The following is a 224,350-nucleotide window of genomic DNA, read 5'->3' as shown; positions in this document are numbered from 1 at the left end:
AAATGGTTGAAAAGTCAAGACGTGAAGTTGATGAACAAATTCGTGAAATTGGTGAACAAACCACATTTGACGTAGGTGTACATAACTTGCATCCGGACTTGATCAAAATACTCGGCCGACTTCGTTACCGCACAAGCTATGGCCAAAACGTCCTGAAGCACTCAGTCGAAGTGGCGTTCTTGTCTGGCCTCATGGCCGCGGAGCTTGGAGAAGATGTGACATTAGCACGACGCGCAGGTCTCTTGCACGATATCGGTAAAGCCATCGATCACGAAGTCGAAGGCAGCCATGTGGAGATCGGTGTCGAGCTCGGCACGAAATATAAAGAACACCCGGTCGTCATCAACAGCATCGCCTCCCACCACGGTGACACGGAAGCGACTTCGGTCATTTCCGTCATCGTCGCTGCAGCGGATGCATTGTCTGCCGCACGTCCAGGTGCAAGAAGCGAAACGCTCGAAAACTATATCCGCCGGCTTGAAAAGCTGGAAGAAATTTCAGAGTCTTACGAAGGTGTCGAGAAGTCATTCGCCATCCAAGCAGGCCGTGAAATTCGGATCATGGTTCGTCCGGAACAGATCGATGATATGACAGCACACCGTCTTGCGCGCGATATCCGCAAGCGGATTGAAGAAGAGTTGGATTATCCAGGACATATCAAAGTGACGGTCATCCGCGAAACGCGTGCCGTTGAATACGCAAAATAAAAAACGAAAAAGGCTTCGTTGAATATCCATTCAAAGAAGCCTTTTTCTTATGGGGAAAGGTGATAGCATGAAAGTTTTATTTATTGGAGATATTGTGGGGTCGATCGGGAGAGACGCCTTGGAATCTTATTTGCCAAGGCTTAAACGCAAGTATGCACCGGATGTGGTCATTGCCAACGGCGAAAATGCCGCGGCTGGACGGGGCATCACAAAGGCAATCTATCAAGACCTGTTGTTCATGGGCGTCGACATGGTCACAATGGGCAACCACACATGGGACCAAAAAGAGATATTCGATTTTATCGATGACGTCGACTACTTGATCCGCCCGGCCAACTTTTCAGATGAAGCACCGGGACGCGGCATGGCAACCGTAACGAAAAACGGCAAAACCTTGACGGTTATTAACCTGCATGGCCGTGTGTTCTTGCCGGCACATGACGATCCATTTAAAAAAGCGGATGAATTGATGACACAAGCGAAAGAACTATCTCCGCTCGTGTTTGTTGATTTCCATGCAGAAGCAACAAGCGAAAAAATCGCGATGGGCTGGCATTTGGATGGACGTGCTTCAGTTGTGGTCGGAACGCATACGCATGTACAGACAGCGGATGCGCGCATCTTACCGGGCGGCACTGCCTATATTTCCGATGTCGGCATGACGGGTCCATACGATGAGATTCTCGGCATGAAACGGGATTCGGTGCTGTACCGCTTTAAAACGAATATGCCAACGCGCTTTGAAGTGCCGAAAACAGGTCGCCCCGTAGTCAGCGGTTTTTTCACGGAGCTCGATGATGACAGCGGTAAGGCTGTATCCTGCGAGAGAATTTACATCAACGAAGATTACCCATTTCAAAACTGATCGCCAGACCTTGTCGATTTAACGACAATTGCTTTGCCTGCTTGAATGATGGAGTACGCTTTCAGTATAATGGTGAAAAGCGCTAACTGACGCTTTGGCTTCAGTCGGTCTTTTGCGATTACAAGCAAGGCGGAAGTGTTGTCGGCACCACCCGTTTCGCTGTACAATCGGAAGCGAAGAACTGCAAGGTACAACTGTAAAATGATAAATACCAGCAAGTCAAAATACAAAGTTCGGTAAAGGTATTCGATGCCTGAACCGGATAAGGAAATGGGTGTCTGAGGAAATGACGTATACAAAAGAACAAATCGTCGCAAAAGCGCGTGAAGTGGCAGATATGATCGCTTCGACCGAAGAAGTGGATTTCTTTAAGCGTGCAGAAGCACAAATTAACGAAAACCAGCAAATCCGCGAAAAAATCGCAAGCCTGAGAAGTTTGCAAAAACAAGCGGTCAATTTCCAACATTATGGAAAAGAACGCGCACTGGAATTAATCGAAAAGAAAATCCAAAAAATAGAAGAAGAAATCGATTCAGTACCGATTGTGCAGGAATTCAAACAATCTCAAAGCGATGTTAATTCATTGTTGCAAATGGTCTCGACGGCCATCGCCAATCAAGTGACAAATAACATCATCACCGACACAGGCGGAGACTTGCTACGCGGTGAAACTGGCTCGAAAGTGAAAAACGAGGGCGGCAGCAGCTGTTCGTAACCTCCCACAATAAATATCGCAGTATTGCGATAGCCAAAAAACTGAAAGAGCATATGCTCTTTCAGTTTTTTCGTTTCTTGGCATGAGTTTGTTATAATGGAAAAACGAACAATTGATTGAATGAGAGAGGGTTAAACATGTCACCGACACCAATGATTCAACAATATTTGCAAGTGAAATCGGATTATCAGGATGCATTCCTGTTTTTCCGGCTAGGCGATTTTTATGAGATGTTCTACGACGATGCCATAAAAGCATCGCAATTGCTCGAAATCACGTTGACGAGCCGCGGCGGCAATGGGGATGATCGCATTCCGATGTGTGGCGTTCCGCACCACGCAGCCAAAAATTATATTGACCAGTTGATCCAAAAAGGCCATAAAGTGGCTGTTTGTGAACAAGTGGAAGATCCGAAGCTGACAAAAGGCGTCGTCAAGCGGGAAGTGGTCCGGCTCATCACGCCGGGTACTCATACCGAAGGCAAAAGCGTAGATGCCAAGACCAATAACTTCATCGCAGCGGCCGATGAGTTAGACGGCGGCTTTGGTCTAGCCTATTTGGATATTTCGACAGGAGAAGCGACGGCTACATTTATAGCTGGCGGCGAGAAAGCCTTGCTGAATGAACTGCAAGCCTTACATATCCGGGAGTTGGTTGTGTCTGAACAATTGCGCCTCCTTCTTAACGAAGAAGAACAAGAGCTCATTTTGTCGGTCGAACACATGGAAGCGCCCTTTTCAGTGAATGAGAAGATGTTTGCCGAATGCCCTGAACAGCTGCACATGAGCGGCAAACGGCTGTTGGCGTATATTGCCGCCACTCAAAAGCAATCGCTGGACCATATCCAGCCATTTTCCTTCCGGGAAAACTCGCGCATTTTAGGCATTGATTTTCATTCCAAGCGTAATTTGGAATTGATTGAGTCAATCCGCGGGTCAGATGCAAAAGGGACTTTGTTATGGCTGCTGGATGAAACCGTCACTGCGATGGGCAGCCGCAAACTGAAGCAATGGCTGCACCAGCCGCTGGCAGACCGTTATGCGATCGAAGCGCGTCAACAGATGGTCGAAGCATTGATGGACCGTTATTTCGTCCGTGTAGAACTGCAGCAGCTATTGAAGGAAGTATATGACTTGGAACGGCTGTCTGGCCGTGTCGCGTTTGGCAGTGCGAGCGGCCGTGATCTGGCCCAGCTGCGCAATTCACTGGAAAAAATCCCTCAGCTTATCCAGGAGCTCTCCGCCTCGGGCAATCCGGCGTTGGAGCAGTTCGGCAAAAGCCTGGACCCATGTCCGGAAGTATGCGACTTATTGACGGCGATCAGCGATAGCCCGCCGCTTTCCGCCAAAGAAGGCGGCATCATCCGCGACGGTTTTAATGCCCAATTGGATGAATACCGCGATGCGTCGCGCAACGGCAAAGACTGGATTGCGCAGCTCGAGCAAAAAGAACGGGCGAAAACCGGAATCCGCACGTTGAAAATCGGCTATAACCGCATATTCGGCTACTTTATCGAAATTTCGAAAGCCAATATGCACTTAGCGGATCTTGAACGCTATGAGCGCAAGCAAACGCTCGCCAATGCTGAGCGCTACATAACGCCGGAACTGAAAGAAAAAGAAGCGCTTATCCTGACAGCAGAAGAAAAAAGTTTAACGCTGGAGTACGAGTTGTTCGTCAGCATCCGTGAGCAAGTGAAAGAATATATTTCACGCATCCAGCAACTTGCAGCTAAAGTCAGTGCACTTGATGTCTATATCAGCTTTTCGGAAGTTGCAGAGAAATACCGTTTCACAAAACCGGCATTCAATGACGGGCGCGCAATTTCAATCCGTGAAGGCCGCCATCCTGTCGTCGAGAAGATGCTCAATAAACAGCATTATGTGCCGAATGACTGCGAACTGGATGAATCCGGCAATATGCTATTGATCACTGGCCCGAATATGTCCGGGAAAAGCACCTATATGCGCCAAGTCGCCTTGACGATTGTGCTCGCACAGATCGGCAGTTACGTGCCGGCCGCTTCGGCAGAGTTGCCGATTGTCGATCAAATTTTCACGCGCATTGGCGCAGCGGATGATTTGGTTTCGGGGCAAAGCACGTTTATGGTCGAAATGATGGAGTCGCAATACGCGATTACCCATGCGACAGAACGCAGCTTATTGCTATTCGATGAAATCGGCCGCGGCACGTCGACTTATGACGGCATGGCGCTCGCGCAATCGATGATCGAGTATATCCACGAAAATATCGGTGCGAATACATTGTTTTCAACTCATTATCATGAATTGACGGCGCTAGAAGATACGCTCGATAAACTCAGCAATGTTCACGTATCCGCGATGGAGCAGTCCGGTAAAGTCGTTTTCTTGCATAAAGTGAAAAGAGGGCCGGCAGATAAAAGCTACGGTGTGCATGTGGCAGAACTCGCCAATTTACCGGAACCGATTTTAAAGCGGGCGCGTGAGTTATTGGTCAGCTTCGAAGCAGATAACCAGAAACCGCAGCATCAAGCCGAGCAATTATCGTTTTTCGATGAGCGCGACACGACAAAAGATGAAGTGCTGCAAACGATCATCGATGCTTCGATTTCCAGAATGACACCGCTCGATGCGTTGCAGCTAGTCAATAATTTGCAGGAGAAATTAAGCGGAAAGGACTGAGCATATGGGCAATATCCGATTGATGGATGAACCGTTGTCGAATAAAATTGCAGCCGGAGAAGTAGTCGAACGGCCAACATCTGTCGTAAAAGAATTGGTCGAAAATGCGATTGATGCCGGCAGTACCGCAATAGAAGTGCTGTTGCAAGAAGCCGGGCTGAGCTCAATCCAAATTATCGATAATGGAGCGGGCATGGATTCAGATGATGCCCTTCTTTCCTTTTCCCGCCATGCCACCAGCAAAATTGAAAATGAACACGATTTATTCCGCATCCGCACGCTTGGATTCCGCGGGGAAGCACTGGCGAGTATCGCTTCTGTGTCGAAAGTGACGCTTCATACATCCAATGGGGAATCGGGCAGTTATGTGGAAATGGAAGGCGGCAAGCTCATCGAACAACGCGCCGGGGCATTGCGCCAGGGCACAGATATCCGTATCGACCAGCTGTTTTTCAATACGCCTGCACGGCTAAAATACATGAAAACTTTGCAAACCGAACTGGGCCATACCATCGACCTAATGAACCGGTTTGCACTCAGCTACCCGCACATCTCATTCCGCCTCGTCCATGACGGCCGCCGGTTGCTTCAAACAGCTGGCAGCGGGGAAGTTCGTCGCGTGTTAGCGGATATATACGGAGTGGCCATCGCTAAAAAAATGGTGCCATTTGAAGGCGAGTCACAGGATTATCGCATTGATGGATTTGCTTCGCTGCCTGAAATCACCCGCGCCAATAAAAATTATATTTCGCTGTTCGTCAATGGCCGCTGGGTCAAACATTATTCCATCGCCAACACGGTGCATAAGGCTTATCATACGTTTTTACCGCTTGAGCGCCAACCGATCGTCGTCTTGAACATCAAGGGCGATCCATATTTGACCGACGTCAACGTGCATCCGTCAAAGCAGCAGATTCGCTTGAGCAAAGAAAAGGAATTGCTCGAACTGGTCCATGATACGATACGTCAAGCCATACAAACTGCAGTGCGTGCGCCGGTCATTGAAAAGCCGAAACCCATCAAACAACTACCGAGCCGTCAATTGGACTTATGGAAGCGCCCGGTTGAAGAAACAGTGCGGCGCGCGCCGGAGATTCCGGCATCTCTAGATTGGAAGCAGCAAAAGCTTCAGGAACGCGTCGAGGACTTTCACCTGGAGCCGAAACTGGAACCGGCAGTTGACCCGCTGGAACAAATGCATGAGCCTTATGAGGAGCTACAAGACCGGCATGCACTTGATGACAGCCCGCAATTTCCGGAACTTGAAGTTGTTGGGCAAATCCACGGAACATACATCGTGGCCCAAAGTTCGGACGGTTTTTATTTGATTGACCAACATGCCGCGCAAGAACGCATCAAGTATGAATTTTTCCGTGAAAAGGTCGGCGATATCGATTCAAATGAACGCCAATCGCTGTTGTTGCCGCTGACGTTCCATTACAGCAGGGACGAGGCGCTGCATCTGAAAGAGCAATTGAATGCACTTGAAGAAAGCGGCGTGTTTCTCGAGGAATTCGGCGATACGACTTTCATTGTCCGGGAATATCCGACATGGTTCCCGAAAGGCTTCGAACAGGAAGTCATCGAGGATTTGATCGAACAAGTATTGGCAGACCGCAAAGTGGATATAAAGAAGCTGCGCGAAGAAGCAGCCATCATGATGAGTTGCAAACGCTCGATCAAAGCCAATCATTTTTTGCAAAAGCACGAAATGGAACGGTTGCTTACAGATCTAAAACAAGCGCAACAGCCGTTCACCTGTCCGCATGGCAGGCCGGTTATCATCCATTTCAAAACATATGACATCGAGAAGATGTTCAAGCGTGTCATGAACTGACGCGCTGGAAATATAGATCAACAGATAGAGAGGCGGGAATCGATGGAATCAACTAAATCATTTGTCCGTGCGTCTGACGGCCACGAACTTTTTAACTGGATAAGCCTTGCGGAAAAACCACGCGCCCATGTGCACATCATTCATGGCATGGCGGAACATAGCGGGCGCTATGACCGGTTTATCCGAACGCTCGTAAAACAAGGGTTCACGGTTTCGGCCCATGACCAAAGAGGGCATGGCAAGACAGCGGAGCGCAACGGCCATACTGGTTTTTTTGCAGAAAGCGATGGCTTTTCACGTATTGTCATGGATGTAGAAGAAGTAATCGAATATAGCCGCCAACTGGCTGGAGACTTGCCGCTCATTATTTTGGGGCATTCTATGGGTTCATTTGTTGCACGCCGCTATTTGCAGCTTTATAGTGACAAAGTCACTTGTGCTGTTTTGTCCGGAACGGGAGGGCATCCTGGAATTTCTTTAGCTGCAGGGAATCTTGCAGCCCGCAGCATCAGCCGCTTAGAAGGCAAGAAAAAAAGCAGCCCGTTTTTAGGGAAACTTATTTTTGGCAGCTACAACAAAGATTTCCTTACGGAAAAATCCAAGTATTCCTGGCTTAGCAGAGACGCAGAAACAGTAAAAAGTTACGAAGCTGATCCGTGGTGCGGATTTGAAATGACCAATCAGTTTTATGTCGATTTGTTCGAAGGAATCGATTTGATTCACCGACAGGAACAAATCGCACGCATCCGCAAAAATTTACCGGTCCTCTTTATCAGCGGCTCGATGGACCCAGTCGGTGCAAAGGGCAGCGGTGTTTTTCAAGCAGCTGCACAATTCCGCGATGCCGGTATCCAACTGGTCAAAGTATACATCGCAGAGGAAGCACGCCATGAAGTGCTGCATGAACTGAATGCTGAAATTTATCAGCACGCCATTATTGATTGGATTGATGGACATGGTTGATGTCATCGCTATTGTCGGGCCGACCGCCTCAGGCAAGACCGCGCTCGGCATTGAGCTCGCTATACAACTGGGCGGCGAAATCATCAACGGAGATTCGATGCAGATCTACCGCGGTATGGACATAGGGACGGCGAAAGTGCAGCTGGAAGAAATGGGTGGCATTATTCATCATCTATTGGATATCCGTGAGCCGGACGAATCTTTTTCCGTTGCCGAATACCAGCAATTGGTCCGCAGTAAAATCGCTGAAATCCAGCAACGCGGTAAATTGCCCATTATTGTTGGTGGTACAGGCTTGTACGTACAATCGGTATTGTTCGACTACCGCTTTGCAGAAGATCAGGCCGATTCACAGCTGCGACATGATCTGCAAGCGGAGCTTGAACGCGTCGGAAAAGAGCGAATGCACCTAAAAATGCTAGCATTGGATCCGGCTATCGATATCCATCCGAACAATACACGCCGTGTCCTCCGAGCATTGGAAATTTTATTGAGCGGCGAGCAAAAAGAAGATGGCAGCTTGGCACAATCACCGATGTACAACGAATTGATCGTCGGTCTCGACATGCCCCGTGCCCAGTTGTACAAACGGATTGACCAACGTGTCGAAGTGATGATGCAAAATGGGCTGCTAGAGGAAGTGAAGGGCCTGTACGATAACGGCCTTCGCGATGTTCAATCGATTAAGGCGATCGGCTATAAGGAACTGTATGCTTATTTTGACGGCATAGACAGCTTAGAAGAAGCGATCGAGAAGCTGAAACGCAATTCGCGCAAGTATGCCAAACGTCAACTTACATATTTCCGCAATAAGCTGCCCGTGCTGTGGGTGGATGCGACAGCAGGGAATGAAAAGAATGTAAAGGAAATTACACGGTTTTTGCAGGAAACCGACCGCAATCGTCGAATTGAACAGATGGCTATTACAAAACGATAGAGAAACAGGGGGAGTTCCATGAAACCGGTCAATATCCAAGATGTCTATTTAAATCAGCTCCGCAAAAACAATATTTTCGTTACGGTGTTTTTGTTGAACGGATTCCAATTGAAAGGCACGATTAAATCCTACGATAATTTCACGGTGCTCGTGGAAACGGATGGCAAGCAGCAACTGATCTACAAGCATGCCATTTCTACTTTCTCTCCTGCAAAGCCGGTATCGATCGAACATCAGGAGTAATCACCGGCAAAGGTATGGCAATCATGAGGAGGTCATTATTAAATGAAGACGATAACTGCAGCTGAACTGCAACAAAAAGTGGAGGCGGGCGAAAAGCTCAATATCATTGATGTCCGCGAATCAGACGAAGTCGCCGCTGGCATGATTCCAGGGGCTCAGCATATAGTGTTGGGCGAATTGCCGGGGCGTACAGGGGAATTGGATTCGTCAACAGAGTATTACGTGGTCTGCCATGCAGGTGGCCGCAGCGCAAAAGCTTGTGAACATTTGGCATCCAATGGCTTCAGCCCAATCAACGTTGAAGGCGGCATGTCGTCTTGGCGGGGCGAAACGGTTTACGGATGAAAAAGGCTGATCGGCATTTGCCGGTCAGCCTTTAGGTTGTTGTGAGAATTTTTCGTGTGGGCAGTTTCCATTTGTAGGTATAGGAAAGGATCCTCAATAGCGTAATGATGAAAAATAAGACATACAGCATCAAGTCGGTTCTGATCATGTCGATGCTGATCAATAGTCCGGCGATGGCCGCCCAAACTGCATAAATCTCGGCTTTCAACACGAGCGGCTTCCGGCCTGCCAGCAAGTCGCGGACCATTCCGCCGCCCGAACCGGTAAGGACTGCCGCCACGACTGCAGCATATACCGGCAGCCCTAATTCGACCGCGAATAACGCGCCTTGTACGGCAAATGCAGACAAACCGATGGCGTCGAAAAAATAGCCCCATCGATTCCAGTGGCTCAATGTTTTTTGTGGAAACAAAAAGACGATGGTAACGGAGATGAGCGCAAGCTGAAACATAAACTCCTGTTCCCAAAGAGCGGAAACCGGGACACCAATCAATAAATTACGGATCGCTCCACCGCCGAATGCGGTGACGACGCCAAGCAAATAGACGCCGAAAATATCGTATTCTTCTTCCATGGCAATAATTGCCCCGGAAATTGCAAATGCAATAGTGCCAATGGCGCTTAGTACTTCCCATGCCATTTTTTCGACGCCTCCTTAACTTGAACAACTCTATGAATTGTAGCAGAATACAAGACAATTTCAAATAGCAAAATCATTAATCCACATATAAAAGAAATGGAGCTTCCCATGTACACAACTATCCAAAAAACAGAAGATCTAATCCGTCCACAGCTAGAAGCTGCGGATAAAGTCGCTTTATACAATCAACAAAAAGTGCTTGAAGCATTCCATCGCCAAAAAGTCAGCGATCACCATTTTCATCCTTCCACAGGCTACGGCTATGATGACGAAGGACGTGATACGTTGGAGCGTGTGTATGCGGATGTCTTCAAAGCGCAAGCTGCACTTGTCCGTCCGCAGATTATTTCAGGCACGCATGCCATCACGATTGCGCTGTTCGGCATTTTGCGTCCGGGCGATGAACTTCTCTACATCACCGGACAGCCTTACGACACACTTGCGTCGATCGTCTCAGGCGGTAAACATGATACCGGTTCGCTGAAAGATTTCGGGATCGGCTATCGCCACATCGAGCTGACAAACGATAATGAAGTGAATTGGCCGGCGGTAAAAGCTGCGGTCCATACACAAACTAAAATGATTGCTATACAGCGCTCAAGGGGCTATGACAGCCGCCCTTCCTTTACGATTGGGGAAATTGAAAAGATGGTGCAGCGAATCCGAGAAATCAAGCCGGATGCGGTCATTTTTGTCGATAATTGCTACGGAGAGTTTGTAGAACTAAGAGAACCGATTGAAGTCGGTGCTGATTTGATGGCTGGTTCTTTAATCAAAAATCCAGGCGGCGGCTTGGCCAAAATCGGCGGATATATTGCCGGGAAGCAGAGTTTTGTTGAAAAATGCGCTTATCGTATGACATCTCCGGGTATAGGAGGGGAGGCTGGGGCGTCACTCAATGCATTAGCCGATATGTACCAAGGGTTTTTTATGGCGCCTCACATCGTATCCCAATCATTGAAAGGCGCAATTTTCACAGCTGCACTTTTGGAGTCCGCTGGCATGGCGACCAGTCCGCATTACTCGGCTGAGCGAACAGACCTTATCCAATCGGTATCATTCAACACAGCCAGTCAAATGATCGCTTTTTGCCAAACAATTCAAGCAAATTCTCCGGTCAATGCCCAATTTTTGCCGGTGCCTGCCTATATGCCAGGCTATACTGATGATGTCATCATGGCAGCGGGGACATTTGTCCAAGGTGCGAGCATCGAATTGACGGCTGATGGTCCGCTGCGAGCCCCTTATACGGCATTTGTTCAAGGCGGCTTGACTTATGAGCACGTGAAAATTGCTGTAATCAACGCAACAAATGCCTTAAAACAAGCAGAATTGGCAGAAGAGTGAATAAGCAACAGTTAAATTCCATGTTAGAAAACGTAACATTGAGTTGACAAGTAACCTAACGTGTAATAAACTGAAAATGTAGTAATTAGTGAAATGGGTGAAACTTATGACAAATCGGGTTCGCCGTACGATGCCCATTCTCCCCATTAGCATCGTAATGCAGTTGACGGATTTGACAGCACGGCAGATCCGCTATTACGAAGAGCAGAAGCTGATCAATCCAGCACGGACTGAGGGAAACAAACGCATGTTTTCAATGAATGATGTTGATGCGCTGCTTGAGATTAAAGATTATCTGGAGCAAGGGCTTAATATCGCCGGAATTAAAAAACTGTACGAAACAAAGGAAACGCCTGAAAACGATAAAGCAGAGCCGAAAACATTAAGTGATGCTGAACTTCGCACATTGCTGCGTGAAGAGATGAAGCATCAAGCCCGGCCATTCGATACAGCGTTTCAACGACAAGGTGATTTATCCCGCTTCTTTAAATGAGTGGGCTACATAATATAACTAGGAGAGTGAACAGTTCATGAGCAAGTATTCAAAAGAAGACATTATTCGTTTGGTAAAAGAAGAAGACGTCAATTTTATCCGCCTGCAATTCACCGACATTCTCGGGGTTATCAAAAACGTAGAAATTCCAACATCCCAGCTTGAAAAAGCACTCGACAATAAAATGATGTTCGATGGTTCATCGATTGACGGTTTTGTTCGCATCGAAGAATCGGATATGTATTTATTCCCTGACCTTGATACATGGGTGGTATTCCCGTGGATTACAGGGAAAGGTAAAGTCGCTCGTTTAATCTGCGACATCTACAATGCTGACGGAACGCCATTTGCTGGCGACCCGCGCACAAACTTGAAGCGTGTCTTGAAAGAGATGGAAGAGCTTGGATTTACTCATTTCAACCTCGGGCCAGAGCCGGAATTCTTCTTGTTCAAGTTGGATGAAAGAGGCGAACCGTCTCTTGAGCTGAATGACCATGGTGGCTATTTTGACCTAGCGCCGATGGACCTTGGCGAAAACTGCCGACGCGACATCGTCCTTGAACTTGAGGAAATGGGCTTTGAAATCGAAGCTTCCCACCACGAAGTCGCGCCAGGACAGCACGAAATCGATTTCAAATACGCAGATGCCATCAAAGCGTGTGACGATATCCAAACCTTTAAACTTGTTGTCAAGACCATTGCCCGTAAACACGGCTTGCATGCAACATTCATGCCGAAGCCATTGTTCGGTGTCAACGGATCAGGTATGCACATGAACGTTTCCTTGTTCAAAGGCAACGAAAATGCATTCCTTGACGAAGATGGCGATATGAAACTAAGCAAAACTGCTTACCAATTCCTAGCGGGCATCATCGAGCACGCAAAAGGATTTACTGCAGTGACAAACCCGACCGTTAACTCTTATAAACGATTAGTTCCTGGCTATGAAGCGCCTTGCTACATTGCATGGTCTGGCCAAAACCGCAGCCCGCTTATCCGGATTCCGGCTTCCCGAGGCTTGTCCACGCGCGTTGAAGTTCGCTCTGTAGACCCTGCAGCGAATCCTTACTTGGCAATGGCTGTATTGCTTGGCGCAGGCCTTGACGGTATCAAGCGTGATTTGACTCCGCCAAAAGCGGTAGACCGCAACATCTATGCCATGAACCGCAAAGAACGCAAAGAAGTCGGCATCGAAGATCTACCGGGTACGCTTTCCGCGGCTCTTGATGAATTGCAAAAAGATGAAGTCATGACAAAAGCACTTGGTTCACATATTCTCAACAACTTCGTTGAAGCGAAAGAAATTGAGTGGGATATGTTTAGAACAAGCGTCCACCCGTGGGAGCGCGAGCAATACCTGAAAATGTATTAATCCAAAAACCGGAGCCCAGCGCTCCGGTTTTTTTATTGTTTTAAGTTTAGGACTTACGAAGAAGAAAAAGACTGAGTTGGAGGAATAAAACTTCCAGATTGCGCCCATTCACATGTACGTTCAGAAGTGAAAACGTGGTAAGATTTTACTTATATGAAAAAAGATTTATATTTGGAGGGGTTGCATGCGTTTTTTGAATGTCATTATAGTATTTCTTATCGCGTTTTCAATGAGTGCAATTGCGTTATACGCCATTGGGCCGAACCTTTCGACAGAAGCGGTGACACAAAGAGCCTTAACGCAACTTGAAGAAAGTGGCAAAATGGAGGAAATGGTCCGCTATATCGAATCGGATCCACAAGTGAACCAATATATGCTAGAACTGCAAAACCAAGCCAATGCTCCACAAGACTCAGTGAGCGGCGCAGATGAGCCACCTCAAGAGTTGGAAGACGAGTTAGTGGATTCGGCTGTCGAAAACGATAATAACCGGTTGGCTGCACCAGAAGGCCAAGAACTGGCGTTCGAGACAAAGGAAGAAGCCGCCAATACCGTCATCAAAAAAGTCGGCTTCCGAAATTTATTGAAAATGAAAAATGCCGTGGAAAATGACACAATGTCCGCTCCGGAAGTTCTGGCAGAATTAGAAGAGGATTTAAACGAAGAAGAAATGCTGGCGCTGAAAGTAATGATCTTTAAGGAATGGAAAAACCGAAATTAACAATAAGTTGTGCTACACTTAACGTTGTGTATTCATTCTTTTTGGAAGGGAGGAATTTCAGTGAAAACGTTTCAAGTAGAATTCTTCTTTGATCAAGGAAACTCCATTGTCCATAGTGTAAAAGCAATCGATAAGGAATCGGCCATGAGCCAAATCCCATCAAACGGCACATACGAACTAACTGATGAAAAAAGCGGGAAAATTTACCGCGTCACAATCAATTTGGTTAAATACATTGTTATTGCAGAATCACACAATGAATAAAAACCCATTATAAAAAGCGGATGCCTGTTGCATCTGCTTTTTTATATTAATCAGGTTACATAATTAAATTATTGTATAAAAAAGAAGCATAGAAAAAATGAGGAAAGCAGACTTCCTCATTTTTTCTATGCTTCTGCTTTATTTGGTTTGACTTTTAGTGAATCTGACGATATACACCGACGACCTTACCGAGAATACTCACTTGGTCTACGATGATCGGATCCATAGAAGAGTTTTCTGGCTGCAGCCGGAAATAATTGTCTTCACGGAAAAAGCGTTTGACGGTTGCTTCGTTTTCCTCTGTCATGGCAACAACAATATCGCCGTTATTGGCGGTTTGCTGTTGTTTTACAACAACATAGTCACCATTAAGAATACCAGCTTCGATCATACTTTCACCCATGATTTCAAGCATGAAGATATGGTCTTCCTCGGTTCCGTATGTTTGGGGCAGCGGAAAGTATTCTTCGACGTTTTCGATCGCAGTGATCGGCATGCCGGCGGTGACTTTACCGATAAGCGGGACATGGAGCACAGGGCTTTTGTCAATCAAGGATTCTTCGGATCCGATGATTTCAATTGCTCGTGGTTTTGTAGGGTCTCTTCGGATCAAGCCTTTGCTTTCGAGTCGAGCTAAATGCCCATGTACAGTCGAACTGGAAGCCAATCCTACTGCTTCTCCAATTTCGCGGACAGAGGGTGGATAACCTTTAGCACGCACTTCGTCTTTTATGAAATTCAGGATATCTTCCTGACGCTTAGATACTTTTTTCACCAGTTTCACCTCTTTATAGAATTTCTTTATGATTAACTATCCTTATTATAGCAACTCGGGCATTGAAATGCAAACATAGGTTCGAATTTATTCTTGACAAGAAACACCTGTTCGCTTTATTATGAGAACATACATTCCGAACAAATATTCTTGAGGAGGCGGCTTGAATGACATTTTTTCGACAGAACTCATATTTGATTTTCTTTTTTTCATTGATCATCGTATTCACTTTCTATTCAGTGATTAGCCATAATACCCAAAAACAACAGCTAGGCGAGCTTGAAATCGAAAAAGGTGATACGCTGTGGGAGCTTGCTGAATCTTTCAGCGGCGATACTCCACACCATAAATGGATAGAAGAAATCATGGAAGTGAATAATTTGAAGACAACTAAAATTGTGGCGGGACAATCGTTGAAGATTCCGGTGGAACAATTGAATTATTCACCAGATGAAACGAAATATTATGCAGGTGATGCCGAATGAAGAAAAAGGCTTTGGTATACTGCCGTGTAAGCACGGCAAAAGATGAGCAGGAAAGTTCGCTCCAACGCCAAGAAGAAGAGTTGATGAAATTTGCGTTTGAACAAGGGTATTTGGTGGAGGAAGTTTACGTAGACCAGCATAGCGGATACGAAATGGACCGCGAAGGCTTGCTTGAAATGCTCAACCAGATCAAATCTGAGCGGATCGATGCGGTGTTCATCCAAGATGAAACACGCCTTGGCCGGGGACACGCACGCATCGCTTTGCTGCACGTAATGAAAAAACACGAAGTTGATGTGTTTACCTTGTCCGATCAAGGCCCGATTGCATTAAACGATATGGACGATATGGTGCTTGAGATACTCGCCATCGTTGAAGAATACCAACGCAAAATCCATAACGCAAAAATCAAACGCGGCATGAGGCGGGCGGTGGAAAACGGTTATAAACCGGAACGCAATTTGAAAGGCAAAGGGAATCCTGATGGCCGCGAGCGTCTGGAACTGCCAGTGGATCAAATCGTCAGTTTAAAGATGAGTGGTTTGACATTCCACGAGATCGCCGTCACGCTGCAAGGTTTCGGCTACCAAGCGAGCAAAGCGACCGTCCACAGGAGATATAAAGAGTATCAGCAAATGAAAGAAAGCTGAAATCTTGCACAGCCCCGCCTTTTTTTGTACGATGGAGCAATAGAAAGGGGGACTTTGCGTGCTATCTCCAGAGAAAATCAAGCGCATTAACGCACTATCCAAAAAGTCCAAAAAAGACGGGCTTTCTAAAGAAGAGGCATCTGAACAAACTGCCCTTCGCGAGGAATATCTGAAGAATTTCCGACAGTCGATGCGCGGCACGATTGAGAATGTCACCGTCATCGATCCAGAAGGAAAAGATGTTACGCCAGATAAAATTAAGAATATCCGAGAGAATAAGTATTTGAATTAATACTTATTCTCTTTTTCGTTGTATTCTTTCCTATTGTTGACTAAACTATAATAGGATTAAATTTAAGTTTCAGAGAGGATGTCACTATGTCAAACCACGTAGATCAACTTGCAGTGAATACCATTAGAACACTTTCAATCGATGCTATTGAAAAAGCAAACTCGGGACACCCGGGACTTCCAATGGGCGCCGCACCAATGGCGTATACACTCTGGACAAAGCACATGAACCACAACCCGAACAATCCGGAATGGTTTAACCGCGACCGTTTCGTATTATCAGCAGGACACGGCTCTATGTTGCTATATAGCTTGCTTCACTTGAGCGGATATGGGTTAACGATGGATGAAATCAAGAACTTCCGCCAGTGGGATTCTAAAACTCCAGGCCATCCTGAATATGGCCACACTGCGGGCGTTGAAGCAACGACAGGACCGCTTGGCCAAGGAATTGGCATGGCTGTCGGGATGGCTATGGCAGAGCGCCACCTGGCTGCTACTTATAATAAAGACGGACTTGATATCATAGACCATCACACCTTCGCTCTTTGCGGAGACGGCGATTTGATGGAAGGCGTGGCAGGAGAAGCAATCTCACTTGCAGGCCATTTAAAGCTGGATAAGTTGGTCGTACTATACGACAGCAATGACATTTCGCTAGATGGCGATTTGTCGATGAGCTTTTCAGAGAATATCAAGAAGCGTTTCGAATCATATGGTTGGAATTACTTGCGTGTAGAAGATGGAAACAATTTGGATGATCTATCTGAAAAAATTGCGCAGGCAAAAAATGCTACTGACAAACCGACATTGGTCGAAGTCAAGACCGTCATCGGCTATGGCTCCCCGAACAAATCCGGCAAAGCGGATTCACACGGAGCGCCACTCGGCGAAGATGAAATGAAGCTGACGAAAGAATATTACAAATGGACATTTGAAAAAGACTTCCATGTACCGGAAGAAGTTTACGAAACATTCAAAGAAGCGACCGATTCACTAGGTGTTCAAGCGGAAGCTAAATGGAATGAATTGTACAAACAATACGAACAGCAGCACCCGGAACTATCAGCTCAATTGCAATCCGCGATCCGCGGCGATTTGCCGGCTGATTTCGATGTTGATTTCCCTCAATACGAAGTAGGCAAGTCTCAAGCGACACGTGCATCTTCTGGCGACATGGTCAATGCGATCGCCAAAGCTGTCCCATCATTCTTCGGCGGGAGTGCCGATCTTGCCGGTTCGAACAAAACGAATATCAAAGGCGGCGGCGATTTTGATGCTGACCATCCTGAAGCCCGCAACATCTGGTTCGGCGTCCGTGAGTTTGCGATGGGTGCAGCAATGAACGGAATGGCCTTGCACGGTGGCTTGCATGTCTTCGGAGGAACGTTCTTCGTCTTCAGCGATTACGTCCGTCCAGCGATCCGTCTAGGCGCTTTAATGGGCTTACCGGTAACCTATGTCTTCACTCATGACAGCGTAGCTGTCGGCGAAGATGGCCCGACGCACGAACCGGTCGAACACTTAGCATCATTGCGTGCTATGCCGAACTTAAGCATCATCCGTCCGGCGGATGCAAACGAAACAAAAGCTGCATGGCGCTTAGCGCTCACTTCAAAAAATAAGCCGACTTTACTCGTTTTGTCACGCCAAAACCTGCCGGTGCTCGAGACGACTGGCGAAAAAGCGGAAGCTGGCGTTGAAAAAGGTGCATATGTCGTCTCTCCTGCAGACGATGCACAAGCGTTGTTGCTGGCGACTGGTTCAGAAGTCAGCTTAGCTGTCGAAGCGCAAAAGCAATTGAAAGATCAAGGCATTTCGGTATCAGTAGTTTCTATGCCTTCATGGGATCGTTTTGAACAGCAAGATAAAGAGTATAAAGAATCCGTCTTGCCGAAAAGCATCACAAAACGTTTGGCAATTGAAATGGGCTCTTCTTTCGGATGGGACCGCTACACAGGATTCGAAGGCGACATTCTCGCGATCGACCGCTTCGGGGCAAGTGCGCCAGGCGAGAAGATCATGGAAGAGTTCGGCTTTACTCCGGATAACGTAGCTGCAAAAGTTAAACAATTGCTCGACAATGAATGAGCAATTGAATAAACGTCCAATACGGGCAAATATATGACGAAAGTGCCAGTTTACATTCTGGTGTTTTTTCCAAGCTGTCGAGGTTTCTCGGCAGCTTTTTTTGTTTCAGCCGGCCTCTTTTTGCAGGCAAGTCCCCAGCTGATGCGCCGTTGACGATTGATCCGTCTGACTGATTAATTTTCCCATGTAAACCTTTTCCTGTCACTTCCGGTTATAATCAAATAGGGGGTGGGAATATGGATAAAATATGGGGATTTATACCTTCGGCTTTGATCTTTTTCGCTTTAGGATTTATCGGTTTTATTGGCAGCATGATGTTGCTGTTATCGGGGGGACGGGAATGGCTGCCATTGTTTGTTGCAATTTTGATCTTTCTGTTCGTTATTTTTGTATTGTCCCAACGGACGCTTTCCAGAAAAAGATGGAAGCAAACCGCAATCGGCTTTTTGCTGGCAGCAACTCTTCTGTCGGTTTGGCCGCTTTACGAGCTCTATCTTGATTCGATTCCGACTGTTTCAGCTGAAGTGGATGTCTATAAGTATATGCCTTTTCAAGAGGATTCCATGCTGCGTGTGTTGGAGGAAACGCCCACGATGAAGTTCGGAGGGGAGTTGCCGAGGCTTGATGGTGCGACGGCACTTTATCCAGTGTATGCGGCCGCTGCGCAAATGCTTTATCCAAAAAGGTGGTATGATCCTTTCGATAGCGAAGTGATGGTCAATACAACACCGGATGCTTATTCAAATTTATTCGACGGCACAGTAGATGCGATTTTTGCAGCAGCGCCTTCCGAAAGCCAATTGAAGACTGCCAAAGCAAAAGATTTGGAGTTGACTTTGACGCCTATCGGCAAAGAGGCATTCGTCTTTTTTGTCCATGCGGATAACCCTGTAAAGGTATTGACTACTGCAGAACTGCAAGGAATATATAGCGGCGAACAGACGAATTGGTCCGCTTTTGGTGGGGAAAACCAAGCGATCCGTGCATTTCAACGGCCTGAAGATAGCGGCAGCCAAACGGCATTGATGAATTTCATGGGAGCGGTGCCTGTGATGCGTGCACCGGTTGAAAATGTGGAAGAAGGAATGGGTGGCATTATCGAAAGAGTGGCAGAGTATAAAAACCATTCCAATGCGATCGGCTTTACGTTTAGGTTTTACGGGGAAGAGATGATCGGCAACAAGGCCATCAACTATATAGCAATAGACGGCGTATCACCATCTATAGAAACGATACGCGATAATAGTTATCCGTTAAGTTCGGATTTTTATATAATCACGACACAATACAGCAGTGAGGAGTCATTGAAGTTAGTCGAATGGTTTACCTCACCGCAAGGACAGCGGCTCATCGAAAAGAGTGGCTATGTCCCAGTAAGAAATGGCGATGATGAATGAATTGCTGTTTTGCAATCGCTGTGGAGAAGCCAAAATAACGAGCCTATAGCTATTCCATATTTTTTAATCCCGTTCATATAGTCACGTCTCTCGATTTATAGTATAATCCTTTTTGGTGCATGATTTAATTGGCAACACGAAGGAGGTAATTTGTATGGATACATGGATCTGGATAGTTATCGTTATCGTGGCTTTACTCGCAGGTGTTGCACTTGGATTCTTTATCGCTCGCCGATATATGATGAAGTATTTGCAGGACAACCCACCAATCAATGAAGAGATGCTGCGGATTATGATGATGCAAATGGGACAAAAACCATCTCAAAAGAAAATCAACCAAATGATGGCTCAAATGAACAAAGCCTCGACAAAACCGGGCAAAAAATAAACGCTTATGCAATTATTCGCCCATAGGTGACGAATACAAAAAAACCACTGTTTCGCTCATGCGAAACAGTGGTTTTTTTCATGCGATTAAGTAAAATCAGTCAACTTGAGATTTGCGCTGAAGCACTAGGATATATTTTCGGCCACAGCATATCATGTTCACTTAAAAAGTCGGCGATCGCCGTTTCGTACTCTTCAGGGTTTTTATTGTATGACTGTGCATGTTCACCTTCGTCGAACAGTTTTAACTGTTTGGCGCCTTGCTTTAGCTTAAATAATTCCTGGCTCATTTTCGGCAAAACGAATTCATCGTTGATGCTATGGATGAACAGCACCGGGTTAACGATATTCTTCACGACTTCGCGTGGCGACACTGTTGTGATGGAATAGCCATCGCGCAATTTCAGGAAAACATTCGCCAAGCGCAAAGCTAATGTGGTGCGCATCGGAGTTGTCGTGCGCATGACATGAAGGATTTGTTCGCTGATATCAGAGTAGGCACAGTCCGAAATATAGAAGTCTGCCGAATCCTCCATCCCTGCATATAAAAGCGTAGTCGCGGCACCCATCGATTCACCATGGATGCCGAAGAACAATGACGGACCGGCATGGAGCTTGAGCGCCTGCACGACCGCCTGGAGATCCAGTTTTTCATAATGGCCGAAACTGGTCGTTTTACCGCCGGATTCGCCGTGGCGCCGGTGGTCATAGACGACTGAGTTAAAGCCGAGCTTTTCGAACAGGCGGGCATATTTCAATGAGTTGATTTTCGTTTCCGTTACTCCGTGGCAAATGATGACATAACGGTCGGTGTCATGTGGCTCCAGAAAAATCGCTTTGATTGGATAGCCATTTGCGGATTCGATCCATTGCTCGCTTTTAGCTGTATTTTCATACCATACTTCATCATAGCGTTTAGCTGCAATTTCGCGTTCCAAAATGAAGGAGTCGTCTTTTTTCTTCACATACATGAGACGGTTGCTGGCAAGGAATCCTAATAAGGCAAAAGAAGCGGTCAAGGTACTCGAGGCAACGGCAGAAGCTATCAATAATCGCTTTTTCATGGAGCTCACACCTCATTTTCTGTTTTTGTACAGCGTATACATTCCTGTTTGCAAGGAATTGCTTACATGCGGTTCAATCAATGAAATGGCTTTAAATAGCTTCTCTAGGTCAACTCCGGTCTCGACGCCCATGCGGTGAAACATATGGACCAGATCCTCTGTCGCGACATTGCCGGTAGCTCCAGGTGCGAATGGACACCCCCCCAAGCCGCCAGCCGAGGCATCGAACCGGTCGATGCCTGCCAGCAGCGCCGCGTATGAATTGGCAAGCGCCATTCTTCTTGTGTCGTGAAAATGCGCGGCAATCAGGATTTCTGGAAAATGTTTTTTTAAACTACTGAACAGTTCGTAACTTTCCTGCGGGTTGGCCATGCCGATTGTATCGGCGACGCTCAATTCATCGACTCCCCAATCGACAAATTGGCGGCATAAATCGATCGTGTCTTGCGCCTCGATCGCGCCTTCAAACGGGCAGTAAAACGCTGTAGAAATGCAGGCACGGACGTATATGCCTTCTCGCTTAGCTTTCTCAATCAATGGGTGCAGCGTCTCCGTGGACTGTGCAGTAGTCTTATTGATGTTTTTTTGATTAAACGAATTTGAAACTCCGACAAAGACAGCGATCGAATCGGCTCCAGCCTGTGAGGCGGCATTGATGCCGCGTTCGTTCGGTGTCAATACGAGCTGACGTCCCATTTTTTTCGTTGCGTCAACAATCTCGCGTGCATCCGCCATTTGCGGAACCCATTTCGGCGAAACGAAGGACGTCAATTCCATTTCTGCCAGTCCAGCAGCTTGCAAGGCATGGATAAAGGCCAGCTTGTCTTCAGTTTTGACCGTTTTTGCTTCGTTTTGCAGCCCATCTCGCGGGCCAACCTCGATTATCGTAGCTGTTTTTGGTAAACTAAACATACTATCCCCCCTTAAGCTTTATTGTAGCGATAGGGGGGATAAAAGAGCAAGAAGCAGACAAGGGGGAAAACAGAAATGTCACAAGAAATCGTAATTGCAAGCGCTGTCAGAACGGCAGTCGGTTCTTTCCAGGGGGCATTGAAAGATGTGCCGGCGACCGACCTCGGCGCGATTGTCATCAAGGAAGCATTAGCTCGCGCGGGGGTAGCGAGTGATCAAGTATCGGAAGTCATCATGGGGAATGTCCTGCAGGCAGGACTCGGGCAAAATCCAGCGCGCCAAGCATCCATCAAAGCAGGGCTGCCGGAGACGGTTCCGGCGATGACGATCAATAAAGTATGCGGTTCCGGATTGAAGTCGATCCATTTGGCTTATCAGGCAATTTTCGCAGGGGACGCAGAAATTGTCGTCGCAGGCGGCATGGAAAACATGAGCCGCGCGCCTTATTTGCTTGAAGGGGCAAGAGATGGTTACCGCATGGGCGACCAGAAAGTCGTCGACAGCATGGTCCATGACGGGTTGACGTGTGCATTCAATAATTACCATATGGGCACGACAGCTGAGAATTTATGTGACCGTTACGATATTTCCCGCGAAGAACAGGACCGTTTTGCAGCCCGTTCCCAAGCGAGAGCTTCAGCGGCAATCGAGAGCGGCCGCTTCGAGGAGGAAATCGTGGCCGTGGAAATTCCACAGCGAAAAGGCGATCCGATCGTCTTCAAGACGGATGATTACGTAAAAGCTTCCTCTACGGAAGAAAAACTCGCGAAACTGCGACCGGCATTCAAGAAAGACGGTTCAGTCACAGCCGGCAACGCATCCGGTATCAATGACGGAGCGGCAGCAGTAATCGTCATGACGAAAGAAAAAGCTGTCGAGCTTGGCATCGAGCCTTTAGCAGTCATTTCTGCGAACGGCAATGCTGGTGTCGACCCTGCGGTCATGGGCATCGGCCCGGTGCAAGCGGTAAAAAATGCACTTGCAAAAGCAAACTTAACATTAGCCGATATCGATGTCATTGAAGCAAACGAAGCATTCGCGGCTCAATCGATTGCAGTGGACCGCGAATTGCAGTTTGACCACGAAAAATTGAATGTCAACGGCGGTGCCATTGCAATCGGCCACCCAATCGGCGCGAGCGGCACACGAATTTTTGTGACGCTTCTCCACGAAATGAAAAAGCGCGATGCCAAGACGGGACTTGCGACACTATGCATCGGTGGCGGACAAGGTGTTGCAACGATCGTAAAACGCCCATAAGGAGAGAATATGATGGCGAAAGATAAAATCAACGACAACGGCCTTTTTTCAGAAGACCAGCTATTGAAGCTGAAAGCCACGAAAAAAGAGCTGCTGAAAGACCAGCAGAAGCTTGAGGAAGAAAAAGAAGCGCAGCGCCAATTCGAACGCAAGCAGCGTGAAAAAAATATGTCGTTTGCAGAATTGCTTGAACGGCACGGAGATTCAGGCGATAAATATTGAACAGAAAATCCCCCTTCCATTTTCGGAAGGGGGATTTTCGTTCAAGTGAACCATTCGAACAGGAACACAATTACATATAAAGGAACTGCGACTAGCAAAATGCCGGCAACAAAATAAGAAAACACCCATAAAATCCATCTAGCCACATCACGGATTGCGCCAGCCAAGTCATCGATAAATTTCATATGCCGCCTCCCTCACTGCTCAATGCAATTATTAAAATCAATTGTTATCCATTTATTTCTATTTTATCAGAGTAGAAGACTTCCGTGTATCCACCTTAAATAAACTATAAATTTCCAAAAAATTTATATTTCCCAATTCGAAACAATTGTTATAATGGAAAAGAGAGCAAAGCATGTTTCCGGTGGTGCAATCATCAAATAGCGCTGAGGGGAATCTATAAAACTGGAACATATTGATTGCAGGAGGAATATACAATGACGGAAGAAGAATTGCCAACAAATACGGAACTCGAAGCTAGCCCAAGGTTAGAAGAAAAACAGAAGGCTTTATTGTTTCGTCCCGAATCAAAACCGCTTCTTTACTTTATTTATTTCCTATTGGTTTTATTAATGTTTTCAACGATTTTTTCCGTCATCAAAGTAGTAGCGGAATAATCGTTTTTTTTTTCTGGTTATTCTTTTCCTTTTTATGAAACGTCTTCCTAATTCACTCGTATACTATATGGCAAGAACAGATTAGCCTAATGAAGGGGATGGGATGTTATGGAATCGATCGGAATAATTACAGGTTTGATTGTCGTCGCAATCTTGGCGGCAATTGGCGGTATCGGCTATTTTTTCTGGATGAAAATTCGTTACCGGACTGCCAAATCAAATGAGGCGTTGATCATCACGGGGCCAAAACTTGGCGATCCACAAAAAGATACGAATATATTTACGGATGATGAGGGACGCTCGATGAAAATCATTCGTGGCGGCGGATATTTACTGCGTCGTTTCCAAACCTCAACACCGGTTAGCTTAACTTCTTTCCAGTTGAAACTGTCGACACCGCGTGTCTATACGAATGCAGGCGTGCCGATCGTAGCGGATGCGGTCGCAATGGTGAAAGTTGCCGATACATTAAACGGCATCGCAAACTATGCAGAACAATTTCTCGGCAAAGAACAGGAAGAAATCGAACTGGAGATCATCGAGGTACTGGGCAGTAATTTACGTGCCATTCTCTCGAAGATGACGGTTGAAGACATCAATAGCGACCGTGAAAAATTCAACACCGATGTTCAGGAAATTGCTCAAAAGCAACTTGATTTGATGGGCTTTAAAATTACTTCGCTAGGTCTGACGGATCTAAGAGATGCTGATGAAAACAATGGTTATTTGGAAAACCTAGGACGACCGCGTATCGCTGAAGTTCGCAAGTATGCAGAAATCGCTGAAGCGAATACAGAGCGTGAGACACGCATTCACCGTGCGCAAACCGACCAGGAAGCGAAAGAAGAAGAGTATAAGCGCCAAATTTCCATCGCTGAATCGCGTAAGCAAAAAGATTTGAAAGATGCAGCGTTTATGGAAGAAACCGAACGTGCACGCGCCAAATCGGAACAATCGTATGAACTCGAAAAGGCCAAACTCGCCATGGAAATCCAAGAAGAAGAATTGAACATGCAGTTTATGGCGCGCGAACGCGCGGTTCGCCTTGAGGAAGAAGAAAGCAAGGTCCGTAAAACAAAAGCGGATGCCAGCTATTACGAAACGACACGTACGGCTGAAGCGGAAGCGAAACGTTCTGTCATCGATGGTGAAGCGAAGGCGAAGATCAAGCGCGACGAAGGGGCTGCCGAAGCGGAAGTTATCCGTGAACGAGGGAAAGCGGAAGCGGAATCACGCAAACTATTGGCAGAAGCGATGGAAGAGCATGGCGATGTCATCATTGCAGAAAAACTCATCGAAATGATTCCAATATTCGCCGAAAAAGTAGCTCAGCCGCTTAACAATATTGATTCGGTGAAGATCATCGATTCTGGTAACGGCCAAGGCGTTCCGTCTTTCGGCAGAAGCGTGACGCAAACAATGGTCGACATGCAAGAGCCTTTGAAGGAAATGACTGGCATTGATATTGGTGAAATGTTGAAATCATATACCTCGAAAAGCGCAGCAATAATTGAACGCCCGCAATTCCAAGCGGCTGAAGAAAAACAGCCGCCCGCTGATGAAACAAAGGACGATCCGGAACAAGTGTAAAAAGAAAACACATAAAAAGACGGAGCACAGAATTTCTGTGCTCCGTCTTTTTCGTCTGATTATCAGACCGTCATAATGTCTTTAAAAATTTGTTTTATGCTTTTTGCGACATCATGTATATGGAATTCTTTCCGAGCTTCGGCTTTCTGCTGCTCGATGAATGTTTCTGAAGTACGGTTTTTTGAAAAAGGCGTCAATGTATGAAGCTCTTTTGGCTGGCTTTCTGCCAACAATCGCAATGATGCGAAAACCGGCTCCGAAATCTCAAATCGGTGATAGCCGTTTGGCATATTGATGATTTTTTCCGGGGCGTCTGAAAGCAGCCAATTGTCTTCCGCTTCCCAAGCCAACTTATGATTTTTAAATTCCTGTCCAAGCGATCTTGTCACAGACTCAATAACTAGATAGGAGTGCATGGAAATAGCGTCGCCATCTGCTGAGTGGTAAGACTTTTTGGATTGGGTCAAATAAAAATTCATCATTTTGAACGCCCCCGATTTCGTGAAATTAACCATTTAAAATTTCAGTCGTAATCAGTATATTCACTTTTGGCTATGCTTTCAAACCTGCAAAAGTCCTTTTTCAAAAATAAATCCGAACTTAATTCAACCGGCTAGGAAAGTATATTTCGGCAACGAAAAAGGGCTGTAACTCCACTGTCTAAAAGGTTTTCAAGAGTGCCATATATTCATTTTTTAAACCGTATAAGTATTGCTTAAAAAAAAAGGGCCAAACGTCCTTGATTAAAGTAAACGAATAGATTGAGGGTAGATGAGCCGCCTTTGATAGCAAATTGACAGCATGCCCGGATTTTTGTACAAATGGCTACGATACATTAATCCCGGTGTTCTTTATAATAGTCCAGACGGGTAACTTGTTTGGCTTGTTCAATCTGTTCAGTACTGACAGAGGTTTCATAAGCTTCCAGCGTTTCGCGCAATTGTTCCGGACTGCTCGCTCCCGTAACAGCAGCTGCGACTGTGCTATTTGACAACACGGTGTGAATGGAAAGTGCATGAACGCTGTCATGGATTTTTAAAAGCTTGCTTAATGTATCCAAAAGCTGGGTTTCGTCATACTGCAAATACTTGCCCATCTTTTGTGCGCGGGAAACCCCTTCCGCCGTCAGCAATCCTTTCGCCAAGCTACCGCGGGCCACAACAGAGCGGCCTGTATCACCGATGGTTTTCAAAAACTCCTCCGGGCGCCTGTCAAGTAGGCTATATTGCATCATAATGGACGAAATGTCACTGTTTTCTAGAAAACGTCGGATGACATTCGGTCGGATCGAAGAAATTCCATATGCACGGATGAGGCCTTCCTGCTTTAGTTCCTCGAAGGCCTGAATCGTTTCTTCCGAGTTGTCTGTTATCATGCCGCCATGAAGCTGATACAGGTCCAAGTAATCTGTCTGTAAGCGGCGCAGCGAATGATGGATCTGCGTTTTAATATATGTTTTCCCGGGATTCCATTGCACTTCGTCAGAATCCTGTGTCCATTGGTTGCCGACTTTGCTGGCTAGTATTATATCGCCCCTATGTTTGCTGAGAGCCTTGCCGACCAATTGTTCATTCTTTCCTTTGCCATAAAAATCAGCTGTGTCGAAATAATTGATACCGTGATCGATGGCTTGATCAATGATTGCTTGTGCCTTTTTTTTATCTTCCGGAAGCGACATGCAGCCGAGTGCAATTTCACTTACTTCAATTCCGCTAGTGCCGAGCATATTCTTCTTCATTGCTACACCCCATTATTAAATTTTGTTTCTCCTATGTTATACTTTGCGGTATTGTTACCACAAATGAAAAGAGGTTTACTATGAAAAAATTTGAAGAAAAGACGATTCACAGCGAGCGTCTATACGAAGGCAAAGTCATTAATTTAAAAGTGGATGATGTGTCCTTGCCTAACGGAAAGCAGTCCAAGCGCGAGTTGATTGAGCATCCCGGAGCAGTGGCGATCATAGCGGTGACAGACGAGCAGAAAATCGTTATGGTCGAGCAATACCGGAAAGCGTTGGAGCGGTCGCTAGTCGAAATTCCAGCTGGTAAACTAGAACCGGGGGAAGCGCCGGAGACGACAGCGATGCGCGAGCTGGAAGAAGAAACGGGCTATTCTGCGGAAAAACTTGAAAAGCTCATCAGTTTCTCGACTTCTCCAGGGTTTGCAGACGAAGTCGTCCATCTATTTCTCGCTGTGGGCTTGCACAAAGCCGTAAATGGAGCAGTGACAGATGATGATGAGTTTGTGGAATTAATGGAAGTAACGATAGCAGATGCAGAAGAAATGATCCGAAGCGAACGGATTTACGATGCAAAAACAGCGTTCGCTGTGCAATGGGTAAAAAACTACTTATCAGATAAGAATTAATCCAATTACTATTTGATAATGATTCTAAATAATAAACGGCATCGATTGTTGTAATCGAGAACGCCCTTTTGATATAATGAAAACAGTTTGAGGGAGGGCGTCGCATGGAAACAAGGATTGATCGAATAAAAAAGCAACTGCACGCTGCGAGTTACAAGCTGACGCCACAGCGTGAAGCAACGGTCCGCGTCTTGCTGGACCACGAAGAAGACCACCTGAGCGCCGAGGATGTTTATCTTCTCGTCAAAGATATTGCTCCGGAAATCGGCTTGGCTACTGTTTACCGCACATTAGAATTACTAACTGAATTAAAAATTGTCGATAAAATAAATTTTGGGGACGGCGTCTCACGCTATGATTTGCGCCAAGAAGGGGCAGCTCATTTCCATCACCATCTCGTGTGCTTAGAGTGTGGGGCGGTCGATGAGATTCAGGAAGACTTACTCGAAGATGTAGAAGCGGTAGTGGAAAAGCGCTGGAATTTCCAAATTAAAGATCACCGTCTGACTTTTCATGGCATATGCTGGCGCTGCAATGATTTAGGTGCTGAAAAGCCAGAAAACAACGCATAAAAGGCGGCCTTTTGAAGGCCGCCTTTTTTTCGTAGCCGGTAAAACGGCTTAACGAAGGAGGAATAACGATGAAAGATGCGAAAGATGCACTAGATGATTATTTGCATTTTCTCCGAGTAGAGAGGCAGCTTGCTGAAAATACGCTCGTTTCGTACACACGCGATTTGAAAGCTTATTTGCAATTCATGGAAGAGGTAGAGCAATTGCCATCGGTTGGAAAAATCGAGCGGGTACATATATTAAACTATTTGCGCCACTTGCAGGAGACCGCAAGAAATTCGCGAACCGTAGCGCGCCATATCTCCTCTATCCGCTCGTTCCACCAATTCCTCATCAGGGAAAAACGCAGCGATACGGATCCAACGGTTCACCTGGAAATGCCCCAAATGGATAAAAAGCTACCAAATGTCTTGTCCATCGAAGAAGTTGATGCCTTGTTGGAATCACCAGATACTTCTAAAGCAAGCGGTCTGCGCGACCGCGCGATGCTTGAGTTGCTATATGCAAGTGGCATGCGTGTCAGTGAATGCATCAATTTGGATATAGAAGATGTTCATTTGACGATGGGATTCGTGCGCTGTACCGGAAAAGGCGGCAAAGAGCGAATTATTCCACTCGGGCGGGCGGCTCTTGAAGCTAACCGTCAATACATCGAGTCTGGCCGTCTGGAGATGCGCAAGCCATCTGAAAAAACAGACGCACTGTTTATTAACCAACGCGGCAAACGTTTGACGAGGCAAGGTTTTTGGAAATTATTAAAACAGCATACGCAAAAAGCAGGCATTCAAAAGGAATTGACGCCACATACATTGCGCCACTCGTTTGCTACCCATCTAATTGAAAATGGTGCCGATTTACGCGCTGTTCAGGAAATGCTCGGCCACGCCGATATTTCGACGACTCAAATCTACACACATGTCAGCAAAACACGATTGAAAGATGTTTATAGCCAATTTCATCCACGTGCATAAGAGAGGTCTGACTTCCGACAAGAGTATCTTTTGTGGTAGAATCAAAGCGTAAATAAGGAGGAACTAACATGACAATGAAACCGTTTACCCGCATTCATTTAGTAGTACTGGATTCAGTCGGCATCGGAGAAGCAGCGGATGCTGAAGCTTTTGGAGATAAAGGTGCAAATACGCTCGGACATATTGCCGATTCAGTCGGCGGCTTGAACATGCCGAACATGGAAAAGCTTGGGCTTGCGAATATTGTTCCTGTCAATGGACTTGAGCAGCAGCAACAGCCAAGTGCCCATTTTGGCCGACTGCAGGAAGCATCGGTCGGGAAAGATACGATGACGGGACACTGGGAAATCATGGGTTTGAACATTGATACGCCGTTCAAAGTATATCCACAAGGATTTCCGGAACAATTGATCACAAAGCTTGAACAAGCGACAGGCCGAAAAGTCATCGGCAACAAGCCGGCAAGCGGTACGGAAATTTTGGATGAGCTGGGCCAAGAGCATATGGAAACCGGTTCATTAATTGTTTATACTTCAGCGGATCCAGTTCTTCAAATTGCAGCACATGAGGAAATCATCCCGCTCGAGGAGCTCTACCGCATATGCGAAATTGCCCGCGAGCTGACGCTTAGCCCGGAATTTCTTGTAGGCCGTATCATTGCTCGCCCATTTGTTGGAGAGCCAGGGGCATTCAAACGGACGAGCAATCGCCACGATTATGCGCTGGCGCCATTCGAACGCACTGTCATGAATGAATTGCAAGACGCTGGAAAAGACGTCATCGCGATTGGCAAGATCAATGACATCTACAATGGGGAAGGCGTCACCGAATCGCTGCGGACGACCGACAATGAGGACGGCATGGATAAACTCGTCCAAGTGCTTGGCAAGGATTTCAATGGATTGAGCTTCTTGAACTTGGTCGACTTTGATGCACTGTTCGGCCACCGTAGAGATCCGCAAGGCTATGCTGAAGCATTGGAAGCCTTCGACCGACGTTTGCCGGAAGTGCTTGCTGGGTTAAAAGAAGATGATCTGCTGATCATTACTGCAGACCACGGCAACGACCCGACCTTCCCGGGAACAGACCATACGCGTGAATATGTGCCGCTGCTCGCTTATTCAAAACGTTCGAAGGGCGGCAACGACCTTGGCACAGGAGAAACCTTTGCGGATATCGGTGCGACTATCGCTGATAATTTCGCGTGTGAATTGCCGAAGTTCGGCACAAGCTTTCTTTCGAAACTAAATTAAAAAGGCGGTAATTATCGATGAGAATGGTGGACTTGATTGAAAAGAAACGGGATGGCCATGAGCTGTCCACAGATGAAATCCGTTTTATCGTGTCAGGCTACACCCAAGGGGATATCGCCGATTATCAAATGAGTTCGTTTTTGATGGCGGTATTTTTCCAGGATATGAGTGAGCGCGAACGTGCAGATTTGACGATGGCGATGGCGGAGTCTGGCGACCAGATCGATTTGTCAGCCATTGAAGGCATCAAAGTGGATAAGCACTCGACAGGAGGCGTCGGCGATACGACGACGCTAGTCCTCGGGCCGCTTGTTGCAGCATGCGGAGTACCGGTTGCGAAAATGAGTGGCCGCGGACTCGGACACACCGGCGGGACGATTGATAAACTCGAAGCGATCGACGGTTTCCACGTCGAGCTGTCGACAGAAGATTTTATCCGCCAAGTCAACGAACACAAATTGGCGGTCATCGGCCAAAGCGGCAATTTGACGCCTGCCGATAAGAAAATGTATTCCTTGCGAGATGTAACGGCAACCGTCAACAGCATCCCACTTATCGCGAGTTCGATCATGAGCAAAAAAATCGCAGCCGGAGCCGATGCCATTGTCCTTGACGTGAAAACCGGCGAAGGTGCGTTTATGAAAACAGAAGAAGATGCCAAAAAACTCGCACACGCTATGGTCGGTATCGGCAACGCCACTGGCCGAAAAACGATGGCCATCATTTCGGACATGAGCCAGCCTTTAGGGTTTGCGATCGGCAACGCGCTGGAAGTAAAAGAGGCGATCGAAACGCTGCAAGGCAAAGGCCCGAAAGATTTGACCGAATTATGCCTTGTGCTCGGAAGCCAAATGGTCGTCGTCGGCGGCAAGGCGAAAACGCTCGAAGAAGCTCGCGTCATGCTTGAAGGCGTGATTGAAGATGGATCAGCGCTAGAAGCATTCCGTCAATTGATCAAAGACCAAGGAGGAAATCCTCAAGTGATCGATGATGTTTCACTGCTGCCGCAAGCGAAATTCGTCACTGAACTGCCAAGCAAGCAAGATGGCTACATTTCCTTTATGGAGGCGGATGAAATCGGGACGGCGGCAATGGTGCTCGGCGCTGGACGCGCCACCAAGGATTCTGTCATCGATTTGTCGGTCGGCTTGGTGCTGCATAAGAAAGTCGGCGATTTCGTCAAACAAGGCGAGTCGTTGGCAACCATTTATTCAAACACACAAGACCTCGCAGAATGCCAGGAAATGTTATACAATAGTATCGAGTATTCAAACGAGCCGGTTGAAGCGATTCAGCTAGTCTCTGCTTTGATCACCGATTAAACGAATCTTGCTGGGTCTAGGCTCAGCAGGATTTTTACTTTACATAGCCCATTCAGGAGGAGTCGCCATGCATTTATACGGGACACAATCAATCAACGAACTAGGACATTTGACGATCGGGGGAGTTGACACAGTCGACCTCGCAGCGCAATACGGCACGCCGCTTTTTGTCTATGACATCGCTTTATTCAGGGAGCGTGCACAGGCATTCCAGAAAACTTTCGAAAATGAGCAAGTCGGCTACCAAGTCGCCTATGCCAGCAAAGCCTTTTCCGGCATCGCCATCTACCAAGTCGCATCACAAGAAGGGCTGTCGCTTGATGTCGTTTCTGGCGGCGAGCTGTTTACAGCCATCCAAAGCGGGTTTCCCCGTGCGAAAATCCACTTCCACGGCAATAATAAAAGCCAAGAGGAAATCGACATGGCATTCGATGAACAAATCGGCTGCATCGTAGTCGACAATTTCTACGAAATCGAATTGCTGAAAAAAACGGCAGAACAGCGAAAGCAGAAGATGAATATCCTGTTGCGGGTGACGCCGGGCATCGAAGCGCATACGCATGACTATATTACGACTGGCCAGGAAGATTCCAAATTCGGATTTGACCTGGGCAATGGACAGGCGGACGCAGCATTTAAAGAAACTTTCGAACATGGCTATTTGAACTTGATCGGATTGCACTGTCACATTGGCTCACAAATTTTCGATACGGCCGCATTTCAAATGGCGTCCGAAAAGCTGTTGCTGAAGATGGCTGCATGGCGCAATGACTTTGCGTATACATGCACAGTGTTGAACTTAGGCGGAGGTTTCGGCATTCGCTACACTGAAGAAGATGTGCCGCTCGAACCTGCTGTATACGTGCAGGATATGATCCGCACTGTTAAAGCTGCATCGTCACAAGTGCAATTTCCTGTGCCGGAAATTTGGATCGAACCGGGCCGCTCGCTGATCGGGGATGCCGGAACGACTTTGTATACGATCGGATCGATGAAAGAAGTGCCCGGAACACGCCGCTATGCTGCTGTTGACGGAGGCATGTCAGACAATATCCGACCGGCCTTGTACGGTGCGAAATATAGTTCCTTGATCGCAAACCGTGCCGAGGAGCAAGCTTCAGAACTTTATACCATCGCAGGTAAATGTTGCGAATCCGGAGATAAACTGATCGAAGAAGCACAGTTGCCGGAAGTCAGAGCAGGGGACATTCTCGCTGTGTTCTGCACAGGCGCATATGGCTACTCGATGGCCAGCAATTATAACCGGATTACACGCCCCGCTGTAGTCTTTGTGGAATCAGGCCAGCATCAGCTCGTCATCCGCCGGGAAAGCTTTGAGGATTTGGTGAAAAATGAAATAGGGTATTTGCAGGAGGGGACCAGACGATGAGAAAGCAAAACATCAGGCTATTTCTTTTCGTTCTCTTTATGGCATTTTCCTGGGGCATCGTCTACTGGCTGTTTTTTGCACAGAACGTCATGGAGTAGCTTTTGTGGAAACTTGAGTTATTAAAGCATTTATAGTAGTATGGGTGAAGCTGCTTTTAAGATGAAAATGAGGGATCAATTATGCTATACAGATACAAAAAATCATTTGAAAAGATCGCCATGGGCTTATTGTCGTTCATGCCCAAAGAGCGCGAACTAAAAAAGCTGCAGCAGACCATGCACATTTACGAAGAAAATCCGGAATGGCAATTGTTCTTATGGAAAAAAGAGGACGATTTCGTTGGGTTATTAGGTGTGGAAGTCGCAGAAGATCATTATATTGTCCATCATGTATCGGTGAACCCGTCCCACCGCGGAGACGGCATCGGCCATGAGATGATCGATAAAATACAAGACATCATGCAGCACCGGGAAATGCGGGCTACAGACGAAACCGAAGCGTTCCTGAATAAATGCCCAGTAAAAAAAGGCGGCCTTTAATTCTTAAAGGTTTCGCCTTTTTTTCTGTTGCCTGAGCGCAATGATTTGCGTACGGTCGCGCAAACGATGCTTATGCATGAGATAATAATCGTCATATTGAGGGGGCAAATACTGTTGTTTTTGCTGCTCCACCGCGCGTATCAAATCACCCGGCAAAAGAGGCAGTTCGCGATGTTCGTAAGGAAGTCGTTCTGTCACGGCTTGAATCGAATCGGTCAACAGCTCGATTAATTGTCCATGATCAAAACCTTCTGTCCAAATGTTTTCTTGGGCCAGTTTCGGTTTCGCGCGAATAAACGAGCGCAATGCGCCTGGAAAGTTGCTGCGGCGCCAGTGATACATGCCGACGGCCAGTTGGATCCAGCCAGTCAAGGGATGGGTCTTGTCTTTTGGTGCGATTTCTTTCCAGTACTCCTCGCCAACTTCGTGGCATTCAAAATAATCTCTTTCATCATTGAAGTGTATAATGTATTGAAGAAACAACGGATGGGTGAGCGGGTGCATTTGGATCCCCTTTCTTTTATAATGAAGTAATAGGAATTTGAACAGTCAGGTGGTCAGAATATGTCTTATGAAGTAAAAGTGGAAGCCTTTGAAGGCCCTCTTGATTTATTATTGCATTTAATCCATCGTTTGGAAATTGATATTTACGACATTCCGGTTTCCCAAATCACTACACAGTATATGGAGCATATACGCGCAATGCAAGTTCTCGAACTCAATGAAGCGAGTGAGTACTTGGTAATGGCAGCTACATTATTAGCCATTAAAAGCAAAACGCTGCTGCCGGTGCATGAAGGGGAACTGGAGGATATCGATTATGAATTGGTTGAACAAGACCCGCGTGATGAACTGGTAACGAGGTTGATCGAATACAAAAAATACAAGGAAGCGGCAGGCGAGCTGAAAAAGATGGAAAACGCCCGTGCAATCTTGTATTCAAAAGCGCCCGATGATTTGTCGGAGTTGCAAGAGCAGCAAGTTCCAGTCGACATTGATGCCAACGCTTATGATATGCTCAGCGCATTCCAAAAGATGCTGCGCAGAAAACAATTAAGGGCACCCCTTGCAACACGCGTGGCTAGGCAGGAGTTGTCGATTAAACAACAGATGGGCGCAATGGTCGACCTATTGAAATCGCATCATGGACGTGCCAGCTTTTCACAACTGTTTCCGTCTGATGATCGATCTGTGCTTGTCGTCTCATTCCTATCGCTGCTTGAATTGATGAAACGGCAAGTGATCCTAGTGGAACAGCAAAAAAACTTCACTGATTTGTCGGTGGAACTGAGAAAGGAATCGTGGCAAGATGAAGAAGAATCTTCCGGGTCAAATTGAAGCACTGTTGTTTGTAACAGGCGATGAAGGACTCACTTTGAACCAATTGCAATTTTTAACCGATGCAACGGCAGAACACATCGAACGGGCGCTGGCCGAGCTGAAGAATCTCCATGACCAGCAAGGGCATGGCATCATGCTGAAAGAACTCGCGGGTGTCTATCAATTGGTCACGAAACCGGAGCTTGCGGAAACGATCCAGAAATTGGTCGAGAACCCTAGCGTCCAATCTTTATCCCAAGCATCATTGGAAGTATTGGCGATTGTTGCTTATAAACAGCCGATTACTCGCGTAGAGCTTGAGGACTTGCGCGGAGTGAAAAGTGAAAAAGCACTTGCGACATTATCCGGCAAAGGATTAGTTAAAGAATGCGGGCGTGCAGAAGGAACCGGCCGAGCGATTCTTTATGGAACGACAGCGGAATTCCTGAATTATTTCGGTTTGAAAAATTTGGACGAACTGCCTCCGCTTCCTGAAGAACTGTCGGACGATGCGGACGAAGAAACCGATTTGTTCATGACGAAATTTCAAGAAGCTTTCAAAGAAGAAGTAAATGTATAAGGGCTTACTGGGAAGACTGGGACGCATCAACAGTCTTCTTTTCATTTGAGCGATGCGCTTTCTCTTTACTTGGAATTATGACATAATTCCGTTTAGCTGGAAGGCAGTGTACGGAATCGGTCATTATGGGCCGATAAATCAATAGATGGGGTGAACCGTTAATGGAAAGATTACAAAAAGTGCTGGCTCATGCAGGAATTGCATCGAGACGTAAAGCAGAACAGATGATTTTGGATGGCAAAGTTAGAGTGAATGGAAAAACAATCAAAGAATTGGGCGTCAAAGTATCCGCATCCGATAAAATAGAAGTAGAAGGCGTCCAGCTCGAGAAAGAGCGTAAAGTATATTTTCTGCTATACAAGCCTAGGGGCGTCATATCAGCAGTTACCGACGACAAAAACCGTAAAGTAGTGACTGAGTTTTTCCCGAACGTTGAAGAGCGCATTTACCCGGTCGGACGTCTGGACTATGAAACATCAGGGTTATTGCTGTTGACCAATGACGGTGAATTCGCCAATAGCTTGACTCACCCGAAATTTGAAATCGACAAAACCTATGTTGCCCGACTAAAAGGGATTCCGGCAAGAGAAGATCTGCAAAAGCTGGAGCGCGGAATTAAATTGGAAGATGGCATGACGGCGCCAGCGAAGGTCAAGCTATTGTCCGCAGATCGCAAAGCGGCAAAAGCCATCGTCCAAATTACAATTCACGAAGGCCGCAATCGCCAAGTCCGCCGCATGTTCGAAGCGATCGGTTTTCCGGTCCAGAAATTGAGCCGCGAACAATTCGCCTTTTTGACCCTGCATGGTTTGAATGCAGGCGAATCCCGTGAACTGAGCCCTCATGAAGTAAAATTGTTGCGCGTTCTGGCAGATACTGGGAAACGTCACTAACGTTCACAAACCATTCAAAACTGGCCTCAGGCGACTAGTGAAACTTTGCTATAATTGGGTTGCATCTTTCCTTCGAAGGAGGATTCTCATGAGTCCGGAAAAAAAACGAAACAAAAAACAAAATAGAACGATCATGCGCACAGCCATTTTGCTATTGTTGATCGCTGCCATCGGCTATACGATCTATAATAGCGTGACAGCGGGAGATGTCGAAGTGTTGAAAGTGGGAGATCAAGCACCTGATTTCACATTGACGGATTTGAGTGGGGAAACCCATAAGTTGTCAGAGTACGAAGGTCAAGGTGTTTTCTTGAACTTCTGGGGCACTTGGTGTGAACCGTGCATTCGAGAAATGCCGGCAATGTCCAATCAATACGATGTTTATGAAGAGCAGGGCGTACAAATTCTTGCCGTCAATATTGCTCAATCGAATTTTGAGGTAGAGACGTTTGCTCGCCAATATGGACTTGATTTTCCGATTGTCATCGATCGTGATAAAAGTGTCATGACTGCTTATAACATCCGCCCGCTTCCAACAACGATGCTCGTAAATCCGGAAGGCAAAATCGAGCGCATCGTCACCGGTGAAATGACAGAAGAGGACATCGCAGGTTATATGGAAGAAATCAAACCTGAATAAGGAGATTTTTCGGATGGACAAATTGCTTTGTAAATGCGGCCATGAAAATCCACCAGGCACGAATCTTTGCGAATCGTGCGGGCGGCCGCTTAGTGAACAGGAAGAAAATAATAATTTAGCAGACATGCGTTATGAAGGTACGGCAAGAAGATCGCAGACGTACAATAAATCGATCATCGACAAGATATGGAACTTTTTTTCTAGCGTAAAAGTCGGTGTCAGTATTATCGTCATCTTGTTAATTGCCGCAGCACTTGGAACGATCTTGCCGCAACAGCAGTATGTTCCAGCAAATACCGAAGCCGCTATCGAGGCCTATTATACGGACATTTACGGAACGGTTGGGACGGTATACCATGCGTTAGGTTTCCATGATATGTACAATTCGTTTTGGTTTATTGCATTGGTCGGAATGCTCGCGATTTCGCTAATCATTGCAAGCCTCGACCGTTTTGTGCCGCTCTACAAATCTTTGAAAAACCAGCGTGTCTTGCGCCATCCAAGCTTCATGCGCAAACAGCGCATTTACGGCCATGGGCCGGGGCAAGAAGATACGATGAAAAAAGCGGCAGAAAAATTGAGCGAACTGAAATACAAAGTGACGACCGATAAAAACGGCCTGCTAGCTGAAAAAGGCCGTTTTTCTAGATGGGGTCCTTATGTAAACCACATTGGATTGATCATCTTCTTGTTCGGCGTCATGCTGCGTATGATTCCCGGCTTTTATGTGGATGAAACTTTGTGGATCCGTGAAGGCGAAACGCGTGCCATCCCGGATGCACCGGGCTATGTTCTCGAGAGCAAAGGTTTTACGCTGGAAACTTATACTGGTGAAGGCGAGCAGGAGAAATTCGGCGAAGCCATCGAACGGGTAGGTACTGTTGCGAAAAACTATCAGACGGATGTGGTGCTTTACAAAGTACCAGAAGGAGCACTGCCAGGTGATACGAGCGAGATGGATGTGGTCGAAGAATACCCGATCCGCGTCAATCAGCCATTCAAATTTGATGGCTATGCATTGTATCAAATGGATTTCCGCCAAGATGAGTTCAGCACAATGAGCTTCGCGCTGGAAAACAAGGAAACTGGAGAAAGCAGCGGGGAATTGACTTTTGACTTGGTCAATCCGGAAACGACTTATGAGATGGCAGATGGCTCGGTCGTCGAACTTCTCGGCTACTATCCGGATTTCTCAGGTTTTGAAAATGGAGAGCCGCAAACTGCGACACCGTTGCCAAAGAATCCAGGTTTTCTTGTCAGAATGACAACACCGGAAACGCCTGATGGTGAAACCAGTTTCATCACCATCCAGAATACCATTGAGCCTTTGGGCGAAAATGAGTATAAACTGGCATTCCAGAATGTAGAGACACGGGATGCATCCGGCCTGACGGTTCGCAAAGACCGGACATTGCCGATCCTGGGGCTTGGCGGATTGATCTTTATGATCGGCGTCGCACAAGGAATGTATTTCAACCACCGTCGCTTCTGGATTCAGCAGCAGCCGGATGGCAGCATCCTGCTTGCAGGACATACGAACAAGAACTGGTTCGGCTTGAAGAAAGATTTGGATCAAGTAAATGAGCACGCTTCTCTTCCAGCTTATCGCGATCAGCAGGAAGATTTGGAAGCACAGGAGAAAAGGGAAGGTGAACAAACGACATGACGTTAGCCGATATTAGCTCCAATTTATTATACGTAGCGTTTATCGCTTATTTGCTAGCAACTTTTGTTTTCGGAGGAGCGGTCAAAGGCAATAAAGAAGGCTCCTTCAAATCAGAGCAGCGTTGGGGCAAAGTGGCCATCACTATTACAGTCATCGGCTTCCTTTCGCAATTGGGTTATTTCATTACACGCTGGATCGTGACAGGGCATGCCCCTGTCAGTAATATGTTTGAATTCACCACAGCTTTCGGCATGACGCTTGTCGGCGGGTTCATCATTTTGTATACGCTATATAAAACAGCGGTACTCGGCATGATCGTTTTGCCGATTGCGCTATTGATCATTGCTTATGCAAGCATGTTCCCGAGCGAAGTGAGTCCATTAATTCCGGCGCTTCAAACCAACTGGCTGGCGATTCACGTCATTACCGTCGTCATCGCAGAAGGGATTCTGGCGATCAGTGCAGCTGCGGGCTTGATTTACTTGCTTAAAGTTGTCGATCAAAAGAAAAAGTCGAAACAGCGCTTTTGGCTTGAAGCTATCATGTACTCGCTCGTCCTAGTGCTCGGCTTTGTCGTGACCAGCACATTTTTCACTTTGACAAATTATGAAGCGGATTTCGCTTATGTCAACAAAGATGAACAGGCTTCGCAAATCACTTATAACATGCCGGCGATTTTCGGCATGAACGATTATGAGGCACTTTCTGATGGAGCATTTACACCGCTAGTGGAAATGCCTCCGATTATTCACGCCGGTAAACTGACGACCGTTTTCTGGTCTGTACTGGTCGGCTCAGTAATGTATTTATTGATTCGATTGATTTTCCGCAAACGGATTTCCGCGATGCTGCAGCCATTTACGAAAAATGTCAATTTGCAGTTGATGGATGAAATCAATTACCGGTCAATCATCATCGGCTTTCCGATCTTCTCGCTCGGTGCGTTGATCTTCGCCATGATTTGGGCGCAAATCGCGTGGTCGCGCTTCTGGGGCTGGGACCCGAAAGAAGTATGGGCACTGGTTACATTTTTGTTCTATGCCGCTTATTTGCACTTGCGGCTCGGCAGAGGGTGGGCAGGCGAAAAATCTGCTTGGCTTGCGGTAATCGGATTCGCCATCATCATGTTCAATCTGGTGGCGGTTAACTTGATTATTGCAGGACTTCACTCGTACGCTTGACGAAAAAAGCCTTTTCCTTCATTGGAAAAGGCTTTTCGTTTATTTTTGGAACCCTTATCGGTACAATGAAACTTATAGAGATGAAAGTTGGAGGGATTAGGATGTCTGAAGAAATTACAATTCTCGTAGTGGACGACGAAGAAAGAATCCGCCGCTTATTGAAAATGTATTTAGAGCGTGAAGGATATATGGTAGAAGAAGCAGAAAATGGTGTCGAAGCAATGGAGAAAGCTTTAGAAACCGATTACCATTGCATCTTGCTCGATTTGATGATGCCTGAGAAAAATGGCATAGAAGTCGCGACAGAACTACGAGAAACAAAAATGACGCCAATCATCATGCTGACTGCAAAAGGGGAAGAAGCCAACCGTGTGGAAGGCTTTGAATCCGGTGCGGATGATTATATCGTCAAACCGTTCAGCCCGCGCGAAGTGGTGTTGAGAGTCAAAGCGATCTTGCGCCGATCATCGGCGTATTCACCGACGACAAACTCGAGCGTTTCGAAAGATTTGGTTGTCTTTCCTCATTTGACGATCGACCACGATGCGCATCGCGTAACGGCAGACGGCGTCGAAGTGAATTTGACGCCAAAAGAATACGAACTTTTATATTTTCTGGCAAAATCGCCGGACAAAGTGTTCGACCGGGAGCATTTGCTGAAAGAAGTATGGCATTACGACTTTTTTGGAGACCTGCGCACTGTCGATACGCACGTGAAGCGTTTGCGCGAAAAGTTGAACCGTGTCTCCGAATCCGCCGCCAAGATGATCGTCACCGTATGGGGCGTCGGATACAAATTCGAGGTCGGCAATGAATAGAATATGGAATAGCATCGTCGGGAAGCTGTGGGTAACCATTTTGCTTCTCGTTTCCTTTGTCCTGTTTATTGTAACTGTTCTACTGTTGGAGTTCCTCGGCAATTTCCATAGTGAAACCGTCGAAGAAACGCTGCATAACGAAGCGAATATGATTGCACGGATTTTTAATGACCATGAGGGAGAAAGCACACTTTCAATTGTCGGCGAAGTATTGGGGGACGAAACCAATGCCGTCATCGCGGAAGAGCCTGGCTCTATTTCTTACTTTCTGCATGACGGATTGAATGGTGAAGAAATAAGGGAAAAGATCATCAGCGAGCCCGAATTCCAAAGCGTCTTCGAAAGCGATCAGCCTGTGACCAAAGAAATGCTGTTGCCGTCTCTGACCGAATCAGACCGCATGGAATCGTATATCGTCATGGCGTCGCCATTGCAAACGAATGACGAACTGCACGGTACAGTATTCATCTATCAATCTTTGGAAGTAATGGACCGGACAGCGGAGCGGACGACCAATATCGTCTTTCTTTCCGCATTTCTCGCTTTGCTATTGACGACGATTTTCGCCTTTTTCCTATCGACACGCATCACCTCTCCACTCCGCAATATGCGTGAAGGGGCCTTTGAACTTGCCAAAGGCAATTTTGATACAAAAGTGAAAGTTTCATCAGGGGATGAAATCGGCCAATTGGCGATTGCCTTCAACCAGATGGGCCGGCAATTGAAAGATCACGTGGAAGTCATCAATCAGGAAAAAGAACAATTATCGAGTATCTTGACGTCGATGGCAGATGCGGTCATTACATTTAACCAAGACAAAACGGTCTTGCTGAGCAATCCGCCTGCTGACAAATTAATGTACCAATGGCTTCAAAAAGGCGGCAATGCGGATGTAAATACTTTGCCGCCGGAAATGCTGCATATGTTGGATCATGTGTTGACGTTTCAAGAGGAAATAGAAGAAGAACTGGAAATTGAAGGAGCCTATTATGCCATTAATTTTAGTCCATTGTACAGTGGCCAGAGCGTGCGCGGAGCAGTAGCGGTGCTTCACAATATGACCGAACAGCACCGTCTGGAAAAATTGCGGGAAGATTTCATTGCGAACGTTTCCCACGAACTACGTACGCCGATTGCGATGCTTCAAGGCTATAGTGAAGCGCTACTCGATGACGTCGGGGCGAGTGATGAAGAACGCGATGAAATGACCAAGATCATCTATGAGGAATCTCAGCGCATGGGGCGCTTGGTGACGGATTTATTGAATTTGGCGCGCATGGAATCCGGCCATATGAGACTTTACAAACAGCTTGTTCAATTCAATACCGTTATCGAACGCATGACCAATAAATTCGCGCAAGCTGCCAAAGAAAACGGCATTGCCTTGAGCTTTACGACAAATCTTGACGATTGGACAGCTGCCGATTTGGATGAAGACCGCATCGAACAAGTGATGACCAATTTGATCGATAATGCACTTCGCCATACGCCGCAAGGAGGGCAAGTGTATGTGCATGTCGAACAAACTGGAGACTACGCAAAAGTATCGGTCAACGATACTGGAGCAGGCATCTCTCAAGAAGACTTGGCATTCGTCTTCGAGCGTTTCTATAAAGCGGACAAAGCGCGAACACTTGGCAAAGGCGGTACTGGACTTGGCTTGGCGATTGCCAGCAATATCATTAAAGCGCACGCTGGAGACATACACGTTGAAAGCACACTCGGCAAAGGCACTTCCTTTATCTTCACACTGCCGATTATGAAGATGTAACTTTTTTGGCAAGTCGACGACTAATCCAAGGAACGGGGGGAGTTACGTGAATGACTCCGTGTTTCACCGGCTATACGACGAGTATCATCAAGACGTTTTTCAATTTCTCGTTTATTTGGTCAAGGATAGGCATTTGGCAGAGGATTTGATGCATGAAGTTTATGTGCGGGTATTCCGCGCATACGATCGTTTCCAAGGGAAAAGTTCAGAGAAGACATGGCTTTTCTCGATTGCGAAAAATGTGGCCATCGACCATTTCCGGAAAATGGCAGTGCGGAAAAAGCATTCAATGGATTTCTTTGATTGGGAAACCCAGCAATTGGTATCTTCCGAACGCATTCCGGAAGAAGTTTCCATGCTTAATGAGGACAAAATCCGTCTATATCAAATGCTTGATTTGTGTACAGGTGACCAAAAGCTGGTCATCATCATGCGTTATTTCCAAGACCTTTCCATCGCTGAAACAGCCGAAGTCCTGGGGTGGTCGGAAGGGAAAGTCAAAACGACCCAGCACCGTGCAATCCGGTCCCTCCGTCAAAAATTAAGCGTCGCAGAAGGGGGAGGAGAATATGCCGAATGACAAATGGAACGATGAAGAAATCGAAAATTTGTTGCGGGATTTCCCCGAAATCAAAGATCAACGGCCAAAAGCCGAAGTGTATAAACAATTAATTCAAGATAAGCCTACAACAAAGCAGCCGAAACGTTGGCTGCCTCTGCTAGTAGCCATCGTGGCATTTTTCAGCATCAGCGTTTTGGTCGTCTCCTTATTGCAGCAAAATGGAACCGACTCATCTGTCGCGGATCCATCCGGTAAAGATGAGCAGTCTATGATGACTATAGACCAGGCAGATCAGGAAGAAGCTGTTGAACAACAAACCCAACCAGATGAAACGGCTGAGCCTGAAGGGGAATCGGCAGCTACATCTTTTGAAAACGAAGCACTGCGTACGGCGGTGTATGAAAGCGACTTGAGTGATCATCAATTGTTCCGCATAGGCCTCACGCATCTTGCGTACGTCGTGCCGGTAAGCTTCATGATTTCAAATGAACAAGCGAATGGAGCTGAAAGTTCTGTCGAATTGTATGAACAGTTTGCAGAGCAAGTCGACGAAGTAGGATTGGGCTTTGATGACTATCATCCATTTGCAGGCTATTTCGAGCAGGGCAATGAGCGGCTCAATCATTATCTGCCAAATGATCACCCATATGATGAAGGGTCCGCTTCTACGCTATTGTATTTATCGAGTCTTGAAGAAACCTTTATGGATCAACAGGAGATCCGCATTCTGAACGACCAAGGCGAAGCGGCAGAGTTTTCACACCTCGGTGTTGCGGGTCCTGTAGTTCCGGATGAACAAGGGCAAAGCTTCTATGTGCTCAGTTCTGCAAAAGAGGCTTATTTAGCGCCTGCCTACGGAATGTCGGAAGCACAACCTCAAGAAGCGCTGATGTCCTTGAAAATCTCGCCGAATGATGATTATTCAAGCCCGATACCTGTACACATCAATTATGCAGCAGAACAGCAAGACGACGCTGTCGCGATCGAATTCGATGAGCCGCTCGATTTGTTGTCGCTCGATGAGCAAGAGGCGATGACAATGATCGAGAGCATGGCTTTGACCGCAGCATCTTACGGCGTTTCACTTCAGTTCGAAAACATCGTCCAAGACCAATGGGGTGGATTTGATTTCGCAGGACCGATTGAATTGCCGGTCTCTGCAAACCGTATGGATTGGCCACAAAAATAAAATGGCAGCAATGTAAGCAGGAAGGTTTACATTGTTGTCATTTTTTTATAAGATTAACTTGTATAAAAAAATATCGATTCATCTTCGGGGCAGGGTGCAATTCCCTACCGGCGGTAATTGGACAATGGTCCATCAGCCCGCGAGCCGTAAAACGCAGGATTTGGTGAAATTCCAAAGCCGACAGTATAGTCTGGATGGGAGAAGGTGAAGGTACGGACGTATGCCGTTTATATTTAAGCGGACCGTTTATTTGGTGTGCCTATTCTCCCTTAAGTGCTTTGCTTAAGGGATTTTTTGCGGCAATATGCGTCCGAACCTTTCTTCTGGTGAATCACGACAAGGAGAGAGGATTATGAAGAACAAGAAATTGCAATCGATGATTGTCGTCGGTATGCTGAGCAGCATCTCTTTCGTATTGATGCTATTCAATTTTCCGCTGCCGGCTTTGCCCGCATTTTTGAAAGTGGATTTCAGTGACGTCCCTGCACTTATCGCAGCCATTACGATGGGGCCAGTCGCCGGAGTGCTTGTCGCATTCTTTAAAAACGTACTGGATTGGATTTTTTCCGGAAGCCCTACAGGTGTACCTGTAGGCCATATGGCGAACTTCGCTACAAGCCTATTGTTCATTTTGCCGGTTTATGCAGTTTACCGGAAGGTTTCGACTAAAAAAGGCATTGCATTCGGCTTGGTGATCGGCACACTTTCGATGGCTATCGGAATGAGCGTGCTCAACTATTTCGTATTCTTGCCAATGTATACGTACTTCCTTAATATGCCTGCCCAGACGGGAAATGTGCTGTACACGACGATTGTGCTCGGTATTTTGCCGTTCAACTTGATCAAAGGCTTGGCGCTCACAACGGTCGTCCTGCTGATCTTCGGCAGTATGCATACATGGATCGAAAAGCAGCGTTCCTATTATTTATCATAAAAAAGAAGCGGCCGGAAGAGTAATCTTCCAGCCGCTTTTTATATTCAATCTTCGTATTTTAATGGATTGCCATCAAAAGACTCGTCTGCAACTTTAATGGAATCGGTTGGACACCCTTCAAATGCGTCTTCCATATCCTCTAGCAGCTCATCTGGTACTTGTTCAGTCCCCATGTTATCATCAAGAATAACGAAAGCGATGCCCTCATCATCATAATCATAAATGTCTGGTGCTGCTGCTCCACATGCGCCACAAGCGATGCACGTATCCTTATCAACAATGGTATATTTAGCCATTCCAGTTCCTCTCCTTTATCTCCGAACAAGTTCAGTTATACTATCGTTTTTATTCTATAGATGTTCCTTGTGTTTTTCAACCCAAAACCGCCGGGAGGTTATATCATTGCGATTTGATGAAGTCGTTTTAGCCATAATGAAAGCGGTAGACGGTCAGCGGACCATTTCTTCCCCTTATCATTTAATTAAAGGAAAAAAGTCAGGACAAACCATTCAAGATATCGGCTATTTTAATTTGCATCCGTTTTTTGGAGTGCTGCCGAAATTGGATAAGTCCGATTATCTAGCTTCAGTATCAAGGCTCCAGTCAGCCGGTTTGCTTGAGGTAGGCGATGAGCAAGTGCGTCTTACGTCCCGAGCAGTGGAATTGCCTTTGCCGGAGACGGCTCTTAACGGTTGGAAGTATAGAGGGAATGAAAGTCGTTTTTTTGCCCGCTTGTCGCTGGTTGTTCAAACGATGTCTTGTTTTATGCAAAATCAAACACGCTTTGATCCGGTCGTTGCCGATGAAACCGTTCAAACGTGGGTGAGAAGTTATTTACAGCGCATCCGCTTCCGCGACACAGATGTCCAGCATGCATTCAAAGAGCAGCTCGAGAATTCACTGCAAGTCGTTGAGGCAGAATCTTGGCAAAAGGACATCATCATAGAGCGGCTATCGGGCTTCAATATCGGCGGCCTTACATGGGATCAAATAGCCATGAGGCGACAAATTTTGCCGATTGATGCAAAAATAGCGGCTGTCGAAGTGATGCATGCCTGGCTGGATGTTATAGAAGAAATACGGCCTGCGTTATTATTGGCAATGCTCGAGGACATCGTTCAGCAGTCCGCTTTAACGGAATCGGCAAAACGAACTCAAAGTTTATTTGACCGCGGCTTTTCGCTTGAGCAAATAGCGGAACTGCGACAGTTGAAAACGAGTACCATTGAAGATCATTTTGTGGAATTGGCGATGAACGATCGTGCTTTTCTTTATACGCCCTTTATGGATAGGGCTGTTTATAAAAAAATCAACGAAATTAGCGCAGAGTTGAAGACGATGCGCTTACGCGATATTAAAGAGCACTTGCCGGAAGCGAGCTATTTCCAAATTCGTTTGGCGCTGGCGATGCGGGGGGCGGGAAAATGAAATTAGATCAGCTGTTATACGAATCATACGGGTTTGCAGAATTCCGGCCAGGCCAAAAAGAAGTGATTGAGCAAGTGCTTTCCGGTCGCGACGTATTGGCCTTACTGCCAACTGGCATGGGCAAATCCATGTGCTATCAGTTGCCGGGGAAAGTGCTCCCAGGTGCAGTTGTCATTGTTTCGCCGCTATTATCGCTTATGCAGGACCAAGTCGCACAATTGAAAAAAATGGGAGAAAAATCAGTTATAGCAATCAATTCATTTATGCAGCCGGATGAACGGGAGCGCGTTTGGAAAATGCTTGATCAATACCGTTTTATTTTCATCGCGCCGGAAATGCTTGTCCAACCCTATGTGCTTGGTAAATTGAAAGGAATCGGCATCTCATTGCTCGTTGCCGATGAAGCCCATTGCATATCCCAATGGGGCTTTGATTTCCGTCCCGATTATTTGCGGATTTCAGAAGTATTGCCTGCACTGGGCAATCCCCAGACCTTGGCATTGACCGCGACAGCTACCGATAAAGTGACCGATGAGATTCAGCGCTATTTGAAACTAAATGATCCGTTCATATACGTCCATCCGATGGACAGGCCAAATATCAGCTACAACATTCGGAAATTCAGCGATGAAAAAGAAAAGCTAGAGCAATTGCTTACAATGGTAAAAAACTACGGCGGACCAGGAATCATCTATGCAGGTACGCGAAAAAAAGCGCAGGAACTAGCGGGCCGTCTGTTGGAGCAGAACATACAAGCCGCTTTTTATCATGGCGGAATGGAACAACAAGACCGCATTTTTGTGCAGCAGCAATTCCAAAACAAAGAATTGGAATGGGTTTGTGCCACCAATGCATTTGGCATGGGCGTCCACATACCGGATATTCGTCAAGTTATACATTATCAGCTGCCGTCTTCCATAGAAGGCTATGTACAAGAAATTGGAAGAGCAGGACGCGACGGTAACCCATCGCTTGCAACTTTGCTTTACGTGGACGGAGACGAGCGGCTTGTCGAAAGTTTGGTACTGGATGATTTGCCCGAACGCCATGAAGTCGAACTGATTTATAGTGCCGGAGCGGAAGCGAAACAACTGGTCGATCAAGGCTTAGTGAGGGAAACGGCTTACCGCATCCTCATTTATTGGCGAGAACGAATTTCTATGGAAGGCACTTTGAACCAGATGGAGCTTTTGAAAAAAGAAAAGCTGCGCCAAGCGAATACAATCCGTCAATTGGTTCATTGCCAGGGCTGTATACGCATGTTTATCAGTGCTAGCTTTGATCAGGAAACCCCTGTCGTGCCGCATAGTTGCTGCAGTTTCCACGGAATTGATTACGACTTGTTCAAAGCGAATAGCCAGAAACCAACAGCCAATTCCATGTCGTCTTGGCAAGAGCGTCTAAAGGCCATTCTCCCTATATGAAATTTATATTCTAATATTTACAAATAAGTCTTTTTTCGTCATAATAGATATATTAGTACAGATAGGGGTAGTCGTGAAATGGGAAACGATAAATATCGTGAATCGATGGAGAAAAATCGTCAGGAATTGTCGCAGGAACGAATGGCAGAATTGTCGCGGCGTTCACGCCAAGCACCTAAAGCCAATAGTAGGGGCTTGCTGTTGCCGTCCTTGTTTTTCATCTTTATTTTGATTCCGGTTACTTTATTGATTTATGTTGCGTTCTATTACGAACCGGATGACACCTTAACCGCCAAAACCACCGAAAATCAAGTCAGTTTTGAATTGAATTCCCAAACTCCAGCTAGCGGCACCGTGCTAGCAGCTTCCGAAGATTCAACAGAAGACGAAAGAGAATTCAAAGCGCAACAAGCTGCTGAACAAAAAGAATTAAAAGCAAAAGCCCGTGAACGCGAAGCAAAAGCCGCGGAAGAAGAAAAACAACAAGCGGCAGCGAAAGCAAAGGCGGAAGCAGATAAGAAAGCTCAAGAAAGTGCAGCCGCCGAACAAAAAGCGCGTGAAGAAGCTGAAGCACAGGAACAGGCGAAAGCACTGGCTCAACAGCAAGCTGAAGAGAAAAAACGAGCAGAAGCTGAACAAAAAACAGAAGCTGAACAAAAAACAGAAACAGAGCAAGAAACGCCAACAGCTGGCGGCAAAACGATTGTCGTTCAGTCGAGTGAGACGCTTTACCGCATTGCGGTCAATAATTACGGCGCGAGCGGAGCAGCAGCAGCAGTCGAGAAAATTAAACAAGCGAACGGATTGGGATCTAATAATATTAGCCCGGGACAAACATTGATTTTGCCGTAAGGCGAGATTAAATGCCGCCTGATAGGGAAAAGAGACAGTAGAAAGTTAAAGAGGTGAGCAGATGTTTGTTAAGAGTGCATTAGTTAAAAAGGAAAAATGTTATATCGTCCGCCCAGAAGATACAATGGAGAAAGGGCTCGAGCTGTTGGAGCAGCATTCAGTAGATGCACTCCCAGTCGTTGAAGGAGAAGAATTTAAGGGTATTTTCACTTGGTACCATGCGTATCGCGCTTTCTTCTATTCGAATGCGAACAAGGATGAATATATCCGTTCCACAAAAATAAAAGATGTTATGGTCAACCAGGATGTCTTTTTGAACATCAACGACGTTTATGAAAAAGCACTAGTTGAATTGCGTGATTTTCCGATCATTGCTGTTGTGGATGAAGGGAAATTTCTTGGCATCGTGACCCGTTTTGATGTAGTCAACCAATTGCAAAGTGCGTTCGGAATGCAGCAGCCTGGATTCCGCATCACATTCACTTCCGTTGAATCCGAAGGTCGCATTGGACGTTTGGGTGAAATTATTGAAAAGTACAAAGAGTCGGTCGTGTCGCTTGTAACTTTCGATGAAACCGACAAAGTTGTGCGCCGGATTGTTTTGAAAGTCAAAAAGAAGAACAATATGGACAAATTCACAAAAGAGCTGGAAAAATCCGGTTTCCGCATTCTCGATATTACGCAAGATTGAATAGCGGTGGAACAGAAAACATAAGCCCAGCTTATGTTTTTTTGTTGATTTGGAAAGGATGTAGGCGATGAAATGGTTTTTACGATTGGCATCATTAGGTGCTGCAATGGCCGCTTGGATGTATCGCAATGCCCATAGTGAAAAGAAGCGCCGCGCAGTCGTCCGATTAGCAGGAAAAGCTCAGTTCAAGCCCTTTAGGATGCTGTTCATATCGGACGTCCATCGGCGCAAGCTTCACCGCCGGCTGTTCAATGAACCGGTCGACATTGTGGTGATAGGCGGGGACTTTGTCGAACGTGGTGTTTCGATAGAGAGGATTCGGGGCAACTTGCGCATCCTACGGGAAATGGCGCCGGTTTATTATGTATTCGGCAATAACGACCGTGAAGTGGGCGAAGAACTTCTTTATAAGTTGTTTGAGGAAGAGTGCGTAAAAGTGTTAGACGACGAGTCTGTAGAATTGTTCGGAAATCCACGCCTGAAATTAGTCGGCATCGATTATTTTGCGTTCCGTAAAGAAAGCTTAGCGGCCGCCTTCTGTATGGTGCAACCGGATGATTCCATTATTTTTGTCTGCCATACCCCTTTCATCTTCGGTAAAGTAAAAGAAAACTACACAGCGAGTTTGCTTTTGGCGGGCCATACACATGGCGGTCAGATCCGGATCGGACCGTTTGGGATTTTTGACCGAGGTGCACTCAAAAGCGGAAATGGCCGAACAGAATTAGTCAGCAATGGCTTCGGAACAACGACTGTGCCGCTAAGGCTTGGAGCTGCGGCAGAATACCACGTGCTGGAAATTCATCCATCTGAAGGCGATACGGGTTTGGCACAAATGGCTCGAATCGGATAAACTGAATATGGACATTACTAGGAGTGGTGTAAATGGAACGTGCTGACGTCATCATTATAGGCGGCGGACCTTGCGGGTTATCGGCTGCCATAGAAATTCAGAAACTGGGCTTGCGTGCCATCGTTATCGAGAAAGGCAATATCGTCAACGCCATCTATCGTTATCCGACTCATCAGACGTTTTTCAGCAGCAGCGAAAAACTATCGATCGGAGATGTTCCTTTTATTACAGAGGAACGCAAGCCGAAGCGCAATCAAGCGCTTGTTTATTATAGGGAAGTCGTCAAGCGGCATCAACTGGACATCCGTCCGTTTGAAACAGTGTTGTCAGTCGAGCGCTCAAATGAATTTCTCGTAAAAACATCAAAAGCATTGTATGCGGCAAGCTATGTCGTGGCTGCTACAGGTTATTACGATTTTCCAAACAAACTCGAAGTGCCTGGTGCTGAGATGGAGAAAGTGATGCATTATTTCAAGGAAGGCCATCCGTATTTCGATTGCGACGTATTGGTGATCGGAGGCAAAAACTCCGCGGTCGATGCGGCGCTTGAATTACATAAAGCGGGAAGCCGTGTGACCGTTTCATATCACGGTACAAGCTATTCGAAAAGCGTTAAACCATGGATTCTGCCTGAATTCGACGGCTTGGTGAGGGGTGGGGAAATTACGATGCTTTTTGATTCCATCGTCGATGAAATCCGGGAAGGCGAAGTGGAATTGACTGTCAACGATACGAAAGAAACGCTGCCGAATGATTTTGTGTTCGCTATGATCGGCTATCACCCGGACCACCGTTTTCTTGAACAAATGGGTATCGAAATCGACAAGGCAAGCGGTAGGCCGAAATTTGATGAAAAAACGATGGAAAGCAATGTCGACGGCTTATTTATTGCAGGCGTCATAGCAGCAGGCAACAATGCCAATGAAATCTTTATTGAAAATGGCCGTTTCCACGGCCGTCAAATCGCCGCGGCAATTGCCGAAAAACAAGGGCGTCCGAACCGTTAACAAGTAAAAAAGAGAGGTGCTTTATGAAGAAAAAAGTTTCGTTGATCACGACAGGGGGCACGATTGCCAGCAAAGCCATTTCAGACGGTTTGTTGCAATCCGGTGCGATTTCGGGAAAAGAGCTTGCGGAATTGTGCCAGCTTCCTGAAGAAATAGAAGTGAAAGTAATTGATGTTTATCAATTGCCGAGCATGCACATCGGCTTTTCGGAGATGAAAGTAATTAAAGAAGCTATCCTGGCGGAATTGCAAGATCCCGCGGTTGAAGGCGTTGTTGTCACCCATGGTACGGATACATTGGAAGAAACGGCTTATTTTTTGGATTTGACGATTGGGGATGAACGGACAGTAGTGGTCACGGGCAGCCAACGTTCTCCGGAAGAGGTCGGGACGGACGTTTATTCCAATTTACGCAATTCGATTTATGTCGCGGTCGACCCGGTCATAAAAGGGGTCGGGACGGTCGTCGTTTTCAATGAACGCATCTATAGTGCTAAATACGTTAAAAAAGTGCATGCCAGCAATTTACAAGGATTCGACTCATTCGGACATGGCTATCTTGGAATCATCGATAACGATAAAGTCCGCATTTATCAAAAACCTGCTTTTCGAGAAGTGCACCATATGCCTGGCGGTATTCCGCGCGTCGATATCGTCAAATGCTATTCGGGACAGGATGGATTGATTGTCGATATGCTTGTTGAAGCCGGGGCTAAAGGGATTATTTTGGAGGCAGCTGGCCGTGGGCAAGTTTCCCCGCATTTGGTCGATGCCATCGAACGAACAGTCAATTCAGGGATTCCGGTTGTTTTGACGACCAGTGCAGAAGAAGGAAATGCTTATCCAGCTTATAGCTACCCGGGAAGTGCGCATGATTTACTTAACCGAGGCGTTATACTAGGCAGCGATTATGACAGCAAAAAAGCGCGCATTAAACTGGCGATTTTACTATCCGGCAGCGAAACGGTCGATCCACTGGCATTCGAAATTTAACGATTCAACGAGGACAAATGGAGGAGGGCGCCTATGTTTGAGCTATTGACGGTGGCTATTGCGCCCGGGCTCGCATTGTTCAGTTATTTTTATTTGCGCGATCAGTTTGCAGGTGAACCGTCAAAATTGATTTTTCATTGCTTTTTATATGGAGCTCTGATGACATTCCCTATTTTGTTTGTCCAGTATGTATTCGAGGCTGAGAGCGTTTTTCAAAGCACGTTCGTGAAATCGGTGCTGTTTTCGAGCCTGCTGGAAGAGTTCTTTAAATGGATCGTTCTATTGGTGGCTGTATTCCGCCACATCGATTTTGAAGATCCATATGACGGCATTCTTTACGGGGCAAGCTTGTCCCTGGGGTTTGCGACTGTGGAGAACATCCTTTATCTATTGGAATATGGCTTAGGGGCTGCATTTCTTCGTGCCTTTTTGCCGGTTTCAAGCCATGCGCTTTTCGGCGTCGTCATGGGGTACTATTTCGGTAAAGCGAAATTCAGCAATAAGAAAGAAAGCAAATGGTGGTTGGGGATTGCCCTTATCGCTGCTGCAACACTGCACATCGCTTATAATGCCTCCCTCTACGCGTACGACAACTTGCTTTATGGCGCTGTGCCGTTCATGCTGTTTTTATGGTGGTTCGGCTTGCGTAAAGTACGCCAAGCACACCGCTTGTCTGTCGATCATTACCACAAGCATACGCCGCAATGACCGCCGCTAAGAAAGCCTTTACTCAAGGCTTTTTCTTTTTGCTTTCACGCGCATCAATCTTATTGATTTTCAATCGATACGACAGCAGTGAAATTTATGAGTTCGGCAGGGAAAGCGAGTAAAAAACAGAACATCAGTTTATACACATACGGATTATGATAAAATAAAATCATTACTTAGGATGAGGTGACAGTTTTGACTAATGCAATTCAAATTGCGATCGATGGGCCGGCTGCGGCAGGAAAAAGTACGATCGCTAAAATAGTGGCCGAAAAATTGGGCTATGTGTATATCGACACAGGAGCGATGTACCGGGCCATCACACTGAAAGCATTAAATGCCGGAATCAATATGGCGAGCAACGAAGAAGCAGGAGTATTGCTTGCTGATACCGAAATAGATTTGATCCCTATTGAAGGCGGTCAGAAAGTATTGCTAGACGGGGAAGATGTCTCCGAGGCGATACGTTCGCAGTATGTAACAAAAGCGGTATCGGAAATGGCCGCACACGAATTGGTCCGCAGACGAATGGTCGAGCTTCAGCAAAAGCTGGCTGAAGGACGTGGGGTGGTCATGGACGGCCGTGACATCGGCACGCATGTGCTGCCTGCTGCAGCGCTCAAAGTGTTTATGTCGGCGTCTGTTGAAGAACGCGCTAGACGGCGTTTCGAGGAAAACAAGAAACGTAACATCACAACACCGCTTGAAGAACTGCAAGCAGAAATCGCACAGCGGGACAAAATGGATTCCGAAAGAGAAGTTGCTCCACTCCAGCAAGCACAAGACGCGGTATATTTGGATACCACTAGCTTATCGATCACAGAGGCGGCAGCAGCAATCATGAAATTGGCGGAAGAGAGGTCAGTGGCGCTATGAATTTATATGCAATCGGCAAAACGCTCGTCAAAACAGCGTTAACACCACTTTATCGTTTCCAGGTAAGCGGCATTGAAAATTTCCCGAAAACGGGTGGAGTGCTGCTGTGCAGCAATCACATCCATGCACTAGATCCGCCGGTAGTCGGCATGACCGCACCGAGAACGGTCCATTTCATGGCTAAAGAAGAATTATTCAAAGCACCGATATTGGGGTCGATTTTGCCACAAGTCCACGCATTTCCAGTGAAACGCGGAATGAGTGACCGAGAAGCGCTGCGCACCGCATTGAAACTGTTGAAAAGTGGCGAAGTGGTCGGGTTGTTTCCGGAAGGAACGCGTTCAACGGACGGTGTTTTGAAAGCAGGATTGAGTGGAGCTGGTTTTTTTGCACTGCGTGGCAATGCTGATGTGATGCCTTGTGCTATCATTGGGCCTTATAGACCTTTCCGCAAAGTAAAAGTTGTCTACGGAGAACCAATTTTAATGGAGCCTTACCGAGAGCGCAAAGCCAATGCCGAAGAAGTGACCGAAGCCATCATGGCGAGTATTCAAAAGATTCTGGATGAAAACAGGTAAAATAAGTGATTATTTTTGTTTTTATTAGAGAATTCGAATAAAATAGAAGATGGATAGTTTGTGAAGGAGGGCTACTTATGTCAGAGGATATGAATTTGATGGAAAACCGTGACTTCCAAACAGGAGATCGCGTAAAAGGTATAGTCGCCAAAATCGAGGAAAAAGCCGTAACAGTAACGATCGACGGAGCGCCGTTCGACGGCATCATCCCGATCAGTGAGTTATCGAGCCTCCATATCGAAAAAGCTTCGGACTCGGTCCAAGAAGGCGATGAACTCGAACTGATCATCACGAAAGTGGAAGATGAGAACTTTGTGTTGTCCAAACGCAAAGTGGATGCTGAATCCGCTTGGGACGACCTTGAAAAGAAATTCGAATCCGGTGAAATCATCGAAGCAGAAGTGAAGGATGTCGTCAAAGGCGGTCTTGTCATCGACCTTGGCGTGCGCGGCTTTGTGCCCGCTTCACTTGTCGAAGACTATTTCGTGGAATCATTCGAAGATTACAAAGGCCGAGTCATGACCTTTAAAATTGTTGAAATGGAAAAAGAAAACAATCGCCTAATCCTCTCCCACCGTGCTGTAGTGGAAAGCGAAAAGGAATCGAAAAAAGAGCAAGTAATGGACTCCATCAATGCGGGTGATGTATTGGATGGGAAAGTCCAGAGAATCGCTTCCTTCGGAGCGTTTGTCGATATTGGCGGCGTCGATGGCTTGGTACACATTTCCCAACTGTCGCATGAGCATGTAGATAAAGTGTCCGACGTTGTGACGGAAGGCCAGCAAGTAAAAGTGAAAGTGTTATCGGTCGACCGTGACTCAGAACGCATTTCTTTATCGATCAAAGATACATTGCCTGGGCCATGGGATTCAATTGATGAAAAAGCGCCAAAAGGCTCTGTCCATACAGGAACAGTGAAACGTCTCGTCAGCTATGGGGCGTTTGTAGAAGTATTGCCGGGTGTCGAAGGTTTGGTGCATATTTCACAGATTGCCCACAAACATATCGCGACACCGCACGAAGTTCTTCAAGAAGGCCAGGAAGTTCAAGTGAAAGTGCTCGAAGCGAATAAAGATGATAAGCGCCTATCCCTCAGCATCAAAGAATTGCTGGAAAAAGATGCCGAACAGGACTTCTCCCAATACGACATGCCGGAAGAATCGTCCGGTTTTTCGATCAGTGATGTTATTGGAGATAAATTAAAAGGATTTAAATCCGAATAAATGTCACGGGCTAAAAGAAAAATGGACCACATCAATTATGCGCTGTCCACTGGACAAGGACGAGAAACTTGGCTTGAATGCGTCCGCTTTGTCCATCAGGCGCTGCCGGGAATCGATGTCGCTGATGTATCATTAAAGCCCAAAACAGGTGATTTGAAATTACAATCACCTGTTTTTATTAATGCCATGACAGGCGGCGGCGGGCAGGACACATTGCAATTAAATGCCTTGCTTGCAAAGGCGGCAAAAGAAACAGGTATTGCAATGGCAGTCGGTTCTCAAATGGCTGCGCTCAAAGACAAAACGGAGCGCGACAGCTACGCCATCGTCCGTCAAGAGAATCCTGACGGCATCGTCTTCGGGAATCTTGGCAGCGAAGCGAGTGTCTCGCAGGCTATAGAAGCTGTAGAAATGATTGGTGCCGATGCGCTGCAAATCCATTTAAACGTCGTCCAGGAATTGACCATGCCAGAAGGCGACCGCGAGTTCCGCGGGGCATTGGATCGCATTGCGCAAATTGCAGAATCAATCCATGTACCGGTCGTCGTCAAAGAAACAGGTTTCGGCATTTCGCATGAAACCGCAGAAGCGCTAAATCAGACACGTGTCGCCGCGATTGATGCGAGCGGTTTCGGCGGGACCAATTTCGCTAGCATCGAAAATGAGCGCAGACAGCGTAAATTGGCTTATTTTGAAGATTGGGGCATCCCGACCGCCGCAGCTATCGTAGAGTGCCGTGAAGGCTTTGGGCGCACCGTCCTGGCATCTGGAGGCCTTCAGGACGCAGGTGATTTAGTAAGGGCATTCCGCCTTGGTGCGGATGCGGCTGGCATTGCCGGCAGCTTTTTGAAACGTGCAGTCAACCTCGGTGAGATCGGGCTGATCGAAGAGATCAATGCGCTGCACGAAGATTTGACTATGCTTATGACTGCACTCGGTGCAAGGACCATTGAAGAAATACGCACCAGCCCTGTTGTCATCAGTGGAGAATTGCTGTCTCATCTGCAACAGCGCGGATATGGGACATCCCAATTTACAGTCATTGCAAAAAACTGAATATTGGACTATTTCGGAGGATGGACATTATGCAGATGTCGTCCTCTTTTTCGTGTATAATAAGCTTATCAGAAGTGGAAGGATGAATTAATTATGTCTAAACCGGTAGTAGCAATTGTTGGCCGGCCGAATGTAGGAAAGTCCACGATCTTTAATCGCGTGGTTGGAGAACGTGTCTCGATTGTAGAAGATATCCCGGGAGTCACACGTGACCGCATCTATAGTTCGGCTGATTGGCTGACGCATGAATTTAATATTATTGATACAGGAGGAATCGACCTCAGCGACGAGCCATTCCTAGAACAAATCCGCAGCCAAGCCGAAGTGGCAATGGATGAAGCGGACGTCATCATTTTCCTTGTCAATGGACGTGACGGCGTGACAGAACAAGATGAACAAGTCGCAAAAATTTTATACCGTACGAAAAAACCAGTTGTGCTCGCTGTCAATAAGATCGACAACCCAGATATGCGACACATGGTGTATGATTTCTATTCACTTGGAATTGGCGAGCCTTACCCGGTATCAGGTTCTCATGGACTGGGTCTTGGTGATCTATTGGATGAAGTGGCACAACACTTCCCGAAAGAAGATGATGAAGAATACCCGGACAATGTCATCAAGTTTTCGTTGATCGGCCGTCCGAACGTCGGTAAATCCTCTCTAGTCAATGCATTCCTTGGCGAAGAGCGAGTTATCGTCAGTGAAGTGGCTGGAACAACACGGGATGCTGTCGATACGCAATATGAATACGACGAGCAGCCTTATGTCATCATAGACACCGCAGGCATGCGCAAAAAAGGGAAAGTCTATGAAGGAACTGAAAAATACAGCGTTTTGCGCGCTTTGCGTGCAATTGAACGTTCAGACGTTGTGCTTGTCGTGTTGAATGCAGAAGAAGGCATTCAAGAACAGGACAAGAAAATTGCAGGTTATGCTCATGAAGCCGGCAAGGCGATCGTCATTGTCGTCAATAAATGGGATGCTGTGAAAAAAGACGATAAAACGATGAATAAATTCACGCAGCAAATCCGTGAACATTTCCTGTTTTTGGACTATGCACCGATCATGTTCGTCTCGGCGACAAGCGGCAAGCGTGTACACAATATTCTAGAAGTCATCAACCGCGTTAACGACAATCATTCACGTCGAATTCAATCGAGCATCCTGAATGAAGTCATTGAAGATGCAGTGGCGATGAACCCGGCACCATCAGATAAAGGACGCCGCCTGCGCCTTTATTACGTGACTCAAGTTGCCGTCAAACCGCCGACATTCGTCGTGTTCGTCAATGAACCAGAAATGATGCACTTTAGCTATGAACGCTTCTTGCAAAATCGGATCCGCGACAGCTTCGACTTCGAAGGCACACCGCTGCGCCTTATCACAAGAGCGCGCACATAAAGAGAAACTTCACTCAGCGGGTTTTCCGCTGAGTGTTAGTTGATCCAATCGGACGCTTGCGGCATGTCACATCCATTTGTGAAAATGTGCTTGTAATAGCCGTCAAAGCGTGGCAAAGGGGAGATACCGATGGAAAAAGTTACTGTATTTGGTGCAGGAAGTTGGGGTACGGCGCTTAGCTATGTCTTGGCGCAAAATGGCCATGACCTCCTGTTGTGGACACATCGCAAGGAACAGGCAGAAGAGATTAACAACCATACAAATGAACGTTATTTGAAAGGCGTCCAGTTGCCCGATTCCATAAAGGCCACTGCAGATCTCGATAGAGCGGTAGCTCATGCAGATATTATCGTGCTTGCTGTACCAACAAAAGCAATACGTGAAGTGTCCCGCGACATCCGTGCGCGACTGAGCAAAAAAGCCTTGTTTGTTCATGTATCAAAAGGCATCGAACCAGATTCATTAAAACGAATCAGCGAAATGATCCGTGATGAAATTCCGGCAGAGTTTATTGAAGAAGTGGTCATCTTGTCCGGACCAAGCCATGCAGAAGAAGTGGTATTGGAACATCCGACAACAGTGACGGCAGCATGTGCAAACACGCAAGCTGCGAATCGCATACAGGATTTGTTTATGAATTCCTATTTCCGGGTTTACACGAACACCGATGTCATCGGTGTCGAAATCGGCGGGGCTTTGAAGAATATCATTGCCTTGGCGGTCGGCATCACAGATGGGCTAGGCTATGGAGACAACGCGAAAGCCGCAATCATGACACGCGGCCTTGCTGAAATCGCACGGCTCGGCGTGAAGATGGGCGCTACCCCGCTGACCTTCTCCGGCTTGTCCGGCGTCGGTGATTTGATTGTCACATGTACGAGTGTCCATTCGCGCAACTGGCGCGCTGGCAACATGCTAGGCAAAGGAAAAAGCGTAGAAGAAGTGCTTGAAGAAATGGGCATGGTCGTCGAAGGAATCCGTACAACCAAAGCGGCTCATCAATTGGCTGAAAGATACCAAGTGCCAATGCCGATCACACAAGCCCTTTACATGGTTTTGTTCGAAGGGGTTAAACCTGAACTGGCCGTTGAAGAGCTGATGGGCCGTATGAAGAAAAATGAAATGGAAGATTTGGTCGACTTGCTTTAATTGTCACAAAAGGAGGGGCTGCTTGCTGCTGGCCCTCCTTTTTTTATGCTATACTATTGACTGAAACTCGACGAAAGGCGGCTTATTCATGAGTTCTTTGGATAAAATGTGGGTATCATTTGCAGGCATCGCTTTTTTGATCATTTCCATGGGAATGATCTATCTGAGCCGGTACAAATTGCAAAACGGTATCTTAAAATTTCTATTTGCGCTAATCGCGTATGTTCTGCTGATTTTAGGGTTCTTTATTATGGTATTTACCGTATTCAGCGGACCGACGGGTGGCGCTTGAGGGGATGAACGTGATGAAAAAGACGGCAATCTTCTTATTCGCGCTGTTCATCAGCTTGGCCTTGACGGGATGTGCTTACCCCACTGGTGAGCGTGCTCAAAATGAGATTCCGTATGAGGACCAGTTGATGACAGTGACTAATGCAGTCGAACGTTACCAAGAGGCTAATGGCGGTTTATTGCCGATCAAGACACGGGACATGGACGTTGATCAATACATTAAATATCCGGTCGATTTTTCGAAAATCGTTCCGGAATACACTGCTGAAATACCGACTACGGCATTTGAAGTGGGTGGGGTTTATCAGTATGTCTTAATGGATGTTGAAGAAAACCCTTCGGTAAAACTGGTTGATTTGCGTGTAGCGGAAGGTATCCGTTCGGTCAATGTCAGAAAAAGTGCAAACGGCGGAAGAGCACCGATTGCGGAAATCGTAGCGGACAATGTCTATCGCTTTAATCATGAAGCAATGGGATTCAGGGAAGAGCCGAGGGTGCAAAGCCCTTACAGCGGACAAATGCTGCCAATGGTCATTTCAGGGCGTGGCGAAGTGTATATCGACTATTCCATCGATTTATATGCGGCGATCCAGGAGTACGACGGTGAACTGCAAGAGGGACAGGATATCCGTTTTATCTTGTATGAAAATAGCCCGATTGTCCCTGCCTATTCACTTCCTTACACAATTGACGAAAATGGTGAACCAATCTTCTTGACTGATTGAAAACCCTTGATATAGCACGGATTTCAAGAAAATCCACATGTTTTTTAAAACTTTGGGAGTATTTGGTGTTTTTCTTTGAAATGTGGCCTATTAGTTGTTGCTATGCGATTTTCGTTGTGATACTCTTTTTACAGGATTGATGGCAAGCATCCCCTTTGAGAGGAGGTGAATAGCATGAACAAAACAGAATTAGTGAACTCTGTTGCAGAAGCGGCTGAACTTTCTCGTAAAGATGCTGCGAAAGCAGTTGACGCTGCATTTGAAGCGATTCAAGATGCTCTAACTAAAGGTGACAAAGTACAGCTGATTGGATTCGGTAACTTCGAAGTACGTGAGCGCGCAGCCCGTAAAGGACGCAACCCACAAACAGGTGCTGAAATCGAGATTGCCGCTAGCAAAGTCCCTGCCTTTAAGCCAGGTAAAGCACTTAAAGACGCAGTGAAATAAGCTTCGGCTACTGTACATAGAATGGCTTTTGTGAGATTCGTTCTTGCAAAGGCCATTCTTTTTTTCGGCCTCCTTTTTGCCAATACCCCCCGTAAATGCTACAATTCATGTGAGAAAAGCGGAGATGATAGGCGGTTTGACTATTTGGACGCCGAAAGCCTCGCGTCAACACAGTCGGTTACTGCAAGCCGCCCGAAAAGAGTGATTTTTTCTACAGGAGGAAAAAATGTGATAGATATGAAAAGCCACAACGTAGATTTGGAAAAAATAGAAAAGGCTGTCGGCATGATCCTTGAGGCAGTCGGTGAAGATGTCAGCCGTGAAGGGCTGCAAGACACCCCGAAACGTGTCGCGAAAATGTATGCGGAAGTTTTCGCCGGTTTAAAGGAAGATCCGAAAGAGTATTTCAGTACGGTATTCCATGAAAACCATGAAGAGTTGGTGTTGGTCAAAGACATTCCGTTTTATTCAATGTGTGAACATCACTTGGTGCCTTTCTTCGGTAAAGCCCATGTTGCATACATTCCACGGGACGGTGTTGTAACAGGACTGAGCAAACTGGCGCGCGCAGTTGAAACTGTGGCGAAACGTCCACAATTGCAGGAGCGGATTACATCAACGATTGCCGACTCCCTGATGGAAACATTAAACCCGCATGGCGTCTACGTAATGGTCGAGGCTGAGCACATGTGCATGACGATGCGCGGCATTAAGAAACCAGGCTCTAAGACGGTGACAGCTGTTTCGAGAGGTCTGCTAGAGACCGATGATGTGAAACGTTCAGAAGTCATAACGTATATCAATATGAACTAATAAACTTAAAAAGCAGGTGGAAACAATGGCACAGACAGAATATATCGTCATCCGTGCACAAGAGGATGGCGTCAACGTCATCGGTTTAACGCGCGGCAATGATACGAAATTTCACCATACAGAGAAATTGGACCGCGGTGAAGTGATGATCGCCCAATTTACCGAACACACTTCAGCGATGAAAATCCGTGGCAAGGCGGAAATCCATTCCGCTCATGGCATCATCGAAAGTGATGCCAAAAAATAAGCGTTAATGGTGAAGGCTATAAGGCCATTATGGTATAATATGACGTATGGCTAACCTATGAATGGAGCAGGCAGTATGAACGGACAACAAATACAATCCAAAATAATCTCCATGGAGATTGACGTCCTGAATGCAGTTCGTCAACGCACACTTAATCAGTGGACAGATGGGCCGTTTGTCAAAGAGTCCCGTCTGTTTTTCTTGCTGCTGCCTTTTTTCAATGGAGAGCAATGGTCTGCAAAAATGGAGACAAGCGCAAATACGGTGGCAATTGTCTATTCAGCTTTGCATGCACATGACAAAGTGAGAGAAGAAATGCCGATCAGTAAAGAGCAGCAACTTACCGTGTTGGCTGGTGATTTGTATAGCGGCATTTATTATCAAATGCTTGCAAAAATTAAAAATGTGGAGATGGTCCAGAAACTGGCTGCTGCGATTATCCAAGTAAGCGAAAAAAAAGCGTCATTCCATGAACACCGAATCCAACAACCGGATGAAGTTGAAGAAACGGTGAAAGTGATCGAAACAGCCTTGCTTCATTCGTTCTACGAGGCGAATGAATTTCAAAGCTACGGAGAGCTGATGGAATGCTCTCTTCTATACCAGCGCTATACAGAAGAATTGGAAGCGCTCAAGGCTGGGGAGTTCAGCTATGTCCTGAGCCTTCTTGGGGACACATTGATCCATAATTCATTTATCGAACAATGGCTCATGGAGCGGCTCGAATCCTTAAGTGAACATATTCTTCTAAAGGCCAATGATTGCGAGCTGGAATTTGAAGTGAAAGCTATATTGCTCGACCAAATTATTCCGCATCAGCATAGTGCTGAACAGCTGACGCGAGAAGGATGACGATGATGCAAAAAACGAAAGAACAACGTGTGCATGAAGTGTTTGAAAAAATTTCCGATAACTACGACCAGATGAACTCTGTCATCAGTTTTCAGCAACATAACAAATGGCGCAATGATACGATGCACAAAATGCAGGTGCCAAAAGGCGCGGCATGCATCGACGTTTGTTGCGGCACAGCCGACTGGACAATTGCATTAGGCGAGGCAGTAGGCCCGACAGGCACTGTGGTCGGCCTTGATTTCAGCCAAAATATGTTAAATGTCGGCCATGGCAAAACGGCACATATGCCTCAAATTGAATTGGTCCAAGGCAATGCGATGGCGCTGCCGTATCCGGACAATTCATTCGATTTCGCTACAATCGGTTTCGGCCTCCGAAATGTGCCGGATTATGAACAAGCATTAGCTGAAATGTACCGTGTCCTAAAGCCAGGAGGCATGATTGCTTGTCTGGAAACCTCTCAGCCGGAAAGCTTGTTGTTCAAGCCGTTTTTCCGCTTGTATTTCCGTTTCATCATGCCGGTGTTCGGCAAGATGTTCGCGAAAAGTTATAAAGAATATTCCTGGTTGCAGGAATCGGCTAAAACATTCCCAGGCATGCGTGAGCTAGCTGCACTTTTCAGCAAGGTCGGTTTTACCAAAGTGAAATTTAAGCCTTATTCTGGAGGCGCAGCTGCGCTTCATATGGGATTGAAAAAGTAAACGAGCGGGAGAAGGTTATGTAGTGGAAAAGATGAAGTTGAAATTGCTCTATTCCGACCTGAAACCAGAGCTGGAACTGATCGAAACAGAATTGGAACAGGCAGTGGATTCCGAATCCCTTCTATTAAATGAGGCTTCTCTTCATTTATTGCAGGCTGGAGGAAAGCGGATCCGCCCTGTTTTTGTTTTGCTTGCAGGAAAATTCGGCAATTATAATGTCGAATTGCTCCAAAAAGTGGCAGTTCCGCTGGAATTGATTCATATGGCATCTCTAGTTCATGATGATGTCATCGATGATTCCGAGATTCGCAGGGGGCGCCCAACCGTCAAGTCGGAGTGGAACAATAGCGTCGCGATGTATACAGGTGATTTCATTTTGGCACGGGCATTGGAGCGGATCACAGAAATCGACGCTCCTAGAGTGCATGATGTGTTATCAAAAACCTTGATTGAAGTATGCCGCGGAGAAATTATCCAAATCGAGGACAAATACCAATTGGATCAAAGTTTGCGCGATTATTTGAGGCGCATCAAACGCAAAACCGCCCTATTGATCTCATCTAGCTGTGAACTGGGGGCATTAGTTTCGGGGACAGATGAAAAAACCGCAGCACATTTGCGCCGGTTCGGCTATTTTATCGGCATGTCATTCCAGATTATCGATGATATTTTGGATTTCACGGCAAGCGATGAAGAGCTTGGCAAACCGGCAGGCAGTGATTTTATTCATGGCAACATCACACTCCCTATTTTGTTTGCACGTCGGGACCCGGCCATCTATAAGTTGTTGCGCGAAAACTTGGAAAAAGACATCTCGGATGACAAGCGCTTGGAAATTGTCCAGACGATCCGCAGCAGCCCAGCCGTTGATGAAGCAAAGCGCATGAGCACGATGTATCTTGATAAAGCATTGCAAGAATTGGATTATTTACCGAAAGGGCCTGCTACAAAAACAATGCGTAAAATCGCATTTTTTATCGGCAAGCGAAAGTTTTAGTTTCCAGTTGACAAATGTTTGGACAATGATAGTATTTTTTAAGGTGGGCAAAGTGCCCGAGCTTTCTAACAGAGGAGTGTTCAATAATGGAAAAAACATTTTTGATGGTAAAACCTGATGGTGTTCAACGCAATGTCATCGGTGAAATCGTTTCCCGTTTTGAGAAAAAGGGCTATCATTTGGCAGGCGCTAAATTGATGCAGATCCCGACTGAACTTGCTGAGCAGCATTACGGCGAGCATAAAGAGCGTCCGTTCTTCGGAGAGCTTGTTGACTTCATCACTTCTGGACCAGTTTTTGCAATGGTTTGGGAAGGCGAAAACGTCATTTTGACGGCACGCCAAATGATGGGTGCTACAAACCCGAAAGATGCAGCTCCAGGAACGATCCGCGGAGACTTCGCAGTCACTGTCGGCAAAAACATGATTCACGGTTCTGATTCAGCTGAAAGCGCTGAGCGTGAAATCGGCTTGTTCTTCAAAGAAGAAGAATTGGTATCATACGAAAAAACAATGAACAACTGGGTCAACTGATCCAGTTAACACTGAAAGACGGCCGTTAAATCGGCCGTCTTTTTTCATTTGGGCCAAATTCGAGGCGCAGAATATATACATAGATGTAAGCGGTTTCTTTAGTGGCGCGGATTCAAATGATATTCGAATGTTTAGTTTTCCGCATATTTAGGATAGAATTGAACAAATGCCATATGGTATAGTGATACATAAATACTTTAGCACGTTGAAGGGAGAAAGCATACATGCGTTACTTAACAGCAGGAGAGTCTCACGGACCACAATTGACCGCCATTATCGAGGGCTTGCCAGCGCAATTGCCTTTGACGGCGGAAATGATCAATAAAGAATTGAAACGGCGCCAAGGAGGCCATGGCCGCGGCAGACGGATGCAGATCGAAACGGATACCGTTGAAATCGTATCAGGAGTCCGTCACGGCAAAACGCTCGGTTCACCGGTTGCGTTGGTCGTTAAAAATGACGATTGGAAGCATTGGACGAATGTGATGGGAATCGAACCAATCGAGGATACAGATGAAGTGAAGCGTCAATTGACGCGCCCGCGCCCAGGGCATGCTGATTTGAACGGCGGCATGAAGTATGGCCACCGTGACCTGCGCAATGTTTTAGAGCGTTCTTCGGCACGCGAAACGACTGTACGCGTGGCAGTAGGAGCCGTAGCGAAACAATTGCTGGCTGAACTTGGCGTGAAAATCGTTTCCCATGTAACGGAAATCGGCGGTATCAAAGTCGACCCGGCTAGCTACATAGGAAAGTCAGCAGAGGAGATTCGCGACATTGTTGAAAACGATGCTGTTTACTGTGCAGATCCTGCAAAAACAACTGAAATGACGGATTTAATCGATGCGACGAAGAAAAATGGCGATTCAATTGGCGGAACGGTTGAAGTCATCGTCGAAGGAATGCCCGCTGGTATCGGCAGTTATGTTCATTATGACCGCAAATTAGATGCGAAAATTGCTGCATCTGTCATGAGCATCAATGCATTTAAAGGCGTGGAATTTGGTTTGGGATTTGAAATGGCACGCCGTCCGGGCAGTGAAGTCCATGACGAGATCCTCTGGGATGCAACACAAGGCTACACAAGGCAGTCCAATAATCTCGGTGGTTTTGAAGGCGGAATGACTACAGGAATGCCAATCGTCGTCCGTGGCGTGATGAAACCGATCCCGACACTTTATAAACCATTGCAAAGTGTCGACATTGAAACGAAAGAACCGTTCCAGGCAAGCATCGAACGATCGGACAGCTGTGCAGTTCCTGCTGCCTCGATCGTAGCGGAGCACGTAGTTGCATTTGAAGCAGCGACCGCATTACTTGAACAATTCGATGCCGATCAATTGCCGCGTCTAAAAGAAAATATTGAAAGCTATAGAGCATACACGAAGGAGTTTTAAGCGATGAGAGAACTGCTAGTTGAAACTGGGCATCCATACACTGTGCATATCGGCCAACATGCCATCGGGCTATTGTCAGACCGTTACCGGGAGTTGTTGGCACAAGCGGATCGGGTCGTCATCATTGCGGATAGCCGTGTGGCGGAGCTGCATCTGGATAAGCTTTTATCAGAACTCGAGGAATACCATCCTTTAGTGTTTCAAGTGCCAGCTGGAGAGCAAGCGAAATCTGCAGCAAGTTTTATGGAGTGCCATAGCTTTTTACTAGCAGAAAACTGTTCGCGAAACACCGTCATCCTTGCTTTTGGCGGAGGGGCAGTCGGTGATTTAGCCGGTTTTGTCGCTTCGACATTCATGCGAGGTGTGCCTTTCATACAGGTACCGACGACTATTCTAGCCCATGACAGCGCAGTAGGCGGCAAGACGGCGATCAACCATCCGCTCGGTAAAAACATGATCGGCACTTTTTATCAGCCACAGGCAGTCATCTATGACAGCAGTTTTTTTGACACGCTGCCAGACAAGGAAGTGCGCTCTGGAATGGCGGAAGTAATAAAGCACGCATTTATCTCGAATGAACAGTGGCTAGAAGAACTTCTGGCGATTGAAGATTTTGGTGCTATGTCTGAGAGCGAGTTGTCGCTTCATTTGGAAAAAGGCATCTCGGTTAAAGCCGCGATTGTCGAAGAAGATGAATTTGAAGGCGGCGTCCGAAAGTTTTTGAATTTCGGACACACGCTCGCCCATGCCATTGAAGCATTTTTGGGTTATGGCAAGTTGACGCACGGCGAAGCGGTTGTTCTAGGCATGGCATACGCACTCGAGTTGTCGGACAGCAATAGACTCAACGATTTTCTCAAATGGGCAAAAGACAATGGCTATCCACTTGGATTGTTATTGGAATTGCCGTTTGAAGCGCTTTTGCCATACATGAAAAAAGACAAAAAATCGACTGCTGCAGCATTGAATTTCGTGCTGCTCGGTTCGATAGGGCGGCCATATGTTGAAAAAGTCGAAGAACATCAGGCACAATCCGCCTTCAACCAGCTGAGAATAACGATCAAGGAGATGATTTGATGATTCGAGGAGTTAGAGGCGCAATCACCATATCGAAAAATGAGGCGTCTGAAATTTTGGAACAAACTCGCCGATTGGTTTTGCAAATGGCAAAAGAAAATGATATCGATCCTGATGAAGTGGCGTCGGTTATCGTATCGACGACAACGGATATCTCGGCGGCATTCCCGGCAAAAGCTGTCCGGACAATTGACGGCTGGACCTATGTCCCGGTCATGTGCACCCATGAAATGGATGTACCCGGCAGTATGCCCTTATGCATCCGTGTCATGATGCACGTCAATACGAAATTAGCGCAAGATAAAGTTCAGCATGTCTACATGAATGATGCAGTGAAACTCCGTCCCGATCTATCACAGAAAAGCCAGGTGAGCCAAGCGTGAAAACAGAAGTCCTCATCATCGGCCTCGGATTAATCGGCGGTTCTTTAGCAAAAGCATTGCAGCGCAATGAAGATGTTCATGTATCGGGCTATGATGCGGACGCATTGACTGCTAGAAAAGCGTTTAAGATGGGCATCATCCAAAGTTCGCCGCCTTCACTTGAGCAGGCAGCGGCTGCGGCTGATGTCATCGTTTTTGCCACTCCTGTCGGCGCGACTGTCAAATTAATGGAGCGAAGCAAATATTGGGAGTTAAAAGAAAATGTGATTTTAACGGATACCGGCAGCACAAAAGCCCAGATCATGGAATCTGCGGAGAAATTGGAGCACGTCTTTATCGGCGGGCACCCGATGGCCGGATCCCATAAAAGCGGCGTCGAGGCGGCTAAGGATATGTTGTTTGAAAATGCGTTCTATATTTTGACGCCCGGCAAGCGTGCGAGCAAGGAAGATGTGGAGAGGCTGACTGGGCTTTTATCCGTGACGAAAGCAAAGATTAAGGTATTGGAAGCGAAAGACCACGATCATATGACCGCTATCGTCAGCCATTTCCCCCACTTAATCGCAGCTGCTTTGGTCCATCAGCTGGACCGCGAAGAACAGTTTCCATTTGCGCGCCAGCTTGCAGCCGGAGGATTTCGTGACACGACGCGCATCGCTTCCGCAAATCCGGATATGTGGCGTGATATCACGACGCAGAACAATGAAATGATCGTACAGCAACTCGATCATTGGATGGACCAGATGACGCATCTGCGCGAAATTTTGAAGAAAAATGAACCGGAGCCGATCCACCGCTTTTTCGCTAAAGCGAAAGAAACGCGTGATGAATTGCCCGTTGCAGGCCATGGAGCCATGTATTCCGTTTTCGATTTATATATTGATATTCCTGACGTGCCGGGGATTATCTCGGAGATGACGGGCTATTTGGCGGAAGCCGGCATCAGCATTGTCAATTTGAGGATTCTGGAAACCCGGGAAGATGTTTTTGGAATTCTTGTCCTCAGTTTCCAGACAGCGGAAGACCGTGAAAATGCACAACGCGTTTTCTCTGAACGAACCGCTTATGATACGTATATTTCCTGAAAGGAATGAAATTCATGTCCAAAACGATCAGCTATGCAAAACCTGCGCTGTCCGGCAGCGTAAAAGTGCCCGGGGATAAATCCATTTCACACCGTGCGGTCATGTTCGGTGCGCTGGCACAGGGAACGACGACGATCGAAGGCTTCCTGATGGGGGATGATTGCCTGAGCACCATCAGCTGTTTCCGTTCTCTTGGAATCGATATTCGAATAGAAGGCGAACAAGTGACGGTCTCAAGCGGCGGTAGGAAAGCCTGGAAAGAGCCAGAAGCCGTATTAGACACCGGGAATTCCGGGACGACAACGCGCTTGATGCTCGGATTGCTGGCGGGGACTGGCTTCCATTCGGTCATGGCAGGCGATGAATCCATCGCGCGCCGCCCAATGAAGCGCATTGTAGAGCCGCTGCGTTTGATGGGTGCAGACATCCGCGGCCGCGCTAACGGCCATTTTACACCGCTCGCGGTTCAAGGAACCCAGCTGAAGGCTATCGACTATACAATGCCGGTTGCTAGCGCACAAGTGAAATCCGCTGTCCTTCTCGCGGGATTGTCGGCTGAAGGCACGACGACCATCCACGAACCGGTTGCGTCGCGCGACCATACAGAAATAATGTTGAAGCATTTTGGTGCCGACATCTCGCGTCATGAAGATGTCATCTCTTTAACAGGCGGACAGGAGCTCAGTGCAGCACACGTACAAGTTCCAGGAGATATTTCGTCTGCCGCGTTCTTGATGGGAGCTGTCCTAGTGGCTGAAGGCAGTGATGTTGAACTGCAGAATGTCGGCATCAATCCGACGCGTACGGGCATATTGGATGTTTTTGAGTCGATGGGCGCTGATATTCGATTGGCAAAACGCAATTCACCAGGTGAATTGTCTGCAGACGTCCATATTCGCAGTGCGGCACTCACGGCAACGGAAATCGGTGGAGCGCTCATTCCGCGCCTGATCGATGAAATACCGCTTATTGCACTTGTTGCTACACAAGCAGTTGGAACGACCATCATTCGCGACGCGGAAGAACTGCGCGTCAAGGAAACCGACCGCATCCAAGCGGTTGTTACAGAATTGAAAAAGCTAGGTGCTGACATTGAAGCGACAGAGGACGGCATGGTCATCCACGGCCCGACTGAACTGCGCGGTGCCGCGTGCATGAGTTACGGCGATCACCGCCTCGGCATGATGGCCGCGGTCGCTTCACTTATCACAGAAGGGCCGGTAACGATCGATGATCCCGGCTGTATTTCCATCTCATACCCGAGCTTTTTCGACCATCTCGATAAGCTTGTTCAATAACTCTCCTTCGGGGGAGTTTTTATTATGCTACAATGATGGTTTCGTGTACGATAACTATATAACTGCAAAGAATAGGTGATATACATGGCAACTTTGGAAAAAATTCAACAAGCCGTTGAGGCTGGTGATACAGTAGCGCTGGATGCGCTGCTTGATCAATACCTTCTAAAAGGCGACCCAGATGAACAATATGCGGTCATGGAATGGTTGCAGGAAATCGGGTTTATCGAGGAAGCGCTGCGCGTTGTCGAGCATTTGCAATTTATGTTCCCTGAAGAAACCCAGCTGCGCATCGACCGCGCCAATCTGTTGATCGATGCCGATTTGGAAGATGATGCATTAAACGAATTGATGGAAATACAAAAAGGCGATGAGCTATACCCGCAAGCGCTAGTAGCCTTGGCTGATTTGTTTCAATTACAGGGACTTCTCGAAGCGGCGGAAAACCGTTTGGATGAAGCGATCGATTTGATGCCCAATGAACCGCTCTTGCAGCAGGCAAAAGCGGAACTATTGCTCGATTCCGGACGCTATTTGGAATCGGCGCGAATCTACCAAGAGCTAGAAAGCAACCAAGTTTCCATCGAAGGCGTTAATTTGAATGAGCGTTTGGCGGAAGTTTATAGTGCTGGAGCCGCATATGAGGAAGCGCTGCCGCATTATGAACGCGCGTTGAAAGATGAAGCCAAGCCCGATGTGTTATTCGGTGCGGCGTTTGCTGCATTTCAGTCCAAGCAGTATGAATTATCGGTGCGCAGGCTCGATGAGTTGTTGGAAGCCGACCCGGATTATTTCTCTGCCTATTTATTGAAAGCGCAATGCTTCAATATGATCGAAGAATACAACAAAGCCTATGAGGCGATTAAACAAGGTTTGGCGCGTGATGAGTTCGACAAGGAATTATATTTGTTTGCAGGGAAATTGGCGCTCAAGCTCGGCAAGCAAGAAGAAGGCGTTGACATGCTGCGCCAAGCGATTGCGCTGGATCCTGAATACATGGAAGCACTCTATGCTTTAATGGCATATTTCAATGCCGAAGAGCAAGACGAGGAGTTACTGGAGCTTGCGGCAATGGCAGTCGCAAGCGGAAACGACTGGAATGCGCTGTATCCGATGATTGCTCAAGCGTATAATCGGACAGAACAATTCGAGTTAGCGCTGGAATATTACGGAAAAGCCCACCCAGCTTTTGCTGACGACGCAAATTTCCTTGAATCGTATGCGTTATTTTTAGTGGAAGAAGGGAAACGGGAACGCGCTCTCGAAATAATCAAAGAGCTGCAGGCGTTGGAGCCGGAAAACCCTCAATGGTTTGATTGGCTGCAATCGTTTGACTGAAAGGGGGAGACGAGTTGACAGCATCCGTTTCTGTAGGCGAGAAAAAACAATTTGTCCGTTGGTTTCTTGGTTCTTATAAGCTGAAAAGGCGTGAATGCATTTGGATCCTCAATTATTTATTAAGCAATGATGAATTATTGGAGAAGACTCATTTTGTCGAGGAAGCACATTATTGCCCACGCGCGATGGTCATGTCGACAACGGAATCTAAAGAGATCCCGTTTCAGTTCTATAAAGGTAAACTGATGACAGCAGATGCCGAAAAGTCCTTTCACGATCTTAGGCTGCACCCCGAGGAAGCTCTTTATGTGCAATTGAATTTCCCAAGTATACCGCCCGTTCCATTATATTTGGCCGTATTGGAAGAGAATCCGCATTTGCCTAAAGGTGCTGCTGTCAGCGAACAAGACAGGCTGCTTGCAGAACAGGTACTGAAAGAAAGCTTGTCTTCTTATCAAGTAGAAACAATACTGAAAAAAATCGATGAAGCACTCGATGCGGGAGATAAGGAGCGGTTCTATGATCTCTCTGCGCTGCTTGCTACAGTGAAATCGATGAAAAAAGACGGAGTGTGAACTGACGCATGCATTTTACAAGCAAAGATATTGACCAATATATCGGACAAAAAGAATACGTCGATACGGCGGTTATCCCGTTAATTGAATTAGATTTGAGTGAAAACGGCATGAAAGCCAGCGCCAACGCATCCGAATATATGCAATCCTTAACTGCTATACTGGAAAAGCAATTCAAAGGGCGGATACTGCTGTTTCCGCCTGTTTCTTATGCTAAGGATTGTGACCGTACAAACCTCGCTGGCGACTTGCAGGCCGAACTTAAAAACACCAGTTTCAAACATATTTTTTATTTGACGGCGGATGCTCAGTGGCGCGCATTGGCCGATTTGCCGAACGTTTTGTGGTTGCCGGCGATTCCAACGGGAGACATGGATCAGAGCTTCAAGAAATCGGTTATGGAAGACCAGTTGCGGCAAGTGCTGCCGCTGTTTACGAAAGAATGGACACATCATTCATGAAATGTTCACAAAGTGTTCCATTCAGCTGAATGCAATATTGACCTTAAGTTTTGATTGATATATCATTAGGTTGTCCTAGTAATTATATTTGAATGAGTATGTCCATTGGACTGACCTTGTAATGTTAGAGGGGGGAAAAGGATGAGTAATAATCGTGTATCACGACGCCAATTTTTAGGTTACACACTAACAGGTGTGGGCGGCTTCATGGCAGCAGGGATGCTAATGCCAATGGTTCGCTTTGCAGTGGATCCAGTACTTCAGCAAAAAGGCGTTGGAGACTATGTATTAACTGACCAAGCGGTTTCTGAGATTACAGAGGAACCTGTACGAGTTGACTTTTCATACGAACAAGTTGATGGCTGGTATACATCTGACGTCACAAACTCCGCATGGGTTTTCAGAGATGGAGATAAGCTAATCGCACTATCGCCTGTCTGCAAGCACTTGGGTTGTACAGTAAACTGGGGTGGAGATGCAGAACACCCGTCACAGTTTTTCTGCCCGTGCCACGCTGGTCGCTACGAGAAAAATGGCGCTAACGTTCCAGGTACGCCGCCAATCGGCCCTCTCGATGAGTTCGATGTTGAAGACCAAGATGGTTTCGTAGCCATCGGAGCAGTAAAAGAAAATACTTTAGTTTAATAGTTAGGGGGTACGACACCAGTGCTAAACAAGTTATATGATTGGGTAGACGAGCGATTGGACATTACGCCGATCTGGCGTGATATTGCAGACCATGAAGTACCTGAGCACGTAAACCCCGCACACCACTTTTCAGCATTTGTCTATTGTTTCGGAGGACTGACATTCTTCATCACAGTCATCCAAATTTTATCTGGTATGTTCCTTACGATGTATTACGTACCCGATATCGAAAATGCATGGCAGTCGGTTTATTATCTCCAGAATGAAGTCGCTTTTGGAGAAATTGTGCGTGGTATGCACCACTGGGGAGCTTCTCTTGTAGTAGTTATGATTTTCCTTCATACGCTGCGAGTATTCTTTACGGGTTCATATAAGAAACCTCGTGAATTGAACTGGGTCGTTGGAGTATTGCTATTCGGCGTAATCCTTGGTCTTTCCTTCACAGGTTACTTGCTTCCATGGGACATGAAAGCATTGTTCGCAACAAAAGTTGGGATTGAAATTGCAGCTTCTGTACCGGTAATCGGCGAAAGCATCAAAATTTTGCTCGCAGGGGATACAGCTATCCTTGGAGCTCAAACATTGACTCGCTTCTTCGCGATCCACGTCTTTTTCTTGCCTGCTGCTTTGCTTGGGTTGCTCGCAGCACACTTTATCATGATTAGAAGACAAGGTATTTCAGGACCATTGTAATTCATCCTTAACCAAGGATTTTAAGGAGGGGACACTATGCACCGCGGAAAAGGGATGAAATTTGTAGGGGATTCCCGCGTACCGAGCAAAGAGTTTCGGAAGCCGAATATCCCGAAAGATTACTCCGAATATCCTGGCAAAACAGAAGCCTTCTGGCCGAACTTCCTTTTGAAAGAATGGATGATCGGTTCGGTTTTCTTGATCGGGTATTTGCTCTTGACTGTCGCTCACCCTTCGCCTCTAGAAGGCCAGGCTGATCCGACAAACACGGCTTATATTCCACTGCCAGACTGGTATTTCTTGTTCTTATACCAATTATTGAAATATGAATTTGCGTCCGGACCATTTAACGTGGTCGGCGCCATCATCATGCCGGGTCTTGCATTCGGTGCCTTGATGCTGGCTCCGTTCCTCGACCGTGGCCCTGAACGCCGTCCATCCAAGCGTCCATTGCCGACTGGCTTTATGCTATTGGCAATTGCTTCGATTATCTTCTTGACGTATGAATCCGTCGCTAACCATGACTGGGAAGCAGCAGCACGCCAAGGCGAGATTACAGAGGAAGCTGAGATTGACACAGAGGACCCAGGGTATGAAATTTACACCCAAGCTTCTTGTATCAGTTGTCACGGCGATAATCTTGAGGGAGCTGTCGGACCGTCATTGGTCGGAACCGGCTTGTCACCTGAAGAAATCGCTGAAATCGCTGTAAACGGTATCGAAAAAGATGGAGCGCAAGTTATGCCGCCATCTTGGGAAGACGGCGGATCTGATGAAGATCTGCAAGTCCTGTCAGAATTTATTTCTGGACTGGAAGCTGAATAAGTTGGCGAAAAAGAGTCGGGAAACCGGCTCTTTTTTTCTGCATAGGAAAGGATGATGGCTAATGCATCTTGTTGCAAAAATATCGGCTTGGCTGATGTTCCGCCCCTTTTTAATCTTATTGTTTTTCGTTAATTTGGGGGGTACGATTTATGGGTATATTTGGTATGGTTGGCAATTACGTATCACGGAACCGATTTTTCTGATTTTTGTACCGGATAGCCCGACTGCCAGCCTATTTTTTACTATTGTGCTCGGTTTGTGGATTATCGGAAAACGTAATCGGCTTTTGGAAGCCTTAGCATTTGTGACTTTGATCAAATATGGGCTGTGGGCAGTCGTGATGAATCTATTGACACTTTGGGAAACCGGTTCTATCGGTTGGCTTGGCTGGATGCTGGTTGCTTCGCATTTTGCAATGGCGCTGCAGGCAGTATTGTATATCGACCATTACAGGTTTGGTTACTTATCTGTCGCGCTCGCCGCAGTTTGGACATTACATAATGACGTCATCGATTACGTGTTCGGCCAGATGCCTATTTACTCCAGTTTGAGTGAGTACAGTGCGCAAATCGGCTATTTCACATTTTGGCTGTCGATTGGCTGCATCGCATTTGCCTGGTTTGTCGCTTCACTGAATCGTCATGAAGAACCGCGCGTATCGGTTGACCCTGACTAATAAAAACAAGTAAAATAGACTTATAGAAACAAAAAGAGAGGTTGATCAATAAATGGGATTGGGCGGCTATTTGATTTATTTTATCGTCTTGTTGATTGTGCCGATTTGGGCTCAAATGAAATTGAAAAGTACGTATAAGAAGTATTCCAAAGTCCGTTCGACATCTGGGCATACAGGAGCGGAAGTGGCGCGCATTATCCTGGATCAAAACGGCCTTCATAACATTAAAGTCGTGGAAAGCCGGGGCATGTTAAGCGATCACTACAACCCGATGACCAAAACAGTTGCGCTTAGCAGCCACAACTATCATGAGCCTTCTGTCGCTGGTACAGCGGTAGCAGCCCATGAAGTCGGCCATGCAATTCAAGATGCGACCGACTATTCGTTCTTGCGCTTCCGCCACCGTTTAGTGCCGGTAGTCAATATTTCATCGAATATGTCTTGGGTCTTCATCATGATCGGCTTGTTCGCTCAAATAAGCGGAGCTTTGTTGATCGGTATCGTCCTTTTGGCAATCGGTGTGCTGTTCCAATTGGTGACATTGCCGGTCGAGTTCAATGCATCCAACCGGGCGATGGACCAATTATTGTCTCACAACATCATCCGCAACGAAGAAGAACGCCATGCTAAGAAAGTTTTGAACGCTGCGGCGATGACTTACGTAGCAGCAACAGCTGTCGCGGTTATCGAACTTGCACGTTTGCTGCTAATCTATACAAGCATGAATCGTTCGTAAAAATAAAACCGGGCAGGAAAAGCGAATGCTTTTCCTGCCCGGTTTTTTATGGACTCAGCCGTTAAATCGGCTGCTTTTGCTCATCAAGCGTGAATCCTTCACCCATGACGTCGTGCACCTCAATCAAGGAGACGAAAGCATGCGGGTCAACTGAATTGACGATGTTTTTTAAGCGCACAAGTTCATTACGCGCTACCACGCAATACAACACTTCACGTTCCTCTTTTGTAAAATGGCCATAGCCGCGCAAAATGGTGCTGCCTCTATCCATTTCAATGGCGATGCGGCTGGCGATTTCTTCTTGTGAATTGGAAATGATCAATGCGCCGCGTCCCGAATAGGCACCTTCCTGGACAAAATCGATAACCCTCGCACCGACGAAAACAGCGACGAGCGTGTACATAACGGAGCGGTAGTCGAGAAACGACAGCCAAGACAGCATAATGACCATTGCGTCAAACAAGAACATGGTTTTGCCCATGCTCCACCCGATGTATTTTTGCACGAGCCTTGCAATAATATCGACTCCGCCAGTCGTTCCACCATAGCGAAAGATGATTCCGAGGCCAATGCCGATAAAGACGCCTGCGAACAATGCCGCTAAAAATAAATCATCGCGAAGCGGGATTTGCACTTGGTACGTAAGGAAGATTTTTAAGAACAAGGAAACAGCCACAGTTCCAATGATGGTATACAATAACACTTTGCGGCCAAGCAGCTTCCAGCCGATAAAAAACAACGGGATGTTCAGTAAAAGATTCATCAAGGCCGGATCCCAATTCCAGAGGAAATATAGAATCAGGGTAATGCCGGCAAACCCGCCTTCTCCAAGCTCATTTTGAATATTAAAATGCACAAAACCAAAACTATAAATGGCTGAGCCGAGAACGATGAAAAAGATATTTTTCCATTTCAATTCTTTCATAAGTTAAAGCACCCCTTTCGTCAACTTCTGTATTATCTTCCATAAAGCCGATTTTGACAATAACCTCTGTTTTCTTTACGATTGAAAGAGGAGTGTGATAACAGTGCACGATGAAAAGAGCATGCGTCAACTGCAGCGTGATGTAGATGAGTATATCGGACAGTTCAAAGAAGGTTATTTTTCACCGATGGAAATGTTGGCACGGATGACTGAAGAACTTGGGGAGCTGGCGCGTGAAGTCAATCACGTTTACGGCCCGAAAAAGAAAAAGTCGAGCGAAGCCGAAAGGAATATCGAAGAAGAAATGGGCGATGTATTGTTCGTATTGATCAGCATGGCCAACTCACTTGATATCGATCTGCAGGATGCCCACGACCGGGTGATAGAAAAGTTCCAAACACGCGATAAAGATCGCTGGACAAGAAAGGAAGAACAATCATGACGATAAAAGTAGCGATAGCCGGAGCACGCGGCAAGATGGGCAAAGAGGCTGTACATACCGTAATGGAAAATGCTGACATGGAATTGGTGGCGGCACTGGACTATAAAGAAATCGGTAAAACATTAGCGGATACCGGATTGTTCCCTGATAGTTTTCAAGTTCCTGTGTTCACGGAGCTACAAGCGCTTCATCAGCAATGCGCTCCGGATGTATTGGTGGATTTGACGACACCAGAACACGTTTATGCCCATACGAAACAAGCTTTGCAGTTGGGTATACGCCCAGTAGTTGGGACAACCGGGTTTTCGACAGAGGAGCTGGAGGAACTGAGCGAACTGGCAGAAAGTGCGGCTCTTGGCTGCATTATTGCACCGAACTTTGCAGTGGGTGCTGTGTTGATGATGAAGTTCGCCGAGCAGGCCGCAAAGTATTTGCCGGATGTAGAAATCATCGAAATGCATCATGACCAAAAACTCGATGCCCCTTCTGGCACGGCGATGAAGACGGCTCACATGATGAGCACGACAAGAAATGCCCATCCGCAAGGCCATTTACATGAAAAAGAAACATTGCCAGGTGCTAGAGGCGCTGATTATGAAGGCATGCGCATCCATAGTGTCCGTCTTCCAGGGCTAGTTGCGCACCAGCAAGTGCTATTGGGCGGCGAAGGCCAGCTATTGACGCTCCGCCATGATTCCTTTAACCGAGGTTCGTTCATGTCGGGAGTCAGCCTGTCGATCCGTGAAGTGATGGAACGACAGCAATTAATATATGGCCTAGAACATATTATTGGCTAGAGGAGACGATTGGATGAACATCGCATTGATTGCCCACGACCGGAAAAAAGATGACTTGATACAATTTGCAACGGCTTATAAGCCAATTCTTTCCAAACATAATTTATTCGCCACCGGCACCACCGGCCAGCGTGTCATCGATGAGACGGGGCTTGCTGTGCACCGTTTTCAATCAGGGCCGCTTGGTGGAGATCAGCAAATTGGTGCCATGATTGCACAAAATAATATGGATATGATCATATTTTTCCGTGATCCGTTGACAGCACAGCCGCATGAACCGGATGTCACTGCGTTGATCCGTTTGTGCGATGTCTACCAAATTCCGCTGGCAACCAATATGGGAACAGCTGAAGTGCTCCTGAAAGGCCTAGAAAAAGGCTTGGTCGATTGGCGACTTTTAAACGAGCGCCGAAAATAGGAGGAAAAACTGTGCGAAAAATGAAAATCGGCATTACATGTTATCCGACGGTCGGCGGTTCTGGCGTCATCGCGACAGAACTGGGAAAAATGTTGGCTGAAAAAGGCCATGAAATCCATTTCATCACGTCTAGTACGCCTTTCCGCCTGAACCGTCTGTATGCCAATATATTCAGCCACCAAGTGGACGTCAATAGCTATTCCGTATTTCAATATGCCCCGTATGACATAGCATTGGCGACTAAGATAGCAGAAGTGATCAAAAATGAACAACTCGATTTATTGCATGTCCATTACGCGATACCCCATGCTGTCTGTGCGATACTTGGACGCGATATGGCAGGAAGTGATATCGGCATCGTGACGACTTTGCACGGTACCGATATTACGGTTCTCGGTACGGACAGTTCGCTCAAGGGTGCTATCCGCTATGGCATCGAAAAGTCCGATATTGTGACCGCTGTGTCGGATTCGCTGAAACAGCAAACTTATGACATGATCGCTCCGGACCAGAAGATTGAAACAGTCCATAATTTTGTTGATGAACGCGAATATCATGTGCGTGACTCTTCAGTATTAAAACAGGAACTTGGCATTGCAGTAGATGAAAAAGTTTTGATCCATGTGTCGAATTTCCGCAAAGTAAAACGTGTCGAAGATGTTGTTGCTACTTTTGCGAAAGTACGTAGAGCGGTGGACGCCAAACTGCTGCTTGTTGGGGATGGACCGGAAATGAGCGGCATACATCAGCAAGTGAAAGACCTGCAGATGGAAAAAGATGTATTGTTTCTCGGAAAACGCGATAATTTATCGGAATTGTACAGCATGAGCGATGTGAAATTGCTGATGTCGGAAAAAGAAGCGTTCGGGCTAGTGTTGCTTGAAGCGATGGCTTGTGGGGTGCCGGCAATTGGCACGCGTATCGGCGGCATTCCAGAAATAATCGAACCCGGCAAAAACGGCTATTTAGTGGAGTTGGGCGATAGCGATGCAGCAGCCCAGGCGGCTATCCGCATTTTAAACGATGACACACTGCACGAGCACATGGCTAAAGCTGCTTTGCATACAGCCACAGAACGTTTCAGCTCCAAAAAAATCCTTGCCGAATACGAAGCGCTTTATGCCCGATTACTGGACAAGGCGGAAACTCAATGAAGAATGCCAAAGTGATTATCGCCCGCTTAAAAGCAGCGGGTTTTGAAGCATATATGGTCGGCGGCGCCGTCCGGGACTATTTACGCGGCGTCACGCCGCATGATATCGATGTTGCGACTTCCGCCACCCCACAGCAAGTCAAAGCTTTGTTTGAACGGACGGTGGACACAGGCATTGAACATGGTACCGTACTGGTGCTGTTTGGCGGCGCAGGAACGGAAGTGACGACATTCCGGACAGAAAGCGGCTACTCGGATAATCGGCGGCCGGATAAAGTGGAGTTTGTAAATTCCCTGGAAGAAGATTTACGGCGCCGTGATTTCACCATCAACGCGATGGCGATGACAGAAGCTATGGAAATCATCGATCCGTTTGGCGGAAAAACGGATTTAAACAGTGGGCTAATTCGGGCAGTTGGACAGGCTGAAGAACGTTTTTCTGAAGATGCGCTGCGCATGCTGCGCGCCATCCGCTTTTCAGGCCAGCTCGAGTTTCGCATTGATACAGAGACATTGCAGGCCATTAAACAGCATGCCGCTTTAATCCGTTCAGTGGCAATCGAACGGATTAAAGCGGAGTTGGACAAAGTATTGGTCTCAAGGGCTCCGGGCATTAGCATGGACTATATGCTTGAGACGGAATTGAATGTATACTTGCCGGCAGGTGGATTGTTTGCGCTTGACTGGTCGCGCTATGCACCTGGAGACGAGCCGCTCGCCGGTTGGCTTTACCTTTTGCACCACAACGACAAGACTTTTGAAGAAATACGCCCCTACCGCTTTTCTAACCAGGACAAACAGGATTTACAGCGTGCAGTCGATGCAAGCCGTTTGGAAGCATGGACCGATTGGGATTATTATCACTATACAGAGCGACAATTGAAAATCGCGCAAGCTGTTAGCCATCAACAAGAAGCGATCACCGAACGTCAAGCAGCTTTGCCGATCCGGACAAAGTCCGATTTAACAGTGGGCGGCAATGATTTGATGGAGTGGACCGGGAAAAAAGCAGGTCCATGGCTAAAACAATGGATCTTCCAAATTGAGCAAGCGGTCGTTGTTCGCCGTTTAGCCAATGACAAAGAACGCATAAAGGACTGGTTTCTTAATGAATATCACCGTCACACTTGAACTGGCAAAAAGGTTGCTCTCAGCAGGGGAAGAGCCTGTATCCGGACAGCAGTTGGCTGAGGAATTCGGCATATCCCGTACAGCTATATGGAAGCATATGAAAGAGCTTGAGGAAATGGGCTACGAGATCGATTCGGTGCGCAAAAAAGGCTATCGGATCACCAAGAGCCCGGATAATTTGGAAGCTTTTTCTGTGCAGAACGGTCTTAACACAAGAAAGATCGGCAACCATATTACCCACTTGGAACAATGTGCATCGACGCAAATCGTCGCCCATAAATTAGCGCAAGAAGGCGCTGCAGATGGAACGGTCGTCATTGCCGAACTGCAGACCGAAGGCAGAGGGCGATTGATGAGGAAATGGGACTCTGCGCACGGCAAAGGGATTTGGATGAGTGTCATCCTGCGGCCGGACGTACCGCCCCACCAAGCTCCTCAGTTTACGCTGGTGGCAGCCGTGGCAGTCGTCCGTGCCATACAGCAAGTCACGGGTCTTGAGCCGATGATCAAATGGCCGAATGACATTTTATTCGGAGCGAAAAAAGCGACTGGCATCTTGACTGAACTCCAGTCGGATGCGGATGGCATTCAGGCGCTGATCATCGGTATTGGCGTCAATGTCAATCAGCAATTGGATGATTTTGATGCTTCTGTGCAAGACATCGCCACATCGTTAAGCCTGGAGTCGGGCACGATTGTAAATCGCCGCGAATTGGCGCAGGAGATTTTACGTTGTTTAGAACGTTATACAGACATGTATATCGAGCACGGCTTTTCTCCCTTAAAGCAATTATGGGAAGCGCATTCAGCGACAATCGGCAAAGCCGTGCGCGCACGGATGTCGAAAGAAACTTTAGAAGGCATAGCCGAAGGGATTACAGAAGATGGTGTCTTGCAGCTCAGGACGGCAGATGGTAAGCTACATGGCATTTATTCGGCCGATATTGAACTGAAGTAATGGATATAGGCAATTCCAAGAAATTCTGCTATAGTGAAAATAACGGGCAGTATCCATAGCGAACTGCACCGCAGCAACGCAAACAGCAAACACAATTGTATACAAATCTGCCTTGATCAGCGCATGACAGGGACGGAGGAAACCGAATTGGAATTTTCTGTCCTTCTGTCTTCCGACAGAAGGCTTTTTATATGGTTTTCTCCTAAAAAGGAGAGGAAAACATGCAAGTGCTAAACAGTTTACAGGACTTTAAAGCGTGGGTCAGGGAAGTGAAGAAAAGCGGACGAACGATCGGATTGGTGCCGACAATGGGTTTTTTGCACGAAGGGCATTTATCGCTCGTCGAACAGGCGAAAGCGGAAAATGATTTCGTCGTCATGAGTATTTTCGTCAATCCCGCACAATTCGGGCCCAACGAAGATTTCGACCGTTACCCGCGTGATTTCGAGCGGGACAGCATGCTCGCGGAACAAGCATGGGTTGACGTAATTTTTGCACCGTCTGCTGAAGAAATGTATCCGCGCAAGTCGCAGCTTTCAATCAGCGCGGGACCACTGGCATCCGTTTTATGCGGTGCGAGCCGGCCGGGCCATTTTGATGGCGTCTTGAAAGTGGTAACAAAGTTATTCCACCTTGCTGAACCCGACATCGCCTATTTCGGGCAAAAGGATGCCCAGCAATTGGCCATCATCGAGTCGCTCGTTCGTGATTTTAATTTTCCGATGGAGATTCACCGTGTGGCGACGGTGCGCGAAAAGGATGGACTGGCAAAGAGTTCTCGCAATGTCTATTTAAGCGAAGCGGAGCGCAAGCAAGCACCGAAGCTTTATGAAGCGTTAAAGCTCGGGAAAAAAGCTGCCATGCAAGGGCGCGACCCTGTTTCTGAAATGAAAGGTTTTCTACAAAGCGAAACATCTGGTGTCATCGACTATGTCGAGCTGCTGTCTTATCCTGATTTGACGCCAAGCCCGGACGGCCAGGCGATCCTCGCACTTGCTGTGCAGTTCGAACGTGCCCGTCTTATCGACAATATCATTTTCACGTTAAAGGAGAACTGAACTATGCTTAGAATGATGCTCAATTCCAAAATCCACCGTGCTACAGTGACAGAAGCCGATTTGAATTACGTTGGCAGCATTACAATCGATCAAGATCTGTTGGATGCAGTCGGCATGTTGCCGAACGAAAAAGTCCATATCGTCAACAATAATAACGGAGCCCGTTTTGAAACTTACATTATCGCCGGTCAGCGCGGGAGCGGCGTCATTTGCGTCAACGGCGCGGCGGCGCGACTTGTCCAACGTGGGGATATCGTCATTATTTTGTCTTACGGATACGTCATGGACAAAGATGCGCGCGACCATAAGCCGACCGTTGCAATTATGAATGCGGACAATTCCATCAAGGAAATCATCCATTACGAGCCTGAAGCTACCATCATGTAATATTACGGCAGTTGAACACCGCAAGAGGAAAGTGCGATTTCCTCATTGCGGTGTTTATTTTTCGTAAGGTTAGAGACGGCGAACAGCCTTGGAATATGTTACAATTTTTCGTGAGAGAACCACCTGAGAAAGAGGGGTTATTATGAATTCCCAAAAATATATCGTTGTTGACATCGAAACAACGGGCCATTCCCCTGCAAAAGGTGATCGGATTATCCAACTGGCAATGGTGACCATCGAACAAGGTGAAATCACTGATACATATACGAAATTCATCAATCCGCAGCGGAAAATCCCTGCATTCATACAAGATTTGACCAATATTACAGAACAGGACGTGGCAGATGCTGAACCGTTCGAGTTTTATGCGGAAGAAGTTTTCAGACGTTTGGAAGGAACGATTTTTGTCGCGCATAACATCCATTTCGATTTGCCGTTTCTTCAGGCGGAACTAAAACGGGCGGGCCTGCCAATGTGGCACGGGCTTGCGATGGATACGGTAGAACTCGCGCGCCTCGTCTATCCGACCGCTTTCAGCTATAAACTGCAGGATATTGTGGCAGAACAAGGCATCGCACTCAAAAGCGCCCATCGCGCAGATGACGATGCTTTTGCCACGGCCGAGCTGTTCTTAAAAGCGAAACAGGCGTTAATGGAGCTTCCATATGATACTTTGGTGTTATTGCATAAGCGATCATTCCAATTAAAATCCGATTTGTCGCGCTTATTATTTGAAATCACCCAGCACAAGCGCATTAGCCAAGCGGACGATTTCGAGCGTTTCCGCGGCATTCCCATCGTGGCGAAAACCAGCCAGCGGGGCTTAGTATCTGGTGCGCCGCTTGCAGATTGGCGCAGCGGGTTGGAGAAGATTATGCCGAATTATGAAAATCGCCCAAGCCAAGTGGCAATGATGCAATCGATTGACCGGGCAATTCGCGGGCGCAAAGAGCTAGTCATCGAAGCATCGACAGGAATGGGCAAGACACTTGGATACTTGCTGCCGGCAGCGTCATATGCGCTTGAAACCGGTAAACAAGTAGTGGTCAGTACTTATACAACCCATCTGCAAGATCAGCTCGTTTCAAAAGAAGTGAAACTCGCAGAGCAATTTTTAGGGACCGGCGTTCGCGTATCGTTGATCAAGGGGTTGGCTCATTATATCGATTTGAGCCGCTTTTTCGAACTGCTGCATGGCGATGATGAGTCTTATGATGAAACCTTCACGATTATGCAGATACTTGTGTGGCTGACTGCTACCCGATCTGGGGACCTGAATGAGTTGAATGCATCTAGCGGCGGGCAATTGCTGATCGACAAAGTCCGGCGCTCGCATTTACGCAAACTGAGCCGTGAGGAAAAAAACGTAGATTTTTATGAATACGCATTGAGTGAGGCAGAACACGCCCATGTCATCGTGACCAACCACGCCTTTTTGTTGAATCCCCATACAAAAAAGCGCTCCGTGCTGAATAATGTCGATGCTTATATATGGGACGAAGCGCATCAAGTGGTGCAGGCGGCAGTCGCCCACAAAGAGAAGACTTTTGTCTACACCCAGTGGCGCTACGTCTTCGGGCAGGTTGGCAGCTTTGATGAAAACCAGCTGTTCGCGGCGTTTTACCGCATTGCGGAAGCGCACCGGTTTGCAAGAGTGCCAGAGCTGCTTCAAATGGAATCACTGTTTTTGAAGTTCACCAGTTTGTTCGATGCCATTTCACTTGATTTGGCTCAAGTTTTTCAAGAAAAATTCTATAATAGCCGGCAGAAAAAATGTGCCGCGCTGCTGGACGAGTTGGATTTCGATCGGGCACCTTTTTTGGAACTGCTGCGCTTTTTAAACAGCTGGATCGATATTGCACAGACGATATTGCAAAAAGCTGAACGCTTTACGGAATTGACGATGGCTGATCGTCTGATCGTTGCCGATTTCCGCTATTGGACAGAAGAATTGATACTCAAAGCGGTGGAATTCAGTGAGATTTTCGTATTTCCAAAAGAAGACGAAGTGTCTTGGATCGAAGGCGACTTGCGTAGCATGCCAACCAGTTTGTCGCTTTACAAACGGCCTTATGAAGTGGCATCGCTCGTCGATAAAGTGATTGGGGAGGCACGAGGTAAAAAAGCAGTCATTTGGCTTTCAGGCACGATGAGCGTCCCCTCTAACGAACGCTTTATCGTCAATCAGTTGGGCATACCACTCCATGTCCCCATCGAGAAATTCGAACCGGCTGATCAATTTTATAGCGGGGCAAAAGTATATATTGTGGAAGATATGCCGGATATCCAGCAAGTCGCACAACATGAATACATCGAGTCGGTGGCAGATGCTGTTTCTCAAACGGTGCTTGTGACGGAGGGCCGCTGTTTCGTGTTGTTTACCTCACAGGATATGCTCCGGAAAACAGTCGATTTAATTCAGGATTCCCAGTTGTTGGATGATTACATGCTGTTTGCACAAGGGATGTCCTCAGGCAGCCGGATGAAGCTGTTGAAATCATTCCAACGCTTTCAAAAGTCCGTGTTGTTTGGAACGAACAGTTTTTGGGAAGGCGTCGATGTGCCAGGGGATGCACTACGCGCAGTCGTGGTCGTCAGGCTGCCATTTACATCTCCTGAAGAGCCAGTATTTAAAGCGAAGTCGCGCATCATTTCTAAAGAAGGCGTCAACCCGTTCCTGCATTATGCCTTGCCTGAAGCCGTTCTGCGACTACGCCAAGGCTTCGGCCGCTTGATCCGTTCGAAAGATGATAAGGGCTTGTTCATCGTATTGGATCGCCGCATCGAAACGAAATCGTATGGTCAGGAATTTCTGCAAGCTTTGCCGGATGTGCCGATCGCGAAAGTGTCTTTGGAAAAGATGGTAACGGATATTGAACATTGGTATAATAAGCAGGGATAAAGTGAAACACCAACTCGGCAAGGATTGTCTATTGCCAAACTGGAGTTGGCCCAACCAGAATTTGACGGTTTGCCGAATTTCCTCTAAAAGAAGCGGGGGATACATAGCGTTGAAGCGGACCAAGCTTCGCCCTCAATCGAAAGGAAGTGCCGAACAATGGAGTCGAAAATCGAAGTATTAACGACTGTGCAAGTCGACTACCAAGCTGACCTGTACAAAGTGGTCGATGCATTAAACCGGACATTGAAAGACCGTGATTTGATGTTTGGGTTGGCGCTTGATAAAGACGACCAGACAAAAGCGGTTTTTACAGTTTATAAAACTTAGGTGATCATATGAAAGAATGGATGAAATTTATTGTTGTTTTCCTCGCTTTTCTGACTATGGCAATCGTCCTCGTTATTTTATTTTTGGGCAATAAGCCGTTTTCAGAAGCCGAGCAATCAGCTATTGAACAGGTAGAAGAAGACGGGGCCTTGACGGATGTAGACCGCGCGTATGTCTATACGAGTGCCGCACAATCCGTGACGGTTCTCGGTACGGATGAAGAAGGCAGATTGAAGGCCGTTTTCGTTCCTCAAGAAGGGGAGATGGAAACACTGATGCTGGATGAACTGGTGACCGCACAACAAGCGCGTGAGATTGTTCAAGAAGACATGGAAGTGAAGAAAATCCTCCATACAAAGCTCGGCATGGAAAGTGCTGGAGCGGTATGGGAAATCGCCTTCCTGAACGAAGCCGACCGGCTGAATTATGTCTATCTATTGGCAGAAGACGGCACATGGTGGAAACGCATACTGAATTTGTGAAAGGGTTGAGAAATTTGTTAACATTAGCAAATCGTGTAAAAACTTTAACGCCTTCGACAACGTTGGCAATTACAGCGAAAGCAAACGAATTGAAAGCACAAGGCGTCGATGTCATCGGTCTTGGGGCAGGCGAACCGGATTACAATACACCGCAAAACATTTTGGATGCTGCCACTCGCTCGATGCAACAAGGCAAAACGAAATATACGCCAGCTGGCGGTCTGCCGGAGCTGAAACAGGCGATTCAGGACAAGCTGCAGCGTGATCAGGGCCTTTCCTACGAAAAACCTGAAATTATGGTCGGTATTGGGGCGAAACACGTCCTTTATACATTGTTCCAAGTGCTGTTGAATGAAGGCGACGAAGTCATCATTCCGATTCCATATTGGGTGAGCTATCCAGAACAAGTGAAGTTGGCTGGAGGCGTACCGGTCTATGTTGAAGCGACTGCCAGCCAATCGTATAAAATCACTCCCCAGCAATTGAGCGAAGCGATTACCGACCGCACCAAAGCGGTTATCATCAACTCGCCGAGCAATCCGACTGGAATGATTTACACGAAAGAAGAATTGCAAGAATTAGCGGAAGTATGCCGCAAAGCGGATATATTGATCGTTTCCGATGAGATTTATGAAAAATTGATCTACGGCAACGCGACCCATACATCTGTCGCTGAATTGTCGGAAGATGCGAAAGCCCGAACAATCATCATCAACGGGGTATCTAAATCCCATTCAATGACCGGCTGGCGCATCGGATATGCTGCAGGCGACAAAGAATTGATCAAAGCGATGACTGACCTTGCAAGCCACTCAACGTCCAATCCAGTGACGACATCACAATATGCGGCGATCGAAGCATATAATGGGTCGCAAGATGCTGTGGAAGAGATGCGCCAAGCGTTCGAAAGCCGCTTGGAAGCGATATTCCCGAAACTTACAGCAATACCTGGCTTCACCGTATTGCATCCGCAAGGCGCATTTTATTTATTGCCGGATGTATCAGAAGCGGTAGCGAAAACCGGCTTTTCCTCGGTGGATGAATTCGCACAAGCCTTATTGGAAGAAGCGAACGTAGCCGTGATTCCGGGGTCAGGCTTCGGTGCGCATTCCACAATCCGTTTGTCATACGCAACATCTCTTGAATTACTGGAACAAGCTGTCGAGCGGATCAACGAATTTGTTCAAAAGCATTGGAAAGAATAAGCAATATACAGTTGGAGGCTATTTTACAGATGAAAAAAATCACGATTGCCGAAATGGCAAAATATAATGGACAAACAATTAAATTAGGCGCTTGGGTCGCCAATAAACGTTCGAGCGGAAAAATCGCCTTTCTTCAATTGCGCGATGGCTCTGGATTCGTCCAAGGCGTCGTTGTCAAAGCGGAAGCCGGCGAAGAAATTTTCGCTAAAGCAAAAGCGTTAACGCAGGAAACTTCACTTTATGTGACAGGGCAAGTAAAAGAAGATGAGCGCTCGGCGTTCGGTTATGAGCTTGCAATCACTGATATCGAAGTCATCCATGAAGCGACAGATTTTCCGATTACGCCGAAAGAGCACGGCACCGAATTCTTGATGGACAATCGTCATTTGTGGCTGCGTTCAAGAAAACAGCATGCCATCATGAAGATACGCAACGAAATCATCCGTGCAACATATGAGTTTTTCAACGACAACGGATTCGTCAAGGTGGACCCGCCGATTTTGACGGGCTCATCACCAGAAGGTACATCTGAACTGTTTGCGACAAAATATTTTGATGAAGATGCATATCTTTCGCAATCCGGTCAATTGTACATGGAAGCGGCAGCGATGGCGCTTGGGAAAGTGTTCTCATTCGGCCCGACTTTCCGTGCAGAGAAATCGAAAACGCGCCGTCATTTAATCGAGTTTTGGATGATCGAGCCGGAAATGGCGTTTGTAGAACACGCAGAAAGCTTGGAAGTGCAAGAACAGTATGTCTCACATATCGTGCAATCGGTCTTGAAAAACTGCCAGATTGAACTGGAGCGTCTAGGGCGTGACACATCGAAACTTGAAAAAATCAAAGCGCCATTCCCGCGCGTCACTTATGACGATGCCATCAAATGGCTCAACGAAAATGGTTTTGATGATATCAAATGGGGCGAGGATTTCGGTGCGCCGCATGAAACGGCTTTAGCAGAGAGCTATGATATGCCGATTTTCATCACCCATTACCCGATTGGCATTAAGCCGTTTTACATGCAACCTCATCCAGAGCGTGATGACGTCGTATTATGTGCAGACATGATCGCGCCAGAAGGCTATGGAGAAATCATCGGCGGTTCTGAGCGAATCCACGATTACGAATTGATGAAAAAGCGTATCCAAGAGCATAATTTGGATGAAACGGCATACGAATGGTATCTCGACCTAAGCAAATACGGCGCGGTCCCGCATTCCGGTTTTGGCCTTGGCCTTGAACGCACCGTAGCTTGGATCAGCGGCGCGGAACATGTTCGCGAGTCGATTCCATTCCCGCGTTTGTTGAACCGTCTGTATCCATAAAGAATTATTCAGCTGAACGGAACAAAGGTTCGCGAAGTGCCTGTAATTGTTAAACGAAGACAATTTGTGGAATCTCTAAGATGCATGTTTAATAATTCATTTTATTATAATGACTAAATCATGTTTTGGGTTTTCCGCAGCTTTATTTCATATTTTAGTCATGGAAAACAACTAGAAATTTTCATACAGAAAGGTGGTTGGGATATGAAACAATCTGACCGATTGCAGCACTGGATCGAGCAGGGGAATGTTACCATTTCCCAGCTTTTTTTTCAGTTTTACCGACGCTTGAAAATCAGCGATGAAGAAGCGGTTTTGCTTTTGCAAATCCAATCTTTCCAGCAGGCAGGGAATGTCTTTCCGACGCCTGAAGAAATCGCATCGCGCATGTCCGCGACACATGATGGCGTAACGACGATGATGCAGAAGTTGATGCAGCAAGGCTACCTGTCGATCCGTCAGGAAACGGTAGATGGCATGTTGACAGAAACCATTTCTTTGCAGCCCTTATGGGAAAAACTCGTGGAATGCTTAGAGCTGAAGGCGCAAACCGAAAAAGAGCATACACAAAAAGAACAGGAAGGTGAAATCTTCCAGCTGTTTGAACAGGAATTTGGACGCTTTTTATCCCCGATGGAAATCGAAACGATCTCCATGTGGATGGACCAGGACGGGCATACGCCTGACGTCATCCGTATGGCATTAAAAGAAGCCGTCATTTCACAAAAAATCAGCTTGCGCTACGTGGACCGGATTTTGTTCGAGTGGAAGAAAAAGAACATCAAGACATCGAGCCAAGTGACGAGGCATGCAAATTCATTCCGTGAAAAAAACATCCGCATCCAGCCACAGGAAAGCACCGCCAAAAAAGTGCAATTCTATAACTGGCTGGAAGAGCGGAATTAGCAGGTGATAAAATGATGACGAAAAAAGAATGGTTAGCTTGTTTGGAAGAAATGGATCATATGTTTCCTGATGCTCATTGTGAACTCTTTCACCGGAATCCATTTGACCTGGTCATTGCAGTGTTATTGTCTGCACAATGCACCGATAAATTGGTCAACAAAGTAACCGCCGATCTGTTCCAGAAATACCATACGCCTGAAGATTATGTTTCTGTGCCATTGGAAGAATTGGAACGCGACATCCGTTCGATCGGCTTGTTCCGCAATAAAGCCAAAAACATCCAAGCACTCAGCCGGATGATGATCGAACAGTTTGACGGCCAAGTGCCGCAAGACCGGGATGTCTTGATGACGTTTCCCGGAGTAGGCAGAAAAACCGCCAACGTTGTTGTTTCCGTCGCGTTCAATAAACCGGCCTTGGCGGTAGACACCCATGTAGAGCGCGTTTCCAAACGGCTCGGCTTATGCCGCTGGAAAGATTCGCCTTTGCAGGTGGAAGAGGCGATCATGAAAAAAACGCCTTCAGCCGATTGGTCGAAAACCCATCACCAAATCATTTTCTTTGGCCGTTATCATTGCAAAGCGCAAAATCCCGGATGTCACGTCTGCCCATTGTTCGACCGCTGCCGTGAAGGAAAAAAGCGCGATAAGAAGGGACTCGTAAAGCATGAGCTTGTCACAGAAATCAATTGATGACGCGATTTCGCCTTATTATGATGCGTGGCAAGGATTGTCACGAGACCTCCATGAATGCTTCAAACAACAGCCGGCTAGTTGCCGTGGGTTAATATCAAGCGGCTACACATTATATGTGGAATTAAAGCAAACGCTTTTCAGTCTTTTCGGTGAATCTTCGCCTGCGCCGTTGAATGAGGAAGAAAGGCTGGATTTTGTCTATCATTCAAATAGCGCTCATGCAGCATTTCGCCAGCTTGAGCAATTGTTCAGGGAACTGAAGAAAAAGATTGCGCGTCTAAAAATCGGCTATCCAGTGAAATGAAAAGCACTAGAAGAGATGCCTTGCATTTCCATACAATTTAAAAAAGCCGAACGAAGAAATAATTTCGTTCGGTTTTTTTAGTTGAAAATACCCCGTTCATCAGGAAGATGAACGGGGTATTTATCATGGTTATAATGTATTACTCTGAATTTTCTTCGTCACCAGACTCCTCATCATCAGAGCTGCCGGAGTCGGAATCACCGTTGCCATTTCCATTACCATTATTGCCATTGCCACGATTGCCATTATTGCTTGATGAAGAGCTACCGCTTGATCCTTCTTCAGTAGCAGCGGCTGCATCATCGCCTTCGGAATCTGGCTCTTCAGGCTGTTCTGGTGTATCTACAGGTTCGTCCGGTGTTTCAACAGGCTCCTCGTCAGCCGGTTCTTCCTCAGCTGGCTCTTCAGCCGGTTCTTCTTCGACTGGTTCTTCTTCGGCTGGTTCTTCTTCAGCCGGTTCTTCTTCAACCGGCTCCTCTTCAGCCGGTTCTTCTTCCGGCGGAGGGGCAATTTCGACTGTCGTAGAAGCAGGTTCACTGCGTCTGCCATTTTGTATGGCGACGACGCGGAATGTGTAAGGCACGCCTTCTTCAAGACCGTTATAGGAATAGTTCGTGTCGCTGGTTGTTGTCAAAACTTCCCCGTTAACTGACACTTCAAATGTAATACCTTCTGCGTCGCCGTAACTCCAGCTCAAGTTTGCGGTATTGCCGCTTACGTCGGCTCTCAATCCAGAAGGTCTGTCAGGGTCTGCCACAAATCGCTCTGATACAGTACTGGGCTCTGTCCCCCTGGCAAACAATTCTTCGCTACGCATGCTCCAAGGCGTGAATGGGCTTGCTAAGCGCAAAGGTTCTGTGCCGACTTCAATTACTTCTTCTGTAACGGAGTCAGGCTGTTGGAATCTTGCCGTTTCCGGAGAGGAAATTTGGCTCATCACTTGTTTGAACAAACGCTGTGCAAGCAAGCGTTCATTTGATGCCGTATCGATCGGCGTGGTAACTGACGGATAACCGCTCCAAACGGAAATCGAATAATCCGTCGTATAACCCGCGAACCAAACATCCCTTGCCGAACTAGCGTCCAAACCATATTTCGCTAAATCTTCCTCAGAATAGTTGGATGTACCGGTTTTACCAGCCATATCAAGTCCATTAATAGAGGCTTCTTTACCGGTAGAACCATCGACACTAAGATCGACGGCATCACGCAACATATCCGTGATCATGTAAGCGGTACTGTCTTTCATCGCTGTCACCGGTTCAGGGCTGACCACCGCTTCAGTGGTACCGTCGCGGAAAACTATTTTTTTGATTGTGTGGGGCTTTGTAAAGACACCGTTATTGCCGAATGCTGCGAAAGCGCCGGCCATTTCAACAGTGGAAATATTGTTGCTCGGTGTTCCAAGTGCAGCAGATTCGTAAATATCTCCAAAATCTAATCCGAGTTTTTTAGTGAACTCGCTGGCATTGTCGGATCCGACTTCTCCAAGTGCCTTAACCGCTGGAATGTTACGGGAGCGATACAAGGATTCCCGGAGTGTCATCGGCCCGAGAAACTGTCCGTCGACATTGCGGATTTCCTGGCCGCTGCTGTATGAATATTCTTCATCGACAAGCGTTTGGCCAGTCGACCAGTCCAAATGTTCGATCGCCGGGCCGTAGCTTACCAATGGCTTGATGGTCGATCCGATGACGCGGTCTTTGGAAGTAGCAAAGTTTCTGCGCACATCGCCTTCATATTCACGCGCGGCGCCTACTGCACTGATGGCACCGGTTTTGGTATCGACGACGGTCATGGCAGATTGGACTTCCTCGTCAAAAAACAAATCGGAGGTCATCGCTTCGTTGACGCGTTCTTGTACGTAAGGTTCAAGTGTCGTGTAGATCGTCAAGCCTTCATCGAGCGAGTAGTCACCCTCTAAAGATTCAAGTTCATCGACGACCATTTCCATAAACGCAGTATACTCCGTGTTTTGTTCCGCTGGTCTGCGTTGATCTTCAGGCAGCAAGGTAGATTCAACCGGCGTGTTCCATGCTTCTTCTTTTTGCGCGGCATCAATTTTCCCGTGCTGTTCCATCAAATTCAAGACGATATCGCGGCGTTCTTCTGCCGCTTCTGGGTTCTTGAATGGATTGTAGCGGTTCGGGCTCTGCGGCATACCGGCAAGCAGAGCAGCTTCATGCAATTCCAATTCTGCAGCAGGTTTGCCGAAAAATTCCTCTGCCGCAGTGCCGAAGCCATACGTGTTGCCAGACATCAAGATTTTATTGAAATACATTTCAAAGATTTCTTCTTTTTCGTATTCACGCTCCAGCTTATAAGCCAAATACGCTTCTTGTGCTTTGCGTTTCAATGTTTTTTCATTCGACAAGAATGAGTTTTTGATTACTTGCTGTGTGATGGTACTGGCTCCCTGGGATCCGAAACCACCAGTGACATTGGCGATTACTGCACCGCCTAGGCGAATGACGTCTATCCCGGAGTGTTCGTAAAATCGATTGTCCTCAGTTGCCAAAATGGCATCTTCAAGGATAGGGGGGATATCTTCATAATTTACGTATTCCCGGTTTTGTGCGGTAAAGAACGGAATTTCAGTTTCACCATCATTTGCCAGGAACACAGGGCTGATTGGATCGCGCAGCAACTCCTCGTCAATTTCAGGAGCACTGCTCGCGTAGACTGCGAACATGACGACTCCGAACATCAAGCCGGCAGCGATTAAGGCGACAATGCCAAGTATGCCCCGCTTGATCCACATTTTGGCACCGGATTTCTTTTGTTTATTCGAATTTTTGCGTTGCCGCTCAATTGATTTTCTGCGTTCTTCACGCGATATTTTCTTGTCACTCACAAGCGCTTCCTCACTTTCATGTATATGCTATTGCTTCAGTTGATCGAGAACAGACAAATAATCGATTCTCGGGAAAGCACCAGGCTTTACTTCGATGGACGATTCTTCAATTTCATCTATTGTCATCGATTTTCTGCCGCCAGCCGCCATTCGCTTCCAATAAGTTTCCAAAACTTCGAACGGCAGGACAAAATAACGGTCTAAGCTGGAAAATCGGATGATTAAAAAAGCTAAGCCGCCGTGCCGAAGAATATCTGCCATATGGTGGACTTGATGCTCATGGATGTTTTTGAGTGGAAATGATGTGCGGATTTCCGTCTCCTTCGCTTCAAAATCGATATAGCGGCCTTGCCAGATGCCATTGTAATCGGTGGTGGAAGGGGCTTGAAAATAAGCTTCCCGAATGACCGCGGCACTTCTGGACGGATATTCGACACGCACGATTTGAACCGGCACCGGTTTTTTATGGATAACGGCCAGCCCGCGCTGCAAATAATACGTATTCGTTTCGTTCAATTCGTCTTCCAAAGTTTTCCCACGGTTGCTGAAGGAAACATCCCGCTTCTTTTGTGAAACTGGTTTATCCTTTGGGGGAGAGAATTTCTTGCCGTTTGGATAATTGATCGCCATTTGTGATACACCTCGCTTACTTTATCATATCACACGCACATAGACGACAAATATGATGAAAGGTTTCCGAACTTTATTCCTAATAATAGCTGATTTCGGGGTTATCTCCAACTGAAAAGAATGCCTGTTCGGCAAACTGCATATTCTCTAAAGGATTGTGATAAACTTATGTCTATGGAGGGGGAATAATGATGGACCTCAAGCACCGTTCAATCGCTTTATATGATGAATGTGAAACTTGCCTCAATCGCTTTAAAGAGATGCGGGCGCAAGATGCAGAACCAGATTTCTTTCAAGACGTAAAACCATATGCTGATCACTGGCATCGCTTAATAGAGGAATGGAAAGAGATGACGCTGGATTATATCCGTCAAGAACGGCCCAAATACGTCCACAAATTGCAGATTGACAACGCCGCTGATGGCATGGGACAAGTGTTTGTCCAAAGTTTTTATAAAGAAACGAGTAAAAAGCGTTTTGTCCAGACGATACAAGCTGCCCAATATACGATACAGACTTTACTTGCAGCGATAGATGAAAAGGGCGATGAGAAACAATGAGAACCAAAAAAACGATACCGGAAATTCTGGCAGAGTGGAAAGTGGAGCCGGAAATGATGGAGCGCATTTACCATTGGCATACCAAGGAGGAAAAGCCGGCGAGTTATGCGGATTTTCCCGAAGCGATGCACGACAGTTTAAAAGATGCGCTTCGCAAAAAAGGCATAGAACAATTATATACCCATCAACGGCAGGCTTTCGATTTGGCACAGCAAGGTAACTCGTTCACTGCTGTGACGCCGACCGCTTCAGGCAAATCGTATTGCTATCATTTGCCGGTGTTGCACAAAATTTTGAATGATCCGAATGCGCGTGCGCTGTATTTGTTTCCGACAAAAGCATTGGCGCAAGACCAAAAAAGCGATTTGCATGACTTGATCGAAAAAACCGAGCAGTCGATCCTGTCCTATACCTATGATGGCGACACGTCCCCATCGATTCGCACAAAAGTGCGCAAAGCAGGACAAATCGTTATGACCAATCCGGATATGTTGCACTCCGCTATTCTGCCTCACCATACAAAATGGGTGTCGCTTTTTGAGAACCTTCATTATATAGTAATCGATGAGCTGCACACATATAAGGGGGTATTCGGTACCCACGTGGCACACGTTATCCGCCGCTTGAAACGGATCTGCAACTTTTATGGGAGCGATCCAGTCTTTATCTGTACGTCAGCGACGATCGCTAATCCAAAGCAGCTAGCTGAAAGTTTGACCAATACTGATCACGAATTGATCGACCAGAACGGGGCTCCGGCCGGCAAAAAGCATATCCTGTTCTATAATCCGCCGATCGTCCATCCGACATTCGGCGTGCGGCGGAGCGCGGTGCTCGAAGTAAGGGATTTGGCGACGTATCTCATCAAGCAAGGCATACAAACGATCGTTTTTGCCAAAAGTCGCGTACGTGTGGAAATGCTGGTAACTTATTTAAACGAAATTACCAAATATAAGTTGCAGGACGAATCGATCAAAGGCTACCGGGGCGGTTATCTGCCTTCCGAGCGGCGTGCCATTGAAAAAGGCTTGCGCGACGGCTCGATCCAATGCGTCGTTTCGACCAATGCACTAGAACTCGGCGTCGACATCGGCCAGCTTCAGGCTTGCATCATGACCGGCTATCCCGGCAATATCGCAAGCGCTTGGCAGCAAGCGGGCCGTGCAGGAAGACGCCAGGACGAATCACTTGTTGTTTATGTAGCACAATCCACAGCGCTCGATCAGTACATCATCAACCATCCGGAATATTTGCTCGACCAATCACCGGAAGAAGCGCGCATCCACCCAGAGAACATCATTATCTTGATGGACCATTTAAAATGCGCTTCCTTCGAGCTGCCGTTTTCAGCAGATGATATGTATGGTGAATTTGATGTCCAGTCCTTGCTCGAGTACCTTCAGGAAGAAGGGGTCTTAGTTCGGACTTCGGACCGCTGGCACTGGATGAGCGACCGCTTCCCGGCGCACGATATTTCCTTGCGTTCAGCCGCTCAGGAAAATGTCGTCATCGTCGACCAATCGGTTCCGGCCGATACCAAAGTCATCGGTGAGATGGACCGTTTCAGTGCGATGACATTATTGCACGAAGAAGCAATCTACCTCCACCAGGGCACCCAGTTCCAAGTGGAGATTTTGGACTGGGAAGAGAAGAAGGCATATGTGCGGGAAGTTGATGTCGATTACTTCACCGACGCGAATCTGGCAATCGAATTGAAAGTGATCAGCGAAGACAAGCACCGCATGCTTCATAAGGCGAACGTCAATTACGGTGATGTCGCAGTGCTAGCGATGCCGACGATCTTCAAGAAAATCCGTTTCGACACCCACGACAACATCGGCTCTGGCCCGATTTCCCTTCCGGCCGAAGAATTACATACGTCTTCGACCTGGCTCAGCTTCGACAAGCCGGCAGATTTTAGTGACTCGGATTTGTCGGACACGATGACCGGCGCTGCCTATGCTATCGAGAGTTTCATCCCGATTTTTGTTCAATGTGACCGCCGCGATGTCCACGTCGTGCCGCAAGTGAAATCACCGCATAATGACCAGCCGTCTTTCTTTATTCACGACTCCTACCCAGGCGGCATCGGCATCAGCGAGCGCATCTATGATCTGTGGCAGCCGCTGCTCGAAAAAGCACGACAGCATGTGACGGAATGTCCATGCTTTGACGGCTGCCCGTCATGCATCGGCGCACAGGACGCGGCGATGGACATGAAAGGGCGCGTCATTGAATTGCTCGGGGAACTGGAAAAAGAGGGGTGAGTGGATGTCTTTTGAAAAAAAGCTGATGCAGATGAAAGGCATGCTGAAAAACAATAATAAACCGGCAAGCCAAAAGCCGCGAACAGCACCGATGCGGCCGCCTCAAGAACAGCAATGGAAAGAAATCGGATTGACCTTGAAAGAAAATAAATTCGGGTTTGTATTTGAAAAGAAAATCGACTATCCCTTCGATTACCGTCATGGCGATGTCGTACTCGGGGAGCTTGACCGTGTGCTGGCAGCCTGGAAGAAAACCGATTACGAACATCCGTTCAAGCTTGAAGGCAATGGCGGGCTCGTGTTTTTCGATACGGAGACGACAGGGCTTGGCGGGACGGGTGCATATATCTTTTTGATCGGCATACTCGAGCGCCTAGAAGACCGCTTTGAAATGACCCAATGGATCATGCCGGAGCCATCTCACGAAGCAGCATTTCTCTATGAGTCGAATTTGTGGCAAGCCCAGGATTCGGTCATTTACTCCTATAATGGAAAAAGCTTCGACTGGCCGCAGCTTCATTCGCGCTGGACGATGCATAGAGGCACACTGCCAAAATTGCCGGACCCGAAACAGATCGATTTGTTTCACGGAACCAAGCGGATCTGGAAAAATGAATTGCAACGCCTTAAGCTTAGCGTGATCGAAGAACAAAAGCTCGGGTTTACACGCAATGGGGATGTGCCGGGGCATTTGATTCCGGCAATTTACCTCGATGCCGTAAAAAGCGGATTTCCTGAAGGGCTGGCGAAGGTGTTGTATCATAACGAACTCGACATCTTGTCACTCGTGTCGCTTTATATCCGTTCTTCCGATTTGTTGATGGAGGATTTATCTACCGAATCGAGCGGCGCCTATACGAATATCGGCAAATGGTATGCGGATTTGAAGCAATATGACCAAAGTGCTGCTTATCTCGAACACGTCACGTTAGAGCGCGGCGATGCCGGTGCGTTGGCTCGTTACTTTTTGGCAGTACAAAAAAAACGCAATGGGCTAAACGAGGAAGCGCTGCGATTGTTTAAAGAAGCGGCGCCGCATCTTCGCGGTACAGTCGAAGTGGAGGCTTGGGTGCATGCGGCCAAATTATATGAACACCAAATGAAAGATCCGGCACAGGCGCTCGTCATGACGGGTTTTGCCAAAGAAGCAGCGCTCCATACAAAGGTCAGACAGTCGATCCTTAGTGATTTGGTCAAACGTGAATCGCGGTTAGAAGAGAAAAAACGAAAAAAAGCAGCCGAATCCACGGTTCACAGAACACGTTAAATATTGCTTATGCTATACTATCCGTAAGGAAAGAACTAAATTTTCGAAGTTTCTTTTAATGGAAGGGCGATTTGAATGGACATTAAATATGCAGCAAAAGACATTCTTGAAAAAGACTTTAAAACAGCCATGCGCGGCTATAATCAGGACGAAGTGGATCATTTTCTCGATGAAGTAATCCAGGATTATGAATTGTACAATAAAAAAATTGAACAACTGCAAAATGAAAACCGCCGTTTGCGCACTGAGCTGGAGGAATCGCCAAAAAAGCAGGCGACGCCGGCTCCAGGCACAACCAATTTTGACATTTTGCGCAGGCTGTCGCATCTCGAAAATCATGTCTTCGGCAATAAGCTGGACAATCGGTAAAAACATTGCCACAGGTCTAGAGATAGCGTATACTTAGTTAGCCATTTAAAATTCTGGCAATCGCTCCCGCACTTGATGCGGGAGAGGAAAGTCCATGCTCACACGGATCTGCGATGACCGTAGTGATCGCGCCCAGCGAAACAATAAGCTGGGGCAGCATTTATGCTGACGGCGGGTAGAACGCCTAAGTCTTCGGATATGGCCGAAATACCCTGAAGGTGCCACAGTGACGGAGCTGCATAGGAAACTCTGCAGGTGGAACGAGGTAAACCCCGCGAGTGAGAAACCCAAATTATGGTAGGGGCACTTTTCCAAGGGAATTGAACCGACGGAAGAGGCGGAGTGAATCCGCAGATAGATGATTGCCATCCACAAGTACGAGGCTTTGGCCGTTTGAGTACGTGGAGACAAAACATGGCTTATAGAATTTTAAATGGTCTTAATTTATTTTCTAGAAAGGCTCTCCTATCGGGGAGCTTTTCTTCATATGACAATAGATGGCGCATGAAAGCGAAAAACATCACTCATCAAAGTAAATTGCACAGCCTGGATCAAAACTGTCCGCGTTATGAAATAAATGGTTATTCCGCAATATAGAAAGGGCGTTTATATGACTAGCTATAAATTACTCGCTACTGCAGCAATGGGGCTTGAATCCATCGTGGCGAACGAAGTAAAAGAATTAGGGTACGAAACGACGACAGATAATGGAAAAGTGTTTTTCCAAGGAAACGAACGGGATATCGCTAAAGCCAATTTATGGCTGCGTACGGCAGACCGTGTCAAGTTGATTGCCGGGGAGTTTACCGCTTCCACTTTTGACGATTTGTTCGAACAGACGAAAGCCATCGAATGGGAGAAGTACCTGCCAGTCGATGCTGAGTTTCCGGTTCAAGGAAAATCCGTCAAATCGACATTGCACAGTGTGCCGACCTGTCAGTCGATCGTCAAAAAAGCAATTGTGGAGAGATTAAAAAAAGCATATCAACACAACTCATTTTTGGATGAAACTGGCCCCCGTTTTAAAATTGAAGTATCTATTTTAAAAGATAAAGTTCAATTGTCGATCGATACGAGCGGTGCCGGGCTTCACAAACGCGGCTACCGTGTCGGGCAAGGGGAAGCGCCGCTAAAAGAAACATTGGCAGCAGCGCTTGTTAAGCTATCCCGTTGGACGCCGGATCGCCCATTCGTTGATCCGTTCTGTGGATCTGGAACGATTGCCATTGAAGCAGCCATGATCGGGCAGAACCTGGCTCCTGGCTACAACCGTGAATTCGACAGTGAACAGTGGCCATGGATCGGCGAAGACGTATGGAATGAAGTTCGGGAAGAAGCCGAGAATTTAGCGGATTACGATCAGCCGCTCAACATTCTCGGTACGGATGCCGATCCCCGCATGATCCAAATTGCGGAAGAAAACATCATTGAAGCTGGGTTTGCCGGCTTGATCCGTTTGCAGCAGCGCGACGTGAAAGATTTCACGACAGACGAAGAAAACGGTGTCGTCATCGGAAACCCGCCATACGGCGAGCGCATCGGTGAAGTAGAAGTGATCGAGGAAATGATCGAAGATATGGGTCAAGTGTTCTCGCGCTTCCCGACTTGGTCGGTGTATATGCTGTCATCGATGGAAGGATTCGAAAAACTGTACGGTCAAAAAGCGACGAAAAAACGCAAACTTTACAACGGCTTTATCCGCACAGATTTGTTCCAATTCTGGGGAGAACGTCCAAAAAATAAATGAGGAAAACGGAAGGGCTTGTGCCCTTCCGTTTCTCTGTGAGGAGATTCTATGAGAAAAGCATTGCCATTCCCGTTATCCAAAGACAAAACTTTCTTCGATTCATTGAACGATTGGATCGGTGATATATTCTATGACATCTTACCGGAAAAAGGCTATGAATTGCGCGATGAACAGATTTTTATGTCTTTTCAACTGGAAAAAGCCCTAAAAGACAAAGAAGTGTTGTTCGCAGAAGCCGGCGTTGGCACAGGAAAAACACTGGCTTACCTATTGCCGGCGATCGCCTATGCGCGCTATACGGGGAAACCGGCGCTCATTTCCTGCGCTGATGAAGCCTTGATCGAGCAATTGGTGAAAAAAGGCGGCGACATCGACCGTTTGGATGAGCTGTTCGATTTGAATCTGGACGTGCGCCTGGCCAAGTCTCGCGACCAGTATTTATGCCTGCAGCGTTTTGAAGGAGCGAAAAAACGCAGTGAAGCGGATTTCTTGGATGTCATCGAGTTCACCTTGCCGGAATTCGTCAATAAAACCTATTCCATGCAGCAGATGTATCCTTATGGTGAACGCTCAAGCTATCCTGAACTGACGGATGACGAGTGGCAGGAAGTCAATTATCACCCGATCCAAAACTGCCATGCCTGCGATATACGCAATAAATGTGGACAGACTTTGCACCGTAACCATTACCGTGAAGCGACGGACTTGGTTATTTGCTCGCATGATTTTTTGATGGAGCATATATGGACAAAAGAAAACCGCAAGCATGAAGGGCAGACGCCTTTATTGCCGGAAGTTTCTCAAATTGTACTTGATGAAGGGCATTTGCTTGAATTTGCCGCTCAACGCGCGTTGACTTATGAAGTGCAGGAAAGTTCACTCTACGATGTAACCGAAAAAGTCATGGTTGATGGAGTGCGCGAAAAAACACTTGGGCTGATCGAAAGAACCATCGATTTGCATACGGAATTTTTCCGTGTGTTGCGCAGCAACCTCATCCCGAGTGATGAAGACCGCAAAGCGATTCAAGAAGACCCGTTGTTGAAACGCATCGGCCGCGAGTTAATCAAAACAGTCGACGATTTGACGGAAGAGTTCGTTTTTGAAGGCGAACTGTATAGCATTCCGGAGTACGAATTGAATTTGGCTGAAGAATATTTTGAACAGTATAAGTTCTCCATGGGCTTGTTTGTGGAAAACGGCGATGCCATCAGCTGGCTCGAGAAAAAAGATGACATCGAAACCTTGGTCATCATGCCGCGTTTAGTGACGGAAATTTTGGAAGAAAAACTGTTCGACGGCAAATTGCCGATCGTCTTTTCTTCTGCGACGTTATCGGTCGCCAAAGATTTCACCTACTTGGCGGATACGCTCGGAATCGATGCATTCGAATCGTTCTCAGTGCCGTCACCTTTTGACTACGAAGAAACGATGGAAATCTTCAAGCATCCGCTTCAGCAGCACGAAAAAGCAGCACGCGTGCTCGAACTCGCAACGCGAGGTGGCCAAACTTTGGTGTTATTCAAATCGAAATCCGCCATGCAATCGTTCCGCCGAACATTGCCTGAAGACTGTTCTTTGAGCATCGAATTTGAAGGGGACCGCGAATTGTCGTCGGTCGTCCGCGATTTCCAGGCGGGCAAATTCCAAGTGCTGTGTTCCCATCATCTATGGGAAGGCATGGACTTGCCGGGCGAGGCGTTGACGCAAGTGATCATTGTCGACTTGCCGATGCCACCGAACGATCCGGTTTTCGACGCGAAGCGTAAGTTCAGTGAACGTCCTTTAGAAGAAATCGACTTGCCGTTTATGCAGCTGCGCTTGCAGCAAGGCGTCGGGCGTTTGATCCGCTCTTCAACGGACTACGGGGAAATCCATTTATTGTTGACGAAAGAAGAATTGCGCATCGAACATTTGTGGCAGCCTGTATTGCCGGTGCTTGCGAAAAATCGATAAGAATTAAAGTGAAAAGTCAGCAGGGGCCCCCTTGCTGGCTATTTTATTTTGAGTATTTTCCCATACACTTAACGACGGTAAGCCAAACGCAAGGAAGAGGCAGAATTCGGCATCCTTATGATACAATAGACCGGAAAAGAAGGAGGAATATTGTGTCAATGGAACAGCAATTTAGAGAAATTCACCAGAAAATGACAAGTTATAATGAAGCCATTTCCCTTTTGTACTGGGATATGCGGACAGGTGCACCGAAAAAAGGAATGGACTTGCGTTCGGAGACGATCGGCACTTTGTCGTCAGAGCTATTCGCTTTGTCGACTTCCGAACAATACGGCGAGTTGATTGCAGGCTTGAAACTCCAAACGGGTTTGTCTGCTGCTATGCAGCGGTCCGTCGAAGAAGCTGATCGCCAGTATCAATTGAATGCAAAAATCCCGCCGGCAGAGTACCGGGAATTCGTCGTGTTGACGAGCAAAGCCGAATCAATCTGGGAGCAAGCGAAAGAACAAGCCGACTTTGCATTGTTCCAGCCGTATTTGGAACAGCTAGTGGAAACAACGCGGCGTTTTGTCGGCTATTGGGGCGTGAAAAATGGCAGTGTCTATAATACTTTGCTTGACCAATATGAGCCGGGCGTCACAACAGAGCAGCTCGACCAAGTATTTGGACAACTGAGAAAGCGCATCGTGCCGCTCGTCAAACAAATCAGCGAATCCGCCAATCAGCCAGAAACTGATTTCTTGTACGGGCATTTCCCGAAAACAGCGCAGCAGGATTTCAGCTTCGATGTGCTAAAAAAACTTGGCTATGATTTTGAAGCGGGGCGCCTGGACGAAACGGTCCATCCGTTTATGATCGCAATCAACCGTGGAGACGTGCGCGTCACCACCAAATATGATGAATCCGATTTCCGAACAGCGGTATTCGGTACCATCCACGAAGCGGGACATGCACTCTACGAACAGAACATCAGCAGCGAGCTTAGCGGCTTGCCGGTCGATGGCGGTTCATCGATGGGCATCCATGAATCCCAGTCGCTGTTTTTCGAAAACTTTGTCGGGCGCAACGATGCATTTTGGCAACACAATTACGACAACTTCCTATCATATGCACCTAGTCAATTCCAGCAAGTGCCGGTACTAGATTTTTTGCGTGCAATCAATGAAGCAAAACCGTCCCTTATCCGCATCGAAGCCGATGAATTGACGTATGCTTTGCATATCATGATCCGTTACGAACTGGAGAAGGGGCTGTTTGACGGCGATTATGAAGTGAAAGATTTGCCGCAGCTATGGAATGACAAATACGAAGAGTATTTGGGTGTCCGGCCTTCACACGACGGGGAAGGGGTATTGCAAGACGTCCACTGGGCAGGCGGCAGCTTCGGTTACTTCCCTTCCTATGCGCTTGGGCTATTGTATGCCGCCCAGTTCAAAAAAGCGATGCAACAAGACATCCCGAATTTCGATGAGCTATTGTCAAGCGGCCAAGTTGCTCCGATTACCGCATGGCTGACCGATAAAGTCCACCGCCACGGAGCCGTGAAAAAACCGCTTGAAATTCTAGAGGAAGCGACTGGCGAAACATTGAATGGCGACCACTTGGCGGATTACTTGGAAGCGAAATACAAGAAACTATACCAATTGGTTTAAGTAATTCGAATTATGCATAGTTGTGAATAATAAATGACTAAAGGGGGACCTTGATTTGTTGGCATCATTTCGTTTAGAAGGAAAAACGGCGATCGTCACCGGCGCCGGCAAGGGCATCGGCCGTGCAATTGCGCTTGCACTCGGGGAAGCAGGGGCGAATGTCTTGCTTGTTGCGAGAACACAGGACGATCTGGAACAGGTGAAAAAAGAAATGGCAAGCGATCGCACCTCTTTTGCAGTCGCGGATGTGACAGTGCGCGAAGATATCCAATCGGCTGTCCGGCAGGCTATCGATAGGTTTGGGGGCGTTGATATACTTGTCAATAATGCGGGTATGAATATCCGTTCGAAATTAGACGACGCCACCGATGCCGAATGGCAAAAAATTATGGATACTAACGCGCAAAGCGTATTTATGTTTTCCCAGGAAGCGGCCCGTCACATGAAAAAAGGCGCATCGATCATCAATGTTAGCTCGGTCGGCGGAGAGCGAGCGCTGAAAACAGGCGTTATCTATGCGGCCTCGAAAGCGGCCATCATCCAAATGACAAAAGTCATGGCGATGGAATGGGGCGAGCGGGGCATCCGCGTCAACGCGGTCGGCCCGTGGTATTTCCGCACACCGCTCACCGAAGGCATTTTATCGGATCAAGCATACTTGGATTCGATTTTGGCGGTGACACCGCTGAAGCGTGTCGGTGAGTTGCCGGAAGTGGCATCCCCGGTCGTGTTCCTGGCATCCGATGCGGCAGGTTATATTACCGGCCAAACATTATTCATCGACGGCGGCATGTCGATCCACGGATTCTCTTGAGAAAACATCCTTCCAGCCATGGAAGGATGTTTTTCGTTCTGCATAAAAGATGATATGATGAATAGAAGTAACGGTAAAGGGGATATACATATGACAGCGACAGACCATAAGCAGGAATTAATCGAAACAGCGCATCTTTACCGGATTTTTCAAGGCAATGAAGATAATGAGCGTGCAGAGAAAGCGAAACTATTCGCCCGGAAAATATTGAAAGACCAATTCATCATCGGTTTTGCAGGGCATTTTTCCTCCGGCAAATCGTCGATGATCAATGCGTTAACCGGGGAGACTTTGCTGCCGTCGAGCCCAATTCCGACCAGTGCGAACATCGTCAACGTCCATAAGGCGGAAAAAGATTATGCCATCGTCAACCGCCGTGGAGACCGGCCGGTATATTTCCCGGAAAACTACGATTTTCAGGCAGTCAAGGATTTCTGCAAAAGCGGGGATGTTACCCAAATTGACATCGGCCACGAGACTTCGGTCTTGCCAGAAGGCATTACCGTTATGGATACGCCGGGAGTCGATTCCACAGACGACGCCCACCGTGTGTCGACAGAATCGGCTTTGCATGTAGCCGACATGGTGTTTTACGTCATGGACTATAACCATGTCCAGTCCGAACTGAATTTCAATTTCACACGTGAACTTCAGAAATACACAGAGCTGTATTTGATCGTCAACCAAATAGATAAACATCAGGAAAGCGAAATGACGTTCGAGGCATTCCAGCAATCCGTTGCCGATAGTTTTGCAGCATGGGGAGTGGAACCGAAAAGAATCTTTTTCACCTCGTTGAAAGACCATAACTTTCCAGGCAATGAATTTCCGCAAGTGAAACAATTGGTGTCATCAGTCATGGATAATTGGCAAGGGCATATCGGCGAAGCATCCGCTTCTGCATTGCGCCAATTGAAAGACGAACATATCCGCTTTTTGGAAGATGAAAAAGCGGAACGTCTTGAAGCGTTTTCCAAGGTCCTTACAGAAGAAGAGTGGGATGCAAGAGAAGATTTGAAAAAAGATCATGAGCTGATCAAACGGCGCAGCTCTGTCCAGGATTACGCCGATTGGAAACTTAATTTCGAGAAAAAGCGCAAAGAGCTGTTGGAAAATGCCAATATCATTCCTTACGAAGTGCGTGATGCACTGACTTCCTATTTGGAATCCCGCCAGCCGAACTTTAAAGTCGGTTTGATGTTCAGTGGCAAGAAAACGGAAGAACAGCGCCAAGTGCGCAAACAGGATTTGCAGGACAAGCTGTCGAAAACGATCGATTCACAAATGACCGGGCATTTAAAGAAATTGATGAAAACCTCATTGCGGGAAGCCGGTTTATTGACCGATACCGAATCGCTTGCCATTGATCAGATGGATTTCACGTTGCCGTTCTCGATCGTCGAGGAAACGGTACCGGCAACGACGGCCATGACCGCAGATACGGTATTGAATGTCAGCAACAGTGTCACTGCGCAAGTGCAGCGTTGGCTGATTCAACAGACCGATCCGTGGAAAGTAGGACAGCAAGAAGGCTTTGAAGGTTTGCCGGACGACGCGAGTGTGGAAATTGATATGAAATCTGAAACACTTGAACAAAAAGTGCTGGCGATCCGAACGCTTGAAGAAATGGACTTGGCGATCGATAAAGTGAAGAAATCATTTACGGCCATCTTGCCGAAGCAACAGCAAGCAGCCGAACAGCAAGTGACCGGCTGGCAGGACCTGTTTCACATATCCACGGACGACATGACCGAATTTACACCAGCTATGCTTGAGACAGCGGTGGAACAACAGCAAGAAGAAGAGCGGGATTTGCCGAAAGACGAACTCGCATCTTTTGATGAACATGCCGTGCTCCAGCGCGTCCAGCATACGGCTCAGATTTTGGAACCGGTCCGTGGATTTTCAGAAACTGTCGAATATTTGCGGCGCAAAGCACAACGATTGGAAGGACAGGAATTCACGATTGCGCTGTTCGGCGCATTCAGTGCCGGGAAATCATCGTTTTCCAATGCCTTGATGGGCGAATCGGTGCTCCCGGTATCCCCAAACCCAACTACTGCAACCATCAACCGCATCCGGCCGGTAACAGCAGAGCATCCGCATGAAACGGCAGATGTGCGATTGAAAACCGCGGCGGCGATGACAGAAGACGTCAAAAATTCATTTTCTGTATTCGGCTTCATGGTTGAAACACTCGAGGAAGCGTATGACAAAACGGCTGTATTGCCTGATGACGCGACAACAGAACAGCAGATCCACAAATCATTCCTAATGGCGTTCAAGGGCGGCTATCCATCATTTTCTGCACAGCTTGGCGAGACAGTGCGCGTTGACCGTGAGGAATTCAGCCTTTTCGTCGCTAAAGAAGAGCGCAGTTGCTTTGTGGAAGAAATCGACTTTTATTTTGACTGCGAATTGACTAGAAGCGGCGTGACGCTGGTCGATACGCCGGGAGCGGATTCGATCAATGCACGCCATACGAACGTTGCGTTCGAATATATCCGCAACGCAGACGCGGTGCTGTTCATCACCTATTACAATCATGCTTTTGCGCGCGCAGACCGCGAATTCCTAATTCAGCTCGGGCGGGTTAAAGATGCATTTGAAATGGACAAGATGTTCTTTGTCGTCAACGCTATCGATCTCGCAAATAATGAACAAGAAAAACAAGATGTCATCGAATACGTCGGCAATGAATTGCAGCGATTCGGCATCCGTTTTCCAAGGCTGTTCGGTGTATCGAGCCTGCTCGCACTGAAAGATCGGGAAGTTTCTGGAATGCCGGAATTTGAAGAGAACTTCCAGCATTTCCTGAAAGAAGAGCTAAAGGGCATGGCGGTGCAGTCGTTGTCCGAAGAAGAGCAAAAAGCGGTGGACCGCTTCCGCAATTTGATCTATTCGACAGAAAAGAATATGGAGCGCAAAGATGAACGGCTAGTGGAACTGCAGCAATTAGAGCAGAAAGTCCGCAAGCGCTATAGTGAAACGATGGCGCCGGTGCTCGAACGTGAAGCGTCGCAGGAACTCGGTGAATTGCTCTATTATGTGAAACAGCGTGTATTTTACCGCTTTAACGACTTTTTCAAAGAAGCGTTCAATCCATCATTGTTTTCACGTGAATCTTCCAAACAAGCTTTGGATACGGCATTGCGCGATTTACGCGACATGACCGCATTTGATTTCGGCCAGGAGCTGAGGGTGACGAATTTGCGTTTAGCACGCTTTATCGAAAAGAAATTGACGGAGCGCTTTAAAGGCGATGCGGCCCAATTGAAGGAATGGAACGCTGAGTTTTCGTTCCTGCCGTATGAAGTCGAAGAAAGCGAACCGATCGAAGTCGGGGAACCGTTTGGTGGAGCGGATTATTCATCGGCAAAGTCCTATTACAAAAACAATAAGAGCTTTTTCGAGAAGAATGAAAAGGAATCGATGCGCAATGCCTTACAAGCGATGATGGAACCGGATGCTTCGGTGTATTTGGAAAAAGCGAAAGCTTCTCTCGAAGACTGGGCGGTTTTCTGGATTGAACAAGAAGCTGAAGGGCTCCGACAGCACTTGCTGCGCCAAGCGATGGAGCAAATTGAATCCGAGCGCAGCTTGCTTCAACAAAGCGAGATTTTGGCCCAATGGAAACAATTGCATGAAAAACTGACGGAAAGCAGGGGATAGCATGTCTGTATTTATTGAAACGATCGACACGCAAAAATATCGTTGGATCGACGCGCGTTTTGATTTGAAAGATGCCGATTGGGGAAGCCAAGCTTTTTCGAAAGAGCATGTCAAAGGAGCTGTCCATTGGGATTTAGAGCAGCACTTGTCTGACATGCGGTCGACAGAGGGCCGTCATCCGATGCCTTCCAAGGAGCAGTTGACAGAGCTGTTTCAACAGGCGGGCCTGGAACTGGACGATGCAATTATCGTTTACGACCAAGGAGCTTCGCCTTATGCGGCACGGGCCTGGTGGCTGCTGCGTTATGCCGGCTTTGAACATGCGTCTATCAGCCGTGTCGGCTTCGATGCCTTAAAGCAACAAGGCATCGCTTTATCATCGACGCCGGAAGCTTATCCGCGCACGGAAATAAAGCCGAAGTTTGACGACGGGCTGCTTGCGACGCGGCAAGACGTCAAACAAATCGTCGACGGGACGGACTTGGGCGTATTGATCGATGCCCGGTCGGCAGAACGTTATGCTGGGACGAACGAGCCGATCGATGCAGTGGCCGGCCGTATTCCCGGTGCCCGCAACTACGATTGGGCACAGCTTGTGAGCGCAGGCAGTTTCCGCAAAGATAGCAGTTTCAGCACATTGCTCGACACGAAGGAACCGGCCGTTGTTTATTGCGGAAGCGGTGTGACAGCGGCGGCGCTTTATGCTGCACTGGCGGATAAGCAGTACGATAACATAAAACTATATGTCGGCAGCTATTCCGACTGGATTGGCGACGAAGACAGTGTTGTTGAAATTGACCGCGAAGAGCATCCGGAAGCGGCGGATGACCGGACAAAAGCGGTGTTGGCCAAATTGATCGAAGAAGGCTATAGCGGAGAAATGCTGATGAAGAAATTCGAGTTTGAAAAATCGCTATTGGGCGAGAAAAAATAATAACAAAAGGGCATTGCTGACGAAGCAATGCCCTTTTGTTATGTGTGGGTGATCCTATTCAGCTGCACGGTGATGATTTGGTGGTTTTCCATTTCCTTGACGATAAACCGAAAGTCGGGCAAGTCGATGGTGCCGCCTTCGCCGATATCGGTATCCATCATCTGAACCCAGCCGCCGATCGTATCGATGTCTTCACTTTCCGCAAAGCTTATCGGGAAGCGCGCTTCGAGTTCCGACAGCAACACACGGCCATTGACCAGGAAGTTATGATGATCCAAACGCTTGATATCATCGGATTCATCATGGTCGAATTCGTCACGGATTTCACCGACGATTTCTTCAAGAATATCTTCCATCGTAATGACGCCGGCAGTACCGCCATATTCGTCGACCACAATCGCCATATGGACATGCTCAAGCTGCATGCGCAACAGCACATCCTGTATCGGCGCCTGGTCGTGCAGGAACGGCAAGTCGTGGATCGTCAAGCTTTTCGCCAAGTCGCGCGTCATCGTATAGCTCGTCAGCAGTTCCTTGATGTTGACGAAGCCGATAATGTCATCTTTATCGCCGTTTTCTGTCACGGGATAGCGTGTATATTGATGTTCTTCAATAATTTCCATCAATTCAGCATGATCCATTTTAAGGGAAATGGTGATCATTTGCGTACGTGGCAGCATAATATCTTTTGCCTGCCGTTCGTCGAATGAAAAGATGTTCTGCATATAGGCCAGTTCGTTCTGGTTGATTTCGCCGCCTTGATAGCTTTCGTGCATCAAAAGTTTCAAATCTTCTTCGGAATGGCCGTATTCAGGCTGGGTGGAACGAACTCCGAACAGCCGTAGTATCGCTCGTGCACAAACATTCATCAGCCATAGCACAGGCGCGAATATGCGTCCTGACAAGTACAGCAGTGGAGCTAAACGGAACGCCGCACGTTCTGCGTATTGTGCGGCAAGCGCTTTTGGCGCCAGTTCGCCGATAATGGCACGGATCAGGAAGACCAGTACAAAAATGACGAGGTAAGCGATAAGGGGCGATAATTCCTGTCCGAAATTGCCGGTAATCGCTTGTACTGCCGGCAACTCAGCGAGTCGCTTAGACAGCCAGCCAAGGCCGATTGCCGTGACTGCAATGCCGAAGCGTGCAACAGATAAATAATAATCCAGGTTGTTGCTGATCTTTCCGAGCCACTTCGCATTTTGTTGACCTTCTGATAAGGCTTGTTCAATGCGTGACAGACGGACACGGATGATCGAGAATTCCGCTCCGACAAAAAAAGCGGTCAAAAATAAAAGAATGCTTGCTAATGAAACATATAGATAAAATATACTGTCCAATTCGTCCCCCATATCCGGGAGCTCACCTCAGCTTTCTAAAGTTGTGCATAGTATATCATAAATGCCCGCCGATGTATGTGTGGCGCAAATGAGAAAAATTAGACAGTTTGCAGCCAAACTTATTGAATGCGCTGCGGAATAAATTTATGATGAACAAAGAGAAAAGGAGTGGAAGTAAATGAAAGTGCTTTGGTATGGTGGACAGATTTACACGATGGCTGCAGAAGGCGAGACGGTGGAAGCGGTTCTTGTCTGTGATGATCGCATAGAAAAAACAGGTACAGTGGCAGAGCTGATGGCACTTTGTGACAAATCAATCGATTTGCAAGGGCGTACGATGTATCCGGGCTTTGTCGACAGCCACCTGCATATGATCCAGCATGGAGAGAAACTGATGCGCAGCGATTTGTCGAAAATTCTCAGTTCCGAAGAAATGAAACAACAGTTGATTGTTTCCACTGAAGGTTTGCAAAAGGATGACTGGTTTATCGGGGAAGGCTGGAATGAAAACAATTTCGCGGACCGCAAAATTTTCCACCGCAATGAGTTGGACGCGATTAGTTTGTCGCCGATGATGTTGAAGCGTGTGTGCCGCCATGCCATTTTGGCGAATTCTCGGGCGCTTGAGCTTGCCGGCATCACAAAAGACACAAAAGATCCGGAAGGCGGGCTTATTGTGCGTGATTCGGATGGCGAGCCGACCGGATATTTACTTGATGCTGCACAAGAACTTGTGGCCAATGTCGTGCCGGAAGTCTCTGTTGACTATTTGACAAAAGCGCTCCAAACTTCAGTCGATGATTTGCTCGCACTTGGGCTGACGGGTGGACATACGGAAGACATGGGATATTACGGCCATTATTCAAGGCCGCTGCAAGCATTTCATCATGTGCTCGGTGGCAAGACCAAATTCCGTGCCCATCTGCTGCGTGCGCATGCAGCATTTGAAGAAATGATGGAACATGCAGAGTATATGGAGCCGTTTATCGATCCAGGCCCGATGAAGTTATTCGCAGACGGCTCGATCGGGGGCAGAACGGCCTTACTCAGCCGTCCATACACCGATGATCCATCAACGAGCGGCGTAGCGATTCATTCCGATGACGAATTGAAACGCCTTGTATCGGTAGCGCGAAAACATGGAGAGGCAGTTGCCATTCATGTCATCGGCGATTTTGCACTGGAAAAGGCGCTCGACGCCATTGAAGCCCATCCGACACCTGAAGGCAAAAGAGACCGCCTCATTCACGTGATGGTGCTAAGAGAAGACTTGCTCGAGCGCTTGAAGCGGCTGGATGTAGCACTCGATCTGCAACCGAGCTTTGTCACTTCTGATTTCCCGTGGGTGGTCGAACGGCTCGGTGAAGACCGATTGGCGTTGTCTTATGCATGGAAAACGCTGCTCGATGCAGGCATCATTTGTGCAGGAGGCTCGGATGCGCCAATCGAGGATGTGGATCCGCGCCTTGGAATTTTTGCCGCAGTCGCGCGTCGCAATCCCGATGAATCACATGAAGGCTATTTGCCGGAACAAAAGCTCAGCCGATTTGAAGCAATACGTCTCTATACATTCGGCTGCGCTGAAGCGATCTGCATGGAACACAGACGCGGATTGATCCGTGACGGTTTTGACGCTGATTTCACCATTTTCGACCGTGATTTATTTGAAGGGCCGGAAGAGCAATTGCTCGAAGCCGAGGTCGCCATGACGGTCGTTGCCGGCGAAGTCATGTACGAGAAAAACGGCGTGGAGGTATGAATATGGAAGCATATGTGATTACAGGTGCATCTAAAGGGATCGGGCTGGCATTGAGCCAGCAATTAGCAGCAGATGGCCATCAAGTTATCGGCATCGCACGCTCTAAGCCTGCGGATTGGAACGGCCATGGATTCATGACTCAAAATTTGACCGATATCGACCGGATTTCTGGCATGATGGCAAGCGCTATCAATGAAATTCCACAAGAGGTTACGTGCATCACCTTGGTTAACAATGCTGGAACTATCGAACCGATCGGTTTAGCAGCATCTGCACAGCCGGAACAACTTGCAGCAAGCATCAGCTTGAATTTGGTTGCCCCGATGGCACTATCGGCCGCGTTTTTGCGCGAAACCGAAGCAACAAGCGCAAAACGCCGCATCGTCAATATTTCCTCTGGTGCCGGCAGAAAGCACGTGGCCGGCTGGAGCGCATATTGCACAGGGAAAGCCGGGCTCGACCATTATACAGCGTGCGTAGATGCTGAATATCCGGACCTTAAAGCTGTATCAGTTGCACCGGGCATTATCGACACCGAGATGCAGCAAACGATCCGCAATAGCGGTGAAGCGGATTTTCCACAACTTGAACATTTCAAGGACTATAAGCGCAGCGGCAAACTGAGCAGTCCCGATGAAACGGCTGCCGGGTTGATTGGGTTGATGCGGCGCCCTGATTTTGAAACGCTTCCCGTAGTTCTCGATTTGCGTGAACTGCCAAAATGAAAAGGGAGGATTTTCATGATGACAGATCAACAGATGGTTATTAAATTACAGCAAGCTTTTGACTCGGGCGTGGACCTTTCGAGCCCGAAAGCGTTCGTCACCTATTTGCTCGGGCGCGGTGAAAAAGACGCGGTTTTGTGGTTTTACAAACCGAATAGCGTCGAGTTCGATTTTGACCGGTACAAGAAACTTGTTGCCCAATTAATTGGTCAGTGAGCCAGCAATTAAGCTGGCAAAATATTGCCGAGTGGTCCGAATAACTATGCTATAGTAGCTATAGCATAGTGTTTATCCAATTCAGATGCTAATTGAGTGGCAGACCAATTTTATTGCAAAGGGATGAAAATGAATGGATTTCTTGTTAATCGCGGCAATTATTGCAGCGGCGGTCTTTGTCGGAATCGCTTCGAAGAAATACTACGACAAGCCATATATCGTCAATTTCGGAATCGCAGTCATGATGCTGTTATTGGTCGTTCAATCGATGTTGATGCAGCCCATCACAACGCTCGGTTATTTGGCGATTGGAATCTGTTCGATCGCTTTCGTATTCCAGGCAATCATCGGCTACCGCAATTGGAAAAGCCAGACGGCCACCAAAGCATAATGAAAAAGCAGGCGAAGGATTTTTCCTTCGCCTGCTTTTTTGGTTCTAAAGTGCAACTAAATATTGTGCAAGGCTTGTGTGATTTCTTCATCTCCTGATGTTAACTCGAACACTTTATCGGCGAGCTCTGGAGTGTCAAGGCAAGCAACTATCACTGCCGCGACGTCTTGACGCGGAATGCTGCCCGCCTCGAGCTTGCCGGCAGCAGCAACCTTGCCTGTTGCCGGTTCATCAGTCAGCAAGCCGGGACGGATGATGGTATAGGAAAGGCTGCTCGCTTGAAGGATGCGATCTGCGTGGTATTTCGCGATATAATAAGGCGTCATTTCTTTTGTCCATAGCGAGCGGTCATCTGCATGAATGGCGCTGACCATAACAAAATGATTGACCCCGGCGAGTTCGGCGGCTTCCACCGCTTTTGCTGCACCGTCCAAATCGACGGTCAAGGTTTTATCCGCGCCGGTAGAAGCACCGCTGCCTGCTGTAAAAACGACCGCGTCGCATCCCTTCATTGCCTGCTGAAGCTCTGCCACGGATCCTTCTAAGCTTGCTATAACCGTTTCAGCCTGCAGTTTATCGAACAAGGGCTGCTGTTCCGGTTTGCGAATCAAGGCTTTTGGATGATGATTCGGATGTTCTGACAGTAAGCGGACAAGATGTTGGCCGATTTTTCCATTTGCACCGATGACTAAGGTTTTCATAACATCAATCTCCTTTTTCAATAAGCTATGTCCGTTATATACCCTAATCAGATGGAAATAGCCGAAACTCGAAAATGATGCAAAAAATCTAGCATGTATTCTTGTCTCGGTTTTTAGTATAATTATAAAATGTAAAATAATTTAAAAATGTTAAATTATAGGGGTGCTTATAAATGAGCAAAAATACAGAGAAAAATAATATTTCCTATCGAGAACGACAAATATTGGAGACGCCGCCCGATTTTTCCCAGTTTAGAGGCAAGCGACTCGACAAACAGCCGAATTTATTGGTCGATGGACTCGTCCATGTGCTGTTGACAGGTATCGGAGCAGCTTTACTGATGGCCATCGTCTATGTATTATTCAATTACATCAACTGGTAAGGAGGGCATAACATGATCCGCTATCCAAATCGTCCGTTACAGACAATCGGCGTCACTGCACCTTCTTCAGGTGTGCCTGCAGAACATCACGAGCTGCTGAAAGCCGCCATTTCCCGTCTCGAACAACAAGGGCTATCGGTCCAAACGACTGCCAACGCGTGGACGCAACAAGGAGCCAGGTCATCTTCTGCAATAGACCGCGCACAGCAGTTGGCTGCTATGTGGCAAGACCCGGCAATCGATGCAATCATTCCGCCTTGGGGCGGGGAGCTGCTGCTGGAAATTTTAGAGCATATGGATTTCCGGCAAGCTCCGGCGAAATGGATTCTCGGCTATTCAGATTTGAGCCTCCTGGCTTTAGCGATGACATTAAATACCGGCATCGCCACAGCGCACGGAACGAATATTATCGATTTGCGAGGCAGCGAAACCGATCCGACGACAGCTCGCTGGCGGGACGTCCTCGAATCGACAGAAGGAGAGTTCATTGAGCAAGTATCGTCGGATTTCTATCAGAAAAGTTGGGATCACGCCAATCCTTCACCGCTCGTCTTTCATTTGGAGGAGCCGACAGTCTGGAAGACGGTTTCCGGACGCAGTGAAACAATCGAGGGGAGGCTGCTCGGCGGCTGCATCGACGTAATCCGCCATTTGATTGGCACTCCTTTCGGAGATGTGGCAAAATTCCGCAGAGCGTATATTCCACAAGAACCAGTAGTGTGGTATTTGGAAAACTGTGAAATGTCCGTTACCGATTTGAAACGCAGTTTGCTGCAAATGAAATATGCAGACTGGTTCGACAATTGTGCAGGCATTGTCTTCGGCAGAAGCGCCGCTAATGAGCCGGTTCAGGGCTATACAGCTCAACAAGTTTACAAAGAATTGGCAGAACAGCTGGATACACCGGTTATTTACGATGCGGATATCGGGCATCAGCCGCCCCAACTGATTTTTGTCAACGGGGCATTTGCCACTATATCAGTGCAAGACGGAAAAGGGCATATCAAACAGGAATTACGCGGATGAAAGGACGAACTGAATGGAATATCGGCAACTGACGAAAGAGGATGCGGTTCAATATAGAGAGCTCCGGTTGATTGCATTGCAGACGGATGCGGATGCATTTTCAACGAGTTTTTATGAAGCGAATGAACGGCCGCTGAGCGCAACGATTGAAAATCTTGAAAATCCTTACGCCATAAGCTTCGGTGCGTTTTCCGGCGAAAGCCTTATCAGCACAATGACGCTTATCCAGTTGCAAGGGAAAAAAACACAGCATCGCGCAGAACTGGTCGCCGTCTATACGGCTGAAAAAGCGAGGGGAACAGGGGCGGCGTCCGGTTTGTTCGATTATCTGCTGGCATACATACGTAGCGAAGGTATGCTTGAGCAGCTCGAACTGGCTGTCAATGCGGCCAATCAGCGAGCCATCCGTTTTTATGAGCGCTGCGGGTTTCAACGAATCGGCACGACGCCAAATGCACAAAAAACAGAGGGCCGCTCTATCGACGAATTGTTGATGCTGATGCCGTTACAAACTGAAAAACAATAAAAAGAGCGAAAAAACCAAAGTTTCCGCTCTTTTTAGGCTGTCGAGAAGCTTCGAAAAACGTGTTTTCCGAAGCTTACTGCTCGCTTTCCGTGGGCTCGCGTCCAAGCCTCCTCGGTTTGCTCTACTTTCGCTCCGCTCAAGCATCGCAAATGAATGTGTTCAGCGTTGCTTCACGCATTCATTCCCTGCGGGGTCTCGGCCGTCTCGCTATTCCACAGGAAAGATAAAGTCGAACTATGTGAGACATTATCTTTGCGAAGTAATGCGTAGCATTATTGAGCAGAAGGTTTTACGAGCAGACACTTCTCCAAACACTTAGACATTTCACTGATATTCTAATCCAGTGAAAAGTATCTGATTCTCAGAATGGTAGAGGATTATTCACTTATTCAACAAGCTGAAAAGAGCGGAGACCAAAGTCTCCACTCTTTTATTGCTCGTTTAAAATATACAGCTTGTCGTCGCCATCGGAAGGCGTGCCGCGGCCGTCTGTGTTGTTGGTGATGAAATACAAATTGTCGCCGTCCGAATGCACGTCGCGGATGCGGCCATATCCTTCGATGGAATCGATGATTTCGGCCGTTTCAGGGTCGAGCACTTCAATGGCGGTGCCGCGCAACGCCGCGATATAAAGCGAGCCGTTGTGGAAATCAATGCCGCTCGGCGCCCATGTATGATCGGCGCCGCTCGTGGCGAACGGGGCTTCCATGCCTTCAGCCGTTTCTTCCCCTTCAATGTCCGGCCAGCCGTAATTGGCATCTTGTTCAATGATATTGATTTCGTCATTGGCGGATTGGCCATGTTCCGAAGCATACATCACGCCATCCAACCAGGCGATTCCTTGCGGGTTGCGGTGTCCGCGTGAATAGATTTCGAATTCACCGAATTCATTAAGCCGCAGGATTTTGCCGTTGACCGAAGCGGGGTCTTGAGCGAGTTCCGGATCTGATGCATCGCCAACCGTGGCATAAAGAATGCCGTTGTCATCGATCTCCAAGCGGCCGCCGTGATGGACATTGCCAGTCGGAATGCCGGCGAGCAGCACATCGGTTTCGGACCAGCTGCCGTCTTCTAGGCGGAAGCTGGCAATTTTATTATAGGAATTGCCATTTTCTTCGTATACGTAATAACCATAGGCTTCCTGCGATTCACTGAAGTCCGGCTTCAAGACAAATCCGAGGAATCCGGCTTCCGATGCAGAAGACAGCGGAGAAGCGAAATTAACTGCTTGCCGTTCCACATTGCCTTGTGGGTCAATAAAAGCGACAGTCCCAGGACGTTCCGAGACATAAAAAACATCGTCGTGTTTGTTGATGGACCAAGGGGCATCAAGGTCAGTGGCGATTGCATCCGCTGGTGCAGTCGCTTCATCGGGATTTGCAGGAGAATTGCTGCAGCCGGTGAGGGCGATCGCAAGAATTCCGGGAAATAGCCATTTTTTCAACTTGAAAACCTCCTTTTTATTCATCATAATCGAAGCAGGAAGCGTTGGGAAATGAAATAAAGCAAGGAGGGCAAGAAATGCCATTGTTAAAAGAAGTGAAAGAAGAACAAGAAATTCGCCGCAAGCGCAACCTGATCCGCATCATCACTTGGATCAGCATCGCAGTCGTGTTATTCATATTATGGTATGTACTATAAGTTTAATATGCGCTAAAAAAGTGCGAAGCCGGTTTTAGGCTTCGCACTTTTTTAGGTTTTATCCGCTTGCTCAGGTTTTGCAATCACTAATTCGACAATTACAAACACGGTAGCCAATACGACCATCAAGTTGACAAGGCCGGCATCCAAATACTTGTCACGGAAAATCATCACCACGGCCAAGCCATAAAACACTGCCTGCGTCACTTTTGCCGCAGGTGGAATAGCGTTTTTCGGATAGCGCAGCCTTCCGAGCTGGAACATCAAAAACGCCAGCAGCAAAATCAAGTAATACGGCCACGACAACTCATCACTGATTCCATTATTGACCGCTGCATAAACGGCCAATGGGACAAAGTAAAACATCAGCGTTTTCACCATAAATCCTCATTTCTGCTATTTTTTTCGTTGCTGATCGGTTTGCTTCGCTTTGACGATATGATAAAGATTATAAATCGCGAAAGCGAGTGCAATGCCGATAATGATGATCGACAAGAGTGGATAAAGCGATATCCCATCACGCGAAATGTCTGCGATGCGCGAGTAGATGATGATCGGTCCGATCAATAGAATGAAAATATCGAGTGCAGTTCCTAGTTTCGATCTCATACATAGCCTCCAGTAAATCAGGATGTCTCCATCATAGCAGAATCGACCGCTGTCTGGCATGCCAAAAAGTAAAAAGCAGCCATTCACAATGAATGGCTGCTTTATTTATTTATGTTCATTCAGTTTTTGGTTGGCCAGTGCATGCGCTGCTTTGTTTTGCGAATCGGGAATCCATTTAATGAAGCAATAGTCAAAACCGTCGGCAATGGCTAGTGCTTCATCTAGAAGTTTCCGGAACACTGGATTTTTCACGAATCGTTTTTCGAACGCATCGACAACCAATTTCGAATCACATTTGATCGCTACCATCCCGGTCGCGAGCGGCTGTGCAAGTTCCAGCCCTTTCAACAGGGCAGTGAATTCCGCTTGGTGGTTGTCCATCTCCCCGACATATTCACTCCATTTGATGGAATGTCCTTCACCGCGCAAAAATACGCCGACTGCACTGACGTTCGCACGTCCCGCAGTCGAGGCATCGACGAATAGTTCGATCATGAAGCGGACTCCTCCTTCTCTTCGAATGGACGGATTTTCTTCGCCATATAGCCGAATGGCGTACCCATTACCGATACGATGAACTTCAATACATAGGTCGAAATGAAGATTTGGATCCAAACGTCAAATGGAAAAACGCCGTAAAAAGCGATGGATGTAAAGATCAAGGTATCGAGCAATTGACTGAGCAAGGTAGACCCATTGTTGCGGATCCAGAACTGGCTGTCTTTCGGGAATACGCGCCTTAATGCAGAGAACACGATGACATCGATATGCTGTGCGAGCAGATAAGCAATGAGGCTGGCGATGGCAATCTGCGGCACCAAGCCGAAAATCGTCTCCAGCGAGCCTTGTGCAAAATCACTATCCGCCGGCAGGAATTGCAAGCCGAATTGCATGGTCAACACCATGATCAGCAGCGACGAAAAACCGAGCCAAACCGCTTTTTTCGCTTCTTTTTTGCCGTATTTTTCATTTAAAATATCGGTAGCGAGAAATGTGGAAGCATACAAACTGTTTCCGAGTGTTGCCGTCAAGCCGATGATTTCAATCGTTTTCGTCACTTGGATATTCGCCAGGATGGTCGCGACTGCGACCCACGCGAACAAACCGGTCTTGCCGAAGGTTTTATACATAACGAGCAATAATACAAAATTGAATAGGGCAAAGCCGAGCCCCCATAATTCATTGAACAAACGAGTTCCTCCTTAGTTTTGGTAGAGCGGGAAGTTTCGAACCGCTTCAGGACCAAAATGTCCCAAGCCAGTATACCGATTGTTGCAGAAAAAAACAAATTCATAGTAGAATAATAGAATGACATTTTGCGGAGGGACTCATTATGAAGAAAGTATCCATCATCAATGAAATAGATGACATGCTCAGCACCTATTGTGAAGGGTGCTTTGTCAAAGCCCAACTCCGCAAGGACGAAGGGAAAACGGCGGCGCACCGCTTTTGCATCAGTGAATGCACGGTCGGCACCCAGCTGCAGTTTTTAGGCCAGGAATTGAATAAGATGGGCTCTAAGGGATGAATTAGATAATTTACGCAAAAATAAAAAGCAGAAACGGCATGTTCCGTTCCTGCTTTTTTCTATTCACTATCAATAAGGAGGACGTTAGCAGCTTGCGGGCCGCGATTGCCGTCGATGATCTCGAACGACACGGGTTTGCCTTCTTGCAACGTGCGGAACCCATCACCTTGGATACCGGTAAAATGGACGAAAACGTCATCACCGTTGTCACATTCGATAAAGCCATAGCCTTTTTCTGAATTGAACCATTTCACAACACCATGGTGCATGGACCTTCCCCCTATATATTCAGATTGTCAAAACCAGCCTATGAGGCAATGGATGGCTTAACTATACATGATGGTGCATATTAGGTCAATAAGGCGAAGGGCCGCCGTAGATGCGTTTTTCGCGTTATACTGGTTACGGAAGTTTAGATTGAAGGAGCGATTGGATGAACTGCGCAATTATAACTGAATGCCGAACAAAAGTTAAAAAGATATACGAGACTTTCGATGCCAGCCATGACTGGCAGCATATCGAACGGGTCATGCACAATGCCTGGCACATTGCACAAAAAGAAGGCGGCGATCTGCTATTGATCGAACTGGCGGTTTTGCTGCACGATGTGTCCGACCCGAAATATAAGCATGACGATGAAGATTGGGAAAATGAGATTTTGCAACAGCTCGAGCTGACGGATATGGAGCGCGACAAGGTTCGCTCCGTCATCAAAACGGTATCCTTTAAAGGTGGAACGAACGATGAGCCTGATTCGATTGAAGGGAAAATCGTCCGTGATGCCGACCGCCTCGATGCAATTGGCGCCATCGGCATTGCGCGTGCATTCGCCTATGGCGGGGCTAAAGGCCGGAAATTGTATGAGCCGAACGAAACAGCACGAAGAAAAATGTCTGAAAGCGAATACCGGACAGCCACGACGAGCACCGTCACACATTTTTACGAGAAACTTTTATTGCTTAAAGAGCTGATGATCACGGATAGCGGAAAGCAAATGGCTGAAGAGCGCCACCGATTTATGCTATCCTTTCTAGAGCAACTACAAAACGAAACGGATGGGAAAAAATGAGCCACTTACATGTAAAGAACTTAACCAAATCAGTGGGGGTCAAAACCCTCTTTACCAATATCGAATTTTCATTGTATCCAGGAGAACGCGCCGGCTTGATCGGCGTCAACGGAACCGGCAAGTCGACCTTGATGTCGATTCTTGCAGGGGACATGGAAGCGGATTCCATGGAGATGGACCATCCGAAAAAATACCGCATCACGTATTTGATGCAGGAGCCTGAATTTGATGAATCGCTGACCGTCCTTGAAACGGTGTTTTCCGGTGATTCACCGCTGCTGGCATTGAACCGTTCATATGAAAAAGCGCTGCTTAATATGATGGCTGACTCCAGTTCAGAGCAATTGCAGGAAGAGTTGATGAAAATCCAGGAAGGCATGGAGCAGGAAAATGCTTGGGATATCAATGCTTTAGCCAAGACTGCTTTGACCAAGCTCGGCATCGATATGTACGACCAGCAGATCAGTGAATTGTCAGGTGGCCAGCGCAAGCGGGTAGCCCTCGCCAAAGCGTTGATCGAACCGGCAGATTTGATTTTGTTGGACGAGCCGACCAACCATCTCGATGCGAGCTCTACCGAATGGCTCCAGGAAACGCTGCTGCGCATGAATAGCGCGATGCTGTTCGTCACGCATGACCGCTATTTCCTGGATGCCGTCTCGACTCATATTTTCGAATTGGCAGATCAAACGATGTATACGCATAAAGGCAATTACGGCGATTACCTCGAAGCGAAAGCCATTCGCGAAGAAGTGGCGGACGCATCCAGACAGAAAATGCATAACCGATTCCGCTCGGAACTGAAATGGATTCGCCGCGGCGCAAAAGCCCGCAGCACGAAACAAAAAGCGCGCATTCAACGCTTTGACCAATTATCGGAAGACCTGGAATCGACATCCGACAACACGAGCCTCGAGCTGAAGATGCAAAGCCAGCGCCTCGGTAAGAAAATCATCGAAGGGGAAAACTTGTCAGTCGCTTATGGCGACCAGCAAATCTTCCATTCGTTTGACTTTTTGCTGCAAGGCGGCGACCGCATCGGCATCGTCGGCCCGAACGGAGCGGGTAAATCCACATTGATGAAATTGATCGCCGGCGATATCGAAGCCACATCCGGCACTTTGGATTACGGCAGCACCGTCAAAATCGCCCACTTCACGCAGCGCTTGCCGGAAATGGATGAATCCCAGCGCATGATCGAGTATATCCAGGAAGTATCGAGCGATTTTGAAGCGGAAAAAGGCGTACGCCTGTCCGCGACGCAAATGCTCGAACGCTTTTTGTTCCCGTCCAACGCACACGGCACATTGATAGGCAAATTGTCCGGCGGCGAACGCAAACGCTTGTACTTGCTCAAACTATTGATGGAAAAACCGAACATGCTGTTGCTCGATGAGCCGACGAACGATTTGGATATCCAAACACTGTCAGTACTTGAAGACTTTTTGGAGAATTTCCCGGGCGTTGTGTTGACCATTTCCCACGACCGCTTTTTCCTCGACCGGATCGCCAAAAAGCTGTGGACGCTCGGCAGCGGCACCGTCGATGAATACCAAGGGTTGTATACCGACTGGCTGAAAGAAAAAAAGCCAGTAGTTGAGCCGCAAGCTGTAACTGTGGCAAATGAAGCGCCAGCGGCACAACAAGCGCCAGCTGCAGTGAGCAAAAAAAAGAAAATGACTTTCCTGGAGCAAAAAGAATACGAAGGCATTCTGGAGAAAATATCACAAGTGGAAGAAAAGATTGAAGAGACCGAAGCTTCTATGTCTGGCGCCGGATCTGATTTCGATAAATTACAAGAATTGACCGACCAAATTGATGCGTACACAGCCGAGTACGATGAATTGATCGAACGGTGGAGCTATCTGCAGGAACTGGCAGAATCGTAAATTTCACAGGAGGGATTATCTTGAAAATAGTAGCTATTGAACCGACACCAAGCCCGAATACGATGAAAGTGATCATCGACCAGGAATTGCCATTTGGCAAGAGCCATAATTACAAAAAAGACCAGACGGAAGGCGCACCCAAAGAAGTGCAGCAAATCCTCGAAATCGACGGCGTCAAAGGCGTTTACCATGTGGCGGATTTCCTCGCAGTCGAACGCAATGCGAAATCCGATTGGGAAGGCATTCTTGCGGACGTGCGCAAAGTCTTCGGCGAAGGCAATGGCTCCGAGGAAGAGCTCGAAATCGATGAGCACTTTGGGGAGATCTATGTCCATGTCCAGGAATTCAAAGGCATTCCACTCCAAGTCAAAGTGTTCGATTCGCAATCGGAAGAGCGTTTTGCGATGCCGGAGCGATTTGTCAATGCGATGAACCGTGTGATGGACCCGACCGACGAAAACTTCATTTTCCAGCGCAAATGGGCGGATTATGGCGTCCGCTACGGTGAAAAAGCGGAAATCGGCAAAAGCATCGTCGAGGAAATCGAAGCGGCCTATCCGAACGAACGCCTTGAATCTTTGACGAGCAAAACCGAATCGAATGAACCGGCCGGCACAGTTAAGAAGCGCAGAGTGTCTATGGAAGAGTTCAATGCACCCGACTGGGAGACGCGCTTTCAATTGCTCGGCCAATTGGTTGAAGCGGATATTGAGGATTTGCCGCTCCTCGGCAAGGCGTTAGAAGACGACAAGATGTCGATCCGCCGTCAAGCGGCCATCTACCTCGGCGACATCGACGACGAAAGGATCGTGCCTTTTGCAGAACAAGCGATGAAAGACAAATCGTGGGCGGTGCGCCGCACAGCAGGCGACACCATCAGCGACCTTGGCTTCGTGGCGTTCGAGCCGATCATGATCGAGACCTTGAAAGACAAGAACAAGCTCGTGCGCTGGCGTGCCGCGATGTTCTTGTATGAAACAGGGACGGAACAAGCGCTTCCTGCACTTAAGAAAGCGGAAAATGACCCTGAGTTCGAAGTGAAGCTTCAGATCAAGATGGCGATCGCCCGCATCGAACAAGGCGAAGAAGCGCGCGGCTCGGTATGGAAGCAAATGACCGAAGCCCGCCAGACGATGAAAGACAATAAGTGATTTAGACTCTCAAGAAATTTATAAGCGTGTTTTTCGAAGCTTACCGCACGACTCCGTGGGCTCGCGTCCAAGCCTCCTCAGTCGCTCTGAAAACCTTGTGCTCCCACATCTGCGTGGCAGATGCGTCGCAAATGAATGCGCTCAGCTAAACTTCGCTCATTCATTCCTTGCGGGGTCTCGGCCGTCTCACTATTCCACAGGAGTCGAGCGGACGCTTCTACAAACACTAAAATATTTCATTGATTGTTTTTGTTAAGACATTCTGTATTCTATAAATTCTTGAATGTGTCAGCGTTGTATCAATACACTAAGCGTGAAAGAAATGTTTCCCGCCTGTCTCCTTGAGGTAAAGAGCAATACGACGCTTTACTTGGAGGAGAGAAATCATGGGTGAAAAACAAGTGTATTCAATAGAAGTCCTATGCCGTGGCAAATACGAATCGTGGGAATTCGACCAGGAAGACGAGCGGGACAAGTTTTATGAAGCGGTAAAAAAACAGTTTGCCGGCCACGCATTCGAACAAGAGCCGACGGAAGTGGAAGACACCGATATCCTTCAACTGAGTGCCAATTCCATGCACATCAGTGACAATGGCGAAGTCGACCAGAAAATGCGCTATGACTGGTTTCATTACGACAGCTTTGGCGACATGATGTCGTTCATCAATGCGCAGGTTAAATCGCATTAAAACAGATTCATGAAAAAAAGGCAGCGGCTTGTGAAGTTCACTAGCTGCTGCCTTTTTATTATGGAAATGATCATTCGAGTTTCTTTTTCAGATACGATTGGATGAGCTGGTGGTCTTCGGCTGTCAGTTTGTCGATTTTCTTGATCGAATTGACGATGTTCAGAATGTGGTCGTCTTCAGATGGCTGTCTACGGGAAGCGAAAAAAGCCGAGATGGCGCTGGTAAACGTACCGATGATGCCAATGCCGACAAACATCAAGATGACTGCAAAAAATCGTCCGAGGGCAGTCTCTGGATAAATATCGCCATAACCGACAGTCGTGATGGTGACGATAGCCCACCAAATGGCATCGTTGTAGTTGATGATTTGGGGTTCGATCATGATCATCGGAATCGGCATGAGAAAAATTAAAACAGCCGCAAACACTAAGAGCCTCTCTAAACCATTCGTTTTCAAAAGGGTGTACACAGGCTTTAAAAAACGCGGGAAAATGCCCACTAGTTTAAGCATGCGGAAGAACATGAAAAAGCGAGCCACTTGGAAAATAGCATCGAGCGGGATGATAGCAATCAATTCCAAAGGGTGGGATTTGATGAAATGCCATCTATGGTTCGCTCTAACAAGACGGACAAAATAATCAACAAAGAAAATCCCCCATATGATCCAATGGACGAATGTAAAGCGTTCATTGGATGTTAATGCAGTAATCACAGAAACAATCACCAGTAAAAACAGAACAGTTTCATATATGAAAATGCGTATGTTCATGTCATCACCCCAACTCCATTAGTTTGAATATGGATGGATCACTTTTTTTATGGATGATACACGCAGCCATTTTGAGGCTGCATTAAATCCTACTCTATTGCATCCCAGGCACGGTTCCACACCACTTCCCATAGATGGCCGTCCAGATCTTGAAAATGTCCGGAGTAGCCGCCCCAAAACGTGTCGTGTGCCGGGTCTGTAATAACGGCTCCAGCCTGTTTAGCTTTAGCCATAACCGCATCAACCTCATCCTTGCTGTTGACGTTATGTCCTAAGGTGAACTCGGTAGGGCTCGGTTTGCTGAGGGCCACTTTCGATTCGTGGGCGATGTCTTGGCGTTTCCATATGGCGAGTTTCAAACCTTGTTGAAGGTCGAAAAAGGCGACAGCTCCGTTATCGAACTCTTCTCCGACAATTCCTTCTGTCGGAAAGCCCAGGCCGTCCCGGTAAAATTCCAGCGATCGTTCGAGATCATCCACACCGATGGTAATGACAGAGATTCTCGGCTTCATGCCATACACTTCCTTTTTAGCTTCAGTTTACCAGAAGCAAGGTGTATGCTTATCAAATTTCGAGAATTATTGTGTACGCTAAAGGCAATGAGGCTAAGCTTGTACTTCTGTTTCAAGTCCCAGAACACGTACTGCAACACGGCTATACTTTAGTGCAGTAGACCAATAGCTTCAATAAACCGCAGCCGAATCAATGAAATTATACTGAAACTAAGTTAGAATAATGACTGTAGACGCAAAACCAAGGCAATAGAAAACTTTAGACGAAAGCAGGGAGATATATGAACGCATACGATGAGTATATGAGTCCTATTCTCCTTAAACCCCTGTCATATCAACGTTTTAACCAATAAAAATGTTAGCTGGAATGAGAAAAATCACATTCTGCTAACATTTTTTCTATTTTCCTCTATTCTCTCTTCATTTCCTCTTTTATATCCATCAATTTATTAAACTCCGCAGCCAAACGCGAAACCGTCCGTTCTCGCATTTCTTTTGTGACGTGCATATAAATTTGTGTGGTGGTCTCTGAATTTTTATGACCCACACGCTTCATGATTTCAGGAAGCCCCTCGCCAGCGCCGGCCAATATGCTGATATGTGTGTGACGGAGGATGTAAGTAAACAAATGCTTTTGAATAGACGTCTTTCTACCGATACGAGTTATGACCTGCCGAGTCTGATCTACAGTAAGAGGTAACCCATCTGGCGTAGTGAAAATAAAAGGGCTCCTAGTGAAGCCATGTCGTTTTTTGTATACCAATAGACTATCGATCATCGCGATGATTGAAGGATCCATATCAACTTTCCGAATGCTGGTATCAGTTTTAGGTGGAGTTAATTCATAGATAGCTTTTTGACGCTCACGGCGAAATAGTGTTTTCGATACCCAAATTTGGCTGTAACGACGATATACATCCGTTTCATGGAGTGCTATTGCTTCGCCTGGCCGCATACCTGAAAAAGCCAGAACATAGATCAGGACCGTATAGACATAATTCCCATAGCCATCCGCCATCTCTAAAAACTCCGCAAGTTCGCGACGTTCCAAGAACAATTCTTCGACTTTGGTATTTTCAAGATCTTCTACTGTCACTTTTTTTCGTGGAATGCGCGCAGCAGCTGCAGGATTTTTCTCAATGAGATGATGACTCACTGCATGCTCAAATATAGAGCGCCCTGTAGTATGGATTATCGTCAACGAACTTCTAGACTTCCCCTTTTTAAACAAATCATCCAGCATCGCTTGGTACAACTTTGGCGTAACACTTTGGATTGGTAAATTGCCAAAGTACTCATTCAACCATCGCATGCCAAATTCACGCGTCATATTAGTGTTTTCTTTATTTCCTCGATTGCGGTAGTGCTGGTACCAATCGGTGGTGAACTGATTGAAAAGCACTTTCGCATCATAATCTAATAGGTGCTGCGCTTCTCGGAGGGCAAGTTCGACTTTAGTTTTGGCTTCGCCTTTCGTTTTACCGCGTCGGGAAATTTGTTTTCGTTTACCAGTTCGGGGATCGCGTTGCCCTTCTGCGACACATACCCACTTTTTTCCTTTCACTAATTCACGAAAATACATAGAATCACTCCTTCACTTCAACATACCATTACGCTTATAAAGTAAATGGTCATAAAGTTTGTTACTGGATATAGTATTGGTAATCTATTCGTTAATTTTTAGCCGAATTGTAAGTTTTGTAGGTGTTGATCCAGTCGTTTTTTTGCAAAATCTCTACTGACCCCGAACTCCTTCTGAATCATTAATACAGCGATTTCCTCATATTTGGGTAACTTCATATTATGGAGCATGAATGAGGGGATGCAGGCGTATTGTGCAAAGTTATTTGCTTTGTACTCCTGATATACACGAAAGGGTACAGGCATGTGGAGTTGATTACCTGAATGCCACAACGCATGGCATAGTTCATGGCCAAACTGCTGCCACTGTTCTTCCTCTGACAAGTCCTCGTTGATTACAATGGTATCGCCGATTCGCATAGAGGATGACCGCATATAAACAAGAGAAAGTCCATTTCGTGCGGCGATATCCTCAGGATCCAACTGATGAGGATGATTAATAATGATGGATTGATACATATGGTTTACGTAGTCCTCGCTGTGGTTGTAAAAAACAGTCAATTTAATTACCTCCATAAGAACATATGTTCTTTTTCTGTATAAAAAAACCATACCATAGTAATTATGGCATGGCTAGTCTTTTCTATTTAGGTAATTTAGAATGACCTCTTTATCAGCTATGGAGATGGATTCCATTTTGTTTAGGGTTGCAATAACTTCGAAAACCATTTGTTCTTGGGTCAATTCTTTTTTATCTGTGAAATACGCTGATATGGCGCTGGTGAAGGTTCCGATAATACCGATACCTAATATCATGAGGACTACCGCTAACATGCGCCCGAGTCCAGTTGAAGGATACATATCACCATAGCCTACGGTGGTTGTTGTGACTACTGCCCACCAAACGGCATCCGTGAAGGTATTGATATCCGGCTCCACCATGATCAGCGGAATAGGGACGAGGAACAACAGCACAAGTGTCGTGATTAAAAGCTTATCCAAGCCATTGGTTTTCAGGATGGCGTAGACCGGCCGCATATAATGCGACCCGATTCCCATCAACTTGATAACACGGAAGATTCGGACAAAACGAGCTGCACGGAAGATAGAATCAAATGGAATGATGGCAATTAATTCGAGAGGGTGGCTCTTGATGTATGCCCATTTCTTATCTGCCAAGTATAGCCGGGTGAAGTAATCCACGAAAAAGATTCCCCATATGATCCAGTCGAACACAATAAAGCGTTCGTCTGCTGAAAATGCAAAGAAAAGAGAAATAATGACTAACACGAGCATGAACATCTCATATAGAAAGGCACTCTTTTTCATTTGATTATTCAACCCCAAACATTCGACTTAAAAACTTGGGAATGACATTGAAGCAATAGAGCGAGGTGATTCCTGAAAGCAATAACCAAATGAAAATGTGTTCGGCATACTTCTGAACCATCCCCATCCCAGATCACTCCTTCTTTCTCATTCGTTCATACATTAATTCGAACTGCTCGATCATATCGATTAGCTCTTCTGGGCTTTCATAGAAGGAAAAGTCTTCTTTAGAGGTAACCCAGTCCAGTACGGTTTGCTGGTAAGTCGATAAAGAGTCGTAATCTTCTTTGCTTAATCCAACACGAGATAGCGAAATATTTTCTTTTCCATCTTTGGGCTCTGTATTTATTGTAGATTCATAACCTATTAGTTGATCAATTGTGACGTTAAAAAAATTAGCTATCTTCATCAGCATTTCAAACGATGGTTCACTCTTATCATTTTCGTATTTCGAATAACCTTGTCTCGTAATACCTAGGTATGTAGCCATTTCTTCTTGGGATAGCTTTTTATTCGTTCTAAGACGTTTCAAGTTTTTATGGAACATCGCAACCACCATTCCACATTTAGTATTTTACTAATTATAACAGCAACAATTTGTTGCTGGTAAATAAATTTAAGATATGCAACAAAAAGTTGCGTATAACTCTTGACGCAACAATTAGTTGCTGTTATTATAACTGTAATAGCAACAAAAAGTTGCGAAAAGGAGGTGAGTAATGTGACGCCTGAACAGTTGAAAGGTTTATTGATTAGCAAACGCAAAGAACTTGGCTATTCTCATCAAGATGTCGCCGATATGTGCGGCGCAAACATCACACGAAGTTTTTATGGCCTTATCGAGAATGGCAATAGACGGCCATCTATTGAAGTCGCAAAAAAAATCGCGAAACTACTCGATATTGAATGGACGGTTTTTTTTGAAGTAGAAAGCAACGAAAAGTTGCGAAAGCGAGTAGCGATTTAAGAAAGGAGGATTCCACCTAAACACAATCGTTCACGCTCTCCAATGAGTATTTGAACCGAGCAGAGTACGCCAAGACCTTCTAATGAAGCGAGCGACGCCAACGGGTCATGCCAGGACGTTTGAATACTGATTGGAGAGCGTGCGGAGTCATCAGGAAAAATTAAACAAGTTGCAGTGTCTGTGAGGGTTTTAAATTAGAAGATTTTTGAAAGAAAATTCGTGGTTATTAAATGCATGAAAGAAGAACGAACAAAACACAGTATAAGCGAGGAGAGGTTCGATGGAAAAAAACAAATCAATTATAACAGCTGTGATAGAAAATCATGAGATTCAATCAGCCAATCACCGATTAACTTTGAATCTCACAATTTTTTCTGAGGAGTTGAAAGGGGTCGAGCCTTACAACTTTTTGTATAACGAAATTGAACAATTTTTAAAAGATAAAGGTTACTACCATTTACGCAAGTCCTAACTTCTCTTTTACAAGTTGCTGTGCTAATTGGGCAACTACAGGCAAGGAAACTCCAGCAATCCCTGAAACAGCATTTTTAGTTTTCGCCCAAATCTTAGGATCACGGACATTGTCGATAAAAGCATGCCCTTCGGGAGTCAGAGAAAAAATGACAAAATCATAAACTCCGCCATCAACATTTATAGTCCTACCACTAATAAGCCCTGATTCATACAACATCAACGTGGTATAAAGAATCTTTTCCTGGTCATAACGATCTTCTAAGTGAGTCGGTACAAACTTTGAAACGAAGGGACGATCATTAAGTCCAAGATGCTCTTCGAATACTAGCAGAAGATCACGAACGCAGTCTTGATCAAGCTTCATGTGAAACACCTCCTATCATTTTAAGATAGGAAAATTATAACAAAGAAAAGAGGCGAAAGAATGAATAGTCTGCAAACATTTTCCCATAATAGATTCGGAAACCTAGAAGTCCTTCAGGCGGAAGACAAGATTCACTTTCCAGCAAATGAAGTTGCAAAGAAACTTGGTTACTCAAATCCAAGTGATGCAATCAATCGCCACTGTAAAAAAGATGGGGTCGTGTTTCACGAGGTCATCGATTCATTAGGAAGAACGCAACATAAGAAATTCATAAACGAAGGAAATCTTTATCGACTGATTACAAATTCGAGATTGCCAGAAGCAGAACGATTTGAAAAGTGGGTTTTTGATCAAGTTCTCCCAAGCATCCGAAAGCACGGTGCATACATGACACCAGACACACTTCAACAGGCCATCCTTAATCCGGATTTTGCGATCGGATTGCTGAACAATTTGAAAGACGAGCAAGAGAAGCGCCGAGTAGCAGAAATGCAAATTGAAACGCAAAAGCCTAAAGTGCTCTTCGCTGAATCAGTGGAAGCCAGCAAAACATCAATTCTTATGAGAGAGCTTGCGGTATTGCTCAAACAGAACGGAATTGATACCGGAGAACGCCGCTTGTACGCATGGATGAGAGAAAAGGGGTACTTAGTACGCCGGCACGGAAGCGATCGGAACACACCGACACAACGCAGCATGGATTTGGGGTTGTTCGAAGTTAAGGAAACGCCAATCAATCACAACAGCGGACTAATCACTGTAAACAAGACGACGAAGGTCACTGGTAAGGGCCAGGTGTACTTCATCAATAAGTTCTTGTCTGAACGTCTAGCTATTTGAACAGGAGATAGAAATAAAAAAGGAGCATTAAAACGATGAAAACATTCATGGCTCGACTATCTTATATCAGTGATAAAGAGGTTGAACGATATCTTTCAAAAACTCAGAAACCTAAAAGAAAAGAACGCATTGATAATTATTCCCGCGCATTGTCCGACAGAGTTAAGAAAGGGCAAATTTAACTGTTTGAACATAAGGAGAAAGAAAAAAGGCGCGAGGGAGCGCCCAGGAGGAGTGATAAACGTGGAAACTATGCTCGTGACATTAACCGTCGAGGATTTACGGCAAGTCATTCGCGATGAGGTTCGTTCGGAAGTACATGCGGCGATCAAGCAGATGGCTCCGAGGGAGGAGCTGCCGCGCTTCCTAACGCGTGAAGAGACAAAGACATTACTCAGAGTGAGTGAGACAAAAATGAGTGAACTTCTTGGACGTACTGACTTTCCAGTGAGTCGAGAGTTCGGGGTCCGGATTAATACAGACGAACTATTCAAATGGATTGAAGCTAATACGCCGGCACTTCAAAAGAAGCGTCGCACCTTGTCTGTAATTTAATTATAGCGCGGCCATAAGAATTCGTTGGTAATCAGCAAGTTAACTTGTATATGAAATGGTAAACCACCAGAGAGGATGAGAAAAATGAAATCAAAAGTAAGTGAAATGCTCAAGGAAATGCGTAAAGGGGAGACGCAGCAACAACTCTCCATGGAGCTCAATACATCGCGCGAGTCCATATCAGCATATGAAACGGGTCGCGCAAGAGTGCCGCAAGATGTAGCACAGAACCTCATGACCAAGTTTGAAGATCCTTGGTTCGCCTTTGCACTCAGAAACGAATACACCAAAACCGGCCCGATGCGGCTGAACGGCCCGAACTTCGACGGCCATCGCTCGGCGGTACGTGAGAAGACCATCGAGGAAGTGAAAGAAGTCCTCGGCACGCTTGAAGCCTTTAGCTTTGCGAAACCATTGCAAAACATATCCGAATGGGAACGGCCGAAAGCGAAATTGTTGGCTGAACACATCATCGAAGCTGTCACGGCGCTTGAGCATACACTGGCTGTCCTTTGTGACGAAGCTGGCCTCAGCTATAACGAAGAGTGGCAAGAGCATTACACGCAGCTCAAGGTGAAAGGTTACCTAATATGATCGAAGCCGGCGAAGCTCTACACACGCTCATTACTACTGGTCTTGTGGGATTCATTTGCTTCTTGATCGGCACGCAGTTCGGCTCGATAAACGCACAAAAAAACGACGACTGAGATTAGAGCTCAGCCGCCGTAAGTAAAAGTAAGGTTACTGCTATTGTACCGAGAGCCTTGGCTCTCGTCAATCAGCCCAGGAATGTTCCCCCTTTTTCGTTCCTGGTCTGATTGATGGGATTCAACCATCAGAGGGAGGTGAAGAGAATGCATCATCCAGACGTTGAACGTTGCATGCTGACAGGCTATCCAGTTACAGACTCACGCTTTGAAAGCTCGGAGATTTCAATCGAAGTAGAGAACGATCATCCGATTGAAGATCACTTCGGTTCAGAGATTCAGTCCGGTGATACTTGGTTCGAAGACAAGGCCGGTCGAGTGGTTCTTCAAGACAACATGGAAGACTACTTAATTGAAGTGGTCGGCGCGGAATTCTTCAAGGCATTAAAATAGCCAGCTGCATAAAAGCAACCGGCTACACAGGCCCATTGGCGTGGGCTGTAAAAACATTCTATACCGCTATTTTAGCACAGAAAATGGAGGGATATCAATGCGGGCATTATTACTTGCTGATACGAGAGACTTGAGCCGTGAAGAGTGGCTTGAACAGCGAAAAAAAGGCATTGGCGGCAGTGACGTGTCAGCCATTGCAGGTTTAAACAAATGGAAGTCGCCAGTCGGTGTTTATCTTGAAAAGCTCGGTCAATCCCCCGAAGAAGATACGGCTGGCGAGGCAGCATACTGGGGCAATGTCATGGAAGATATCGTGGCTCAAGAGTTCACTATCCGAACCGGCATCAGAGTCCGGAAACGGAATGCGATCCTCCAGCATCCAAAACATTCGTTTATGTTGGCGAACGTTGACCGGCTGATTGTTGGTAAGGAAGAAGGATTGGAATGCAAAACAGCTTCTGAGTACTTGAGAGGCGAGTGGGAGGACGAAGAAGTCCCGGCTGCGTATTTACTCCAATGTCAGCACTACATGGCGGTAACAGGCTACAAAGCATGGCATATCGCAGTACTTGTCGGAGGAAACAAGTTCATCCATAAAAAAATCGAACGGGATGAAGAGTTGATTCAATACCTCATTGATATAGAAGAAGACTTTTGGGTTAATCATGTTCTTGCAGAAGAACCGCCAGTCTTTGATGGCTCGGATGCTTCTAGCAACTTACTGAAAGCCTTGTATCCGGAAGAAAATCCGACCAGCGAAATCAAGCTTGGCAAAGACGTCGAGCAAATGTTAGATGCTATTGATCAACTCAATGAAGATATGAAAATCTGCAAAACTCAAAAACAGGAATATGAGAATCAAATAAAAGCAATGATGGGCGAGAACGAAAAAGGCTTCACGCTCAATAGGGTTGTGAAATGGAAAAGCTATCAGACCAACAAACTTGATACGAAGAGTCTGAAAGCCGATCACCCGAAATTATACAAACAATACACGAACACGTCGACCGCCCGTCGGTTCACGGTTCAATAGGAGGAAAACATTCATGGCAACAAACGAAGCAGTCAAAAACCAATTAGCAGGACAGAACAAAAACAGCGTGGCCAACAAAGAGGTCAAGCCAGAACAAACGCTCAACGCTTTACTCAAGCGTATGGGCCCAGAAATTCAACGAGCTCTACCAAAACACATGGATGCGGATCGCATCGCTCGAATCGCTTTAACGGCTGTCCGTACGACACCAAAGCTTCTGGAATGCGACCAAACATCCTTCCTGGCAGCTATCATGCAATCTGCACAGCTCGGCGTCGAACCAAACACAGGGCTTGGTCAGGCTTACCTGATTCCTTATGGCAAGCAAGTTCAGTTCCAGCTAGGGTACAAGGGTCTGATTGACTTAGCAGTCCGTAGCGGGCAATACAAAGCGATTTACGCTCACGAAGTCTATGAAGACGATGAATTTTCATTCAGCTACGGCCTTGTGAAAGATTTGGTCCACAAACCTGCACCGGTACCGACTGGTGAACCAATTGGCTATTATGCCGTGTACCACTTACAGAATGGCGGATATGACTTTGTTTACTGGACAAGAGAGCGCATTGATTTCCACTCCAAGAAGTTCTCGCAGGCCGTGCAAAAAGGCTGGACGAGCCCTTGGAAAACCAACTACGACGCAATGGCCAAGAAGACGGTCCTGAAAGAAGTCTTGAAATATGCTCCGAAATCCATTGAGCTGCAGAAGACAGTCGAAGCTGACTCTACGATCAAGACGGAGCTCAGCCAAGATATGAGCGATGTCATCGATGTTACCGACTATACAGTCATGGATGATCAGCCAGAAACTGCGGAACCGGAAGTCGCGGAAACAAAAAAAGAGGAAAAGCCGAAGAAGCCAAGCGCACACGAACAAACATTGGTGTAAGCAAATAGGGAGAGTTGAGGGACTCTCCTTTCTTTTTTAGAGGAGGAAGAGGGATGAGTAATTACAAAGCTATGAGGGAGCTTACAAGAAGGCTAAGCGGACAAGAGAACGTCTTCACAGTTCCCCGAATTTATGTTCAATATACTGGCGATTTAACTACTGCCGTATTGCTTAACCAGATTGTTTTTTACTCAGATAAGTCGAAAAGAAAAGACGGTTTTTTCTATAAAACCTACGAAGAGTGGGAAGAAGAAATTTGCCTGACCAAGCGGCAAGTTCGCTATTCCGTTGAAAAACTAAAAGCTTTGGGGATTTTAGAAACTGCAATCAAGAAAGCTAATGGCGCTCCAACTGTCCACTACAAATTGGATTATGACAAATTGGTAGATTCGATAGTGACAAAATGTCACTTTCCAATAGAACAAAATGTCACTAACGATAATGACAAAATGTCACTTTCTTTAACAGAGAGTACTACAGAGAATACAACAGAGAATACAACAAGAGATATAGTCGCTGACGCTCCTGCGCTTCCGTATCACACCATTATTGATTACTTGAATGAACAGGCCGGAACTGCATTCAAATCCACTACCAAGAAAACGCAGGGCTTGATCCACGCTCGACTGCAAGAAGGGTTCACCGTCATGGACTTTAAAACAGTCATCGATGTGAAGTCGGCAGAGTGGCGTAACGATTCAGCTATGAGCAAATTCTTGAGACCGGAAACGCTTTTCGGCACGAAGTTCGAATCCTACCTGAACCAAAAGCCGAAAGGGGGAAAAGCGAATGCAGCGTCTAATGGACGTCAACAGTCTGTTACAAAATACGAAGATGGAATTAACTTCTAATATTTGTGAAAGCGAAGTTCATAAGAAGCCCATTCAAATGATGCTGGTCGAGGGCGAAGAGATTTGCCCGATCTGTGCATTGGAAACCGAGAATCGAGAAATCGCTCGCATTGAGAAAGAAAAATATGATGCCTTCTTGAACCGCAAGAATCACCGGTATTTAGAAGAAAAAAGCATCATCAAGGACAGAGACCTTTGGAATGCCGCGTTCGGTAATTTCGATGCTGTGATACCAGAAGAAATTGCAAACAAAGAACGGGCGCTGGATGCCTTCAAAAAGTACAAAGAAGGCGAAGTATTCAATACCTGGCTGACAGGACCACCAGGCGCCGGCAAATCCCATTTAGGCATGAGCATTCTGCGCAACTTGAACGAAAGTGGCCAGAAGGATAAGAAGTGCGTATTCATCGACTTTGACGAAATGCTCCGTCTGACACGTGATAGTTACGACAACAAGCACAGCAAGTTCACCGAGAACTATTTCATCAGTCTTTGTTCAGAAGTTGATTACTTGGTATTGGATGATTTAGGTGCAGAAATTGGCTCAATCGCAGAAAGGATAGAAGAACAGAAAAAAGCATCTAATTTCATCGTTCGCATATTAAACGCGATTGGTCAGGCACGCCAAGATCGGCCGACTATTATCTCCACCAACTTATCGAGGGATTTGCTGGAATGGGTGTACGAAGCACGGACCACATCGAGGTTATTCAAAAACACTTTCTTGATCAAATTCGAAAAAACATCGGACAAGCGCCGTAAAAATATTGATTTTTAGGAGGGTTGATGATGAAAAGCACGCGATGGCGAGCAATCATCAAATCGGCAGCAAGAAAAGTGCCGCACAAGATGAATCGTTATTACTGGGCAGAAGAGACGGAAATCGTTCACGGCGTCAGAGTAATTTCACTGGAAGAAGAAATGAATATTCTGGAGACGCTCCATTCATACGCGAACAGCATTAAACGCACATCGAAAATCGAAATGCATGAGCATCCGAAAGAATGGGTGCAGGAACTAACTAATTTCACGGATTAGAAGGAGGACGAGGGGATGGACTACATCATCAACCGCGAGCACCTACTGGGCCAGCTCGTAATCACCATGGGTATTTGGCAGGAAACTGGCGAGAACGACCGAACATTGGAAGATCGTTGTGAGGAACTTATGAGCCAACTGCATCCGAACCGGAGAACAGCGATTGCTATTTTGGAGAAGCATTTGGCGATGGAGGTGGCGGCGTGAGCGAGAAGGTTATTTTGACGCAGAAGCAAGCAGAACTGATTAGTCAAATTCAGAACGCGGATTATGCAGTTGATTTGCATTCTAAAAATGAACTGCCCTATCCAAATTTAAAAAGTTTAGGGGTTTCTCAACTAGCCCGCGCGCTTTATGTCGGTTATGAAATTCGAAAACCAAAATTCAATGCAGATGATAAAGTCGTCAACGTTTACAGCCGCAAGTTCAGCACTGGGGAGAGCATCTTGTCAGTCGTGAGTATGGACGGTGAAGAGTACAGTGTGGAGTTAAGTAATGGCCTTTATTACGTAGAGAGCGCATTACGCCACGCCACTCCAGAAGAAATCTACTGGCTACATGAACTAGATCGGGATGACATTGCTGAATTTCACGCCGGAGACATTATCATCAGCAGCGACTTCGGCTATCCGTACAAAGTCGACGCATTCACAAACATCGGTCACACCTTATCGAGCGAGGACGCATTCGAGGCATGGCATCGCGGAAACATCAAAGGCATCTACCCAGCCGAATCATTCAAACCGTTCGACAAATAAAAGGGGAGGCGAAGGGGATGAAACACAACGCGCACATTCACATGAAGAACTGGATCACCGAGCTGAGAGGCTATGGAGTAAATTTTGGACCGGGCGGCCAAGCGCTGGAAGAAATGAGCTACTACGACATACGCTCACTGATTTTAATAGAGCATTACCGTCGCGATATTGAAGTGAAGGCAAACGTTAAGGCATGAGCAAAGCGCGCTGGACAATGATGTGGCGTTGGGAAGACAGACAGCGGGTCACGATTTATGAACCACTTCGGCCCTCTGCTGTCAAAATTTTACGCCAGAAAGGTTGGAAACTCCTATGACGTTTGTAGAGCTGTTTAATCTGGTGATGGCTACATCCATTCTGACGCCGATTGTTATCGGGTTTGTGTGGCTGCGGTTGGTACCGGATGAGAAATTGGATGAGCGATTGGAGGAAGTGGAATGAATATCGTAACAACGCCTGACTTTAGTTATCAATTATGCGAAAGAAAAAACGGCAATAAGTTCATCAAAGTTCTGCTTTATATCAATGATGCAGATGGCTACGTAGAAGTCGGAAGAATTAAAGGCGCAAAATCATATTGGACTGACAATGGTTACGGCGACATCGAAGATATGCATGCGGAGTTATCGAAAAATGCAAATACCGTTGAACTGTTGGCCAAGGTTAATCCGACGTTTCCTAATCCGTTATTCAGCCGAAGAGAATTGATTGCTGAAAACTCTCGATTGCGCAAAGCTTTAGAATTTTACTCAAATGCCGCGAATTGGGGTCGCATTAATTTCAATGAAAATGGAAATAAGCATCACGTAAAATACACTGTCAACGGTGACGCTGGTGAAATCGCCAGTAAAGCTTTGAATGGAGGCGAACCCGATGCCCATCCTGCCACTTGAATACGTAATTCGGCCACCAGAATGCGAATACGAGCAGATCAAGCAGAAGCTGCTGAACCGTATCGATTCACTGGAGGAAAACAACGCTGAACTGAAAGTGAAAATCCATAAAGAAATTCTACGCGGCGATCAATGGCGTGACGAAAAGCTCGCATTACAAAAAGAATCAGATCAGACCATCAGTCACCTCAAGCAGGAGATCCAGCGGCTGCAAAAAGCTCTGGAGCATCATGTGGGGGATGAAGACTTGGTTTTTGCGCTAAGCGAGAAATTGGGGAGTGTCGGGCGCCGGCTTTAGTTGTCGCGCCTAAGACGGAAACACCGAAAGGGTGAATAGAGTGAATTGTATTAATTGTGACCAAGAAATCGAATTGACTGATACAACATTTAGCAATATTGATACCGGTAGAGCGCATTCAGGTCAACACACCGGAGACATTTATACCTGTGAAGATTGTGAGCAACACTTCATCGACAACTTTCTAACAGGAAGTATTGAGCCATGGTCTTACTAATCTTTTAGTTGAACAATGCAATCGGTAAAAAGGAGTGTTCGTATGAAAAACGGAGATAAGGTTAAATTCGGTGAAGATTTTTGCGAAAGAACTGGCCGGCCATATTTACTAGGCAAAACAATCATGCTTACACCTCAGTTTTTTGAAGAGGATAACGGCTTATACACCTACATGAGCGAGTGTCCAGGAATCCTCATTACGGAAGCGGACGATGAACCCGAAAGCATTTACCACCTCTTTGGAAATGACCTGAAATGCATTTATGATTGCGAAATCATTAAAGCGACTGGTGAAGATATAGCGGAGATCAACAGACAACGTGAAAAATACGAAAATGCAAGAAATAAAGAATACGAAGACATGGTTGAATTTTATTCAAACTTGGATGATTAACCATCCGACCATATAGCGCAAGAAGGAAGTGCATAAATGACCACAATCATACTGGCCGGCATCGCACTCGGATGCCTCATGTTTTTATCTTGGTTACTTAAATCATACGGATGAAGGAGGAAATAGAATGATTGGAATTCTAATCGGCGGCATGATGGTGGCTCTGGTTACGGGGATGTTGGCAGGCATGGAGATTCAGCAGTTAAGTGATAAAACGGAGAAACGGAAAGGGGCCAAATCATGGAACTGATCGAACTGTTTGAAATGCAGAAGAAATTGGATGCGGAGATTGAGTTGAAACATCCCGTGCAGCCTGGGGAGAATCGCATAGCCAAGAAGTTATTGGCTTTGCAAACGGAATTAGGGGAGCTGAGCAATGAGCAACGGTCTTGGAAGTTTTGGAGTACAGACCAGGAGCCGAGAACAAACAGACAAATGTTTAAAGAATGTACGACTTGTGATGGATTGCAATACGAGCCTATGTTTGGCCAACCTTGTCCGGACTGTGAATCTCAAGGAAGTAAATATTGCGGTGACAAAAACCCTCTACTCGAGGAGTACGTCGACTGCATCCACTTCGTTCTATCGATCGGCAACGAGCTCAAATTCAAGGAATATCATTTGGTCGGCAAGTATGCAGGAGAACTGCACAACACCGTTGACATGTTCTTGTTCGTTAACGAGCAAATCGCACTTCTCAGCAAGACGTACAGATACAGAGGCGATACAGGTCCGGTGGCGCTTACTGTTTATTACTCAATGTTGCTCGAAGCATTCCTGCTGCTTGGAGAGGCACTAGGATTTACCTGGGAGCAAATAGCCGAGGCTTATCTGGCTAAGAATAAGACAAACTGGGAACGTCAAAAAAATGCGTACTGAGTATAAGCCAGGCGACAAGCTCTCCGTCAAAGGCGAAGTCCTGAAAGTGAAAAACGGCAGCCCGACTCTCATCTTGATTGATGGGGTCTGCTACCGCAAGGACGTCGCGGCCACGGAGAAAGAAAGGAACCGGCACAAGCTTACGCCTAAAGAGCGAACGCATCGGCTGCAGCAAATGGGCCGTTTACCGAAAGGAGCAGAACGATGAACGAAGAGGATAAGCAAGGCATGATCACTACACTGTCGGTCATGACAGGAAAGCCAGAAAGCTATTTTGAGGATATGGAAGAACGCAGACTTGTTGACGAGTATGATCGGCTGCTGCAGATTAATTGAGGGGTGAGTAATTTGAAAATGAAATACGAGTTGACATATAAAAGTGGACAAAAAGAAAAGGTTATTCAAGAAGCCACCGAACAACAGCATACCAAAATTATCCAACTGGTCTCAGACGCATTTCAAAATGATTCAACGGCCGTAATTACTTTCGGAGAAGGAAAAGGAATTGGGAAGTATGTAAGGGTGTCAGATTTAAGTCAAGTGGTTACTGAGATTTTAGAATGAACCAAATCGCATTCGAAATAGTCGGACAACCAGTCGCCCAGGGTCGCCCCCGAGCCGGAAAAAGCTTCACCGGCAAGACGGTTCTTTACGATCCAGCCAAATCCCGAGACTTCAAACAATACGTGAAGCTCGTTGCATCTCAGCACAAGCCACAGGAGCTTATTACAGGGCCGATACACTTAGAGCTGACATTCTATCAGCCGACACCTAAGAAATATCACACGCTGCCGAAACAGGAGCTTATTGCTGCAGGGTTGTTGCTGCCGACTACTAAGCCGGACGTTGATAATCTGGCCAAGGGCGTTAAGGATGGGCTTTCCAAGATTATTTGGCAGGATGACAGCCAAGTTGTGAGTTTGCTAGTAAAGAAATTTTATAGCATGACGCCGAGGGTCGTTGTGTTGATTAGTTACTAAACGAAGAGATAGAGGATGGAGGGGGCCAATGCGCTTACAAGATGTTAAAATTTCGGAGACAGGAATATTAGAATTGGATATAATGGAATTACCGGAAAGATGCTTCCTGGTCATCGATCAAGGGAAAGCGAGATACGCAGAACTTCATCCCCATGCCGAAACAAAAATCATCACGAACAAAGGGAAAGTAGCGCGTGTGCGATTTGAAGAGGGGGAGGATTTTTGAAACCTAAAAGATTGGATGAGTTATTGGATAAAAGAGTGCTGTGGATTATAATCATTATTTTATTTACAGTCATATTTATACTTTTAAGCGGAATGTTAAGTGGAAGTTTTAGCCATCAGTATAGTTCTGGTCTGCTTAGTGCCTTAGGAACTTTTGGAGGAGCTCTTGTAGGGGCATTCGGGGCAGGGTACTTTACTCTGCTATCTGTAGAAAAACAAATAAGAAGTGGGGAAATTAATAGCAAAATAAATGAAATTAACTCACACTTAAGAGTTGGAACTGATTACATTGCTAGAGTTAACGCAGTAGTATATTGGGGAGAGCACTTTATAGGTGAAACTGAAGATGATATAGCTAATTCTAAACAATCTAGATTTTTACCTAAAACTCACAGTGCTCTAAATAACTACTCCGGAATATTAACTAATACACTCAAAGAATTAAATACTTTAAATTATCAAGTAGTTCCTTTCGATTACTACAAAGAATATATAGGATCAAAGGAGATAGTTAAAATTTTAAGCAGCTTAGCTCCTCATATTAACGGAGACTTAAATCAGTCATCACCACTTGACCAAATTTACGCTGCCCCAAATTATAGTGAATTTATCAAATATCACGATCAATTAAAATCGTCCTTAAACAATATTAAAATCATAAATGATAATGAACAGAGGGAGTTACTCTCGATAACCGAAGAAAAAAATAACTCAATCGGTAAATCTCAGAATATATGAAAGCTTCACGATAATTCTTTAAGTGATGCGAAGGGGGGAGACTTTTGATTGTATTAGAATACTTGAAAGAATTTCAAGGAATTATTGGTGCTGTGATAGGATTATTCAGTGGCTATTTTCTAAGAAATTTCGGTACCGTGAAATCAGAGTCGCTAGAATTCAAACACAGTCCTTATGACAGTGGTCCTTTTCCAGGGGTCCAAGGTTATAGAGGTGAAGAATATTCGCTTTTAGGCCACGATTTTAGAGGCTCAATTCTTTTTGAAAATACTTCAGAAAGTAGTAAATCTATAAAAAACTTGAGAATTAAAGCAGGAAATAGAACTGTTAATTTAAAGACTCCAACCGAGAAAAAGAACATGGTAGGAAACATCGTATTTGATGATCTAAATCATCTTAATATTCCCGCAAAAAGTATAGTTAAGGCGCCAATTGGCTTTGGATTTAAAGTTGGCGATTTAGATTATCAAAAAGGAAAAAAACTATATCTTGAGTATGAAATCTCGGGAATGCTATTTACAAAATCAAAGAAATTAGCTTTGAAAATAGAATAAGTCCCCCCGGCAAACCGGAGGACATCAGTACAGCATTGCGCTGTTTTGGTGTCCTCTTTTTTTATTCTCAAAATCAGAGGAGGTCCTTCGATGAAAGTATGGGCAGATGAACTATTACACGAATACGGCATTCACAAAAAAGACCTGGAGCGACGTAGAGACCGATTGGATCGCAACGACTTTCATAGCAAGCAGGACCTCACGCAGATCAACAGCATGATTGAAAGCATGAACTTCTCGATGGAATGGCTGGAGACCGGGAGACAACCAGGCACATATAAAGGCATCGATAAAAAGAGTATATACCAGCATCAATCCTTCTCGAGCATGGACTTTATTCCGGACATCACCGAGCAGCTGGAAGAAGGCCCGAAGCAATTGTATATGACGGCCGAAGAGAAGATTATTCTGGCTGATATTTTCGCGTCATTGTCGTTACGGGAGAGAGAATGCTATATCTACCACTTTGCTAAAAGAATGAGTTTTGAAGAGGTTGCTCAAGAGCTTGGCGTTTCCAAAAGCCGTGTACAGGGCGCTATTAATCGAGCCAAAAGCAAGATTTCTAAGCTCGTATTAAAAGAAGCCTGAATTCCCTATGGTATACGGATGGTATACGAAGTGACCTCAAATGAAGGGGAGAATAAAAGAGGGGATGCAGGGCAACCGGCAAATCCCTCCACAGCCCCACCTGATTATGGGCAGTGTTAAAAGCCCGGCAATACATGTCTTAGAACGCAAATAGCGCAGAGAAGGTGATACATGGTGAAGATGACGGTTAAACAACAACGGTTTGCGGATGAGTACATTCGGCTTGGAGAGATTACTCAAGCGGCTATCAATGCTGGGTACAATTCGAAAAGCGCATATAAAACAGGAAGCGAAAACCTCAGAAAACCCCTAATAAAATCTTATATAGACGAGCGAATGGAAGAGCTGAAGAAAGAGTCCATAGCTGAGCAAGACGAAGTGCTCCAATACCTCACGTCCGTAATGAGAGGGGAAGTGAAGGACGAGGCACTCCTGGTCGTTGGTGATGGGGATTTTGGTTCCAGTGTTGAACGGCACCAAAAGAGAGCAGACACGATGGCGAGAACAAAAGCTGCTGAATTACTCGGCAAACGATATGCGCTATTCACAGACAAGCACCAAGTTGATGGAGATCTTGGTATAAGCGTGGTGGTCGACTATGGGGACGATGACGGAAGTTAAAGTCAGCTTCAACAAAGGATTTAAACCGGCCAACCACACCCGAAAGCGTTATAGGGCTCTAAAGGGCTCTGCTGGTTCTGGCAAGTCGGTGAACATTGCGCAGGATTACATCTTGAAGCTGTCTGATCCGAAGTACAAAGGCGCAAACTTGCTGTGCGTTCGTAAAGTGGATGTGTCGAACAGACTTTCTACATTTTCGGAGTTAAAAGGCGCAATCAATCGGATCTACGGTGACAAAGCAGACCGTTATTGGCATGTAAACGAAAGCGCCATGACTCTAAAGTGCTTAGTGACTGGCAGCGAGGTTGTGTTCCGGGGAGTCCAGCACGAGAAGGATAGAGAAAAGCTAAAGTCCATCAACTTCGCGTCCGGCAAACTCACGTGGATATGGATAGAGGAAGCGACCGAATTAAGCGAAGGGGACATCGATATTCTTGATGACCGTTTGCGTGGTCTACTGGACAACCCTAATCTCTATTACCAAATCACAATGACGTTCAACCCTGTTTCCTCGCAACATTGGATCAAGCGTAAATACTTTGATTATCAAGACGAGGACATCTTTGTTCATCACTCCACTTATTTGCAAAACCGATTCATTGACGATGCTTACCAGCGACGCATGGAACGCCGGAAGAATCAGGACCCGGACGGTTATCGCATATACGGATTGGGTGAATGGGGAGAGGTTGGGGGCTTAATCTTTAAGAATACACTCATTCATGAATTCGATACGAGCGAATCCAGATTCGACAGCATGGTTTATGGCCAGGATTTTGGTTTCAACCACGCCAACGCCATTCTGACGCTCGGCTACAAAGACGGCGACATCTATGTCTGCCATGAGATTTACGAGCATGAGAAGGATACTGACGAGCTAATCAAGCTTGCTGACAGCCATCAATTGACCAAAAAGCACCGCATGTCCTGTGATAGCGCTGAGCCTGACCGCATCAAAATGTGGAAGAAGGCAGGATACAAAGCGTATCCCGTTAAAAAGGGACCAGGCAGTGTTAAAGCGCAAATTGACTGGCTGAAACAGCGAACTATCCATATTCATCCGTCATGCGTTAACACCATCAAAGAAATCCAGCAATGGAAATGGCGCAAGGATGAGAAGTTAAACAAATATACAGATGAACCAGTCGATGTATTCGACGATGCGATGGCTGCTTTGCGGTATGGCGGCGCGCATTACATGAATCCATCAGGCATGACCATTCTAAAATAATCGAGGTGAAAGCATGGACCCGTTTTCCATTACCCATACAGAGCAATTGAATGAACGCATCTTGCAAGGCGCCAATCTCTCGGTAGCTGAGACCATCAAACTGGCCATCGAGCATCACGACATCCGGCACATGATAGACGGTGAACGCTATTACGATGTTGAGAACGATATTCTGCAGCGCAAGCAATACATGTATGTGAACGATACGAAAATCGAAGACCCCGAGAAGCCGAACAACAAGATTCCACACGCCTGGCACAAGTTGCTGGTGGACCAGAAGGTGAATTACTTGCTGGGCAATCCCATTAACTTTGTAGCAGATAACGAAGACCTCACTCTGCTGATCAACGAGCACCTCGGAGAGAAATGGGACGATGCGGCCATCGACATTGGCACAGCTGTTTCAAACAAAGGGCAGGAGTGGCTACATCCCTACATTGACGAGGATGGCGAATTTGACTTCCTCATCATTCCGGCAGAACAATCTATCCCGATATGGGAGGACGAGCGAGAGAAGCGTCTGAAAGCGTTTATCCGCTACTATCCAGACGGCGATACGATTGTGGCTGAATATCATACCGAGAACGATGTCACGTTCTATCGGTCGTTTAACGGTGAATTCGATATCGACAACTTGGTGCTCGTCAATCCAGTCGGTCATTTCCATGTGTTCAAGCAGTCGACAGAGGAACGATTCGATTATGGATGGGGCAAGGTTCCATTCATTCGCTTCTTGAACAACACCCGGAAGAAAACGGACCTGCAATTCTACAAGCAGATCATTGATGCTTGGGACCGTCGTGTTTCGGACAACCAGAACAACTTTGACGAGATCCAGGAGCTTATCTATGTGCTCAAGAATTACGAGGGCGAGAACCTGGGCGAGTTTATGCGCAACCTCAAACAGTACAAAGCGATTAACGTGGCCGGCGATGGTGGCGTGTCTACGTTGACCGCTGAGACACCAATGGCCAGCATCCAGATTCACATGGAGAACCTCAGAGAATCGCTATTCACTCAAGGGCAAGGCGTGAACGTCTCGACTGATAAGTTTGGTCAGTCTCCATCGGGCGTTGCTTTGGAATTCCTATATAGTTTGCTCGACCTGAAAGCATCGGCATTGGAACGCAAATGGCGTCCGGGCTTGCAAGAGCTGCTTTGGTTCCTGTGTGAGTATCTCGAGATTAAAGGGGAAGGCAAGTTCGATTACAAGTCAGTGGACTTTGTATTCAAAAAGCGCCGCATTCGTAATGACTTGGAAGCTTCGACGATTGCACAAAACTCGCTCGGCGTAATCAGTGATGAAACACGGATGTCTAATCATCCATGGGTTGCTGATGTCTCCCAAGAACGTATGCGAATGGAGGAGCAAAACGCCAGCCGCATGATTTTGGGTGATGACGATGAGTCGTAAAGAAAGCGAGAGAATGAATCGTGCGCTTGATAAATCGTTATCCAGCTATGAGAAAGAGCTGACACAGGCGTATAACGAATCGTTGAAAAACATTCGCGGTCAGATTGCTGAGCTTTATGCCAAATCAGATGGCAACTTTGCTGAATCCATTAAATACAATCGACTGGCTAGTCTTGAAAAGCAAATCGGTCAGGAAATTAAAGAGCTTACTGGCAAAACAGCCAAAACGCTCGATCGTGGCATCGTCTCGCAATTCGAAGAGACGCGGCTACGTGAAATGTTCGTCATCGAGAAGGACATTCAAGCAACTGCCGACTTTGCCATGCTGAACAAATCGCAAGTCCGTGAAGCCATCAACAATCACTATGACCGCATCGGCTTTATCAATCGCAATGAGGACAACGCAGCCAAATTGGTCGCACAGATCAAGCAGGAAATCTCACAGGGCCTCATTCAGGGTAAGTCCTTCCAAGACACCGCCCGTTCTGTTCGGGACCGGATGGAGATTGGCGGGGGCGATGCGCTGCGGATTGTCCGGACAGAATCGAAGAAGGCGCGAGGCGTGGCTAAGCAATCCACCCAGGAAGAAGCGCAGGATATGGGCATCAAGATTCAAAAGCAGTGGGTGGCTGCTGTTGACGATCGCACACGCGACTCACACGCTTCTGCTGACGGGCAAATCGTTGAACTGGACGAGCAATTCGATGTGGACGGAGAAATGATGGACCATCCAGGCGACCCTGCTGCTAGTGCAGAGAACGTCATCAATTGCCGCTGTACAACCATCAGCGTGGTCGGTGGCTATGCGCCGACATCCAGACGCATCAGAGGTGAGGGCACAGTCATTGAAGGCAAGAACGGCGAACCGGACAAGATTATGCCGGTGGATTACACCACGTTTGATAAGTGGAAGGAGTCGAGAGCATGAGTGAAAAGCTAGAATTCGCATTCAAAGACGCGCTCACCTTCATCAGCAAGCTCAATTTGATTTTGGAAAAGCTCGACGATCCGCAGATACCAGTTGGGGCGAAAGAGGAAATGCTCAAGCAGATGGAATTTCTGCTCGACAAATTGAATTAAGGGAGGTGATGGACATGAAATGGTACTTGAAGCAATTGCTCCCGTTAACCTACCGCACCCATTACGAGGAAGACGGCGTAAAGCATTTCGTCGTATGGAAAATGTGGTTCGGCCGTTCTTATGATATCGATGATTACATTATCGGGTAGGAAGGATGTGGTCCATCATCTTCGAGCTATCGGTTAAATAGCAAATTGGGAATGGGAGTGATTGAAGTGGATAAAAAGAAAATGATTGAAATGGCAATTAGCATGTTGCAAGAAGTTGAGCCTGAAACGATCGAAGTGGTCAACTTTGACCGCACTGAATACGATGATGGCTCAGTTGGATTTAGTGTGAATCTTACTACTCCACCAGAGAAAAAGGATTACATCGGTCCTCAAGGTATTTACTTAGGTGGTTGCACAATAGCTAAATATGCAGACCCAGCGAATTGTATTGAAATTGAGAAGGCAGAAGATATCGAAGCTGATAAACTGCATTTCACTCACAACCAAAGATACTTTGTTTTGGACTTAGGTGAACCGGATTTAGAAGAAAAAGCAATTACTCTGCATTGTGGTTACAAAAAGGCGTATATGACAGACCATGTACAAACCGAATACATCAACCTTACGCACGGCGTTAGAGGAACAGAAGAGTCATAAGCTGCAAACCCTCGCCCTGCTGAACGGCGTTAAAAGGCAGAACACAATCCTATCGTGTCGATCACGTTAAAAACGTACAGGAGGCTATTATGAAAGAATTATTGGAGAAATTGGCTAAAGGCGAAGTGACCACGGAAGAGGTCTTGAAAGCAATTGATGATGCGGAGAAGGACAAAGTGCCGCGCTCGCGATTGAATGACAAGATTGATGAAGTGAAGGAGCTGCAAGGGCAGCTTAAAGAGCGTGACGATCAGCTTGTTGATTTGGGCAAGAAAGCGAAAGACAGCCAGGAGTTGACCGACGAAATCGACCGCTTGAAGAAAGAGAACGCTGACAAGGACACGGAGTATCAGGGCAAACTGCAACAACAAGCGTTTGACGCGAAGTTGAACGAGGCGCTGCACGGTGCCAAGGTACGCAATCCGAAAGCCGTGAAAGCGCTGCTGGATAGCGAGAGCATCAAACTGGACGGCGAGAAGTTGCTCGGTCTTGATGATCAATTGACGGCGTTGAAGGAATCGGACGCTTATTTGTTTGTCGAAGAAGACAACGGCAGCCTTGGTGGGCGCAATCCTAATCCAACCAAAACACCGCCAGCTGCCGGTAAGAATCCATTTAGTAAAGAGCACTTCAATTTAACCGAACAGGCTCGGCTGCTAAAAGAAGATCCAGAGAGATATAAATCATTAAAGGCCCAAGTGTAATCGCTAGGGACCAACAGGAGGAAATCAAATGCCAAAAACAAGAATTTCAGATGTAATCGTTCCAGAAGTATTCAACCCATATGTTGTAAATCGCACGACCGAGCTTTCTGCTCTCTATCAATCGGGTATCATTTCCACTAATCCAGAGCTCCAGACGCTTGCATCAGGCGGCGGTCGCACAGTTAACATGCCTTTCTGGAACGATCTGGACGGCGAAGATGAAGTGCTATCTGATATTGACGCCTTGACGCCAGGGAAAATCACTGCAGATCAAGATGTTGCTGTTAAGTTACTACGCGGTAAAGCTTGGGCAACGAACGACCTTGCCAGCGCACTTGCTGGATCCGATCCAATGGCAGCTATCGGAGACCTAGCTGCAAACTACTGGACTCGTCGTATGCAAGCAACAACGATTGCTATGCTGAACGGTGTCTTTGCTTCTGAATCCATGTCCGGAAATCTATTGGACTTGACAGAAGGTGGAACAAATACAGATGTTAAAGCAGACGGTGAGAGCATTATTGAAGGCTCGCAGTTGCTTGGCGATGCACAGGGCGGTTTGACAGCTATTGTGGTTCACTCTCGTGTGTACTCGAACCTGAAAATCATGCGTCTCTTGGATTATCATGTTGATCCAGCAACTAACACAGAGTTTGCTACGTTCGATGGCAAGCGAGTAATCGTTGATGACGGAGTACCGGTTGCGAATGGAGCGTACACATCTTATCTATTCGGACCAGGAGCTATTGGTTATGCTGATGGCACACCATCCGATGAGCAGACTGAAACAGACCGCGATTCATTGGCTGGCGATGATATCCTTATCAACCGCAAGCACATGATTCTCCACCCGCGCGGCGTTGCGTTCAAATCCGCACAAGTTGCTGGATCGTCTCCAAGTAATGCTGAACTAGCACTTGCGGCTAACTGGGATCGCGTATACAACCAAAAACAAATTCGTATCGTGAAAATGATTACGAACGGTTAATGACAAGAGGGGCCAAGTGCCTCTCTTTTTTTATATTTACAGAGGAGGGAATTACATTGAGCGCAACAGCATTCCAACGGATGCGGCGAAATAAAGCCAAAACATCCAATACCGAGATGAAAGAGAATACGCAGCAACAAGAAGTAAAAGAAGTTGTGTCACAAGAGGAAGTTCATAAAGAAAATCAGGCACCTGAAAACGAGGAGGTAAAGACCGATGGGGAAGGGACGAGTGAAGCCGGGGGGCAAGAAGGACATGAGACTGAAAAGCAACCGGAAGCTCAAGGGCCAGCCGAAAACGTCGACACCGAAGGACAAGCGCCTGAAGCGAAACCGCTGAGCGAATACGTGGTGGTTGATTTGAAAGAAATGGCCAAGGAGCAAAACATCGAAGGCTATTCGACGATGAAGAAGCCCGAACTGATCAAAGCGTTAGGCGGTGAGTGAGATGAATTATGCACCGATTGTGGACGTGGATTACCTGCGTCGGAATAGTGATATATCGGACAAAGTGACGACCGAACGGCTCAACGATTTGATTCAGGAAGCTGAGAACGCCATTCGTGAGTATTGCAACAACGCATACCAGGACGGCCTGCCTCTTTCGTATCGAAAAAACATCCGGAAGATGGTCGAGTTCGAGTTGAACCGTAAAACTGGCCTCACATCAGAAAGCCTCTCGCGGCATTCTGTGGGCTATGCGCAAGATTACCCGCCCGATGTTTATAAAGGGTTGAAGAGGCGCTTGTCATGGTAGTTATTCAGCGTTACACCACTGTCAGTAATGGCTTCGGTGGCACGCGGTCAGAGTGGACCAATCATTTGGATCTTGATGATGCTGTAATCGATATGATGTCTGGAAATGAAGTAATGGCTGCTGATGCGTTGAATCGCGCGTCTTCCCATATCCTCATTTCCTTCGACATTGAGGACATCAAGGCAGGCGATCGTGTGTTGGATAACGGCGAGCAGTATCGTGTGACCTATGTCGACAATCCGATGAACCTCAATCGGCAGCTCGAAGTTTCCCTCATTTGGGAGAGGACGGTGACCGGCAGTGGCTAATAAAAACTATCAATCGTACCGCCTGGCAGTGAATGCCGCGATGAAAGCGAGTGAGAGGGCAGCGCTTACGGCCATCGGGGAGTTCATCGAAGGGGCAGCCAAGCTCAATTCTGCTGTAGATACAGGCAACTACCGAGATTCATGGGGCTATCGTGTAGACGATACGAGTGTGACGATCGGGAACGGCGCCGAATATGCCTATTGGCTTGAGAAAGGAACCTCTCGCATGCCCGCACAACCTGCACTGCAGCCAGCCGTCGACAGCAACCATGCAGCGATTCTGGCGCTGATCAAAGGGGCGTGGAAAATATGATTGATGTCTTCACCGTGATATTCGAAAGGTTATCCGTGGAATGGCCGGTATTCTTCGAAGAAAAGGACACTGAGTCGTTTGCGAATGATTACATCGTCTTTAAATTGCCACCGAGCTCCTCTACCAAATATCGCGATAATCTAATTTTAGAAGTGACGCTGTGGTCTTATCTCGAAGATCGCGACACTGTTCACCTTGAGCAGAAGTGGGCAGAGGTGGATAAGAAGCTGCAGCATCATATGCACCTGGACGACAATCAATTGCTCATCTTCCAGAAAACCAGCCAGGGCATGATTCCAGATCCGGATAAAAACGTAAGGCGCAGAGAATTGCGCTACTTAGTCAAAAGAGAAGAGAGGATTGATTATTGATGGCAGTTAAAACAAGTGGCTATACAAATAAAACAGCCGAACGCTACCTGATGGACGCTGGGGCTGTTTATAAGAACCTCGTGTTCGAAGAAGGAACGGGAGTAGCATCGGGTGAATTGCTCGGCGCGACAAATGGTGGTAATGAATTTGTAGTGGAGCAAGAAACACGCGAAGTGGAAGTAGATGGCGTGAAGGGCCGTGCGAAAGGCAACACGATTCTTGTGCGAGAAGATGCCAATCTCACTGTGAACCTGAAAGAGCTGACAGCTGATAACATCACGCTGGCCATTGCAGGTGCCACAAAAACGCAGTCAGACATCACAGGCTACGATGAAATCAAAGGCAAAGGCCGCATTGATCTAACGGATTACACCGATTCAGTCGCTTTGGTGGCGCGTCTCACAGGCTCAAATAAACCGATCATCATCTTGCTGAAAAACGTTTTGTCGATGGAAGGATTTACGCTGCCAACAGAGGATGAAGGAGAAGCAACGGTGGCATTGAACCTCGGTGCACACTTTGACATTGACGAAGCTGGCGCAGAAGAATCAGCATTCGTCATCTACTGGCCGCAAGAACCGGGCGCAGCACCTGCAGCAGAACCAGAAGGCGAATAAACCAACATGAACGGTCTCCTATATGGGGGCCGTTTTAATTTTAGGAGGAATCATTGATGAGAGCACTTGGATGGAAAGATGTATTTACGGTATCGCGAATTTTGAAGAAAATGCAGGTTCGCTTTGAGTATCAAGAAGGCATGACGATGGAACAAATGGGAACGAGATTCTTCCAAGCCTTTATCGAAAATGTGGGGGATGCCGAGAAAGAAGTCACAGCATTCTTTGCTGACCTGAAAGGCGTAAAGCCATCTGTCGTTGAGAAATACACCATGAAAGAAACGATGGACGTCATGAAAGAATTTAAGGAACAACCGGATTTGCAAAGTTTTTTTACATCAGTTTCAAGCTCGATGAAACAACAGCCTTAGACTTTATTCTTACGAGATACCCGAACAGCGACTATGTCATGAACCTGCCGTTCAAAGAAGGCTCTGAGCTTTACATGAAAGCAATGGAGAAATACCAGGATGAACGGCTATGGGATATGTGGCTGTCGATATTCCCGAACATGGATAAAGAAAGCTTTATCAGCTTCGAACAATTCAAACTGAACGCTCGTAAACAGAAACTGACGAAGCGAACAGACGAGGAAATCATTCAAGATGCGGAAAGTATCTTGAAAACCCTGAAAAAACCGAGCGCCTAATAGGTGCTTTTTATTTTTGTCCAAAAGGGGGTGGAAATCATAGAGCTATTTAAACTGTTCGGCACGATCGATTTGAAGGATGAAGCTTCTAAGGGCTTAGATCAAGTCGATGGCAAGGCAGAAAAGACAGGAAGCAAATTTGGAGGCATGGCCAAGGGCATTGCTGTTGCGGGTGCTGCAGTTGGCGCCGCCGCTATTGGTGCGGGTGCAGCTTTGTTCGGAATGGCGGGAAAGGCTGGGGATCATGCGGATAGGCTGCTTGACCTCAACGCCATTACCGGCATGTCGACCACAAGCATCCAAGAGTGGAACCAAGTGGCCAAAGTAGCCGGCGTAGACACCGAGACCATGACCAAGGCTTCAAGCAAGCTGACCAAGTCGATGAACATACTCGAAACAGGGACAGGCAAGGGCGCAGACGCATTAAAAGGCTTGGGCGTCACCTACGACGAGTTGAATGCAGCGACGCCGGACCAGCAAATGGATATGCTCACGAATGCATTGGCCGGTATTGAAGATCCAGCAGAACGCGCTAGACTGGGTACTGACCTATTCGGTAACTCGTGGCAAGACTTAGCGCCGATCGTTGCAATGGGCGCTGATGGCATGGCCGATGCAAAGGACCAGGCGCATGATCTAGGTGCCGTTATGAGTGAGGATGCCTTAAACGATGCGAACAACTTCCGAATAGGCATGGAGAACCTTAAGACGATGATGAGCGCTTTCGCCATGAACATCGGTGCAGCTGTTGCGCCTGTTTTAACCAATGTGCTATTGCCGGCATTCGAACGAATGATACCGGTGATTACAGACTTCGGGCAGAAGATAGTGGAATGGGTGCTCAAAGCCGTTGACTCTCTGGGCGATATGTCGGCCAAGGTTCAGGAGTGGGCATCGACAAACCAAGACAGAATCAACTCGCTGAAAGAAGGATTTATCACAGCCTTTGAAGCTATTGGGGAAGGCATCCGCAAAGCCGGTGAAGTTCTGGCTGATATGACGCAGTGGGTGGTTGAACATTGGAATATCTTAGGTCCAATACTCGCCGGGATTGCAGCGGGGGCCATTGCCTATCAAGTCATTACCACAGCCATGGCAGCGTACCGAGCCATTATGCTACTGGTGACGGCAGCGCAGTTGAAAATGAACTTGGCCATGCTTGCCAATCCAATTGGCTTGGTGGTTGTAGCGATCGGTTTATTGGTAGCTGCAGGCATATTGCTTTATCAGAACTGGGATTTGGTGAAAGAGAAGCTCAGCCAAGCTTGGACGTTTATAAAGGAATCAGCAGTGTCGATTTGGAATGGCCTGATTGAGTTCTTTACAAGCTGGGGCGCTACTATCATGGCAGTTTTATCTGCAGCAGTCTCGCTGATTGCACAATCGATTTCAGCGAAGTGGGAAGCGATACGCGCTGCCACAACTGTTATTTGGGGTGCCATCACGAGCTTCTTCTCGACCACATGGGAAATTATCAAAGCGATTTTCTCTGCAGTGATTACAGCGATTGTCGCATCAACTAAGCAAGGCTTTGAAAACCTCAAAAACAACATAACCACCATCTTTAACGCCGTTAAATCCTTCATCACTACTGTCTGGAATGGAATTAGCGCATTCTTCTCGAGTGTGGTTTCCAGCATCGTGAGTTTCGTGGTTCAAACGTTTAACAGTCTGCGGAGCAATATTATGTCCATCTTCAACGCTGTTAAATCGTTCATGACATCCACTTGGAACGCGATTAAGTCGTTTGTCACTGCAGCTGCTACTGCATTAGTGAGCCTGGTCATCCAACGCTTTAACAACTTGCGTAGTAATGTCACAACAGTGTTCAACGCAATCAAAACGTTTATGACGAATACGTGGAATGCCATTAAGTCTACTGTGTCGAATCTAGTTGAAGGAATTAGGAGTGCTGTCACAACGAAATTTGAAGCGTTGAAGAACGGTGTGCGCGACAAGATGAACGCTACCAAAGACACAATCAAGAATATCTGGGATAGCGTCATGACGTTCTTCCGAGGCATCGACCTCGCACAGATGGGCCGTGATATGATTCAGGGCTTGATCAACGGCATCAAGGGAATGGCCGGCAAGTTACTAACAGCTGTCACATCACTGGTAAACGACAATATTCCAGGACCAATCAAGAAGATTCTTAAAATCGCTTCTCCATCGAAGCTCATGCATCAATACGGTGAGTGGACTGGTGAAGGTTTGGAAGGCGGGATGGAAGACAGCGCATCTGGCATCAACAAAGCAGCAGAAGGCATGGCCTATGCCGCGATTCCAAACGTCGACCCGTTCGCGATCAATTCCGGCGTAGGAGCTTCAATGCTTCCGAGACGATCACGCGCAGCTGCAGAAACAGCAACGGCTGCACAACGACCAATCATCATCCAACCGGCGCCGGTCTATCTGGATGGCCGAGAGATTAGTGAAATCACATTTGATCATAATCAAGAATTGTTTGGTGCCGCATCAACCAATGCCGCATGGCTGAAAGGGGTGAAGGGGTGAAAGTACGGCTATATGACCCAAACATGAATGAAATCATCTTGCGTGGCGTGACATGGCTCGAGATTACTCCTGAGCCTGTTACAGCTGAACGCTATACAGAAAAAGTCTATAACGGCGATGTTCCGTTAGGGAAATCAACCAATAGTCGCTTGATCAACGCCAGATTGAAATATGAATCGGTGGATTATCTCGGCTATAAGCTGATGCGCAATGAACTGTACAGCATCTTCAATCCAATCAAAGATATGTGGGCGGTTGATGAGGAAGTTCCGGGCATCATGTGGAAAGTCGATGTCGAGGATTTTGACATTGAACGGATAAATGGCCGCATCGGGCTGGTCAACCTGGTATTTTATTCAGCCACAACATACGCCAGAAGCATTGGAACTTCACTGGATGCCTTCACCTATGACTCAGGCTTATGGGGCTATGGCATGGGCTTACAGGGTGAAGCATCAACGCAGAATTATATTCATTCATCAGCGAACTTCTCCATCTTTAATCCAAGCAACGTCGAAGTAGATCCGCGTGAACATGAGTTAAAAATCACTTTGCGCTCCATTTCAGCGACCGGCAGTGATATTCGTGTCAGAAATACAACCAGTGACGAAGTGTGGCGGTATCAAGGGCCGTTTAATGTCGGTGACATCATCACGATTGATGGCGTGATTACGAAGCGAAACGGAACGAATGCAGTCGGATTTACTGGCCCGACATTCAGCTTGATTTCATTAGTTGAAGGCAACAATGCAATAACGATCAGCGGAATATCAGGGGGATTCGAAATCACATTCGAATTTCCTTTTTTATATGTATAAGGAGGGATGAATGTGCCGATTAATTTAGAACGTCCAGGTGTGGGCTTTACAGCAGCGGAGAGAGAGAAACAAGTTCGTAACCTTGAAAAGATTGAAGGCGCATTGCAGGAGGCATCAAATGCTTTGCCGGAGGCACAGTCAGCCAAAGTGTTAGCAGGGGAAGCGAAGACTCAAGCGTCGGCTGCAGAAGATAAATCTAAAAATGTGCAAACGCAATTGAATAATCTTGTTGTGAGTGGAGACTCCAGTCCACAAGCAATTCAAGCAAGTGTGGGTGCCGATGGTACGGAATATGGGGGCAATTTAAAAGCTCGATTAGACGCCGAACACAATAAGACTGCCGCGCAGTTGGCAGACATAACCCAAGTATTCCGATGGCAAGAAGGAACACCAGGATCAACTGATGGGCTTGAAGCTATCAGTGTAGTAACAGGTTTTAAAGGGAATGCGATATCCCCTGGGATCAGAGGTGCATATGTAGGGCAAGGGTCTAGAAATAACGAGAATATTATTGGAGGCTTTCTTGATAAAGTTGGCGTGTTCGAGCCTAACTTGATTGACCCAAATAGTAAATCTGCTCACTATGCCAGTGGACAGGGCTATGACAATGTAATTAACAGTTTAGCATCTGTTGTTCATTCATTTCATACTAAGGTGCACGAAGCTGCTACTCACACAACTGTTCAGGGTGGGAGTTACCATGAAGTAACGGACGGAGATTACAACGGAATAGTCGGCGGAACAAAAACCTTTATGGAGTATCTAAATGGCGGGGGCTACAACTTTGCTGGGGCAGGAAACATGAACAGTCTGTTTTCAAGGTTTAGTGCCTCTATTGCGTCTATGCATGGTCGAATTGGTACAGCAGCGGCAAATAAAGAATTCAGTGGTATCTACAACAGCTATCTAAGCACAATAGACGGGAATCATGCAATCATTCTGGCAGGTAATGAATGCAAAGCAACGAAAGATTACTCGATGGCACGAGGTAAAGCAGCTGTAGCCAATAATGTTGGAGAATCTGCTTTTTCTACCGGCAAACATAAAACCACTGGTGATAACTTTGAATCATCTATGCACTTGCTAAGGCAAACAACTACAGGTATTCAAACACAGCTGCTTCTGGATGATAACAACGCCATTATTCAACCTTTGGGAGTGAATACTTCGATCGGTATTGAAGTGAGTATAACTGGATTTAGGGTAGATGCTGTAGGTTCAGCGAAATTTAAGATATCTGCCTTGATAGAAAGACGAGGAAGTGCAGCGCCTGTTATTCGTGCATTAACGGTTACTCCGGAGTTTAAAAGTGATCCTTTATATGATGCAGACGTTATCATTTCTAATAATGCTTACCAGATTAGAGTAAAAGGGGTTTCTGGTCACACGATCAATTGGTCAGGTAGATTACAAACAGAAGTTTCAAGAGATATTTAATATAAAGGAAGTGACTTGTATGTTAATTGAAGAATATAATGAAATACTAGATAAAGAAAACGTAAGATTTGAGGATTTGAGGCTGGTTTGCGAAGATGCTATAAAAGAAATCGAAAAGCGAGATATTAAAATTAAAGAACTGAAAAAAAATCAGCTTCAATCAGGAATCCAACTTGAAACAGAAGAACAGCAAGGTATTCTAATCGCTATAATTGAACAATCTCCAATGCAGGGATCTTTCCTTCAAGTAAGAGAGGCGACTAATCATTTAAATCAATTACTAAATTCATTACAAACTGCAACGATTATTGCAAAATAAAATTGTATTCAGAATCCATGAGAGTGAAACAGAATCGTATACAATAGCTCAGAAATAAGTGGTTGAGAAATTATTTAGAAACGTTTACATCCTCTAAGGTATAATTAGAAAAAAAGGGGATTTTTGTATGACTTTAGAAGAAAAGGGTTTTGTTTTGAGCATAATCGGCGCCTTGGCTTGGTTACCTATACTTATTAATTTGGGGTTATATTATTATAAAAAACCAAAATTAAAATTAAAGATAACTGGTATGACGGGCCAACTATCTGAAAATAATGGAGAAATATATTATACACATTTCTTTTCGTTCACTGCAGTTTCTTTAAATAAAGATTTCATTATGAAAGATGTAGATATTAAAATTAAATACAAAGGAATTACTGATTATGTTAAAGGGGGGTGGTATTTAGCGAGATATTTTACCGTCCATACGCCTCAAGATGGTAAGCTACACAAATTAACGATTGATTCCGATGATACGATCCCAAATGTTGGGACGCTTCCTAAGAACACATCAAGAACAATTTATTTAACATTTAATACAGATTTGAATCACGGAAAGATTATAGAAGGTTACGAAAAAATGATTTTAAGTTTTAAAAGTTTTGAAGGACAAAAAGAAGAAATAACTTTTAATCTTAACGAAATAGATGGATCAAAAATGGTTTGGGATAATCGAATTTGGAGCGAAGTTAATCAAAACTAAAGGAATATAAACAAAGTTTACACAAGGAACAAACGGCGCGGTAAGCAAACTGAATAATTGCATTGGTGAGCGTCCTCTAAGGCGCTCTTTTTATATTATTAAAAGAGGTATGCAGTTCTCTCTTATCGAAGTAATTTAATGAGAGAGGAGGGATATTATGACAGTCGAAGAACTAATTGCAGAACTTGAAAAAGTTCCTAACAAAAAAGTAAAGGTATTCGCCAATCACAATGTCAACACCGATAAGGGGCACGGGTACCACAAAAAGGCATCTGAAGTTACTGAGATTTACAGGAATAGCAATGATGTAGTCATTGAAACAGATTTCATCGAAATAAAAGCTAATATTCCTGAAGATTTCTTCAATGGAAAGTAGTAATTTAAAGAGACCTCAGCTAGATGCTCTTTAAATTAATATGAACAAACCAGAAGAGCGTTCAAAACGGGCGCTCTTTTTTCTATGCCAGAAAAGAGGTGAATCAATGCTCACAATCACAAACATAGCGAATGAAACGCATAACCTCACCAATGTCAAAACGCTTGTCCGGCGCCGAGCAGTCAACGGAGAACGAAAAATCGGCTTCTTGGTAGCTCCTGGCTTAAAGAACGAGCATGCTTGGGAATCAGTCGACGCTGAAACTACAACCACCTTTAAGGGCGATCCGTACATCTTCAAAGGACTGGACGAGGCCAGTAAAGGCAATGCGTCCATTAAGAAGATGGAGGCCGTTCATACATTCTTCAACACGATGATCAACTGCTTCCAGTATGAAGTGTTCACTGGCTCCCAAACGTTCTTTGCTGCGCTGACACGTGTATTCGAGCCGACACCCTATGATTTCTCCATTGTCGACACGTTCTACTCAGAGCGATTTGAAAACTTCGGGATGGATAACTGTCTGGCGCTGTTTGAAAACGTCCTTGGGCGCTACGGTGCCGAGTTTAAGTTGATTGGCAACCGTGTCTATTTGCATGATGAAATCGGGGAGCAAACGAATTTCCAATATCGCTGGAAACATAATGTGAAATCACTTGATAAATCGGTGTCTACTCAAGGGCTATCGAACGTGATCCGTGGCTATGGTGGCAAGCCGGATGATAACGGTAACTATCCAATAGAAATTGAGCATCGATCGCCAAATGAGCATCTATTCCCAACGATGGATTATCACGCCGAGCCCTATTTCAACGAGAACATTACAACCCAAGCTGGCATGAGGGATGCTTTAATAAAGAAACTGATGGACGAACCGCAGCTCTCAATCAAAGTTGACGTCACCGACTTAAATGTCCAGAACGAGGGCGATCGTGGCTTTATCATCTATGAACCGATGAATATTACGGTCAGCGCTCGTGTCGTCGAGCTGATTGAAACCTTCGAATTCATCAACAAAGAATGGGTGCTGGTGAAGCGTGAAGCAACGCTATCGAATATCAAGGACAAACTCAGCGATGTAAACGCCCGTTTCGCTCAGACTTCGAAGCGCATCGATCGCTTGCTTGAAGGCAAAGAAGGACTGCCCTATAACGTGCTGCCGGAAGCCATGCGGATTGCTGCAGAAGCCATCAATAACAGCCTGACAGAGATTCAGTATCCCCCAGGTCAAGGCATCATCTTGCAAGATCCGAACAATCCAAATCTGATGATTCGCCTGACATCTGCCGGTATAGGATTGTCCGAGGACGGTGGCCAGACTTATCGCACGGCATTGACCGGCGCCGGGATTGTGACCAACGAATTGGTTGCTGGCATCATTCGGACCAATAACATTCAAATTGTTGGGGAGAACGATTTGTTCTACTGGAATGGCGAAGGGTTGTTTGCTTACAATCCGAACGATTTAACCAAGTATGTTCGCCTCAACTCGGATGGCCTATATATCGCAAAAGGCGCAATGACAATCGAGCGTCCAGATGGCTACATTGTGATGAACAACGGCTTGTTGCAAAACGACTTTTCATTGCAACCCACAGTGCCGAGCTTTCGTAATGAACAAACGGTAGGCAAGCAGGGTGTTTATCTGACAACCAATTCCACAACACCGCAAGTGATGGAAGCATTCTTCTTTGCTCACAAAAGTCGCTATTTGAAACTATTGATCGTAATTCATGATGTGGGCGGCGGGCAAGGTTCGCGTTTATCTGTAAACCGAGTAGGTGGCGGAGGTGGTTTGCTAGGCCAAGCGGTGACTTATGGAGAAACGGATGCTACGGCAACTCCTAACTCCATAACACTAAACATTGATTTAGGCGTACCAACCGGCGACCGCATGGGGATTTACGTGAACTTAAACACCACAACTGGCGGAGAAGCGAGAGGCCGCATTGTGGCAATTTGGTGCGATCAGTAACGGGAGGTGGAAGGACATGGCGAAGGATATACAGCTTTACATCAACGTAAACCCTGATGGCAGTATTAAAAAGGCGGTAAGTGGTGAGAATATTGTAGCGTCTGAGGACTACGACTTTTTTTTCATGAAACCGGAAGAGATAGCTAACCAGATACACCTATATAAGGTTGTAATGAATGGAATGGTAAAAGATTTAGTGTTAAAAGATTTAGTGTTAAAAGACGAGATCACACCAGCTGCACTTGGAGAATCCAAGGAAGACGATTCTTTCTACGTAAATGAAGAGTGGGAAGTGATCGATGTAGAATACGAAGAAATTCCCGAGGAAATAGAACTCAAAGCGCTGCCAGTATCTGAGTTAGAATACTAGAAGGAAATAAAAGGTAATCTCTGTTTTTTATCGAAGTAGTATTTATCGAGAGAAATGGAGGATTTTTATGTCTGGAATATATCTATTTAAAACTGTTATTTACGGTGTGTTGGCAGTATTCTTGCTCTTACAAAGAAATGAAATGTTATTAATTGGATTAGATTTCGAAATCTTAATTGGCAGTGTATTGATTATGGTTGCTTTGCTTGAGTTTGGTGTGAATTTGGTAGCTTATATCACTTCATTTAAACAAAATACTGTGAAAAATTGACCGTGTAGTTAAGGAAAAAATATAAATACTATTTTAAGGAGGGCCAAATCGGGCGCTCTTTTTGTTTTGCCAAAAATAGAGATAAAGGGGGGAGTTGATGCCGGACAAAGGAGGCGATCTCTCAATGTTTACAACAGTTGAACAGAATACAAAAGACATCGAAGCAATTAAACTAACGTTGAAAAATCATTCAGAACAAATGGAATCAATGAAAGAGAACGCAAGCGAGCTCAAGACAACGGTCACACTCGAAAATAGAGAAACACGAGCTATTGTCACGCAGCAGGTCGATAAGCTTTATGGGCTAGTGGAGAAGGCTATGGGCTTTAAAACCGAAAGCTCGTCGCAAATGCACGAGTTGAAGATGTTGCGTTGGAACACTCTTTCGAATGTCTTTTTGAAAATCAGTGGATCTGTAGTGGCCTTAGCCAGTTCTGGCGGCGTGATTTATTACGTGGTTGTCGAATTAACCAAATAAGAGGAGGAAACACAATGGTAGATATTTTAGTGTTAACAAGCATTTTAGTCCCTTTAATCGCTGGATTGGTGGAAGTCGTTAAAAACGCTGTGAATATGAAGGTTAATTTTATACCGGTAGTTGCTTTGCTGGTCGGTTTGCTAATTGGATTCTTAGCAACTCCTATCTCGGATTTGGATTATGTCATGCGTTTGTGGGCTGGTGGTCTTGCTGGTTTAGCCAGTGTCGGCTTATTTGAAGTTGTGAAGCAGCGCGAGGGAACGACGAAAGAGGGGGAATAATGATGGCTAGTAAAATTCAAGACTTACGCAGCATCACACCACGATCCAATGGAACGCGCACACGCGCACAAGTAAAGAACATCGCGCGGCATCATTCGGGCGGTAACACAGGTAGTTGGTCCACGTTCTGGCCGTTCTGGAGAGACAGCCGAGGTTGGGGTACTGGCGGCTATCACGAGATTATTCTGCGCGATGGCACTAGGCAAATTTGCTACGATGACCACGAAATCACAAACGGTGTAGCTGGCCAGAACACGGGCATTTATCATATTTGCCTTGTCGGTAACGGGAACTTCACGGCAGCGCAAGAAGCTGCGTGGGATGAAAGTTGCCGAGATGCCATGAGGCGTTTCAAACTTCCAGTCTCAGCTGTGCGCGGCCATAACGAGTTTCCTGGCACAAACACACAATGCCCGGGCATCAATATGAATTTGGTTCGTTCACGCTTAAATGGTGCGCCTGTTCCTGTGAGTCGTGATTACTTAATTAACGGTGACAACAATAGCGCGGTTGCTAAATTGCAGGCAGACCTAAATAAAACGGGAGTGAATCCACCTCTCGCAACGGATGGCATATTCGGACCGGCAACGGAACGCGCAGTACGCTCCTTCCAGTCAGCGAACAACCTGGCTGTCGATGGTGTTTGGGGTATGAATAGCGCAGCGAAAATGACGGTGGTCTTGGAACAACTCAACAAGCCGGTTGTCACGCCAACGCCACCAGTGAAGCCAGCAGAGAAACCAAAGGAGGAGAATGAATTGGACAAAGAACTGATTGTAATTAATTCAGCAAATGACTATATCACTGCACGAAAGCTTTCTGTACGCCGTAAAATCAAGGTGATCGAACGTGCAGCAGTCAGTGGCAAGATGGCACAAACGGCTTATATCGTTGGTGGTAGCACGAAAGGCATCGAAGGCGTCGCTGAAAAGCTTGTGGATCTTTCTGGCCCAACGTGGGAAGGCACTGTCCGAAAAGTAGAAGAGTTTTTGAAGAAGTAGATTTAAACTATAGTATTAATACGCAAAAGCCCCGCAGTGAGATTGGAGTCCTCACTTGCGGGGCTTTTTTTATTTAAATAGCTTTCCTAGGCCACGGCCAGTAATTCTACCAGCAATGCGCCGGGCAATTCGATTGTCAATTCGTCCGTTTTTCACCGCGTTTACATCACCTAATATTTTAGCGAAGAAGTAAAGTAACGACCTCAACTTTCCTATGCTCATAGAATCCCCCTTATAATCTTTATTTGATAATGCGTAAATAAACGCTACTGGAGTTTTTATAATAGTCGTAAGCAGCTTCAAATGCCATCATGACTTCTGTTGAAGCTTTTACTTCATAGATCAAGTAATGATGGACCACATCATAATCTCGAGTATTCGGAAATTTCTTGTCATAAGCAGCGTGAACCGCAAGATCACCAATAGGTAGGTCCACTCCTCTAAATTTTAATAACCAATCTCTAAAAGTTATCAAGCGTATCACGTCCTTTCTCAACATAAGCTAAGTATATCAAATACAAGTACTTTTGATACAAGAATTATTTTCTTAATAGGCGATTATCCTTACTATTTATGTGGTAATGTAAGAACGTACGTTCTTTTTAGAAAGGAGATGGTTATGATGACAACAAACAGAGACATGAAGCAAATAGGTGATGTGCAGGATAGAGGGAAGTTAAAATGGACCGCATTAATGCTGCCGGAGCATGTGCGGATGCTGAGAGACTGGATGGACGAGGATAATCGAATCCAACGGCCAGAGTTGGACGAGTTTGACCTACAAACGCTACAGGAAAATATCGAAATTGCATTGATGCGAAGATGTGAAGTTGAAATTCAGGTTTGGGTGGAATTTCAGTTTTATTACTACGTAGGAAAGATTATTAGTATAGACGTTCGAAAGCGGTCGGTTATTTACGATGATTCGTTGTCAACCAAACGATTGCAATTAGATGAGATTACATCTGTTCGTTTGATGGATTAGATTATCCGCGATATGAACTAAAGCTTGTAAACTTTAATATTTCTATACTAATGTTAAAATAGAATCTAGAAATCCATACCTTATATAGAAGGAATTAAATTCTGAAATACTAACAAAAAAATCACATTTCAAACGGCAAGATATGAAAGTCTATGAATTTGCGTTATAGTAAACGGTGATTAATCCTTTTAAAACAAGCGAGAACATAAACTTATGAAAGTAGGCGAAAGCATGCAAGCATACGATGAGTACATGAAAGGCATTGTTGTCCCAATGCGCAAAGAACTGACAGAAGCCGGATTCACGGAGTTAACAACTCCGGAAGAAGTCAATGAGCATATGAGCACCGCACAAGGCGTGAGCCTCGTCATCATCAACTCAATCTGCGGATGCGCAGCAGGGCTTGCACGCCCAGCAGTGCGCGAAGCGGTGGAGTTGGCAGAACGCAAGCCGGACCATTTGGTGACGGTATTTGCTGGTCAAGACAAAGAAGCAACTGCACAAATGCGCCAGTATTTTGAGGAAGTACCGCCATCGTCTCCTTCGATCGCGGTCGTAAAAGACGGGCAGCTTGCGCATTTCATTCCGCGCGAAGAAATCGAAGGCTTTGAGATGGAACAAGTACGTGATGCCGTGAAACAAGCGATCGAGGAAGCAGCCGAGTGAAGACGATCATCACGACCGCTTACCGGCCGACTGAAGAGACGAAACGGTGTGCTAAAGACACAGCGCAGGCACTCGGATTGACGGTGGCTGAGCGCAATAAGCGGCCGATCTACAAACTGCACGAAGAACTGGCTGCGGACATTCTCGTCTGTAAAAAAGAACGGCTCGAACTTTATCCAGTCGGACAAAGCGAGCCGTTCTTTTTTCATCCCAATTCGGCAGCATTCCGCTCGAAGCGGCCATTAGCGGACGATCCGCTGATTGAAGTGTCCGGGCTCGTGGCAGGTGACTCCTTCCTCGATTGCACGCTTGGCATGGCGAGTGATGCATTGATCGGTTCGCTTGTTGTAGGTGATGCGGGTCGTGTTGTCGGTTGTGAAAGCGACCCGGTCATCGGCCATATTGTCCGGGAAGGGCTGAAGCGCTACACCGACATGCCGCAGCTTCACGAATCGATGAGGCGCATCGAAGTCGTATCAACAGATGCGCTCGATTATTTGAAGGCGCATGGTGATGATTCCTTCGATGTCATCTATATGGATCCGATGTTCACGGAACGGATTACCGAAGCGTCGAACTTCGCGCCGCTCCGAAGCAACGCGGACCACGGCCAACTGACGGAGGAATGGGTAGAGGAAGCAAAGCGCGTCGCAAAGAAAAGCGTCGTCTTGAAAGCGCATTTCCGCTCGACTGATTTTGAGACGTTCGGCTTCAAGCGCCGCGTGCGTCCAAATACGAAATTCCATTTCGGCGTCATCCATCCGAATACCGGCAAATAAAAAAATCTCCCAAAGCGGGAGATTTTTTTAGTCTGTAATGGATAGCGATGTCAAATACACAAGCAAAAACAATAGACCCAATCCAATCAATAATGAAGTGTCCATGAATATTCCTCCTTTTTGAAAAAAACAAGGCGTACTTACTCGCTTTATTGTACAATGAAATGGAACAAGATGAAACCTTTCCACTCCAAATTCGTTTATTACAATAATAAGCTTGTCAAAATGTTCGAAATTGAAGGTGATGTTTAGTGAAGAGTTGGTGGCAGAAGTCCTTGATGATTGCTGTAACGGTTCTGACGCTTGGAGCCATTACGCCGAACCACATGATTTGGGAGTCTTTGCTAGAAGAAGAGGATGTCCCGAAATCGCATGCAAGCCAGGGGCAAACGAAAGAATATACGCTCGAATGGATCGACCCGGCAGAATATTATGTCACAACTGACACAATTTTGGCTGATTTCAAACTGACTGCACAAGAGCAGTCGTATATGAAATTCGGTTCGCGCATCGGCCCTGTGATCGACACGGAATTCCGCACGCGCATTTTGCCGGCCATACAGCAAGTCATGGATACGGAACTGGCGGAGTTAGGCAAAGACCGTTTGCGTAATTTGGCCATTTCCGAAAAGCCTTCCGGTGATCATTCCGAGAAAATTTTTCACGTATTCAACAAAGACAGCGGCAAAGATGAGATCCGTTTCCACGTTCGGACCGAAAAGAAACCGCTCGAAGGCTATTCATTCAACTTTCATTATCATTTAGCAAGCGACGAGTACCAACGCCACATCAGCATCGGCGATATTTACTGGTCAAAAAATACCCCACCGAAATGGCTGTCGTAAAACCGTTATCCTTATAGCGGTTTTTTTTTATGCGCCCACTTTTTTCTGAACATGTGATACTCTTAAAGTTTTTCTTATTCGAGTTGTTTTTGTTATGATGATATTAATAATGGAGGGAATTACATGAAACAATATTTAGCGTTATGTGAACATATACTGGACCAGGGAGCTAAAAAAGAAGACCGCACAGGAACCGGTACACTGAGCGTATTCGGCCATCAGATGCGCTTTGATCTGGCAGAGGGCTTCCCGCTCATGACCACGAAGAAAACGGCGTTCCGCTTAATTGTCTCGGAACTTCTATGGTTCATCAAAGGTGATACGAATGTCCAGACTTTATTGAAGGATAATAACCACATTTGGGATGAGTGGGCATTTGCACAGTGGGTCGAAAGCGATGAATACGACGGACCCGACATGGTTGATTTCGGTCGGAGGGCACAGGGCGATGCGGAATTTGCGGAACTGTACAAACAGCAAATGACGCTGTTCCAGGAAAAAGTGCTGGCAGATGACGAGTTTGCGAAAAAATACGGTGATTTGGGACCGGTCTACGGCAAGCAATGGCGCTCTTGGGCAAAAACTGATGGGGGCCAACTTGACCAGCTGAAAAATGTCGTTGAGTCGATCAAGAACAATCCTGACTCGAGACGCCATTTGGTGACGGCGTGGAATCCGGAATTCATCGATGAAATGGCGCTGCCACCTTGCCATATCATGTTCCAGTTTTACGTGGCGGACGGCAAATTATCGTGTCAGCTATATCAAAGAAGCGCAGACGTCTTTCTCGGCGTGCCGTTCAATATTGCCTCTTATGCGCTATTGACGCATCTTGTAGCCAAGGAATGCGGGCTTGAGCCTGGGGAATTCATTCACACCACTGGCGATACGCACCTCTATGTAAACCATTTGGAACAAGTGCAGGAGCAATTGAGCAGAGAACCACGTACTTTGCCGTCTTTGAAATTAACAGATGGCAAATCGATGTTCGAAATGGAAACGGAAGACATTCAAATCGAAGGCTATGACCCGCATCCACGGATCAAAGCGCCAGTTGCTGTATAACAAGCCAAGGGGGAAAAAGCATGATTTCATTAATGGTGGCACATGACCCGGATTATGTAATCGGCAAGGACAATCAATTGCCTTGGCACATTCCGGAGGATTTAGCTTATTTTAAAAAACATACGATCGGCAAAGGCATGGTCATGGGACGCAACACGTTCGAATCGATCGGGCGTCCCTTGCCGAAGCGGCGCAATATCGTCGTGACGCACAATGCGGATTACACAGCACAAGGGGTAGACATCACCCATAACCTGGAAGATGCAATCGAATTGGCCAGGCAGCAGCACGAGGAAGTGATGGTGATCGGCGGCGAGCAGATTTTCCGTGAAGCATTGCCGATTGCAGACAGGCTTTATATAACGCTGATTCATCGTTCGTTTCCTGGGGATACGTATTTCCCTGAATACGGTAATGAATGGAAGCTGATGTCCGAATCCGAACGCTTCGAGTCCAACGGGACACCATTTTCTTATTTGGTCTTTGAACGGCATGCTGGAGGGCAAACTGGTGATTAAATCAGCGCAGACATTTTCGTATTTATTCGGCTATTTGCCGTTTGCCGCCAAAAATTTGGCGAAGTTCAAAAAACAGAAAGACAAATTGAGCGCCTCTGAATACAGCCGCTTAATCCATAGCGAACCACAGAAATGGGCGGGCGGCATCATGAAGCGCACCGGCAGCAAAGTGACGGTGACCGGCTTGGAGAATCTGCCGGAAGGGCCGGTACTGTTTGTCAGCAACCACGAAGGCAATTTCGATATTCCGGTGTTATTGTCGTCGATTCCAAAACCGTTCGGCTTTATCTCTAAAAAGGAAGTCAACAAACTGCCGATAATCCCTTCTTATATGGAAGAGATGAACTGCGTGTTTCTCGACCGGACTGACCGGCGCAGTGCTTTCAAGTCCATTACTGACACGATTGACAAATTAAAGGCAGGGCACTCGGTGCTGATTTTCCCGGAAGGCACGAGAAGCAAGGGCAATGGATTACAAGAGTTCAAGTCGGGGTTCATGCGCATCGCCAAGGATGCGCAAGTGCCGATTGTGCCAATCGCGATTGAAGGAACATCCCGCATTATGGAAAACAATAATAACCGTATTCATTCTGCGGCTGTGACCGTCCAAGTGCTGGAGCCGATATCGACGCAAGAATTCAGCGAAGCCGGCGCGAAGGCGGCGCAACTTGTCAGGAGCCGTATCGAGCAAGCGTTGGGGTCATTGCCTTCAAATTAGTTCAGCATAGCCAAAAGAACATGAAATGGAAGTGATCGAATGTCAAAAATTCATATTGTAACGGATTCGACTGCTGATCTAACAGCAGAAGAAATATCAGAATATGGGCTACACGTCGTGCCATTATCCATTCAAATTGGCGGCGATACGTATTTGGACCGCGTCGATTTGGAGCCGGAAGCATTTCTTGATTTAATGAAAAGCTCACCGGAATTACCGAAAAGCTCACAGCCGGCACCGGGTGTTTTCAAAGAGCTTTATGACGAGCTGGGCAACAACGGCGATCACATCATATCAATTCACATGACCGGTGGGATGAGCGGGACGGTCGAGTCGGCGCGTACTGCAGCGGAGCTCACGGATTCCAATGTAACCGTCATCGATTCGCGCTATATTTCCCATGCCTTAGCTTTTCAAGTGTTTGAAGCCGCGAATATGGCTAAAGCCGGGCGTTCGGTCGAGGAAATCGTCAAGCGCGTGGACGAAATCCGCCGCAATACAAAGCTGTATGTTGTCGTCGATACACTCGATAATCTAGTCAAAGGCGGACGCATCGGGAAAGGCCGTGCATTGGTCGGTTCATTCCTTAAAATCAAACCGATCGCCTCGCTCGATGACGGAGAATATTCACCGGTCGCGAAAGCGCGCAGCCATAAGCAAGTGGTCGATTATTTGGTGAAAGACTTTGTCGAACGGACAAAAGGCAAAGTTGTCAAAGGCGTAGGCATCGCACAGGCGAACGGCCAAGCGATGGCCGACCCATTGCGCGAAAAAATAAAAGAAACCGGTTTTGCCGATATCCGCTATGATTTTACGACGCCGGTCATTTCCACACATACTGGCATCGGGGCCATCGGGTTTATGTATTATACCGAGTAAGCCAGATATGAAAAAGGAGAGACGAACGTGAAACACATCCTGTTTATTGTCCTCGCCGTTTCACTCATGCTTTCGGGATGTGCATCGACGTTCAGTTTCGGCAAAGGGCAAGCTGAGCCTCGCTTGCCAGTGGAGGTCAACACGTATACGATCCCGCCGAACTTCATTCCGCAGACAGTCATCGTCACCGCACTGGGCGACTCCTTATCGCAAGGTGTCGGAGATACAGAAAATCGCGGCGGTTATGCAGGGAGATTGGCGGTAAGTATGGCGGGCTGGCCCGGGATCGAGGGAATCGCCCTTGAAAACACCGCGAAACGCGGGCGCCGCAGTGACCAATTGCTGGCTATGTTTCAGCAAGGTACGCTCACTGGGCCGCTCCAAGCCTCCGATTATATCGTCATGACCATCGGCGGCAACGATGTGATGCGGATCGTTAAAAGGGATTTGTTCTCGCTCAATGTCGATGCATTCAGTGAAGAACTGATTCTTTATCAAAACCGTTTTGAGACGATCTATGCGTCAATCCGCTCTCTCAATCCGACAGCACCTCTCGTCGTGGTCGGGCTTTACAATCCGTTTTCGCTCATTACAGATGAAGTGGAAGAGTTCGATGAAATCATCGCCAGCTACAACGCAGTCATGGCAGAAACGGTGGAAGAAGATCCACTTGCTTGTTTCGTGCCGGTCAGCGACCTATTTGTCGGCAACCAAAACCTTGTCTACCACACGGATTTTTTTCATCCGAACAGCAAAGGTTATGACCTGATGTCCGAGCGTGTGCTCGAGACGATGGAGCAATGCGGGATCAGCTATCAAGGATAGGAGGTGGAAAAGATGAAGAAATGGCGTCTCGCTTTTTTGGTTTTGTTATTGCTTAATTTAGTCGCAATCGTTGCTTTTCTCATATTCGTTACGACGCCGTCTGACAATTTCACATCCCATCAAGCTGATAGCGGACCGCCGCTTGAAGGAAATACAGTAGTCGTCAATACGACCAAGGCCGATTTTGAAGGCATTGCCAACACGTATATTGCACAGGCGATGGAAGGGCAGCCAATCCCGCTGCGCTTAGCTGTAGACGACAATGTCAGCTTATCGACCGAACTGACGATATTCCGTGTGACTTTGCCGATTCTATTGACTTTCGACCCGGTAGTGATGCCCGATGGCAATTTGTTGCTTGAGCAACGCTCAGTGGAAGTCGGACGACTCGACATTCCGCCCGAATCAGCGTTAAAATTACTAAGGGATTCAATTGACTTGCCTGATTTTATGGAAGTCATGCCGGCAGAAGAGGAAGTTTTGCTGAAACTTACCGAAATTTCCTTGGACGACGGGATTTCTGTACGCGCAACATCGTTCGACCTTGAACAAGACGACATCCGTCTTTTAGTAACGATTGAACCTTAGTTAAAGGAGGGCTACGATGAAAACTGAAAAAGCGACATTCGCAGGCGGCTGTTTTTGGTGCATGGTCAAACCGTTTGATTCACTTGATGGCATTGAAGCGGTTGTCAGCGGCTATACGGGCGGCGATTTGCCGAACCCGACATATGAGCAAGTTTGCACCAATTTGACAGGACACCGTGAAGCCGTTGAAATCACGTTTCAGCCGGATATTTACCCGTATGAAAAATTGCTCGATGTGTATTGGTCACAGATCGACCCGACCGATCCCGGCGGCCAATTTTTCGACCGAGGAGATTCTTATAAAACGGCGATATATGTTCATTCTGAACAACAACGCTTAGCAGCTGAACAATCCAAACAACAATTGCAGCAGTCGGGCAAGTTCGACAAGCCGATCGCCACCGAAATCTTGGAGGCAAAGCCTTTTTATCCGGCAGAAACCTATCACCAAGATTATTACCAAAAAAATCCGGCTCATTATAACCGCTACGCAACGGGTTCAGGGCGCAAGTCATTTATCCAGACACATTGGGGGGATGAATCATGAAAGAAGAGCTAAAAGGCAAATTGACACCGATGCAATACCACGTAACCCAAGAAAATGGCACGGAGCCGCCATTCCAAGGTGAATACGACCAGCATTTCGAAGAAGGCATTTACGTCGATATCGTCTCCGGCACGCCATTGTTCAGTTCGCTCGACAAATTCGATGCGCATTGCGGATGGCCAAGTTTTGCCAAACCGATTGCTTCTGAAGAAGTGAAAGAAAACTTCGATACAAGCCATGGCATGAGACGGACCGAAGTGCGTTCAGCTTCTGCCGATTCACATCTCGGGCATTTGTTCCCGGACGGGCCATCTGAAATGGGCGGCTTGCGTTATTGCATTAATTCTGCAGCGCTGCGTTTTGTGCCGAAAGACCAGCTCGAACAACAGGGATATAGCGAGTATATGAAATTATTTGAATAGGATGGAAGCCTGGACTTCGGTCCGGGCTTTTTGTTCTTCAAGGAGGAATCGATGATGGAGCGCGCGTTTTATCAATTTGCGCTGAAATACCGCGGAAAGCTCGAACAAGACGAGTATTCGCGGTTTGCGGACATGATGTTTCTGGACCATAGTTTTCCGAAGACCAGCAGCGATTTCCAGGAACTCTCCCTGTACATTGAAGAAAAGGCGCATCCTGTCCTGACGGCTTCCACTTTTGACCGAATGTGGCAAGAATACGAGGCAGGTTGAGGGTCTTCATTGCACTCGGCGAAAAAAAACAGTATGATTAAATCGACTAAAATAAAGTGAGGTTTTATGATGAGTGTCCACATTAATGCTAAAAAAGGCGATATCGCCGATACTATTCTACTTCCAGGAGATCCGCTGCGCGCGAAATACATCGCAGAAACGTTCTTAGAGGATGTTACTTTGTACAATGAAGTGCGCAATATGTTCGGATATACCGGTACATACAAAGGCAAGCGCATTTCAGTCCAGGGAACCGGGATGGGTGTTCCGTCCATTTCCATCTATGTAACAGAATTGATGCAGGAATACGATGTGCAAAAACTGATCCGCGTCGGTACATGCGGTTCGATCCACCAAGACGTAAAAGTGCGCGACGTCATTTTGGCGCAGGCAGCTTCTACGGATTCCAAAATGAACGACATCATTTTCAATGGCATCACGTATGCTCCGATTGCAGATTTCGATCTATTGCAAAAAGCCTATGCAGCCGGCAAAGAAAAAGGCTTGAACTTGCGTGTCGGCAATGTATTCACTGAAGATGTGTTCTATAATGAACATGCTGAGCATGAAAAATGGGCGCAGTACGGAATTCTCGGTCTTGAAATGGAGTCTTCCGCATTGTATACGCTAGCTGCGAAATTCGGGCGCAAAGCCTTGTCGATTTTGACCGTCAGCGACCATCTTCTGACTGGCGAAGTGACTTCTGCAGAAGAGCGCCAAACGACGTTCAACGATATGATCGTTGTCGCATTGGATGCAGCGATCCAAGATTAATAATAAAGAAAAGACTGTCCAGGCAGTCTTTTTATTTTAACCCTGGACTAGTGGACTGCTCGCATTCAAATGTTTGCAGTTAGGTGATGAAGAAAGTGGTGAACGAGTATGGACGACAAGCGACCAGGCGAGGAGCAACAGCCCGAACCGCAAACAGCGGAAGAGCCGAAGCCGCATTTTATTCGAATGAAGACTTTTTATTTTATTATGCTTGTTTTCTCCTTGATCATTGCAACGGTGGGACTCACCGTTTTTGCGTTGACCTTCGGGGATGATCGGGCAGTGGAAGTGAATACGCCGGAGCGTGTTGAATTCCAGAAATTGTATTCTGCTTATGACCAGATTCAAAATGAGTATTTTGAAGATGTAGAGCAGGATGAATTGATCAACGGTGCCATCAACGGCATGGTGGATGCTCTTGGGGACCCTTATTCGGACTATATGGACGAAAATGAGGCAGCCCAATTCATGGAAGGCATTTCCTCCAGCTTCCAAGGCATCGGAGCGGAAGTGCAAGAGCGCAACGGTTTTGTCACTGTTGTGTCTCCAATTAAAAATTCTCCGGCCGAAAAAGCGGGTGTGCTGCCAAATGATCAAATCCTGGAAGTGGACGGCGAAAGCATACAAGGTTTTTCCACAACTGAAGCGGTTATGCTGATACGCGGTGAAAAAGGAACAGAAGTGACTTTGACGATTCAACGCGGGGAAGCGGCAGACCCAATCGAAATCACCATCGTCCGCGATGAAATTCCGATTGAAACCGTATATGCGGAAATGGTTAATGACAAAGTTGCCCATATCAACATTACAAGCTTCTCGGAAGATACCTATAATGAGTTGCTTGAAGCCATTGCTGAAATGGAAGAACAAGGTATGGAAGCAGCTGTTCTCGATGTACGTCAAAATCCAGGCGGCTTGTTGAATACGGCGCTTGATATTTCCAACCTCTTTATTGATGAAGGCGAAGAGATGTTTGAAGTGCAAGCTAAAGGCGCAGAGCCTGAAGTGTATTTAGCGACAGGCGGCGAAAAATTGGATATCCCGGTCACCTTGTTAATTGATGGAGGCAGCGCATCGGCATCCGAAATTTTAGCTGGTGCCATGAGCGAATCCGCCGGCATTACTTTGGTCGGTGAAAAAACCTTCGGCAAGGGAACGGTCCAAACGGCAAATGATCTTGCAGACGGTTCGAATCTGAAGTTCACAACTGCTAAATGGCTGACGCCAGACGGCAATTGGATCCATGAGGAAGGCATTCAGCCAGACGAGGAAGTGGCTTATCCGGAATACGCATCTCTTCCATTTTTGGATGCGTCGGTGGAGTTGAAAGACGGCAGCATTTCCGAACAAGTGCAAACAGCTGAAAAAATGCTAGAAGCGCTTGGGTATGATGTCGGCGAAGTCGATGGCGTCTTTGAAGAACAGATGGAACAGGCAGTGATCGAGTTCCAGGAAGATAATGACCTCGAAGCCAATGGCGTGTTGACTGAAGACAGCACCTACGCCGTTATGGATGCACTGCGTGAGAAGATCAATACCGAAGATCCGCAGCTCCAAGAAGCGACAAGTATCATTATGGAACAAGCAGGACTTGCGTCTGAAGAAGCAACTGAAGAAGATGCGGCTGAAGAAGATGAGACCGAAACTGAAGAATAATTTGTATGGAAGGTCCGCTGCTGGCGGGCCTTTTCATGTAATAGGGAGGATGAGTTGATGGTAGATGTATACTTGTTCAGCGGATTTCTCGGAAGCGGGAAAACGAGCTTATTGAAAAAAATGATTACGGAACTAAAGGATAAAGGATTGAAACCGGCCGTTTTCATGAATGAACTTGGATCGATGAATTTCGATTCGGAAGAAGTCGGCGACGGGGTGCCGCTGAAGGAAATTTTGGATGGCTGCATTTGCTGCAGCGGATCTGAAAAATCCGAAGCCCAAATCCAAACATTGTTGGCAGAAGAAGAGTTTGATGTACTGTTGATTGAAACAACAGGAGCAGCGCATCCCATAGAAGCGCTCGATGCGATTTTCTCACCGTTATTTGCGGAGCGCTTGAACTTCCGCGGCATCGTCACCGTCGCGGACAGCAAACGGTTTATGGAACGCCAGCAATTACCGCCGCAGGTCCGTTCCTTATTTCTCGAGCAGATTCGTCATGCGGATTTGCTATTGGCAAATAAATCGGACTTGTTGAGTGATTCCGAACAAAGCCAAGTGATTTTTGAAATCCAGCAGTTGAATCCATCGGCGAGAATTGTGCAGACAGTGCATGCGAAAGTGCCGTTTCAATTACTGGAAAGCATGAACCACCAGTCGCGGGGAACGGTCGCACAAGCTCCAATCTCAAAACTCAAGCTGCAAACGAAAATCGTTGCGTTCGACCGTCCTGTCGAGCGGGAAGTATTTGAGGAGTGGCTGCGTGACTTACCGGATACCGTATACCGGATCAAGGGTTATGTCACACTTGCGGGCCATAGCTATCCACATTCATTCCAGTATGCATATGGCATGGTGCAATGGCTCCCCGAATACATGAAGCTGCGCAACCAGATCGTATTGATCGGCGAAAACCTGGAAGAGCTGGTCTTTCCATGATTATTGATGCATACAAACGCCTGTGGCCGAACCGACAAGCCGTCCAGCGGATCACCACTGATGCAGAACTGGAGAACAGTGTGCGGATTGAATTGAACGATGAATTGACGCATCCGCGTCTCCGCAAATCTGTCGAGGAAAAGCTCCAGCTGGCGTACCGGCGGATCGAGGAATCGGAATTAAGCGAAGACGAAAAAACAGCATTGATCGAACTATACAAAAAACTTGCCGCTCATTGAGCGGCAAGTTTTTTTTGTATCAGCAATAGACGAATCGATAATGTGATGGCGCCGGCAGTCAATCCGACGATGAGCCCGACCCAATAGCCGAAGGGCCCGAGATCGGTGAAAGTGGCGAACAAATAACCCGAAGGCAACCCGATGACCCAGTAGGAAATGAGCGCCATGACAAATGTGATATTGACATCTTTATAGCCGCGCAATGCACCTTGTACCGGAGCTTGGACAGCGTCCGATACCTGGAACAGCGCAGCGAAGATGAGGAATTGGACCGCCAATTCAATGACTGCTGGATCGGATGAGTAAAGTGCAGCAATCGGCTCGCGAAGAAAATACAAGATCCCGGAAGAAATGACGCTCAAAGTGACTGCAGCAGCAACCCCTAGCCAGCTGTACATTTTGGCGTCTCTAGTGCGTTTAGCGCCAATTTCAAAACCGACGAGAATTGTTGCCCCCATCGAAATGCTGAGTGGCAGCATGTACAGAAGGGAAGCGAAATTCAATGCAATCTGGTGGGCGGCGATCGTGATGGTCCCGTAGATGGCCATCATAAACGTAACGGCGGAAAAAATGCTTGTTTCCGCGAAGATGGAAATGCCGATCGGCACGCCGATACCGGATATTTCTTTCCACCGTTTCAAAGAAACCCGCGGCCATTTGCGGAAAATATCGAACGATTTGAACGGCTCATTCGTATGGATGATGAAGGCGGCAATTGCCAGTACAAGCCAATAAGTGATCGCAGAAGCCATGCCCGCTCCCGGTCCCCCAAGTTCCGGAAAGCCGAAGTTTCCGAATATCAACAAGTAGTTGAAAAACACATTGATCGGTGCAGACAAAAGCGTGATAAACATCGTCACACGCGTTGCGCCGAGTGCATCGATATAAGAGCGCAATGCGTTATAGACAAAGAGCGGAACGAGGCCGAGGCTCATCGCGAAGATGTAGCGGCTTGCGACATCACTGACGGCCGGGTCGAGGCTCATGAATCCGAGCAGCCAATCAATGCCGAAAAAGAAGAAACCGAAAACGATTGCTGCTAGCACAATGGCCAAATAAACCCCTTGCTGGACGGCATCTTTGACACCTTCTTTTTTCTTGGCTCCCATCAATTGTGCTACAATTGGAGTAATGGACATGAGGATGCCGGCAAGTCCGATATAGACTGGAACCCAAAAAGAGGATCCGATCGACACGCCGGCAAGATCCTCGGTCCCGTAGCGGGCGGTCATGTAAATATCGAAAAAAGTCACCATATACATAGCGACTTGTGTGATGAGAATCGGTAAGACGATTTTCATAAGAAGTGTCATTTTTTCTTTAGTCGTTGCGGTTTCATACATATTCATTTCCTCCCAATACACTAACTACCAAATAAAACGAGTATATCATAGAAACGATGCGAAGTGATTTCTACACGAGCACGTACATATAGGAGAGTAGGACAACAGATGAAGACAAAAACGATCATTTTGACAGGCGGCGGTACAGCCGGCCATGTTTCATTAAACCAAGCCATCATTCCAGAACTTGAGAAATTAGGGTATCGCGTTGAATATATCGGTTCAAAAATTGGAATTGAAAATGAACTGATTCGGGATTCTTATCCAGAAATCCCTTACCATGCCATTTCGAGCGGCAAGCTACGCCGCTATTTTTCCATGAAGAATTTCAGTGATCCATTCCGTGTCGGTGCAGGGCTCATCCAGGCAATGAACATCATCCGTAAAGTCAAGCCGGTCGCGATTTTTTCCAAGGGCGGTTTTGTTTCGGTTCCGGTGGCGATGGCCGGACGTTTGATGGGTGTTCCTGTGATCATCCATGAATCCGATGTAACGCCAGGGCTCGCCAACAAATTGGCGCTGCCATTTGCCGATCATATTTTCACTGTTTTCAAAGAAACTTTGCGTCACGTGCCGAAAGAAAAATCAACTTGCACAGGTTCCGTTATCCGTAGTGAATTGCTTGACGGGTCGGCTGCGAGCGGCAGGGAGCTTTGTCATTTCGACAATACCTACAAAGTATTGATGGTCATGGGCGGAAGCCAAGGTGCGGCGCCGATCAATGAAGCTGTCCGGGAAAACTTGGACGTCTTGACGGAACAATTCAACATCATCCATTTATGCGGGAAAGGCAATATTGATGAAAGTTTAGCGGGGCATCCGCAATACAGCCAATTTGAATACGTGACGCATGAATTGTCCCATTTATTGCATTTGACTGATTTGGTCGTATCACGAGCAGGGTCCAACTCGATTTTCGAGTTTCTTGCGTTGAAGAAACCGATGCTGCTTATTCCATTGTCCAAGCTGAAAAGCCGGGGCGATCAAATATTAAACGCCAATTTATTCGAAAAACAAGGCTTTGCCCATGTCCTTGAAGAAGAGCAATTGAACGCCCAAAGCTTCTTAAAAGCGATCGAGCACTTGGTGCAAGAAGAACAACAAATGATTCTGGCAATGACTGAAGCTGAGCCGCCGAAAACCGCCTACGAAATGGCGAAGCTTGTTGCAGCTCATACGAAATAAACTCGACTGAAGGGGTGGACCATATGGAACTGATGAAAGTACACGGCTCTATGAACACATTTTTCCTTTACGAAGGGGAAGACCGAGAGGATTTTGCGGAACTGACACGCCGATTGTCGCAATTGGATGGCCAAATCGACGGTTTATTGACGGTTTCGCCTTCTAAGCGCTGTGCCGCTAAAATGCGCGTCTTCAACACCGATGGCTCTGAAGCATCCATGTGCGGAAACGGGCTGCGCTGCGTAGCGCGCTTTGTGTGCGAGCGGGATGGCGTCGACCATGCGGTTATCGAGACGATGAAAGCGGATTTGACTGTTCAAAAAGAATCGGAAATTGATGCCGGCGTAAAAATGTATGGTGTTGAAATTTCACCAGTGTCATTTCAACTGAAAGATTTGCCAATGGTATACGAACATCATGCCGAGTGGCAGCAAAAACCTTTGCCTTTTGTTGATGCTAGTATTCCGTTTACGGCAGTGGCGGTACCGAACCCGCATTTGATCGGCATCGTCGGACGTGATTTGCAACGCAATGCAGGCCATCAAGAAAAATGGGCAGCTTATTTCAACAGCGACAATCCGTATTTTTCAGACGGCGTCAATTTAAGTTATGTGACACCGATTAAAGAAGGTATCTTTGTACGCACGTACGAACGGGGCGTCGGTTTTACCGACGCATGCGGCACAGCGATGACCGCCTCGGCGCTTGTCAGCTGTTTGGCTGGACTAATGCCATTCGGAAACGTTTCCGTATACAATCCCGGTGGTATGGTTAACTGTACGGTAAAGATAATAGACGGCAACTATGAACTAAAGCTAAGCGGCAACGCGACTTATTTGGCAGCATATCGCTTCGACCTTAACGAAGGCTTGGAAAATAGCGAACTCAAACTTTTGGAAAAATACACAGAGCAATTGTCTTATGACAAGTTTATTGAAAAAATAAGTGATGCTACAGCAGAATTGATTTGATGGAAAGCGGTGGATGGGATGTCCGGACCTTTTACTAACGAACAATTGGATATGCTGTATGGAAAAGCGGCCGACCCTGTGTATTTTATGAAGCAGCAGGGAACAGGCTTTGTTTACGTGTGGGTCAACCCGGTTTGCAAAGAGATATTCAGGGTGGATTTGGCGGGGACGACAGTCGAACAATCGATGCCAAAAGACTTGATGATGGAGATCCATAAACAATACCGCATTGCGATTAAACGCAATCGCCGTCACCTTTACCGCGACTACAGCCTGTTTTCTGACCGCGGCACGGCTATGGAAACCGAATTGACGCCAATGGTCCACGAGGGCGACCAATTTGTCTTGGCGGTTACGCGAGATGTCACCTCCCAAAAGAAAATCGAAGAGGATTATTTGTTCTATCAGTCGCTTGTCCAGAACTCGGTCGATCCGATGCTGATGATATCAGCGGATTTTACGATATTGGATATGAACCCGGCATATGAGAAGACGTTTGGCGTGCACAAGTGCGAATGGATCGGGCGTAATTACGAAAACATCCCACAGGATAAGAAAAAATTCTTTGAAACCGGAAAACTATTGCTCGAAGACAGCACTCTAACTCATCAAACAAGTTCGATTTTTTTAAAACGCATCAAGAGTGACGGGCGGGAAGCGCGATTTTCAGCCAGCTATTCATTGATCAAAGAAGACGGCATCGTGCGGGCGTTCCATGTCGTATTTCGTGAGCTGACAAATGAACTGCTTTTGAAGCATGAGCTGAAACGGACAGAGAATATTCTGGAAAGCTACAAAGATGCACTGAATTACGCAGCGCTTGTACTCATCTGGGATATCTCCGGTATGATTGAATTTGCCAATAATAATTTCAAAAAATTAACGGGTTTTGAAAGCAGCGAATTGATTGGCATGAATATCACAACGATTGGCCGCTCCATGTTAACGGAACAAGAGCTTATCCATCTCCAAAGAGTCTTGAACAAAGGAGAAATTTGGAGAGGCTCACTTCGGAGCATCAACAAAAATGGACAGCCATTTTGGGTGGATGCAACCATCATCCCGCTGATGGATGTAGAGGGCCGTATTTACCAAGTACTTTCCATTTTATTCGATATTACAGACCGCAAAGTGATGGAAGAACAATTGCATCATATGGCTTATCACGATCCGTTGACGAATTTGCCGAACCGCCGAATGATGGTTAAGCATTTCAAGGATATGACCAAAGAAAGCATCAAGACAAGCGAACAAATCGCTGTACTGTACATAGATGGCGATAATTTTAAACAAGTCAACGATCTGTATGGCCATGAGACCGGGGATGAATTTATTCATCAATTTGCTCGTGCGCTTGAACGCAGCATACGCAGGCGGGATGTAGCAGCCCGCATTGGCGGGGATGAATTTTTGATTCTGCTGCCGGGAATTTCCCCGTCCAACAGCCGTAAACAAATCGACGGCATTATTCAGCGTATACAGGAAACGCTGAAAAAAGGCTGGGTTATAGATGGTCATCAATTTTCTCCGACCTGCTCAATCGGCAGTGCAGTTTATCCGGATGATGGAGCAGGATTTGACACCTTGATCAAAAAAGCCGATCATGCGCTTTACGAAGCGAAAAAACAAGGTGGCGGCTTAGTCTGTTTTCACGAAGAAAAATAAGCTTCTGCCATTAAAAAGAACAAATTCTGCGACCTTGAGAGCATGTAAGCGCTTCAATTCATCTTAACGGAATCTTTTAAATGAAAAGCATTGTTTTTTTTGGTGGAAGTAGTAAGATTGATATGGAAATTCGTTCAGTACCGCTACAGCCCTGTCGCTTTAAGTCAAGCGGCGGGCGTGCTAAAATAGGAAAGACCTATAAATAAAAGTGAATGCCATAAGGCAAATAGTTGGAGGTTATTCAATGTCAACCAATCAACCAGACACAAATTCCCCCTGGAGTTCCATCACTGGCCCCAACTTGGGTTATGTTATGGAGATGTACGACCTGTATCAACAGTCACCTGAATTGATCGACCCTGAATTCGCTGAGCTGTTCGAGCAATACGGCCCCCCATCGGAACAAGCGGAAGTGCAAGTGCAGACTAGCGCCGAGCCGGGTGTTGCTGTTGAACCGAACCGCTTCGAGAAAGTATTGGCGGCAATTCAATTGGCAGAAGCAATTCGCGCACACGGCCATTTGGCATCGGATATTTATCCGCTGCAAGACCAGCCGCGCGATATGGAAAGACTCGATATTTCAAAACATGGCTTGACTGAAGCAGATTTGAAAGATGTCCCTGTTTCTTTGTTGTTGGAGAATGCGCCTGCTGAAGTGAAAAACGGGCTTGATGCGATCAATTACTTGAAGTCTTTATACACAGACAAAATTGCGTACGAATTCGCACACGTCATCCAGCCGCAAGAGCGCAGCTGGCTGCAGTCAAAAATTGAAGCTGGCGAAATGAAACCAAAGCTTGATACGGATAAGAAAAAGCAAGTGTTGGACTTGCTGACGCGTGTGGAAGGTTTCGAGAAGTTCGTTCACCGTACTTTTGTCGGCCAAAAACGTTTTTCTATCGAAGGCGTCGATTCCTTGGTCGTCTTGATGGATGAATTGGTCCGCATGTCGGAATCGGCAGGCACGGAAAACATTATGATCGGCATGGCCCACCGCGGCCGTTTGAATGTGCTGACGCATGTTCTCAACAAGCCATATGAAATGATGTTTGCTGGATTTGCCCATGTCGGGGATGAAGCCTTCTTGCCTAAAGATGGTTCACTGGAAATCACTAAAGGCTGGTTCGGCGATGTGAAATACCATATGGGCGCAACACACCATTCCAAAGGCGGAACGAAGATTAAGCTTGCCTATAATCCATCCCACCTTGAAGTGGTAAGCCCGATCGTTACAGGTCAAACACGTGCGGCGCAAGAGAATACGGCGCAAAACGGTTTGGCACCTCAAGATCCGAAAAAGGCATATGCTATTTTGGTCCACGGGGATGCTGCATTCCCAGGGCAAGGCGTCGTGACGGAAACCTTGAACTACAGCCGCATTAAAGGCTATCAAACAGGCGGTTCTATCCACATTATCGCCAATAACTTGATTGGCTTTACAACAGAACAATATGATTCACGGTCGACTCATTATTCATCCGATCCGGCAAAAGGCTTCGAAGTGCCTGTATTCCACGTGAATGCGGATGATCCGGAAGCAGTGGTGGCAGTCGCACGCTTGGCGTTCGAGTACCGTGAGAAGTTCGGGAAAGATGTATTGGTCGACTTGGTCGGCTACCGCCGCTATGGCCACAATGAAATGGATGAACCATTGGTGACAAACCCGATGATGTATCACGGGGTCCATAAACACGACACCGTCCGTGAACTATACGGCAAACAATTGTCATCTGAAAGCGTACTAACTGAAGACGAAGTTAAAAAGCTCGATGCAGATGTGCAAAAGCTGATGCAGGAAGCATACGATAAAGTAAAAGAAAACAAATCCGCTGATCATGCCAAACCGGAAATTCCGGAAGCAGTCGTCAACGGTTTCCCGGAAATCGAAACAGGTGTAGGAACAGAAGCGCTTCATAAGATGAATAAAGAGCTCTTGTCATGGCCGGAAGATTTCTCGGCGTTTGGCAAATTGGCGCGCATCCTTAAACGCCGCGAAGAGCCATTTAAAGGAAAAGGCAAGATCGATTGGGCGCATGCTGAAACATTGGCATTCGGTGCCATTTTGCAAGATGGCAACCCAGTCCGCCTGACAGGACAGGATGCACAGCGTGGGACATTCGCTCATCGCCACCTCGTCTTGCACGATGAGAAAAACGGCAACGAACTCGTCCCGCTTCATCATCTTTCCGATGCTAAAGCATCATTTGTGGTCTACAACAGCCCGCTTAGCGAAGCGTCGATTCTTGGGTTTGAATATGGTTACAATGTAGAAAATGATAAAGCCTTAGTCATCTGGGAAGCACAATATGGCGATTTCGCGAATATGGCACAAGTGATGTTCGACCAATTCATTTCGTCTGGTCGTTCGAAATGGGGACAAAAATCAGGTCTTGTCATGTTGTTGCCTCACGGCTATGAAGGACAAGGACCGGAGCACTCGAGTGCACGCCTGGAACGCTACTTACAAATGGCGGGTGAAAACAACTGGACAGTCGCAAACTTGTCGAGTGCCGCAAACTACTTCCACATTCTTCGCCGCCAAGCAAAAATGTTAGGAGAAGAAGCGATTCGCCCGTTGATCATCGTCTCTCCAAAATCCTTGCTGCGCCATCCGCTCGTCGGTGCCGAAGTCGATCAACTTGCTGAAGGCAAATTCGAGACAGTGATCGAGCAGCCGGGTATGGGACAGGATGTAAAAAAAGTGAAACGTATCCTTTTTGCCAGCGGAAAAATGGCAATCGACCTGGCTGAACGCGTCAAAGACGGCAAAGGGTTTGAATGGGCGCATATTGTTCGCGTTGAGCAATTGTATCCATTCCCGCAAGAAAAAATCAAAGCGATCATCGACCGTTACCCGAATGCAAAAGAATTGGCATGGGTACAAGAAGAGCCGGAGAACATGGGCTCGTGGTCATTTGCTGACCCATATCTCCGTGAGATTGCGGACGGCAAAGAAGTGGAATATTACGGCCGCGTCAAGCGTCAAAGCCCTGCGGAGGGTGACGGTGAATCACATAAAGTCGAACAGGCACGCATCATCGACGAGGCATTAGCCAAAGCGTAACGATGAATTTTTGAGGAGGAATTAGTAGTGGCAGAAATCAAAGTACCCGAATTAGCAGAATCGATTACAGAAGGAACAATCGCCCAGTGGCTTAAAAAGCCAGGCGATACAGTAGAAAAAGGTGAATTCATCGTTGAACTGGAAACAGATAAAGTCAACGTTGAAGTCATTTCAGAAGAAGCGGGCGTTGTTCAGGAATTGCTTGCTGAAGAAGGCGATACGGTTGAAGTAGGCCAAGTAATCGCAACAGTCGGCGAAGGTTCTGGCGAAGCGGCAGCATCTGCTCCAAAAGAACAAGCACCGGCACAAGAAGCGCCAGAAAAACAAGAAGCACCTGCAGATCAGGCTGCTGCTCCGACTCAAGAAGAAGAAACTGCAAGCGGCGACCGCACAATCGCAAGCCCGGCAGCACGTAAATTGGCGCGCGAAAAAGGCATCGATCTAGCTGCCATTACACCGGTTGACCCTATGGGCCGCGTTCGCGTCCAAGACGTAGAAGCACATGGTTCAAAACCTGCAGCAGCTCCTGCTAAACAAGAAGCGCCAAAAGCATCGGCATCGGCTGCCCCTTCTTCAGACGAAGAAAGCGGAAGAGTTGTCCGTGAAAAAATGACGAGACGCCGCCAAACAATCGCGAAGCGTTTGCTTGAAGTCAAGCAATCGACTGCCATGTTGACGACATTCAACGAAATCGACATGACCAATGTAATGGAACTGCGCAAGCGTAAGAAAGACAAATTCCAGTCAGACCATGACGTCAAACTTGGATTTATGTCTTTCTTCACAAAAGCGGTTACTGCTGCATTGAAAAAGTACCCATACGTCAACGCTGAACTGGATGGCACGGATGTGCTATTGAAGCAGTTTTATGATGTAGGAATTGCTGTATCGACTGAAGAAGGGCTAGTCGTGCCGATTGTCCGTGATACAGACAAGAAGAACTTTGCAGAAATCGAAGCGTCCATCGGCGAATTGGCGACGAAAGCCCGCGACAAGAAATTGTCTATCGGCGATATGACTGGCGGATCGTTCACCATTACAAATGGCGGCGTATTCGGCTCCTTATTGTCAACGCCTATTTTGAATGGCACACAAGTCGGGATTCTTGGCATGCATACAATCCAAAAGCGCCCTGTCGCTATTGGCGATGCAGTTGAAATCCGCCCGATGATGTACGTTGCACTTTCTTATGACCACCGCGTTATCGACGGAAGCGACTCTGTCGGCTTCTTGAAGATGGTCAAAGAATTGATCGAAAATCCTGAAGACCTATTGCTCGAATCTTAAGAACCATCCATCACCCCATAGCTTTTGATATGTAAAGGCAGCTCCGTTGCGGAGCTGCCTTTTTTTATGCCATACTATACCAAAGAGACGAGGGATTGGAATGCCGTTGGATTTGCTTTGGGATTTGGCGAAAGAATATGGATACTTAAGTATGTTTTTAGTGAATTGGCTATTGTTGTTTGGCTTGCCGATTCCGAATGAGTTTGCAGCGGCTTTTTCAGGCGTTTTAACAGAGGTCAGTTATTTCCAGCCAGTGCCTGCATTTCTTTCAGCATACGCAGGTCTCATAACGAGCAATCTGTTCGCCTATAGTCTGGGGCGCAAATTCGGCAGTCGTTTGATTGAATGGTTGAAAACCACATTTCTTGGCAATGGCGTCAAACGATTCCACCGCTTTTTAGCGGAAAAGGGAAGTTGGGCGATCGCGTTCAGTTTCTTTTTACCAGGAATCCGCTGGGCGATGCCGTATGTCGTTGGTGCAGACCGCTTTCCGATTCCGCGTTATTTGCTGTTCGCCCTGCCTGCTGGTTTCGTATGGACCTTGACATACTTCAGCCTCGGCCGGAGTTTCCCTTACGCGTATGAAGCTATTCTCGGTCATTTGCAAGGGTTTTTGACCGTGTTGTCGATCGCTGTAATTATTGCGCTTGTAATATACCTGAATTTTTTCAGGAAAAGTAAAAAGGGAGGGCAAGTTTGAATTCTCTTGCCATTTTCCTTATACTGATACTATAAGTAAACAAACAGCAAAGGATGAAGCCCGATGATACATACCGATTGGCTCGAAAAAGAAACCGTCCGCACAGTAATGTGCAAACATACCGATGCTGAGAAATTTCTCGTGTCGAATGTTTTGACGCCTGGACAGCAATACGATGTGAAAAACGAAACTGAGGAGTTCCTTTTTGTCGTAGACAATACAGGAAAAGTCGGCGGCTATTACAAAACATATTTCGAATGATTATTTAAAACCGATGGAACTCATCGGTTTTTTCTTTGGAGACGGGAGAGACGCATATGACGATCATTGAAACAGAAATTAAAAACCGGACGTCTAGAACGCATGGTGAAGATGGGCGCCTGATAGGCACGGGCGGCTATATCGCGCCGGATGAAACGATGTGGACGGATATTCTGACCGCAGTTGTCTTGAAAAAACCGGTCCTGCTAAAAGGGCCGACCGGTGCAGGCAAGACAAAGCTCGCAGAAAGCATTTCCAGTGTGTTCCAACAGCCAATACAAAGCATCAACTGCTCAGTGGATCTGGATGCTGAAGCATTGCTCGGTTTTAAAACATTGGTGCAGCGGGATGGCCAAAGTGCCATCGAATTTGTTGAAGGCCCCGTGGTCACTGCCATGAAGAAAGGGCATATTTTGTATATTGATGAAATCAATATGGCGAAGGCAGAAACCTTGCCAATTCTTCACAGTGTGCTCGATCATCGGCGCATGATGACCAATCCATTCACTGGAGAAGTGATCGAAGCGCATGCGGACTTTTCTGCTATTGCGGCCATCAATGAAGGCTATATCGGCACTGCACCGATGAACGAAGCGTTGAAGAATCGTTTTATTGCCTATCCGATTCCCTATTTGTCCGGACAACAGCTGACGGTATTGTGGGACCGTGAATTTCCTGAGGCGGATGCATCGCTAAAGGCATTTATGTTGAACTTGGCTGAGGATTTGATGAAGCAAGTGGAAAATGGCTTGCTGTCTGAAGAAGCAGCATCAATCCGCAGTTTATTGGACGCCACCGCATTGGCGCTTCACATCGATCCCTTGCGCGCTGTCCGCTATGCGATTGCTGAAAAGCTCGACGATCAAAACGAGCGTCATTTACTGATGGATTTGGCAAACACCTGGCGAAAGTAGGGACGCGCGATGACTTCAATCAATCGTTTTATTCAGTTTAATAATGAAACTGTCGATACACGCCTCTTAAACCGTATGGAACAATTGGCAAGGGCGTTGTCCTATGCCCCTTATTTACGTGTTACAACTCGGAAATTATGGGAATTCCGTCCATCGGAAGGCGCCGTATCGATGAGTGTTTTCTGGCGTCACCGGTCAAAAGAGGCCGAACAGCTCGGCTATTTGTCGGATATTTATTTGATGAGTGCAGGATTTTGGCGTCATTTTCATTTGCCGGCGTGGCGAGATTTTCAATCACTCCACACCTCATTACCCGAACTCGCAAACCAGCTATTGCTGCTCGCAGAAGAATTTCGTTTAAGCGAACAGGTAGTAGCGGAGCGGCCTGGAACCCAAATGGCATTTCAATTAAGGGAGCGAATCGTCAGCGGCTTTCACGGGGATCAATTAAAGCAAAACAGCCAAAAAGGCTTTTGGGCCGATGCGTTCATCAATGCTGCGTATTTGAAGCTGAGGGGAAAAGACGTGTCGGTAACTGAGGATTTAGATGGCCTGTTCTTAATGTGGACGGAATTGTACAGTGCCCAATCGACTGCGGATTCCGCCCACACTGTCGCTAAAATCCTGCCGCGATTGGAGTACTTGCTGGAAACCGATTCACTGCATACGTATTATACCTTTGGTGAAGCGGCCGACAAAATGCCGCCGCCCCGCTATCATGAGGGCATCGAAGCAGATCAGTCAGAACCGGAAGACGAAATCGATACTATCGAAGAATGGTTTCAGTCATGGCATCGCGAGACGCAGCTGGATGATGCGGCTGCGCTCGAATATGAACTCGAGCGGGGAGATTCCAAGCTTGCTGACGGTGGGCGTGAAGACGAGGGGGCGGGTGAAGTTGAACAAACCGGCACCGGCAATTCTAAAGGCGAGCACCGTGAAGGCAATGATGCCGAAGAACGCCGGAAAGAAGATCGCAGGCCGAAAAAAGCTTATGGTCGTTTCGGCTCTGCTAATGACGGTGTCGTCTATTACGAATCGCGCATCGAGCCCTTAGCGCTAGACCGCCAGCAATTACTTCAGTGGCGCACCGAGCAGGCACCATATGTCCGGGCGTTGCTGAAGGAAATGCAAAAGCGCATGCGCCAGCGTGAGGAAAGCGTCCGGACGAATCTTCATGCCGGCCGCTTGTCCAAAAAGCTGCTGCCGCTTGTCACAGATGAGCGTCCGAAGCCTTTTTACCGAAAAACCGCTCCTTCCAAACAACTCGACGCAGTATTTACTCTGTTGATTGACGGCTCCGCTTCTATGGTCGATAAGCTCGATGAGACAAAACAAGCCGTGTTGTTGTTCCATGACGTACTGAGAGCGCTCGGCGTTCCTCATGAAATTGCGTTGTTCTATGAAGATGCCTACGAGGCCGGTGACAATATGCAGCCTAATTATTTTGAATGGCTCCATAAATTTTCCGACGGGACGGCTGACCATGCCGAACAAATTTTGTCGCTCGATGCCCATGAAGACAATCGGGATGGTTTCGCCATTCGCTGGATGGCGGACCGCATCAGGCTGCGCCCGGAAAAACACCGTTTTATGTTGGTATTTTCGGATGGTGAGCCCTCTGCTTATAATTACGCGGATAACGGGGTAGTCGATACCGCACAGGCTGTTGCTGAAACGGAGAAGATGGGAATTGAAGTGATGCACTTGTTTCTTAGCGGGGAGGCCACCAGCGAAGAACAAGCCGCTTTTTACCGGATGCTCTACGGCAACAAGTCGGTCAGCGCCGACTCGTTGGAGCAATTCGTTGACCAGACGATGCGTTTATTAAAACGGACTTTGCATTTGGTCATCCAAGCCTCATAATCGAAAGCATGAAAAACCCCTTCGCAATTGTTGCGAAGGGGTTTTGATCAATTATTCTCATGGCCATCGTGGATGGCGAGCAGCCGTTGCTTCAGGTCTTCTTCCATGCGGCCGATTTCGAGCTCTGCCGCTTTGCGGTTGCGGCGGCCTTCCGCCTGGATCTTCAAGGTTTCTTCGATCGTCTCCAGCAAGTTTTCCTGCGTCTGTTTCAATGTTTCGATCTCGACGATGCCGCGTTCATTTTCTTTCGCCGTTTCAATTGAATTCATCTTCAGCATTTCGGAGTTTTTCAATAGCAGTTCGTTCGTTGTGGACGTTACTTGCTTTTGTGCCTCTACAGCTTTCATTTGCTTGTTCAAGGTCAAGGCGATCGCAATTTGGTTTTTCCATAATGGAATGGAGGTCATGATCGATGACTGGATCTTTTCTGCCAAGGTTTGGTTTGTTTGCTGGATCATACGGATTTGTGGTGCGCTTTGGATAGTGATTTGGCGAGACAATTGCAAGTCGTATAGCCGTTTTTCCAGACGGTCGACATACTGGACCATGTCGTTGACTTCCTGATAGGCCATTTGATCATTGGAAGCTTCGGCTTTCTTGCGCAAGGCCGGAATCGTTTCATTCATGATTTCGTCGCGTTTAATTTCGGCGGCTGCGATATAGACGTTCAAGGCTTGAAAATAAGTTTTGTTTTGGTCATACAATTGTTCGAGCATCTGTACGTCTTCGAGCAGGCCGCGCTTGGAATGGTCCAGCTGGATGCTGATGCGGTCGACTTGCGTGCTTAATTTTTGGTATTTGCTCATCATTTCCTGCACTGAGAATTTCGCGCGGTTGAACACCTTGCGCAGCCCTTTTTGCTTTTTCTGCGTCAGTTCTTCCGGATTCAGCTGTTCGAGCTTTTTCATCAGGTCGTGCAAGACATCGCCGACAGGACCGATATCTTTTTGCTGGACGTGGTCGAGCATCTTATGGGAAAACTGGCTTAATTGATTCTGCGCATTTGCGCCGTATGTGAGAATCGCCTCACGGTTGCCGGTTGGGATCTGTTTAGCGAGTGCGCGGGCTTTTTCTTGTTCTTCCGTCGTCAAGCGGTCCAATAATGCAACAGGGCGCCCGTCTTGCTGCGTCAATTGTGTTTCTTTCGAGCTTTCTTCCATGCCGAAGGGCGAGCCAAGAAGTTCATCCAACTCATTTCTTGTCTGATTGTTGGTCATTGTCCAGGTCTCCTTTGAATTCGATTTGCTTTTGTTCATTTAATGTACGCGCATGATGCTGATCAACAGAGAGCCGTGCGTAATCGAGTTCCATGCGCAATTGTTCGACATCAGTCGAGAGCACCCGTTTCAAGTCTGCTTCCATGACGTGCTGCAAAGAACGCAGCATGTCCCGAGTTTCTTGAAGCGCTATGCGCATTTCCATGTCTTTGATCGGCTGGCCGACTAGCAAGCTGTATTTCTCGGTCAGCTCGATGGCCGAATCAAGGTGAGAGTAGAAGAATGGTTCCGCCAAATAGAATTTTCGCGGATTTTGCTGTACGATAAGCATTATTTTATTGGCGATTTTGACCATGTCCATCAATTGCTTAAATGAAGAAATGGAGCGCACTTTATAGTATTGGCTTTGCAAAACTTTGATTTTCTCTTTGCCTTCCTTAATTTGCACGCGGATGCTCTTGTATTCGCTGCGCGTCATGCCGAGCTGTTTGGAATCGCTCGATAATTGATATTGTTTTATCGAGGTATTGCTGGCGATATACGTTCCAGCAGCAACTACACCTGAAGCGAGTAACCCGATTTCGGCACCTATATACAAAATCGGAAACATGGCGGACATGAGAGGGAGGCTGATCGATTGTCTTTTGATAAAGTTTTCGATCGGCTTAATGGGCTTCATGCTGTAGACCTCCTTAACGGCTACTAAACTATACGTACTGCACGGTGAAAAGTTTCATCTTGTGCATTCTCTATCACTTATTTTACGTGAAGACAGTGGCCAATACAAACTTGCGGACCTTTGGGAAGCGCCAAAAACGCTTTACAAATTCCCAAAAATTTGGCACAATACAAATAAGGATTTTCACATAGGACAAGAAAACAAAGTTTGAAAAAAATTCAGAAAGTTTTTAGATTTGTTTGACTTTTATAGTCAATTTGCTATAATAAAGGAAATTCAAGATATGAACACCCACTACAGCTATTCACATATTCCCAAAAGTGATCAGCAATTGATGGTACTTTTGGGAATATGTGAATTTTTTAATGGGAAGTTCGCATATTGAAAATATTTTTTTTACCACAGGAGGTAATTTAACATGCAAGAAGGTACAGTAAAATGGTTTAACTCAGAAAAAGGTTTCGGCTTCATCGAAGTTGAAGGCGGAGACGACGTATTCGTTCACTTCTCAGCGATCCAAGGCGACGGCTTTAAAACGCTTGACGAAGGACAACGCGTAGAATTTGAAGTAGAGGAAGGCAACCGCGGACCTCAAGCTACTAACGTAACTAAACTTTAATTCTCCAAAGAGCTGCCGGTTCCGGCAGCTCTTTTTTTTGTGTCTTCAATGAAAACGTTCATCTGTTGTTTACGAGTGCTTGTTATCCGGGTATATCTTAATTAGATTGCTACTGACTTATAGAGGGGGATATACTCATGCAAGGAAAAGTAAAAGAATTTAATGATGATAAAGGCTTTGGCTATATCGAAGGCGACACTGGCGAATTGTTCTATTTTGAAACCATCAACATCAATGAAGACGGTTTTCGCCGCTTCGCGCCGAATCAACATGTTGAATTTACTGTTTACGATGGAGCTTCCGACAAAGAACGGGTAGCAACAAACGTTACACTTGTATTTTAATTTCAGATAGGGGTGCTTGAATGATGAGTGAACATACAGGAAATATGGAGATGCCAAGTGAGCAGCAACAGCGGGACACCTACCAAAAACTACGCTTACAAGCGCAGCAATATATGGAATCAAAATCATCTACATTGGACTCAGCAGGGCAATTCGCATTATTGGCACCGGATTTGTTTCACCTCCTGACCCGTTTGATGCTTGATAGCCGTATCGATAAGAAAAGCAAGGCTTTAGTGGGAGGAGGCTTACTTTATTTTGTCGCCCCAATCGATGTCTTGCCGGAAATATTAGTGGGTCCAGGCGGCTATCTTGATGACGTCATTGTAGCGGTGTTCATCATCAATACGATACTGAACAAACTGCCCCAAGAAGTCGTCACAGAACACTGGGCGGGAGATGAAGATTTGTTGAATACGCTGAGGAAATTAGCGGGTTCAGGGAACAAGTTGGCGTCTAAATTGCCAGCAGGTCGCTTGATCCGAACTTTTACGAAATAATATAAAAACCCCTGCAGAATTTTCTGCAGGGGTTTTTAGCGGGATCAGTTAGCGATGCCTTGTGCATCTTTCCATTCAAGGTATTCATCGTAAGTAAGTTGCTTGTCTAGAATTGAGCCATCTTCACGGATTTCAATCACGCGGTTTGCAACGGTCTGGATAAACTGATGGTCATGTGAAGTGAAGACCATAGCACCTTTGAAGGCGATCATGCCGTTATTCAAGGCTTGAATCGATTCTAGATCCAAGTGGTTGGTCGGTTCATCGAGCAAGAGAACATTGGCATGAGCCAACATCATTTTGGACAACATGCAACGGACTTTTTCACCGCCGGACAAAACAGAAGGCTTCTTTTTCACTTCTTCGCCGGAGAACAACATTCTGCCCAGGAATCCGCGAAGGAACGTTTCGCTTTCGTCATCAGGTGAATATTGGCGAAGCCAATCGACGAGTGATGTTTCCGTGCCTTCAAAATATTTGGTATTGTCGATCGGCAAGTAAGCGCGTGAAGTGGTGACACCCCAGCGAGCTGAACCGGATGCCGGTTCGTCTTCTTCGGCCAGAATACGCAGAAGGGCAGATTTGGCAAGCGGGTCGCCGATCAGAACGATTTTATCGTCTTTATTCAAGTTAAAGCTGACATTGTTCAATAATTGTTTGCCATCCACCGTTTGGCTGACATCTTTCACCGTCAAAACATCATTGCCGATTTCACGGCCGATGGTGAAGTTGACGAATGGATATTTGCGTGATGAAGGGCGGATATCATCCAGCTCGATTTTATCGAGCATTTTCTTCCGTGACGTTGCCTGCTTGGACTTTGATGCGTTGGCAGAGAAACGGGCGATAAACGCTTGGAGTTCTTTGATTTTTTCTTCTTTTTTCGAGTTCTGGTCAGACGCTAGGCGGGTTGCCAATTGGCTGGATTCATACCAGAAATCATAGTTGCCGACATATAGCTGGATTTTACCGAAATCAAGGTCAGCGATATGTGTACATACCTTGTTCAGGAAATGGCGGTCATGCGATACGACAATGACAGTGTTGTCAAAATTAATGAGAAATTCTTCCAACCATTGGATCGCTTTTAAGTCCAAATGGTTAGTCGGCTCATCTAGTAGTAATACATCAGGTTTTCCAAATAACGCTTGCGCCAAAAGCACTTTCACTTTATCGGAGCCTGATAGTTCAGCCATTTTTTTATCGTGGAGCTGTTCGGAAATTCCAAGGCCTTGAAGCAAGATGGCAGCTTCGGATTCAGCTTCCCAACCGTTCAGTTCCGCAAATTCGCCTTCAAGTTCTGCAGCGCGCATACCGTCCTCGTCAGAGAAGTCTTCTTTCATGTAGATGGCATTTTTCTCGGACATGACTTCATATAACTTTTTATGGCCCATGATGACGGTCTCGAGAACTGCATGCTCTTCGTATTCAAAGTGGTTTTGCTTCAATACCGCAAGCCGTTCGCCTGATCCCATATAGACATTTCCCGATTGAGCTTCAAGTTCACCGGAAAGAATTTTGATAAACGTCGATTTGCCGGCACCATTGGCCCCGATCAATCCGTAGCAATTGCCTGGGTTGAACTGGATGTTGACATCTTCAAATAATTTACGGTCGCCAAAACGCAAAGATACATCATTTACTGCTATCATTAATATTCGTCCTCCTAAAATTCACAATATGACTAGTATAACACGAATTGACCTAAAACCGGTAGCGTTCTAAGGTCTTGTCAGCTAAACTGTTGAAAGAGGCCGTTATCGACTTTTTCTTTTTAAATAGGCTTCCAATTGGCCCAGTTCCTTATTAAGAAGATATTCCATTTGAACATATTCCCGCCTGCCCGGAACATGCTCGGGCGTCAGGCCTTTCATTGAATAAATAAAATAATAGCCGCCGATTTGGCGGAATAGCACAACGACGTGGGGAAACTCATCAAATGTCGCTTTTATGTTATACCGTTTTGCGTAGCTCCAATTTATGAGCTTCATCTTGCAACCCGCCTTTCCTAACTTGATTTTAATGGAAACGGCTAAAGGAACACAAGTTTGGTGTAGAGGGAAGAAGGAGAGAGGGCATGAACAACACCGTGGACCAGCGAGCGGTCACTTGGACCATTTTCGCGATATTATTAGTGGCACTCAATTTGCGTCCGGCCATCTCGTCGATCGGGCCGATGCTCGAGCCGATCCGAACAGATCTTCTGCTTACGAACGGGCAAGTGAGTTTATTAACTGCAGTTCCAGTACTTTGCATGGGCCTTTTCGCGCCAGCAGCCATCGTTTTCAATCGCCGCTTTGGCTTAAAGCCATCAATTGGTTTTTTACTTGCCGTTATTGGGCTTTTCACGCTAACGCGTGGTTTTTGGCCGACATACGCGAGCCTTTTGATCAGTTCATTTTTTATCGGCATCGCGATTGCCATCATCGGCCCGATGCTTTCGGCTATGATCAAACGGGACTTTCCGTTTCGCACAGCATCTCTGATCGGCGTTTATTCATTCGGCATGGGACTCGGCGCAACACTGGCTGCCGGTTTGACAAGTGTTGTCTACGCAAACTCTGGATGGCCGATAGGGCTTGCGGTATGGTCTGCGCTGGCATTGCTCGCGATCATAGTGTGGGTCCGCATGCCAACAAGTAACCCTGCAGCGCCGCAACACACGAAAGAGGTTCTGCCGCTTAGCGGGAGTCCTTGGAAAAACCGAAAAGCATGGTATATGCTTTTGTTTTTCGGATTTCAATCCGCATTATTCTTCTCGATGCTCACGTGGCTCGCGCCGATTGCGATTGACAAAGGCATGACCGTTCTTGCGGCAGGGGGAGTGGTCACTTTGATGACTGCTGTGCAGATTGTCTGCAATATTTCGATACCGATGCTGTTCGGGCGCTTTCCAAACCGTTTTGTGTGGGTATTGATTGTTTTAGGATTTGCGGTTGCCGGCATCCTCTTGCTCATGTATGCCGCAACGTGGACAGTTTGGCCAGCAGCTGCCATGATCGGTGTCGCGCTCGGCGGATTGTTCCCGATTGCCTTGCTCATGCCGCTTGACGCGACCGATTCTGCAGATGAAGCGAATAGTTGGGCTGCCATGACTCAATCAGGCGGCTATTTGATTTCCGCGTTTATGCCTTTCATCATCGGCTTGATCTATGACCAGACAGGCAACCACGATATTACTTTACTCATGTTCTTAGCATTTATCGCTTTAATGATCGTCTTTGCGCATTTGCTTCAAAAGAACGCTTGATATCCTATTTAAGAAGGCTTTGCCACCGCAATCCAAGAAAAATAGAGCGATAGCAGAGGAAACAGGATCGCCCATGTTGCGACAAGCATCGCTGAAACATCGGCACCGGGAAACGACATGGAAAAATACCAATAATTGATTTCGAGTGAAAATATTAGCGTCAGCAGCGGACCGATGAAAATCCGGCCAGTTATTTTCGCGAAAAATACGGCGAAAGTGATAATAACAGTTGGTATAATAATCAATTGTACAATCGTAATATCAAATATATTGAGCCATTGCATAAAAATGCCTCCCAAGTCGCACTATTTTACAGAAAAAGCCCGCGTATTCTGATTTTAAACTAACCGAATAATCTGTCAATGGAAAAATGCAGGGAATAAAATCGGCAATAAAAAAGCCGGCGCATCATGCGTCGGCTTTGTTCCACGCGGCATCCAAAAATTCATCACGTCCGGAAGCTTTGCGGTCCTTTAAATAATGTTCGGGGTTTTTTTTGTAAAAGTCCTGGTGATAATCTTCTGCAGGATAGAAGACTTGGGCATCCAAGATTTTGGTGACAATCGGTTTATCGAAACGGCCGCTGTCGGCAAGATCAACTTTGGATGCTTCGGCAAGTTTACGTTGCCGGTCGTTATGGACAAAAATCGCCGGTTGATAAGAAGGGCCGCGATCTTGGAATTGACCCTCGTTGTCAGTCGGGTCGATTTGCTGCCAGAAGATCTCGAGCAATTGCTCATAAGTGAACACTGCTGGATCAAAAGTGATCTCCACTGCTTCTAAATGGCCCGAGTGGCCGCTTTTTACTTGTTCATAAGACGGATTTGCCAAATGGCCTCCGGTATAGCCTGAGATGATTTGTTCGATGCCGTCAAACTGGTCGAACGGTTTGACCATACACCAGAAACAGCCCCCTGCAAATGTCGCTTTTTCAGTCATTTAAATACCTCCCTAGTTATTACATCAGGCTGCGTCTATCGGAATTTGCTGCTAATCAACTGTCATTAGGTCTGTTAAGGCAAGCAAATAGGTCTTGGCGTATATCCTGAGAATAAGAAAAATTTTACCATTATGACATCTGCTAGACAATAGATACGTACTAGCATGGCGGAAACCTAACGAGGTGCCAATGCGTCTTATCAAGTTGACAGCTTAGAAAGGAATGTAACCATCATGGAACAACAATACGAAACGAGACAGGGCCGGAAACGCAAACGGTTCCGTCCTAGAGGCAAGATACTTTTATTGCTGATTGTGCTGCTGCTCGGAGCGGGAATTTATTTCTTTATCCAGTTTCAACAAGGGCAGAATATTGCAGGAGAAACCGAAATCGAGCCAGAAGAATTCACAGGCGATGCAAATAACAGCGGCTTTCAAAACATATTGGTGCTTGGCGTCGACTCGCGCGGCGAAGCACAATCACGTACGGATACAATGATGCTGGTGACGCATGACCGGGAAAATAATGAAGTCAAGATTACCTCATTGATGCGGGATATTTATGCTGACATTCCTGGTTATCAATCCTATAAATTGAATACCGCTTATTATTTAGGCGGAGTGGAACTGCTTGGTGAGACGATTCGAGAGATGTTCGGCGTTAAGATCCATAATTATGCACTCATTGATTTCACCAGCTTTGAAACATTAGTGGACATTGCAGCGCCGGGTGGTGTGGAAATCGATGTTGAAAAAGAAATGTCCGAAAAAATCGGCGTCACTTTAATGCCGGGCGTGCAAAATTTAAATGGCCAGGAGTTGCTTGGCTATGCTAGGTTCCGCGCAGACTCAGAAGGCGATTTTGGGCGGGTGCGCCGTCAACAGCAAGTGCTTGCGGCGTTAAAAGACGAACTGATCAGCGTATCTGCTATTCCGAAATTACCGAAGCTTGCCGGAGCGGCACAAGCTTATGTTCAAACGGATATGGCTTTGGTCGACCAAATCAAATTGGGGACGCAGCTGGCCAGAGGAGGGGGCAGTGAAATCGAACGCCTGACGATTCCTATTGAAGGCGGCTATACAGACGCCAATTACTCGCATGCCGGAGCGGTTCTGGAGCTGGATTTAGAGCGTAATCGCCAGGCTCTTGAGGAATTTTTGTCTCAGCCACTCGACTAATTTGTCAGATAATATGATAAAATATGGATAGAAGCTGACACCTGATAAAAGAAGGGGATCGCCATGCAGCCTGACGACAATAGACCGCAGTTTTTCGCGACAAATTACATCCGCTTTCTCGGCGGACGCAATACACTCTATACTTTACTTGTGCTGTTGATGATCGGCTTTGTCGTATTCATTTTCCGTGAAGTTTCCTTCATCTTCAATCCCCTTAGTGTCTTTATGAAAACGGTCGTTTTGCCGGTCGTCCTTGCGCTGATTTTTTATTATTTGCTGCGGCCGGTGCTGCGTTTGCTCGAACGTTTTAAAATATCGAGAATATGGGGGATACTCATCATTTTTCTTGGCGGCATCGGCTTATTGACTTTGTTGAGTGTGTTGGTATTCCCGTTTTTAAGGGAGCAGTTCCAGAATTTGATCGAGGAGTTTCCGGATTATTTCATGCGTTTATTGAATAACATCGATCAATTCCTCCGAACATCCTTTATCGGGGATTATTATACGGAATCAAATTTCAATATCGAAGCGCTGATCGCTACTTTGCCGACGAATATTGCAGAAACGCTGCAGGACACCGTAGCAGGCATCATTTCACGGGTAACAGGTTGGATTTCTGCAGTTACGGGTGTTATCTTGTCCATTGTCATCGTGCCGTTCATCCTTTTTTATTTGTTGAAAGATGGCGATAAGCTGCCAGGGTATTTCCTGAAGCTATTGCCGCCAAGGTTTCGAGAAGATACAAAAGAAGTGCTGCAAGAAGCAGACCAGCAATTGGGGGCTTATATACAAGGGCAGCTGATCGTTGCATTTTGCATTGGGGTCATGGTATATATCGGCTTCTTGATCATCGGCATGGATTATGCATTATTACTCGGCGCGCTGGCGATGGTGACGAGCATCGTACCGTATATCGGGCCGGCGATCGCCATAACTCCGGCTGCAATTATCGCACTCGTCACATCACCATTCATGCTGGTAAAACTGGCGATCGTCTGGACCGTTGTACAGCTTGTGGAAGGCAATTTGATTTCTCCTCAAGTGATGGGAAAAACGATGTACATCCATCCGGTAACGATTATTTTCGTGTTGTTGACGGCTGGCTCCTTGTTCGGGGTCGTCGGTGTCATTCTAGGCATCCCGATGTATGCGTTGCTGCGTGTTATTGTCAGCCATTTGTATAAACTGTTCAAACGGCGCTATAATCGCTATGAGACGGATTTGGACAAGCAATTCGATTACACTGAACTTTAACATCGTGATTTCATGCAATGGAAAATTATCTTAAGCTGGGGGTATCGAATTATATGAAATTCAAAGATTTTTTATCTTCGATCGGCATCGGTTCGATTAAAGTGGATACGGTAGTGGAAAGGCCGCATTTGGAAGAAGGAGAGACCTTGAACGGCACGGTCTATTTGGACGGAGGCAGCGGAGACCAGGAAATCGAGTATATCGAGTTGCTAGTACTCCGCTTAGTAGAAGATTACCGGGAAGACAGCGATTTCGATTTCTATGAAACACCGGTAGCAAAGCAAAGCCTTGAATTTGCCGGCTCTGTCAAATCAAAAAATACAGTGATGCAGCAGTTTGAAATCGTACCGGACGAACGCTGGGAGCTGGAAAATCCGAATGCCAAGTTGATCTTGCGGACGGTTGTCCATGTGAAAAACGGCGTCAATGTGCAAGATGAAGACGAAATCACATACGGAAAAATCGGAAACTCTTAAGGTTCCCGATTTTTTCATAATTTTATTATGTAAACAAAAACCGTCCTATGACTGCACGAAAGTTGCAGTCTATAGACGGGTTTTGCTATTAGAAAACAAGCACGCCAATGCTGCAGCAAAGCGCCAATATCACGGCGATGCTCCCAGTCATTACATAATCGGAGCGGGTAATCGACAGTTCCTCGTAAAAAGAGCTTCGCGGCTCCCCGGTAAATCCACGCGCTTCCATAGCGAATGCTGCTCGCTCTGCTTTACGCACAGCGCCGGCGAGAATGGGAATGAACAGACGCCGTAAGGCAGCTAGGCGGTTCCACCAATGCTTGTCGATTTCGGCTCCCCGTAAACGGTGTGCTTGCTGGATTTGTTCCAATTCTGTTTTCAACACCGGTAAAAACTGATAGCTGACCATTATGCTATAAGCAAGCTTCGGAGACAGTTTGCACTGCTGCATCAAACTTTGGATAAAACGCACAGGATCCGTCGTCAAGGCGAACAATAAGGATAAACTGGAAAAAGCCAACACACGCAGTGAAAGTGACCAGGCATGTACCCAATTTTGTTCGGTTATTTCGATAAATCCGTAGCTCCACAAAACCGGTCCGCCGGTATCTGCACCGAATGCCAAAGTGGTCCAGAAATAGCCGAAAGCGCCAAAGAAAAACGGCAGCATGAACAACGTCCAAAGTTTCCAGTTGATGCGGCTGAACAATAATTGCAAAACAATCACGCTAAGGAGAAACAACAGCGGTGTCCATGGATTGAAGAAAAACGCCAACACAATCATAGACACCGTTACTGCCAGAAACTTCAACGACGGATTCATATTATGCAAAAGCTGGCGCATAAGCTTTTGTTCCTTTCGGCGCGAGCAGGCGGTGCTCTTGCAATAATTCATCATTTCCCCACAGCAATGCCGGATCAAATATGCCCGTCAGTGACCCGGCTTTCATGAGTAGGATGGAATCAGCAACGCTCGAGGCAAAATTCATGTCATGTGTGACGATCACAATAGCGCAGCCCTCCTGAGCGTGAGCATCGATAAGTTCATAAAGTTCTTTCAACGATTGTTCGTCCTGTCCTGCAGTCGGTTCATCGAGCAGCAGTACTTTGCGTTTATCGGCCACCATCGCACCTGTTGCGACGCGGCGCTTTTGGCCGTGGCTAATAGAGAATGGATGGGCGTAAGCGATTTGCTGAAGGAAAAGACCGTCCAGCAACCGCTTGATTTCTGCGGGCGACGATTTGCCGGAAAAGGCCAATTCGTCCTCCACGGTTGTCGTGAGAAACAATTGCTCTGGAGATTGCGGCACGTAACCTGCCGGCTTTCCTCGCAGAGACCCTGTAAAAGGTTTGTAAATGCCGCACAATGCTTTCAATAAAGTCGACTTGCCGCTGCCGTTCGGGCCAGCAACGACCGTGACTTGACCGCTTATCAGTGCCAGAGAGATGTCGCTGATCAGCCGGATCCCATTTTTTGAAACTGTCAATTGCTCTGCGGCTAATAATGTGTCTTGACGAATCGAGCGTTTGCGCCGTGTGAAAAAAGTCGGCGATTTTGCGTCGAATGCTGCGTCCTTGCCGATGGTGCCATCCTTTGTCAGCGCGATTTCACGGTCGAAAAAAGCACCCCATAGCTCCAGTTTATGTTCGATAGCGACGACAGTGAGCTGATGCTCGGCCTGTAAAGCATCGAGCCATGACACGAATTCCATTGCAGTGACAGGGTCCAAATGAGTGAGCGGTTCATCCAAAAGCAAACATTTCGGTTCCATAATCAATGCACAGGCTGTCGCAACACGTTGCTTCCATCCGCCTGATAAAGTTTGGATGATACGTTTTCGATATTCCACTAACCCTGTCTTCGATAAGATGGCATCAATGCGATATTGCATGTCTTCACGCGGTGTATGAAGATTTTCCAAAGTGAAGGCCAGTTCTTCTTCCACTGTCGGCATGCAAAACTGGGCGTCCGGATCCTGAAAAACGGTGGCGATCGTTTTGTTGATTTCCCCCGCTTCATAACGATCGGACTGTTTGCCGTATATATCGAGTGAGCCCGACACGATGCCGTCGCAATTTGCTGGGTACAATCGGTTCAATAAATAAAGCAAGGACGATTTTCCGCATCCGCTCGGTCCTGTGATGACGACACGCTGGCCTTGTTCGATGGATAATGTTAAATGGTTTAAAGTCGCCTGTTGAGTATCTGGATAGCAGAAGCTGTAATCTTCCAGTGCAAAAGCTTGGCTACGCACCGGCATCGCTCTTTTCCGTCCGGGCAATTGCATAACCCCTCAGCGAGCCGGTTGCAAGCAAGCCATCCGCGATGTATTTCCCGCCGATTCCCGCAATGATAGCGCCGCTCATCACTCGCAATGTGAACATTAGCGCGACAAACGATGGATCAAGCGCCGCATAGCCGGATAGAAAATAGCCATAGACAAAACTGAACACACCAGCTAAAGCGCCAGCAAGCATCAAAACCCCGATATGGAAATGACGGTAGCGCGTCAGTGCGAAGGCGGCTTCCGCGCCCAGGCCTTGGATAATGCCGGATAAAATGAGGCGCGGGCCGACCGCGTTGCCAAGCATCACTTCAATGGTCGCAGCCAAAGTTTCCGGCAAGAGGGCAGCTCCGGGTTTGCGGATGATGTACATGCAGATGATCGAAACGATAAACCAGATGCCAAACATCCATTCATAAGCGAGCGGGCCGATGACGCCGGCCCAAATATTGCCAATGTGGAGAAACACCAAATAAATAATGCCGAAGACGACACCGAACAAGGACATGAGGACGATTTCCTTTAATTTCCATGATTTAAGCATGCTGGCCACCTATATGCGAAGGGCTGTTGATGCTCATCGAGACCGTCATGACGAGGTGAGGGTGTTCGTCGGTGCGGGCTTGGGTGAAACTTTCTTCATAGAACTTGAATACCTCATGAATGTCGCCGTGGATGCCGCTTGCGTAATGCATCGAATCGTTCCAGACCCCGTGTGCTTTTGCGCGTTCAACTTCCCGATAGATGACCGCCATATAGTCCGGGTTATTCATTGGATAAAGCGCAAATTGAGACGATACATATTGAGAAGCAGGATCGGTATTTGCCAGTTCGTCTTCGACTTCTAAATAATTGTCTCCAGCCGAATCTCCTGGACAGCCGATTGAAAATGTACCGGATAGCGCAATATGCTCTTTTGTTTTCGCTGCATGCAGCACCAGTGCCTTGGCGACATTGAAAACATGATGCTGTTTGCCGCGTATGACAGTCGACACATCATCCGTTTGCATCCAGACATTCGATGTATCCGTCTCGGCCAAGGCAGTTTTAAGAATTCGGATAAAGTTGTCGCTCATCGGATGCATCGAAAAACGAAAGCCGACAATGGGGCTCGTGCCGCAAAAAATGGGTTCCATAAAAAATTCCTCCTAAAAATGTGCACAAAAAAAGCCGCATCCGTGAAGATGCAGCCACTGTCCCAAATCATTAAAAGGTTTTGTTTTGGAAAGTCACTACACTTCCTCACGCAGGTCCTAACCTGTTCGAGTCATAAGGGATCGGAGCAAAAGCTCTCATCTCAGCAAAATATGCACCCCTAGTGCAGAAAACGCTATGCTTTTTTAGTGTCGGGTTGACCCGATGGCTCTAGTCTAGAGCAATGGCTCCATGAAGTAAAGGCTTTTTGATTTTTTGGCAATCCAGTGAACTTGTCGCCTAATAAGCATATTCACTGCGGGAGCGGGTAAAGAAGAAGAGTCACTTATTTTTAGGAGGAAACCAATCATGGCACAAACTAAAAAGTACCGCGTCGTTTATCATTTAGGGAGCGGAGTAGAAGCAGCAATCGTTGTCGAAGCCGGAAGCCCGAAAGAAGCAGCTAGTGGACTGGACTCTGACAGCATGTTGGAATTCACTGGCGAAAAAAACACCTTTTTCCAATTCAGAATGAGCGAAGTGAAAATGGTAAGCGTTACAGAGTTGTGATTTGAATAATTATTCAATTGAATAATTTTATTCATGAATAAAAATGAATAGATATTAAAGTGAATAACGATGTGAAGAAAAAAGCTCTGCGAGTTTTCCCGCAGAGCTTTTTATGTGCCGCAAAATGTGCGGTAAGGCGGTGTTGAAGGGGGCGGAGGTGCCGCGAAATCTTGTTGTTCAGCTGAATGGGCATAAGGGTTCTTAAGTATTGACAATAATTTTTCAGTGACGCTGTAATCCCCTTGTTCAGCTGCGGCAATCGCAGCTTCAACCCGATGGTTCCTTGGAATGACTGCCGGGTTTCGGCTCTTCATCAAATCCAGGCTGTCATTTGCCGAACGGCCTTCCTGCTGTTGACGGGCCGTCCATTTCTCGCGCCAGTTGTCGAATGCTGCCCCCGTTAAATTCGGTTCTGTCACTTCGTCGAATGTGAGTGCACGGAACGTATTGGTGTAGTCTGCGTGTGTACTTTGCATCAGATCGAGCAATTCATTGATCAACTTTGCATCTTCCGGTTGTTCCGTGAATAAGCCAAGCTTCTCACGCATGCCTTTTTCGAAATAGTCTTTTTGCTGAATAACATATTCTTCTAAAGACTGTTGCATAACAGAAAGTGCCTGCTGTTCTGGCATATCATCGAGCAAAGGAAATAGGGATTCTGCAAAGCGCGCTAAGTTCCATCCGCCAATCAATGGCTGGTTGCGGTAGGCATAGCGGCCGCCTGCATCAATGGAACTAAATACCGCCTGTGCATCGTAATGATCTAAAAATGCACAAGGGCCATAATCGATCGTTTCGCCGCTGATGGCCATATTGTCGGTGTTCATGACGCCATGGACAAATCCGCTGAGTTGCCATTTAGCGATAAGTGCCGCTTGTTTTTTCGCGGCGCGGCGGAATAACTCGATATAATCATTGTCCTGAATATCGGGGAAATGCCGTTGGATCGTGTAATCCGCAAGTGCGCGTAAATCGTCTACCGATCGGTATTTTGCGGTGTATTGAAAAGTGCCGACCCGAATATGGCTTGATGCAACGCGCGTTAAAATGGCGCCGGGCTCTGCCGAGTGCCGCTGGATCTTTTCGCCTGTCAACACCACAGCCAGGCTGCGGCTGGTGGGAATTCCGAGTGCGTGCATGCCTTCACTGATAATATATTCCCGCAGCATCGGGCCTACTGCCGCCCGTCCGTCACCGCCGCGTGAAAACGGAGTGAGGCCTGCGCCTTTTAACTGGATATCGAATAATTCGCCAGTCGGTGTTTGCTGTTCTCCGATTAAAATAGCCCGACCGTCGCCAAGCATCGTGAATTGGCCGAATTGATGTCCGGCATAGGCTTGTGCAAGAGGGAGGCTTCCATCGGGAAATTGGTTGCCCGCAAAAATCTGCAGCGCCTCTGATGTCCGGAGTTTGTCCGTGTCAAACCCAAGTGAGACGGCAAGCTCCTCGTTTAACATAAGCAGTTGAGGAGATGCGACGGGGTTGGCTTGCATTGGTGCATATAATGTTTTCGGAAGTTGTGCATAGGTGTTGCGCAGATTCCATCCGCTGTTCGAGCTTTGCGTCTTCATGAGAGCGCCTCCTGTCGTAAGCTGGTTGGAGCTTTGTCCTTTGGTGTCATTATACCGCGTTGAAAAACCGGGAAACAAGGAAAGGGGATTAATAAGCTGGAAATAAAAAACTTGAGCCGGATCCCCTATGACGGGTTTCGGCTCAAGCGATATCAGGTGGAGTTAGCGCTGTTCTACTGGTACATAAGTTTGCATGCCCGGCCCGATATACTCGGCACGTGGGCGGATCAGGCGGTTGTCGGAATATTGCTCCAAAATATGCGCGAGCCAGCCTGACGCACGCGATACCGCGAAGATCGGCGTGAACAGGTCATGCTCGATGTTCAAGGAATGGTAGACCGATGCCGAGTAGAAATCGACGTTCGGCGGAAGCGGTTTGGCACCCGTGACGAGCTCGTCGATCTTGATGGACATCTCGTACCATTTCGGTTCGCCGCGCAGTTCGGTCAGCTTTTGCGACATTTCGCGCAAATGCTTGGCTCGCGGGTCGCCCTTGCGGTAGACGCGGTGGCCGAAGCCCATGATTTTTTCTTTGTTGGCCAGCTTTTCCGTGATGTACGGCTCGACGTTGTCGACCGACCCAATCTCTGTGAGCATCTTCATCACTTGCTCGTTGGCGCCTCCGTGAAGCGGGCCTTTCAAGGCGCCGATGGCTGCCGTCACACCGGAGTAGACGTCAGACAAGGTCGCAACGGCTACGCGTGCCGTGAACGTCGAAGCGTTCAGTTCGTGGTCGGCATGCAAGACGAGCGCTTTGTTGAATGCTTCGACTTCGATGTCTTCCGGCAGTTCGCCGGACAGCATATTCAGGAAGTTCGCCGCGAAGCTCAAGTCCGATTTCGGTTGAATCGGCTCTTTGCCGGCGCGGATGCGGCCGAATGCCGTCACCAGCGTCGAGATCTTCGCCTGGATCTTGATCGCTTTGCGGTAGTTTGCCGCGGGTTCCATCACTTCGGCTTCTTCGTCGAATAGGCCGAGCATCGACACAGCTGTACGCAGTGCCGCCATCGGATGGACGTGTTTGATGTCGTATGTCTTAAAGTGGTCGAGCACCGCTTGCGGCACCGCCATGTTGTCGGCAAGCTGCTGTTTCAACTCGGCCAGTTCGTCCGCTTTCGGCAAACGCTGATGCCATAGAAGATAGATCACTTCTTCGAAACTGGCGTTATCCGCCAAGTCATCGATATCGTAGCCGACGTATGTAAGTGTATCATCGATGATCGAGCTGATCGCCGATTGTGTGGCGACTACACCTTCTAAACCTTTTGTTGTTTCAGTCATATGAACCTCTCCTTTTTGGATCTCATTCGATTAATTTCAATGCAGCCATCCGAAATTGTGCCACAGTTTTGTTAAAGCGCTTTCATGGGTATTGAAAAAAAGAAAGCGTCCGGCATCGCCAAATTCGATTTGACTGATTATTACGTAATTTTACAGGAACGTTCTGATTTATCGGCGCTAAATACGTGAAACACGAAAAAACAGGATAAAGAAGAGAAATAGGTGAGTCAAAGAGCTTTTTTTCTATGGGGACCGGCGTGATGGTGAGATAAATAATGAAAAGCCTGAATATGTGCGGCTAAGACAGTTTCTGAACAAACTTCCTTGGATATATTCGGTTTTTCTGTGATTCTGGAATATGTTCTCGCTTGTAATCTTGAAAGGAAGTTTCCTATAATGATTGTGAATAGATAAATATTGTCAAACATTAGGCGATTGTAAAAAGATGGTCATAAACAAAAGGAGCACAAACAATTGAAAACTACGGAGCGGGGCATCCGCTATATCAGTTTAATTGATGAAGGGGCCGATTTTAACATTCCAGTAATGGTAAAAAAGGCCAAAACTGCTTATAAGACTTTTAATTTTAAGGATAAAATCGAGATTTTAATTTTCTTTAGCGATCGAAAAGATTTTAGCCATACAATATTTACTGAATACGGGGTCATCGACGATGAATTTGATGGAAAAAAAGCGATTCATCATCCATTTGGTGTCAAGAGCATTATCGGCATTGAAGTATCGGAGGAAAACACAGTTCCATTGATTGCGTACGCTCTCGGTCAGGCGATAGAGCATTTCAAGCAGAACTTGGATATTCAGCGACATGCCGAATGGAACGAATTAAACAAAAGTGAATCTTATCTTTGTTGGCAAACGTTTTTTTGCCAAGTCCATAGCGCAACAATCCGCCGAATGGACGGGGAAGCCGATGCATTTCTGCGCAGTTTGCCGTTTGTTTTGGCGAAAAAAGAGCAAAGCTTTTCTGAGCTTTACATCGACGGAACCTTCCGCCATTTGGTCCACGCATTAAGTGAATTGTATGTCCTGAAGCTAGCAGGTGAAGAGGAAAAGGTGGAAGATCACTTGCAGATGGTCCGAGATTTGACAGATGATTCATTCGTTGAAGTCTACCAAGATTTATTCGATGAACTGGCCGCTTATATGAAGGGGGTCGGCAGCAAATACAATGAAGTCCATGAACTGGAGCTATTTTCGACCTTGGAAACACGCAAAAAACAATTAGATGCCATGTATATGTGATGGATATTTTATATGGTTTCATTGCTACTTAAACATATTCAAGAGCGGCCCGGAAATTATTCCGGGCTTATTTTTATGCACAAAAGTTCAGAAAAATCAAAATGAGGGTAGTAATTGCACATCAAGTTCGGTACACTTTTTATTAACGGAAGTATTAGGGTTTATTTCCTTAATTCTTAGAAAGCAGGTGAGCTTCAATGAAAGAACAAGCACAAGAATTGTTCGAAGAGGTCCGCGCATTCCGTCGAGAGTTGCACGAGCACCCTGAATTGAGCGGAGAAGAAGTGGAAACGTCAAAAAAAATTCAAGCAAAATTGGACGAATACGGTATTACCTATTTTACCGGCTATGCGAAAACTGGCATCTTGGCTGTGATCGAGGGCGAAAAACCGGGAAAAACGGTCGGATTGCGAGCAGATATTGACGCATTGCCCATTTTGGAAAAAGCAGACGTTCCGTTTAGGTCAAAAGTGGATGGCAAAATGCATGCCTGCGGACACGATGCACATACGGCGATGCTGCTCGGCGTCGGCAAACTGCTCCAGGCCCAAAAAAGCGACATTGCTGGAACTGTTTTGCTCATTTTTCAGCCTGCAGAGGAAAACGCGCCGACAGGTGGTTCAGAACAGATGATGGAAGACGGTGTTTTCGATAAATACACACCCGACGTCTTATTAGCCCAACATGTCTGGCCGGGATTGCCAGCAGGACAAGTGGGGATCATTGATGGCGCCATTATGGGCAATTCAGACCGTTTTGAAGTGACCATCCATGGATCTGGTGGACACGCATCCATGCCACATCAGACAGTCGATGCGATCATCATCGCCAACCAGGTTATGTCAGCGATTCAGACCATCATCAGCCGCAATGCCAACCCGATGGATTCAGGCGTCATTACCATCGGCAAGATTTCAGGCGGCTACCGCTATAATGTCGTCGCGGACATGGTTGTACTAGAAGGCACGATTCGTTCGCTGTCGGATGACACGAAAAAACTGCTGAAAAAGCGTTTCCATGAAGTTGTCCAAGGAACTGCCGAGATGATGGGAGGAAGTTGCGAGATCCAGTATTCAGATGGCTATCCTGCGACGATCAACACAAGACGCTGGGCTGAAGTCGTTCGTGAATCAGCTAGAGGCACACTTGGGGAGAACGGTATCCCGGAAGTCATCGGCAGCATGGCGGGAGAAGATTTCGGCCGTTTTCTACAAAAGTACGAAGGAGTCTATTATTGGCTGGGCACATCGATAGGCGAAAATCAAAAACCACTGCATGACCCGGGCTTTGTCATTGACGAGCAGGCGTTGCCGATCGGAACGCAAGTGATGGCGCAAGCGGCATTGGATGTGCTTGAGGAATTAAATGGACAGGAGTGGGCATAGTGGGAGACTCTATTGATCGATTTATGGAAGAAATCGAACCTTTTGTTGTTGGTGAAAGGCGCAAGCGCCATCAATACCCGGAGGTCGGTTTTACAGAATACGTGACGACTTACGAATTGCATGAAAATTTGAACGGCAAAGGTTTTAAACTTTATGTAGGCGAGGATGTATTGGTAAGCAGCGAGCGGATGGGCGTGCCGGATGAGCATGTGCTAGAAGCGAACGAGCAACGCGCGCAAGCGGATGGCATCCCGGATGCCTTCCTTGAAAAAATGAAGGGCGGCCATACTGGGCTCGTCGCAGTGCTCGAGACCGGCAAGCCGGGGCCGCATTTTGCCTACCGTTTCGATATCGATGGATTGCCGATTGAAGAATCGATGGATCCTCAGCACGTGCCAGCAGATGAAGGGTTTCGCTCTGGAGCTCCGGGTGTGATGCATGCTTGTGGACACGATGGCCATGTAGCGATCGGCCTTGGATTTGCCGAATATTTAACGGATCGCAAAGATCAGTTAAGCGGCAAATACACGTTGCTGTTCCAGCCGGCTGAAGAAGGCGGACGGGGTGCAAAAGCGATGGTCGAAAAAGGATGGCTCGACGATGCGGATTATTTCCTCAGCGGCCATGTCGGCATTCATCCGGAACAATCAGGCACCATCGCCGCAGCCGCGTCAAAGTTTTTGGCCAGTTCCAAAATCAATGCCACATTCACAGGAAAATCGGCACATTCAGGACTCGAACCGAATGAAGGACGCAATGCGCTGCTCGCCGCGGCATCTGCCACTCTGCATTTGCACAGCATATCGCGCCATAAAGACGGCGCGACGCGGGTCAATGTTGGCACTTTGCATGCCGGGAGCGGACGCAATATCATCGCCGAAGCAGCGCGGATGGAAATTGAAACGCGCGGCGAGACCAACGAGTTGAATGCTTATATGGAACAACATGCCTTGCGCATCCTGCAAGCTAGTGCATTGCTGTACGATGTCGAGCTTGAACTGACCCATATGGGAAAAGCGATTACCGCCGAAGCGGATTTGGAATTTGGGGCAATTATAGAACAGGCTTGTGCATCGTCTGAGTCGCTAAAAATCGTGCCGCAACTGCCGATCGGCGCCTCGGAAGACGTCACGTATATGATTGAACGGGTGCGTGACAAGGGTGGCCAGGCAACATTCATGATTTTCGCCAGCCCATTGACAGCTGGACATCATCATCCACTCTTTGATTATGAGGAAAAGGCACTATTGGCTGGATTGGAGACATTGATCCGGACGACGGATTATTTGTTGAAAGAGGGGGATGCCCGTGAAAAACTGGCTGATTGAACAGTTAATGCGTTTAAATATGAGCGACACTTTGGTTAGGCCCGAGGGTTTTACGCGGGAAGGCTATACGGATGAAGAAACGGCAGCAATCGCGGTTTTTAAAGCGATAGCCGAGGAATTGGGATTGCAGGTGACAGAAGACGCCGCGGGAAATGTGCTGGCGCGTTGGGAAGTGGAAGGCGGCGCTGCTGCTGTTGCGACTGGTTCCCATTTGGATACCGTGCCGAATGGCGGAGCGTTTGATGGAGCTGCAGGTGTCGTCTGCGGCCTCGGGGCGGTGAAATTATTGAAGGAAGCGGATTATCGCCCGGAGCGTCCGATCGAAGTCATTTGTTTCCGTGCTGAGGAATCGTCGCGTTTTGGCGTTTCGACGCTGGGCAGCAAAGCGATGAGCGGCTTATTGGATCCGGCAATTGGGTCACTCGAAGATCAAGATGGCATCACAATCGAACAAGCAGTTCTGAGCCAAGGATATAACTGGCAAGACATGGTAGCCGCAAAACGCAAGACAGAACAATTAAAATGCTTTGTGGAGCTGCATATCGAACAAGGCTTGCGCATTATCCAGCACCATAAAAATTATGGCGTCGTCCAAGCTGTCGCTTGCCCGATCCGCCTTTCCGTGACGATTGCGGGAAAAGCAGGACATACGGGAACGACGCCGATGGACCAGCGGCAAGATGCACTGGTTGCTGTGGCACCATTGATTTCGTTTGTCCGCGAAACGGCGCTGCAATTAAACGATGCCTATGAAACGGCGCTTGTAGCGACGGTCAGCAAACTGGTCGCCTCGCCGAATTCAATGAACGTCATCCCGCAGTCGGTGACGGCGGGCATTGATATACGCAGTGTGGACGATGCCTTGAAGATGAAGATGGCTGATGCAATCCGAACCGAATGCAAACGGATCGAAGACGCGTTCAGAGTGACCATTGCCGTCGATGTACTGGTCGACAACCCATCGATCGCACTTGATGAGAAAGTGGCGAATTCGTTAAATGAAGCGGGAGATCACGAAGCATATTTGGCGCACCGCATGGATAGTGGCGCCGGTCATGACGTCATGAATATGGCGCAAGTTTGGCCGAGCGGCTTGATATTCATTCCTTGCAAAGATGGGTTGAGCCACCACCCGGATGAATACGCGACACCGGATGATTTGAAAATGGGCGTCGAACTGTTGGCGAGGTTCCTGGTGGAGGCGACTCAAGATGCCAGAAAAGGTTAGAGTCGGATTGATCGGGCCGAACGATTCTGTCAACGAAACAATGAAAGCCGCAAGCGGGCTAGAAGGCATTGAATTGATTCCATTCATATACCAGCATACTGAAGAAACGAAACGCATCATCACAGAACATTCTTCGCGGATCAACCACTGGCTGTTTTCCGGGCCGGCGCCATACCATTTTGCATTGAAAGAGAAATTGATCGATGCCAATCACGCAGACTATATCCTATTGCATGGCTCGAGCCTGCTCGGCACGATGCTCGATGCGTTCATGCAGGAAGGGAAAGTTTTATCGAGCATCAGCGTTGATTCAGTTCCGCGCAGCGAGGTGTTGAAAATGCTGAAAGACTTCGATTTGGAGAAACTGGAGATCTACACCGCGCCAGAATTGGGCTATATTCCAGCCGAAGAATTGATTGACTACCACGAAACGCTTTACCGGACAGGCGCCATCGAAGCGGCGCTCACATGTGTCCATGCTGCTTATAATGGATTAAAAGCAAAAGGTGTTCCTGTTTATCGCATCAGCGTTTCAGAGCTGGCAGCGCATCGTGCCATCTCCGTTATCAAAGAAAGAAGCTTGTCCGACCTGTACCGCATGAAGCAACTGGCCATGATCGGGATCGAAATCCTTTATCCAAGCCAAGCCCAGCAACGCAAGACGCCGTTTAAAATCGAACGCCAGGAATTGGCGATGAACCGTGTGCTAATTGATTTTGCCGAAAAAATTAAAGGATCCAAGGTCGGCATGGGGAATGGCGTTTATTTCATCTACACCACACGAGGTGAATTGGAGCTCTACTCGAAATCCCATAGTTCCGAGGAATTGCGCGAGGAAATATTCGCTAACAGCAATATGCATGTCCGTATCGGCATCGGCTTTGGAAGAACCGTCACGGAATCCGAACAGAACGTGCGACTCGCACTCGATTACGCCAGAGAAAAAGACAGCGGCGTAGTCATCAATATCGATGAGGACGGCAGGGTGACGGAAATTAATGCGACGGTCGGCAGAATCCGGTATAGCCGGCGCAGCAGTGAAGCCAACTGGCAGGAAGCGCTGAAAGATGCTTCCATCAGCCAGACCGTCATCGCAAAGATTGAATCCTTATCCCGCCATTATGCAAAAGAAGAAGTCACCGCTTTGGAACTGTCTCAATGGATGAATAGCACAGAACGCAATGCGCGCCGGATTTTGACGGAGCTGGAAAGCGTCGGCGTGGCGGAAGTGGCAGGAGAGGAATCAGGCAGGCGCGGCCGACCGCGTAAAATATACCGCTTGCTTTTGGGCACCCGCAAACAATAAGGGAGGAATGGGCATGACATCACCAGTAGAGCAGCAAGATAAAAAGGGGTTTTTGAATTTTATTGAAAAATGGGGCAATCGGTTGCCCGATCCATTCTTTATTTTTGTATACTTAGCGATTTTTGTCGTATTGCTTTCATGGTTGGTCAGCAGTCTTGGCACCACAGTGGTCCATCCAGGTACAGGTGAAGAATTAGCCATCCTCAGCCTTGTTTCCGGCGAAGGGATCCGCTATATTCTCGCTGAAACCATCAATAACTTTACAGGATTTGCTCCGCTCGGGCTGGTATTGGTCATGATGCTCGGAATCGGGCTGGCCGAACGCGTTGGCCTGATGGAAACAGCCATTAAGAAATCCATTTTAAATGCACCCAAGTCACTAATTACGTATGCTGTCATCTTTACAGGAATCATGGGCAACTTGGCTTCTGATGCTGCATTCATTTTAGTTCCGCCGCTGGCTGCCATGGTCTTTGTATCAGTCGGCAGGCATCCGCTTGCCGGCCTGGCAGCCGGTTTTGCAGGAACCGGCGCTGGTTTTACCGCCAACATTCTCATCACGGGTACAGATGCATTGCTGTCAGGTATTTCAACCGAAGCGGCCAGAACAATCGATGAGGCATTTGTTGTCACGCCTGTCGATAACTGGTATTTCATGAGCGCATCTGTCTTGGTGATGGCCATCGTTGGGGCACTCATTACAGAAAAAATGGTGGAACCGCGTCTTGGCACCTATTCAGGACGAACTGATAAAACTTTTGAGCCGGTATCAAAACAAGAAAACAAAGGATTAGTGAACGCGTTTATTGCAGGGGCTGTGTATATTGGCCTTATTGCGTTGCTGGTGTTCTGGCCGGGCGGGTCGCCTGTACGCAACGAAGAAGGCGGCATTATTCCCTCACCGTTCTTGTCAGGCATCGTGCCGATTATCTTATTCTTCTTTATTACAGTAGCCGTTGCTTATGGAAAAACCGTCGGCAAGATTAAAAGTTCAAAAGATATCCCGGGATTCATGAGCGACGCCATTAAAGATATGTCCGGCTATATCGTGTTGATTTTTGCCGCTGCGCAGTTTATCAGCTATTTCAACTGGAGCAATCTCGGCATTTGGCTGGCAGTTAATAGCGCGGAATTTCTGACGAGCATCAATATGACCGGCTTGCCGGTTATGGTGGCGTTCAGTGTTCTCGCTGCCTTGCTGAATTTATTGATTTTCAGTGGCTCGGCACAATGGGCATTGATGGCGCCGATTTTCATCCCGATGTTCATGCTGCTGGATTATCACCCTGCTTTTGTTCAATTGGCATTCCGCATCGCGGATTCCTCGACGAACATCATCACGCCTCTCAACCCGTATATATTGATCGTGCTCGCCTTTATGCGCGAATACGATAAAAAGGCCGGGCTCGGCACATTGATTTCATTAATGCTGCCGTACAGCATCATTTTCTTTGGTGTGTGGGTCGTCATGATGATCATCTTTGCATTAACAGGTCTTCCGATCGGGCCTGGCATCAGCTTGCGCATGTAAAAAAGCCGCCCAAAGAGGCGGCTTTTTTACTTGAAACGTTTGTCTAACTGATCGCTCGCATCATAAGGCGTGGCACAAAACGACAGAAAATTTTTTAATTATTTTCCGTTTGTTAATAGTTTGTTCATAGTTCCCTTGTATAGTAGATATTGAAGTTAACCGATGAAAGGTGTGTCGACATGAACCGCCAAAACACTCAACTAGCTCAGTTAAAGCGAATGCTCAATGAATCGTATGAAGTCTACCGAAAAACCAATGAAGCGATCGTGTCAGAGCTTCAAAAGCAAGGGATCAACGCTTCGTTATGCAAAAAACCATCTTTCCGTTAAGTTGAACAAGTTTAGATGAAAATGAAAAAGCTGTTCGATCCGCCATTGAAGGCAGATCGAACAGCTTTTTTAATCAATAGCTGAGCGCTTTTTCGTAGAGCCACTTTTTCAGGCTCCCGAATGAAGTGAAGGAGATGGATTCGCCGGTTTCCGGATGTTCGGCGCTGACGATGATGTCCAACTCGTCAGGTGTAAAGGACCAGCCTTCTTCCATTAATGAACGCACAACTTTTACCATCATGCTTGAACCTTTGATTGTACCCATTTCCATCGCTATCATCTCCTCCATTGATATTTTCTTATTATAACAGGGAATGTATTATGAGTAGTACACATATGCTTTGTATAGTATTCCTGCTATTATCTGTTCTCAAACATATACAGACGTAAAGCTTTGCAAACGCCAAAAGGCCGGACAGCAGAAAAGCTGTCAGAAAAATAAATCCCACATCAGGGTTGACACATAGTCAATAAGTTGTATAATTCGGAATATATATAATATTCGGATATTTATCTTGTGTCTCTGGTCCTGCATAGCGTTATATGCAACGAAATTGGAGGAGGATAAAAATGAAGTTCATGCCAAAAAAACGTGAAGATTTTTTCCCGAAGTTATTTCAAAGTGATTTGGATTCCGACTTTTTTGATCGGTTCTTCAAAGAAAGCAATTACCCGCAAGTGGATGTTAAAGATGTCGATGGCCATTATGAAGTAGTTGCCGATGTCCCGGGGTTCGCCAAAGAGGACATTAGCGTCGACTTTAAAGATGGCTATTTGACGATCAGCGGCAAGAAAGAGCATAGTTCGGAAACGACAGAAGATGAAGGACATTACATTCGCAAAGAGCGTTCTTTTGGATCGTTCAAGCGCAGCTTTTATATCGGGGATGTCGATGAGCAAGCGATTAAAGGGAATTTCAAAGACGGCGTTTTGCATGTGGATGTACCAAAACCGCCGGAAAAGGAATCCGGCAACGGCAAACGCATCGAAATCGAGTAAAGGAGCCTGGCCAGAGGCTTTTTTTGTTTTACTCAAGTATTGCCCGGGTAGGCTTCATACAATGGGAACTAAAAACCAAGAGGTGATGAAGTGGCGAATGTAACAGGCGCACTCGCAGTGAAAGATGAAATGAAGCTTGAAAAACGCAATATGTGGTCCGGTTTGCTATTCGGCATCGGAGTGATTGCATTTGTAGATGAAGTGATATTCCACCAGTTGCTGCAATGGCACCACTTTTACGACTTGTCGACACCGCAGGTCGGCATTTTTGCAGATGGCCTACTGAACTCATTTGCGTGGTTTGCGGCGATCGGCGGATTGTTCCTGTTTGCAGATCTGAGGCGGCGCAATGCCTTGTGGACGCAGCGCTGGATCGCAGCAATTTTCATGGGAGCCGGCGGGTTTCAACTATTTGACGGCATCATTGACCATAAAGTGTTGCGAACCCACCAGATCCGGTACAATGTCGACTTGTTGCCATATGATGTGGCATGGAATGTGTTCGGGGCCCTTTTGTTGATCCTCGGCCTAGTGCTGTTCCGAAAAAGTCGAATGAAACAGCGAAGATCGTAAGCCATGACGCATCATCATGCAGTGCAAATCGATCCATGGTTCTCAGCTATTGCATTTTTGGCGCTTGCGTCTGCGTTATTAGTGTATCCATTGCTCGCTGTATGGAGCAGCCGGCGTTACAGAAAATGGCCGCTACACCGCTATGTATTTTGGTCGGTGGGCGTTATAACGGGGGGAGCGGCAGTAGTCGGCCCACTCGCCCAATTATCCCACAGCAATTTCACGGCACATATGGTGGGGCATTTGCTGCTGGGCATGCTGGCACCGCTCCTTATATTATATGGAAAACCGGTTGCCTTGCTGCTAAGGAGTGTGCCGCGAAATTGGGCGCTCACCATGAGCCGTTTTCTCCATAGCCCGTTCGTTTCATTTGTTGGCCATCCCATGACGGCAGCATTGCTAAATGTCGGAGGGCTTTATATTTTATACCGCACCAACGTATTTATATGGATGCATCAATCGATAGTTGTCTATGCATTGATTCATCTACACATTTCTTTTGCTGCTTATTTATTCACCATGTCGATCTTATACGTTGACGTTACCGCCCGCAGGTATTCGTTTCTTTTTCGGGCGCTTGTTTTGATCGGGGCATTTGCAGGGCATAAGATTTTGGCGAAATCGCTATATGTTGTGCCGCCAGCAGGAGTGGACGCACACGATGCCCAAAAGGCTGCACTGATCATGTATTACGGGGGAGACATGATCGACCTTGCTATCATTATCCTGCTTTTTTTTGGATGGTATAAAGCTACTGCACCTGGCCGAATCTCCCGAGCGGCATGAAAAAGTCCGATCCTAAAAAAGGATTGGACTTTTTCATGTCGACAGGGGCGTTTAAAAAGGCGGGGGACGCGTGGTGAAAAATAATGGTAGAATAGAAGAAAGCATTTGTCAGGAGGCACGAAACAGAATGAATAGCTACATCGTTATGCAAGGAGAAACATTCATAGAAGAAAAACGCCTCGGAATCCTGAAGGCTGCGATGAAGGACAAGGCGGGAACGACGCCACATTCGTGGGAACGGGTGAAATCGCTAAAAAAAGGTGACCGCACTTTCCATTATGTAAAAGGGCAGCTGGTTGCGGTCGGAACGATTCAAGAAGATGCACAAGAAGTTGACGGAGGCTCAACCACTGGTTTTTGGTCAGCGCCGTGCGAATATTTGGAACTGGACGACCCAATTGATATCGGCAGCCATATCGATATTCTTGTGGGCCATCTTCCTATTAAATACGCCGCCTTTCAGCCGGATGGCAACGGCAACTCCGGATATTTGTATCCTTGCAACGAATCGCTGACATTGGCGTTTTTAGCGTTGCTGGCTGCTTCGAAATGGCAGCAGATCGAACAACTAGAATTTTCCTATGATGCCATCCGTACGGAAAAATACAATTCCATGACGGCATGGATGATGGACACTGAATATTTGGTGCGCAAAAAATTATCGGATTTCAAAGAGCTATTCACCAAACGGCAAATGGAACGGTGGGGCGCAAGCTGTGCAATTTGTGGAACAGACAATAAAGCATTGCTGAAAGCCGTCTATAGCAAGCCGTGGAAGGACAGTATGGATGCAGAGCGTGTCGATGCAGCAAACGGGGTTATATTATGTGCCAACCATGCCGCTTTATATGAAAATGGGCAAATCGCCTTTACAGGAGCAGGGACCTTGCGCATTTCACCGGCATTGAGCGAGCAAGCCTCAACTTTTGGCTTGAAGAAATATATGCGCATCGCAGCAAATGACGAAAATGTTGAATATTTTCGCTGGCACCGCAACAATCTCTTTAACGGATAATCAATGAATAAAAGGGGGAGCAGCATTGCTGCGCCTCCTTTTATTCGAATTAAAGCTCTTATATTCATAGACCGTTATTTTCGCTTGCTCGGGCTGCGCTGCTCGATGGATTTTAATTGCTTCAAAAACGGGGCGAGAGTTGTCGTCTCTGCATCATAAAACATGACTATTAAATTGGTCCGAATTTATTCTGAATAATAGCACCCGTTGTGATATAGTGTATTCATAAACGAATGAATAGAAAGGGTGGTTGAATTGGTATCGACAACACAAGTAGCAAAACATGCAGGAGTTTCACAAACAACCGTATCAAGAGTATTGAATCGTCCTGAGCAAGTCAGAAAAGAAACTTATGACAAAGTGATGCAAGCCTTGGCTGAGTTGGATTATAGCAACAATGCACAACCGGCTAAAGAACAGCAAGTAGCATCGTCGCGCGAGGTGTTGGTGTTATTGTCGCAAAACAGTCCCGCGGAGGCGTTTGCAGTTTTTCAGGACCTGACAGCACAGGCCCGTGCGTTTGGCTATCATGCTGTTGGGCGATATTTGACCGGTGAAGAAACAGATGAAGATATCCAAGCTTTCGTGAATCAAGCAGCAGGCATTATCGGCATCGGTGAACTACCTGACGGGCTTGGCGATCGCTTAAAAGCACAAGGCAAAGCTTTTTTTCAAGTGGAACAGACGACTCCATCAGCTCAGCCGTTCGACGGGCGAAAAGCGGCCTTTTTAGCCACAAGCCATCTGGCAAGTAAAAACCATCAGCAAATCGGCTGGGTCGGTGCAGATAATGAAGACAGCGGAGAGCGGATGCAAGGTTATTATGAAGCCCTGGCACAACATCAGTTGAAGCTGCGGAAAAAACGCATCCATACTCCTAACAGTCAAGAAGACTTCGAAGCCTTGGCTGCTGGGTTACGAACTTTCCAAAAACCGACGACTGCATTTGTCGCAGCCAATCATGAAGACGCGGTCCAATTAATCGATGCATTGAAGAGCGCTGGGCACAAAGTGCCGAAGGAAGTCAGTGTAATTGCAATCGGTGAACCAAAAGAAAGCACGGCGTCGGTTAAAGTAACTACGGTCAAGCCAGTTCACGCACAGCAGCCTGCTGCAGCGCAAATCATGGAGCAATTAGCGCAGCAGCTCGCAGGCCAAGTGGTAGAGAAAGAGGATGCAGCGCAAGAATTGCAAATCGACAACCAAAAAACAGTAAAAGCCTTTAAATCAAACTTAAACGAAAAAAATAAAGTGAAACGCAAATCATAACCAAATAAGAAAAGCCGTCCGTACAATGATACGGACGGCTTTTCTTATTTGGTTTCCTTATGTGAAAACGGGCATTTGCCTTGAACAGGCTCCACGTCATCCCCGATAAAGAACTGCTTCCATTCATTATGTGTCGGGTCGCCGAAATGGCTGATATCCGGATGTGTCGGCAACTCATCCCATACCTCTACGCGCTCACGCACTTTTTCACGGGACATGATGCCCCCTTTTTCAGTGCCAGTCAAGCCTTCAAAAATCCGTCTCGGCTGGAAGCCGAGCACCATTGCATTTCCAAGGTGGCGTGTCTTACGCTGCTTGTAAGCAGGTGCATTACCAAAGATGAAAATCGGTTCTCCTTTAAAATTGAAATCCCACAAATAATGATCCGGGTCACGAGGTGCTTGTTCCGGCCATTCTGTATTATCCATATCGTGCAAGTATTGCAGGATGTCCCAAAATTGTTTGCGGTATTGATCAAGTGATCCTTCATCTGCAAATGGTTCGACAAAAACAAAAAGACCATGGCGCTTATGCTTCGGATCTTCGAACAAAGTGAGGAAATCCGCCACTGCATGCGGCAAATCCGACCAGTCTTGCTGGCTAATATATGCATAGCGCAGTTCGCCTTTTAATTCTCCGCTGCGGCCAAAATAACAAGGAAAAGTTTTTTCGGTCACGGTGTTATGAAATGTTTCATATTCACGAATCAGCCAGTCAGGCAGGTCGGTGCGGTGGATGAAATCTTCTTTAGTCAATAATGCCGATTTAGTTTTTTGCATGTATAGTCCCCCAATATGAAAATCTAACCTTAGAAATCATTCCCTTTTATTTGTAAAACGAAACACATTCCCGTTTTTCTTTATAAGAAACCGACAGAGCAAAGCGTTAGAAATCGCTGGATAATTGATTACAGACGTTTATTAACCGATTCCATTAATTGTGTTGATCAAATTTATTCGGTTTCAGTAGCTGAGTGTTTTTATCTCAATATGTACAAGCCATGAAGTTTTATCTGCGTGCAGCTCTTTTATTCGAAATTCAAAGGATGGTGGACGATGCATGAGTCTCCAAAACAGCAACGGAAAGGCGGGATATGATAAAATAAAGGTCTATTAAAAAGGAGAGGGCGTGCAGCAGATTGGGTCAAAATATCCGGTCGGGTGCCGTTTTTCGAAAGGCGCTCCAGCGAAAAAAACATCAAGCACAGCCTCCGCAACATATACAACGAATTATCATTCTCGGTGATTCGGTCGCTTATGGTTACGGCACTGAAGGGGGAATTGCAAAACATTTACAAGACAGTTTCCCGGAAAGTGAAGTGCTGAATTTCGGCATCAATGGATTGACCAGCGGTGGATTGGTGGAGCGCTTGCGAGATAACCGTTGGCAGCGGGAGCTGAAAAAAGCGGATCTTGTTTTATTGAATATCGGCGGCAATGATTTGTTGAGACAGTATCGAAACGGCGGAGCGAAGGAATTGCTCCGGCAGTTTTCCGCGTTGAAAAAGCGTTATCGCCAAAACTTGCTGGAAATTTATCGGCAAGTCAAGCATGACAACGCAAACGTGCTTATCGTTCAAAATAGCTTGTATAATTCGATGAAAAAGGAAGCTCAGTATTTCGGATTCACCAACTTGTTATTCCGATTATGGAATTCAGCGATGGGCGCGAAGGGCGTTGTCGTGACAAACACGCGAAAGATGGGCAAACAGCCATCGATATGGCTCGACTCCATCCACCCGAATGAAGCAGGCTATGCACTCATGCATGAGCTGTTATTGGAAACTTTGCATACGACAGGCGTTTCTTTCACATCCAAGCGGCGCTGAACTCTAAAAGAAGCCTAGTAAAGGCTTCTTTTTTTTGCTCTGAAATAAGTGGGCAGACGGCTTTTGACTTCGTCGGTTTCTGCGACAAAATACTTGTGATTTTTAAAAAACGTGGTATATTTTATCTAATTAAATTCACTAATGATAGTAATTGCGGTTTAAAGTAGGTATTTGGTTTTATTTTGAGGGAGTGAGGCGTTTTGAGAAAAAAGCTTGTTCTTATTCAATTGTCGCGTGCACTTGTGCCGATATTGGTTATGCTTCACCATTTATCGACGACCATGATGGATTATTACAGTTTCAATATATGGAACCTGTCTTATTTGCCGCTCTCGGGTGGAGTTTATTATTTCTTTTCGTTGTCGGGTTTTATGGCGTATTATATTTACCGGCGCAAATTCGGTAAAAAAGGCCAACTTGCAGACTTTTTGACCAACCGTTTTATCCGCATTTATCCACTATATTGGATCGTGACACTGGTGTTTTTATTGCTCGCTTTCCTGTTTCCTTGGTTCGCCA

At 46.7% G+C, this 224,350-nt stretch carries 266 protein-coding genes, 1 other RNA gene and 2 riboswitches (2 of these 269 only partly in view); of the genes, 223 read left to right on the top strand and 44 right to left on the bottom strand.

What is annotated here, in order from left to right:
- Both rny and ACFO5U_RS06085 read left to right on the top strand, forming a co-directional pair.
- Positions 1-707 carry the end of a ribonuclease Y gene (gene rny / locus ACFO5U_RS06090; RefSeq protein ID WP_377277588.1) on the top strand. The gene continues 853 nt to the left of window position 1, outside the view, so 707 of the gene's 1,560 nt are visible here — the last part of the coding sequence; the start codon falls outside the window, past its left edge; the stop codon is at positions 705-707.
- Between the two features lie 67 nt (positions 708-774).
- Entirely contained in the window at positions 775-1,572 is a 798-nt protein-coding gene (locus ACFO5U_RS06085) for a TIGR00282 family metallophosphoesterase (RefSeq protein ID WP_377277586.1), read from the top strand.
- Here ACFO5U_RS06085 and ACFO5U_RS06080 read toward each other — a convergent pair.
- A complete protein-coding gene (locus tag ACFO5U_RS06080; protein WP_377277585.1) occupies positions 1,563-1,871 on the bottom strand; it encodes a hypothetical protein in 309 nt (102 codons plus the stop codon). The two genes, ACFO5U_RS06085 and ACFO5U_RS06080, sit on opposite strands and share 10 nt — an antisense overlap.
- Here ACFO5U_RS06080 and ACFO5U_RS06075 point away from each other — a divergent pair.
- From ACFO5U_RS06075 to ACFO5U_RS06045, 7 genes are all read left to right on the top strand, one after another.
- Positions 1,859-2,287, top strand: a complete 429-nt coding sequence (locus ACFO5U_RS06075; protein WP_377277583.1) for a YlbF/YmcA family competence regulator — start codon at positions 1,859-1,861, stop codon at positions 2,285-2,287. The two genes, ACFO5U_RS06080 and ACFO5U_RS06075, sit on opposite strands and share 13 nt — an antisense overlap.
- 137 nt (positions 2,288-2,424) lie before the next feature.
- On the top strand, positions 2,425-4,950 hold the full coding sequence (gene mutS, locus ACFO5U_RS06070) for a DNA mismatch repair protein MutS (protein WP_377277581.1): 2,526 nt from the start codon (positions 2,425-2,427) through the stop codon (positions 4,948-4,950).
- Between the two features lie 4 nt (positions 4,951-4,954).
- Positions 4,955-6,787 (top strand): DNA mismatch repair endonuclease MutL, encoded by a 1,833-nt coding sequence (mutL, locus tag ACFO5U_RS06065; protein ID WP_377277579.1) that lies wholly within the window; start codon positions 4,955-4,957, stop codon positions 6,785-6,787.
- A gap of 42 nt (positions 6,788-6,829) precedes the next feature.
- Positions 6,830-7,750, top strand: a complete 921-nt coding sequence (locus tag ACFO5U_RS06060; RefSeq protein ID WP_377277577.1) for an alpha/beta hydrolase — start codon at positions 6,830-6,832, stop codon at positions 7,748-7,750.
- Positions 7,743-8,687, top strand: a complete 945-nt coding sequence (gene miaA / locus ACFO5U_RS06055; RefSeq protein WP_377279466.1) for a tRNA (adenosine(37)-N6)-dimethylallyltransferase MiaA — start codon at positions 7,743-7,745, stop codon at positions 8,685-8,687. Before ACFO5U_RS06060 ends, miaA begins: the two co-directional genes overlap by 8 nt.
- A gap of 18 nt (positions 8,688-8,705) precedes the next feature.
- The gene (gene hfq, locus ACFO5U_RS06050; protein WP_203332688.1) at positions 8,706-8,930 is read left to right on the top strand and encodes an RNA chaperone Hfq; all 225 of its coding nucleotides are present in this window, start codon (positions 8,706-8,708) and stop codon (positions 8,928-8,930) included.
- Between the two features lie 42 nt (positions 8,931-8,972).
- Complete coding sequence (locus ACFO5U_RS06045) at positions 8,973-9,275, top strand: rhodanese-like domain-containing protein (protein WP_377277575.1); 303 nt, start codon at positions 8,973-8,975, stop codon at positions 9,273-9,275.
- A gap of 31 nt (positions 9,276-9,306) precedes the next feature.
- Here ACFO5U_RS06045 and ACFO5U_RS06040 read toward each other — a convergent pair whose 3' ends face one another.
- Positions 9,307-9,915 (bottom strand): trimeric intracellular cation channel family protein, encoded by a 609-nt coding sequence (locus ACFO5U_RS06040; RefSeq protein WP_377277574.1) that lies wholly within the window; start codon positions 9,913-9,915, stop codon positions 9,307-9,309.
- A 108-nt stretch (positions 9,916-10,023) separates the two neighbouring features.
- Here ACFO5U_RS06040 and ACFO5U_RS06035 point away from each other — a divergent pair, with 108 nt between their 5' ends.
- The 5 genes from ACFO5U_RS06035 to ACFO5U_RS06015 all read left to right on the top strand — a co-directional run bounded on the left by ACFO5U_RS06035 (position 10,024) and on the right by ACFO5U_RS06015 (position 14,112).
- Positions 10,024-11,262, top strand: a complete 1,239-nt coding sequence (locus tag ACFO5U_RS06035) for a methionine gamma-lyase family protein (protein WP_377277572.1) — start codon at positions 10,024-10,026, stop codon at positions 11,260-11,262.
- Positions 11,263-11,368: 106 nt separating this feature from the next.
- Positions 11,369-11,755 (top strand): MerR family transcriptional regulator, encoded by a 387-nt coding sequence (locus tag ACFO5U_RS06030; RefSeq protein WP_377277570.1) that lies wholly within the window; start codon positions 11,369-11,371, stop codon positions 11,753-11,755.
- A 37-nt stretch (positions 11,756-11,792) separates the two neighbouring features.
- Positions 11,793-13,127 carry a type I glutamate--ammonia ligase gene (gene glnA / locus ACFO5U_RS06025; RefSeq protein ID WP_377277568.1) on the top strand — a complete coding sequence of 445 codons (1,335 nt, stop codon included), beginning with the start codon at positions 11,793-11,795 and terminating at the stop codon, positions 13,125-13,127.
- A 184-nt stretch (positions 13,128-13,311) separates the two neighbouring features.
- Entirely contained in the window at positions 13,312-13,848 is a 537-nt protein-coding gene (locus ACFO5U_RS06020) for a hypothetical protein (RefSeq protein WP_377277566.1), read from the top strand.
- 60 nt (positions 13,849-13,908) lie between these two features.
- Positions 13,909-14,112 carry a hypothetical protein gene (locus tag ACFO5U_RS06015; RefSeq protein WP_377277565.1) on the top strand — a complete coding sequence of 68 codons (204 nt, stop codon included), beginning with the start codon at positions 13,909-13,911 and terminating at the stop codon, positions 14,110-14,112.
- Positions 14,113-14,266: 154 nt separating this feature from the next.
- On the opposite strand, the gene lexA is transcribed toward ACFO5U_RS06015, so the two are convergent.
- On the bottom strand, positions 14,267-14,887 hold the full coding sequence (lexA, locus tag ACFO5U_RS06010; RefSeq protein ID WP_377277563.1) for a transcriptional repressor LexA: 621 nt from the start codon (positions 14,885-14,887) through the stop codon (positions 14,267-14,269).
- Positions 14,888-15,054: 167 nt separating this feature from the next.
- On the opposite strand from lexA, the gene yneA reads away from it, so the two are divergent.
- The 6 genes from yneA to ACFO5U_RS05980 all read left to right on the top strand — a co-directional run bounded on the left by yneA (position 15,055) and on the right by ACFO5U_RS05980 (position 20,189).
- Positions 15,055-15,372, top strand: a complete 318-nt coding sequence (gene yneA / locus ACFO5U_RS06005; protein ID WP_377277561.1) for a cell division suppressor protein YneA — start codon at positions 15,055-15,057, stop codon at positions 15,370-15,372.
- Positions 15,369-16,022: a YneB family resolvase-like protein gene (locus ACFO5U_RS06000; protein ID WP_377277560.1), complete on the top strand. Its 654-nt coding sequence runs from the start codon at positions 15,369-15,371 to the stop codon at positions 16,020-16,022. Before yneA ends, ACFO5U_RS06000 begins: the two co-directional genes overlap by 4 nt.
- A gap of 58 nt (positions 16,023-16,080) precedes the next feature.
- Positions 16,081-16,314 carry a DUF896 domain-containing protein gene (locus tag ACFO5U_RS05995; RefSeq protein WP_377277559.1) on the top strand — a complete coding sequence of 78 codons (234 nt, stop codon included), beginning with the start codon at positions 16,081-16,083 and terminating at the stop codon, positions 16,312-16,314.
- Positions 16,315-16,400: 86 nt separating this feature from the next.
- Positions 16,401-18,404, top strand: a complete 2,004-nt coding sequence (gene tkt / locus ACFO5U_RS05990; RefSeq protein ID WP_377277557.1) for a transketolase — start codon at positions 16,401-16,403, stop codon at positions 18,402-18,404.
- 236 nt (positions 18,405-18,640) lie between these two features.
- Complete coding sequence (locus ACFO5U_RS05985) at positions 18,641-19,801, top strand: PstS family phosphate ABC transporter substrate-binding protein (protein WP_377277555.1); 1,161 nt, start codon at positions 18,641-18,643, stop codon at positions 19,799-19,801.
- 154 nt (positions 19,802-19,955) lie between these two features.
- Positions 19,956-20,189: a YneF family protein gene (locus tag ACFO5U_RS05980; RefSeq protein ID WP_058380516.1), complete on the top strand. Its 234-nt coding sequence runs from the start codon at positions 19,956-19,958 to the stop codon at positions 20,187-20,189.
- Positions 20,190-20,289: 100 nt separating this feature from the next.
- Here the strand turns inward: ACFO5U_RS05980 and ACFO5U_RS05975 are convergent, their stop codons facing one another.
- Together ACFO5U_RS05975 and ACFO5U_RS05970 are read right to left on the bottom strand one after the other, a co-directional pair.
- Positions 20,290-21,252 (bottom strand): alpha/beta hydrolase, encoded by a 963-nt coding sequence (locus ACFO5U_RS05975; RefSeq protein ID WP_377277553.1) that lies wholly within the window; start codon positions 21,250-21,252, stop codon positions 20,290-20,292.
- A gap of 12 nt (positions 21,253-21,264) precedes the next feature.
- Positions 21,265-22,164, bottom strand: coding sequence for a hydroxymethylglutaryl-CoA lyase (locus ACFO5U_RS05970; protein ID WP_377277552.1), 900 nt, complete (start codon positions 22,162-22,164; stop codon positions 21,265-21,267).
- A 75-nt stretch (positions 22,165-22,239) separates the two neighbouring features.
- Between ACFO5U_RS05970 and ACFO5U_RS05965 the strand changes: the two genes are divergently transcribed.
- On the top strand, positions 22,240-23,424 hold the full coding sequence (locus ACFO5U_RS05965; RefSeq protein ID WP_377277550.1) for an acetyl-CoA C-acetyltransferase: 1,185 nt from the start codon (positions 22,240-22,242) through the stop codon (positions 23,422-23,424).
- 12 nt (positions 23,425-23,436) lie between these two features.
- Complete coding sequence (locus ACFO5U_RS05960; RefSeq protein WP_377277548.1) at positions 23,437-23,646, top strand: DUF3886 domain-containing protein; 210 nt, start codon at positions 23,437-23,439, stop codon at positions 23,644-23,646.
- A gap of 41 nt (positions 23,647-23,687) precedes the next feature.
- Here ACFO5U_RS05960 and ACFO5U_RS05955 read toward each other — a convergent pair whose 3' ends face one another.
- Positions 23,688-23,831 carry a hypothetical protein gene (locus ACFO5U_RS05955; protein WP_377277546.1) on the bottom strand — a complete coding sequence of 48 codons (144 nt, stop codon included), beginning with the start codon at positions 23,829-23,831 and terminating at the stop codon, positions 23,688-23,690.
- Between the two features lie 255 nt (positions 23,832-24,086).
- Here ACFO5U_RS05955 and ACFO5U_RS05950 point away from each other — a divergent pair, with 255 nt between their 5' ends.
- Together ACFO5U_RS05950 and ACFO5U_RS05945 are read left to right on the top strand one after the other, a co-directional pair.
- Positions 24,087-24,266 carry a hypothetical protein gene (locus tag ACFO5U_RS05950; protein WP_377277544.1) on the top strand — a complete coding sequence of 60 codons (180 nt, stop codon included), beginning with the start codon at positions 24,087-24,089 and terminating at the stop codon, positions 24,264-24,266.
- 108 nt (positions 24,267-24,374) lie between these two features.
- A complete protein-coding gene (locus ACFO5U_RS05945) occupies positions 24,375-25,856 on the top strand; it encodes a flotillin family protein (protein WP_377277543.1) in 1,482 nt (493 codons plus the stop codon).
- Between the two features lie 62 nt (positions 25,857-25,918).
- On the opposite strand, the gene ACFO5U_RS05940 is transcribed toward ACFO5U_RS05945, so the two are convergent.
- Both ACFO5U_RS05940 and ACFO5U_RS05935 read right to left on the bottom strand, forming a co-directional pair.
- The gene (locus ACFO5U_RS05940; protein ID WP_377277541.1) at positions 25,919-26,338 is read right to left on the bottom strand and encodes a hypothetical protein; all 420 of its coding nucleotides are present in this window, start codon (positions 26,336-26,338) and stop codon (positions 25,919-25,921) included.
- 353 nt (positions 26,339-26,691) lie between these two features.
- Entirely contained in the window at positions 26,692-27,594 is a 903-nt protein-coding gene (locus ACFO5U_RS05935; protein ID WP_377277539.1) for an aldo/keto reductase, read from the bottom strand.
- A gap of 80 nt (positions 27,595-27,674) precedes the next feature.
- Between ACFO5U_RS05935 and ACFO5U_RS05930 the strand changes: the two genes are divergently transcribed.
- The 7 genes from ACFO5U_RS05930 to ACFO5U_RS05900 all read left to right on the top strand — a co-directional run bounded on the left by ACFO5U_RS05930 (position 27,675) and on the right by ACFO5U_RS05900 (position 34,273).
- The gene (locus ACFO5U_RS05930; RefSeq protein ID WP_377277537.1) at positions 27,675-28,226 is read left to right on the top strand and encodes an NUDIX domain-containing protein; all 552 of its coding nucleotides are present in this window, start codon (positions 27,675-27,677) and stop codon (positions 28,224-28,226) included.
- Between the two features lie 104 nt (positions 28,227-28,330).
- Positions 28,331-28,798 carry a ferric iron uptake transcriptional regulator gene (fur, locus tag ACFO5U_RS05925; RefSeq protein WP_377277535.1) on the top strand — a complete coding sequence of 156 codons (468 nt, stop codon included), beginning with the start codon at positions 28,331-28,333 and terminating at the stop codon, positions 28,796-28,798.
- Positions 28,799-28,866: 68 nt separating this feature from the next.
- Positions 28,867-29,769: a site-specific tyrosine recombinase XerD gene (gene xerD / locus ACFO5U_RS05920; protein WP_377277533.1), complete on the top strand. Its 903-nt coding sequence runs from the start codon at positions 28,867-28,869 to the stop codon at positions 29,767-29,769.
- Between the two features lie 68 nt (positions 29,770-29,837).
- Entirely contained in the window at positions 29,838-31,022 is a 1,185-nt protein-coding gene (gene deoB / locus ACFO5U_RS05915; protein ID WP_377277531.1) for a phosphopentomutase, read from the top strand.
- Positions 31,023-31,039: 17 nt separating this feature from the next.
- On the top strand, positions 31,040-32,344 hold the full coding sequence (locus ACFO5U_RS05910; protein ID WP_377277529.1) for a pyrimidine-nucleoside phosphorylase: 1,305 nt from the start codon (positions 31,040-31,042) through the stop codon (positions 32,342-32,344).
- Positions 32,345-32,411: 67 nt separating this feature from the next.
- Entirely contained in the window at positions 32,412-33,734 is a 1,323-nt protein-coding gene (gene lysA / locus ACFO5U_RS05905; RefSeq protein ID WP_377277527.1) for a diaminopimelate decarboxylase, read from the top strand.
- 179 nt (positions 33,735-33,913) lie between these two features.
- The gene (locus tag ACFO5U_RS05900) at positions 33,914-34,273 is read left to right on the top strand and encodes a GNAT family N-acetyltransferase (protein WP_377277525.1); all 360 of its coding nucleotides are present in this window, start codon (positions 33,914-33,916) and stop codon (positions 34,271-34,273) included.
- Between the two features lie 3 nt (positions 34,274-34,276).
- On the opposite strand, the gene ACFO5U_RS05895 is transcribed toward ACFO5U_RS05900, so the two are convergent.
- On the bottom strand, positions 34,277-34,777 hold the full coding sequence (locus tag ACFO5U_RS05895) for a DUF309 domain-containing protein (RefSeq protein WP_377277523.1): 501 nt from the start codon (positions 34,775-34,777) through the stop codon (positions 34,277-34,279).
- Between the two features lie 60 nt (positions 34,778-34,837).
- On the opposite strand from ACFO5U_RS05895, the gene ACFO5U_RS05890 reads away from it, so the two are divergent.
- From ACFO5U_RS05890 to ACFO5U_RS05840, 11 genes are all read left to right on the top strand, one after another.
- Entirely contained in the window at positions 34,838-35,611 is a 774-nt protein-coding gene (locus tag ACFO5U_RS05890) for a segregation/condensation protein A (protein WP_377277522.1), read from the top strand.
- Positions 35,583-36,173 (top strand): SMC-Scp complex subunit ScpB, encoded by a 591-nt coding sequence (gene scpB, locus ACFO5U_RS05885; protein ID WP_377277520.1) that lies wholly within the window; start codon positions 35,583-35,585, stop codon positions 36,171-36,173. The genes ACFO5U_RS05890 and scpB overlap by 29 nt, the downstream gene beginning before the upstream one ends.
- 161 nt (positions 36,174-36,334) lie before the next feature.
- Positions 36,335-37,066, top strand: a complete 732-nt coding sequence (locus tag ACFO5U_RS05880) for a pseudouridine synthase (protein WP_377277519.1) — start codon at positions 36,335-36,337, stop codon at positions 37,064-37,066.
- Positions 37,067-37,154: 88 nt separating this feature from the next.
- Complete coding sequence (gene resA, locus ACFO5U_RS05875) at positions 37,155-37,706, top strand: thiol-disulfide oxidoreductase ResA (protein WP_377277517.1); 552 nt, start codon at positions 37,155-37,157, stop codon at positions 37,704-37,706.
- 13 nt (positions 37,707-37,719) lie between these two features.
- Positions 37,720-39,372 carry a cytochrome c biogenesis ResB family protein gene (locus ACFO5U_RS05870; protein WP_377277515.1) on the top strand — a complete coding sequence of 551 codons (1,653 nt, stop codon included), beginning with the start codon at positions 37,720-37,722 and terminating at the stop codon, positions 39,370-39,372.
- Positions 39,369-40,553: a c-type cytochrome biogenesis protein CcsB gene (ccsB, locus tag ACFO5U_RS05865; RefSeq protein ID WP_377277513.1), complete on the top strand. Its 1,185-nt coding sequence runs from the start codon at positions 39,369-39,371 to the stop codon at positions 40,551-40,553. Before ACFO5U_RS05870 ends, ccsB begins: the two co-directional genes overlap by 4 nt.
- Positions 40,554-40,654: 101 nt before the next feature.
- A complete protein-coding gene (locus tag ACFO5U_RS05860) occupies positions 40,655-41,371 on the top strand; it encodes a response regulator transcription factor (RefSeq protein ID WP_377277512.1) in 717 nt (238 codons plus the stop codon).
- Positions 41,364-43,142, top strand: coding sequence for an ATP-binding protein (locus tag ACFO5U_RS05855; protein WP_377277510.1), 1,779 nt, complete (start codon positions 41,364-41,366; stop codon positions 43,140-43,142). Before ACFO5U_RS05860 ends, ACFO5U_RS05855 begins: the two co-directional genes overlap by 8 nt.
- A gap of 46 nt (positions 43,143-43,188) precedes the next feature.
- Positions 43,189-43,722 (top strand): RNA polymerase sigma factor SigX, encoded by a 534-nt coding sequence (sigX, locus tag ACFO5U_RS05850; RefSeq protein WP_377277509.1) that lies wholly within the window; start codon positions 43,189-43,191, stop codon positions 43,720-43,722.
- Positions 43,712-44,893: a hypothetical protein gene (locus tag ACFO5U_RS05845; RefSeq protein ID WP_377277507.1), complete on the top strand. Its 1,182-nt coding sequence runs from the start codon at positions 43,712-43,714 to the stop codon at positions 44,891-44,893. Before sigX ends, ACFO5U_RS05845 begins: the two co-directional genes overlap by 11 nt.
- Before the next feature lie 76 nt (positions 44,894-44,969).
- A riboswitch (FMN riboswitch) is annotated at positions 44,970-45,103 on the top strand.
- Positions 45,104-45,245: 142 nt separating this feature from the next.
- Positions 45,246-45,827, top strand: coding sequence for an ECF transporter S component (locus ACFO5U_RS05840; RefSeq protein WP_377277505.1), 582 nt, complete (start codon positions 45,246-45,248; stop codon positions 45,825-45,827).
- A 44-nt stretch (positions 45,828-45,871) separates the two neighbouring features.
- Here the strand turns inward: ACFO5U_RS05840 and ACFO5U_RS05835 are convergent, their stop codons facing one another.
- Positions 45,872-46,123, bottom strand: a complete 252-nt coding sequence (locus ACFO5U_RS05835) for a ferredoxin (RefSeq protein ID WP_377277503.1) — start codon at positions 46,121-46,123, stop codon at positions 45,872-45,874.
- Between the two features lie 106 nt (positions 46,124-46,229).
- Here ACFO5U_RS05835 and ACFO5U_RS05830 point away from each other — a divergent pair, with 106 nt between their 5' ends.
- From ACFO5U_RS05830 to ACFO5U_RS05655, 36 genes are all read left to right on the top strand, one after another.
- The gene (locus ACFO5U_RS05830; protein WP_377277501.1) at positions 46,230-47,255 is read left to right on the top strand and encodes a YpbB family protein; all 1,026 of its coding nucleotides are present in this window, start codon (positions 46,230-46,232) and stop codon (positions 47,253-47,255) included.
- Positions 47,252-48,679, top strand: coding sequence for a RecQ family ATP-dependent DNA helicase (locus ACFO5U_RS05825; protein ID WP_377277499.1), 1,428 nt, complete (start codon positions 47,252-47,254; stop codon positions 48,677-48,679). Before ACFO5U_RS05830 ends, ACFO5U_RS05825 begins: the two co-directional genes overlap by 4 nt.
- Positions 48,680-48,757: 78 nt before the next feature.
- Positions 48,758-49,531, top strand: a complete 774-nt coding sequence (locus ACFO5U_RS05820) for a LysM peptidoglycan-binding domain-containing protein (protein ID WP_377277497.1) — start codon at positions 48,758-48,760, stop codon at positions 49,529-49,531.
- 61 nt (positions 49,532-49,592) lie between these two features.
- A complete protein-coding gene (locus tag ACFO5U_RS05815; RefSeq protein ID WP_377277496.1) occupies positions 49,593-50,222 on the top strand; it encodes a CBS domain-containing protein in 630 nt (209 codons plus the stop codon).
- Between the two features lie 67 nt (positions 50,223-50,289).
- On the top strand, positions 50,290-51,075 hold the full coding sequence (locus ACFO5U_RS05810) for a metallophosphoesterase (protein ID WP_377277494.1): 786 nt from the start codon (positions 50,290-50,292) through the stop codon (positions 51,073-51,075).
- A 32-nt stretch (positions 51,076-51,107) separates the two neighbouring features.
- Complete coding sequence (locus ACFO5U_RS05805) at positions 51,108-52,082, top strand: YpdA family putative bacillithiol disulfide reductase (RefSeq protein ID WP_377277493.1); 975 nt, start codon at positions 51,108-51,110, stop codon at positions 52,080-52,082.
- A gap of 23 nt (positions 52,083-52,105) precedes the next feature.
- Positions 52,106-53,074: an asparaginase gene (locus tag ACFO5U_RS05800; protein ID WP_377277492.1), complete on the top strand. Its 969-nt coding sequence runs from the start codon at positions 52,106-52,108 to the stop codon at positions 53,072-53,074.
- A 33-nt stretch (positions 53,075-53,107) separates the two neighbouring features.
- The gene (prsW, locus tag ACFO5U_RS05795) at positions 53,108-53,782 is read left to right on the top strand and encodes a glutamic-type intramembrane protease PrsW (protein WP_377277490.1); all 675 of its coding nucleotides are present in this window, start codon (positions 53,108-53,110) and stop codon (positions 53,780-53,782) included.
- Between the two features lie 195 nt (positions 53,783-53,977).
- Complete coding sequence (gene cmk / locus ACFO5U_RS05790; protein WP_377277488.1) at positions 53,978-54,658, top strand: (d)CMP kinase; 681 nt, start codon at positions 53,978-53,980, stop codon at positions 54,656-54,658.
- Positions 54,655-55,236, top strand: a complete 582-nt coding sequence (locus ACFO5U_RS05785; RefSeq protein WP_377277486.1) for a lysophospholipid acyltransferase family protein — start codon at positions 54,655-54,657, stop codon at positions 55,234-55,236. The genes cmk and ACFO5U_RS05785 overlap by 4 nt, the downstream gene beginning before the upstream one ends.
- Before the next feature lie 77 nt (positions 55,237-55,313).
- The gene (rpsA, locus tag ACFO5U_RS05780; protein ID WP_377277484.1) at positions 55,314-56,459 is read left to right on the top strand and encodes a 30S ribosomal protein S1; all 1,146 of its coding nucleotides are present in this window, start codon (positions 55,314-55,316) and stop codon (positions 56,457-56,459) included.
- Positions 56,460-56,480: 21 nt separating this feature from the next.
- Positions 56,481-57,515: a type 2 isopentenyl-diphosphate Delta-isomerase gene (gene fni, locus ACFO5U_RS05775; protein WP_377277482.1), complete on the top strand. Its 1,035-nt coding sequence runs from the start codon at positions 56,481-56,483 to the stop codon at positions 57,513-57,515.
- A gap of 93 nt (positions 57,516-57,608) precedes the next feature.
- The gene (gene der / locus ACFO5U_RS05770; RefSeq protein WP_377277480.1) at positions 57,609-58,919 is read left to right on the top strand and encodes a ribosome biogenesis GTPase Der; all 1,311 of its coding nucleotides are present in this window, start codon (positions 57,609-57,611) and stop codon (positions 58,917-58,919) included.
- Between the two features lie 129 nt (positions 58,920-59,048).
- Positions 59,049-60,068: an NAD(P)H-dependent glycerol-3-phosphate dehydrogenase gene (locus ACFO5U_RS05765; RefSeq protein WP_377277478.1), complete on the top strand. Its 1,020-nt coding sequence runs from the start codon at positions 59,049-59,051 to the stop codon at positions 60,066-60,068.
- An 88-nt stretch (positions 60,069-60,156) separates the two neighbouring features.
- Entirely contained in the window at positions 60,157-60,360 is a 204-nt protein-coding gene (locus ACFO5U_RS05760) for a DUF2768 domain-containing protein (protein ID WP_058380557.1), read from the top strand.
- A gap of 13 nt (positions 60,361-60,373) precedes the next feature.
- The gene (locus ACFO5U_RS05755) at positions 60,374-61,084 is read left to right on the top strand and encodes a hypothetical protein (protein ID WP_377277476.1); all 711 of its coding nucleotides are present in this window, start codon (positions 60,374-60,376) and stop codon (positions 61,082-61,084) included.
- Between the two features lie 174 nt (positions 61,085-61,258).
- Complete coding sequence (locus tag ACFO5U_RS05750; RefSeq protein WP_052651392.1) at positions 61,259-61,531, top strand: HU family DNA-binding protein; 273 nt, start codon at positions 61,259-61,261, stop codon at positions 61,529-61,531.
- A 237-nt stretch (positions 61,532-61,768) separates the two neighbouring features.
- Positions 61,769-62,344, top strand: coding sequence for a GTP cyclohydrolase I FolE (gene folE, locus ACFO5U_RS05745; protein ID WP_377279465.1), 576 nt, complete (start codon positions 61,769-61,771; stop codon positions 62,342-62,344).
- A 25-nt stretch (positions 62,345-62,369) separates the two neighbouring features.
- The gene (gene mtrB / locus ACFO5U_RS05740) at positions 62,370-62,591 is read left to right on the top strand and encodes a trp RNA-binding attenuation protein MtrB (RefSeq protein ID WP_215105107.1); all 222 of its coding nucleotides are present in this window, start codon (positions 62,370-62,372) and stop codon (positions 62,589-62,591) included.
- Between the two features lie 75 nt (positions 62,592-62,666).
- Positions 62,667-63,443 carry a heptaprenyl diphosphate synthase component 1 gene (locus ACFO5U_RS05735; protein WP_377277473.1) on the top strand — a complete coding sequence of 259 codons (777 nt, stop codon included), beginning with the start codon at positions 62,667-62,669 and terminating at the stop codon, positions 63,441-63,443.
- Between the two features lie 5 nt (positions 63,444-63,448).
- Complete coding sequence (locus ACFO5U_RS05730; RefSeq protein ID WP_377279464.1) at positions 63,449-64,147, top strand: demethylmenaquinone methyltransferase; 699 nt, start codon at positions 63,449-63,451, stop codon at positions 64,145-64,147.
- A gap of 22 nt (positions 64,148-64,169) precedes the next feature.
- The gene (gene hepT, locus ACFO5U_RS05725) at positions 64,170-65,144 is read left to right on the top strand and encodes a heptaprenyl diphosphate synthase component II (RefSeq protein WP_377277471.1); all 975 of its coding nucleotides are present in this window, start codon (positions 64,170-64,172) and stop codon (positions 65,142-65,144) included.
- 86 nt (positions 65,145-65,230) lie between these two features.
- Positions 65,231-65,677, top strand: coding sequence for a nucleoside-diphosphate kinase (gene ndk / locus ACFO5U_RS05720; RefSeq protein WP_068485797.1), 447 nt, complete (start codon positions 65,231-65,233; stop codon positions 65,675-65,677).
- Positions 65,678-65,901: 224 nt separating this feature from the next.
- Entirely contained in the window at positions 65,902-67,074 is a 1,173-nt protein-coding gene (gene aroC / locus ACFO5U_RS05715; protein WP_377277468.1) for a chorismate synthase, read from the top strand.
- A gap of 3 nt (positions 67,075-67,077) precedes the next feature.
- The gene (gene aroB / locus ACFO5U_RS05710; RefSeq protein WP_377277466.1) at positions 67,078-68,151 is read left to right on the top strand and encodes a 3-dehydroquinate synthase; all 1,074 of its coding nucleotides are present in this window, start codon (positions 67,078-67,080) and stop codon (positions 68,149-68,151) included.
- Positions 68,151-68,534, top strand: coding sequence for a chorismate mutase (aroH, locus tag ACFO5U_RS05705; protein ID WP_377277464.1), 384 nt, complete (start codon positions 68,151-68,153; stop codon positions 68,532-68,534). Before aroB ends, aroH begins: the two co-directional genes overlap by 1 nt.
- Positions 68,531-69,619: a prephenate dehydrogenase gene (locus ACFO5U_RS05700; RefSeq protein WP_377277462.1), complete on the top strand. Its 1,089-nt coding sequence runs from the start codon at positions 68,531-68,533 to the stop codon at positions 69,617-69,619. The genes aroH and ACFO5U_RS05700 overlap by 4 nt, the downstream gene beginning before the upstream one ends.
- Positions 69,620-69,633: 14 nt before the next feature.
- Entirely contained in the window at positions 69,634-70,917 is a 1,284-nt protein-coding gene (aroA, locus tag ACFO5U_RS05695; RefSeq protein WP_377277461.1) for a 3-phosphoshikimate 1-carboxyvinyltransferase, read from the top strand.
- A gap of 84 nt (positions 70,918-71,001) precedes the next feature.
- On the top strand, positions 71,002-72,255 hold the full coding sequence (locus ACFO5U_RS05690; RefSeq protein WP_377277460.1) for a tetratricopeptide repeat protein: 1,254 nt from the start codon (positions 71,002-71,004) through the stop codon (positions 72,253-72,255).
- A gap of 14 nt (positions 72,256-72,269) precedes the next feature.
- On the top strand, positions 72,270-72,830 hold the full coding sequence (locus tag ACFO5U_RS05685) for a ReoY family proteolytic degradation factor (protein WP_377277458.1): 561 nt from the start codon (positions 72,270-72,272) through the stop codon (positions 72,828-72,830).
- An 8-nt stretch (positions 72,831-72,838) separates the two neighbouring features.
- Entirely contained in the window at positions 72,839-73,291 is a 453-nt protein-coding gene (locus ACFO5U_RS05680; RefSeq protein ID WP_377277456.1) for a YpiF family protein, read from the top strand.
- Positions 73,292-73,432: 141 nt separating this feature from the next.
- Complete coding sequence (locus ACFO5U_RS05675; protein ID WP_377277454.1) at positions 73,433-73,936, top strand: QcrA and Rieske domain-containing protein; 504 nt, start codon at positions 73,433-73,435, stop codon at positions 73,934-73,936.
- 21 nt (positions 73,937-73,957) lie between these two features.
- Complete coding sequence (qcrB, locus tag ACFO5U_RS05670; protein WP_377277453.1) at positions 73,958-74,632, top strand: menaquinol-cytochrome c reductase cytochrome b subunit; 675 nt, start codon at positions 73,958-73,960, stop codon at positions 74,630-74,632.
- A 36-nt stretch (positions 74,633-74,668) separates the two neighbouring features.
- Positions 74,669-75,457: a menaquinol-cytochrome c reductase cytochrome b/c subunit gene (locus tag ACFO5U_RS05665; protein WP_377277451.1), complete on the top strand. Its 789-nt coding sequence runs from the start codon at positions 74,669-74,671 to the stop codon at positions 75,455-75,457.
- Positions 75,458-75,518: 61 nt separating this feature from the next.
- A complete protein-coding gene (lhaT, locus tag ACFO5U_RS05660) occupies positions 75,519-76,133 on the top strand; it encodes a lipoprotein heptaprenylglyceryl N-acetyltransferase LhaT (protein WP_377277449.1) in 615 nt (204 codons plus the stop codon).
- A 52-nt stretch (positions 76,134-76,185) separates the two neighbouring features.
- Positions 76,186-76,869, top strand: coding sequence for a zinc metallopeptidase (locus ACFO5U_RS05655; protein ID WP_377277447.1), 684 nt, complete (start codon positions 76,186-76,188; stop codon positions 76,867-76,869).
- Positions 76,870-76,930: 61 nt separating this feature from the next.
- On the opposite strand, the gene ACFO5U_RS05650 is transcribed toward ACFO5U_RS05655, so the two are convergent.
- Positions 76,931-77,794 (bottom strand): YitT family protein, encoded by an 864-nt coding sequence (locus tag ACFO5U_RS05650; protein WP_377277446.1) that lies wholly within the window; start codon positions 77,792-77,794, stop codon positions 76,931-76,933.
- 121 nt (positions 77,795-77,915) lie between these two features.
- Here ACFO5U_RS05650 and ACFO5U_RS05645 point away from each other — a divergent pair, with 121 nt between their 5' ends.
- The 16 genes from ACFO5U_RS05645 to ACFO5U_RS05570 all read left to right on the top strand — a co-directional run bounded on the left by ACFO5U_RS05645 (position 77,916) and on the right by ACFO5U_RS05570 (position 92,284).
- Entirely contained in the window at positions 77,916-78,236 is a 321-nt protein-coding gene (locus tag ACFO5U_RS05645) for a nucleotide pyrophosphohydrolase (protein ID WP_377279463.1), read from the top strand.
- Positions 78,233-79,033 carry a 4-hydroxy-tetrahydrodipicolinate reductase gene (gene dapB / locus ACFO5U_RS05640; protein ID WP_377277444.1) on the top strand — a complete coding sequence of 267 codons (801 nt, stop codon included), beginning with the start codon at positions 78,233-78,235 and terminating at the stop codon, positions 79,031-79,033. Before ACFO5U_RS05645 ends, dapB begins: the two co-directional genes overlap by 4 nt.
- A gap of 13 nt (positions 79,034-79,046) precedes the next feature.
- Positions 79,047-79,451, top strand: coding sequence for a methylglyoxal synthase (gene mgsA / locus ACFO5U_RS05635; RefSeq protein ID WP_377277443.1), 405 nt, complete (start codon positions 79,047-79,049; stop codon positions 79,449-79,451).
- Positions 79,452-79,462: 11 nt separating this feature from the next.
- Positions 79,463-80,605: an N-acetyl-alpha-D-glucosaminyl L-malate synthase BshA gene (gene bshA / locus ACFO5U_RS05630; protein ID WP_377277442.1), complete on the top strand. Its 1,143-nt coding sequence runs from the start codon at positions 79,463-79,465 to the stop codon at positions 80,603-80,605.
- Positions 80,602-81,735, top strand: a complete 1,134-nt coding sequence (locus tag ACFO5U_RS05625) for a CCA tRNA nucleotidyltransferase (protein WP_377277440.1) — start codon at positions 80,602-80,604, stop codon at positions 81,733-81,735. The genes bshA and ACFO5U_RS05625 overlap by 4 nt, the downstream gene beginning before the upstream one ends.
- Complete coding sequence (locus ACFO5U_RS05620; protein ID WP_377277438.1) at positions 81,713-82,693, top strand: biotin--[acetyl-CoA-carboxylase] ligase; 981 nt, start codon at positions 81,713-81,715, stop codon at positions 82,691-82,693. The genes ACFO5U_RS05625 and ACFO5U_RS05620 overlap by 23 nt, the downstream gene beginning before the upstream one ends.
- 221 nt (positions 82,694-82,914) lie before the next feature.
- A complete protein-coding gene (gene panC / locus ACFO5U_RS05615; protein WP_377277437.1) occupies positions 82,915-83,751 on the top strand; it encodes a pantoate--beta-alanine ligase in 837 nt (278 codons plus the stop codon).
- Positions 83,752-83,754: 3 nt separating this feature from the next.
- A complete protein-coding gene (gene panD, locus ACFO5U_RS05610; RefSeq protein ID WP_377277435.1) occupies positions 83,755-84,138 on the top strand; it encodes an aspartate 1-decarboxylase in 384 nt (127 codons plus the stop codon).
- 142 nt (positions 84,139-84,280) lie between these two features.
- Positions 84,281-87,040, top strand: a complete 2,760-nt coding sequence (dinG, locus tag ACFO5U_RS05605) for an ATP-dependent DNA helicase DinG (RefSeq protein ID WP_377277433.1) — start codon at positions 84,281-84,283, stop codon at positions 87,038-87,040.
- A gap of 156 nt (positions 87,041-87,196) precedes the next feature.
- Positions 87,197-87,367 carry a YpmA family protein gene (locus tag ACFO5U_RS05600; RefSeq protein WP_377277431.1) on the top strand — a complete coding sequence of 57 codons (171 nt, stop codon included), beginning with the start codon at positions 87,197-87,199 and terminating at the stop codon, positions 87,365-87,367.
- Positions 87,368-87,375: 8 nt separating this feature from the next.
- Positions 87,376-87,849, top strand: a complete 474-nt coding sequence (locus ACFO5U_RS05595) for a cell wall elongation regulator TseB-like domain-containing protein (protein ID WP_377277429.1) — start codon at positions 87,376-87,378, stop codon at positions 87,847-87,849.
- The gene (locus ACFO5U_RS05590) at positions 87,822-89,054 is read left to right on the top strand and encodes a pyridoxal phosphate-dependent aminotransferase (RefSeq protein WP_377277428.1); all 1,233 of its coding nucleotides are present in this window, start codon (positions 87,822-87,824) and stop codon (positions 89,052-89,054) included. The genes ACFO5U_RS05595 and ACFO5U_RS05590 overlap by 28 nt, the downstream gene beginning before the upstream one ends.
- A 29-nt stretch (positions 89,055-89,083) precedes the next feature.
- Positions 89,084-90,379: an asparagine--tRNA ligase gene (asnS, locus tag ACFO5U_RS05585; protein ID WP_377277426.1), complete on the top strand. Its 1,296-nt coding sequence runs from the start codon at positions 89,084-89,086 to the stop codon at positions 90,377-90,379.
- A gap of 204 nt (positions 90,380-90,583) precedes the next feature.
- Positions 90,584-91,285 carry a DnaD domain-containing protein gene (locus ACFO5U_RS05580; protein ID WP_377277424.1) on the top strand — a complete coding sequence of 234 codons (702 nt, stop codon included), beginning with the start codon at positions 90,584-90,586 and terminating at the stop codon, positions 91,283-91,285.
- A gap of 11 nt (positions 91,286-91,296) precedes the next feature.
- The gene (gene nth / locus ACFO5U_RS05575) at positions 91,297-91,977 is read left to right on the top strand and encodes an endonuclease III (protein WP_377277422.1); all 681 of its coding nucleotides are present in this window, start codon (positions 91,297-91,299) and stop codon (positions 91,975-91,977) included.
- Positions 91,952-92,284 (top strand): YpoC family protein, encoded by a 333-nt coding sequence (locus ACFO5U_RS05570; RefSeq protein WP_377277420.1) that lies wholly within the window; start codon positions 91,952-91,954, stop codon positions 92,282-92,284. The genes nth and ACFO5U_RS05570 overlap by 26 nt, the downstream gene beginning before the upstream one ends.
- Before the next feature lie 139 nt (positions 92,285-92,423).
- On the opposite strand, the gene ACFO5U_RS05565 is transcribed toward ACFO5U_RS05570, so the two are convergent.
- Both ACFO5U_RS05565 and recU read right to left on the bottom strand, forming a co-directional pair.
- Positions 92,424-95,138, bottom strand: coding sequence for a PBP1A family penicillin-binding protein (locus tag ACFO5U_RS05565; RefSeq protein ID WP_377277419.1), 2,715 nt, complete (start codon positions 95,136-95,138; stop codon positions 92,424-92,426).
- A 27-nt stretch (positions 95,139-95,165) separates the two neighbouring features.
- Positions 95,166-95,768, bottom strand: coding sequence for a Holliday junction resolvase RecU (gene recU, locus ACFO5U_RS05560; protein WP_377277417.1), 603 nt, complete (start codon positions 95,766-95,768; stop codon positions 95,166-95,168).
- Positions 95,769-95,956: 188 nt separating this feature from the next.
- Between recU and ACFO5U_RS05555 the strand changes: the two genes are divergently transcribed.
- The 11 genes from ACFO5U_RS05555 (at position 95,957) to ACFO5U_RS05505 (ending at position 111,006) form a co-directional block, all read left to right on the top strand.
- Positions 95,957-96,328, top strand: coding sequence for a YppE family protein (locus tag ACFO5U_RS05555; RefSeq protein ID WP_377277416.1), 372 nt, complete (start codon positions 95,957-95,959; stop codon positions 96,326-96,328).
- Positions 96,325-98,595, top strand: a complete 2,271-nt coding sequence (locus ACFO5U_RS05550; protein WP_377277415.1) for a DEAD/DEAH box helicase — start codon at positions 96,325-96,327, stop codon at positions 98,593-98,595. Before ACFO5U_RS05555 ends, ACFO5U_RS05550 begins: the two co-directional genes overlap by 4 nt.
- A gap of 4 nt (positions 98,596-98,599) precedes the next feature.
- A complete protein-coding gene (locus ACFO5U_RS05545) occupies positions 98,600-99,862 on the top strand; it encodes a ribonuclease H-like domain-containing protein (protein WP_377277414.1) in 1,263 nt (420 codons plus the stop codon).
- 75 nt (positions 99,863-99,937) lie between these two features.
- Positions 99,938-100,231, top strand: a complete 294-nt coding sequence (gene gpsB / locus ACFO5U_RS05540) for a cell division regulator GpsB (RefSeq protein ID WP_215105187.1) — start codon at positions 99,938-99,940, stop codon at positions 100,229-100,231.
- 48 nt (positions 100,232-100,279) lie between these two features.
- Positions 100,280-100,658, top strand: an RNA gene (gene rnpB / locus ACFO5U_RS05535) — RNase P RNA component class B.
- Positions 100,659-100,841: 183 nt separating this feature from the next.
- Complete coding sequence (locus tag ACFO5U_RS05530) at positions 100,842-101,978, top strand: THUMP domain-containing class I SAM-dependent RNA methyltransferase (RefSeq protein ID WP_377277412.1); 1,137 nt, start codon at positions 100,842-100,844, stop codon at positions 101,976-101,978.
- A 48-nt stretch (positions 101,979-102,026) separates the two neighbouring features.
- The gene (locus ACFO5U_RS05525; protein ID WP_377277411.1) at positions 102,027-103,934 is read left to right on the top strand and encodes an ATP-dependent DNA helicase; all 1,908 of its coding nucleotides are present in this window, start codon (positions 102,027-102,029) and stop codon (positions 103,932-103,934) included.
- Between the two features lie 158 nt (positions 103,935-104,092).
- Entirely contained in the window at positions 104,093-105,586 is a 1,494-nt protein-coding gene (locus ACFO5U_RS05520; RefSeq protein WP_377277409.1) for a carboxypeptidase M32, read from the top strand.
- 55 nt (positions 105,587-105,641) lie between these two features.
- On the top strand, positions 105,642-106,400 hold the full coding sequence (locus ACFO5U_RS05515; RefSeq protein ID WP_377277408.1) for an SDR family NAD(P)-dependent oxidoreductase: 759 nt from the start codon (positions 105,642-105,644) through the stop codon (positions 106,398-106,400).
- A gap of 90 nt (positions 106,401-106,490) precedes the next feature.
- A complete protein-coding gene (locus ACFO5U_RS05510; protein WP_377277406.1) occupies positions 106,491-110,072 on the top strand; it encodes a dynamin family protein in 3,582 nt (1,193 codons plus the stop codon).
- A 1-nt stretch (position 110,073) separates the two neighbouring features.
- The gene (locus tag ACFO5U_RS05505) at positions 110,074-111,006 is read left to right on the top strand and encodes a sulfurtransferase (RefSeq protein WP_377277405.1); all 933 of its coding nucleotides are present in this window, start codon (positions 110,074-110,076) and stop codon (positions 111,004-111,006) included.
- Positions 111,007-111,044: 38 nt separating this feature from the next.
- On the opposite strand, the gene ACFO5U_RS05500 is transcribed toward ACFO5U_RS05505, so the two are convergent.
- Positions 111,045-112,346: a hemolysin family protein gene (locus ACFO5U_RS05500; RefSeq protein WP_377277403.1), complete on the bottom strand. Its 1,302-nt coding sequence runs from the start codon at positions 112,344-112,346 to the stop codon at positions 111,045-111,047.
- A gap of 178 nt (positions 112,347-112,524) precedes the next feature.
- Here ACFO5U_RS05500 and ACFO5U_RS05495 point away from each other — a divergent pair, with 178 nt between their 5' ends.
- From ACFO5U_RS05495 to ACFO5U_RS05480, 4 genes are all read left to right on the top strand, one after another.
- A complete protein-coding gene (locus tag ACFO5U_RS05495; protein WP_377277402.1) occupies positions 112,525-114,105 on the top strand; it encodes an amidohydrolase in 1,581 nt (526 codons plus the stop codon).
- A gap of 2 nt (positions 114,106-114,107) precedes the next feature.
- Positions 114,108-114,830, top strand: coding sequence for an SDR family NAD(P)-dependent oxidoreductase (locus ACFO5U_RS05490; RefSeq protein WP_377277400.1), 723 nt, complete (start codon positions 114,108-114,110; stop codon positions 114,828-114,830).
- A gap of 15 nt (positions 114,831-114,845) precedes the next feature.
- On the top strand, positions 114,846-115,046 hold the full coding sequence (locus ACFO5U_RS05485) for a hypothetical protein (RefSeq protein WP_377277399.1): 201 nt from the start codon (positions 114,846-114,848) through the stop codon (positions 115,044-115,046).
- A 133-nt stretch (positions 115,047-115,179) separates the two neighbouring features.
- Positions 115,180-115,437 carry a hypothetical protein gene (locus ACFO5U_RS05480; protein WP_377277397.1) on the top strand — a complete coding sequence of 86 codons (258 nt, stop codon included), beginning with the start codon at positions 115,180-115,182 and terminating at the stop codon, positions 115,435-115,437.
- Between the two features lie 56 nt (positions 115,438-115,493).
- Here the strand turns inward: ACFO5U_RS05480 and ACFO5U_RS05475 are convergent, their stop codons facing one another.
- Positions 115,494-116,138 carry an SDR family oxidoreductase gene (locus ACFO5U_RS05475; protein WP_377277395.1) on the bottom strand — a complete coding sequence of 215 codons (645 nt, stop codon included), beginning with the start codon at positions 116,136-116,138 and terminating at the stop codon, positions 115,494-115,496.
- 173 nt (positions 116,139-116,311) lie between these two features.
- Between ACFO5U_RS05475 and ACFO5U_RS05470 the strand changes: the two genes are divergently transcribed.
- The 3 genes from ACFO5U_RS05470 to ACFO5U_RS05460 are packed head-to-tail and all read left to right on the top strand — an operon-like array spanning position 116,312 to position 118,073.
- Positions 116,312-116,521, top strand: a complete 210-nt coding sequence (locus tag ACFO5U_RS05470) for a hypothetical protein (protein ID WP_377277394.1) — start codon at positions 116,312-116,314, stop codon at positions 116,519-116,521.
- Between the two features lie 12 nt (positions 116,522-116,533).
- Complete coding sequence (locus ACFO5U_RS05465) at positions 116,534-117,547, top strand: S66 family peptidase (RefSeq protein ID WP_377277392.1); 1,014 nt, start codon at positions 116,534-116,536, stop codon at positions 117,545-117,547.
- Positions 117,548-117,560: 13 nt separating this feature from the next.
- Positions 117,561-118,073 (top strand): GNAT family N-acetyltransferase, encoded by a 513-nt coding sequence (locus tag ACFO5U_RS05460; RefSeq protein ID WP_377277391.1) that lies wholly within the window; start codon positions 117,561-117,563, stop codon positions 118,071-118,073.
- A gap of 430 nt (positions 118,074-118,503) precedes the next feature.
- Here ACFO5U_RS05460 and ACFO5U_RS05455 read toward each other — a convergent pair whose 3' ends face one another.
- From ACFO5U_RS05455 to ACFO5U_RS05435, 5 genes are all read right to left on the bottom strand, one after another.
- Complete coding sequence (locus ACFO5U_RS05455) at positions 118,504-119,517, bottom strand: PQQ-dependent sugar dehydrogenase (RefSeq protein ID WP_377277389.1); 1,014 nt, start codon at positions 119,515-119,517, stop codon at positions 118,504-118,506.
- A gap of 248 nt (positions 119,518-119,765) precedes the next feature.
- Entirely contained in the window at positions 119,766-120,092 is a 327-nt protein-coding gene (locus tag ACFO5U_RS05450) for a hypothetical protein (protein ID WP_377277387.1), read from the bottom strand.
- A gap of 18 nt (positions 120,093-120,110) precedes the next feature.
- The gene (locus ACFO5U_RS05445) at positions 120,111-120,323 is read right to left on the bottom strand and encodes a hypothetical protein (protein WP_377277385.1); all 213 of its coding nucleotides are present in this window, start codon (positions 120,321-120,323) and stop codon (positions 120,111-120,113) included.
- A 105-nt stretch (positions 120,324-120,428) separates the two neighbouring features.
- Positions 120,429-120,818, bottom strand: a complete 390-nt coding sequence (locus tag ACFO5U_RS05440; RefSeq protein ID WP_377277384.1) for a ribonuclease HI family protein — start codon at positions 120,816-120,818, stop codon at positions 120,429-120,431.
- Positions 120,815-121,513 carry a queuosine precursor transporter gene (locus tag ACFO5U_RS05435; RefSeq protein ID WP_377277382.1) on the bottom strand — a complete coding sequence of 233 codons (699 nt, stop codon included), beginning with the start codon at positions 121,511-121,513 and terminating at the stop codon, positions 120,815-120,817. Before ACFO5U_RS05435 ends, ACFO5U_RS05440 begins: the two co-directional genes overlap by 4 nt.
- A gap of 143 nt (positions 121,514-121,656) precedes the next feature.
- On the opposite strand from ACFO5U_RS05435, the gene ACFO5U_RS05430 reads away from it, so the two are divergent.
- The gene (locus ACFO5U_RS05430; RefSeq protein WP_377277381.1) at positions 121,657-121,851 is read left to right on the top strand and encodes a zinc-finger domain-containing protein; all 195 of its coding nucleotides are present in this window, start codon (positions 121,657-121,659) and stop codon (positions 121,849-121,851) included.
- 59 nt (positions 121,852-121,910) lie between these two features.
- On the opposite strand, the gene ACFO5U_RS05425 is transcribed toward ACFO5U_RS05430, so the two are convergent.
- Positions 121,911-122,120, bottom strand: coding sequence for a cold-shock protein (locus ACFO5U_RS05425; RefSeq protein ID WP_377277379.1), 210 nt, complete (start codon positions 122,118-122,120; stop codon positions 121,911-121,913).
- A gap of 164 nt (positions 122,121-122,284) precedes the next feature.
- Here ACFO5U_RS05425 and ACFO5U_RS05420 point away from each other — a divergent pair, with 164 nt between their 5' ends.
- The 4 genes from ACFO5U_RS05420 to ACFO5U_RS05405 all read left to right on the top strand — a co-directional run bounded on the left by ACFO5U_RS05420 (position 122,285) and on the right by ACFO5U_RS05405 (position 126,649).
- Positions 122,285-122,920, top strand: a complete 636-nt coding sequence (locus ACFO5U_RS05420; protein WP_377277377.1) for an HD domain-containing protein — start codon at positions 122,285-122,287, stop codon at positions 122,918-122,920.
- Complete coding sequence (locus ACFO5U_RS05415; protein WP_377277376.1) at positions 122,917-124,809, top strand: ABC-F family ATP-binding cassette domain-containing protein; 1,893 nt, start codon at positions 122,917-122,919, stop codon at positions 124,807-124,809. Before ACFO5U_RS05420 ends, ACFO5U_RS05415 begins: the two co-directional genes overlap by 4 nt.
- Positions 124,810-124,829: 20 nt before the next feature.
- On the top strand, positions 124,830-125,960 hold the full coding sequence (locus ACFO5U_RS05410) for a conserved virulence factor C family protein (RefSeq protein WP_377277374.1): 1,131 nt from the start codon (positions 124,830-124,832) through the stop codon (positions 125,958-125,960).
- A 386-nt stretch (positions 125,961-126,346) separates the two neighbouring features.
- Positions 126,347-126,649 carry a hypothetical protein gene (locus ACFO5U_RS05405; protein WP_377277372.1) on the top strand — a complete coding sequence of 101 codons (303 nt, stop codon included), beginning with the start codon at positions 126,347-126,349 and terminating at the stop codon, positions 126,647-126,649.
- A gap of 70 nt (positions 126,650-126,719) precedes the next feature.
- Here ACFO5U_RS05405 and ACFO5U_RS05400 read toward each other — a convergent pair whose 3' ends face one another.
- From ACFO5U_RS05400 to ACFO5U_RS05375, 6 genes are all read right to left on the bottom strand, one after another.
- On the bottom strand, positions 126,720-127,418 hold the full coding sequence (locus tag ACFO5U_RS05400; RefSeq protein ID WP_377277371.1) for a potassium channel family protein: 699 nt from the start codon (positions 127,416-127,418) through the stop codon (positions 126,720-126,722).
- 89 nt (positions 127,419-127,507) lie between these two features.
- The gene (locus tag ACFO5U_RS05395) at positions 127,508-127,930 is read right to left on the bottom strand and encodes a VOC family protein (protein WP_377277369.1); all 423 of its coding nucleotides are present in this window, start codon (positions 127,928-127,930) and stop codon (positions 127,508-127,510) included.
- Between the two features lie 409 nt (positions 127,931-128,339).
- Positions 128,340-129,512 carry a tyrosine-type recombinase/integrase gene (locus tag ACFO5U_RS05390; protein WP_377277368.1) on the bottom strand — a complete coding sequence of 391 codons (1,173 nt, stop codon included), beginning with the start codon at positions 129,510-129,512 and terminating at the stop codon, positions 128,340-128,342.
- Positions 129,513-129,610: 98 nt separating this feature from the next.
- Positions 129,611-130,072 (bottom strand): ImmA/IrrE family metallo-endopeptidase, encoded by a 462-nt coding sequence (locus ACFO5U_RS05385; RefSeq protein WP_377277366.1) that lies wholly within the window; start codon positions 130,070-130,072, stop codon positions 129,611-129,613.
- Positions 130,073-130,144: 72 nt separating this feature from the next.
- Positions 130,145-130,840: a potassium channel family protein gene (locus ACFO5U_RS05380; RefSeq protein WP_377277365.1), complete on the bottom strand. Its 696-nt coding sequence runs from the start codon at positions 130,838-130,840 to the stop codon at positions 130,145-130,147.
- 133 nt (positions 130,841-130,973) lie between these two features.
- Positions 130,974-131,387 carry a helix-turn-helix domain-containing protein gene (locus ACFO5U_RS05375; RefSeq protein ID WP_377277363.1) on the bottom strand — a complete coding sequence of 138 codons (414 nt, stop codon included), beginning with the start codon at positions 131,385-131,387 and terminating at the stop codon, positions 130,974-130,976.
- 174 nt (positions 131,388-131,561) lie between these two features.
- Here ACFO5U_RS05375 and ACFO5U_RS05370 point away from each other — a divergent pair, with 174 nt between their 5' ends.
- Entirely contained in the window at positions 131,562-131,807 is a 246-nt protein-coding gene (locus ACFO5U_RS05370) for a helix-turn-helix transcriptional regulator (protein WP_377277361.1), read from the top strand.
- A gap of 280 nt (positions 131,808-132,087) precedes the next feature.
- A complete protein-coding gene (locus tag ACFO5U_RS05365) occupies positions 132,088-132,279 on the top strand; it encodes a hypothetical protein (RefSeq protein WP_377277359.1) in 192 nt (63 codons plus the stop codon).
- On the opposite strand, the gene ACFO5U_RS05360 is transcribed toward ACFO5U_RS05365, so the two are convergent.
- Positions 132,265-132,645, bottom strand: coding sequence for a DUF2513 domain-containing protein (locus ACFO5U_RS05360; protein WP_377277357.1), 381 nt, complete (start codon positions 132,643-132,645; stop codon positions 132,265-132,267). The genes ACFO5U_RS05365 and ACFO5U_RS05360 overlap by 15 nt on opposite strands.
- 60 nt (positions 132,646-132,705) lie before the next feature.
- Here ACFO5U_RS05360 and ACFO5U_RS05355 point away from each other — a divergent pair, with 60 nt between their 5' ends.
- The 56 genes from ACFO5U_RS05355 to ACFO5U_RS05080 all read left to right on the top strand — a co-directional run bounded on the left by ACFO5U_RS05355 (position 132,706) and on the right by ACFO5U_RS05080 (position 165,722).
- On the top strand, positions 132,706-133,485 hold the full coding sequence (locus tag ACFO5U_RS05355) for a phage antirepressor (protein ID WP_377277356.1): 780 nt from the start codon (positions 132,706-132,708) through the stop codon (positions 133,483-133,485).
- A gap of 35 nt (positions 133,486-133,520) precedes the next feature.
- Positions 133,521-133,667: a hypothetical protein gene (locus ACFO5U_RS05350; protein WP_377277355.1), complete on the top strand. Its 147-nt coding sequence runs from the start codon at positions 133,521-133,523 to the stop codon at positions 133,665-133,667.
- Between the two features lie 70 nt (positions 133,668-133,737).
- Positions 133,738-134,040 (top strand): DNA-binding protein, encoded by a 303-nt coding sequence (locus tag ACFO5U_RS05345; RefSeq protein ID WP_377279462.1) that lies wholly within the window; start codon positions 133,738-133,740, stop codon positions 134,038-134,040.
- 84 nt (positions 134,041-134,124) lie between these two features.
- A complete protein-coding gene (locus ACFO5U_RS05340) occupies positions 134,125-134,634 on the top strand; it encodes a helix-turn-helix transcriptional regulator (RefSeq protein WP_377277354.1) in 510 nt (169 codons plus the stop codon).
- Between the two features lie 260 nt (positions 134,635-134,894).
- Complete coding sequence (locus ACFO5U_RS05335; protein ID WP_377277352.1) at positions 134,895-135,140, top strand: YqaI family protein; 246 nt, start codon at positions 134,895-134,897, stop codon at positions 135,138-135,140.
- Between the two features lie 97 nt (positions 135,141-135,237).
- Positions 135,238-136,173, top strand: coding sequence for a YqaJ viral recombinase family nuclease (locus ACFO5U_RS05330; RefSeq protein ID WP_377277350.1), 936 nt, complete (start codon positions 135,238-135,240; stop codon positions 136,171-136,173).
- Positions 136,174-136,186: 13 nt separating this feature from the next.
- Positions 136,187-137,062, top strand: a complete 876-nt coding sequence (locus ACFO5U_RS05325; RefSeq protein ID WP_377277349.1) for a recombinase RecT — start codon at positions 136,187-136,189, stop codon at positions 137,060-137,062.
- Positions 137,063-137,115: 53 nt separating this feature from the next.
- A complete protein-coding gene (locus ACFO5U_RS05320) occupies positions 137,116-137,913 on the top strand; it encodes a conserved phage C-terminal domain-containing protein (protein WP_377277347.1) in 798 nt (265 codons plus the stop codon).
- Positions 137,852-138,691 carry a P-loop NTPase family protein gene (locus ACFO5U_RS05315; RefSeq protein ID WP_377277345.1) on the top strand — a complete coding sequence of 280 codons (840 nt, stop codon included), beginning with the start codon at positions 137,852-137,854 and terminating at the stop codon, positions 138,689-138,691. Before ACFO5U_RS05320 ends, ACFO5U_RS05315 begins: the two co-directional genes overlap by 62 nt.
- An 11-nt stretch (positions 138,692-138,702) precedes the next feature.
- Positions 138,703-138,951 carry a hypothetical protein gene (locus tag ACFO5U_RS05310; RefSeq protein ID WP_377277343.1) on the top strand — a complete coding sequence of 83 codons (249 nt, stop codon included), beginning with the start codon at positions 138,703-138,705 and terminating at the stop codon, positions 138,949-138,951.
- Between the two features lie 15 nt (positions 138,952-138,966).
- Positions 138,967-139,158, top strand: coding sequence for a hypothetical protein (locus tag ACFO5U_RS05305; RefSeq protein WP_377277341.1), 192 nt, complete (start codon positions 138,967-138,969; stop codon positions 139,156-139,158).
- Positions 139,155-139,709, top strand: coding sequence for a hypothetical protein (locus ACFO5U_RS05300; protein ID WP_377277340.1), 555 nt, complete (start codon positions 139,155-139,157; stop codon positions 139,707-139,709). The genes ACFO5U_RS05305 and ACFO5U_RS05300 overlap by 4 nt, the downstream gene beginning before the upstream one ends.
- Before the next feature lie 17 nt (positions 139,710-139,726).
- Positions 139,727-139,906 carry a hypothetical protein gene (locus ACFO5U_RS05295; protein ID WP_377277338.1) on the top strand — a complete coding sequence of 60 codons (180 nt, stop codon included), beginning with the start codon at positions 139,727-139,729 and terminating at the stop codon, positions 139,904-139,906.
- Between the two features lie 115 nt (positions 139,907-140,021).
- Entirely contained in the window at positions 140,022-140,150 is a 129-nt protein-coding gene (locus ACFO5U_RS05290) for a hypothetical protein (RefSeq protein ID WP_377277336.1), read from the top strand.
- Positions 140,147-140,602 (top strand): hypothetical protein, encoded by a 456-nt coding sequence (locus tag ACFO5U_RS05285; RefSeq protein ID WP_377277334.1) that lies wholly within the window; start codon positions 140,147-140,149, stop codon positions 140,600-140,602. The genes ACFO5U_RS05290 and ACFO5U_RS05285 overlap by 4 nt, the downstream gene beginning before the upstream one ends.
- Positions 140,583-140,900 carry a hypothetical protein gene (locus ACFO5U_RS05280; RefSeq protein ID WP_377277332.1) on the top strand — a complete coding sequence of 106 codons (318 nt, stop codon included), beginning with the start codon at positions 140,583-140,585 and terminating at the stop codon, positions 140,898-140,900. Before ACFO5U_RS05285 ends, ACFO5U_RS05280 begins: the two co-directional genes overlap by 20 nt.
- Before the next feature lie 259 nt (positions 140,901-141,159).
- Positions 141,160-141,510, top strand: a complete 351-nt coding sequence (locus ACFO5U_RS05275) for a hypothetical protein (RefSeq protein ID WP_377277331.1) — start codon at positions 141,160-141,162, stop codon at positions 141,508-141,510.
- A gap of 127 nt (positions 141,511-141,637) precedes the next feature.
- Positions 141,638-141,760, top strand: a complete 123-nt coding sequence (locus ACFO5U_RS05270) for a hypothetical protein (protein WP_377277330.1) — start codon at positions 141,638-141,640, stop codon at positions 141,758-141,760.
- Positions 141,751-142,389: a dUTP diphosphatase gene (locus ACFO5U_RS05265; RefSeq protein ID WP_377277328.1), complete on the top strand. Its 639-nt coding sequence runs from the start codon at positions 141,751-141,753 to the stop codon at positions 142,387-142,389. Before ACFO5U_RS05270 ends, ACFO5U_RS05265 begins: the two co-directional genes overlap by 10 nt.
- A complete protein-coding gene (locus tag ACFO5U_RS05260; RefSeq protein WP_377277326.1) occupies positions 142,379-142,597 on the top strand; it encodes a hypothetical protein in 219 nt (72 codons plus the stop codon). The genes ACFO5U_RS05265 and ACFO5U_RS05260 overlap by 11 nt, the downstream gene beginning before the upstream one ends.
- Positions 142,594-142,725, top strand: a complete 132-nt coding sequence (locus tag ACFO5U_RS05255) for a hypothetical protein (protein WP_377277325.1) — start codon at positions 142,594-142,596, stop codon at positions 142,723-142,725. Before ACFO5U_RS05260 ends, ACFO5U_RS05255 begins: the two co-directional genes overlap by 4 nt.
- Before the next feature lie 12 nt (positions 142,726-142,737).
- Positions 142,738-142,953, top strand: a complete 216-nt coding sequence (locus ACFO5U_RS05250; protein ID WP_377277323.1) for a hypothetical protein — start codon at positions 142,738-142,740, stop codon at positions 142,951-142,953.
- On the top strand, positions 142,950-143,369 hold the full coding sequence (locus ACFO5U_RS05245) for a RusA family crossover junction endodeoxyribonuclease (RefSeq protein ID WP_377277321.1): 420 nt from the start codon (positions 142,950-142,952) through the stop codon (positions 143,367-143,369). Before ACFO5U_RS05250 ends, ACFO5U_RS05245 begins: the two co-directional genes overlap by 4 nt.
- A gap of 28 nt (positions 143,370-143,397) precedes the next feature.
- Complete coding sequence (locus ACFO5U_RS05240) at positions 143,398-143,595, top strand: XtrA/YqaO family protein (RefSeq protein WP_377277319.1); 198 nt, start codon at positions 143,398-143,400, stop codon at positions 143,593-143,595.
- Positions 143,592-144,332 carry a hypothetical protein gene (locus ACFO5U_RS05235; protein ID WP_377277317.1) on the top strand — a complete coding sequence of 247 codons (741 nt, stop codon included), beginning with the start codon at positions 143,592-143,594 and terminating at the stop codon, positions 144,330-144,332. The genes ACFO5U_RS05240 and ACFO5U_RS05235 overlap by 4 nt, the downstream gene beginning before the upstream one ends.
- 44 nt (positions 144,333-144,376) lie before the next feature.
- Positions 144,377-144,886, top strand: a complete 510-nt coding sequence (locus tag ACFO5U_RS05230) for a hypothetical protein (RefSeq protein ID WP_377277315.1) — start codon at positions 144,377-144,379, stop codon at positions 144,884-144,886.
- Positions 144,887-144,976: 90 nt separating this feature from the next.
- Positions 144,977-145,474, top strand: a complete 498-nt coding sequence (locus tag ACFO5U_RS05225) for a sigma-70 family RNA polymerase sigma factor (RefSeq protein ID WP_377277313.1) — start codon at positions 144,977-144,979, stop codon at positions 145,472-145,474.
- Positions 145,475-145,645: 171 nt separating this feature from the next.
- On the top strand, positions 145,646-146,095 hold the full coding sequence (locus ACFO5U_RS05220) for a terminase small subunit (protein ID WP_377277311.1): 450 nt from the start codon (positions 145,646-145,648) through the stop codon (positions 146,093-146,095).
- Entirely contained in the window at positions 146,073-147,326 is a 1,254-nt protein-coding gene (locus ACFO5U_RS05215; protein ID WP_377277309.1) for a PBSX family phage terminase large subunit, read from the top strand. Before ACFO5U_RS05220 ends, ACFO5U_RS05215 begins: the two co-directional genes overlap by 23 nt.
- Positions 147,327-147,339: 13 nt before the next feature.
- Positions 147,340-148,740 (top strand): phage portal protein, encoded by a 1,401-nt coding sequence (locus ACFO5U_RS05210; protein ID WP_377277307.1) that lies wholly within the window; start codon positions 147,340-147,342, stop codon positions 148,738-148,740.
- On the top strand, positions 148,730-149,668 hold the full coding sequence (locus ACFO5U_RS05205) for a phage minor head protein (protein ID WP_377277305.1): 939 nt from the start codon (positions 148,730-148,732) through the stop codon (positions 149,666-149,668). The genes ACFO5U_RS05210 and ACFO5U_RS05205 overlap by 11 nt, the downstream gene beginning before the upstream one ends.
- Positions 149,665-149,820, top strand: coding sequence for a hypothetical protein (locus ACFO5U_RS05200; RefSeq protein ID WP_377277303.1), 156 nt, complete (start codon positions 149,665-149,667; stop codon positions 149,818-149,820). The genes ACFO5U_RS05205 and ACFO5U_RS05200 overlap by 4 nt, the downstream gene beginning before the upstream one ends.
- 14 nt (positions 149,821-149,834) lie before the next feature.
- Positions 149,835-149,969 (top strand): hypothetical protein, encoded by a 135-nt coding sequence (locus ACFO5U_RS05195; RefSeq protein ID WP_377277301.1) that lies wholly within the window; start codon positions 149,835-149,837, stop codon positions 149,967-149,969.
- Positions 149,970-150,035: 66 nt separating this feature from the next.
- Positions 150,036-150,467: a hypothetical protein gene (locus ACFO5U_RS05190; protein ID WP_377277299.1), complete on the top strand. Its 432-nt coding sequence runs from the start codon at positions 150,036-150,038 to the stop codon at positions 150,465-150,467.
- Between the two features lie 89 nt (positions 150,468-150,556).
- A complete protein-coding gene (locus tag ACFO5U_RS05185) occupies positions 150,557-151,171 on the top strand; it encodes a phage scaffolding protein (protein ID WP_377277297.1) in 615 nt (204 codons plus the stop codon).
- Positions 151,172-151,199: 28 nt separating this feature from the next.
- Entirely contained in the window at positions 151,200-152,159 is a 960-nt protein-coding gene (locus tag ACFO5U_RS05180) for a major capsid protein (RefSeq protein WP_377277295.1), read from the top strand.
- 56 nt (positions 152,160-152,215) lie between these two features.
- Positions 152,216-152,605 (top strand): Rho termination factor N-terminal domain-containing protein, encoded by a 390-nt coding sequence (locus tag ACFO5U_RS05175; RefSeq protein ID WP_377277293.1) that lies wholly within the window; start codon positions 152,216-152,218, stop codon positions 152,603-152,605.
- A 1-nt stretch (position 152,606) separates the two neighbouring features.
- Entirely contained in the window at positions 152,607-152,915 is a 309-nt protein-coding gene (locus ACFO5U_RS05170) for a head-tail connector protein (protein WP_377277291.1), read from the top strand.
- Positions 152,909-153,223: a phage head closure protein gene (locus tag ACFO5U_RS05165; protein ID WP_377277289.1), complete on the top strand. Its 315-nt coding sequence runs from the start codon at positions 152,909-152,911 to the stop codon at positions 153,221-153,223. The genes ACFO5U_RS05170 and ACFO5U_RS05165 overlap by 7 nt, the downstream gene beginning before the upstream one ends.
- The gene (locus ACFO5U_RS05160; RefSeq protein ID WP_377277287.1) at positions 153,216-153,536 is read left to right on the top strand and encodes an HK97-gp10 family putative phage morphogenesis protein; all 321 of its coding nucleotides are present in this window, start codon (positions 153,216-153,218) and stop codon (positions 153,534-153,536) included. The genes ACFO5U_RS05165 and ACFO5U_RS05160 overlap by 8 nt, the downstream gene beginning before the upstream one ends.
- Positions 153,533-153,907: a hypothetical protein gene (locus ACFO5U_RS05155; RefSeq protein ID WP_377277286.1), complete on the top strand. Its 375-nt coding sequence runs from the start codon at positions 153,533-153,535 to the stop codon at positions 153,905-153,907. The genes ACFO5U_RS05160 and ACFO5U_RS05155 overlap by 4 nt, the downstream gene beginning before the upstream one ends.
- Entirely contained in the window at positions 153,907-154,524 is a 618-nt protein-coding gene (locus ACFO5U_RS05150; RefSeq protein ID WP_377277284.1) for a hypothetical protein, read from the top strand. Before ACFO5U_RS05155 ends, ACFO5U_RS05150 begins: the two co-directional genes overlap by 1 nt.
- Before the next feature lie 56 nt (positions 154,525-154,580).
- Positions 154,581-154,895 carry a hypothetical protein gene (locus tag ACFO5U_RS05145; protein ID WP_377277282.1) on the top strand — a complete coding sequence of 105 codons (315 nt, stop codon included), beginning with the start codon at positions 154,581-154,583 and terminating at the stop codon, positions 154,893-154,895.
- 38 nt (positions 154,896-154,933) lie between these two features.
- Positions 154,934-155,173: a hypothetical protein gene (locus tag ACFO5U_RS05140; protein ID WP_377277280.1), complete on the top strand. Its 240-nt coding sequence runs from the start codon at positions 154,934-154,936 to the stop codon at positions 155,171-155,173.
- A gap of 30 nt (positions 155,174-155,203) precedes the next feature.
- The gene (locus ACFO5U_RS05135; RefSeq protein ID WP_377277279.1) at positions 155,204-157,690 is read left to right on the top strand and encodes a phage tail protein; all 2,487 of its coding nucleotides are present in this window, start codon (positions 155,204-155,206) and stop codon (positions 157,688-157,690) included.
- Positions 157,687-158,508 (top strand): phage tail domain-containing protein, encoded by an 822-nt coding sequence (locus ACFO5U_RS05130; protein ID WP_377277278.1) that lies wholly within the window; start codon positions 157,687-157,689, stop codon positions 158,506-158,508. Before ACFO5U_RS05135 ends, ACFO5U_RS05130 begins: the two co-directional genes overlap by 4 nt.
- A gap of 12 nt (positions 158,509-158,520) precedes the next feature.
- Entirely contained in the window at positions 158,521-159,945 is a 1,425-nt protein-coding gene (locus ACFO5U_RS05125; RefSeq protein WP_377277276.1) for a hypothetical protein, read from the top strand.
- Between the two features lie 19 nt (positions 159,946-159,964).
- Positions 159,965-160,264: a hypothetical protein gene (locus ACFO5U_RS05120; protein WP_377277274.1), complete on the top strand. Its 300-nt coding sequence runs from the start codon at positions 159,965-159,967 to the stop codon at positions 160,262-160,264.
- Between the two features lie 127 nt (positions 160,265-160,391).
- On the top strand, positions 160,392-160,970 hold the full coding sequence (locus tag ACFO5U_RS05115) for a hypothetical protein (protein ID WP_377277272.1): 579 nt from the start codon (positions 160,392-160,394) through the stop codon (positions 160,968-160,970).
- Between the two features lie 157 nt (positions 160,971-161,127).
- The gene (locus ACFO5U_RS05110) at positions 161,128-161,346 is read left to right on the top strand and encodes a hypothetical protein (protein ID WP_377277270.1); all 219 of its coding nucleotides are present in this window, start codon (positions 161,128-161,130) and stop codon (positions 161,344-161,346) included.
- A gap of 106 nt (positions 161,347-161,452) precedes the next feature.
- A complete protein-coding gene (locus tag ACFO5U_RS05105; protein ID WP_377277269.1) occupies positions 161,453-163,321 on the top strand; it encodes a prophage endopeptidase tail family protein in 1,869 nt (622 codons plus the stop codon).
- Between the two features lie 16 nt (positions 163,322-163,337).
- A complete protein-coding gene (locus tag ACFO5U_RS05100) occupies positions 163,338-163,691 on the top strand; it encodes a hypothetical protein (protein WP_377277267.1) in 354 nt (117 codons plus the stop codon).
- Positions 163,692-163,758: 67 nt separating this feature from the next.
- On the top strand, positions 163,759-163,962 hold the full coding sequence (locus ACFO5U_RS05095) for a hypothetical protein (RefSeq protein ID WP_377277266.1): 204 nt from the start codon (positions 163,759-163,761) through the stop codon (positions 163,960-163,962).
- Between the two features lie 97 nt (positions 163,963-164,059).
- Complete coding sequence (locus ACFO5U_RS05090; RefSeq protein WP_377277264.1) at positions 164,060-164,440, top strand: hypothetical protein; 381 nt, start codon at positions 164,060-164,062, stop codon at positions 164,438-164,440.
- A gap of 14 nt (positions 164,441-164,454) precedes the next feature.
- A complete protein-coding gene (locus ACFO5U_RS05085) occupies positions 164,455-164,721 on the top strand; it encodes a holin (RefSeq protein WP_377277262.1) in 267 nt (88 codons plus the stop codon).
- A 2-nt stretch (positions 164,722-164,723) separates the two neighbouring features.
- The gene (locus ACFO5U_RS05080; protein ID WP_377277260.1) at positions 164,724-165,722 is read left to right on the top strand and encodes a peptidoglycan recognition protein family protein; all 999 of its coding nucleotides are present in this window, start codon (positions 164,724-164,726) and stop codon (positions 165,720-165,722) included.
- Positions 165,723-165,963: 241 nt separating this feature from the next.
- On the opposite strand, the gene ACFO5U_RS05075 is transcribed toward ACFO5U_RS05080, so the two are convergent.
- Positions 165,964-166,197, bottom strand: a complete 234-nt coding sequence (locus tag ACFO5U_RS05075) for a YozE family protein (RefSeq protein ID WP_377277258.1) — start codon at positions 166,195-166,197, stop codon at positions 165,964-165,966.
- A 144-nt stretch (positions 166,198-166,341) separates the two neighbouring features.
- Here ACFO5U_RS05075 and ACFO5U_RS05070 point away from each other — a divergent pair, with 144 nt between their 5' ends.
- From ACFO5U_RS05070 to ACFO5U_RS04990, 17 genes are all read left to right on the top strand, one after another.
- Positions 166,342-166,707 (top strand): YolD-like family protein, encoded by a 366-nt coding sequence (locus tag ACFO5U_RS05070; RefSeq protein WP_377277257.1) that lies wholly within the window; start codon positions 166,342-166,344, stop codon positions 166,705-166,707.
- Between the two features lie 231 nt (positions 166,708-166,938).
- Entirely contained in the window at positions 166,939-167,373 is a 435-nt protein-coding gene (locus tag ACFO5U_RS05065) for a BrxA/BrxB family bacilliredoxin (RefSeq protein WP_377279461.1), read from the top strand.
- Positions 167,370-168,152, top strand: coding sequence for a class I SAM-dependent methyltransferase (locus ACFO5U_RS05060; RefSeq protein WP_377277255.1), 783 nt, complete (start codon positions 167,370-167,372; stop codon positions 168,150-168,152). The genes ACFO5U_RS05065 and ACFO5U_RS05060 overlap by 4 nt, the downstream gene beginning before the upstream one ends.
- Positions 168,153-168,403: 251 nt before the next feature.
- Positions 168,404-168,997: a YpjP family protein gene (locus ACFO5U_RS05055; protein ID WP_377277254.1), complete on the top strand. Its 594-nt coding sequence runs from the start codon at positions 168,404-168,406 to the stop codon at positions 168,995-168,997.
- Positions 168,998-169,120: 123 nt separating this feature from the next.
- Positions 169,121-170,062, top strand: coding sequence for a thymidylate synthase (locus tag ACFO5U_RS05050; protein WP_377277253.1), 942 nt, complete (start codon positions 169,121-169,123; stop codon positions 170,060-170,062).
- 20 nt (positions 170,063-170,082) lie between these two features.
- Positions 170,083-170,580: a dihydrofolate reductase gene (locus ACFO5U_RS05045; protein WP_377277251.1), complete on the top strand. Its 498-nt coding sequence runs from the start codon at positions 170,083-170,085 to the stop codon at positions 170,578-170,580.
- Entirely contained in the window at positions 170,573-171,298 is a 726-nt protein-coding gene (locus ACFO5U_RS05040; RefSeq protein WP_377277249.1) for a lysophospholipid acyltransferase family protein, read from the top strand. Before ACFO5U_RS05045 ends, ACFO5U_RS05040 begins: the two co-directional genes overlap by 8 nt.
- A gap of 39 nt (positions 171,299-171,337) precedes the next feature.
- Entirely contained in the window at positions 171,338-172,177 is an 840-nt protein-coding gene (locus ACFO5U_RS05035; protein WP_377277247.1) for a DegV family protein, read from the top strand.
- 27 nt (positions 172,178-172,204) lie between these two features.
- The gene (locus ACFO5U_RS05030) at positions 172,205-173,002 is read left to right on the top strand and encodes a GDSL-type esterase/lipase family protein (protein ID WP_377277245.1); all 798 of its coding nucleotides are present in this window, start codon (positions 172,205-172,207) and stop codon (positions 173,000-173,002) included.
- Positions 173,003-173,014: 12 nt separating this feature from the next.
- On the top strand, positions 173,015-173,590 hold the full coding sequence (locus ACFO5U_RS05025) for a YpmS family protein (protein ID WP_377277243.1): 576 nt from the start codon (positions 173,015-173,017) through the stop codon (positions 173,588-173,590).
- A gap of 16 nt (positions 173,591-173,606) precedes the next feature.
- Positions 173,607-174,137, top strand: a complete 531-nt coding sequence (msrA, locus tag ACFO5U_RS05020; RefSeq protein ID WP_377277241.1) for a peptide-methionine (S)-S-oxide reductase MsrA — start codon at positions 173,607-173,609, stop codon at positions 174,135-174,137.
- The gene (gene msrB / locus ACFO5U_RS05015) at positions 174,134-174,559 is read left to right on the top strand and encodes a peptide-methionine (R)-S-oxide reductase MsrB (RefSeq protein WP_377277239.1); all 426 of its coding nucleotides are present in this window, start codon (positions 174,134-174,136) and stop codon (positions 174,557-174,559) included. Before msrA (ACFO5U_RS05020) ends, msrB begins: the two co-directional genes overlap by 4 nt.
- Positions 174,560-174,610: 51 nt before the next feature.
- On the top strand, positions 174,611-174,829 hold the full coding sequence (locus tag ACFO5U_RS05010; protein WP_377277237.1) for a YozE family protein: 219 nt from the start codon (positions 174,611-174,613) through the stop codon (positions 174,827-174,829).
- A gap of 69 nt (positions 174,830-174,898) precedes the next feature.
- Positions 174,899-175,603 carry a purine-nucleoside phosphorylase gene (gene deoD, locus ACFO5U_RS05005; protein ID WP_377277235.1) on the top strand — a complete coding sequence of 235 codons (705 nt, stop codon included), beginning with the start codon at positions 174,899-174,901 and terminating at the stop codon, positions 175,601-175,603.
- A 108-nt stretch (positions 175,604-175,711) separates the two neighbouring features.
- The gene (locus tag ACFO5U_RS05000; protein ID WP_377277233.1) at positions 175,712-177,259 is read left to right on the top strand and encodes a lmo1851 family serine protease; all 1,548 of its coding nucleotides are present in this window, start codon (positions 175,712-175,714) and stop codon (positions 177,257-177,259) included.
- A gap of 57 nt (positions 177,260-177,316) precedes the next feature.
- Entirely contained in the window at positions 177,317-178,198 is an 882-nt protein-coding gene (locus tag ACFO5U_RS04995; protein ID WP_377277231.1) for a CobW family GTP-binding protein, read from the top strand.
- Positions 178,195-178,437, top strand: a complete 243-nt coding sequence (locus ACFO5U_RS04990) for a hypothetical protein (RefSeq protein WP_377277229.1) — start codon at positions 178,195-178,197, stop codon at positions 178,435-178,437. The genes ACFO5U_RS04995 and ACFO5U_RS04990 overlap by 4 nt, the downstream gene beginning before the upstream one ends.
- On the opposite strand, the gene ACFO5U_RS04985 is transcribed toward ACFO5U_RS04990, so the two are convergent.
- On the bottom strand, positions 178,431-179,780 hold the full coding sequence (locus tag ACFO5U_RS04985; RefSeq protein WP_377277227.1) for an MATE family efflux transporter: 1,350 nt from the start codon (positions 179,778-179,780) through the stop codon (positions 178,431-178,433). The genes ACFO5U_RS04990 and ACFO5U_RS04985 overlap by 7 nt on opposite strands.
- Positions 179,781-179,888: 108 nt before the next feature.
- On the opposite strand from ACFO5U_RS04985, the gene ACFO5U_RS04980 reads away from it, so the two are divergent.
- The 9 genes from ACFO5U_RS04980 (at position 179,889) to ACFO5U_RS04940 (ending at position 191,693) form a co-directional block, all read left to right on the top strand.
- Complete coding sequence (locus ACFO5U_RS04980) at positions 179,889-180,965, top strand: undecaprenyldiphospho-muramoylpentapeptide beta-N-acetylglucosaminyltransferase (protein WP_377277225.1); 1,077 nt, start codon at positions 179,889-179,891, stop codon at positions 180,963-180,965.
- Positions 180,966-180,988: 23 nt separating this feature from the next.
- On the top strand, positions 180,989-181,936 hold the full coding sequence (gene dapF, locus ACFO5U_RS04975) for a diaminopimelate epimerase (protein WP_377277223.1): 948 nt from the start codon (positions 180,989-180,991) through the stop codon (positions 181,934-181,936).
- Between the two features lie 18 nt (positions 181,937-181,954).
- Positions 181,955-183,601: a diguanylate cyclase domain-containing protein gene (locus ACFO5U_RS04970; RefSeq protein WP_377277221.1), complete on the top strand. Its 1,647-nt coding sequence runs from the start codon at positions 181,955-181,957 to the stop codon at positions 183,599-183,601.
- Between the two features lie 244 nt (positions 183,602-183,845).
- Positions 183,846-186,665 (top strand): 2-oxoglutarate dehydrogenase E1 component, encoded by a 2,820-nt coding sequence (locus ACFO5U_RS04965; protein WP_377277219.1) that lies wholly within the window; start codon positions 183,846-183,848, stop codon positions 186,663-186,665.
- A 27-nt stretch (positions 186,666-186,692) separates the two neighbouring features.
- Positions 186,693-187,952, top strand: coding sequence for a 2-oxoglutarate dehydrogenase complex dihydrolipoyllysine-residue succinyltransferase (gene odhB, locus ACFO5U_RS04960; protein ID WP_377277218.1), 1,260 nt, complete (start codon positions 186,693-186,695; stop codon positions 187,950-187,952).
- Between the two features lie 100 nt (positions 187,953-188,052).
- On the top strand, positions 188,053-188,652 hold the full coding sequence (locus ACFO5U_RS04955; RefSeq protein ID WP_377277217.1) for a DedA family protein: 600 nt from the start codon (positions 188,053-188,055) through the stop codon (positions 188,650-188,652).
- 63 nt (positions 188,653-188,715) lie between these two features.
- On the top strand, positions 188,716-188,913 hold the full coding sequence (locus ACFO5U_RS04950; RefSeq protein WP_377277215.1) for a DUF6501 family protein: 198 nt from the start codon (positions 188,716-188,718) through the stop codon (positions 188,911-188,913).
- A gap of 56 nt (positions 188,914-188,969) precedes the next feature.
- A complete protein-coding gene (locus tag ACFO5U_RS04945; RefSeq protein WP_377277213.1) occupies positions 188,970-189,827 on the top strand; it encodes an ATP-binding protein in 858 nt (285 codons plus the stop codon).
- Between the two features lie 9 nt (positions 189,828-189,836).
- The gene (locus ACFO5U_RS04940; protein ID WP_377277211.1) at positions 189,837-191,693 is read left to right on the top strand and encodes a nitric oxide reductase activation protein NorD; all 1,857 of its coding nucleotides are present in this window, start codon (positions 189,837-189,839) and stop codon (positions 191,691-191,693) included.
- Between the two features lie 47 nt (positions 191,694-191,740).
- Here ACFO5U_RS04940 and ACFO5U_RS04935 read toward each other — a convergent pair whose 3' ends face one another.
- Together ACFO5U_RS04935 and ACFO5U_RS04930 are read right to left on the bottom strand one after the other, a co-directional pair.
- Positions 191,741-192,910, bottom strand: coding sequence for a toxic anion resistance protein (locus ACFO5U_RS04935; protein ID WP_377277209.1), 1,170 nt, complete (start codon positions 192,908-192,910; stop codon positions 191,741-191,743).
- The gene (locus ACFO5U_RS04930) at positions 192,885-193,589 is read right to left on the bottom strand and encodes a 5-bromo-4-chloroindolyl phosphate hydrolysis family protein (RefSeq protein WP_377277207.1); all 705 of its coding nucleotides are present in this window, start codon (positions 193,587-193,589) and stop codon (positions 192,885-192,887) included. Before ACFO5U_RS04930 ends, ACFO5U_RS04935 begins: the two co-directional genes overlap by 26 nt.
- A gap of 418 nt (positions 193,590-194,007) precedes the next feature.
- On the opposite strand from ACFO5U_RS04930, the gene ACFO5U_RS04925 reads away from it, so the two are divergent.
- The 3 genes from ACFO5U_RS04925 to ACFO5U_RS04915 all read left to right on the top strand — a co-directional run bounded on the left by ACFO5U_RS04925 (position 194,008) and on the right by ACFO5U_RS04915 (position 195,052).
- A complete protein-coding gene (locus tag ACFO5U_RS04925; protein ID WP_215105290.1) occupies positions 194,008-194,208 on the top strand; it encodes a cold-shock protein in 201 nt (66 codons plus the stop codon).
- Between the two features lie 137 nt (positions 194,209-194,345).
- On the top strand, positions 194,346-194,552 hold the full coding sequence (locus ACFO5U_RS04920; protein WP_377277205.1) for a cold-shock protein: 207 nt from the start codon (positions 194,346-194,348) through the stop codon (positions 194,550-194,552).
- A 20-nt stretch (positions 194,553-194,572) separates the two neighbouring features.
- On the top strand, positions 194,573-195,052 hold the full coding sequence (locus tag ACFO5U_RS04915) for a YkvA family protein (RefSeq protein WP_377277203.1): 480 nt from the start codon (positions 194,573-194,575) through the stop codon (positions 195,050-195,052).
- A gap of 44 nt (positions 195,053-195,096) precedes the next feature.
- Here ACFO5U_RS04915 and ACFO5U_RS04910 read toward each other — a convergent pair whose 3' ends face one another.
- Positions 195,097-196,704 (bottom strand): ABC-F family ATP-binding cassette domain-containing protein, encoded by a 1,608-nt coding sequence (locus tag ACFO5U_RS04910; protein WP_377277201.1) that lies wholly within the window; start codon positions 196,702-196,704, stop codon positions 195,097-195,099.
- Between the two features lie 105 nt (positions 196,705-196,809).
- The gene (locus ACFO5U_RS04905) at positions 196,810-197,043 is read right to left on the bottom strand and encodes a hypothetical protein (RefSeq protein ID WP_377277199.1); all 234 of its coding nucleotides are present in this window, start codon (positions 197,041-197,043) and stop codon (positions 196,810-196,812) included.
- Between the two features lie 86 nt (positions 197,044-197,129).
- Between ACFO5U_RS04905 and ACFO5U_RS04900 the strand changes: the two genes are divergently transcribed.
- Positions 197,130-198,302, top strand: a complete 1,173-nt coding sequence (locus ACFO5U_RS04900; RefSeq protein ID WP_377277197.1) for an MFS transporter — start codon at positions 197,130-197,132, stop codon at positions 198,300-198,302.
- A gap of 8 nt (positions 198,303-198,310) precedes the next feature.
- Here the strand turns inward: ACFO5U_RS04900 and ACFO5U_RS04895 are convergent, their stop codons facing one another.
- On the bottom strand, positions 198,311-198,586 hold the full coding sequence (locus ACFO5U_RS04895; protein WP_377277195.1) for a hypothetical protein: 276 nt from the start codon (positions 198,584-198,586) through the stop codon (positions 198,311-198,313).
- Positions 198,587-198,710: 124 nt separating this feature from the next.
- A complete protein-coding gene (msrA, locus tag ACFO5U_RS04890; protein ID WP_377277193.1) occupies positions 198,711-199,241 on the bottom strand; it encodes a peptide-methionine (S)-S-oxide reductase MsrA in 531 nt (176 codons plus the stop codon).
- 234 nt (positions 199,242-199,475) lie between these two features.
- Here msrA (ACFO5U_RS04890) and ACFO5U_RS04885 point away from each other — a divergent pair, with 234 nt between their 5' ends.
- The 3 genes from ACFO5U_RS04885 (at position 199,476) to ACFO5U_RS04875 (ending at position 202,150) form a co-directional block, all read left to right on the top strand.
- Positions 199,476-200,420: an LCP family protein gene (locus tag ACFO5U_RS04885; protein WP_377277191.1), complete on the top strand. Its 945-nt coding sequence runs from the start codon at positions 199,476-199,478 to the stop codon at positions 200,418-200,420.
- A 63-nt stretch (positions 200,421-200,483) separates the two neighbouring features.
- Complete coding sequence (locus ACFO5U_RS04880; RefSeq protein WP_377277189.1) at positions 200,484-201,674, top strand: AI-2E family transporter; 1,191 nt, start codon at positions 200,484-200,486, stop codon at positions 201,672-201,674.
- Between the two features lie 53 nt (positions 201,675-201,727).
- Positions 201,728-202,150, top strand: coding sequence for a sporulation protein (locus tag ACFO5U_RS04875; RefSeq protein WP_377277187.1), 423 nt, complete (start codon positions 201,728-201,730; stop codon positions 202,148-202,150).
- Between the two features lie 88 nt (positions 202,151-202,238).
- Here the strand turns inward: ACFO5U_RS04875 and ACFO5U_RS04870 are convergent, their stop codons facing one another.
- Genes ACFO5U_RS04870 through ACFO5U_RS04855 form a run of 4 tightly spaced genes read right to left on the bottom strand, consistent with a single transcriptional unit; the run spans position 202,239 to position 205,571 of the window.
- Positions 202,239-202,994, bottom strand: coding sequence for an energy-coupling factor transporter transmembrane component T family protein (locus ACFO5U_RS04870; protein WP_377277185.1), 756 nt, complete (start codon positions 202,992-202,994; stop codon positions 202,239-202,241).
- Positions 202,975-204,432, bottom strand: a complete 1,458-nt coding sequence (locus tag ACFO5U_RS04865; protein ID WP_377277184.1) for an ABC transporter ATP-binding protein — start codon at positions 204,430-204,432, stop codon at positions 202,975-202,977. Before ACFO5U_RS04865 ends, ACFO5U_RS04870 begins: the two co-directional genes overlap by 20 nt.
- The gene (locus tag ACFO5U_RS04860; RefSeq protein ID WP_377277183.1) at positions 204,398-204,979 is read right to left on the bottom strand and encodes an ECF transporter S component; all 582 of its coding nucleotides are present in this window, start codon (positions 204,977-204,979) and stop codon (positions 204,398-204,400) included. The genes ACFO5U_RS04865 and ACFO5U_RS04860 overlap by 35 nt, the downstream gene beginning before the upstream one ends.
- Positions 204,972-205,571 carry a YkoF family thiamine/hydroxymethylpyrimidine-binding protein gene (locus ACFO5U_RS04855; protein WP_377277181.1) on the bottom strand — a complete coding sequence of 200 codons (600 nt, stop codon included), beginning with the start codon at positions 205,569-205,571 and terminating at the stop codon, positions 204,972-204,974. Before ACFO5U_RS04855 ends, ACFO5U_RS04860 begins: the two co-directional genes overlap by 8 nt.
- A gap of 86 nt (positions 205,572-205,657) precedes the next feature.
- Positions 205,658-205,762: riboswitch (TPP riboswitch) on the bottom strand.
- Between the two features lie 176 nt (positions 205,763-205,938).
- On the opposite strand from ACFO5U_RS04855, the gene ACFO5U_RS04850 reads away from it, so the two are divergent.
- On the top strand, positions 205,939-206,139 hold the full coding sequence (locus tag ACFO5U_RS04850; protein ID WP_377277179.1) for a hypothetical protein: 201 nt from the start codon (positions 205,939-205,941) through the stop codon (positions 206,137-206,139).
- Positions 206,140-206,249: 110 nt separating this feature from the next.
- Here the strand turns inward: ACFO5U_RS04850 and ACFO5U_RS04845 are convergent, their stop codons facing one another.
- Both ACFO5U_RS04845 and citZ read right to left on the bottom strand, forming a co-directional pair.
- The gene (locus tag ACFO5U_RS04845; RefSeq protein ID WP_377277178.1) at positions 206,250-207,710 is read right to left on the bottom strand and encodes a protein adenylyltransferase SelO; all 1,461 of its coding nucleotides are present in this window, start codon (positions 207,708-207,710) and stop codon (positions 206,250-206,252) included.
- 162 nt (positions 207,711-207,872) lie between these two features.
- Positions 207,873-208,991 (bottom strand): citrate synthase, encoded by a 1,119-nt coding sequence (citZ, locus tag ACFO5U_RS04840; protein ID WP_377277176.1) that lies wholly within the window; start codon positions 208,989-208,991, stop codon positions 207,873-207,875.
- Positions 208,992-209,465: 474 nt separating this feature from the next.
- On the opposite strand from citZ, the gene ACFO5U_RS04835 reads away from it, so the two are divergent.
- From ACFO5U_RS04835 to ACFO5U_RS04805, 7 genes are all read left to right on the top strand, one after another.
- A complete protein-coding gene (locus ACFO5U_RS04835; RefSeq protein ID WP_377277174.1) occupies positions 209,466-210,254 on the top strand; it encodes a hypothetical protein in 789 nt (262 codons plus the stop codon).
- A 197-nt stretch (positions 210,255-210,451) separates the two neighbouring features.
- On the top strand, positions 210,452-211,639 hold the full coding sequence (locus ACFO5U_RS04830; protein ID WP_377277172.1) for a M20 metallopeptidase family protein: 1,188 nt from the start codon (positions 210,452-210,454) through the stop codon (positions 211,637-211,639).
- A complete protein-coding gene (locus ACFO5U_RS04825) occupies positions 211,639-212,967 on the top strand; it encodes an amidohydrolase (RefSeq protein WP_377277170.1) in 1,329 nt (442 codons plus the stop codon). The genes ACFO5U_RS04830 and ACFO5U_RS04825 overlap by 1 nt, the downstream gene beginning before the upstream one ends.
- Positions 212,948-214,195: a M20 family metallo-hydrolase gene (locus ACFO5U_RS04820; RefSeq protein ID WP_377277169.1), complete on the top strand. Its 1,248-nt coding sequence runs from the start codon at positions 212,948-212,950 to the stop codon at positions 214,193-214,195. The genes ACFO5U_RS04825 and ACFO5U_RS04820 overlap by 20 nt, the downstream gene beginning before the upstream one ends.
- Entirely contained in the window at positions 214,179-215,501 is a 1,323-nt protein-coding gene (locus tag ACFO5U_RS04815) for a helix-turn-helix domain-containing protein (RefSeq protein ID WP_377277167.1), read from the top strand. The genes ACFO5U_RS04820 and ACFO5U_RS04815 overlap by 17 nt, the downstream gene beginning before the upstream one ends.
- A gap of 13 nt (positions 215,502-215,514) precedes the next feature.
- Positions 215,515-217,032 carry an AbgT family transporter gene (locus tag ACFO5U_RS04810; protein WP_377277166.1) on the top strand — a complete coding sequence of 506 codons (1,518 nt, stop codon included), beginning with the start codon at positions 215,515-215,517 and terminating at the stop codon, positions 217,030-217,032.
- A gap of 179 nt (positions 217,033-217,211) precedes the next feature.
- On the top strand, positions 217,212-217,361 hold the full coding sequence (locus tag ACFO5U_RS04805) for a hypothetical protein (protein WP_377277165.1): 150 nt from the start codon (positions 217,212-217,214) through the stop codon (positions 217,359-217,361).
- Between the two features lie 73 nt (positions 217,362-217,434).
- Here ACFO5U_RS04805 and ACFO5U_RS04800 read toward each other — a convergent pair whose 3' ends face one another.
- On the bottom strand, positions 217,435-217,632 hold the full coding sequence (locus tag ACFO5U_RS04800) for a hypothetical protein (protein ID WP_377277163.1): 198 nt from the start codon (positions 217,630-217,632) through the stop codon (positions 217,435-217,437).
- 299 nt (positions 217,633-217,931) lie between these two features.
- On the opposite strand from ACFO5U_RS04800, the gene ACFO5U_RS04795 reads away from it, so the two are divergent.
- From ACFO5U_RS04795 to ACFO5U_RS04775, 5 genes are all read left to right on the top strand, one after another.
- Positions 217,932-218,360, top strand: coding sequence for an Hsp20/alpha crystallin family protein (locus tag ACFO5U_RS04795; RefSeq protein WP_377277162.1), 429 nt, complete (start codon positions 217,932-217,934; stop codon positions 218,358-218,360).
- Positions 218,361-218,489: 129 nt separating this feature from the next.
- Complete coding sequence (locus tag ACFO5U_RS04790; RefSeq protein ID WP_377279460.1) at positions 218,490-218,933, top strand: DUF2243 domain-containing protein; 444 nt, start codon at positions 218,490-218,492, stop codon at positions 218,931-218,933.
- 3 nt (positions 218,934-218,936) lie between these two features.
- On the top strand, positions 218,937-219,719 hold the full coding sequence (locus ACFO5U_RS04785; protein ID WP_377277160.1) for a cytochrome c oxidase assembly protein: 783 nt from the start codon (positions 218,937-218,939) through the stop codon (positions 219,717-219,719).
- Between the two features lie 127 nt (positions 219,720-219,846).
- Positions 219,847-220,734, top strand: a complete 888-nt coding sequence (locus ACFO5U_RS04780; RefSeq protein WP_377277159.1) for an HNH endonuclease — start codon at positions 219,847-219,849, stop codon at positions 220,732-220,734.
- 255 nt (positions 220,735-220,989) lie between these two features.
- Positions 220,990-222,003, top strand: coding sequence for a LacI family DNA-binding transcriptional regulator (locus ACFO5U_RS04775; RefSeq protein ID WP_377277157.1), 1,014 nt, complete (start codon positions 220,990-220,992; stop codon positions 222,001-222,003).
- Between the two features lie 44 nt (positions 222,004-222,047).
- Here the strand turns inward: ACFO5U_RS04775 and ACFO5U_RS04770 are convergent, their stop codons facing one another.
- A complete protein-coding gene (locus ACFO5U_RS04770) occupies positions 222,048-222,782 on the bottom strand; it encodes a YqcI/YcgG family protein (protein WP_377277155.1) in 735 nt (244 codons plus the stop codon).
- 359 nt (positions 222,783-223,141) lie between these two features.
- Here ACFO5U_RS04770 and ACFO5U_RS04765 point away from each other — a divergent pair, with 359 nt between their 5' ends.
- Together ACFO5U_RS04765 and ACFO5U_RS04760 are read left to right on the top strand one after the other, a co-directional pair.
- The gene (locus tag ACFO5U_RS04765) at positions 223,142-223,831 is read left to right on the top strand and encodes an SGNH/GDSL hydrolase family protein (protein WP_377277154.1); all 690 of its coding nucleotides are present in this window, start codon (positions 223,142-223,144) and stop codon (positions 223,829-223,831) included.
- 200 nt (positions 223,832-224,031) lie between these two features.
- On the top strand, positions 224,032-224,350 hold the beginning of the coding sequence (locus tag ACFO5U_RS04760) for an acyltransferase family protein (RefSeq protein WP_377277152.1). It continues 773 nt past the right edge of the window; the window shows 319 of its 1,092 coding nt (coding positions 1-319); its start codon is at positions 224,032-224,034; its stop codon lies beyond the right edge, outside the window.

Source organism: Planococcus dechangensis (assembly GCF_042654465.1).
Classification (GTDB): Bacteria; Bacillota; Bacilli; order Bacillales_A; family Planococcaceae; genus Planococcus; species Planococcus dechangensis.
The sequence above is the reverse complement of the archived record's forward strand: the minus strand, read 5'-3'. Positions and strand labels throughout refer to the sequence as shown.

What these genes read in the sequence shown, in the direction of transcription:
- ACFO5U_RS04815 (WP_377277167.1), top strand. Translation starts at nt 214,179, where the DNA reads ATGCCAGAAAAGGTTAGAGTCGGATTGATCGGGCCGAACGATTCTGTC.
- ACFO5U_RS05545 (WP_377277414.1), top strand. Translation starts at nt 98,600, where the DNA reads ATGTCTTTTGAAAAAAAGCTGATGCAGATGAAAGGCATGCTGAAAAAC.
- ACFO5U_RS04885 (WP_377277191.1), top strand. Translation starts at nt 199,476, where the DNA reads ATGGAACAACAATACGAAACGAGACAGGGCCGGAAACGCAAACGGTTC.
- ACFO5U_RS05045 (WP_377277251.1), top strand. Translation starts at nt 170,083, where the DNA reads ATGATTTCATTAATGGTGGCACATGACCCGGATTATGTAATCGGCAAG.
- ACFO5U_RS05205 (WP_377277305.1), top strand. Translation starts at nt 148,730, where the DNA reads ATGAGTCGTAAAGAAAGCGAGAGAATGAATCGTGCGCTTGATAAATCG.
- ACFO5U_RS05145 (WP_377277282.1), top strand. Translation starts at nt 154,581, where the DNA reads ATGAGAGCACTTGGATGGAAAGATGTATTTACGGTATCGCGAATTTTG.
- ACFO5U_RS05815 (WP_377277496.1), top strand. Translation starts at nt 49,593, where the DNA reads ATGTTTGTTAAGAGTGCATTAGTTAAAAAGGAAAAATGTTATATCGTC.
- ACFO5U_RS05215 (WP_377277309.1), top strand. Translation starts at nt 146,073, where the DNA reads ATGGGGACGATGACGGAAGTTAAAGTCAGCTTCAACAAAGGATTTAAA.
- ACFO5U_RS05845 (WP_377277507.1), top strand. Translation starts at nt 43,712, where the DNA reads ATGCCGAATGACAAATGGAACGATGAAGAAATCGAAAATTTGTTGCGG.
- ACFO5U_RS05255 (WP_377277325.1), top strand. Translation starts at nt 142,594, where the DNA reads ATGAACGAAGAGGATAAGCAAGGCATGATCACTACACTGTCGGTCATG.
- ACFO5U_RS05810 (WP_377277494.1), top strand. Translation starts at nt 50,290, where the DNA reads ATGAAATGGTTTTTACGATTGGCATCATTAGGTGCTGCAATGGCCGCT.
- ACFO5U_RS05625 (WP_377277440.1), top strand. Translation starts at nt 80,602, where the DNA reads ATGAAGAATGCCAAAGTGATTATCGCCCGCTTAAAAGCAGCGGGTTTT.
- aroA (WP_377277461.1), top strand. Translation starts at nt 69,634, where the DNA reads ATGTCCAAAACGATCAGCTATGCAAAACCTGCGCTGTCCGGCAGCGTA.
- msrB (WP_377277239.1), top strand. Translation starts at nt 174,134, where the DNA reads ATGAAAGAAGAGCTAAAAGGCAAATTGACACCGATGCAATACCACGTA.
- ACFO5U_RS05530 (WP_377277412.1), top strand. Translation starts at nt 100,842, where the DNA reads ATGACTAGCTATAAATTACTCGCTACTGCAGCAATGGGGCTTGAATCC.
- ACFO5U_RS05395 (WP_377277369.1), bottom strand. Translation starts at nt 127,930, where the DNA reads ATGAAGCCGAGAATCTCTGTCATTACCATCGGTGTGGATGATCTCGAA.
- ACFO5U_RS05180 (WP_377277295.1), top strand. Translation starts at nt 151,200, where the DNA reads ATGCCAAAAACAAGAATTTCAGATGTAATCGTTCCAGAAGTATTCAAC.
- ACFO5U_RS05095 (WP_377277266.1), top strand. Translation starts at nt 163,759, where the DNA reads ATGTCTGGAATATATCTATTTAAAACTGTTATTTACGGTGTGTTGGCA.
- ACFO5U_RS05735 (WP_377277473.1), top strand. Translation starts at nt 62,667, where the DNA reads ATGAACGGACAACAAATACAATCCAAAATAATCTCCATGGAGATTGAC.
- ACFO5U_RS05900 (WP_377277525.1), top strand. Translation starts at nt 33,914, where the DNA reads ATGCTATACAGATACAAAAAATCATTTGAAAAGATCGCCATGGGCTTA.
- ACFO5U_RS05085 (WP_377277262.1), top strand. Translation starts at nt 164,455, where the DNA reads ATGGTAGATATTTTAGTGTTAACAAGCATTTTAGTCCCTTTAATCGCT.
- ACFO5U_RS05430 (WP_377277381.1), top strand. Translation starts at nt 121,657, where the DNA reads ATGAAGAAAGTATCCATCATCAATGAAATAGATGACATGCTCAGCACC.
- fni (WP_377277482.1), top strand. Translation starts at nt 56,481, where the DNA reads ATGGACCACATCAATTATGCGCTGTCCACTGGACAAGGACGAGAAACT.
- gpsB (WP_215105187.1), top strand. Translation starts at nt 99,938, where the DNA reads ATGGACATTAAATATGCAGCAAAAGACATTCTTGAAAAAGACTTTAAA.
- ACFO5U_RS05310 (WP_377277343.1), top strand. Translation starts at nt 138,703, where the DNA reads ATGAAAAGCACGCGATGGCGAGCAATCATCAAATCGGCAGCAAGAAAA.
- mutL (WP_377277579.1), top strand. Translation starts at nt 4,955, where the DNA reads ATGGGCAATATCCGATTGATGGATGAACCGTTGTCGAATAAAATTGCA.
- ACFO5U_RS05140 (WP_377277280.1), top strand. Translation starts at nt 154,934, where the DNA reads ATGAACCTGCCGTTCAAAGAAGGCTCTGAGCTTTACATGAAAGCAATG.
- ACFO5U_RS05070 (WP_377277257.1), top strand. Translation starts at nt 166,342, where the DNA reads ATGATGACAACAAACAGAGACATGAAGCAAATAGGTGATGTGCAGGAT.
- ACFO5U_RS04930 (WP_377277207.1), bottom strand. Translation starts at nt 193,589, where the DNA reads ATGAAGCCCATTAAGCCGATCGAAAACTTTATCAAAAGACAATCGATC.
- ACFO5U_RS05260 (WP_377277326.1), top strand. Translation starts at nt 142,379, where the DNA reads ATGCGTACTGAGTATAAGCCAGGCGACAAGCTCTCCGTCAAAGGCGAA.
- ACFO5U_RS05750 (WP_052651392.1), top strand. Translation starts at nt 61,259, where the DNA reads ATGAACAAAACAGAATTAGTGAACTCTGTTGCAGAAGCGGCTGAACTT.
- ACFO5U_RS05415 (WP_377277376.1), top strand. Translation starts at nt 122,917, where the DNA reads ATGAGCCACTTACATGTAAAGAACTTAACCAAATCAGTGGGGGTCAAA.
- ACFO5U_RS05655 (WP_377277447.1), top strand. Translation starts at nt 76,186, where the DNA reads ATGGGATTGGGCGGCTATTTGATTTATTTTATCGTCTTGTTGATTGTG.
- ACFO5U_RS05580 (WP_377277424.1), top strand. Translation starts at nt 90,584, where the DNA reads ATGAAACAATCTGACCGATTGCAGCACTGGATCGAGCAGGGGAATGTT.
- ACFO5U_RS05325 (WP_377277349.1), top strand. Translation starts at nt 136,187, where the DNA reads ATGGCAACAAACGAAGCAGTCAAAAACCAATTAGCAGGACAGAACAAA.
- ACFO5U_RS05460 (WP_377277391.1), top strand. Translation starts at nt 117,561, where the DNA reads ATGGAATATCGGCAACTGACGAAAGAGGATGCGGTTCAATATAGAGAG.
- citZ (WP_377277176.1), bottom strand. Translation starts at nt 208,991, where the DNA reads ATGACTGAAACAACAAAAGGTTTAGAAGGTGTAGTCGCCACACAATCG.
- ACFO5U_RS06040 (WP_377277574.1), bottom strand. Translation starts at nt 9,915, where the DNA reads ATGGCATGGGAAGTACTAAGCGCCATTGGCACTATTGCATTTGCAATT.
- ACFO5U_RS04795 (WP_377277162.1), top strand. Translation starts at nt 217,932, where the DNA reads ATGAAGTTCATGCCAAAAAAACGTGAAGATTTTTTCCCGAAGTTATTT.
- ACFO5U_RS05765 (WP_377277478.1), top strand. Translation starts at nt 59,049, where the DNA reads ATGGAAAAAGTTACTGTATTTGGTGCAGGAAGTTGGGGTACGGCGCTT.
- ACFO5U_RS04855 (WP_377277181.1), bottom strand. Translation starts at nt 205,571, where the DNA reads ATGGAACCCATTTTTTGCGGCACGAGCCCCATTGTCGGCTTTCGTTTT.
- ACFO5U_RS05350 (WP_377277355.1), top strand. Translation starts at nt 133,521, where the DNA reads ATGAAAACATTCATGGCTCGACTATCTTATATCAGTGATAAAGAGGTT.
- ACFO5U_RS05520 (WP_377277409.1), top strand. Translation starts at nt 104,093, where the DNA reads ATGGAACAGCAATTTAGAGAAATTCACCAGAAAATGACAAGTTATAAT.
- ACFO5U_RS05265 (WP_377277328.1), top strand. Translation starts at nt 141,751, where the DNA reads ATGGAACTGATCGAACTGTTTGAAATGCAGAAGAAATTGGATGCGGAG.
- ACFO5U_RS05935 (WP_377277539.1), bottom strand. Translation starts at nt 27,594, where the DNA reads ATGAAGAAGAATATGCTCGGCACTAGCGGAATTGAAGTAAGTGAAATT.
- lhaT (WP_377277449.1), top strand. Translation starts at nt 75,519, where the DNA reads ATGCATCTTGTTGCAAAAATATCGGCTTGGCTGATGTTCCGCCCCTTT.
- ACFO5U_RS05105 (WP_377277269.1), top strand. Translation starts at nt 161,453, where the DNA reads ATGCTCACAATCACAAACATAGCGAATGAAACGCATAACCTCACCAAT.
- glnA (WP_377277568.1), top strand. Translation starts at nt 11,793, where the DNA reads ATGAGCAAGTATTCAAAAGAAGACATTATTCGTTTGGTAAAAGAAGAA.
- mtrB (WP_215105107.1), top strand. Translation starts at nt 62,370, where the DNA reads ATGGCACAGACAGAATATATCGTCATCCGTGCACAAGAGGATGGCGTC.
- ACFO5U_RS05550 (WP_377277415.1), top strand. Translation starts at nt 96,325, where the DNA reads ATGAGAACCAAAAAAACGATACCGGAAATTCTGGCAGAGTGGAAAGTG.
- ACFO5U_RS05295 (WP_377277338.1), top strand. Translation starts at nt 139,727, where the DNA reads ATGAAACACAACGCGCACATTCACATGAAGAACTGGATCACCGAGCTG.
- ACFO5U_RS05880 (WP_377277519.1), top strand. Translation starts at nt 36,335, where the DNA reads ATGGAAAGATTACAAAAAGTGCTGGCTCATGCAGGAATTGCATCGAGA.
- ACFO5U_RS04920 (WP_377277205.1), top strand. Translation starts at nt 194,346, where the DNA reads ATGCAAGGAAAAGTAAAAGAATTTAATGATGATAAAGGCTTTGGCTAT.
- msrA (WP_377277241.1), top strand. Translation starts at nt 173,607, where the DNA reads ATGAAAACTGAAAAAGCGACATTCGCAGGCGGCTGTTTTTGGTGCATG.
- ACFO5U_RS04945 (WP_377277213.1), top strand. Translation starts at nt 188,970, where the DNA reads ATGACGATCATTGAAACAGAAATTAAAAACCGGACGTCTAGAACGCAT.
- ACFO5U_RS05525 (WP_377277411.1), top strand. Translation starts at nt 102,027, where the DNA reads ATGAGAAAAGCATTGCCATTCCCGTTATCCAAAGACAAAACTTTCTTC.
- ACFO5U_RS05220 (WP_377277311.1), top strand. Translation starts at nt 145,646, where the DNA reads ATGGTGAAGATGACGGTTAAACAACAACGGTTTGCGGATGAGTACATT.
- deoD (WP_377277235.1), top strand. Translation starts at nt 174,899, where the DNA reads ATGAGTGTCCACATTAATGCTAAAAAAGGCGATATCGCCGATACTATT.
- ACFO5U_RS04950 (WP_377277215.1), top strand. Translation starts at nt 188,716, where the DNA reads ATGATACATACCGATTGGCTCGAAAAAGAAACCGTCCGCACAGTAATG.
- ACFO5U_RS05025 (WP_377277243.1), top strand. Translation starts at nt 173,015, where the DNA reads ATGAAGAAATGGCGTCTCGCTTTTTTGGTTTTGTTATTGCTTAATTTA.
- ACFO5U_RS05340 (WP_377277354.1), top strand. Translation starts at nt 134,125, where the DNA reads ATGAAATCAAAAGTAAGTGAAATGCTCAAGGAAATGCGTAAAGGGGAG.
- ACFO5U_RS05080 (WP_377277260.1), top strand. Translation starts at nt 164,724, where the DNA reads ATGGCTAGTAAAATTCAAGACTTACGCAGCATCACACCACGATCCAAT.
- ACFO5U_RS05115 (WP_377277272.1), top strand. Translation starts at nt 160,392, where the DNA reads ATGACTTTAGAAGAAAAGGGTTTTGTTTTGAGCATAATCGGCGCCTTG.
- mutS (WP_377277581.1), top strand. Translation starts at nt 2,425, where the DNA reads ATGTCACCGACACCAATGATTCAACAATATTTGCAAGTGAAATCGGAT.
- ACFO5U_RS06075 (WP_377277583.1), top strand. Translation starts at nt 1,859, where the DNA reads ATGACGTATACAAAAGAACAAATCGTCGCAAAAGCGCGTGAAGTGGCA.
- scpB (WP_377277520.1), top strand. Translation starts at nt 35,583, where the DNA reads ATGAAGAAGAATCTTCCGGGTCAAATTGAAGCACTGTTGTTTGTAACA.
- ACFO5U_RS05485 (WP_377277399.1), top strand. Translation starts at nt 114,846, where the DNA reads ATGATGACAGATCAACAGATGGTTATTAAATTACAGCAAGCTTTTGAC.
- rpsA (WP_377277484.1), top strand. Translation starts at nt 55,314, where the DNA reads ATGTCAGAGGATATGAATTTGATGGAAAACCGTGACTTCCAAACAGGA.
- ACFO5U_RS05050 (WP_377277253.1), top strand. Translation starts at nt 169,121, where the DNA reads ATGAAACAATATTTAGCGTTATGTGAACATATACTGGACCAGGGAGCT.
- ACFO5U_RS05375 (WP_377277363.1), bottom strand. Translation starts at nt 131,387, where the DNA reads ATGTTCCATAAAAACTTGAAACGTCTTAGAACGAATAAAAAGCTATCC.
- ACFO5U_RS04875 (WP_377277187.1), top strand. Translation starts at nt 201,728, where the DNA reads ATGAAATTCAAAGATTTTTTATCTTCGATCGGCATCGGTTCGATTAAA.
- ACFO5U_RS04915 (WP_377277203.1), top strand. Translation starts at nt 194,573, where the DNA reads ATGATGAGTGAACATACAGGAAATATGGAGATGCCAAGTGAGCAGCAA.
- ACFO5U_RS04870 (WP_377277185.1), bottom strand. Translation starts at nt 202,994, where the DNA reads ATGCGCCAGCTTTTGCATAATATGAATCCGTCGTTGAAGTTTCTGGCA.
- ACFO5U_RS04955 (WP_377277217.1), top strand. Translation starts at nt 188,053, where the DNA reads ATGCCGTTGGATTTGCTTTGGGATTTGGCGAAAGAATATGGATACTTA.
- asnS (WP_377277426.1), top strand. Translation starts at nt 89,084, where the DNA reads ATGAAAAAAATCACGATTGCCGAAATGGCAAAATATAATGGACAAACA.
- ACFO5U_RS05335 (WP_377277352.1), top strand. Translation starts at nt 134,895, where the DNA reads ATGCATCATCCAGACGTTGAACGTTGCATGCTGACAGGCTATCCAGTT.
- ACFO5U_RS05785 (WP_377277486.1), top strand. Translation starts at nt 54,655, where the DNA reads ATGAATTTATATGCAATCGGCAAAACGCTCGTCAAAACAGCGTTAACA.
- ACFO5U_RS04845 (WP_377277178.1), bottom strand. Translation starts at nt 207,710, where the DNA reads ATGAAGACGCAAAGCTCGAACAGCGGATGGAATCTGCGCAACACCTAT.
- ACFO5U_RS05445 (WP_377277385.1), bottom strand. Translation starts at nt 120,323, where the DNA reads ATGAGATCGAAACTAGGAACTGCACTCGATATTTTCATTCTATTGATC.
- ACFO5U_RS05555 (WP_377277416.1), top strand. Translation starts at nt 95,957, where the DNA reads ATGATGGACCTCAAGCACCGTTCAATCGCTTTATATGATGAATGTGAA.
- ACFO5U_RS05000 (WP_377277233.1), top strand. Translation starts at nt 175,712, where the DNA reads ATGGACGACAAGCGACCAGGCGAGGAGCAACAGCCCGAACCGCAAACA.
- ACFO5U_RS06085 (WP_377277586.1), top strand. Translation starts at nt 775, where the DNA reads ATGAAAGTTTTATTTATTGGAGATATTGTGGGGTCGATCGGGAGAGAC.
- mgsA (WP_377277443.1), top strand. Translation starts at nt 79,047, where the DNA reads ATGAACATCGCATTGATTGCCCACGACCGGAAAAAAGATGACTTGATA.
- ACFO5U_RS05270 (WP_377277330.1), top strand. Translation starts at nt 141,638, where the DNA reads ATGATTGGAATTCTAATCGGCGGCATGATGGTGGCTCTGGTTACGGGG.
- ACFO5U_RS05400 (WP_377277371.1), bottom strand. Translation starts at nt 127,418, where the DNA reads ATGAACATACGCATTTTCATATATGAAACTGTTCTGTTTTTACTGGTG.
- ACFO5U_RS05010 (WP_377277237.1), top strand. Translation starts at nt 174,611, where the DNA reads ATGATGGAGCGCGCGTTTTATCAATTTGCGCTGAAATACCGCGGAAAG.
- lysA (WP_377277527.1), top strand. Translation starts at nt 32,412, where the DNA reads ATGCATTTATACGGGACACAATCAATCAACGAACTAGGACATTTGACG.
- ACFO5U_RS05360 (WP_377277357.1), bottom strand. Translation starts at nt 132,645, where the DNA reads ATGAAGCTTGATCAAGACTGCGTTCGTGATCTTCTGCTAGTATTCGAA.
- ACFO5U_RS05480 (WP_377277397.1), top strand. Translation starts at nt 115,180, where the DNA reads ATGGATTTCTTGTTAATCGCGGCAATTATTGCAGCGGCGGTCTTTGTC.
- ACFO5U_RS04810 (WP_377277166.1), top strand. Translation starts at nt 215,515, where the DNA reads ATGACATCACCAGTAGAGCAGCAAGATAAAAAGGGGTTTTTGAATTTT.
- aroH (WP_377277464.1), top strand. Translation starts at nt 68,151, where the DNA reads ATGATTCGAGGAGTTAGAGGCGCAATCACCATATCGAAAAATGAGGCG.
- hfq (WP_203332688.1), top strand. Translation starts at nt 8,706, where the DNA reads ATGAAACCGGTCAATATCCAAGATGTCTATTTAAATCAGCTCCGCAAA.
- ACFO5U_RS05120 (WP_377277274.1), top strand. Translation starts at nt 159,965, where the DNA reads ATGTTAATTGAAGAATATAATGAAATACTAGATAAAGAAAACGTAAGA.
- ACFO5U_RS04860 (WP_377277183.1), bottom strand. Translation starts at nt 204,979, where the DNA reads ATGCTTAAATCATGGAAATTAAAGGAAATCGTCCTCATGTCCTTGTTC.
- ACFO5U_RS04965 (WP_377277219.1), top strand. Translation starts at nt 183,846, where the DNA reads ATGTCAACCAATCAACCAGACACAAATTCCCCCTGGAGTTCCATCACT.
- ACFO5U_RS05510 (WP_377277406.1), top strand. Translation starts at nt 106,491, where the DNA reads ATGACAGCGACAGACCATAAGCAGGAATTAATCGAAACAGCGCATCTT.
- ACFO5U_RS05155 (WP_377277286.1), top strand. Translation starts at nt 153,533, where the DNA reads ATGATTGATGTCTTCACCGTGATATTCGAAAGGTTATCCGTGGAATGG.
- ACFO5U_RS05245 (WP_377277321.1), top strand. Translation starts at nt 142,950, where the DNA reads ATGAACCAAATCGCATTCGAAATAGTCGGACAACCAGTCGCCCAGGGT.
- ACFO5U_RS05895 (WP_377277523.1), bottom strand. Translation starts at nt 34,777, where the DNA reads ATGCACCCGCTCACCCATCCGTTGTTTCTTCAATACATTATACACTTC.
- ACFO5U_RS04790 (WP_377279460.1), top strand. Translation starts at nt 218,490, where the DNA reads ATGAAGCTTGAAAAACGCAATATGTGGTCCGGTTTGCTATTCGGCATC.
- tkt (WP_377277557.1), top strand. Translation starts at nt 16,401, where the DNA reads ATGTCAAACCACGTAGATCAACTTGCAGTGAATACCATTAGAACACTT.
- ACFO5U_RS05840 (WP_377277505.1), top strand. Translation starts at nt 45,246, where the DNA reads ATGAAGAACAAGAAATTGCAATCGATGATTGTCGTCGGTATGCTGAGC.
- ACFO5U_RS04995 (WP_377277231.1), top strand. Translation starts at nt 177,317, where the DNA reads ATGGTAGATGTATACTTGTTCAGCGGATTTCTCGGAAGCGGGAAAACG.
- folE (WP_377279465.1), top strand. Translation starts at nt 61,769, where the DNA reads ATGAAAAGCCACAACGTAGATTTGGAAAAAATAGAAAAGGCTGTCGGC.
- ACFO5U_RS05440 (WP_377277384.1), bottom strand. Translation starts at nt 120,818, where the DNA reads ATGATCGAACTATTCGTCGATGCCTCGACTGCGGGACGTGCGAACGTC.
- ACFO5U_RS05065 (WP_377279461.1), top strand. Translation starts at nt 166,939, where the DNA reads ATGCAAGCATACGATGAGTACATGAAAGGCATTGTTGTCCCAATGCGC.
- ACFO5U_RS04895 (WP_377277195.1), bottom strand. Translation starts at nt 198,586, where the DNA reads ATGCAATGGCTCAATATATTTGATATTACGATTGTACAATTGATTATT.
- ACFO5U_RS05760 (WP_058380557.1), top strand. Translation starts at nt 60,157, where the DNA reads ATGAGTTCTTTGGATAAAATGTGGGTATCATTTGCAGGCATCGCTTTT.
- ACFO5U_RS06000 (WP_377277560.1), top strand. Translation starts at nt 15,369, where the DNA reads ATGAAGAAAAAGGCTTTGGTATACTGCCGTGTAAGCACGGCAAAAGAT.
- aroB (WP_377277466.1), top strand. Translation starts at nt 67,078, where the DNA reads ATGAGAGAACTGCTAGTTGAAACTGGGCATCCATACACTGTGCATATC.
- ACFO5U_RS04970 (WP_377277221.1), top strand. Translation starts at nt 181,955, where the DNA reads ATGTCCGGACCTTTTACTAACGAACAATTGGATATGCTGTATGGAAAA.
- ACFO5U_RS05505 (WP_377277405.1), top strand. Translation starts at nt 110,074, where the DNA reads ATGTCTGTATTTATTGAAACGATCGACACGCAAAAATATCGTTGGATC.
- ACFO5U_RS05100 (WP_377277267.1), top strand. Translation starts at nt 163,338, where the DNA reads ATGGCGAAGGATATACAGCTTTACATCAACGTAAACCCTGATGGCAGT.
- ACFO5U_RS04880 (WP_377277189.1), top strand. Translation starts at nt 200,484, where the DNA reads ATGCAGCCTGACGACAATAGACCGCAGTTTTTCGCGACAAATTACATC.
- ACFO5U_RS05185 (WP_377277297.1), top strand. Translation starts at nt 150,557, where the DNA reads ATGAAAGAATTATTGGAGAAATTGGCTAAAGGCGAAGTGACCACGGAA.
- ACFO5U_RS05240 (WP_377277319.1), top strand. Translation starts at nt 143,398, where the DNA reads ATGCGCTTACAAGATGTTAAAATTTCGGAGACAGGAATATTAGAATTG.
- ACFO5U_RS05330 (WP_377277350.1), top strand. Translation starts at nt 135,238, where the DNA reads ATGCGGGCATTATTACTTGCTGATACGAGAGACTTGAGCCGTGAAGAG.
- ACFO5U_RS04850 (WP_377277179.1), top strand. Translation starts at nt 205,939, where the DNA reads ATGGCACAAACTAAAAAGTACCGCGTCGTTTATCATTTAGGGAGCGGA.
- ACFO5U_RS04925 (WP_215105290.1), top strand. Translation starts at nt 194,008, where the DNA reads ATGCAAGAAGGTACAGTAAAATGGTTTAACTCAGAAAAAGGTTTCGGC.
- ACFO5U_RS05825 (WP_377277499.1), top strand. Translation starts at nt 47,252, where the DNA reads ATGAAATTAGATCAGCTGTTATACGAATCATACGGGTTTGCAGAATTC.
- ACFO5U_RS05800 (WP_377277492.1), top strand. Translation starts at nt 52,106, where the DNA reads ATGAAGAAAAAAGTTTCGTTGATCACGACAGGGGGCACGATTGCCAGC.
- ACFO5U_RS05755 (WP_377277476.1), top strand. Translation starts at nt 60,374, where the DNA reads ATGAAAAAGACGGCAATCTTCTTATTCGCGCTGTTCATCAGCTTGGCC.
- miaA (WP_377279466.1), top strand. Translation starts at nt 7,743, where the DNA reads ATGGTTGATGTCATCGCTATTGTCGGGCCGACCGCCTCAGGCAAGACC.
- ACFO5U_RS05960 (WP_377277548.1), top strand. Translation starts at nt 23,437, where the DNA reads ATGGCGAAAGATAAAATCAACGACAACGGCCTTTTTTCAGAAGACCAG.
- xerD (WP_377277533.1), top strand. Translation starts at nt 28,867, where the DNA reads ATGAAAGATGCGAAAGATGCACTAGATGATTATTTGCATTTTCTCCGA.
- ACFO5U_RS05855 (WP_377277510.1), top strand. Translation starts at nt 41,364, where the DNA reads ATGAATAGAATATGGAATAGCATCGTCGGGAAGCTGTGGGTAACCATT.
- ACFO5U_RS05290 (WP_377277336.1), top strand. Translation starts at nt 140,022, where the DNA reads ATGACGTTTGTAGAGCTGTTTAATCTGGTGATGGCTACATCCATTCTG.
- ACFO5U_RS05195 (WP_377277301.1), top strand. Translation starts at nt 149,835, where the DNA reads ATGAAATGGTACTTGAAGCAATTGCTCCCGTTAACCTACCGCACCCAT.
- ACFO5U_RS05285 (WP_377277334.1), top strand. Translation starts at nt 140,147, where the DNA reads ATGAATATCGTAACAACGCCTGACTTTAGTTATCAATTATGCGAAAGA.
- ACFO5U_RS05470 (WP_377277394.1), top strand. Translation starts at nt 116,312, where the DNA reads ATGAGCAAAAATACAGAGAAAAATAATATTTCCTATCGAGAACGACAA.
- panD (WP_377277435.1), top strand. Translation starts at nt 83,755, where the DNA reads ATGCTTAGAATGATGCTCAATTCCAAAATCCACCGTGCTACAGTGACA.
- ACFO5U_RS05805 (WP_377277493.1), top strand. Translation starts at nt 51,108, where the DNA reads ATGGAACGTGCTGACGTCATCATTATAGGCGGCGGACCTTGCGGGTTA.
- ACFO5U_RS05465 (WP_377277392.1), top strand. Translation starts at nt 116,534, where the DNA reads ATGATCCGCTATCCAAATCGTCCGTTACAGACAATCGGCGTCACTGCA.
- ACFO5U_RS05570 (WP_377277420.1), top strand. Translation starts at nt 91,952, where the DNA reads ATGAGCTTGTCACAGAAATCAATTGATGACGCGATTTCGCCTTATTAT.
- ACFO5U_RS05690 (WP_377277460.1), top strand. Translation starts at nt 71,002, where the DNA reads ATGGCAACTTTGGAAAAAATTCAACAAGCCGTTGAGGCTGGTGATACA.
- ACFO5U_RS04935 (WP_377277209.1), bottom strand. Translation starts at nt 192,910, where the DNA reads ATGACCAACAATCAGACAAGAAATGAGTTGGATGAACTTCTTGGCTCG.
- ACFO5U_RS05675 (WP_377277454.1), top strand. Translation starts at nt 73,433, where the DNA reads ATGAGTAATAATCGTGTATCACGACGCCAATTTTTAGGTTACACACTA.
- ACFO5U_RS06020 (WP_377277566.1), top strand. Translation starts at nt 13,312, where the DNA reads ATGCGTTTTTTGAATGTCATTATAGTATTTCTTATCGCGTTTTCAATG.
- ACFO5U_RS05890 (WP_377277522.1), top strand. Translation starts at nt 34,838, where the DNA reads ATGTCTTATGAAGTAAAAGTGGAAGCCTTTGAAGGCCCTCTTGATTTA.
- ACFO5U_RS04785 (WP_377277160.1), top strand. Translation starts at nt 218,937, where the DNA reads ATGACGCATCATCATGCAGTGCAAATCGATCCATGGTTCTCAGCTATT.
- ACFO5U_RS06030 (WP_377277570.1), top strand. Translation starts at nt 11,369, where the DNA reads ATGACAAATCGGGTTCGCCGTACGATGCCCATTCTCCCCATTAGCATC.
- ACFO5U_RS04780 (WP_377277159.1), top strand. Translation starts at nt 219,847, where the DNA reads ATGAATAGCTACATCGTTATGCAAGGAGAAACATTCATAGAAGAAAAA.
- ACFO5U_RS05200 (WP_377277303.1), top strand. Translation starts at nt 149,665, where the DNA reads ATGAGTGAAAAGCTAGAATTCGCATTCAAAGACGCGCTCACCTTCATC.
- ACFO5U_RS05110 (WP_377277270.1), top strand. Translation starts at nt 161,128, where the DNA reads ATGACAGTCGAAGAACTAATTGCAGAACTTGAAAAAGTTCCTAACAAA.
- ACFO5U_RS04940 (WP_377277211.1), top strand. Translation starts at nt 189,837, where the DNA reads ATGACTTCAATCAATCGTTTTATTCAGTTTAATAATGAAACTGTCGAT.
- dapB (WP_377277444.1), top strand. Translation starts at nt 78,233, where the DNA reads ATGACGATAAAAGTAGCGATAGCCGGAGCACGCGGCAAGATGGGCAAA.
- ACFO5U_RS05820 (WP_377277497.1), top strand. Translation starts at nt 48,758, where the DNA reads ATGGGAAACGATAAATATCGTGAATCGATGGAGAAAAATCGTCAGGAA.
- ACFO5U_RS04900 (WP_377277197.1), top strand. Translation starts at nt 197,130, where the DNA reads ATGAACAACACCGTGGACCAGCGAGCGGTCACTTGGACCATTTTCGCG.
- panC (WP_377277437.1), top strand. Translation starts at nt 82,915, where the DNA reads ATGCAAGTGCTAAACAGTTTACAGGACTTTAAAGCGTGGGTCAGGGAA.
- ACFO5U_RS06045 (WP_377277575.1), top strand. Translation starts at nt 8,973, where the DNA reads ATGAAGACGATAACTGCAGCTGAACTGCAACAAAAAGTGGAGGCGGGC.
- ACFO5U_RS05225 (WP_377277313.1), top strand. Translation starts at nt 144,977, where the DNA reads ATGAAAGTATGGGCAGATGAACTATTACACGAATACGGCATTCACAAA.
- ACFO5U_RS05870 (WP_377277515.1), top strand. Translation starts at nt 37,720, where the DNA reads ATGGACAAATTGCTTTGTAAATGCGGCCATGAAAATCCACCAGGCACG.
- prsW (WP_377277490.1), top strand. Translation starts at nt 53,108, where the DNA reads ATGTTTGAGCTATTGACGGTGGCTATTGCGCCCGGGCTCGCATTGTTC.
- ACFO5U_RS05620 (WP_377277438.1), top strand. Translation starts at nt 81,713, where the DNA reads ATGAATATCACCGTCACACTTGAACTGGCAAAAAGGTTGCTCTCAGCA.
- ACFO5U_RS05345 (WP_377279462.1), top strand. Translation starts at nt 133,738, where the DNA reads ATGCTCGTGACATTAACCGTCGAGGATTTACGGCAAGTCATTCGCGAT.
- ACFO5U_RS05970 (WP_377277552.1), bottom strand. Translation starts at nt 22,164, where the DNA reads ATGTTTAGTTTACCAAAAACAGCTACGATAATCGAGGTTGGCCCGCGA.
- ACFO5U_RS05490 (WP_377277400.1), top strand. Translation starts at nt 114,108, where the DNA reads ATGGAAGCATATGTGATTACAGGTGCATCTAAAGGGATCGGGCTGGCA.
- ACFO5U_RS05315 (WP_377277345.1), top strand. Translation starts at nt 137,852, where the DNA reads ATGCAGCGTCTAATGGACGTCAACAGTCTGTTACAAAATACGAAGATG.
- ACFO5U_RS04990 (WP_377277229.1), top strand. Translation starts at nt 178,195, where the DNA reads ATGATTATTGATGCATACAAACGCCTGTGGCCGAACCGACAAGCCGTC.
- ACFO5U_RS05170 (WP_377277291.1), top strand. Translation starts at nt 152,607, where the DNA reads ATGAATTATGCACCGATTGTGGACGTGGATTACCTGCGTCGGAATAGT.
- ACFO5U_RS04830 (WP_377277172.1), top strand. Translation starts at nt 210,452, where the DNA reads ATGAAAGAACAAGCACAAGAATTGTTCGAAGAGGTCCGCGCATTCCGT.
- ACFO5U_RS05975 (WP_377277553.1), bottom strand. Translation starts at nt 21,252, where the DNA reads ATGAAAAAGCGATTATTGATAGCTTCTGCCGTTGCCTCGAGTACCTTG.
- deoB (WP_377277531.1), top strand. Translation starts at nt 29,838, where the DNA reads ATGACAATGAAACCGTTTACCCGCATTCATTTAGTAGTACTGGATTCA.
- ACFO5U_RS05910 (WP_377277529.1), top strand. Translation starts at nt 31,040, where the DNA reads ATGAGAATGGTGGACTTGATTGAAAAGAAACGGGATGGCCATGAGCTG.
- ACFO5U_RS05390 (WP_377277368.1), bottom strand. Translation starts at nt 129,512, where the DNA reads ATGTATTTTCGTGAATTAGTGAAAGGAAAAAAGTGGGTATGTGTCGCA.
- ACFO5U_RS05380 (WP_377277365.1), bottom strand. Translation starts at nt 130,840, where the DNA reads ATGAAAAAGAGTGCCTTTCTATATGAGATGTTCATGCTCGTGTTAGTC.
- fur (WP_377277535.1), top strand. Translation starts at nt 28,331, where the DNA reads ATGGAAACAAGGATTGATCGAATAAAAAAGCAACTGCACGCTGCGAGT.
- ACFO5U_RS05645 (WP_377279463.1), top strand. Translation starts at nt 77,916, where the DNA reads ATGCGTCAACTGCAGCGTGATGTAGATGAGTATATCGGACAGTTCAAA.
- der (WP_377277480.1), top strand. Translation starts at nt 57,609, where the DNA reads ATGTCTAAACCGGTAGTAGCAATTGTTGGCCGGCCGAATGTAGGAAAG.
- ACFO5U_RS06060 (WP_377277577.1), top strand. Translation starts at nt 6,830, where the DNA reads ATGGAATCAACTAAATCATTTGTCCGTGCGTCTGACGGCCACGAACTT.
- ACFO5U_RS05945 (WP_377277543.1), top strand. Translation starts at nt 24,375, where the DNA reads ATGGAATCGATCGGAATAATTACAGGTTTGATTGTCGTCGCAATCTTG.
- ACFO5U_RS05590 (WP_377277428.1), top strand. Translation starts at nt 87,822, where the DNA reads ATGGTGGAAACGCATACTGAATTTGTGAAAGGGTTGAGAAATTTGTTA.
- ACFO5U_RS05035 (WP_377277247.1), top strand. Translation starts at nt 171,338, where the DNA reads ATGTCAAAAATTCATATTGTAACGGATTCGACTGCTGATCTAACAGCA.
- ACFO5U_RS04800 (WP_377277163.1), bottom strand. Translation starts at nt 217,632, where the DNA reads ATGGAAATGGGTACAATCAAAGGTTCAAGCATGATGGTAAAAGTTGTG.
- ACFO5U_RS05210 (WP_377277307.1), top strand. Translation starts at nt 147,340, where the DNA reads ATGGACCCGTTTTCCATTACCCATACAGAGCAATTGAATGAACGCATC.
- ACFO5U_RS04910 (WP_377277201.1), bottom strand. Translation starts at nt 196,704, where the DNA reads ATGATAGCAGTAAATGATGTATCTTTGCGTTTTGGCGACCGTAAATTA.
- ndk (WP_068485797.1), top strand. Translation starts at nt 65,231, where the DNA reads ATGGAAAAAACATTTTTGATGGTAAAACCTGATGGTGTTCAACGCAAT.
- ACFO5U_RS05680 (WP_377277456.1), top strand. Translation starts at nt 72,839, where the DNA reads ATGCATTTTACAAGCAAAGATATTGACCAATATATCGGACAAAAAGAA.
- ACFO5U_RS05980 (WP_058380516.1), top strand. Translation starts at nt 19,956, where the DNA reads ATGGATACATGGATCTGGATAGTTATCGTTATCGTGGCTTTACTCGCA.
- ACFO5U_RS05165 (WP_377277289.1), top strand. Translation starts at nt 152,909, where the DNA reads ATGGTAGTTATTCAGCGTTACACCACTGTCAGTAATGGCTTCGGTGGC.
- ccsB (WP_377277513.1), top strand. Translation starts at nt 39,369, where the DNA reads ATGACGTTAGCCGATATTAGCTCCAATTTATTATACGTAGCGTTTATC.
- ACFO5U_RS05985 (WP_377277555.1), top strand. Translation starts at nt 18,641, where the DNA reads ATGGATAAAATATGGGGATTTATACCTTCGGCTTTGATCTTTTTCGCT.
- ACFO5U_RS05965 (WP_377277550.1), top strand. Translation starts at nt 22,240, where the DNA reads ATGTCACAAGAAATCGTAATTGCAAGCGCTGTCAGAACGGCAGTCGGT.
- ACFO5U_RS05860 (WP_377277512.1), top strand. Translation starts at nt 40,655, where the DNA reads ATGTCTGAAGAAATTACAATTCTCGTAGTGGACGACGAAGAAAGAATC.
- ACFO5U_RS05940 (WP_377277541.1), bottom strand. Translation starts at nt 26,338, where the DNA reads ATGATGAATTTTTATTTGACCCAATCCAAAAAGTCTTACCACTCAGCA.
- ACFO5U_RS05650 (WP_377277446.1), bottom strand. Translation starts at nt 77,794, where the DNA reads ATGAAAGAATTGAAATGGAAAAATATCTTTTTCATCGTTCTCGGCTCA.
- ACFO5U_RS04905 (WP_377277199.1), bottom strand. Translation starts at nt 197,043, where the DNA reads ATGAAGCTCATAAATTGGAGCTACGCAAAACGGTATAACATAAAAGCG.
- nth (WP_377277422.1), top strand. Translation starts at nt 91,297, where the DNA reads ATGATGACGAAAAAAGAATGGTTAGCTTGTTTGGAAGAAATGGATCAT.
- ACFO5U_RS05305 (WP_377277341.1), top strand. Translation starts at nt 138,967, where the DNA reads ATGGACTACATCATCAACCGCGAGCACCTACTGGGCCAGCTCGTAATC.
- recU (WP_377277417.1), bottom strand. Translation starts at nt 95,768, where the DNA reads ATGGCGATCAATTATCCAAACGGCAAGAAATTCTCTCCCCCAAAGGAT.
- ACFO5U_RS05955 (WP_377277546.1), bottom strand. Translation starts at nt 23,831, where the DNA reads ATGAAATTTATCGATGACTTGGCTGGCGCAATCCGTGATGTGGCTAGA.
- ACFO5U_RS05405 (WP_377277372.1), top strand. Translation starts at nt 126,347, where the DNA reads ATGGGTGAAAAACAAGTGTATTCAATAGAAGTCCTATGCCGTGGCAAA.
- ACFO5U_RS05665 (WP_377277451.1), top strand. Translation starts at nt 74,669, where the DNA reads ATGCACCGCGGAAAAGGGATGAAATTTGTAGGGGATTCCCGCGTACCG.
- dapF (WP_377277223.1), top strand. Translation starts at nt 180,989, where the DNA reads ATGGAACTGATGAAAGTACACGGCTCTATGAACACATTTTTCCTTTAC.
- ACFO5U_RS04770 (WP_377277155.1), bottom strand. Translation starts at nt 222,782, where the DNA reads ATGCAAAAAACTAAATCGGCATTATTGACTAAAGAAGATTTCATCCAC.
- ACFO5U_RS04980 (WP_377277225.1), top strand. Translation starts at nt 179,889, where the DNA reads ATGAAGACAAAAACGATCATTTTGACAGGCGGCGGTACAGCCGGCCAT.
- ACFO5U_RS05950 (WP_377277544.1), top strand. Translation starts at nt 24,087, where the DNA reads ATGACGGAAGAAGAATTGCCAACAAATACGGAACTCGAAGCTAGCCCA.
- ACFO5U_RS05475 (WP_377277395.1), bottom strand. Translation starts at nt 116,138, where the DNA reads ATGAAAACCTTAGTCATCGGTGCAAATGGAAAAATCGGCCAACATCTT.
- ACFO5U_RS05930 (WP_377277537.1), top strand. Translation starts at nt 27,675, where the DNA reads ATGAAAAAATTTGAAGAAAAGACGATTCACAGCGAGCGTCTATACGAA.
- ACFO5U_RS05150 (WP_377277284.1), top strand. Translation starts at nt 153,907, where the DNA reads ATGGCAGTTAAAACAAGTGGCTATACAAATAAAACAGCCGAACGCTAC.
- ACFO5U_RS05365 (WP_377277359.1), top strand. Translation starts at nt 132,088, where the DNA reads ATGGAAAAAAACAAATCAATTATAACAGCTGTGATAGAAAATCATGAG.
- ACFO5U_RS05425 (WP_377277379.1), bottom strand. Translation starts at nt 122,120, where the DNA reads ATGCACCATGGTGTTGTGAAATGGTTCAATTCAGAAAAAGGCTATGGC.
- ACFO5U_RS04985 (WP_377277227.1), bottom strand. Translation starts at nt 179,780, where the DNA reads ATGTATGAAACCGCAACGACTAAAGAAAAAATGACACTTCTTATGAAA.
- ACFO5U_RS05835 (WP_377277503.1), bottom strand. Translation starts at nt 46,123, where the DNA reads ATGGCTAAATATACCATTGTTGATAAGGATACGTGCATCGCTTGTGGC.
- ACFO5U_RS05280 (WP_377277332.1), top strand. Translation starts at nt 140,583, where the DNA reads ATGCCCATCCTGCCACTTGAATACGTAATTCGGCCACCAGAATGCGAA.
- ACFO5U_RS05320 (WP_377277347.1), top strand. Translation starts at nt 137,116, where the DNA reads ATGAGTAATTACAAAGCTATGAGGGAGCTTACAAGAAGGCTAAGCGGA.
- ACFO5U_RS06035 (WP_377277572.1), top strand. Translation starts at nt 10,024, where the DNA reads ATGTACACAACTATCCAAAAAACAGAAGATCTAATCCGTCCACAGCTA.
- msrA (WP_377277193.1), bottom strand. Translation starts at nt 199,241, where the DNA reads ATGACTGAAAAAGCGACATTTGCAGGGGGCTGTTTCTGGTGTATGGTC.
- resA (WP_377277517.1), top strand. Translation starts at nt 37,155, where the DNA reads ATGAGTCCGGAAAAAAAACGAAACAAAAAACAAAATAGAACGATCATG.
- ACFO5U_RS05090 (WP_377277264.1), top strand. Translation starts at nt 164,060, where the DNA reads ATGCCGGACAAAGGAGGCGATCTCTCAATGTTTACAACAGTTGAACAG.
- aroC (WP_377277468.1), top strand. Translation starts at nt 65,902, where the DNA reads ATGCGTTACTTAACAGCAGGAGAGTCTCACGGACCACAATTGACCGCC.
- ACFO5U_RS05495 (WP_377277402.1), top strand. Translation starts at nt 112,525, where the DNA reads ATGAAAGTGCTTTGGTATGGTGGACAGATTTACACGATGGCTGCAGAA.
- ACFO5U_RS05730 (WP_377279464.1), top strand. Translation starts at nt 63,449, where the DNA reads ATGCAAAAAACGAAAGAACAACGTGTGCATGAAGTGTTTGAAAAAATT.
- ACFO5U_RS05275 (WP_377277331.1), top strand. Translation starts at nt 141,160, where the DNA reads ATGAAAAACGGAGATAAGGTTAAATTCGGTGAAGATTTTTGCGAAAGA.
- ACFO5U_RS05420 (WP_377277377.1), top strand. Translation starts at nt 122,285, where the DNA reads ATGAACTGCGCAATTATAACTGAATGCCGAACAAAAGTTAAAAAGATA.
- ACFO5U_RS05355 (WP_377277356.1), top strand. Translation starts at nt 132,706, where the DNA reads ATGAATAGTCTGCAAACATTTTCCCATAATAGATTCGGAAACCTAGAA.
- ACFO5U_RS04805 (WP_377277165.1), top strand. Translation starts at nt 217,212, where the DNA reads ATGAACCGCCAAAACACTCAACTAGCTCAGTTAAAGCGAATGCTCAAT.
- dinG (WP_377277433.1), top strand. Translation starts at nt 84,281, where the DNA reads ATGAATTCCCAAAAATATATCGTTGTTGACATCGAAACAACGGGCCAT.
- ACFO5U_RS05595 (WP_377277429.1), top strand. Translation starts at nt 87,376, where the DNA reads ATGAAAGAATGGATGAAATTTATTGTTGTTTTCCTCGCTTTTCTGACT.
- ACFO5U_RS05600 (WP_377277431.1), top strand. Translation starts at nt 87,197, where the DNA reads ATGGAGTCGAAAATCGAAGTATTAACGACTGTGCAAGTCGACTACCAA.
- yneA (WP_377277561.1), top strand. Translation starts at nt 15,055, where the DNA reads ATGACATTTTTTCGACAGAACTCATATTTGATTTTCTTTTTTTCATTG.